The 168,663-nt window shown below is 73.6% G+C and carries 140 protein-coding genes, 1 tRNA gene, 1 pseudogene and 1 riboswitch; of the genes and pseudogenes, 75 read left to right on the top strand and 67 right to left on the bottom strand.

The annotated features are described in order from the left end of the window. The first annotated feature begins 235 nt into the window (after nucleotides 1-235). Nucleotides 236-1,207, top strand: a complete 972-nt coding sequence (locus tag AB0O91_RS05665; protein WP_363428191.1) for a LysR family transcriptional regulator — start codon at nucleotides 236-238, stop codon at nucleotides 1,205-1,207. A 10-nt stretch (nucleotides 1,208-1,217) separates the two neighbouring features. Here the strand turns inward: AB0O91_RS05665 and AB0O91_RS05660 are convergent, their stop codons facing one another. From AB0O91_RS05660 to AB0O91_RS05650, 3 genes are all read right to left on the bottom strand, one after another. Then, nucleotides 1,218-2,423 carry a serine hydrolase domain-containing protein gene (locus tag AB0O91_RS05660; protein WP_363428189.1) on the bottom strand — a complete coding sequence of 402 codons (1,206 nt, stop codon included), beginning with the start codon at nucleotides 2,421-2,423 and terminating at the stop codon, nucleotides 1,218-1,220. An 89-nt stretch (nucleotides 2,424-2,512) separates the two neighbouring features. Beyond that, entirely contained in the window at nucleotides 2,513-3,640 is a 1,128-nt protein-coding gene (locus AB0O91_RS05655; protein WP_363428187.1) for a hypothetical protein, read from the bottom strand. Then, nucleotides 3,637-4,155 (bottom strand): SigE family RNA polymerase sigma factor, encoded by a 519-nt coding sequence (locus tag AB0O91_RS05650; RefSeq protein ID WP_363428185.1) that lies wholly within the window; start codon nucleotides 4,153-4,155, stop codon nucleotides 3,637-3,639. The genes AB0O91_RS05655 and AB0O91_RS05650 overlap by 4 nt, the downstream gene beginning before the upstream one ends. Nucleotides 4,156-4,380: 225 nt before the next feature. Here AB0O91_RS05650 and hrpA point away from each other — a divergent pair, with 225 nt between their 5' ends. Both hrpA and AB0O91_RS05640 read left to right on the top strand, forming a co-directional pair. Then, nucleotides 4,381-8,361 carry an ATP-dependent RNA helicase HrpA gene (hrpA, locus tag AB0O91_RS05645; RefSeq protein ID WP_363428183.1) on the top strand — a complete coding sequence of 1,327 codons (3,981 nt, stop codon included), beginning with the start codon at nucleotides 4,381-4,383 and terminating at the stop codon, nucleotides 8,359-8,361. A gap of 106 nt (nucleotides 8,362-8,467) precedes the next feature. Next, a tRNA-Asp gene (locus AB0O91_RS05640) sits at nucleotides 8,468-8,541 on the top strand. A gap of 337 nt (nucleotides 8,542-8,878) precedes the next feature. Here the strand turns inward: AB0O91_RS05640 and bldC are convergent. Next, a complete protein-coding gene (bldC, locus tag AB0O91_RS05635) occupies nucleotides 8,879-9,085 on the bottom strand; it encodes a developmental transcriptional regulator BldC (RefSeq protein ID WP_014137253.1) in 207 nt (68 codons plus the stop codon). Between the two features lie 486 nt (nucleotides 9,086-9,571). Next, nucleotides 9,572-10,528 (bottom strand): hypothetical protein, encoded by a 957-nt coding sequence (locus AB0O91_RS05630; protein ID WP_363428181.1) that lies wholly within the window; start codon nucleotides 10,526-10,528, stop codon nucleotides 9,572-9,574. A gap of 198 nt (nucleotides 10,529-10,726) precedes the next feature. On the opposite strand from AB0O91_RS05630, the gene AB0O91_RS05625 reads away from it, so the two are divergent. Then, nucleotides 10,727-11,884 carry a Glu/Leu/Phe/Val dehydrogenase dimerization domain-containing protein gene (locus AB0O91_RS05625; RefSeq protein WP_363428179.1) on the top strand — a complete coding sequence of 386 codons (1,158 nt, stop codon included), beginning with the start codon at nucleotides 10,727-10,729 and terminating at the stop codon, nucleotides 11,882-11,884. Between the two features lie 383 nt (nucleotides 11,885-12,267). Then, nucleotides 12,268-12,528, top strand: a complete 261-nt coding sequence (locus tag AB0O91_RS05620; protein ID WP_363428177.1) for a DUF3073 domain-containing protein — start codon at nucleotides 12,268-12,270, stop codon at nucleotides 12,526-12,528. Between the two features lie 159 nt (nucleotides 12,529-12,687). Here AB0O91_RS05620 and purM read toward each other — a convergent pair whose 3' ends face one another. The 3 genes from purM to AB0O91_RS05605 form a co-directional block, all read right to left on the bottom strand. After that, nucleotides 12,688-13,821, bottom strand: a complete 1,134-nt coding sequence (gene purM, locus AB0O91_RS05615; protein ID WP_363428175.1) for a phosphoribosylformylglycinamidine cyclo-ligase — start codon at nucleotides 13,819-13,821, stop codon at nucleotides 12,688-12,690. 100 nt (nucleotides 13,822-13,921) lie between these two features. After that, nucleotides 13,922-15,502 (bottom strand): amidophosphoribosyltransferase, encoded by a 1,581-nt coding sequence (gene purF, locus AB0O91_RS05610; protein ID WP_363428173.1) that lies wholly within the window; start codon nucleotides 15,500-15,502, stop codon nucleotides 13,922-13,924. A 258-nt stretch (nucleotides 15,503-15,760) separates the two neighbouring features. Then, nucleotides 15,761-16,615 carry a diacylglycerol kinase gene (locus tag AB0O91_RS05605; protein ID WP_363428172.1) on the bottom strand — a complete coding sequence of 285 codons (855 nt, stop codon included), beginning with the start codon at nucleotides 16,613-16,615 and terminating at the stop codon, nucleotides 15,761-15,763. 126 nt (nucleotides 16,616-16,741) lie between these two features. Here AB0O91_RS05605 and AB0O91_RS05600 point away from each other — a divergent pair, with 126 nt between their 5' ends. Both AB0O91_RS05600 and AB0O91_RS05595 read left to right on the top strand, forming a co-directional pair. After that, nucleotides 16,742-18,025 (top strand): adenylosuccinate synthase, encoded by a 1,284-nt coding sequence (locus AB0O91_RS05600; RefSeq protein WP_363428170.1) that lies wholly within the window; start codon nucleotides 16,742-16,744, stop codon nucleotides 18,023-18,025. Nucleotides 18,026-18,151: 126 nt separating this feature from the next. Beyond that, nucleotides 18,152-18,754, top strand: coding sequence for a GNAT family protein (locus tag AB0O91_RS05595; RefSeq protein ID WP_363428168.1), 603 nt, complete (start codon nucleotides 18,152-18,154; stop codon nucleotides 18,752-18,754). Between the two features lie 55 nt (nucleotides 18,755-18,809). Here AB0O91_RS05595 and AB0O91_RS05590 read toward each other — a convergent pair whose 3' ends face one another. After that, nucleotides 18,810-18,941 carry a hypothetical protein gene (locus AB0O91_RS05590; protein WP_363428166.1) on the bottom strand — a complete coding sequence of 44 codons (132 nt, stop codon included), beginning with the start codon at nucleotides 18,939-18,941 and terminating at the stop codon, nucleotides 18,810-18,812. Nucleotides 18,942-19,290: 349 nt separating this feature from the next. Here AB0O91_RS05590 and AB0O91_RS05585 point away from each other — a divergent pair, with 349 nt between their 5' ends. From AB0O91_RS05585 to metG, 3 genes are all read left to right on the top strand, one after another. Then, the gene (locus AB0O91_RS05585; RefSeq protein ID WP_363428164.1) at nucleotides 19,291-20,139 is read left to right on the top strand and encodes a helix-turn-helix transcriptional regulator; all 849 of its coding nucleotides are present in this window, start codon (nucleotides 19,291-19,293) and stop codon (nucleotides 20,137-20,139) included. Then, nucleotides 20,136-20,336, top strand: coding sequence for a DUF397 domain-containing protein (locus AB0O91_RS05580; protein WP_363428162.1), 201 nt, complete (start codon nucleotides 20,136-20,138; stop codon nucleotides 20,334-20,336). The genes AB0O91_RS05585 and AB0O91_RS05580 overlap by 4 nt, the downstream gene beginning before the upstream one ends. Nucleotides 20,337-20,452: 116 nt before the next feature. Next, nucleotides 20,453-22,174: a methionine--tRNA ligase gene (gene metG, locus AB0O91_RS05575; RefSeq protein WP_363428160.1), complete on the top strand. Its 1,722-nt coding sequence runs from the start codon at nucleotides 20,453-20,455 to the stop codon at nucleotides 22,172-22,174. A gap of 139 nt (nucleotides 22,175-22,313) precedes the next feature. Here the strand turns inward: metG and sbnB are convergent, their stop codons facing one another. Continuing rightward, nucleotides 22,314-23,321, bottom strand: a complete 1,008-nt coding sequence (sbnB, locus tag AB0O91_RS05570) for a 2,3-diaminopropionate biosynthesis protein SbnB (RefSeq protein ID WP_363428158.1) — start codon at nucleotides 23,319-23,321, stop codon at nucleotides 22,314-22,316. A gap of 44 nt (nucleotides 23,322-23,365) precedes the next feature. Next, nucleotides 23,366-25,597 carry an MMPL family transporter gene (locus tag AB0O91_RS05565; protein ID WP_363428156.1) on the bottom strand — a complete coding sequence of 744 codons (2,232 nt, stop codon included), beginning with the start codon at nucleotides 25,595-25,597 and terminating at the stop codon, nucleotides 23,366-23,368. A gap of 545 nt (nucleotides 25,598-26,142) precedes the next feature. Here AB0O91_RS05565 and AB0O91_RS05560 point away from each other — a divergent pair. Beyond that, nucleotides 26,143-27,258 carry an ATP-binding cassette domain-containing protein gene (locus AB0O91_RS05560; protein WP_363428208.1) on the top strand — a complete coding sequence of 372 codons (1,116 nt, stop codon included), beginning with the start codon at nucleotides 26,143-26,145 and terminating at the stop codon, nucleotides 27,256-27,258. Continuing rightward, entirely contained in the window at nucleotides 27,255-28,073 is an 819-nt protein-coding gene (locus AB0O91_RS05555) for an ABC transporter permease (RefSeq protein ID WP_363428154.1), read from the top strand. Before AB0O91_RS05560 ends, AB0O91_RS05555 begins: the two co-directional genes overlap by 4 nt. Before the next feature lie 77 nt (nucleotides 28,074-28,150). Here the strand turns inward: AB0O91_RS05555 and AB0O91_RS05550 are convergent, their stop codons facing one another. Further along, nucleotides 28,151-29,167: a LuxR family transcriptional regulator gene (locus AB0O91_RS05550; protein WP_363428152.1), complete on the bottom strand. Its 1,017-nt coding sequence runs from the start codon at nucleotides 29,165-29,167 to the stop codon at nucleotides 28,151-28,153. Between the two features lie 154 nt (nucleotides 29,168-29,321). Between AB0O91_RS05550 and AB0O91_RS05545 the strand changes: the two genes are divergently transcribed. From AB0O91_RS05545 to AB0O91_RS05490, 12 genes are all read left to right on the top strand, one after another. Then, the gene (locus tag AB0O91_RS05545; RefSeq protein ID WP_363428150.1) at nucleotides 29,322-29,624 is read left to right on the top strand and encodes a hypothetical protein; all 303 of its coding nucleotides are present in this window, start codon (nucleotides 29,322-29,324) and stop codon (nucleotides 29,622-29,624) included. A 253-nt stretch (nucleotides 29,625-29,877) separates the two neighbouring features. Then, on the top strand, nucleotides 29,878-30,306 hold the full coding sequence (locus AB0O91_RS05540; RefSeq protein WP_363428148.1) for a hypothetical protein: 429 nt from the start codon (nucleotides 29,878-29,880) through the stop codon (nucleotides 30,304-30,306). Nucleotides 30,307-30,632: 326 nt separating this feature from the next. Further along, a complete protein-coding gene (gene sbnA / locus AB0O91_RS05535) occupies nucleotides 30,633-31,637 on the top strand; it encodes a 2,3-diaminopropionate biosynthesis protein SbnA (RefSeq protein ID WP_363428146.1) in 1,005 nt (334 codons plus the stop codon). 20 nt (nucleotides 31,638-31,657) lie between these two features. Next, on the top strand, nucleotides 31,658-39,523 hold the full coding sequence (locus AB0O91_RS05530) for an amino acid adenylation domain-containing protein (protein WP_363428144.1): 7,866 nt from the start codon (nucleotides 31,658-31,660) through the stop codon (nucleotides 39,521-39,523). Further along, nucleotides 39,520-46,728, top strand: coding sequence for an amino acid adenylation domain-containing protein (locus AB0O91_RS05525; RefSeq protein ID WP_363428142.1), 7,209 nt, complete (start codon nucleotides 39,520-39,522; stop codon nucleotides 46,726-46,728). Before AB0O91_RS05530 ends, AB0O91_RS05525 begins: the two co-directional genes overlap by 4 nt. 82 nt (nucleotides 46,729-46,810) lie before the next feature. Continuing rightward, entirely contained in the window at nucleotides 46,811-47,017 is a 207-nt protein-coding gene (locus AB0O91_RS05520) for an MbtH family protein (protein ID WP_363428140.1), read from the top strand. Nucleotides 47,018-47,098: 81 nt separating this feature from the next. Next, entirely contained in the window at nucleotides 47,099-47,347 is a 249-nt protein-coding gene (locus AB0O91_RS05515; RefSeq protein WP_363428138.1) for an acyl carrier protein, read from the top strand. Continuing rightward, nucleotides 47,344-48,576 (top strand): beta-ketoacyl-[acyl-carrier-protein] synthase family protein, encoded by a 1,233-nt coding sequence (locus tag AB0O91_RS05510; RefSeq protein ID WP_363428136.1) that lies wholly within the window; start codon nucleotides 47,344-47,346, stop codon nucleotides 48,574-48,576. Before AB0O91_RS05515 ends, AB0O91_RS05510 begins: the two co-directional genes overlap by 4 nt. Nucleotides 48,577-48,616: 40 nt before the next feature. Then, nucleotides 48,617-49,651, top strand: a complete 1,035-nt coding sequence (locus AB0O91_RS05505) for a beta-ketoacyl synthase N-terminal-like domain-containing protein (RefSeq protein WP_363428134.1) — start codon at nucleotides 48,617-48,619, stop codon at nucleotides 49,649-49,651. Then, complete coding sequence (gene fabG, locus AB0O91_RS05500; protein ID WP_363428132.1) at nucleotides 49,648-50,388, top strand: 3-oxoacyl-ACP reductase FabG; 741 nt, start codon at nucleotides 49,648-49,650, stop codon at nucleotides 50,386-50,388. The genes AB0O91_RS05505 and fabG overlap by 4 nt, the downstream gene beginning before the upstream one ends. 56 nt (nucleotides 50,389-50,444) lie before the next feature. Beyond that, nucleotides 50,445-51,554 (top strand): class I SAM-dependent methyltransferase, encoded by a 1,110-nt coding sequence (locus AB0O91_RS05495; RefSeq protein ID WP_363428130.1) that lies wholly within the window; start codon nucleotides 50,445-50,447, stop codon nucleotides 51,552-51,554. Between the two features lie 84 nt (nucleotides 51,555-51,638). Further along, nucleotides 51,639-51,857, top strand: coding sequence for an acyl-CoA carboxylase epsilon subunit (locus tag AB0O91_RS05490; RefSeq protein ID WP_363428128.1), 219 nt, complete (start codon nucleotides 51,639-51,641; stop codon nucleotides 51,855-51,857). 103 nt (nucleotides 51,858-51,960) lie between these two features. On the opposite strand, the gene AB0O91_RS05485 is transcribed toward AB0O91_RS05490, so the two are convergent. Next, nucleotides 51,961-54,006 (bottom strand): serine hydrolase domain-containing protein, encoded by a 2,046-nt coding sequence (locus AB0O91_RS05485; RefSeq protein WP_363428126.1) that lies wholly within the window; start codon nucleotides 54,004-54,006, stop codon nucleotides 51,961-51,963. Between the two features lie 263 nt (nucleotides 54,007-54,269). Between AB0O91_RS05485 and AB0O91_RS05480 the strand changes: the two genes are divergently transcribed. Beyond that, the gene (locus tag AB0O91_RS05480; protein ID WP_363428124.1) at nucleotides 54,270-55,643 is read left to right on the top strand and encodes a sensor histidine kinase; all 1,374 of its coding nucleotides are present in this window, start codon (nucleotides 54,270-54,272) and stop codon (nucleotides 55,641-55,643) included. Further along, on the top strand, nucleotides 55,607-56,257 hold the full coding sequence (locus tag AB0O91_RS05475) for a response regulator transcription factor (protein ID WP_350516122.1): 651 nt from the start codon (nucleotides 55,607-55,609) through the stop codon (nucleotides 56,255-56,257). The genes AB0O91_RS05480 and AB0O91_RS05475 overlap by 37 nt, the downstream gene beginning before the upstream one ends. On the opposite strand, the gene cutA is transcribed toward AB0O91_RS05475, so the two are convergent. After that, nucleotides 56,254-56,583 carry a divalent-cation tolerance protein CutA gene (gene cutA, locus AB0O91_RS05470; RefSeq protein ID WP_363428121.1) on the bottom strand — a complete coding sequence of 110 codons (330 nt, stop codon included), beginning with the start codon at nucleotides 56,581-56,583 and terminating at the stop codon, nucleotides 56,254-56,256. The genes AB0O91_RS05475 and cutA overlap by 4 nt on opposite strands. Before the next feature lie 301 nt (nucleotides 56,584-56,884). Here cutA and AB0O91_RS05465 point away from each other — a divergent pair, with 301 nt between their 5' ends. Further along, the gene (locus tag AB0O91_RS05465; protein ID WP_363428119.1) at nucleotides 56,885-57,646 is read left to right on the top strand and encodes an SDR family oxidoreductase; all 762 of its coding nucleotides are present in this window, start codon (nucleotides 56,885-56,887) and stop codon (nucleotides 57,644-57,646) included. Nucleotides 57,647-57,697: 51 nt separating this feature from the next. Here the strand turns inward: AB0O91_RS05465 and AB0O91_RS05460 are convergent, their stop codons facing one another. The 9 genes from AB0O91_RS05460 to AB0O91_RS05420 all read right to left on the bottom strand — a co-directional run bounded on the left by AB0O91_RS05460 (nucleotide 57,698) and on the right by AB0O91_RS05420 (nucleotide 64,763). Continuing rightward, nucleotides 57,698-58,345, bottom strand: a complete 648-nt coding sequence (locus AB0O91_RS05460; protein ID WP_363428117.1) for an alkaline shock response membrane anchor protein AmaP — start codon at nucleotides 58,343-58,345, stop codon at nucleotides 57,698-57,700. Beyond that, complete coding sequence (locus tag AB0O91_RS05455; protein ID WP_363428115.1) at nucleotides 58,342-59,040, bottom strand: DUF6286 domain-containing protein; 699 nt, start codon at nucleotides 59,038-59,040, stop codon at nucleotides 58,342-58,344. Before AB0O91_RS05455 ends, AB0O91_RS05460 begins: the two co-directional genes overlap by 4 nt. Further along, nucleotides 59,037-59,399, bottom strand: coding sequence for an Asp23/Gls24 family envelope stress response protein (locus AB0O91_RS05450; protein ID WP_363428113.1), 363 nt, complete (start codon nucleotides 59,397-59,399; stop codon nucleotides 59,037-59,039). The genes AB0O91_RS05455 and AB0O91_RS05450 overlap by 4 nt, the downstream gene beginning before the upstream one ends. Before the next feature lie 8 nt (nucleotides 59,400-59,407). Further along, nucleotides 59,408-59,599, bottom strand: coding sequence for a hypothetical protein (locus AB0O91_RS05445; RefSeq protein ID WP_363428111.1), 192 nt, complete (start codon nucleotides 59,597-59,599; stop codon nucleotides 59,408-59,410). A 65-nt stretch (nucleotides 59,600-59,664) separates the two neighbouring features. Further along, a complete protein-coding gene (locus AB0O91_RS05440) occupies nucleotides 59,665-60,198 on the bottom strand; it encodes an Asp23/Gls24 family envelope stress response protein (protein WP_363428109.1) in 534 nt (177 codons plus the stop codon). A gap of 159 nt (nucleotides 60,199-60,357) precedes the next feature. Continuing rightward, nucleotides 60,358-61,164 (bottom strand): enoyl-CoA hydratase/isomerase family protein, encoded by an 807-nt coding sequence (locus AB0O91_RS05435; RefSeq protein ID WP_363428107.1) that lies wholly within the window; start codon nucleotides 61,162-61,164, stop codon nucleotides 60,358-60,360. Between the two features lie 232 nt (nucleotides 61,165-61,396). After that, a complete protein-coding gene (locus AB0O91_RS05430) occupies nucleotides 61,397-61,630 on the bottom strand; it encodes a helix-turn-helix domain-containing protein (protein ID WP_030059940.1) in 234 nt (77 codons plus the stop codon). Nucleotides 61,631-61,957: 327 nt separating this feature from the next. Further along, nucleotides 61,958-63,556 carry an ABC-F family ATP-binding cassette domain-containing protein gene (locus tag AB0O91_RS05425; protein WP_363428105.1) on the bottom strand — a complete coding sequence of 533 codons (1,599 nt, stop codon included), beginning with the start codon at nucleotides 63,554-63,556 and terminating at the stop codon, nucleotides 61,958-61,960. Between the two features lie 205 nt (nucleotides 63,557-63,761). Beyond that, nucleotides 63,762-64,763 carry a hypothetical protein gene (locus AB0O91_RS05420; protein ID WP_363428103.1) on the bottom strand — a complete coding sequence of 334 codons (1,002 nt, stop codon included), beginning with the start codon at nucleotides 64,761-64,763 and terminating at the stop codon, nucleotides 63,762-63,764. Nucleotides 64,764-65,132: 369 nt separating this feature from the next. Here AB0O91_RS05420 and AB0O91_RS05415 point away from each other — a divergent pair, with 369 nt between their 5' ends. Beyond that, nucleotides 65,133-66,374 carry a glycosyl hydrolase gene (locus AB0O91_RS05415; RefSeq protein WP_363428101.1) on the top strand — a complete coding sequence of 414 codons (1,242 nt, stop codon included), beginning with the start codon at nucleotides 65,133-65,135 and terminating at the stop codon, nucleotides 66,372-66,374. Here AB0O91_RS05415 and AB0O91_RS05410 read toward each other — a convergent pair. The 9 genes from AB0O91_RS05410 to AB0O91_RS05370 form a co-directional block, all read right to left on the bottom strand. Then, the gene (locus AB0O91_RS05410) at nucleotides 66,371-67,531 is read right to left on the bottom strand and encodes a GNAT family N-acetyltransferase (protein WP_363428099.1); all 1,161 of its coding nucleotides are present in this window, start codon (nucleotides 67,529-67,531) and stop codon (nucleotides 66,371-66,373) included. The two genes, AB0O91_RS05415 and AB0O91_RS05410, sit on opposite strands and share 4 nt — an antisense overlap. Next, the gene (locus AB0O91_RS05405; protein ID WP_363428097.1) at nucleotides 67,528-68,385 is read right to left on the bottom strand and encodes a Wzz/FepE/Etk N-terminal domain-containing protein; all 858 of its coding nucleotides are present in this window, start codon (nucleotides 68,383-68,385) and stop codon (nucleotides 67,528-67,530) included. The genes AB0O91_RS05410 and AB0O91_RS05405 overlap by 4 nt, the downstream gene beginning before the upstream one ends. Nucleotides 68,386-68,431: 46 nt before the next feature. After that, nucleotides 68,432-69,547, bottom strand: coding sequence for a glycosyltransferase (locus AB0O91_RS05400; RefSeq protein ID WP_363428095.1), 1,116 nt, complete (start codon nucleotides 69,545-69,547; stop codon nucleotides 68,432-68,434). Beyond that, complete coding sequence (locus AB0O91_RS05395; RefSeq protein ID WP_363428093.1) at nucleotides 69,544-70,401, bottom strand: polysaccharide deacetylase family protein; 858 nt, start codon at nucleotides 70,399-70,401, stop codon at nucleotides 69,544-69,546. The genes AB0O91_RS05400 and AB0O91_RS05395 overlap by 4 nt, the downstream gene beginning before the upstream one ends. Beyond that, nucleotides 70,391-72,130 carry a lipid II flippase MurJ gene (locus AB0O91_RS05390; RefSeq protein WP_363428091.1) on the bottom strand — a complete coding sequence of 580 codons (1,740 nt, stop codon included), beginning with the start codon at nucleotides 72,128-72,130 and terminating at the stop codon, nucleotides 70,391-70,393. Before AB0O91_RS05390 ends, AB0O91_RS05395 begins: the two co-directional genes overlap by 11 nt. Further along, nucleotides 72,127-73,455, bottom strand: coding sequence for an O-antigen ligase family protein (locus tag AB0O91_RS05385; RefSeq protein ID WP_363428089.1), 1,329 nt, complete (start codon nucleotides 73,453-73,455; stop codon nucleotides 72,127-72,129). Before AB0O91_RS05385 ends, AB0O91_RS05390 begins: the two co-directional genes overlap by 4 nt. A gap of 6 nt (nucleotides 73,456-73,461) precedes the next feature. Then, entirely contained in the window at nucleotides 73,462-74,985 is a 1,524-nt protein-coding gene (locus tag AB0O91_RS05380) for a sugar transferase (protein ID WP_363428087.1), read from the bottom strand. Between the two features lie 395 nt (nucleotides 74,986-75,380). Continuing rightward, the gene (locus AB0O91_RS05375) at nucleotides 75,381-76,535 is read right to left on the bottom strand and encodes a glycosyltransferase (RefSeq protein WP_363428085.1); all 1,155 of its coding nucleotides are present in this window, start codon (nucleotides 76,533-76,535) and stop codon (nucleotides 75,381-75,383) included. Nucleotides 76,536-76,778: 243 nt separating this feature from the next. Further along, on the bottom strand, nucleotides 76,779-77,219 hold the full coding sequence (locus AB0O91_RS05370) for an SRPBCC family protein (protein WP_363428083.1): 441 nt from the start codon (nucleotides 77,217-77,219) through the stop codon (nucleotides 76,779-76,781). A gap of 103 nt (nucleotides 77,220-77,322) precedes the next feature. Here AB0O91_RS05370 and AB0O91_RS05365 point away from each other — a divergent pair, with 103 nt between their 5' ends. After that, the gene (locus tag AB0O91_RS05365; RefSeq protein WP_363428081.1) at nucleotides 77,323-78,216 is read left to right on the top strand and encodes a HipA family kinase; all 894 of its coding nucleotides are present in this window, start codon (nucleotides 77,323-77,325) and stop codon (nucleotides 78,214-78,216) included. 166 nt (nucleotides 78,217-78,382) lie between these two features. Here the strand turns inward: AB0O91_RS05365 and AB0O91_RS05360 are convergent, their stop codons facing one another. From AB0O91_RS05360 to AB0O91_RS05345, 4 genes are all read right to left on the bottom strand, one after another. Further along, the gene (locus AB0O91_RS05360; protein ID WP_363428079.1) at nucleotides 78,383-79,873 is read right to left on the bottom strand and encodes a S8 family serine peptidase; all 1,491 of its coding nucleotides are present in this window, start codon (nucleotides 79,871-79,873) and stop codon (nucleotides 78,383-78,385) included. Nucleotides 79,874-80,121: 248 nt separating this feature from the next. Then, complete coding sequence (locus tag AB0O91_RS05355) at nucleotides 80,122-81,237, bottom strand: amidohydrolase family protein (RefSeq protein ID WP_363428077.1); 1,116 nt, start codon at nucleotides 81,235-81,237, stop codon at nucleotides 80,122-80,124. A 1-nt stretch (nucleotide 81,238) separates the two neighbouring features. Then, nucleotides 81,239-82,678: a glutamine synthetase family protein gene (locus AB0O91_RS05350; RefSeq protein ID WP_363428075.1), complete on the bottom strand. Its 1,440-nt coding sequence runs from the start codon at nucleotides 82,676-82,678 to the stop codon at nucleotides 81,239-81,241. Nucleotides 82,679-82,754: 76 nt separating this feature from the next. Next, nucleotides 82,755-85,571, bottom strand: a complete 2,817-nt coding sequence (locus tag AB0O91_RS05345; protein ID WP_363428073.1) for an MXAN_6230/SCO0854 family RING domain-containing protein — start codon at nucleotides 85,569-85,571, stop codon at nucleotides 82,755-82,757. A 551-nt stretch (nucleotides 85,572-86,122) separates the two neighbouring features. On the opposite strand from AB0O91_RS05345, the gene AB0O91_RS05340 reads away from it, so the two are divergent. The 9 genes from AB0O91_RS05340 (at nucleotide 86,123) to AB0O91_RS05300 (ending at nucleotide 97,882) form a co-directional block, all read left to right on the top strand. Beyond that, complete coding sequence (locus AB0O91_RS05340; RefSeq protein ID WP_363428071.1) at nucleotides 86,123-87,898, top strand: 3-hydroxybutyryl-CoA dehydrogenase; 1,776 nt, start codon at nucleotides 86,123-86,125, stop codon at nucleotides 87,896-87,898. Nucleotides 87,899-88,158: 260 nt separating this feature from the next. Continuing rightward, nucleotides 88,159-89,079, top strand: a complete 921-nt coding sequence (locus AB0O91_RS05335) for a TetR family transcriptional regulator (RefSeq protein ID WP_363428069.1) — start codon at nucleotides 88,159-88,161, stop codon at nucleotides 89,077-89,079. Between the two features lie 407 nt (nucleotides 89,080-89,486). Next, a complete protein-coding gene (gene ccrA, locus AB0O91_RS05330) occupies nucleotides 89,487-90,824 on the top strand; it encodes a crotonyl-CoA carboxylase/reductase (protein ID WP_363428067.1) in 1,338 nt (445 codons plus the stop codon). A 10-nt stretch (nucleotides 90,825-90,834) separates the two neighbouring features. Next, complete coding sequence (locus tag AB0O91_RS05325; protein ID WP_363428065.1) at nucleotides 90,835-92,865, top strand: protein meaA; 2,031 nt, start codon at nucleotides 90,835-90,837, stop codon at nucleotides 92,863-92,865. Nucleotides 92,866-92,892: 27 nt separating this feature from the next. Further along, nucleotides 92,893-93,900 (top strand): CoA ester lyase, encoded by a 1,008-nt coding sequence (locus AB0O91_RS05320; protein WP_363428063.1) that lies wholly within the window; start codon nucleotides 92,893-92,895, stop codon nucleotides 93,898-93,900. A gap of 10 nt (nucleotides 93,901-93,910) precedes the next feature. Continuing rightward, nucleotides 93,911-94,414: a MaoC family dehydratase gene (locus AB0O91_RS05315; RefSeq protein WP_363428061.1), complete on the top strand. Its 504-nt coding sequence runs from the start codon at nucleotides 93,911-93,913 to the stop codon at nucleotides 94,412-94,414. Nucleotides 94,415-94,602: 188 nt separating this feature from the next. Further along, nucleotides 94,603-95,805 (top strand): acyl-CoA dehydrogenase family protein, encoded by a 1,203-nt coding sequence (locus AB0O91_RS05310; protein ID WP_363428059.1) that lies wholly within the window; start codon nucleotides 94,603-94,605, stop codon nucleotides 95,803-95,805. A gap of 519 nt (nucleotides 95,806-96,324) precedes the next feature. Continuing rightward, complete coding sequence (locus AB0O91_RS05305) at nucleotides 96,325-97,017, top strand: phosphatidylserine decarboxylase (RefSeq protein ID WP_363428057.1); 693 nt, start codon at nucleotides 96,325-96,327, stop codon at nucleotides 97,015-97,017. A 40-nt stretch (nucleotides 97,018-97,057) separates the two neighbouring features. Then, complete coding sequence (locus AB0O91_RS05300; RefSeq protein ID WP_223242114.1) at nucleotides 97,058-97,882, top strand: CDP-alcohol phosphatidyltransferase family protein; 825 nt, start codon at nucleotides 97,058-97,060, stop codon at nucleotides 97,880-97,882. Nucleotides 97,883-97,948: 66 nt separating this feature from the next. On the opposite strand, the gene AB0O91_RS05295 is transcribed toward AB0O91_RS05300, so the two are convergent. From AB0O91_RS05295 to AB0O91_RS05285, 3 genes are all read right to left on the bottom strand, one after another. Beyond that, a complete protein-coding gene (locus AB0O91_RS05295; protein ID WP_363428055.1) occupies nucleotides 97,949-99,274 on the bottom strand; it encodes a hypothetical protein in 1,326 nt (441 codons plus the stop codon). 628 nt (nucleotides 99,275-99,902) lie between these two features. Further along, nucleotides 99,903-101,024, bottom strand: a complete 1,122-nt coding sequence (locus AB0O91_RS05290; RefSeq protein ID WP_363428053.1) for a hypothetical protein — start codon at nucleotides 101,022-101,024, stop codon at nucleotides 99,903-99,905. Nucleotides 101,025-101,157: 133 nt separating this feature from the next. Beyond that, nucleotides 101,158-101,850: a transcriptional regulator gene (locus AB0O91_RS05285; RefSeq protein WP_363428051.1), complete on the bottom strand. Its 693-nt coding sequence runs from the start codon at nucleotides 101,848-101,850 to the stop codon at nucleotides 101,158-101,160. 194 nt (nucleotides 101,851-102,044) lie between these two features. Further along, a riboswitch (cobalamin riboswitch) is annotated at nucleotides 102,045-102,175 on the top strand. 98 nt (nucleotides 102,176-102,273) lie between these two features. On the opposite strand from AB0O91_RS05285, the gene AB0O91_RS05280 reads away from it, so the two are divergent. From AB0O91_RS05280 to AB0O91_RS05255, 6 genes are all read left to right on the top strand, one after another. Next, complete coding sequence (locus AB0O91_RS05280; protein ID WP_363428049.1) at nucleotides 102,274-103,239, top strand: cobalamin biosynthesis protein; 966 nt, start codon at nucleotides 102,274-102,276, stop codon at nucleotides 103,237-103,239. Then, nucleotides 103,236-104,750 carry a cobyric acid synthase gene (locus AB0O91_RS05275; RefSeq protein ID WP_363428047.1) on the top strand — a complete coding sequence of 505 codons (1,515 nt, stop codon included), beginning with the start codon at nucleotides 103,236-103,238 and terminating at the stop codon, nucleotides 104,748-104,750. The genes AB0O91_RS05280 and AB0O91_RS05275 overlap by 4 nt, the downstream gene beginning before the upstream one ends. Beyond that, complete coding sequence (locus AB0O91_RS05270) at nucleotides 104,747-106,837, top strand: putative cobaltochelatase (protein ID WP_363428045.1); 2,091 nt, start codon at nucleotides 104,747-104,749, stop codon at nucleotides 106,835-106,837. The genes AB0O91_RS05275 and AB0O91_RS05270 overlap by 4 nt, the downstream gene beginning before the upstream one ends. 6 nt (nucleotides 106,838-106,843) lie before the next feature. Further along, the gene (gene cobO / locus AB0O91_RS05265; RefSeq protein ID WP_363428043.1) at nucleotides 106,844-107,449 is read left to right on the top strand and encodes a cob(I)yrinic acid a,c-diamide adenosyltransferase; all 606 of its coding nucleotides are present in this window, start codon (nucleotides 106,844-106,846) and stop codon (nucleotides 107,447-107,449) included. A 69-nt stretch (nucleotides 107,450-107,518) separates the two neighbouring features. Next, nucleotides 107,519-108,889, top strand: a complete 1,371-nt coding sequence (locus AB0O91_RS05260; RefSeq protein WP_363428041.1) for a cobyrinate a,c-diamide synthase — start codon at nucleotides 107,519-107,521, stop codon at nucleotides 108,887-108,889. Between the two features lie 106 nt (nucleotides 108,890-108,995). Beyond that, nucleotides 108,996-109,538 (top strand): AAA family ATPase, encoded by a 543-nt coding sequence (locus tag AB0O91_RS05255; RefSeq protein ID WP_363428039.1) that lies wholly within the window; start codon nucleotides 108,996-108,998, stop codon nucleotides 109,536-109,538. A 72-nt stretch (nucleotides 109,539-109,610) separates the two neighbouring features. Here AB0O91_RS05255 and AB0O91_RS05250 read toward each other — a convergent pair whose 3' ends face one another. Both AB0O91_RS05250 and AB0O91_RS05245 read right to left on the bottom strand, forming a co-directional pair. Next, nucleotides 109,611-111,302 (bottom strand): serine/threonine-protein kinase, encoded by a 1,692-nt coding sequence (locus AB0O91_RS05250; protein ID WP_363428037.1) that lies wholly within the window; start codon nucleotides 111,300-111,302, stop codon nucleotides 109,611-109,613. A 46-nt stretch (nucleotides 111,303-111,348) separates the two neighbouring features. Continuing rightward, a complete protein-coding gene (locus AB0O91_RS05245; protein ID WP_363428035.1) occupies nucleotides 111,349-111,942 on the bottom strand; it encodes a TetR/AcrR family transcriptional regulator in 594 nt (197 codons plus the stop codon). Nucleotides 111,943-112,106: 164 nt separating this feature from the next. Here AB0O91_RS05245 and AB0O91_RS05240 point away from each other — a divergent pair, with 164 nt between their 5' ends. Next, on the top strand, nucleotides 112,107-113,282 hold the full coding sequence (locus AB0O91_RS05240) for an FAD-dependent monooxygenase (RefSeq protein WP_363428033.1): 1,176 nt from the start codon (nucleotides 112,107-112,109) through the stop codon (nucleotides 113,280-113,282). 135 nt (nucleotides 113,283-113,417) lie between these two features. Here AB0O91_RS05240 and AB0O91_RS05235 read toward each other — a convergent pair whose 3' ends face one another. After that, nucleotides 113,418-113,879, bottom strand: coding sequence for a prevent-host-death family protein (locus AB0O91_RS05235; RefSeq protein ID WP_363428031.1), 462 nt, complete (start codon nucleotides 113,877-113,879; stop codon nucleotides 113,418-113,420). A gap of 108 nt (nucleotides 113,880-113,987) precedes the next feature. On the opposite strand from AB0O91_RS05235, the gene AB0O91_RS05230 reads away from it, so the two are divergent. Beyond that, nucleotides 113,988-114,644, top strand: a complete 657-nt coding sequence (locus AB0O91_RS05230; RefSeq protein ID WP_363428029.1) for a class I SAM-dependent methyltransferase — start codon at nucleotides 113,988-113,990, stop codon at nucleotides 114,642-114,644. A 6-nt stretch (nucleotides 114,645-114,650) separates the two neighbouring features. On the opposite strand, the gene AB0O91_RS05225 is transcribed toward AB0O91_RS05230, so the two are convergent. Then, nucleotides 114,651-115,103, bottom strand: coding sequence for a hypothetical protein (locus tag AB0O91_RS05225; RefSeq protein ID WP_363428027.1), 453 nt, complete (start codon nucleotides 115,101-115,103; stop codon nucleotides 114,651-114,653). 128 nt (nucleotides 115,104-115,231) lie between these two features. Next, a complete protein-coding gene (locus AB0O91_RS05220; protein WP_363428025.1) occupies nucleotides 115,232-115,741 on the bottom strand; it encodes a MarR family transcriptional regulator in 510 nt (169 codons plus the stop codon). A 146-nt stretch (nucleotides 115,742-115,887) separates the two neighbouring features. Between AB0O91_RS05220 and AB0O91_RS05215 the strand changes: the two genes are divergently transcribed. Further along, on the top strand, nucleotides 115,888-116,874 hold the full coding sequence (locus AB0O91_RS05215; RefSeq protein ID WP_363428023.1) for an EamA family transporter: 987 nt from the start codon (nucleotides 115,888-115,890) through the stop codon (nucleotides 116,872-116,874). Here AB0O91_RS05215 and AB0O91_RS05210 read toward each other — a convergent pair. The 4 genes from AB0O91_RS05210 to AB0O91_RS05195 form a co-directional block, all read right to left on the bottom strand. Next, a complete protein-coding gene (locus AB0O91_RS05210) occupies nucleotides 116,853-117,731 on the bottom strand; it encodes a hypothetical protein (protein ID WP_363428021.1) in 879 nt (292 codons plus the stop codon). The two genes, AB0O91_RS05215 and AB0O91_RS05210, sit on opposite strands and share 22 nt — an antisense overlap. Nucleotides 117,732-117,948: 217 nt before the next feature. Further along, the gene (locus AB0O91_RS05205; protein ID WP_363428019.1) at nucleotides 117,949-118,983 is read right to left on the bottom strand and encodes a TolB-like translocation protein; all 1,035 of its coding nucleotides are present in this window, start codon (nucleotides 118,981-118,983) and stop codon (nucleotides 117,949-117,951) included. 47 nt (nucleotides 118,984-119,030) lie between these two features. Further along, a complete protein-coding gene (locus AB0O91_RS05200; RefSeq protein ID WP_363428017.1) occupies nucleotides 119,031-120,422 on the bottom strand; it encodes an MFS transporter in 1,392 nt (463 codons plus the stop codon). A gap of 5 nt (nucleotides 120,423-120,427) precedes the next feature. Then, nucleotides 120,428-121,375, bottom strand: coding sequence for an alkaline phosphatase family protein (locus AB0O91_RS05195; RefSeq protein WP_363428015.1), 948 nt, complete (start codon nucleotides 121,373-121,375; stop codon nucleotides 120,428-120,430). A gap of 310 nt (nucleotides 121,376-121,685) precedes the next feature. Here AB0O91_RS05195 and AB0O91_RS05190 point away from each other — a divergent pair, with 310 nt between their 5' ends. Together AB0O91_RS05190 and cobC are read left to right on the top strand one after the other, a co-directional pair. Then, the gene (locus AB0O91_RS05190; protein ID WP_363428013.1) at nucleotides 121,686-123,050 is read left to right on the top strand and encodes a cobalamin biosynthesis protein; all 1,365 of its coding nucleotides are present in this window, start codon (nucleotides 121,686-121,688) and stop codon (nucleotides 123,048-123,050) included. Further along, nucleotides 123,047-124,177 (top strand): Rv2231c family pyridoxal phosphate-dependent protein CobC, encoded by a 1,131-nt coding sequence (gene cobC / locus AB0O91_RS05185; protein WP_363428011.1) that lies wholly within the window; start codon nucleotides 123,047-123,049, stop codon nucleotides 124,175-124,177. Before AB0O91_RS05190 ends, cobC begins: the two co-directional genes overlap by 4 nt. A 97-nt stretch (nucleotides 124,178-124,274) precedes the next feature. Here cobC and AB0O91_RS05180 read toward each other — a convergent pair whose 3' ends face one another. Next, nucleotides 124,275-125,072 (bottom strand): MOSC domain-containing protein, encoded by a 798-nt coding sequence (locus AB0O91_RS05180; protein ID WP_363428009.1) that lies wholly within the window; start codon nucleotides 125,070-125,072, stop codon nucleotides 124,275-124,277. 86 nt (nucleotides 125,073-125,158) lie between these two features. Then, nucleotides 125,159-125,461 carry a hypothetical protein gene (locus AB0O91_RS05175; RefSeq protein ID WP_363428007.1) on the bottom strand — a complete coding sequence of 101 codons (303 nt, stop codon included), beginning with the start codon at nucleotides 125,459-125,461 and terminating at the stop codon, nucleotides 125,159-125,161. 67 nt (nucleotides 125,462-125,528) lie between these two features. Here AB0O91_RS05175 and AB0O91_RS05170 point away from each other — a divergent pair, with 67 nt between their 5' ends. The 10 genes from AB0O91_RS05170 (at nucleotide 125,529) to AB0O91_RS05125 (ending at nucleotide 135,579) form a co-directional block, all read left to right on the top strand. Then, nucleotides 125,529-127,112: a recombinase family protein gene (locus AB0O91_RS05170; protein ID WP_363428005.1), complete on the top strand. Its 1,584-nt coding sequence runs from the start codon at nucleotides 125,529-125,531 to the stop codon at nucleotides 127,110-127,112. 247 nt (nucleotides 127,113-127,359) lie between these two features. Further along, on the top strand, nucleotides 127,360-128,190 hold the full coding sequence (locus AB0O91_RS05165) for an HNH endonuclease signature motif containing protein (protein ID WP_363428003.1): 831 nt from the start codon (nucleotides 127,360-127,362) through the stop codon (nucleotides 128,188-128,190). Nucleotides 128,191-128,374: 184 nt separating this feature from the next. Next, nucleotides 128,375-128,749, top strand: a complete 375-nt coding sequence (locus AB0O91_RS05160; protein ID WP_363428001.1) for a helix-turn-helix transcriptional regulator — start codon at nucleotides 128,375-128,377, stop codon at nucleotides 128,747-128,749. A 101-nt stretch (nucleotides 128,750-128,850) separates the two neighbouring features. Continuing rightward, on the top strand, nucleotides 128,851-129,738 hold the full coding sequence (locus tag AB0O91_RS05155; protein WP_363427999.1) for a P22 phage major capsid protein family protein: 888 nt from the start codon (nucleotides 128,851-128,853) through the stop codon (nucleotides 129,736-129,738). A 174-nt stretch (nucleotides 129,739-129,912) separates the two neighbouring features. After that, nucleotides 129,913-130,410, top strand: coding sequence for a hypothetical protein (locus AB0O91_RS05150; protein ID WP_363427997.1), 498 nt, complete (start codon nucleotides 129,913-129,915; stop codon nucleotides 130,408-130,410). An 870-nt stretch (nucleotides 130,411-131,280) separates the two neighbouring features. Then, on the top strand, nucleotides 131,281-131,613 hold the full coding sequence (locus tag AB0O91_RS05145) for a hypothetical protein (RefSeq protein WP_363427995.1): 333 nt from the start codon (nucleotides 131,281-131,283) through the stop codon (nucleotides 131,611-131,613). Nucleotides 131,614-132,080: 467 nt separating this feature from the next. Continuing rightward, nucleotides 132,081-132,605: a DUF6879 family protein gene (locus tag AB0O91_RS05140; RefSeq protein WP_363427993.1), complete on the top strand. Its 525-nt coding sequence runs from the start codon at nucleotides 132,081-132,083 to the stop codon at nucleotides 132,603-132,605. 21 nt (nucleotides 132,606-132,626) lie between these two features. After that, nucleotides 132,627-133,475, top strand: coding sequence for a helix-turn-helix transcriptional regulator (locus tag AB0O91_RS05135; protein ID WP_363427991.1), 849 nt, complete (start codon nucleotides 132,627-132,629; stop codon nucleotides 133,473-133,475). A gap of 779 nt (nucleotides 133,476-134,254) precedes the next feature. Continuing rightward, nucleotides 134,255-134,404 (top strand): hypothetical protein, encoded by a 150-nt coding sequence (locus AB0O91_RS05130; RefSeq protein WP_363427989.1) that lies wholly within the window; start codon nucleotides 134,255-134,257, stop codon nucleotides 134,402-134,404. Next, nucleotides 134,401-135,579, top strand: a complete 1,179-nt coding sequence (locus AB0O91_RS05125) for a methyltransferase domain-containing protein (protein WP_363427987.1) — start codon at nucleotides 134,401-134,403, stop codon at nucleotides 135,577-135,579. Before AB0O91_RS05130 ends, AB0O91_RS05125 begins: the two co-directional genes overlap by 4 nt. A gap of 124 nt (nucleotides 135,580-135,703) precedes the next feature. Here AB0O91_RS05125 and AB0O91_RS05120 read toward each other — a convergent pair. From AB0O91_RS05120 to AB0O91_RS05085, 8 genes and pseudogenes are all read right to left on the bottom strand, one after another. Continuing rightward, nucleotides 135,704-135,943 (bottom strand): annotated as a pseudogene (locus AB0O91_RS05120) (hypothetical protein); the annotation flags it as partial. Continuing rightward, entirely contained in the window at nucleotides 135,940-136,473 is a 534-nt protein-coding gene (locus AB0O91_RS05115) for a hypothetical protein (RefSeq protein WP_363427985.1), read from the bottom strand. The gene AB0O91_RS05115 and the pseudogene AB0O91_RS05120, both read right to left, overlap by 4 nt. 117 nt (nucleotides 136,474-136,590) lie before the next feature. Next, nucleotides 136,591-137,688 carry an LLM class flavin-dependent oxidoreductase gene (locus AB0O91_RS05110; RefSeq protein ID WP_363427983.1) on the bottom strand — a complete coding sequence of 366 codons (1,098 nt, stop codon included), beginning with the start codon at nucleotides 137,686-137,688 and terminating at the stop codon, nucleotides 136,591-136,593. 280 nt (nucleotides 137,689-137,968) lie between these two features. Next, nucleotides 137,969-138,628, bottom strand: coding sequence for a hypothetical protein (locus AB0O91_RS05105; protein ID WP_363427981.1), 660 nt, complete (start codon nucleotides 138,626-138,628; stop codon nucleotides 137,969-137,971). A gap of 220 nt (nucleotides 138,629-138,848) precedes the next feature. Then, a complete protein-coding gene (glnII, locus tag AB0O91_RS05100) occupies nucleotides 138,849-139,871 on the bottom strand; it encodes a glutamine synthetase GlnII (RefSeq protein ID WP_363427979.1) in 1,023 nt (340 codons plus the stop codon). Nucleotides 139,872-140,116: 245 nt separating this feature from the next. After that, nucleotides 140,117-141,091: an SCO1860 family LAETG-anchored protein gene (locus AB0O91_RS05095; RefSeq protein WP_363427977.1), complete on the bottom strand. Its 975-nt coding sequence runs from the start codon at nucleotides 141,089-141,091 to the stop codon at nucleotides 140,117-140,119. A 156-nt stretch (nucleotides 141,092-141,247) separates the two neighbouring features. Then, entirely contained in the window at nucleotides 141,248-141,925 is a 678-nt protein-coding gene (locus AB0O91_RS05090) for a uracil-DNA glycosylase (protein WP_363427975.1), read from the bottom strand. Between the two features lie 138 nt (nucleotides 141,926-142,063). Beyond that, on the bottom strand, nucleotides 142,064-143,155 hold the full coding sequence (locus tag AB0O91_RS05085) for an amidohydrolase family protein (protein WP_363427973.1): 1,092 nt from the start codon (nucleotides 143,153-143,155) through the stop codon (nucleotides 142,064-142,066). Nucleotides 143,156-143,253: 98 nt separating this feature from the next. Between AB0O91_RS05085 and AB0O91_RS05080 the strand changes: the two genes are divergently transcribed. Continuing rightward, nucleotides 143,254-144,333: an aminotransferase class V-fold PLP-dependent enzyme gene (locus tag AB0O91_RS05080; RefSeq protein ID WP_363427971.1), complete on the top strand. Its 1,080-nt coding sequence runs from the start codon at nucleotides 143,254-143,256 to the stop codon at nucleotides 144,331-144,333. A 265-nt stretch (nucleotides 144,334-144,598) separates the two neighbouring features. After that, the gene (locus AB0O91_RS05075) at nucleotides 144,599-146,689 is read left to right on the top strand and encodes a transglycosylase domain-containing protein (protein ID WP_363427969.1); all 2,091 of its coding nucleotides are present in this window, start codon (nucleotides 144,599-144,601) and stop codon (nucleotides 146,687-146,689) included. 60 nt (nucleotides 146,690-146,749) lie between these two features. On the opposite strand, the gene AB0O91_RS05070 is transcribed toward AB0O91_RS05075, so the two are convergent. Continuing rightward, nucleotides 146,750-148,390, bottom strand: a complete 1,641-nt coding sequence (locus AB0O91_RS05070) for an APC family permease (protein ID WP_363427967.1) — start codon at nucleotides 148,388-148,390, stop codon at nucleotides 146,750-146,752. Between the two features lie 108 nt (nucleotides 148,391-148,498). Further along, nucleotides 148,499-148,810 carry a helix-turn-helix domain-containing protein gene (locus AB0O91_RS05065; RefSeq protein ID WP_363427965.1) on the bottom strand — a complete coding sequence of 104 codons (312 nt, stop codon included), beginning with the start codon at nucleotides 148,808-148,810 and terminating at the stop codon, nucleotides 148,499-148,501. A 228-nt stretch (nucleotides 148,811-149,038) separates the two neighbouring features. Between AB0O91_RS05065 and AB0O91_RS05060 the strand changes: the two genes are divergently transcribed. Both AB0O91_RS05060 and AB0O91_RS05055 read left to right on the top strand, forming a co-directional pair. Next, nucleotides 149,039-150,505 carry an MFS transporter gene (locus AB0O91_RS05060; protein WP_363427963.1) on the top strand — a complete coding sequence of 489 codons (1,467 nt, stop codon included), beginning with the start codon at nucleotides 149,039-149,041 and terminating at the stop codon, nucleotides 150,503-150,505. Nucleotides 150,506-150,727: 222 nt separating this feature from the next. Next, nucleotides 150,728-152,227, top strand: a complete 1,500-nt coding sequence (locus AB0O91_RS05055; protein ID WP_363427961.1) for an FAD-dependent monooxygenase — start codon at nucleotides 150,728-150,730, stop codon at nucleotides 152,225-152,227. Nucleotides 152,228-152,299: 72 nt separating this feature from the next. On the opposite strand, the gene AB0O91_RS05050 is transcribed toward AB0O91_RS05055, so the two are convergent. From AB0O91_RS05050 to AB0O91_RS05030, 5 genes are all read right to left on the bottom strand, one after another. Then, entirely contained in the window at nucleotides 152,300-153,508 is a 1,209-nt protein-coding gene (locus AB0O91_RS05050) for a cytochrome P450 (RefSeq protein WP_363427959.1), read from the bottom strand. A gap of 62 nt (nucleotides 153,509-153,570) precedes the next feature. Continuing rightward, entirely contained in the window at nucleotides 153,571-154,227 is a 657-nt protein-coding gene (locus AB0O91_RS05045; RefSeq protein WP_363427957.1) for an HAD family phosphatase, read from the bottom strand. A 54-nt stretch (nucleotides 154,228-154,281) separates the two neighbouring features. Beyond that, nucleotides 154,282-155,298: a ScbA/BarX family gamma-butyrolactone biosynthesis protein gene (locus tag AB0O91_RS05040; RefSeq protein ID WP_363427955.1), complete on the bottom strand. Its 1,017-nt coding sequence runs from the start codon at nucleotides 155,296-155,298 to the stop codon at nucleotides 154,282-154,284. Nucleotides 155,299-155,796: 498 nt separating this feature from the next. Then, entirely contained in the window at nucleotides 155,797-156,000 is a 204-nt protein-coding gene (locus AB0O91_RS05035) for a DUF397 domain-containing protein (RefSeq protein ID WP_363427953.1), read from the bottom strand. Between the two features lie 39 nt (nucleotides 156,001-156,039). Beyond that, nucleotides 156,040-156,654: a hypothetical protein gene (locus AB0O91_RS05030; protein WP_363427951.1), complete on the bottom strand. Its 615-nt coding sequence runs from the start codon at nucleotides 156,652-156,654 to the stop codon at nucleotides 156,040-156,042. A gap of 176 nt (nucleotides 156,655-156,830) precedes the next feature. Here AB0O91_RS05030 and AB0O91_RS05025 point away from each other — a divergent pair, with 176 nt between their 5' ends. After that, a complete protein-coding gene (locus AB0O91_RS05025) occupies nucleotides 156,831-158,408 on the top strand; it encodes a TauD/TfdA family dioxygenase (protein WP_363427949.1) in 1,578 nt (525 codons plus the stop codon). A gap of 22 nt (nucleotides 158,409-158,430) precedes the next feature. On the opposite strand, the gene AB0O91_RS05020 is transcribed toward AB0O91_RS05025, so the two are convergent. Then, nucleotides 158,431-159,210 (bottom strand): GntR family transcriptional regulator, encoded by a 780-nt coding sequence (locus tag AB0O91_RS05020; protein ID WP_363427947.1) that lies wholly within the window; start codon nucleotides 159,208-159,210, stop codon nucleotides 158,431-158,433. A 384-nt stretch (nucleotides 159,211-159,594) separates the two neighbouring features. Between AB0O91_RS05020 and AB0O91_RS05015 the strand changes: the two genes are divergently transcribed. The 11 genes from AB0O91_RS05015 (at nucleotide 159,595) to AB0O91_RS04965 (ending at nucleotide 168,164) form a co-directional block, all read left to right on the top strand. Beyond that, nucleotides 159,595-160,764: an ABC transporter substrate-binding protein gene (locus AB0O91_RS05015; protein WP_363427945.1), complete on the top strand. Its 1,170-nt coding sequence runs from the start codon at nucleotides 159,595-159,597 to the stop codon at nucleotides 160,762-160,764. A 6-nt stretch (nucleotides 160,765-160,770) separates the two neighbouring features. Next, complete coding sequence (locus tag AB0O91_RS05010; RefSeq protein ID WP_363427943.1) at nucleotides 160,771-161,784, top strand: ABC transporter permease subunit; 1,014 nt, start codon at nucleotides 160,771-160,773, stop codon at nucleotides 161,782-161,784. Between the two features lie 65 nt (nucleotides 161,785-161,849). Next, on the top strand, nucleotides 161,850-162,593 hold the full coding sequence (locus AB0O91_RS05005) for an ABC transporter permease subunit (protein ID WP_363428205.1): 744 nt from the start codon (nucleotides 161,850-161,852) through the stop codon (nucleotides 162,591-162,593). 35 nt (nucleotides 162,594-162,628) lie between these two features. Beyond that, complete coding sequence (locus tag AB0O91_RS05000; RefSeq protein ID WP_363427941.1) at nucleotides 162,629-163,714, top strand: ABC transporter ATP-binding protein; 1,086 nt, start codon at nucleotides 162,629-162,631, stop codon at nucleotides 163,712-163,714. A 64-nt stretch (nucleotides 163,715-163,778) separates the two neighbouring features. Beyond that, nucleotides 163,779-164,498 carry an HAD family phosphatase gene (locus AB0O91_RS04995; RefSeq protein WP_363427939.1) on the top strand — a complete coding sequence of 240 codons (720 nt, stop codon included), beginning with the start codon at nucleotides 163,779-163,781 and terminating at the stop codon, nucleotides 164,496-164,498. Nucleotides 164,499-164,505: 7 nt separating this feature from the next. After that, nucleotides 164,506-164,826, top strand: coding sequence for a multidrug efflux SMR transporter (locus tag AB0O91_RS04990; protein WP_363427937.1), 321 nt, complete (start codon nucleotides 164,506-164,508; stop codon nucleotides 164,824-164,826). Nucleotides 164,827-165,032: 206 nt separating this feature from the next. Then, entirely contained in the window at nucleotides 165,033-165,674 is a 642-nt protein-coding gene (locus AB0O91_RS04985) for a hypothetical protein (protein ID WP_363427935.1), read from the top strand. A gap of 96 nt (nucleotides 165,675-165,770) precedes the next feature. Then, a complete protein-coding gene (locus AB0O91_RS04980; RefSeq protein ID WP_363427933.1) occupies nucleotides 165,771-166,100 on the top strand; it encodes a hypothetical protein in 330 nt (109 codons plus the stop codon). 30 nt (nucleotides 166,101-166,130) lie between these two features. Next, a complete protein-coding gene (locus AB0O91_RS04975) occupies nucleotides 166,131-167,579 on the top strand; it encodes a hypothetical protein (protein ID WP_363427931.1) in 1,449 nt (482 codons plus the stop codon). 8 nt (nucleotides 167,580-167,587) lie between these two features. After that, nucleotides 167,588-167,869 (top strand): hypothetical protein, encoded by a 282-nt coding sequence (locus AB0O91_RS04970; protein ID WP_363427929.1) that lies wholly within the window; start codon nucleotides 167,588-167,590, stop codon nucleotides 167,867-167,869. A gap of 7 nt (nucleotides 167,870-167,876) precedes the next feature. Beyond that, nucleotides 167,877-168,164: a hypothetical protein gene (locus tag AB0O91_RS04965; protein ID WP_363427927.1), complete on the top strand. Its 288-nt coding sequence runs from the start codon at nucleotides 167,877-167,879 to the stop codon at nucleotides 168,162-168,164. Nucleotides 168,165-168,255: 91 nt separating this feature from the next. On the opposite strand, the gene AB0O91_RS04960 is transcribed toward AB0O91_RS04965, so the two are convergent. Then, on the bottom strand, nucleotides 168,256-168,663 hold a 408-nt coding region (locus tag AB0O91_RS04960), incomplete at its 5' end, for a hypothetical protein (RefSeq protein WP_363427925.1).

Below are 168,663 nucleotides of genomic sequence, written 5' to 3'. Positions count from 1 at the left end.
GCGTGACGGGTGATTTTCAGACTGCCAACGGCGACCGACCATGCACCGCAGGGTCGGCAGTCCGAAAATCACCCAGCCCCCGGAGCACCCACCCCCGGAACCGCCCCCGGCGTCACCCACCCTCCCGAAAGCCCCCACCCCCCACACAGCCCCCGCGCAGCGGCCCCCACCCCCCACACAGCCCCCGCGCAGCGGCCCCCACCCCCCGAACAGAACCCCCCGCTAAGGTGCCCAGGTGGATCTGGACCTAGGACAGGCACGAGCCTTCACGACCACCGCCGAGGAACTCCACTTCGGCCGCGCCGCCACCCGCCTCGGCATCAGCCAGCAGGCCCTGTCGAAGCGCATCGCCCGCCTGGAGACCGCCCTCGGCGTCCGCCTGCTGGACCGCGACGCCCGGGGCGTGTCCCTGACCGGCGCGGGCTCGCGCTTCCTGGAGCCGGCCCGGCAGCTGCTGGTGCAGGGCGAGCGGGCGGTCGCGGCGGTGCTGGGGGCCGGCCGGCCGCTGCGGGTCGATGTGTGGGGGCACCTGTACGCGCCGATGCGGACGCTGGCGCAGGCGGTGGAGGCGGCACCGGGCCTGGAGCTGGAGCCGGTGCCGGGGCGGGACCTGCCGTCCGTCGCCGCGGCACTGCTGCGCGGGGAGTCGGATGCCGGTTTCGGCCGGGTGCACGCCCTGCCGGACGGCGGGGGCGCCGGGTTGACGCACCGGCTGGTCCGGCTGGAGCCGGTGGACGCGCTGCTGAGCGTCGACCATCCGCTGGCGGGCCGGGACGCGCTGAGCCCGGCCGAGCTGCGCGGCAGTGTGCTGCGTTACCCGGCGGCGGTGGACCGGCTGGACTTCCTGACCCGCTTCGCCGCCCGCTTCGGCATCACCGACCGGGTCGGTTCGACCAATCTGGGCCTGGAGCACTTCCTGGACCAGGTCGGCGCCGACCCGGGCTGCTTCTCGCTGGTGCCCGCCGACAGCCCGCTGCCCGACCGCCCGGGGGTGCGCACCGTCCCGCTGGCCGGCCCGACCCCGCTGTACGCCTGGTCCCTGCTCTGGCGGACCGACCGGGGAGCCGCCCGGAGCCCCGGCCACGACTCCCCCGTGGAGCAGCTGCTCCGGGCGTTCACGGAGGAGGCCGCCCGCAGCCGGTGGCTGGAGTACGACCCGGCCCGGGACTGGCTGCCGGACGCCGACGAGGCCGCGCTGCTGCGCTGAGCCCGACCGGTCACCCCGCCACGGACTGGTAGGCGAGCACCTCGAAGTCCCGTACCACCGCGGGCGGGACGGGGCTCTCGAACATCCGCTGGGTGAGCAGGACGCCGGTCAACCGCTCGGCGGGGTCGTTGAACCAGGCCGTGCCCAGGCCGCCGTTCCAGCCGTAGCGGCCGGGTGCGGCGAGCCCGGTGCGGGTGACGGTGACGGAGACCCCGAAGCCCCAACCGGTGGTCCCGTCACTTCCCAACACCGGTGCGGCAGCGGCCATTTGGGCGGCGTCCAGCTGGTTGGCGGTGAGCAGCCCGACGGTCGGCCGGGAAAGGATCCGAGTACCGTCGGCCACGCCGCCGGCCATCAGCATCCGGGCGAAGGCGAGGAAGTCGTCCAGCGTGGAGACCAGGTCCCCGCCACCGTCGTCGAGACGGGCCGCCCGACCCCAGGCGCTGTCGGCCGGATCGTCGTACGGGACCAGCCGCCCGCTCGCCCGGTCGAGCACGTACTCCACCGGGAGCCGGTGGAGTTGGTCGGCGGGGACGGTGAAGCCGGTGTCCCGCATGCCGAGCGGCCCGAGGACTCGCTCGCGCAGCACCTCGCCGAGCGGGCGGCCGCAGGCGCGGGCGAGCAGGATGCCGAGGACGGTGGAGCCGGTGTGGTAGCACCAGCCCGCGCCGGGTTGGTGCAGCAGCGGCAACTCGCCGAGGCGGCGCAGGAATTCGTCCGGCTCGGGGTAGTCGGTGCGGGGCGGGCGAACGCCGATGCCGCGCTCGGTGGCGGCCCGGACGATCGGGGTGGCCGACGGCAGCATCGCGAGGCCGTGGCCGAGCCGGAAGGTGAGCAGGTCGCGCAGGGTGATCGGTCGGACGGCCGGTTCGGTGTCGTCGAGTTCGCCGTCCGGGCGGCGCAGCACCCGCCGGCCGGCGAGTTCGGGCAGCAGGTCGTCGACCGGGTCGTCGAGCCGCAGCACGCACTCCTCGACCAGGCTCAGCGCGGCCACCGCGGTGACCGGTTTGGTCATGGAGGCGATCCGGAACAGGGTGTCCCGCCGCATCGGGACGGTGCCGGCGGTGTCGTGGCTGCCGAGCACCTCGACGTGCTCCTCGCCGTCCCGCACCACGGCGGCGACCAGCCCGGGCACCCCGCCGCGCTCGACGTGGCCGGTCAGGACGGTGCGCATCAGCCCCAGCCGGTCCTCGGACAGCCCGGTCGTGCCGCTCATCGGGCACCGCCTTCCCCATCGTCGACGTTCCGTCACGCCACAGGGATCCACTGTGGCGGACGGCACCGACAATCAGGTGCAGGCGGAGCTCAGCGGAGGCGCAGCCATTCGGTGTCGCTGCTCAGCACCGAGCCGTCGTCGGCGTAGTGGGTGACGGACTTGATGCCGGCACCGGGCTTCGAGACGATGCCGTACCAGTGGAACGGCGAGTTCCCGGCCGCGACCGGCACCGCCTCGGTGGAGCCGCCGGTGTCCCAGGCCACCACGACCTTCGCCACCCCGGCCTTCACCCCTTCGACCACCACCGGCGGGATGCCGGACTTCGCCTGGTCCTTGCCCCCGAGCACCGCGGCGCCACCGCCGACGAGCCCGGGGCTCGCCGTCGCGGTCGGGCTGGTGACCATGAAGGTGGCGTCGTCCGGCTGCCGCACGCCGTCCACCGTGTAGTAGTCGTTCACCACGTCGAGGTCCGGGCTCCAGTTGCGGTCGACGTCCTCCTGGGTGGCCGGTTGCACCTGCGGGTTGGCGGCGTGCCGCTCCGCCCGCATCAGCTGGTACTGCGCGAGGGCGTCCTCCTTCCGGGGGGTCGCCCGCCACACGGCGGTCCAGGCCACCCAGTGGTGGCCGTTCGCGACGCCCTCGCCGATCTTGACCCGGAGCGGGAGGAACGGGTCCCGGGCGTCGTCGGTCGCCGCACCGCCCGTGCCCCCGGCCACCGGCCGGGACGGCGACGCGGACGGGGAGACGGACACGGCGGTGGCGGTGGCGGGCGGGAACGCGACCGGGGGCTCGCCGGCGACCCCGGCCCCGGCCGGGGTGAGCCCGCCGGAAGCGGCCGGGGCGGCCACCGGGGACACCCACCGTCCGTGCCGGGCGAACTCCGCTCCCGCCCCGCCGACCACCACGACCACCGACGCGACGACCGCCGCGGTCAGCAGCCGCCGACGCCGCAGCCGCCGACGCCCGCCGCCGAGCAGCCGGTCGTACGGCACCGGCCCGGCCTGGACGCTGTCGGCCAGCTCCCCGAGTTCCCACGCGACGGCGGCCTCGGCCGCCTCCTTCTCCGTCTCCGCGCTCCAGTGGCTCCCGTGGCTCCCGTGGCTCCCGAAGCCTCCGGAACCCCCGGATCTCCCGAAGATCCCGAGGTCACCGGGGTCCCCGAGGTCACCGGGATCACCCGGGCCCCCGCGGTCGCCGGGCCAGGACTCCGTGCTCATCTGCTACCTCCGATGCTGGTCAGTCCGTTGCGTGAGGAGGCCGCCCGCAGTTTGGCGAGCCCCCGGGCCGCCTGGCTCTTCACCGTCCCGACCGAGCAGTCCATCGCCGCCGCGGTCTGGGACTCGCTGAGGTCCTCCCAGTACCGCAGCACGACGGCCTCGCGCTGGCGGGGCGGCAGCGCGGCGAGGGCCGCGAGCAGCACCGCCCGGTCGTCCGGGTCGGGCCCGACCGGAGCGGGCCGGTCGGGGAAGGCCTCGACCAGGTGCTCGACCGGTCTGCGCCGGAACCGCCGGGCGTGCTCGTTGATCAGGATCCGGCGGACGTAGGCGTTCGGGTCGTCGGCCGCCCGGACCTTGGTCCAGTGCACGTAGGCCCGCTCCAGCGCCTGCTGGACCAGGTCCTCGGCCCCGTGGCGGTCCCCGGCCAGCAGGTATGCCGTCCGGAGCAGCCGTGACCACGCGCTGCCGGTGAACGCCCGGAACTCCTCGTCCCGGACGGCCTTCTGGGCTCCCATGAGCACCTCCTCGACCCTCCTGAGCCCGGAACCCCGCCCGACCGTTGCCCCGCCGCCGCGATTCCCCGCCCGTGCCCCGCCCACCGACCGCCCACCATCCCGGCCCACCGCCCACCGACCGCGATCCGGCGCCCGGCATTCGCGATCGGCCACCGGCGGCTGTGACACTGGAGGGGCTCGAAAACCGAGGTGCGCTCCGCCGTGCCTCCTTGCGAACCTAGAGGGATGCCCGCAGTGAGTTCTCCCGCAGTCCAGTCCGCCCCCGCTTCCGCCGAGGGTCCCGGCATCGGTGAGCTGGCAGCCCGCCTGCCCGAGCTGACCCTGCGCGACGAGGTGCGGATCGGGCGCCGGCTGGAGGGGGCCCGCAGGGTCCGCGCGCCGGAGGCCCGGCAGAAGGTCGCCGCCGAGATCGCCGCCGACATCGACCGCGCCGCGTCGCTGGTCGAGCAGCGCCGGGCCGCGGTGCCGAGGATCGGCTACCCCGCCGAGCTCCCGGTCAGCCAGAAGAAGGACGACATCCTGGCGGCGATCCGGGACCACCAGGTGGTGATCGTCGCAGGTGAGACCGGCTCCGGCAAGACCACCCAGATCCCGAAGATCTGCCTGGAGCTGGGCCGCGGCATCCGCGGTCTGGTCGGCCACACCCAGCCGCGCCGGATCGCCGCCCGCACGGTGGCGGAGCGCGTCGCGGAGGAGCTGGACACCCCGCTCGGCGAGGCGGTCGGCTGGAAGGTCCGGTTCACCGACCAGGTCGGCCCGGACACCCTGGTCAAGCTGATGACCGACGGCATCCTGCTCGCGGAGATCCAGACCGACCGCGATCTGCGCCAGTACGACACCCTGATCATCGACGAGGCGCACGAGCGCAGCCTCAACATCGACTTCCTGCTCGGCTACCTCAAGCAGCTGCTCCCCCGCCGCCCCGACCTCAAGGTCGTGATCACCTCCGCGACCATCGACCCGGAGCGCTTCTCCCGGCACTTCGGCGACGCCCCGATCATCGAGGTCTCCGGCCGCACCTACCCGGTGGAGGTCCGCTACCGCCCGGTCCTGGACGACGGCGACGACGAGCAGGACGAGAACGACCGCGACCGTGACCAGATCCAGGCGATCTGCGAGGCCGCCCAGGAGCTGCAGGCCGAGGGCCCGGGCGACATCCTGGTCTTCCTCTCCGGCGAGCGCGAGATCCGCGACACCGCCGACGCCCTCACCCGGCTGAAGCTGCGGAACACCGAGGTCCTGCCGCTCTACGCCCGGCTCAGCTCGGCCGAGCAGCACCGGGTGTTCCAGCGCTCGAGCAGCCGCCGGATCGTGCTGGCCACCAACGTGGCCGAGACCTCGCTGACCGTCCCGGGCATCAAGTACGTGATCGACCCGGGCACCGCCCGGATCTCCCGCTACAGCCACCGCACCAAGGTGCAGCGGCTGCCGATCGAGGCGGTCAGCCAGGCCAGCGCCAACCAGCGCAAGGGCCGCTGCGGCCGCACCTCGGACGGCATCTGCATCCGGCTGTACTCGGAGGAGGACTTCCTCTCCCGCCCGGAGTTCACCGACGCCGAGATCCTGCGCACCAACCTGGCCTCGGTGATCCTCCAGATGACCGCGGCGGGCCTCGGCGACATCGCCGCCTTCCCGTTCCTGGACCCGCCGGACTCGCGCAACATCAAGGACGGCGTCCACCTGCTGCACGAGCTGGGCGCGCTGGACCCGGAGGAGAAGGACCCGCGCAAGCGGCTGACCGCGCTCGGCCGCAAGCTCGCCCAGCTCCCGGTGGACCCGCGGATGGCCCGGATGGTGCTGGAGGCGGACCGCAACGGCTGCGTGCGCGACGTGATGGTGATCGCCGCCGCGCTGTCCATCCAGGACCCGCGCGAGCGCCCGGCGGAGAAGCGCCAGGCCGCCGACGACCGGCACCGCCGGTTCACCTCGGAGACCTCCGACTTCCTCTCCTACCTGGCGATGTGGCGCTACGTCCGGGAGCAGCAGAAGGAGCTGTCCTCCTCGGCCTTCCGCCGGATGTGCAAGTCCGAGTTCCTGAACTACCTGCGGATACGGGAGTGGCAGGACGTCTACACCCAGCTGCGCACCGTCGCCAAGCAGTTGGGCGTGACGATCGACGAGCCGCACCCGGACGCCGAGCCGGACGCGGACCGGATCCACCAGTCGCTGCTGGCCGGGCTGCTCTCCCACATCGGCCTGTTCGACGTGGAGAAGCGCGAGTACGGCGGTGCGCGCGGCGCCCGCTTCGCGGTCTTCCCGGGCTCCGGGCTGTTCAAGAAGCCGCCGCGCTGGGTGATGTCGGCGGAGCTGGTGGAGACCTCCCGGCTGTGGGCGCGGATCAACGCGAAGATCGAGCCCGAGTGGGTCGAGCCGCTGGCCGGGCACCTGATCAAGCGCAGCTACAGCGAGCCGCACTGGGAGAAGAAGGCCGGCGCGGTGCTGGCGTACGAGAAGGTGACCCTCTACGGGATGCCGGTCGTCGCCCAGCGCAAGGTCAACTACGGGAAGATCGACGCCGAGCTCTGCCGCGAGCTGTTCATCCGCAACGCCCTGGTCGAGGGCGACTGGGAGACCCACCACCGGTTCTTCGCCGAGAACCGCCGGCTGCTCGGCGAGGTCGAGGAGCTGGAGAACCGGGCCCGCCGCCGGGACATCCTGGTGGACGACCAGACCCTGTTCGACTTCTACGACGCCCGGCTGCCGGAGGAGATCGTCTCCACCCGGCACTTCGACTCCTGGTGGAAGAAGGCCCGGCACGAGCAGCCGGACCTGCTGAACTTCGAGAAGTCGATGCTGATCAACGACGCCGCGGACGGCGTCACCGAGGCCGACTACCCGGACCACTGGCAGCAGGGCAAGCTGCGCTTCAAGCTGACCTACCAGTTCGAGCCGGGCAGCGACGCGGACGGCGTGACCGTCCACATCCCGCTGCCGGTGCTCAACCAGGTGACCGCGGAGGGCTTCGACTGGCAGATCCCGGGCCTGCGGGAGGAACTGGTCACCGCGTACATCAAGTCGCTGCCGAAGGCGATCCGGCGCAACTTCGTGCCGGCCCCGGACTTCGCCAAGGCGGCACTGCGGGCGGTGAAGGACCGCCAGGAGCCCCTGCTGCCGGCCCTGGAGCACGCCCTGAAGCGCCTGACGGCCGTCACGGTGCCGCCGGAGGCCTGGGACGACGAACGGGTCCCGGAGCACCTCAAGGTGACCTTCCGGGTGGTGGACGGCAAGCGCCGGCTCGCCGAGTCCAAGGACCTGGAGGAGCTGCGGCTCAAGCTCAAGCCCAAGCTCAAGGAGACGCTCTCCTCGGCGGCCTCCGGCCAGGGCATCGAGCAGGGCGGGCTGACCGCCTGGCCGGCCGGGCTGCCGGTGCTCCAGCGCACCTTCGAGCAGCGCTCCCGGGGCCACGCGCTGCGCGCCTACCCGGCGCTGGTGGACGAGGGCGCCGCGGTCGGCGTGAAGCTCTTCGACACCCCGGAGGCGCAGGCCCAGGCGATGTGGGAGGGCACCCGCCGGCTGCTGATGCTGACCACCACCTCCCCGGCGAAGTCGATCCAGGGCCGGCTGGGCAACCAGGCGAAGCTGGCGCTGTCGCACAGCCCGCACGGCTCGATCAGCGCCCTGTTCGAGGACGTCGTGGCGGCCGCGACGGACCGGCTGATGACCCTGGCCGGCGGCCCGGCCTGGGACGAGGCGGCCTTCGGCAAGCTGCACGACAAGGTGCGGGCGGACCTCTACGACCTGTCCGCGGACACCACGCTGAAGACGGCCACCGCGCTGATCGCCTTCCACAAGGCGTCGACCCGGCTGAAGTCGGTCAGCAGCCCGGTGCTGCTGAACGCGGTGAACGACGTCCGGCTGCACCTGGCCTCGCTGGTGCACCCGGGCTTCGTGACGGCCACCGGCTGGCAGCGGCTGCCCGACCTCAAGCGCTACCTGCTGGCGGTGGACCGCCGGCTGGAGGCGCTGCCCAACCACCCGCAGCGGGACGCCCAGCAACTGCTGAAGGTCCAGCAGGTGCAGCAGGCGTACGGGGAGCTGCTGGCGGCGGTGCCGGCCGGGCGGCAGCCCTCCGCGGAGGTGCGGGCGATCCGGTGGATGATCGAGGAGCTGCGGGTCAGCTTCTTCGCCCAGGGGCTGGGGACGCCGAGCCCGGTCTCGGAGAAGCGGATCATGAAGGCGATGGAGGCGGCGCGGGCCACCCTCTGAGCTGCGGGTGGGCCTTCAGGAGCCAGTTCGACCTGGGGGCCCACCATGGGCTACAGTCTGTCTTGTTCGCAGCGCGGCAAGCGAGTGAACGAGATCAGAAAACTCTGGTCCCGTGGAGCAGTTGGTTAGCTCGCCACCCTGTCAAGGTGGAGGTCGCGGGTTCAAGTCCCGTCGGGATCGCCGTAGCGCGAGAGGCCCGGAACCGTCAGGTTCCGGGCCTCTCGTCTTTTTGACCCTCCGCCATCTATCCGGACCCGGCCCGGACCACAAGCGCCGGCCGGTGTGACGGTCGTCACCCACACCATCCGGAACTCCCCCTCGCAGTGCCCCCTTCCGGGCGGCACTAATTTAATATGTAAAATTGTACTGCTATTCACTGTAAATCCCCCCCACCCCACGGGCACCAAATCGTTATCCGGAGTTAAGCGTTCCGTCGATCGACGGGCATGACAAAGGGGCTGCCGACCGGACCCGGCGGAGTCCGGTTAGCAGCCCCTCTGAAAGAGCCTTTGGCCTATCAGGCCTCAGTGCGCTGAGCGGGAATCCCGGCCAGCAGAGCGCGCACCTCCGCCTCACGGTAACGACGGTGACCACCGAGCGTGCGGATCGACGTCAGCTTGCCCGCCTTGGCCCAGCGGGTGACCGTCTTCGGGTCAACGCGGAACATGGTGGCAACTTCCGCCGGCGTCAGCAGCGGCTCAGCATCAGGGGTACGAGCGGTCATGAGCGGCCTCCTCGGGAGAACCGAACCAGGGCGGTTCTATCCTTCAAATTCTGCACCTTGGCCCGCGATGCCCGAAATGGCATAGACGGGCCGAGTCGGTTATAGGACGAACGGCTTGTCCTGGTGTCTACAACTACACCATCCGTCCAGCCCTATCGACCAAACCGCCAAAATTGACCCCTCACGGGTTCAAGGCCGACGGATGGCGATGGACCACCCCATAACGGACAGTCACACGGTAGTGACGTCTGGTCACGGGGGGACCAGACCCTCCGTTTCCCCGCAAAGCACGCATCGACTCCAGAACCACCCAAAAGTGGGCACGCTCGCGTGGAGTTGGGCTGGTTGTCCCATTTTTGCACATAGGGGTAAGTTCGCGTCAACGGTGAGTAGTGTCACGTTCGACAGCTATTGACCCGAACCGGGACCTTGGTCAGCGCGACTGTGGACCAAAGCCTCTGACAGTCATACACGGACGGTCGGACGTCAGTTCGCCTGCCGGAGCGCCAGCACCCGGCGCCACCGCCCCGTCAGCTCCCCGTACGCCCGCAGCGCCTCGTCGGCGTCCCCGGCCCGCAGCGCGCGCAGCCCGTCCTCCAGCTCCCCCGCCGAACGGTCCGCCAACAACCGCTCCGCCCCCAGCAGATGCACCAGCCCCCCGTAGTCCAGCTCCACCAGCGAGCGCGGGTGGAACTCCTCCAGCCACCGCCCGACCTGCTCCGCCCCGCGCACCAGCTCCCCGTCCGGCACCGCCTCGCGCAGCGCCCGGTAGGCCCGGGCCACCCGCCGCCGTGCCTGGGCCATCGGCACCAGGTAGAACAGCGCGGCCGGCCTGGCCCGCTCCCCCTCCCCCGTCTCCCCCGGTCCTCCCGGTCCTCCCGTTCCCCCCGCTCCCCCTTCTTCTCTGTCCGCTCCCCCCGGAACGAAACAGCGGTCCTCGTCCCCGAACGGCAGGAACCAGCGCACCGGGACCTCCCACCGGCTGGTGAGGATCCACGGCCGGGCGTCCGGGTGCCCGGCCCGCCAGCGCTCCCGGTCCGCCTCGGCGGCCGCCCGGGTCACCGGCGGCACCGCGGTGTCCAGCAGCGCCACCGGGGCCCCCGCCCGCAGCTCCTCCAGCGCCTGCCAGCTGCGCAGTCTGGTCGCCCACGGGCACACGTACAGTACGCCGTCCACCATCCGCAGGTACGCCCGCCCGCTCTCCTGCTCCGGCAGCGCCCGGGGCGTCCGGGCGGCCAGCTCGGCCAGCGCCGCCCGCTGCTCCTCCAGCACCGCCGCCGCCACCGACTGCTCCGCCGCCGAGGCGTCCGGCCCGTGCTCCGCCGCGTAGGCCTGCCAGTGCGCCCGCTCGGGCTCCGGGTAGGCCGCCAGCGGCTCGTAGACCCGCAGGTGGGCGGCGTAGGGCGGGAGGACGGACGTACGCACGACGGTCACGTCCTGCATGGTCGCACGCGCCGCGCGGCCCGGGGAGGGCGCGGCCCCGAACGGTTCGCGCCCGCACCCCCGACCCCCTGTCGTCTCACCCTTCGGACAACCGGCACAAGCTCGGACAGAAGGGCCGATGGGCCGTTCCCCCGCGACTACGCTTCGCCCTAGGCGCCCGCACCACAGCAGCGGGCCTTCGATACTGGAGTCACCACAGTGACCGACGTACAGACCCCCGCCACGCACCCCGCACCCGGCGTGCTCAGCAGGATCTTCCGCACCGAGCAGGACGGCGTCCCCGGCGACGGCCACGAGCAGGTCGTCCTCTGCCACGACCGCAGCTCCGGGCTCAAGGCGATCATCGCCATCCACTCCACCGCGCTCGGCCCCGCCCTCGGCGGCACCCGCTTCTTCCCGTACGCCTCCGAGGAGGCGGCGCTGGAGGACGCGCTGAACCTGTCCCGCGGGATGTCCTACAAGAACGCGCTGGCCGGGCTGGACCTCGGCGGCGGCAAGGCCGTCATCATCGGCGACCCGAACAAGGACAAGAACGAGGCGATGCTCCGGGCCTACGGCCGCTTCGTCGAGTCCCTGCGCGGCCGCTACATCACCGCGTGCGACGTGGGCACCTACGTCCAGGACATGGACGTCATCGCGCGCGAGACCGGGTTCGTGACCGGCCGCTCGCCCGAGCACGGCGGTGCCGGCGACTCCTCCATCCTGACCGCGTTCGGCGTCTTCCAGGGCATGCGCGCCAGCGCCCAGGCCCGCTGGGGCCAGCCCACCCTGCGCGGCAAGCGGGTCGGCGTCGCGGGCGTCGGCAAGGTCGGCCACTACCTGGTCGGCCACCTGGTCGCGGACGGCGCCACCGTCGTCGTCACCGACCCCTTCGAGGCCGCGGTGAACCGCGTCCGCGCCGCCCACCCGGAGGTGGAGGTGGTCGCCGACACCACCGCCCTGCTCCAGGCCAAGCTGGACGTCTACGCCCCCTGCGCGCTCGGCGGCGCGCTGACCGACGACGTGGTCGCCGCGCTGGGCGAGTTCGGCACCTCGATCGTCTGCGGCGCGGCCAACAACCAGCTGTCCCACCCGGGCGTCGAGAAGGACCTCGCCGACCGCGGCATCCTCTACGCCCCCGACTACCTGGTGAACTCCGGCGGCGTGATCCAGGTCGCCGACGAGATCGACGGCTTCAACTTCGAGCGGGCCAAGAACAAGGCCACCCGGATCTTCGACACCACCCTGGAGATCTTCACCCGGGCCGCCTCCGACGGCATCCCGCCGGCGGTCGCCGCCGACCGCCTGGCCGAGAAGCGGATGCGCGAGATCAGCGCGCTGCGCACGGTGCTGCTGCCCGCCGCCCGCCGCGGCTGACCGGACCCGCTCCGGCGACCGGATGCGCGGGGGGCTCCACCCGGGAGCCCCCCGCGCATCACGATGTGGAACCGGATTCTCACTTCTCCGCCCGAACGGGTGATCCGAGGTCCCCCTTGGGGGGATAATCGGTCCTGGAACGACGGACCCCACACACCTCCGGACCGCGTGCAAAACGCCGCAAAACCTCCCCTGACCTGGGAAGACCTGGTCTCGGGTGCGGTCGGTGCGCGCCACGTCACAACCACGACGTACCGTCCAGCGGCGGAAACAGGTACCGTTAATGCTCCAAGGGACGGTCCTCCCATTCGGGCAGGCCGGTCCTGATCATGAACACGTGTCAGACTCGGGGCCGTGAGCCCCATCGTTGAGGGGGTCGACCCATGGGGCGCGGCCGGGCCAAGGCCAAGCAGACGAAGGTCGCCCGCGAGCTGAAGTACAACAGCGGCGGGTTCGACGCTAACCGTCTGTCCAACGAGCTGGGCGTATCGCCGTCCACTGCTTCGATCGACCCCGAGCCGATCGAGGAGGACGAAGAGGACGACGACCCGTACGCGGAGTACGCCGCCCGCTACGCCGACCTCGACGACGAGGACGAGACCGAGCCGGGCACCGGGCCGTCGCAGGCCTCCCGCCGCTCGTAACCCGCAGCTTCGCCGGACCGGTCCGGGCGCCCCACGGCGCCGGACCGGTCTTCGGCGTTCCCGCGCACGCCCCGCGCCGACCACGGGCCCCGGACGCGCGGAAGGGCCCCTCCGGGAACCGGAGGGGCCCTTCCGCGTAGGTGTGCGTCGGACGGGCCGTCAGCCCGCCGTGAAGCCCTCGTAGGCGTTGTAGAGGGCCGCGCCGGCCTCGTGCCCGTCGGTGCGGTCCACGATGTCGCCGAGCAGCCACGCCTCGACGCCGCGGTCCTCGAGGATCGACAGCACCACGTCCACCGAGTGCGGCGGGACGACCGCGACCATGCCGACGCCCATGTTGAGCGTCTTCTCCAGCTCCAGGGTGGCCACCTTGCCGACCTCGGCGACGGTCCGGAAGACCGGCAGCGGGGTCCAGGTGCCGCGGTCCAGGCGGGCGTGCAGGCCGGCCGGGATCACCCGGGCCAGGTTGGCCGCCAGGCCGCCGCCGGTGACGTGCGAGAAGGCGTGCACCTCGGTCGCGCGGGTGAGCGCCAGGCAGTCCAGCGAGTAGATCCGGGTCGGCTCCAGCAGTTCCTCGCCGAGGGTGCGGCCGAACTCCTCGACCTTGCGGTCCAGCTGCCAGCCGGCCTGGTTCAGCAGCACGTGGCGGACCAGCGAGTAGCCGTTGGAGTGCAGGCCGGAGGCGGCCATCGCGATCACCACGTCGCCGGCCCGGACCCGGTCGGCGCCCAGCAGCGCGTCGGCCTCGACCACACCGGTGCCGGCGCCCGCGACGTCGTACTCGTCCGGGCCGAGCAGGCCCGGGTGCTCGGCGGTCTCGCCGCCGACCAGGGCGCAGCCGGCCAGCGCGCAGCCCTCGGCGATGCCCTTGACGATGGCGGCGACCCGCTCCGGCACGACCTTGCCGACGCAGATGTAGTCGGTCATGAAGAGCGGCTCGGCGCCGCACACCACGAGGTCGTCCACGACCATGCCGACCAGGTCGTGGCCGATGGTGTCGTGCTTGTCCATGGCGGCCGCGATGGCCACCTTGGTCCCCACCCCGTCGGTGGCCGAGGCCAGCAGCGGCCGCTCGTAGTCCTTGAGGGCGGACACGTCGAAGAGGCCGGCGAAGCCGCCGAGACCGCCGACCACCTCGGGGCGGTTGGCCTTCTTCACCCACTGCTTCATGAGCTCGACGGCGCGGTCGCCCGCCTCGATGTCGACACCGGCGGCGGCGTAGGTGGCGCCCTCGGAGGGGCGACGCGAAGCGTCTCCGCCGAGGGGGGTGGTGGGCGACGGGTGGGAGCTGGTCACTGCGTGCGGCCCTTTCGGGTCAGGTGGGGGAGGTTCGGTACGGCAGAGGGGGTGGAACGGCGGTGGGGCCCCGGATTCTCGGGACCCCACCGTGGGCTCGTTACGGGCGGCGCAGCGCGTCGGCCGCGCCCGCCCCGCCGAGCAGCGACTGGACCCCGTCCAGGTCGCTGCCGGTCGGCTTGCCGCGGACGGCCGGCTTCTGCTGGCCGCCCTTGATCTCGGCCTCCAGCAGGAGCTTCCCGAGCAGTGCCGGATCCGGCAGCTCCATCGGGTACTCGCCGTCGAAACAGGCCCGGCAGAGGCGGTCCTTGGGCTGGGTGGTGGCCTCGATCATGCCGTCGATCGAGATGTAGGAGAGCGAGTCGGCACCGAGGGTGCGGCCGATCTCCTCCACGGACATCCCGTTGGCGATCAGCTCCGCGCGGGTGGCGAAGTCGATGCCGAAGAAGCACGGCCACTTCACCGGCGGCGAGGAGATCCGGATGTGCACCTCGGCGGCGCCCGCCTCGCGCAGCATCCGCACCAGCGCGCGCTGGGTGTTGCCGCGCACGATCGAGTCGTCCACGACCACCAGGCGCTTGCCGGCGATGACCTCGCGCAGCGGGTTCAGCTTGAGCCGGATGCCGAGTTGGCGGATCGTCTGGCTGGGCTGGATGAAGGTGCGGCCCACGTAGGCGTTCTTCACCAGGCCGGAGCCGTACGGGATCCCGCTGGCCTCGGCGTACCCGATCGCGGCGGGGGTGCCGGACTCGGGCGTCGCTATCACCAGGTCGGCCTCGACCGGCGCCTCCTTGGCCAGCCGGCGGCCCATCTCCACCCGGGAGAGGTGCACGTTGCGGCCGGCGATGGAGGTGTCGGGGCGGGCCAGGTAGACGTACTCGAACACGCAGCCCTTGGGCTTCGCCTCGGCGAAGCGGGAACTGCGCATGCCGTTCTCGTCGATGGCGATGAGCTCGCCGGGCTCGACCTCGCGGATGAAGGAGGCGCCGCAGATGTCGAGCGCCGCCGTCTCGGAGGCGACCACCCAGCCGCGCTCCAGCCGGCCGAGCACCAGCGGGCGGATGCCCTGCGGGTCGCGGGCGGCGTAGAGGGTGTGCTCGTCCATGAAGACGAGCGAGAAGGCGCCCTTGACCTCGGGCAGCACGACCTTGGCCGTCTCCTCGATGGAGAGGTCCGGGTGGCCGGCCAGCAGGGCGGTCACCAGGTCGGTGTCGTTGGTCGCGGCGGTCCGGCCGGAGCGCGAGACGTGCTCCTCGCCGGGGAGTTCGGCGACCATGGCCGCCAGTTCGGCGGTGTTCACCAGGTTTCCGTTGTGCCCGAGGGCCAGCGAACCGTGCACGGTCGCGCGGAAGGTCGGCTGGGCGTTCTCCCAGACCGAGGAACCGGTGGTCGAGTAGCGGGCGTGTCCGACGGCGATATGCCCGTGCAACGACCCCAGTGAGGCCTCGTCGAAGACCTGGGAGACGAGTCCCATGTCCTTGAAGACGAGAATCTGGGAGCCGTTGCTCACTGCGATGCCCGCGGATTCCTGACCGCGGTGCTGCAGGGCGTAAAGGCCGAAGAACGTGAGCTTGGCGACCTCCTCGCCGGGAGCCCAGACACCGAAGACGCCACACGCGTCCTGGGGGCCTTTCTCACCGGGAAGAAGATCGTGGTTGAGTCTTCCGTCACCACGTGGCACGCCTTCGAGTCTAGGGCAGTTGACCAGGGCTTCCGGAACCCGGGACGTCCGGTTCGAGCGGCGGGCGTGGAGTAACGCGCGTAGACAAAACCCCTTACGGGCCCGGGAATTCGGGTGGGGGAATTCCCGGCGACGGCGGTTGGCCTTGTGGTTCGCGCCTGTTGGGGCTTTCCGTGTGCGGAGCGGTGTCCGACCGGCGGAGCGGAACGTGAGCCTGCTCACCCGGGCCCCGGCCGGCGGCCCGGAGCCGCCCGGCGGTCACGCGGCGGGCAGCAGCAGGCCCCAGGCGCCCGGGTGCACCGTCCAGGTGCGGGCCCGGACCGGGCCGACCGGGTGGCCGTCCGCCTCGTAGCCGAAGCCGCGCCCGACCACCGAGACGCTCACCGCCCGGGCCCGCACCAGCGCGCCGGGCGCCCGGACCACCACCTCCAGCACGCCGGTGCCGTCCGGATCGGCCTCCCCGGAGCCCGGCAGGGTCAGCTGCACCAGCCGGACCGGGCGGTGCACGTCGGCGAGCAGCCGGCCGTCCGCCTCGACCCGGACCCGGGGGCTGTGGTCGACCGCCTCGGACGCGAGCACGTTCGCCTGCTCGGCCGCAGCCAGTTTCGCCCATAGCGAACGCCAGCCACTCGAACGGCTCCCCGACCGGCGGGTGCCGACCCCGGTGATCCGCACCCCGCCCAGCGCCACCCCGCCGCCGTCGTCCACCAGCAGGTCGAAGGTGCGCGGCGCGCCCGACAGCACGGCCCGCGCCGCCCGCACCGGCTCCTCCGGCACGCCCAGCGCGCGGGCCGTCGCCAGCTCCTCGGCGTGGCCGACCGGAACCATCCCCACCGGTTCGGCGCCCAGCTCACGCAGCCGGTGGAGCGCCTGGAGCACCCGTTGCAGGGCGAGGTCCGAACCGATCACCACCGGTCGCCGCCGACCCCGGTGCGAAAGCACCCGATCGAGTTCGGACGGGCTCTCCGGAAGGACCACCTTGACGTCCGCTCCCCCGCAGAGCACGTCCTTCGCGATCCGCACCGACTCCCCGTCGGTCTGCCGGGCCACCGGGTCGAGCAGCAGCAGAAGGGGCTCGGGACCGCCGGTAGCAGGCGTGGACAGGGACGACACGACCGGTCCTTCCTCAGGTAATCTCTCGGTGCAAGAGCCCCTTGCGCCATTGCGCCAGGGGCTTCGTCTATCTCGGGGCAGACTGCGGCCTACGCAGGATGCCCCAACCGGAAGGGGTGTACGCCTGTGCCGGCACTCGTGCTCGTTGGCGCTCAGTGGGGGGACGAGGGCAAGGGGAAGGCCACCGACCTCCTCGGCGGCTCCGTCGACTACGTCGTCCGCTACCAGGGCGGCAACAACGCCGGTCACACGGTGGTCATCGGCGACCAGAAGTACGCCCTGCACCTGCTCCCCTCCGGCATCCTCAGCCCGAACGTGACGCCGGTCATCGGCAACGGCGTGGTCATCGACCCGGGCGTGCTGCTCTCCGAGCTCAACGGCCTGAACGAGCGCGGCATCGACACCTCCAAGCTGCTGGTCTCGGGCAACGCCCACCTGATCACCCCGTACCACCGCACCATCGACAAGGTGACCGAGCGCTTCCTCGGCAAGCGCCGGATCGGCACCACCGGCCGCGGCATCGGCCCGACCTACGCGGACAAGATCAACCGCGTCGGCATCCGGGTCCAGGACCTCTTCGACGAGTCGATCCTGCGCCAGAAGATCGAGGCGGCGCTGCACGACAAGAACCAGATCCTGGTCAAGCTCTACAACCGCCGCGCCGTCCCGGCCGAGCTCGTGGTCGAGGAGTACCTGGGCTACGCGGAGAAGATCAGGCCGTTCCTCGCCGACACCACCCTGGTGCTGGACGAGGCGCTCAAGGCGGACAAGGTCGTCCTGCTGGAGGGCGGCCAGGGCACCCTGCTCGACGTCGACCACGGCACGTACCCCTTCGTGACCTCGTCGAACCCGACCGCGGGCGGCGCCTGCACCGGCGCCGGCATCGGCCCGACCAAGATCGACCGGGTCATCGGCATCCTCAAGGCCTACACCACCCGCGTCGGCTCCGGCCCGTTCCCGACCGAGCTGCTGGACGAGGACGGCGAGGCGCTGCGCCGGATCGGTGGCGAGCGCGGTGTCACCACCGGCCGCGACCGCCGCTGCGGCTGGTTCGACGCCGTCATCGCGCGCTACGCGACCCGGGTCAACGGCCTCACCGACTTCTTCCTCACCAAGCTGGACGTGCTGACCGGCTGGGAGCAGATCCCGGTCTGCGTCGCGTACGAGATCGACGGCCGCCGCGTCGAGGAGCTCCCCTACAACCAGTCCGACTTCCACCACGCCAAGCCGATCTACGAGACGCTGCCGGGCTGGACCGAGGACATCAGCAAGGCGAAGACCTTCGCCGAGCTGCCGAAGAACGCCCAGGCCTACGTGAAGGCGCTGGAGGAGATGTCGGGCGCGCCGATCTCCGCCATCGGCGTCGGTCCGGGCCGCGACGAGACGATCCAGATCAACTCGTTCATCTGATCCGAGCCGCACCGGAGGGCCCCGCGGGACGCACCGTCCCGCGGGGCCCTCCGCTTTGCCTCGGCCTCTTTGCACTAGTTCATAATTCCATTGCGTCTAGTGCAGAGTGGCGCTACGTTCGGGGGCATGACCGCGAAGCAGCCCGTCCCCGTCACCCTCACCGGCCGCCACATCCGCCTGGAGCCGCTGGAGCGCCGCCACCTCGCCGACCTCTGGGCCTCGGTCGGCGCCGACCCCGAGGTCTGGCGCTGGACGATGTCCCTCCCGCCCGCCTCCGCGGAGGAGCTCGGCCGGATCCTGGACGCCCGGATCGCGGAGGCCGCAACGGGCGGGTCCGTCCACTTCGCCGCCGTCGAGCTCGCCGGCGGCACCGCCGTCGGCCTCACCGGCTACCACGACATCAGCACCGAGGACGAGTTCCTGGAGATCGGCGCCACCCTCTACGCCCGCTCGGTCTGGCGCACGGCGGTCAACACCGAGGCGAAACTGCTGCTCCTGGTGCACGCCTTCGAGGACCTCGGCATGGGCCGGGTCTACTGGAAGACCGACGCGCTCAACGAGCGCTCCCGCAACGCCATCCTCCGGCTCGGCGCCCGGTACGAGGGCACCCTGCGCCGGCACCGGCTGCGCCCCACCGGCACCTGGCGGGACAGCGCCTACTTCTCGATGCTCGCCGACGAGTGGCCGGCCGCCAAGTCCCGGCTGGTGGAGCGCCTTTCGCGGGGCTGAGCGGGGCCGGGCGGGGCTGCCCCCGGCCGGGCCGCGGGCCGGGCGCGCCGCGCGGCTATTCGCGGTCGAGGGTGGCGGAATGCCGGGGGGTGAACTCGCGCTTTCCCGGCCGTGGTTCCCGGGGTTGGACGTTGACCAGCCAGACCAGCCAGCCGACGAAAAGCACGGCGAGGAGGAGGGCGGACAAACCGGCGACCAGAAGGGCATTCACCGGGCAGCGGAATTGCGGTGGGGAAGGTGGGGGCGATGGGGGAGGCGGAGAGACGGGGGAAGGGGCATGGCTGTCTCCGGTCGGTGATGTCGAGCGCCCTGACCATGCATCTGGTGTGTACTGACGGCTGATTGGCGACTGTTTAGGGAACAACAAGTCAGTGAGTGACACGGATGACCCTAGAGTCAGGGTGCCAGAGTTGCTACCGAGGGACTGGACGTTCACTCCATCGTGGGGTATCCCCCAATTCGCTAGCTAGTGCCCCGCGTGCACGGCACACTTCACCGGAAGCATCGACCGTAGCCGCGACCCGGAGAAGAGAGTCATGCCACCCCGCTTGTCGCCGACCGTGCGCCAGCAGCGCCTGGGGATCGAGCTGCGCAAGATGCGCGAGCGCGTGGGCGTGACGCCCAAGAGCCTGGCCGCCACGATCGGCACCGACCTGCCCAAGATCTCCCAGATGGAGAACGGGAAGTCGGGCATCAGCGCCGAGCGGCTGCGGATCTGGGCGGGCACCTGCGGCTGCCCGGAGGGCCCGTACCTCGACGCGCTGCTCGCCATGACCCAGGACCGCCGCAAGTACTGGTGGGACGGCTACCGGGGCCGGATGCCCAGCGGGATCGTCGACATCGCCGAGATGGAGCACCACGCGGAGTCGCTGTCCATCCTGAACAGCACCTTCATCCCCGGGCTGCTGCAGACCCCGGACTACGCCGCCGCGGTGTTCGAGCGGCTGCCCGCGCAGCACCGGCAGGAGGCGGAGGTCCGGAAGGCGTTCCGGATCCGGCGCCAGCAGATCTTCGTCGACCGCCCGAAGCCGTACAGCGCGGTCCTGCACGAATCCGCGCTGCGGATGCAGTTCGGCGGACCGCAAGTGCTGCGCGGGCAGTTGCAGAGCCTGCTGGAGAACTCCGAGCGGCCCGGGGTGGAGATCCGGGTGATCCCGTTCAGCGTCCCCACCTACACCGGGTCCGGGGAGAGCCTCTACCTGGCCCGCGGGCCCGTCCCGGAGCTGGACACCGTCCAGATCGACCTCTCCCACGGGCCCAAGTTCGTCCACTCCGAAGCCGAACTGGCCTCCTACCGGGGGATCAAGGAGAGGACCGCGGCGATCGCGCTCGGGACGGCCGGGTCCCGGGACTTCATCCGGGCCTTACTGAAAGATTTCACATGAACGTTTGGCGCAAGGCCTCGGCCAGCGGTGAGAGCACCGACTGCGTCGAGGTCAGGGCGAGGGGCGGTCTGGTGGAGATCCGCGAGTCGGACCGGCCCGAGGTGGTCGTCCGGACGACGCCGCGCAAGTGGGCGGCCTTCGTCCGCGGGGTCAAGGACGGGGAGTTCGACCGCTTCACCGACGCCCCCCGGCCGTGAGGCGGAACGGTACGCCACTTCGGCGGCGGTAGGCTTGGCAGCCCACAGTGGACCCCTGCGCCTGGCACAGCACTCCGGGTCGGGTGCGTGTGCGGGAGAAATCGGAGCATCCGAGGATGGCTCGGCACCTGATCACCAGCGCCCTTCCCTACATCAACGGGATCAAGCACCTGGGCAACATGGTCGGGTCGATGCTCCCGGCGGACGTCTACTCCCGCTACCTGCGCCAACGCGGCCACGAGGTGCTGTACATCTGCGCCACCGACGAGCACGGCACGCCCGCCGAGCTGGCCGCCCAGGAGGCCGGGCTGCCGGTCGCCGAGTTCTGCGCCCGGGCGCACGACGCGCAGAAGGCGGTGTACGACGGCTTCGCGCTGTCCTTCGACCACTTCGGCCGCAGCTCCTCGCCGCAGAACCGGGAGATCACCCAGGAGATCGCCCGCGAGCTCCAGCGCAACGGCTTCATCGAGGAGCGCGCGATCCGCCAGGTGTACTCCAACGCCGACGGCCGCTTCCTGCCGGACCGCTACATCGTCGGCACCTGCCCGCACTGCGGCTACGACAAGGCGCGCGGCGACCAGTGCGAGAACTGCACCCGGGTGCTGGACCCGACCGACCTGCTGGAGCCGCGCTCGGCGATCAGCGGCAGCTCCGACCTGGAGGTCCGGGAGACCCGGCACCTGTTCCTGCTCCAGTCGAAGCTGACCGACGAGGTCGAGGCCTGGATCGCCGCGAACGGCGACGACTGGCCGGTGCTGGCCTCCTCGATCGCCCGCAAGTGGCTGACCGAGGGCCTCCAGGACCGCGCGATCACCCGCGACCTGGAGTGGGGCGTGCCGGTGCCGGCCGACGTCTGGCCCGAACTGGCCGCCGAGGGCAAGGTGTTCTACGTCTGGTTCGACGCCCCGATCGAGTACATCGGCGCCACCAAGGAGTGGTCGGACGCCGCCCCGGCCGGGCAGGACCGGGACTGGAAGTCCTGGTGGTACGAGGCCGACGACACCGTCCGCTACACCGAGTTCATGGCCAAGGACAACGTCCCCTTCCACACCGTGATGTTCCCGGCGACGATCCTCGGCTCGCGCCGCCCGTGGAAGAAGGTCGACTACGTCAAGGCCTTCAACTGGCTGACGTACTACGGCGGGAAGTTCTCCACCAGCCAGAAGCGCGGCATCTTCACCGACGTCGCGCTGGAGCTGCTGCCGGCCGACTACTGGCGCTACTTCCTGATCGCGCACGCGCCCGAGTCCGACGACTCCAGCTTCACCTGGGACCTCTTCGCCTCGGTGGTCAACAAGGACCTCGCCGACACCCTCGGCAACTTCGTCAACCGGGTGCTCTCGTTCAGCCGCAAGCGCTTCGGCGACGAGGTGCCGGCCGGGAACGCGCCGGGCGACGCCGAACAGCGGCTCGGCGAGCAGATCGCCGGCCTGCTGGCCGAGTACGAGGCCCAGCTGGAGGCGCTCAACTTCCGCAAGGCCGCCCAGGCGCTGCGCGCGCTGTGGAGCGCCGGCAACTCCTACCTGGACGAGACGGCGCCCTGGCAGCAGGTGAAGACCGACCCGGAGGCGGCGGCACTGACCCTGCGGACGGCGATGAACCTGATCCACCTGTACGCGGTGGTGTCCGAGCCGTTCATCCCGACCGCGGCGGCGGCGATGCGCGGCGCCTTCGCGCTCCCCGCGGACGGACGGACCTGGATCGGTGCGGACGAGGCCCGGACGCTGGACCGCGTCCCGGCCGGCACGCCGTTCACGGTGCCGCCGGTGCTGTTCGCGAAGATCACCGACGAGGACCTGGCCGCCTGGACGGCCCGCTTCGGCGGCACCGACGCCTGACCGGGCACGACACCACCACGAGGGCCCCGACCGCGGTGAACGGTCGGGGCCCTCGTCGGTGGCACCGGGCCCGGTGGGGGGCGGTCCCGGGGTGGCCGGCGTCCTCGGCGGGCCCGGTGGGGCGGACCCGCGGTGAGTCCTACCAGCGGGTGGTCTCGGCGAAGAAGCCGGGGATCTCGGTCGCGCGGCCGGTGGCCACCGCCTCGTCGTGCACCAGCGCACCGACCGCGAGGTCGAGCACACCGAGGCCGAAGGGCGAGAAGACCACCGGGCGGTCGGTGCCGACGGCGACCTCGCCCCCGATCACCTGGGCGAGCGTGCCGGTGACGAACTCCCGGTTGCCGTAGAGCTGTTCCGCCAGGTGCGGAGAGGTGTTCGCCTTCATGCAGTGCTCCACGTCGTCGAGCACGTTGTACGCACCCCCGATGATCTCCGGGGCGAGGTCGCGCAGCGAGATGTTGAGCACCAGCTGCCCGGGGGCGAACGTCTCCGGGTCGAGGATGTACGGCTCGCCCGCCGTGGTGGCCAGCACCACCACGTCGGCGGCCTTGAGCGCGTCGCCCAGGTCCTCCACCACCCGTGCCGGGTAACCGAGTTCGGCGTCGGCGTGGTCGACCAGCGCCTGGGCGTACCGGGCCTCCCGGTCGTGCACCACCAGCTCGTCGATCTCCCACTGCTGGGCCCCGAAGAACTCCAGGATGTTCCGGGCGATGATGCCCGCGCCGATCACCGCGAGCCGGCCCGCCGTCCGGCCGCCGCCGAGCACCTCGGCGGCGAGCACGGCGGAGGCCGCGGTGCGGGCCGCGCTGATCTGCGAGGCCTCCAGGACGGCGAAGGGGTAGCCGGTCTCGTAGTCGTTCAGCAGCAGGGCCGCCGAGGCGCGCGGGAAGCCCCGCTCGATGTTCGCCGGGAAGCTGCTGATCCACTTGAGTCCGGCCAGGCCCACGCCGCCGCCGAGGTAGGCCGGCAGGGCGATGATCCGGGCGTCCGGCTTGGCCGGGAACCGCAGGAAGTAGCTGTCGGGGTTGACGGACTCACCGGCGCCGTGGGTCAGGTAGGTCTCCCGGACCTCCTGGACGATCCGCGGGCGGGCTCCCGCGATGACCTCGCGGGCGGTGGTTCCGTCGATGACTCTGAACTCGAACACGGTGGTGGCTCCAGGGATGGCGGGCGGAGGAGGGGCGGGCCGGGTCAGCCGACGTAGGCGGTGCCGGCCGGCTCGTGCTGCGCGGCGGGCTGGGGCGCCCCGGCGGCGTGCGCGGGGGCGGTGCGGCGGCCGCCACCGAGCCAGCGCGGCAGGTACCAGTTGGCGTCCCCGAGCAGGGCCATCACCGCGGGCAGCAGCACCGCGCGGACCAGCGTGGCGTCCAGCAGGACCGCGACCGCCAGGCCGATGCCCAGCTGCTTGAAGTCCTGCATGCCCAGGGTGCCGAAGACCGCGAACACCGCGACCATGATCAGACCGGCGCTGGTGACCACCCCGGCGGTGTTGCGGATGCCGAGGCCGACCGCCTCCCGGCTGGGCTTGCCCGACAGGTACGCCTCGCGGATCCGGGAGACCACGAACACGTGGTAGTCCATCGAGAGGCCGAACAGGACCACGAAGACGAACAGCGGCATCCAGGACTCGATCGCGCCCGGCGCCTTGGTACCGACGATCGAGGCGCCCCAGCCGTGCTGGAAGACCGCGGTCATCACGCCGTAGGCGGCCGCCACCGAGAGCAGGTTGAGCAGGATCGAGGTGATCGAGATGGTGAGCGAGCGGAAGGAGACCAGCATCAGCAGGAAGGTGACGCCCATGACGAAGGCGAACACCGGGACGATGCTGCGGTCCAGCTGGTCGTTGTAGTCGACCGAGAAGGCGAGGTCACCGGCGACCAGCGCGGTGGTGCCCGGCACCGCCTTCAGGGTCTGCGGGACGATCTGCCCGCGCAGGGCGGACAGCGCCGCCTTGGAGGTGTCGTCGGTGCCGCTGCCGGCCAGCGGGACGCTGATCTCGGCGATGTTCTTGTCCTTCCAGTACCGGACGTCGATCTGGTTGCCGGTCCGCCCGGACGCCACCGCGGCCTGCTTGAAGTCCTCGATGCCCTTGGCGACCTGCGGCGAGTCGATGTCGTCGGCCTTGACCACCACCACGGCGGGCGAGGGCGAGCCGGGGAACTCCTTGTCGATCCGCTGCGACACCGACACCAGCGGGTTGTCCGAGGGCAGCAGCTTGTCCATGCCGAGCTTCTCGGTCTTCATGCCGAGCGCCGGGGCGGCCAGCGCCAGCAGGACGGCGGCGGCCAGCACGGCGAACACCCCGGGCCGGGCCAGCACCCCGCGCAGCAGCGCGTTGGCGGGCTTGGGGTTGGCGGCGGCGGCCTGGCGGCGCTTGCTGATCCACGGGATCCGGCCGGCCGCGACCCGGTCGCCGAGCATCGACATCAGGGCCGGGAGCACGGTCATCGAGCCGACCACCGCGACCGCGACGACCTCGATGGTCGCCATCGCGAAGCCCTCGAAGACGGTCAGCCCGGAGAGGAACATGCCGGCCATCGCGACCATCACGGTGAGGCCGGAGACCAGCACCGAGTGGCCCGAGGTGTGGGCGGCGATCCGCAGCGCGGTCGCCTTGTCCCGGCCGGCCGCCCGCTCCTCGCGCTCACGGCGCAGGTAGAACAGGCAGTAGTCGACGCCGACGGCCAGGCCCATCAGGAACATCACCGAGTTGGTCATCCCGTCCACCGGCACCGCCTGGCTGCTCAGCGCGAGCAGCCCCATCGCGCCGATGCAGGCGGTGACCGCCAGGGCGACCGGCAGCACGGCCGCCACGAAGGCGCCGAAGACCACCAGCAGGATGCCCAACGCGACCGGAAGGGCGGTGAGTTCGGCCCGCGCGAAGTCGTCCCCGAGGCTGTCGTCGATGCCCTTGAGGGCGGTCGCGCCGCCGAACTCGCCGAGGGTCACCTGCGGGTGCGCCTTGGCGGTGTCCTGCACCGCGGTGATCACCGGGTCGATCCGGTCGGCCGCGGTGTCCGGGTCACCGGTGACGGCGAACATGATCAGGGCCGAGTGCTTGTCGGCCGAGAAGGCCTGGGTCGTGTACGGGTCGCGCAGGTTCTCCGCGAGACCGGTCCTGTTCACCGCGTCGGCGGTGGCCTGGACGGCGCTGCGGAACTCCGGGGCGTCCACGGTCAGTCCGTCGCTGTGGACCAGGATCAGCTCGTTGACCGGATCCTTGATCCCGGCGTCCTTCAGGACCTGGGCGGCCCGGCCCGATTCGCCGGTCCCGTAGTCGGCCTGGGTCAGGTTCTTCTGGCCGGCCATGCCTCCGATCACGGTGACCAGGACGACGAGGATGATCCAGCCGAATACGGCGGTCTTCCGGTGCTGGGCACTCCACTCGCCCAGTCGGGCCGCGAAATTGCTTTGACGTGCCATTACCTCTCCTGCGGGTCGGCGGCATGATCAAGCCGCGGTGGCGACAGTCGGGTTGGGTGTGTGTCCTCACCGGCATGAGGGGACCGGGGGAATGACTACGACCGTAGGCCCTCCCGAACGGCCGCGGAGCCTCCGGGAGTTGCAGCATCCTGCGGTGGCAAGCTGCTGCCAGTGGAGGCGGCTCGGTGCCCCTTACCGGGCCCGATCGGCCGGTGCTACGGTCGGTTCCCGTTGAGGGACAACCATGCGAGCGGGCCACCGACGGGTGACACCGGGCCGATGAGCCGGTGACATCCGAAAGGCCGCCGAAACGCGGGCGACCGCACGTCGAGCAGGACGGGCCCGCACCCGGGCCGGGCCCGCCGACCGTTTCCACCGAATTCCGCGAACCCGCGAACCCGCGAACCCACGGATCGGCGAATCCGCGAATCCGCGAATCCGCGCCGGTACGCGCTCCGGCGCCCTCTCCCCGATTCCTCCCGAACGATCCACAGACCTCCGTGACAGACCTGCATGACAGACCTCCGTGAAAGGGGGAACGAATGATGGACACCGCTATCCGGGCGACCGGTCTCGGCAAGAGATACGGCGAGCACCACGCCCTCAAGGGCGTGGACCTGGAGGTGGCGACCGGCACCGTGCTCGGCCTGCTCGGCCCCAACGGCGCCGGCAAGACCACCACCGTCCGACTGCTGGCCACCCTGCTGGAGCCGGACCAGGGCCGGGCCGAGGTGGCCGGCTTCGATGTGGTCCGCCAGCAGCGCCAGGTGCGCCGGCGGATCGGCCTGGCCGGTCAGTACGCCGCCGTCGACGGGCTGCTCACCGGCCGCGAGAACCTCGAACTGCTGGGCCGGCTGCTGCACCTGGGCCGCGCGGGCGCCCGGGACCGGGCGGCCGAGCTGCTCGCCCGGTTCGAGCTGGAGGACGCCGCCGGGAAGCCGGCCCAGACGTACTCCGGCGGCATGCGCCGCCGACTGGACCTGGCCGCCGCGCTGATCGGCCGCCCCGAGGTGCTGTTCCTGGACGAGCCGACCACCGGGCTGGACCCGGCCAGCCGGCTGGTGCTCTGGGAGATGGTCCGCGAGCAGGTCGCCCAGGGGGTGACCGTCCTGCTCACCACCCAGTACCTGGAGGAGGCCGACTTCCTGGCCGACCGGATCCTGGTGGTGGACACCGGCCGGGTGATCGCCGAGGGCACCCCGGACGAGCTCAAGCGCACGGTCGGCGAGGAGTGGCTGGAGGTGGGCGTCGGCACCGGAGCGGCCCTGCCGCAGGCGCTGGCCGTGCTCGCCCCGGTGGCCGCCGCGCCGCCCGAGGTGGACCGCACCGGGCGCCGGATCACCGTCCAACTGGCCGACGGCATCGGCACCGTCGCCGCCGCCGCGGTCGCCCTGGAGACGGCCGGGGTGCCGGTGACGGACTTCGCGCTGCGCCGTCCGTCGCTGGACGACGTGTTCTTCCACCTGACCGGGCGCGGCGACCGGGTGGGCCGGGCCCCGGAGCAGGCGGCCGGTCCGGCCGCCCGGACCGGGCAGGCCGGAACGGGTGAGCAGGTCGAGCAGGGCGGGCGGGCCCGGCGGGGCGAGCAGAGCGACGAAGGCGAACGGCACGAGCGCGAACCGGTGGCGGCCGCCGCCGGACGGACGGGAGACCAGCGGTGAGTGACATCGGCGCCCCGGCCGGCCTCGGCACGGCCCTCGGAGACACCGCCGCGCTGGTCGGCCGCCATCTGCGGCACCTGCGGCGCACCCCGGAGAAGGTCATCGCGATCACCCTCACCCCGGTGACCATGGTGGTCGTGCTCGGCTACCTGTTCGCCTCCGTGGTGACGGTGACCGGCTCCGGCGAGTACCACGACTACGTGATGGCCGGGGTGTTCGCCCAGGTCGGCCTGACCTGCGTCGGCGTGGCCGCGCTGGGCGTGGCCGCCGACCTGCGCACCGGACTGATCGACCGCTTCCGCTCACTGCCGATGGGCCGCTCCACGGTGCTGGTCAGCCACACCGCGGCCGACCTGCTGACCGCCGCGGCGGCCACCTCCGCCGTCGCCCTGGCCGGCCTCGGTGTCGGCTGGCGGATCCACCGGGACGCCGGCTCGGCCGCACTGGGCTTCGTGCTGGTGCTGGCCTTCGCCTACGCGATGCTCTGGCTGGGCGCGCTGGTCGGCATGGTGATGAGCAACGCCGAGGCCATCAACGGCATTTCGGCCCTGTTCCTGGTCGTGCTGTCGTTCCTGTCGAACTCGTTCATGCCGCTGACCGGGCTGCCCGCCTGGCTGCGCGCGGTGGCCGAGTGGAACCCGGTGAGCCTGGTCGCCGGGGCCTGCCGGGAGCTGTGGGGCAACGCCCCGACGGTGGTCGGGGACAGTCTGCCGGACCGGCACCCGGTGCTGCTCGCGGTGATCGTGGTGGCCGCCCTGCTGGCCGTGCTGATCCCGGTCAACCTGCGGATCTACCGCACTGCGGTGACCCGTTGAGGGACCACCGGGCAGGCCGGTTCGGGCGGGACGGCAGGCGTCCCGCCCGAGCCGGCCGTCGGCGTCCGCGCGCGGGGTCAGTCGTCCACCCGCTCCGGCACGCCGCCCCCCTGCAGCAGGCCGCGCTCGCCGGCGATCACCCCGGCCTGGAAGCGGCTCCGGCCGCCCAGCCAGGCCATCAGTTCCGCGGTGATCCGGCGCGAGGTGCGCACCGAGACGCCGAGCTTGCGGGCCACCACCTCGTCGGTGTGGCCCTGGGCGAGCAGGCTGAGCACCGCCATCGCCTGCGAGTTGAGGCCCTCGACCCCCTTGGCCGAGGCCTTCCCGAACGGGGCGGCGTTCTCCCAGACGTACTCGAACAGCGCGCAGAGCGCGGAGACCAGTCCGGGACCGGACAGCACCAGGGCCCCCACGCTGGTGTCGTCCGGATCGGTGGGGACGACCGCCACCTTGCGGTCGAAGATCACCAGGCGCATCGGGAGCGACGGGGCGATCCGCACCCGGGCTCCCCGCTCGGTGAGCCACTCCAGGTGGGAGATGGTGCCGCCGTCGTTGGCGGCGCTCTCCAGGTAGATGCTGCGCATCTGCACGCCGCGGTCGAAGACCTCCTGGTCGGCGACCTGCCCGGCTCTTCGGGCGGCCGGCGACTGCCCGCCGCCGGTCGCGAAGCCCATGATCTCGCTGGTGCAGGAGTGCGAGAGCTCCTCCAGCCGCAGCCGGATCTGGTCGACGCCCTCCAACTGCTCGACCCCCAGGCCCCGTTCACCCTTGCGACTCTCGGCGTACTGGGCGACCAGCTTGGCCGCCTCGAGTCTGCTCTGGGCTATCTGGCGCTGCCGGTCGGCGAGTTCGGCCTCCTGCCGGCCGATCAGCATCGCCAGGCTGACTTCCGGGTTCACCAGGAGGAGGTGTCCGGGCTCCAGTTCGGAGTGCCTGATCAGGGTGAGCCGGGCCAGTCCGTCCAGGGCGTCCCGGACCCGTTGCTCCGGCCACTCGAGATCCTCGGCCACCCCGGGAATTCCGAGTTCCGGCCGGGCCAGCACCGTCCGGTACACGGCCTCGGCGTCGGGATCCAGTCCTAACACTGACAGCATCTCCTGCCCCCCCGATGTTGCGAACCTGATGACGCCACGTCATTGCCGGATCTCGGGGGCATGTTACGACACCCCGCCCACAGCCACCCGCAGTTCGGGGCCACCGGGCTTTCCCCGCACTTACCGCGCGGGCCCACCCACGGGAGGATTTGACATGTATATCACTGTCGGACGTCTGGTCAGGGGCATGGTCGGGCCGGAACAGGTCACGCCCGACAAACTCGTCGAACTGCTCCGGAACGCCGCCGAGCCGGCCGACGGACTGGAGCACGTTTACGTCGAGATCGACCCCCTGGGCGCCGATCTCGTCTTCTTTCTCGGCCCACCGAAATCCGGAAACCTGGATTCCGCCGCGCAGCGGATCACCAGCCGCTGCCTGCGCGATGCACCTGAACTGCGCGGATGGCGGCTGGCGGCCGAATTCAGCGACGACCGGCTGCCGTTGTTGGAGGAGTGACCTCCGGGACGGGCGCTCTGCAGGGTGCTGCCAGGGCAGGACCCTGACAGTGGAGAACTGTGGCACGGAACGTGTGTGCGAGACAGACTTGGTCATGGCGAAGGGGGCGGAAGCCCCCTCCGCAGGATTAGAGAGCCGGTCCCGCGCGGTCATTCACCGCGGGAATTGAACCAGGCACAGCACTCATCCACCGCACCTGTCTCGCCGCCGCCGATTCAACGGCCCGCGGCCCCATTGCCACCGGGGGTTCACCATGAGCAGCATCACCGTTGTCGCCGCCCGCACCGCCGCCGTCCTCGGCCTGCTGGTCGCCGGCGCCGCCCTCACCGCGCCGGTCGCCGGCGCCGCCACCACGACGGCCGCCCCGGCCCGGGTGACCGCCGCCGCCGTGCACGGTGACGACATCATCTGGGACGGCCCCACCGCCAAGGCCCCCGTGAGCACCACCGCGGCCGTCCACGGGGACGACATCATCTGGGACGGCCCCGTCACCAAGGGCCACGTGACCACCACCGCGGCCGTCCACGGGGACGACATCATCTGGGACGGCCCCGTCACCAAGGGCCACGTGACCACCACCGCGGCCGTGCACGGCGACGACATCATCTGGGACGGCCCCACCGCCAAGGCCCCCGTGAGCACCACCGCCGGCACCCACGGCGACGACATCATCTGGGACTGACCCGCCACCATCCGGCGCGAAGGGCCACCGGCCCCTTCCGGCCGATTTCGGGAGCCGGCCCCGCGCGGCCGATTTCCCCCCGCGGGAAATCGAACCCGCCCGCGCATTCCCACGTTTCCGCCTTTTCGCCGCCGCCGATTCAACGGCCCGCGGCTCCATTGCCACCGGGGGTTCACCATGAGCAGCTGCACCGTTGTCGCCGCCCGCACCGCCGCCGTCCGCACCACCGCCGTCCCGGTCCCCGTGGGCACCGGTTGCGCGGTCGGCGACGACATCATCTGGGACTGACGTCCCGTCACTCACTCCACTGCGAAGGGGGACGGGCGATGCCCATCATCAGAACACCGCAGGAGTTCAACGAGGACGACCTCTTCGTCGACCTGCGGACGATGTTCGACTACCCGCTGTACCTGAAGTGCGAGGGCTTCAACTTCGCCGGCTCCGTCAAGCTCAAGGCCGCGCTCAGCATGGTCGACGCGGCCGAACGGGACGGGCGGCTGAACCGGGACTCCGTCCTGGTGGAGTCCTCCTCGGGCAACCTCGGGATGGCGCTCAGCATGATCGCCTCCGTCCGGGGCTACCGGTTCATCTGCGTCGTCGACCCACGGACCAACCTGTCCACCCGCCAGCTCATCGAAACCCTCGGCGGCCAGGTGCACATGATCACCGAGCCCTCGCCGGAGACCGGGTTCCTGGGCGCGCGGCTGGACTACGTCCGGGGCCTGTGCGCCTCGTCCCCGCGCTACGTCTGGCTCAACCAGCACGCCAACCCGGACAACTGGCGCGCCCACTACCGCACCACCGCACCGTCGATCCACCGCCAGTTCCCGGACCTGGAGCTGCTGTTCGTCGGCGCCGGGACCACCGGCACGCTGATGGGCTGCGCCCGGTACTTCAAGGAGCACCGGCCGGCCACCCGGATCGTCGCGGTGGACAGCATCGGCTCCGTCACCTTCGGCGGCGAGGCCGCGCCGCGCATGATCCCCGGCCTGGGCACCGGGATCCGGCCCGCCCTGCTGGACGAGAGCTTCGTCGACGACGTGGTGCACGTGCCCGAGCTCGACACCGTCCGCACCTGCCACCGGCTCGCCCGGGGCGGGTTCCTGTTCGGCGGCTCCACCGGGACGGTGGTCAGCGGAGCCGCCTCCTGGCTGGCGGAGCACCGCCACGGCCAGGACGTGGTCGCCGTGGCCGTCTCGCCGGACCTGGGCGACCGCTACCTCGACACCATCTACCAGAGCGCGTGGGTGCGCGACATCTACGGCGTCGACGCACTGGATGCGGTCGACCGCCCGACTCCGCCCAACGCCATTGCCACGGGGGTTAGATGACGATGCGTCACACATCGCCATTGTTCGAATCAGCAGATCCCGACGAACTTCCGCTCTCCGACGCCCAGCGGGAGATGTGGTTCGCCCAGCAGCTCGACCCGGGGAACCCGGTGTTCACCATGGCGGACTGCCTGGAGCTGACCGGCCCGCTGGACCACCAGCGGCTACGGGCCGCCTGGCAGCGCGTGCAGGACCGCACCGAGTGCCTGCGGGTGCGCTTCGCCGAGCGGGACGGCCGGCCGGTGCAGATCGTCGAACCGCCGCGGCCGCGCCCGCTGTCGGTGCTCGACCTGACCGCGGAGGCGGACCCGCTCGCCGCCGCCGAAACGTTTCTGGAGACCGACCTCCGGCAGCCCTCCTCGCTCGGCCCGGACGCCCTCGCCGCCACCCTGGTGCTGATCGGCCCCGAACTGGCCTGGCTGCACCTCAAGGCCAACCACATCCTGCTGGACGGCTTCAGCCGCACCCTGGTCTACCGCCGGCTCGCCGCCGAGTACGACCTGCCCGGCGCCGAGCCCGCCGCCGACCCGAGCCTCGCCGACCTGCTCGCCGAGGAGCGGGACTACCTCGCCTCCCCCGCCCACCAGCGCGACCGCGCCTACTGGGCCGAGCAGTTGGCCGACGGCATCGAGCCCACCGTGCTCTCCGGCCACCTCGGCGCACCCGCCCGGGCCACCGTGCGCAGCACCGGACTGATCCCGGCCGACACCGTCACCCGGCTGCAGGACGCCGCCTGGGCCGAGCGGGTCACCTGGCAGACCCTGCTGATCGGCGCCACCGCCGGCTGCCTGGCCCAACTCGGCGGCACCGACCGGGTGGTGCTGACCCTCCCGGTCGCCGCCCGCACCACCCCGCTCGCCCAGTCCGTGCCCGGCATGCGCGCCAACTTCCTTCCGCTGCCGCTCGACGCCCACCCCGCGCTCGGCCGCGACGGCCTGCTCACCCGGACCGCCGCCGTCCTGCGCGGTACGCTGCGGCACCAGCGCCACCGGCACGACACCATCCGCCGCGACCTCGGACTGACCGGCGACGCCGGCCGCACCTTCGGCCCCACCGTCAACGTGCTGCAGACCGGTGGCACCTTCGCCCTCGGCGACTGCCGGGCCAGGGTCCGCAACCTGTCCACCGGCCCCGTCCCGGACCTCCAGATCCTCTTCCTGGACAGCGAGGAGGACGGCTGCGAGCTGCGCATCGACGGCGACGCCGACCGCTACCCGCAGGAGCGGCTGGAGCTCTTCCGCGACGCCCTGCTCGGCTACCTCGCCGAGTTCGCCACCGTCTCCACCGAGCTCCCGGTCGGCCGGATCACCGCCCTGCCCGCCGCCGAGCGCGAGCGGGTGCTGATCGAGTGGAACAGCTACGAGCAGCAGCCCGAGGCCTTCACCGACGTACTGCCCCGGATCCGCGAGCTCGCCCTGGCCCGCCCGGACGCCGTCGCCGTCCAGGACGACGCCGGCCGGCTCGACTACGCCGAGCTGGTCGCCCGGGCCGGCGCCCTGTCCCGCCGGCTGGTCGCCGCCGGCGCCGGCCCGGACCGGCTGGTGGCGATCGCCGCCGCCCCCGGCACCGGCTTCGTCACCGCCGTCCTCGGCGTGCTCGGCGCCGGCGCCGCCTGGCTCCCGCTGGACGTGCGCTCCCCGGCCGCCCGCGGCGCGGCACTCGTCGAGGCCGCGGGCCCCGCCGTCCTGCTGCACGGCGAGGACCAGCGGCCGTACCTCGACGCCCTGCTCGACGCGCTGCCGCAGCGGCCGGCCCGGCCCGCCGCCCCGCCGGAGCAGCCCGCCGTGCCCGATGCCCCGCCGCAGCGGCCCGCCGTGCTCGCCCTCGACGACGCCCGCGACCGGGAGCTGCTCGCACCCGCCGGCGGCCCCGACGACCTGGCGTACGTGATCTACACCTCGGGCTCCACCGGCCGCCCCAAGGGCGCCATGGTGCACCGCGACGGCATGGTCAACCACCTGCTCGCCAAGCACGCCGACCTGGAGCTGTCCGAGGCCGACACGGTGGTGCACAACGCCCCGGTCACCTTCGACATCTCGGTCTGGCAGATGCTCAGCCCGCTGGTCGCGGGCGGCCGCCTGCGGGTCGTCGCCCGCGAGGTCGCCGCCGACCCGGGCGCGCTGTTCACGCTCGCCGACACCGAGGGCGTCACCGTCCTGGAGGTCGTCCCCTCGCTGCTGCGGGCCGCCCTGGACGCCTGGGAGAGCGGCGCGGCACTGCCCGGGCTCGCCCGGCTGCGCCGGCTGGTGGTCACCGGCGAGGCGCTGCCCGCCGACCTGGCCCGCCGCTGGTTCGCGCTGTTCCCCGGCATCCCGCTGGTCAACGCCTTCGGGCCGACCGAGTGCTCGGACGACGTCACCCACGCCCTGATCGGCTCCGCCGCCGAGCTGGACTCGGTGCGCGCCCCGATCGGCCGCCCGGTCCGCGACACCCGGCTGTACGTCCTCGGCGACTCGCTCCAGCCCGTCCCGGCCGGCCAGCCCGGCGAACTGTACGTCGGCGGCCGCGGCGTCGGCCGCGGCTACCTCGACGACCCGCGACGCACCGCCGGGGCCTTCGTCGCCGACCCGTACGCCATCGCCCCCGGCGCCCGGATGTACCGCACCGGCGACCGGGTGGTGCACCGGCCGGACGGCCGGCTGGAGTTCCTGGAGCGGGTCGACCACCAGGTCAAGATCCGCGGCCACCGGATCGAGCCCGGCGAGGTCGAGGCCGCGCTGCGCGCCGTGCCCGGCGTCGCCGACGCGGTGGTGACCGTCGCCCGGGACCCGTCCGGCGGCGCCCGGCTGGTCGCCCACCTGACCGGCGGCACCGACCCGGCCGCCGTCCGTGCCGAGCTGGCCCGGACGCTGCCCGACTACATGGTCCCGACCGTCCTGGTGCCGCTGGCCGCGCTCCCGCTGACCCCCAACGGCAAGGTGGACCGCAAGGCCCTGCCGGTGCCGGACCTCCACGCGCCGGACCGCGAGCGGCGGGCCCCGGGCACCCCGCGCGAGGCGCTGCTCTGCGCGCTGTTCGCCGAGGTGCTGGAGCTGGACGAGGTCGGCGCCGACGAGGACTTCTTCGCGCTCGGCGGGCACTCGCTGCTGGCCGGCCGGGTGGTCACCGGGCTGCGCGCCCGGCTCGGCGTCGAACTGCCGATCCGCACCCTGTTCGAGGCCCCCACCCCGTTCGCCCTGGCGCTCGCCCTGGACGGCGCCGAACCGGCCCGCGAGGAGCTGGCCGCCGGACCGCGGCCGGACCGCATCCCGCTCTCCCCCGGGCAGCAACGGCTCTGGTTCCTCTCCCAGTTGGACGCCGCGGGCGCCACCTACCACCTGTCCCACGCGGTCCGGCTGACCGGCCCGCTGGACCGGGCCGCGCTCGCCGGGGCGCTGGCCGACGTGGTGGCCCGGCACGAGAGCCTGCGGACCGTCTTCCCGGCCGAGGACGGACGCCCGCACCAGCGGGTGCTCCCGGTCGGCGAGGCCTGCCCCGAGCTGCCGGTGGTGCCGTTCTCCGGCCGTCCGGCCGAGGAGCTGGAGGCCGAGCTGGCCGCCCGGGCCGGCCGCCCCTTCGACCTGGCGGCCGAACCGCCGCTGCGCACCGTGCTGTTCGAGACCGGTGCCGAGGAGCACGTGCTGCTGCTGGTCCAGCACCACATCGCCGCCGACGGCTGGTCGGTGCGCCCGCTGGTCGACGGCCTCCAGGCCGCCTACCGGGCCCGGCTGGCCGGCCGCGCCCCGGACTGGACCGACCTGGCCGTCCAGTACGCCGACTACACGCTCTGGCAGCGCCGACTGCTCGGCGACGCGGACGACCCGAACAGTCTGATGTCCCGTCAGCTCGACTACTGGACAAGCCAATTGGCCGACCTGCCGGAGGAGCTGACGCTGCCCGTCGACTTCCCCCGCCCCGCGGTGCCCAGCTACCGGGGCGCCACCGTGCCGCTGCGGCTGGACGCCGGGGCGCACCGCGCCCTGACCGCGCTGGCCCGGGAGACCGGCGCCAGCCCGTTCATGGTGGTGCATGCGGCGCTGGCGGTGCTGCTCGGCAAGCTCGGCGCCGGCACCGACATCCCGCTCGGCACCCCGGTCGCCGGGCGCACCGCGCAGGCCCTGGACGACCTGGTCGGCTTCTTCGTCAACACCCTGGTGCTGCGCACCGACCTGTCCGGCGACCCGAGCTTCCGCGCCCTGGTCGGCCGGGCCCGGGAGACCGTGCTGGCCGCCCTGGCCCACCAGGACGTGCCGTTCGAGCGGCTGGTCGACCGGCTCGGCGCCGGCCGCTCGCTGGCCCGGCAGCCGCTGTTCCAGGTGATGCTGGCCTTCCAGAACAACGCCGGGGCCCACCCCGAGCTGCCCGGCCTGACCGCCGAGGTCACCCCGGTCGGCTCCGGGACGGCCAAGTTCGACCTGGCCTTCGAACTCGTCGAGCAGTACGACGGGGCGGGGCGGCCGGACGGCCTCACCGGCACCCTGGAGTACAGCACCGACCTGTTCACCGAGCGCACCGCCCGCGGCCTCGCCGACCGGCTGGCCCACCTGCTCGGCCTGCTGACCGGCGAGCCCGACCGGCCGCTCAGCGGACTCGACGCCCTGCTGCCCGAGGAGCGCGAGCTGCTGCTCGGCACCTGGAGCGGGGCCGCCGCCCCGACCACCGTCGGCCCGGTCCGGCTCCCGGACGTGTTCCAGGAGCGGGCGCACCGCGCGCCCGAACGGCCCGCGCTGCTCTGGTTCGAGGACGGCGCGGTGCGCGCCGAGATCGGCTACGGCGAGCTCAACGAGCGCGCCAACCGGCTGGCCCACCACCTGATCGCCCTGGGCGCGGGCCCCGGACGGATCGTCGCCCTGGCGCTGCCGCGCACGGTCGACGCGGTCGTCGCGGTGCTCGCGGTCCTCAAGACGGGCGCGGCCTACCTGCCCGTCGACCCGGCGTACCCGCGCGAGCGGATCGCCTACCTGCTGACGGACTCCGCCCCGCTGGCGGTGCTCGGCCACGGCTCGGTGGCCGGGCGGCTGCCGGAGCAGCAGGCCGCGCCCGTGCTGCTGCTGGACGACCCGGCGACCGCCGCCGCGGTCGCCGCCGCCCCGGCGCACGACCCGCGGGACACCGAGCGGACCGCCCCGCTGGGGCCGGACCACCCGGCGTACGTGATCTACACCTCCGGCTCCACCGGCCGCCCCAAGGGCGTGCTGGTGCCGCACCGGGCGGTGGCCGCGCTGGCCGCCGAGCACGGCCGGTTCGCCGTCCACGAGGGCACCCGGCTGCTCCAGTTCGCCTCGTTCAGCTTCGACGCGGCCGCCTGGGAGCTGTTCACCGTGCTGCTCAACGGCGCCGTCCTGGTGCTGGCCGCGGAGCCCGACCGGGCGCCCGGCGAGCCGCTCGCCGAGCTGGTCCGCACGGCCGGCGTCGAGGTGGTCTGCCTGCCGCCGACCGTGCTCGCCGCCTGGCCGTCCCGGCTGCCGATGCCCGAGGGCCTGACCCTGATCACGGCCGGCGAGGCCTGCCCGCCCGAGCTGGTCGAGCGCTGGTCCGCGGGCCGGCGGATGCTCAACGCGTACGGCCCGACCGAGACCACGGTCTGCGCCACCGTCAGCGAACCCCTGGCCGGAGCGGTCAAGCCGCCGATCGGCCGACCGCTGGCCGGCGCCCGGGTGTACGTGCTGGACCCGGCGCTGCGGCCGGTCCCGCCGGGCGTGATCGGCGAACTGTACGTGGCCGGCGCCGGGGTCGCCCTCGGCTACCTGCACCGGCCCGAGCTCACCGCCCAGCGCTTCACCGCCGACCCGTACGGCGACCGGAACGACCGGATGTACCGCACCGGCGACCTGGTGCGCTGGACGGCCGACGGCCAGCTGGACTACGTCGGCCGCGTCGACGAGCAGGTCAAGCTGCGCGGCTTCCGGATCGAGCTCGGCGAGATCGAGACCGCGCTGCTGGCCCGGCCGGGCGTCGAGCAGGCCGCCGCGGTGGTCCGCGAGGACCGCCCCGGCGACAAGCGGCTGGTCGCCTACGTGACCCCGGCCGGGCTGCCGGTCGGCGAGCTGCGGGCGGCCCTCGCCGCCGAACTGCCCGACTACCTGGTGCCGTCGGCGTTCGTCCCGCTGGAGACCCTGCCGCTCACCGGCAACGGCAAGCTGGACCGCCGGGCGCTGCCCGCGCCCGACTACGCCGCCGCCACCACCGGCCGGGCCCCGGCCGACGCCCGGGAGGCCGCGTTCTGCGCGGTCTTCGCCGAGGTGCTCGGACTGCCCGGGGTCGGCGCGGACGACGGGTTCTTCGACCTGGGCGGCGACAGCATCGTCTCCATCCAGTTGGTCAGCCGGGCCCGCGCGGCCGGGCTGGTGGTCACCGCGCAGGACGTCTTCACCCACCGGACCCCGGCGGCGCTGGCCGTGGTGGCCCGGACCGCCGAGGCGGCCACCGCCACGGTCGGCACCGAGGACGGCGTCGGCCCCCTGGGGCAGCTGCCGATCGGCCACTGGCTGCGCGCCCTCGGCGGGCCGGTGGACGGCTTCCACCAGGCCGTCCTGGTCCGCACCCCGGCCGACGCCACCCGGGAGTCGCTGACCGCGGCCCTCCAGGCCCTGCTGGACCACCACGACGGGCTGCGGATGCGGCTGCGGCCGGACTGGACGCTGCTGGTCACCGAGCCGGGCACGGTGGCCGCGGCGGACCTGCTGCGGGTGCTGGACGGCCCGGCGGCCGACTGGCCCGCCGAGGCGGTCGCGGCCCGGCAGCGGCTGGCGCCCGGCGCGGGCCGGATGGTCCAGGCGCTCTGGCACCCGGCCGGGAACGAGCTGCTGCTCACCCTGCACCACCTGGTGGTGGACGGGGTGTCCTGGCGGATCCTGCTGCCGGACCTGGCCCGGGCGCACGCGGCCGCGGCGGCCGGCGGGCCGGTCCGGCTGCAGCCGGTCGGGACCTCGCTGCGGCACTGGTCCGCACTGCTGGAGCGGACCGCCGCGACCCCCGGGACGCGCGCCCAACTCGACTGGTGGCGCACCGAGTCGGCGGGCGGCGAGGAGCCGCTGGGCCACCGGGCCGCCGACCCGGCGGTGGACACCTTCGCCACCGCCCGGACGCTGCACCGCACCCTGGACACCGACACCACCGCGGCGCTGCTCACCGAGGTCACCGGGGCGTTCCACGCCGAGGTGAACGACGTGCTGCTGACCGCCCTGGCCCTCGCCGTCGCCGACTGGCGGCGGCGCACCGGGCGGCCGGACCGCCCGGTGCCGGTGGAACTGGAGGGCCACGGGCGCGAGGAGTTCGCCCCCGGCGTCGACCTCTCCCGCACGGTCGGCTGGTTCACCACCGCCTACCCGCTGCGGCTCGACCCGGGCCCGGTGGACCTCGCGGAGGCGCTGGCCGGCGGCCCGGCCGCCGGGCACAGCCTCAAGCTGGTCAAGGAGCACCTGCGGATGGTGCCCGGGCACGGGCTCGGCTGGGGCCTGCTGAGGTACCTGGACGGGCCGGGCGGGCAGGAGCTGTCCGGCGCCGCCCGCCCGCAGCTCGGCTTCAACTACCTGGGCCGGCTGCCCGCACCCACCGGCGAGGACTGGTCGCTGACCGGGCAGTCCGCCGCGCTGGCCGCCGGGGCCGACCCGGGGATGCCGCTGCCGCACGTCCTGGACGTCAACGCGGTGACCGAGGACGGCCCGGACGGCCCGCGCCTGAGCGCCCGCTGGACCTGGGCCGGCCTGGCCCTGCTGGCGGCCGACGCCGAGGACCTCGCCGAGGGCTGGTTCCACGCCCTGCGGGCGCTGGTGCGGCACACCCGGGAGCCCGGCGCGGGCGGCTGGACCCCGTCCGACCTCGACCTGGTGGCACTCAGCCAGGACGAGATCGACGAATTCGAGGACGAGATGGACGAGATGGACGACTGGGGGAACGAGCTGTGACCACGGCCTCGGCCGAGCCCCGCACCGGGCGACGACCCGGGCGGAGCTCCAATCTGAGCGACATCCTGCCGGTGGCCCCGCTCCAGGCCGGACTGATGTTCCACGCGCAGTACCACCGCGAGGAACTGGACGTCTACACCGTGCAGTTGGCACTGGACCTGGCCGGCGAGCTGGACCCGGCCCGGCTCCGGCGGGCGGTCACCGCCCTGCTGGAGCGCCACCCCAACCTGCGGGCGGCCTTCCGCTACCGCAAGAACGGCGACCCGGTGCAGGTCGTGCCGCGCGACGTCCCGCTCGACTGGCGGGAGATCGACCTGCGGGACTCCGCCCGGGACCCGGACGAGCCGGCCCGGCAGGACCGGCTGCGCCCCTTCGACCTGGCCCGCCCCCCGCTGCTGCGCTTCAGCCTGCTGCGGCTGGGCGAGCGCCGGCACCGGCTGGTGCTGACCGCCCACCAGATCCTGTTCGACGGCTGGTCGATGCCGATCGTGGTGCGCGAGCTGTTCGCCTGCTACGCCGACGGCGGGGTGTCGCTGCCCCGGCCCGCCCCGTACAAGTCCTACCTGGCGCACCTGGCCCGGCAGGACCGGGCGGCGGCCGAGGCGGCCTGGAGCGCCGCGATGGCGGGCTTCACCGAGCCCACCCGGCTGTCCGGCACCGCCGGAACCGCCGGAACGGCCGGCACCGCCGGAACGGCCGGCACCGCAGCAGCAACCGCAGCAACCGGGCGGCGCGGGATGCCCGGCGAACACGCCGTCGAACTGGACGAGCAGGAGTTCGCCGCCCTCACCGGCTGGGCCCGCCACCGCGGCCTGACCGTCAACACCGTGGTGCAGGGCGCCTGGGCAACCGTCCTGGGCACCCTCACCGGGCTGCGCGACATCGTCTTCGGCGGCACCGTCTCCGGCCGCCCGCCGGAGCTGCCCGGGGTCGAGGGCATGGTCGGGCTGTTCATCAACACCCTGCCGGTCCGGGTCGACCTGGACCCGGCGCAGAGCTTCACCGAGCTGCTCGGCGCCCTCCAGGACCGCCAGTCCCGGCTCCTCCCGCACCAGCACCTCGGCCTGGACGCCGTCCAGCGGATCGCCGGGGTCGGCGACCTCTTCGACAGCGTGCTGGTCTTCGAGAACTACCCGCTCGACCCGAAGGCGCTGGCCGGCGAGGTCGCCGGACTGCGGCTGACCGACCTGCGGGCCGGTGACGCCAACCACTACCCGCTCAGCCTGATGGCCCTGCCCGGCGAGCGGCTGCGGCTCCAGATCGGCTACGACACGGCCCGGTTCACCCCGGCCGAGGCGGCCGTCGTCGCCGACCGGCTGCTGCACGTGCTGCGCACCGCCCGGGCCGAACCGGACCGCCCGCTCGGACAGCTGGACCTGCTGTTGCCCGGCGAGCACACCCGGCTGGCCGTCCCCGCCGCGGAGCCGGCCGCCGCCGACCCGTGGACGGACGTGGTGGCGCGGGTCCAGCACTTCGCCCGCACCACCCCGCAGGCCGTCGCGGTCTCCGACGGCACCGAGCGGCTCGGCTACGCCGAACTGGCGGCCCGGGCCGCCGCGGTGACCCGGGCGCTGCTCAGGGCGGGCGCCCCGACCGGACCGGTCGGGGTGCTGGCCCGGCCCGGCTGCGGCTTCGTCACCGCCGTCCTCGGCGTGCTCGGCGCGGGCGCGGCCTGGCTGCCGCTGGACGTCGCCGCTCCGCTGCGGCGCGGCGCCGTGCTGGCCGCCGAGGCGCACCTCGGCGCCCTGCTGGTCGACCCCGGCGAGCGCGCCACCGGCGTGGAACTGCTGGCCGGAGCCGGGCTGGACGTCCCGGTGCTGGAGCTGGGCACCGGGGCCGCCAAGCGGCTGCCCGCCCCGCGCGGCGCCGCCGACGACCTGGCGTACGTCATCTTCACTTCCGGCTCCACCGGCCGCCCCAAGGGCGCCATGGTGCACCGGGCGGGCATGGTCAACCACCTGCTGGCCAAGGTCGACGACCTGGAGCTGGACGCGCGCACCGTGCTGGTCCACAACGCCCCGGTCACCTTCGACATCTCGGTCTGGCAGATGCTCGCCGCCCTGGTCGTCGGCGGGCGGCTGCGGGTCACCGGCCGCGAACTGGCCGCCGACCCGCAGGCGTTGTTCGGCCTGGTCGCCCCCGAGGGCGTCACCGTGCTGGAGGTCGTCCCCTCGCTGCTGCGGGCCGCCCTGGACAGCTGGGACGCCGGCGCGCCGCCGCCCGCCCTGACCGGGCTGCGCACGCTGGTGGTCACCGGCGAGGCGCTGCCCGCCGACCTGGCCCGCCGCTGGTTCGCCCGTCACCCGGGGATCCCGCTGGTCAACGCCTACGGGCCGACCGAGTGCTCGGACGACGTCACCCACGCCCTGATCGGCGCCCCCGCCGACCTGGACTCGGTGCGCGCCCCGATCGGCCGGGCGGTGCGCGGCACCGGGCTGTACGTCCTGGACGGCGCGCTGCGCCCGGTCCCGGACGGCGTCCCCGGCGAGCTGTACGTGGGCGGGCGCGGCGTCGGCCGCGGCTACCTGGACCAGCCCGCCCGCACCGCCGCCGTGTTCACCGCCGACCCGTTCAGCCCGCTGCCGGGCGCCCGGATGTACCGCACCGGCGACCGGGTGATCCGGCGGCCGGACGGCCAACTGGAGTTCCTGGAGCGGGTCGACCACCAGGTCAAGATCCGCGGCCACCGGATCGAGCCCGGCGAGGTCGAGGCCGCGCTGCGCTCGATCGACCGGGTCGGCGACGCCGTGGTGGTGGTCCGCCGCGGCGCCGGCGGCGACGCCCGGCTGGTCGGCTACGTCACCGGCGACCTCGACCCGGCCCGGTGCCGGGCGGCGGCCGCCGCGCTCCTGCCCGAGTACATGGTGCCCGCCGCCCTGGTCGTGCTGGACGCCCTGCCGCTGACCCCCAACGGCAAGGTGGACCGCACGGCACTGCCCGAGGCCGACCTGGCCGGCCCGAGCGGCCGCGGTCCGCGCACGCCGCAGGAGGAGGTGCTGTGCGCCGCCTTCGCGGAGGTGCTGGACCTGCCCCGGGTCGGCATCGACGAGGACTTCTTCCAGCTCGGCGGGCACTCGCTGCTCGCCACCCGGCTGGTCAGCCGGGTCCGCACCCTGCTCGGCGCCGAGCTGGCCATCCGCACCCTGTTCGAGGCCCCCACGGTGGCCGCGCTGGCCGGGCGGCTCACCCGGGACGCCGTCCGCCCCGCGCTGACCGCCGGGGAGCGGCCGGAGCTGCTGCCGCTCTCGTACGCCCAGCAGCGGCTCTGGTTCCTGGACCGGCTGGAGGGCCCCTCCGCCACCTACCACCTGCCCTGGACGCTGCGGCTGCGCGGCGCCCTGGACCGCGCCGCGCTGGCCGCCGCGCTGACCGACGTGATCGAGCGGCACGAGAGCCTGCGCACCGTCTTCCCGGACCGCGACGGCCTGCCGCACCAGCGGGTGCTCTCCACCGCGCAGGCCGCCGTCGGGCTGCCGGTCCGCGACCTCCCGGCGTCCGAACTCGATTCGGCGGCACAGGAGTTCGCTGCCATCGGGTTCGACCTGGCGAACCGGCCGCCGATCCGGGCCACCCTGCTCGCGGCCGGCCCCGAGGACCACCTGCTGGTCGTGGTGATCCACCACATCGCCGGGGACGGCTGGTCCAACGGACCGCTCGCCCGCGACCTCTCCACCGCCTACGCCGCCCGACTGGCCGGCCACGCGCCCGGCTGGGCGCCGCTGCCGGTGCAGTACGCCGACTACGCGCTCTGGCAGCGCGGCCTGCTCGGCGAGGAGACCGACCCGGAATCCGTCGCCGCCCAGCAACTCGCCTACTGGAAAGACCAGTTGGCCAACCTGCCGGAGGAACTCCAGCTGCCGGTCGACACCCCCCGGCGGGCCGTCACCGGCTACCGCGGCGGCAGCGTCCGCTTCGCCGTCCCCGCCGAGGTGCACCGGGCCGCCCTCGCGCTGGCCCGGGAGAGCGGCGCCAGCCTGTTCATGGTGCTCCAGGCCGCGCTGGCCACCCTGCTCCACCGGCTCGGCGCGGGCGACGACATCCCGCTCGGCACCCCGATCGCCGGCCGCACCGACGACGCCCTGGACGACCTGGTCGGCTGCTTCGTCAACACCCTGGTGCTGCGCACCGACCTCTCCGGCGCGCCGACCTTCCGCGCCCTGCTGGACCGGGTCAAGGCCGCCGCCCTGGCCGCCTACGCCCATCAGGACCTGCCCTTCGAGAAGCTGGTCGACGCCCTCGGCCCCGAGCGCGCCCAGGCCCGCAACCCGCTGTTCCAGACCCTGCTGGCGCTGCACAACAACGCCGCCGCCCGGCTCGACCTGCCCGGCGTCACCGCCGAGGCCGGCGCGGCCGAACTGGGCAGCGCCCGGCTCGACCTCGCCTTCGAACTCGCCGCGGAGGACGGCACCGAGGGCCTCACCGGCCGGCTGGAGTACAGCACCGAACTGTTCACCGCGGCCGGCGCGACCCGGCTCACCGCACGCCTGGTGCACCTGCTGACCGCCCTGGTGGAGCGGCCCGACCGCCCGGTCGGCGCCGCCCCGGTGCTGCTGCCCGGCGAACCGGAGCAGCTGCTCGCCGCCGGGGTCGGCCCCGACGCGCTGGTCAGCGAGCACACCCTGGCCGAGCTGCTGGAGGCCGCCGCGGACGCCCGTCCGGACGCCCCGGCGCTCGAATTCGGCACCGAGCGGCTCGACTTCGCCGAACTGCACCGCCGGGCCAACCGGCTCGCCCGCACCCTGCTCGCCCGGGGCGCCGCCCCGGACACGGTGGTGGCGATCGCCCTGCCGCGCTCGGTCGACCTCGTGGTGGCCGCCCTCGCGGTGGTCAAGTCCGGGGCCGCCTACCTGCCGATCGACCCGTCCTACCCGGCCGACCGGATCGGCGCGATGGCCGAGGACGCCGCCCCGGTGCTCACCGTCACGCGCTCCGAGGTGGCCGCCGCCGTCCCCGCCCTGAAGGCCGGCACCCCGCTGCTGCTGGACGACCCGGCCACCCGCGCCCTGGTCGACGGCCAGGCGCCGGACCACCTGCGCCCGGCCGAACTGGCCGCGCCGGTCCGGCCCGAGCACGCCGCGTACGTCATCTACACCTCGGGCTCCACCGGCCGCCCCAAGGGCGTCGTGGTGCCCCGCGGCGCCCTGGCCAACCACCTGCTGGACCTCTCCGGCCGGCTCGGCCTGGGCCCCGGCCGCAGCCTGCTCGCGGTCACCACCTTCGGCTTCGACATCGCCAACCTGGAACTGCTGGCCCCGCTGCTCCGCGGCGCCCGGCTGGTGGTCGCCCCGCTGGAGACCGTCCGCGACCCGGACCTGCTGGCCGACCTGATCCGCGCCAGCGGACCGGACGTCCTCCAGGCCACCCCGACGCTCTGGCACGCCCTGGTCACCGCCCACCCGCGGGCCCTGGCCGGACTGCACGTGCTGACCGGCGGCGAGGCGATCGGCCCGGCCCTGGCCGAGGCGCTGACCGGCGCCGCCGCCGAGGTCACCAACCTGTACGGCCCGACCGAGACGACCATCTGGTCGCTCTCCGCCGCACTCCCGCCCGGCCCGGCCGGCACCCCGCCGATCGGCCGCCCGCTGGCCGGCAACCAGGCCCGGCTGCTGGACGCCGCACTGCGCCCGGTGCCACCGGGCGTGGTCGGCGAGCTCTACCTGGCCGGCGCGGGCCTCGCCCGGGGCTACCTGGACCGCCCCGCGCTGACCGCCCAGCGCTTCACCGCCGACCCGTACGGGCCGCCCGGCAGCCGGATGTACCGCACCGGCGACCTCGCCCGGCTGCGGCCGGACGGCGCACTGGACTACCTCGGCCGGGTCGACCACCAGGTCAAGATCCGCGGCTTCCGGATCGAACTCGGCGAGATCGAGGCCGTGTTGACGGACCACCCGGCCGTGGAGCGCTGCGCCGTGGTCGACCGGGAGTCCACGCCCGGCGACCGCCGGCTGGTCGCCTACCTGGTGCCCGCCGGCCCCGGGCGCCCCGAACCCGCCGCCCTGCGCGCCCACCTGGCGGCCGTCCTGCCGGAGTACATGCTCCCGGCCGCGTACGTCCCGCTCGCGGAGCTGCCGCTCACCCCGAACGGCAAGGTCGACCGCAAGGCCCTGCCCGCCCCCGGCGCCGCCGACCGGGCGGCCGGGCGCTCCGCCGGACGGCCGCCGAGCGGGCCGGTCGAGCTCGCCCTGAGCCGGATCTTCGCCGAGCTGCTCGGGCTGCCCGGGGTCGGCGCCGAGGACGGGTTCTTCGACCTGGGCGGCGACAGCCTGAAGTCGATCCAACTGGTCAGCCGGGCCCGGGCGGCCGGACTGTCGCTCACCCCGGCCGACGTCTTCGCGCACCGCACCGTGGCCGGCCTGGCGCTGGCGGCCGGCGCCGCCGAGGGCACCGGTGCGCCCGCGGGCCCCTCCACGCCCGGGGACCCGCCCGCGCCGGACGACCCGTTCGCCCCCGTCCTGGCGATCCGGCCGACCGGCGGCCGCCGTCCGCTGTTCTGCGTGCACGGCGCCGTCGGCCTCGGCTGGCCGTTCCTGGCACTCGCCGCGGAAATCGACCCGGACATTCCTGTGTACGCTTTCCAGGCGGGCGGCGTACGCGCGCCGGAAAAGCCCGCGGAGTCCGTCCGGGAAATCGCCGAAAAGTATCTCGGCAGAATGCTGGAAATCCAGCCGCAGGGGCCCTATCGTATTCTCGGCTGGTCGTTCGGGGGGCTCGTCGCCCACGAGATCGCGAGCCGGCTGCAGGCCCGCGGCGAGCAGGTCGAACTGCTCGCCGACCTGGACGGCTTCCCCGGCACCGGCACCCCGACCGGGGACGCGCCGGACGACCGGGCCGTCCTGGCCGAACTGCTGGAGCGGGCCGGCCTCCCCGCCGACGGACCACTCGACCCCGCCACCGCCCGCCGGCGGCTGGCCGAGGCCGGCAACCCGCTCGCGGAGCTGGACGAGACCGAGTTGGCCCGGCTGCTCGGAGTGATCCGCACCCACGGCGTCCTCGGCGACGCCCACCGCCCGAGCCGCTACCGGGGCGACCTGCTCCTGTTCACGGCCGCCCGCGGCCTCGCCCCCGGCGCCCCGGGCGCCGAGTCCTGGCACCCGCACGTGACCGGCCGGATCCTCCGGCACCCGGTCGACAGCGACCACGACTCGATGCTCGAACCCGCCCCGGCCGCCTTCATCGGAAAGATCCTGTCGACCGTCCTGAGCTGACCGGTCGGCCACCCGGACATTCTCCCGGCGGGAATTCCCCCGAGAATTCCCGCCGGGAATCCAGAAAGGACCGCGAAACCCCATGAGCAATCCGTTCGACGACGAGCAGGGCACCTTCCTCGTCCTCGCCAACCACGAGAACCAGCACAGCCTCTGGCCCGCCTTCGCCGAGGTCCCGGCCGGCTGGCGGACCGTCAAGGACGCGAGCACCCGGCAGGAGGCGCTGGACCACATCGAGCGCACCTGGACCGACCTGCGCCCGCAGAGCCTGATCGACGCCACCGCCTGACCCCGCCCGACCCCTGCAGCACCGCAGCACCGCAGCACCGATCCGACCGACCCTCCACCGCACACACCCGAGGAGCACCCCATGAGCACCGTCGCCATCGACGAGCCGAAGGTCCGCGAGATCGTCGCCGACTGCCTCGACCTCGAACTGGACGAGCTGACCCTCACCGACCACTTCATCGACCACTACGGCGCCGACTCGCTGAACGCCATCGAGGTCCTCGCCCGCCTGGAGAAGGAGTTCCACGTCACCATCCCGCAGGAGGAGCTGGGCAACATGGTCAACCTGTCCGCCGTGCTGGAGGTCCTGTCCCGGGCGACCGCGCGATGACCGGGCCGCAGCGCGTGGTGGTGACCGGCATCGGCGTCCTGTCGAGCATCGGCAACGGGGTCGAGGAGTTCACCGCGGCCCTGCGCGAGGGCCGCTGCGGCGCCGGTCCGATCACCGGCTTCGACACCACCGGGTTCCTCCGCACCTCCGGCCACGAGGTCGACGGCTTCGTCCCGGAGCAGTGGATCCACCGCCTCCCGGTCGAACAGCTCGGCCGCGCCACCCAGTTCACCGTCGCGGCGGCCCGGATGGCCGTCCAGGACGCCGGCCTCGACGAGCGGCAGCTCGGCGGGCTGCGCGCCCAGGTCACCGTCGGCACCACCGACGGCGAGGCCGGCGAACTGGACCGGATGATGGCCGAGTCGGTCGCCCGGGGGCCCGAGCACCCGGCCGACCGGCTGGCCGCCGGCCGGCTGCCGGCCCACCAGCTGGCCCTGGCCGTCGCCCGGGAGCTGCGGCTCCCCCGGGTGGTCCCGACCGTCCTCGGCACGGCCTGCGCGGCCGGCAACTACGCCATCGGCGACGGCTTCGACGCCGTGCGCACCGGGGAGGCGGACATCGCCCTGGTCGGCGGCGCGGACGCGATCTGCCGCCGCACCTTCGCCGGCTTCAGCCGGCTCGGCCTGGTCTCCTCCGACGTCTGCCGCCCCTTCGACGCCGACCGCGAGGGACTGCTCACCGCCGAGGGCGCGGGGATCCTCGTCCTGGAGACGCTCGCCTCCGCCCGCCGCCGCGGGGCCCGGATCTACGCCGAGTTGCTCGGCTACGGGCTCAACTGCGACGCCCACCACCCCACCGCCCCCGACCAGTCGAGCGTCGCCCGCTGCATGCAACTGGCGCTCGACGACGCCGGGGTCAAGGCCGCCGAGGTGGACCTGGTCTCCGCCCACGGCACCGGCACCCCCACCAACGACATCACCGAGACCCGCGCGATCCGCGAGGTCTTCGGCGACACCCCGCCGCGCACCGTCGCCCTCAAGGCGATGCTCGGCCACTCCATGGGCGCGGCGAGCGCGCTCGGCGCGGCCGCCTCGGCGCTCGCGCTGGCCCACGGGTTCGTCCCGCCCACCGTCAACCACCGCAGCACCGACCCCCAGTGCCAGATCGACTGCGTGCCCAACCACTCCGTCCCCGCGGACCTCCGGGTGGTGGTCAACAACGGACTGGCCTTCGGCGGCAACAACGCCTCCGTCGTCCTGGGGCGCCACGAGGAGGAGCTCAGCCGATGAGCGAGCGAACCGTCAGGAACCGGCGCGGCGAGGTGGCGGCATGAGCGCCACCACGATCCACCGGGACCGGCCGCTGATCACCGCATGGTCCGCCGTCTCCCCCTACGGCCTCGGCCGCGACGCGTTCGCGGCCGGCGTCGGCCGGGGTGAACCGGCCCACCGGGTCCCCGACTTCGACACCCGCAAGGTGCTCGGCAAGGCCGGCACCCGCACCTACGACCGGGCCACCGGCCTGGCCGTCACCGCCGTCCGCGAGCTCCTCGACGAGGCCGCGGCCGCCGAGCAGCCGATCGCCACCGGCGGCGGCACCGCCCTCGTCCTCGGCACCACCCTCGGCAGCGCCCACAGCGCGGCCGGGTTCAGCCGGGCCTCCTTCGAGGGCGACAAGCCCTACGACGTGCCGGCCCAGCTGATGCCGAACGTGCTGATGAACGGCCCGGCCGCGGCCACCGCCATCCGCTTCGACCTCAAGGGCCCCAACACCACCCTGGCCGGCGGCGCCGCGGGCGGCCTGCTCGCCCTCGGCTACGCCCGCCGGCTGCTGGCGGCCGGCCGCGCCGAACGCGCCCTGGTCGGCGCGGTGGAGGAGCAGTCCGACACCCGCGCGTGGCTGGCCGACGCGCCCGACACCCCGCTCGGCGAGGGCGGCGCCGTCCTGCTCGTGGAGACCGCCCGGACGCTGCCGCCCGGACGCCGGGTGCTGGCCGAACTGCTCGCCCTGGACGTCCGCCTGGACGTCGACGAGGACCCGGAGGCGGCCCTGGCCGCCACCGTCCGGGACGCCCTCGCCCAGGCCGACGCCACCCCCGACCAGGTCTGGGCCGCGGCCGTCACCGGGCAGCCGGCCGAGGACCGGCTCGCCGCCCTGGTCGGCACCGAGGCCGTCCGGCGGGTCCGCACCGCCGGACTCCTCGGCGACACGGGCTCCGCGGGCACCGTCTTCTCCGTCACCACCGTCCTGGCCCTGGCCGAACAGGACCCGGCGGCGGCCGGCCGGCTCGCCGTGATCGCCTCGCTGGACCACCAGGGGCTGGCCGCCTGCGCCGTCCTGCGCCTCGCCGGCGGTGACCGATGAGCGCCCCGGGCGTCGTCCTGATCAGCGGCGGCTCCCGCGGCATCGGCAGGGCGGCCGCCCTGCGGCTGGCCGCCGACGGCCACGCTGTCAGCTTCTGCTACCAGTCCGACCGGCAGGCCGCCGACCTCCTCGGCAAGGAGCTCGACGCCCTCGGCGCCGCCGTCCTGGCCGAACGCGTCGACGTCACCGACGCCGCCGCGGTCCGCGCCTGGGTCACCCGGACCGAACAGGAGCTCGGCCCGGTCACCGTCGCCGTCGCCAGCGCCGGCATCACCCGCGACAAGCCGCTGCTGTTGATGGCCGACGAGGACTGGCGGTCCGTCACCGACACCAACCTGACCGGCACCGCCAACCTCTGCCGCGCGGTGGCCTTCCCGATGGTCAAGCGCCGCAGCGGTTCGATCATCACGCTCTCCTCGGTCTCCGGCGTCTACGGGAACCCCGGCCAGAGCAACTACGCCGCCTCCAAGGCCGGCATCATCGCGCTCACCCGCGCCCTGGCCAAGGAGGTCGGCCGCTACGGCGTCCGGGTCAACGCGGTGGCCCCCGGCATGATCGAGACCGACATGACCTCGGTGCTCAGCGACGCCCAACGCACCGACGCCCTCAAGCACATCCCGCTCGGCCGCTTCGGCACCGCGGCCGAGGTGGCCGAATCGGTCGCCTTCCTGGCCGGCCCGCAGTCCGCCTACCTCACCGGCTCGGTCCTGCAGATCGACGGCGGAATCGTCCTGTGAACAGCCGTCCCCGACGCACCAGACGCACCGTCCACCTCGACTAGGAGACACCACCCATGACCATCCCCGCCGTGCGCAGCCACGACAACCACACCCCGCTGGTCGACACCGAGCTGCTCCCCGGCCGCGGCAGCGGCGTCAACGCCGCCCACCGGATGTACGAACACCTCATCGGCATCTGGGCCACCGGCGTCATCGAGGCCGCCCACGACATCGGCGCCTTCACCGCGCTGATCGGCGCCCCGGCCACCGCCGGCGAACTCTCCGGCCGGCTCGGCACCGACCTGCGCGCCACCCGCGTCCTGCTGGACGGCCTGGCCGCCTACGACGTGGTCGAGCGCAGCCGCGCGGCGGACGGCCAGGCCGTCTACACCCTGCCCCCGGAGATGCACGACGTCTTCGCCCCCGAGGGCCTGTACAGCCTGGTCGGCAAGATCCGGCACGACCGCAACGTCGCCTGGAACGCCTGGCGCAACCTCGCCTCCAACGTCCGCACCGGCGCCCGCACCTCCGAGGGCTCCCAGCAGCTCAACCAGATCTCCGAGGAGGACTACACCTCCCTCGTCCGCGGCATCAACTTCTGGGCCCCGCCGATCACCGCCGCCCTCGCCGACTGGCTGCGCTCCCAGGGCTGGAGCGACGGCGCCGACCGCACCCTGCTCGACGTCGGCTGCGGCACCGGCATCTACAGCCAGCTGCTGCTCCAGGAGTTCCACGGCCTCACCGCCCGTGCCCTGGACGCCGAGCGGATCATCCCGATCGCCAACGCCCAGGCCCACCGGCTCGGGGTCGCCGACCGCTTCGCCCCGGAGATCGTCGACTTCTGGGCCGACGACTGGGGCACCGGCGTCGACGTCGCCCTCTTCGTCAACATCTTCCACCTCCAGACCCCCGAGTCGGCCCGCGAACTCCTGCTCCGCTCCGCCAAGGCCCTCACCGAGGACGGCGTGATCGCCATCGCCGACCACATCGTCGACGAGGACAGCACCGACGGGAACACCCAGAACCGCTTCTTCCGCCTCTTCGCCGCCTCCATGCTCGCCACCGGCGGCGGCGACGCCTTCACCGTCCACGACTACGACCACTGGCTCGCCGACGCCGGCCTGCGCCGGGTCGCCCTGCTCGACACCCCCATGCACCGCCTCCTGCTCGTCAAGCACGCCTGATCCCCGCACAGCACGCCGACCCCCCCTCGACGGCCCCGACGCCCCGCGTCGGGGCCGTCGGGGTTCCCGCACCCGGAGGCCCCGATGACCGACCGACCCGTCCTCTTCCGCACCCCCCGCGCCGACCTCACCCCGGAGGAGGTCGCCGCCCTCACCGTCCTGCTCCTGCACCGGGCGCGGGCCGCCACCACCGCCACCGCCACCCCCACCCCCACTCCCCGCCCGACCCGCCGCACCGTCCGCCGGTACGACGTCTCCCTCCGCCCGCCCGTCCCCACCACCTCCTGGCAGATCGTCGCCTGACCCGCACCGAAAGGCCCGGAGCCTCCCGGCCCCGGGCCCTCCCCCCGCACCTACCCGCCCACCTCCCCTGCCCCTCACCTCCCCCGGCCCCTCACCTCCCCCCTCACCCGATCAGATCCAGAGAGCCCGCCAAGTGCCCAGTCCCGATCAGGTCGTAGCCCCCCGCCAGCAGCAGGAACAGCAGCGCCGCCAGCGTCACCCCCGTGTAGTGCAGCCGCCCGAACACCCCCCACCAGCCGCGCACCCAGGCGACCACCGCGCAGACCACCATCACCAGGGTCAGCACCAGGGCCCCCGCGAAGAGCGCCGGCACCAGCGTCAGCAGCGGGGAGTCCCCCAGGAACAGCGTCTGGTTGAGCGCGTTGGAGTCCGAGGTCAGCAGGGCGAAGCACCCGGTGGCCGCCACCAGCACCGCCCCGGTCAGCCACCCCAGCAGCCGCACCACCGGCTGCCCGGCCCGCCCCCTGCCGCGCACCGCCCGTACGACCGCGGCCACCGCCCAGCCGATCACCGTCAGCGCCAGCACCGCCAGGCTGCCGAGGGCGATCCGCTGGTGCAGCTCCGGCGACTGGTACCAGGCCAGCGGCTGGTAGGCGATGGTCGGGTCGCTGTCGGTCAGCATCGACACCACCTCCCCGGCACCGTTCAGCTCGAACGCGATCTGCGCGCTGCCCCCCACCTGCTGGAACAGCCCCGGCTGGACCTGCTCCCACTGGGTCTCGCCCACGCCCGGGTCCCGGCTGAGCGGCCCGGTCACCACGAGCCGGCCGTCCCGCGCGGCGACGTGCAGCGAGCCCATCAGCGCGGCGGCCCTGGTCAGGTTGGACTGGCTGACCCGGGTCGAGCGGTAGTCGCCGGTGAACTTCCCGAGGTCACCGCCGAGTACGGCCGGAGCGGCGGCCCCGGCGGCCGGGTAGAACCGGTCCACGAAGGAGTTGAGCACCTGCTGCGTCATCCACCCGCCGGTGCCGTCCTCGCCGTCCCCGTTCACGGTCACGTACAGGCCGACCCCGTGGGCCGGCAGCAGCGCCAGGTTGCTGTGGAAGCCGGGCACGTCGCCGTCCTTGACCAGCAGCTGCTGGCCGTTGCGGTTGCGCTGTTCGAGCAGGTAGGCCATGCCGGGGAGCCGCGGGTCCGGCCCGAAGTGCCGGGCCAGCAGCAGCGCGTCGCCCTCCTGGTCCAGGATCCGCCGGCCCTGGTAGCTGCCGCCCTGGAGCTGGGCGATCATCAGCCGCGCCATGTCGGTGACGGTGGTGACCGCGGCGGCGCCGGTGGGGGTGAGCGGCCCGTACAGCCCCTCGGTCCGAGTCTGCCCGTCGCCCTCCGGCCGGTAGCCGTGGGCGAGGTCGGCGTCGATCGCGGCCGGGTGCGGCTGGGTGAAGGTGGTGCGGTCCATGCCCAGCGGTTGCAGGATGTGCTCGGCGACGTACTGGTCGAAGGGCTGGCCGGAGACCACCTCGACCAGGTAACCGGCCAGGGCCACACCGTAGTTGTCGTACGCGGCGGCCACCCCGGGGGCGCGGACCCGCTCGGGCTGGTGGGCGGCCAGTACCGCACCCAGCGCACCCACGTGCCGCGGGTCGGCCGAGGCCAGCCCCATGAAGGTGTCGTCGAAGCCGCCGGTGTGGGTGAGCAGGTTGTCGACGGTCACCGGCCGGCCCGGGTAGCTGTCCCTGATCTTGAAGGTCGTCAGATAGCGGTTCACGTCGGCGTGCAGGTCCAACGTCCCCGCCCGGACCTGCTGGAGGACGGCGACCGCGGTGAAGACCTTGGCGTCGGAGCCGGTGAAGAAGGCCGTCCGGGCCGGGTCGACGGGCGTGCGGCTCGCCACGTCGGAGACGCCGTAACCGCCCGCGAAGACCTGCTGCCCGCCGGCCACCACGCTCACCGCCGCGCCGGGGATCCGGTGCTCGGCGAGCAGCTTCGGCACGAGCTCGTCGAACAGCCGCTTCACCGCGTCGGGGTCGGGCGGCGCCGTCGAGCCGCCGGAGGCGGCCGAACCCGCCCGGGCCGCCGAGGCGGTGGCCGCGTGGGCGCGGTCCGGGGTGAGGCCGTAGAGGAACAGGCCGATCGCGGCCAGGACCAGCACCAGCCGGACCCAACCCCGCCGGACCAGCGGCCGGTTGATCTCCTCGCGTCGCGCACCCATGCTGAACTCCTGTCCCGATCAAGTGGATTGCGGAAGCTCCTGCGCCCTGCGGCGGGTCGCTTCCCGACACCGGAAACACTAGGTCGGCGGCCACCCCCCGGGACATGGCCTCTGGGCGTCGACCGGGGGGTGTACCCAGGTACCACCAACAGGGGTCCAGGGCCCAGTGATCGGGGCGGCGGCGCACGGCAGTCTGGATGTCGTCAGCAAGCAACGGGTAGGGATACCGGCCGCGAGGCCGTCACGGAAAGGGCCGAGCGGTCATGACCAGCAGCATCACCACGGGAGTTGTGAATAACGTGCAGAACACCGACACCACGACCGGCCGCAGCCGCACCGGACGGCGGGGGCCGCTCGGCGTCCTGCGCAACGCCGTCACCTCCTTCCTCCGCGGGCCGGCCCTGGCCGCGTTCGCCGTGCCCCAACTCGCCCTGATCGCCGCCGCGTCGGTCGCCGCCGCCTTCGTCGGCCTCGGGGTCGGCGTCCTGCTGGTGCCGCCCACGATCCTGGCGGTCCGCGGCCTGGCCGGGCTGCGCCGCAGGCTCGCCGCCCGCTGGTCCGGCGTCGCGATCAAGGACCCCTACCAGCCCCTGCCGGAGGCCGAACCGGGCCTCAAGGGCGCCTGGCAGCGCTGCCAGGCGATGCTGGCCGACCAGGCCACCTGGCGCGACCTGCTCTGGCTGCTCGTCGACCCGATCGTCGGCTTCACGGTGGCGCTGTTCCCGCTGATGGTGGTCGCCTACGGCGCGTTCGGCCTGCTGCTGCCCCAGCTCTGGCAGTCGCTCGCCGACAACGGCGGCAACACCTGGTACCTCTGGATGCACGTCACCGACTCCGGCACGGCCGGCACCGCCGCCCTGTTCGGCGTCCCGGTGATGCTGGCCGGGCTGGCGATCGCCCCCGGTGCGCTGCGCGGCCACACCGCCCTCGCCAAGGCGCTGCTCGGCCCGACCGCCCGGGCCGAGGCGCTGGCCGCCGAGCGCAAGGTCGCCCACCTCACCGAGACCCGCCGCGACGCCCTGACCACCCAGGCCGCCGAACTCCGCCGGATCGAACGGGACCTGCACGACGGCGCGCAGGCCCGGCTGGTGGCCATGGGCATGAACCTGGGCGTCGCCGAGCGCCTCGTCGAGCGGGACCCGGAGGCCGCGAAGCAGCTGCTCGCCGAGACCCGCCAGGCCTCCGCCTCCGCCCTCAACGAGCTGCGCGACCTGGTCCGCGGCATCCACCCGCCGGTGCTCGCCGACCGCGGACTCGCCGACGCCGTCCGGGCCCTGGGCATGGACAGCCCGCTGGACGTCTCCGTCTCCGCCGACCTGCCCGGCCGCCCCGAGGCCCCGGTCGAGTCCGCCCTCTACTTCGCGGTGTCCGAGGCGCTCACCAACGCCGCCAAGCACTCCGGCGCCCACCACGTCGACGTCCAACTCTGGTACGAGAACCGCACCCTGAAGGCCCAGGTCACGGACGACGGCACCGGCGGTGCCGACCCCTCCCGCGGCACCGGCCTGCGCGGCCTGGAGCGCCGGCTTGCTACCTTCGACGGAGTCCTGGCCGTCCGCAGCCCGCTCGGCGGCCCCACGACCCTGACGATGGAGCTGCCGTGCGAGTTGTCCTCGCCGAGGACCTCTTCCTCCTGAGGGACGGTCTGATCCGGATGCTGCAGGCCTACGACTTCGAGGTCGTGGCCGCGGTGGACACCGGACCGGACCTCCTCCAGGCCCTCCTCACCGAACGCCCGGACGTGGCAGTCGTCGACGTACGACTGCCCCCGACGTTCACCGACGAGGGCCTTCAGGCCGCTCTGGAGGCGCGCCGGCAGATCCCCGGTCTGCCGGTGCTCGTCCTTTCCCAGTACGTGGAGCAGCTCTACGCCAAGGAGTTGCTCGCCGACGGCAGCGGCGCGATCGGCTACCTGCTGAAAGACCGGGTCTTCGACCCCGACCAGTTCGTGGAGACGGTCCACCGGGTCGCGGCCGGCGGCACCGCCCTGGACCCCCAGGTGATCGCCATGCTGGTCAGCAACACCGAACGCAAGAAGCCGCTGGAGCGCCTGACCCCGCGCGAACGCGAGGTGCTGGAACTGATGGCGGAGGGCCGCTCGAACGGCGCGATCGCCGAACGGATGGTGATCACCGAACGGGCGGTGAAGAAGCACACCGCCAACATCTTCCTCAAGCTCGACCTGCCGCCCTCCGAGGAGGACCACCGCCGCGTGCTGGCCGTCCTGGCCTTCCTGGACGTCGCCCCCTAGGAGCCGGTCTCCCCGGCCACCCACCGCAGGTACCCCGGACTGCCGCCCACCACCGGCAGGACGATCACCTCAGGCGTCTCGTACGGATGCCGTCCGACCACGAACTCCATTACCCGCTCCGCCAGTTCGGCCCGGGTCTTCAGATCGATCCGCCACTCCACGGCCTCCTGCACCTCCCCCTCCCACCAGTACACCGACCGCACCGCACAGACCTGCCCGCACGCCGCCAACCGCTCCCGCACCACCGCCGCCGCCAACTCACGCGCCAGCCCCTCACTTTCGTGGGTGGTGGTCACCACGACGAACCCCTGCTCACTCACCGTCATCCCCCGACGCTACCCCCACCCCCCGGCAACCCACCCCCAGCAACCCACCCCCCTCCCCCTCACCCACCCAGGCGAGAGGGACGCGCTGCGGGAGGGGGCGGTGGAGGGGGTGGGTGCGGAGAGGGGCGTAACGGGTGATTTTCAGACTGCCAACGGTCTGTACACCCCACCTACAGGGTCGGCAGTCCGAAAATCACCCAGCCCCCGGAGCACCCACCCCCGGAACCGCCCCCGGCGTCACCCACCCTCCCGAAAGCCCCCACCCCCCACACAGACCCCCCGCAGCGGCAAGATGTCCCCCATGGATCTCGGACTCAAGAACAAGGCCTACATCGTCACCGGCGCCACCCGCGGCCTCGGCCTCGCCGCCGCCCGCGAACTCGCCGCCGACGGCGCCCACGTGCTGATCAGCGGCCGCACCCAGGAGGCCGTCGACGCGGCCGTCACCGAGCTCGAAGCCCTCGGCAGCGCCCACGGCCTGGTCGCCGACAACGCCGCCCCCGACACCGCCGAGCGCCTGATCGCCGAGGCCACCCAGCACTTCGGCCGCTTCGACGGCATCCTGATCAGCGTCGGCGGCCCGCAGGCCGGCCCGGTCGAGACCACCCCCGAGTCGGCCTGGCGGGACGCCTTCGAGTCCGTCTTCCTGGGCGCCCTGCGGCTGGCCCGCGCCGCCGCGGCCGCCCTCCCGGCCGGCGGTGTGATCGGGTTCGTGCTCTCCAGTTCGGTCCGCCAGCCGATCCCCGGCCTCGGCATCTCCAACGGCCTGCGCCCCGGCCTCGCGATGGCCGCCAAGTCCCTCGCCGACGAGCTCGGCCCGCGCGGCATCCGGGTGCTGGGCCTGCTCCCCGCCCGGATCGACACCGACCGGGTCCGCGAACTCGACGCCCTCGCCGCGGACCCCGAGGCCGCCCGTGCCGCGTCGAACGCCGCCATCCCGCTGGGCCGCTACGGCACCCCCGAGGAGTTCGGCAAGGTCGCCGCGTTCCTGCTCTCGCCCGCCGCCTCCTACCTGACCGGCCTGATGGTCCCGGTCGACGGCGGCGCCGTCCGCTCCCTCTGAGCCCCCGGCCCCCCCCCTCCCCCAAGCACCGGCCCCGCCACAGCAGGCCCCCTACTCCAACCTCCGCCGCTCCGGCCGGCGCCGGGCGAACCGGCGCCGGCGCCCGGCGGGGGCCTCCTGGAGCACCCGGATCCGCAGGTCGGCCGGCAGCTCCGCGAGCCCCAGACTGCGCACCGCGTCCGCCCGGGGCCCGTCCTCGAAGTGCTCCACCAGCGCCACCGGGTCCCCACCCGGGGTCAGTCGGACGGCACCGCGCAACCGGGGGTGTCCGGGCGCCCGGACCAGCCGCACCCCCGCCCGCTCGACCTCCGGCAGCACCGCCGTGCCCTGCTCCAGCACGTCCTCCAAAGCCCGCGCGCTCACCCGCAACCGCAGCCCGCCCACCCCCGGCGTCGGCACGGCGATCACCGGCAGCCCGGTGCGGCGCAGCTGCGCGACCAGCCACCAGGCCGTCCCCAGCACCAGCACCGAGAGGCCGCCGAGCACCGTCGGCCACCACCACGTGGAGCCGGCCCACCGTCCCCGGGAGCGTTCGGCCACCACCGGCTGGTCCGGCGAGGTCAGCGGCCACCACCCCGGCGGGTCGACCCCCAGCCGCCGGTAGAGGTCCAGCCCACCCGCCAGCACCAGCACCCCTGCCACCAGCAGCGCCGCCCCCCCCACCCCCAGCAGCACCCGGTTGACGACCGTCCGCCTCACCCCGCCGCCCTCCCCGCCCGACCGGCCGTTCCCGACACCCCGTCCCCCGCCGACCCATCCCCCGACCCCACACCCTCCGGCCCATCGCCCGACCCCACATCGTCCGACCCATCCCCCGGCCCCACACCCTCCGACCCATCCCCCGCCGACCCGCGCCAGGACCGCACGTCCAGCCGCGGCGGCCGCGCCAACCCGACCCGCGCCAGTTCCTCCCGCAGCTGCCGCTGCACCGCCGCCGGATCCACCGGCCCGCTCACCGACACCCGCACCCGCCGCCGGCCGACCCGGATCCGCAGCCGGTCGACGCCCGGCAGACCGGCCGCCCGGTCCGCCAGCAGGTGCCCGATCCCGGCCCGCTCGATCGCCGCCGCCGTCCCGCCGTACGGGCGCAGCACCAGCCACCGGCGCAGCCCGGGCGCGCAGGCCAGCCACAGCAGCCAGCCGCCCACCAGGACCGCCGCCCCGGCGCCCACCAGCACCCACCGGTCGTCCAGGTGACGGGCGGCCAGCTCGTCCGCGAGCTGCGCCCGCCAGCGCCGGGCCGGCTGCCCGGCCCGCACCGAGACCGCGTCGTAGAGCAGCGCCCCCGCGACCACCAGCACCACGGTGGCGACCAGCGCCGCCGCGGCCGTCCGCGCGGCCTTCGGCCGGGGCGCCCTCCGCCCCCGGTCGGAGTCCTCCGTGCCGGTCCTCACCGGGCCGCCCCGAGGACCAGCTTGTCGACCACGACGACCACCTGGGACACCCTGGTCCCGGTCAGCCCGGCCACCCGCTCCGCCACCCGCTCACGGACCGCCCGGGCGAGACCCGCGAGGTCGGCGGGAAAGGGCAGCTCGACGGCCACCCGGACGGTCACCGTACTGCCCGGCCGCGCCACCGACACCCGAGGTGGTTCCCCCTTCTCGGAGCGTCCGGCCCACACCTCGGCGAGCACCTCCCGGGCCGCCTGCCCGGCGATCCGCTCGTACACCCGGTCGGCGACCCGGAGCCGCCCCCGGCGGGCCGCGACCGCAGCGGGGGCCGCAGCGGGGGCGGGGGCCGGGGCGGGAACCACGGCCCCCATCAGCGCCGCCGGTCGCGGCCGCGGAGCAGGTCCCCGAGGTCGCCCAGCTCGATGTCGCCCTCCAGCAGCCGCCCGATCACGAAGCCGACCAGCCCGAGCGCCGCCACCAGCAGGAACGCCGCGAACCCGCCGAAGTACCCGGCGAAGCCGAGGGCCATGCCCACCACCAGGCCGACGATGGCCAGGTTCATCCGCTACTCCCTCGTCCTCCACCGAACACTGTGCGCCGCAGGCCGAACGCCCTGCGCTCCCGGCCCTACTTGAGTTTGGGCCGCTGCCCCGTCGCCGCCACCGGCTCCTCTTCCTCCTCGAACTCCGGTTCGTCCGGGAGGTGCACGTCGTTGACCGCGATGTTGACCTCGACGACCTCCAGGCCGGTCATCCGCTCGACCGCGTCGATGATGTTCTCCCGCACCTGGCGGGCGAGTTCGGGGATCACCACGCCGTACTCGACCACCAGGGCGATGTCGATCGCGGTCTGCTTCTCGCCGACCTCGGCCTTGATCCCGCGCCCGATGCTGGACTTTCCGCCGGGCACCCGGTCCCGCATCGCCCCGAAGGTGCGGGCCAGCCCGGAGCCCAGCGCGTGGATCCCGGTCACCTCCCGGGCGGCCATCCCGGCGATCTTCTCCACCACGCCGACCGCCAGCACCGTCCGACCGCGCTCACCGCCGCTCCGCCCGCCGTCCCCGCCCGCGCCGGAGGCCGGCCTCGCGCCGCCGGGCGGGCCGGGCGTGGGCGCACCGCCGTGGTTCTTGTGCAGGGTCGCGGGGGTCGGGGTGTCGGGCATGGGGCGCATCTCCCTCGTAGCGGCTCCAGCTATATCGCAAACCTCCCCAAGCCTGGCATTCCGCCACGGGCCCCGCCCGCCGAGCACACCCCCGGGAACGCCGGAGGCCCGGCCCCGGGGCGCTCCCCCGGGCCGGGCCTCCCACCAGTGGCGGGCGGGTCAGTCGCCGATCCCGGCGAGCTCCCGCAGCCGACGGGCCTGGGCCGCCCGTTCGGCCGAACGCTGCTCCTCGTACGACCGTCCGGAGGCACCCTGGAGCAGTGCCTTCGTCTCGATCACGGCCCCGCGCGGGGCGGCCAGCAGAGCGGCGGCGAGGTCGCGGGCGGCGCCCTCCAGTTCGGCGCCGGGCACCGCCAGGTTGGCCAGGCCGATCGCGGCGGCCTCCTCCGCGCCGACCCAGCGGCCGGTGGCGCAGATCTCCAGCGCCCGGGCGTAGCCGACGAGTTCGACCAGCGGCTTGGTGCCGGCCAGGTCCGGGACGAGCCCGAGCGAGGTCTCCTTCATCGCGAACTGCACGTCGTCGGCGACCACCCGCAGGTCACAGCCGAGCGCGAGCTGGAAGCCCGCCCCGACGGCGTGGCCCTGGACGACGGCGACGGTGACCAGGTCGGCGCGGCGCCACCAGGTGAAGGCCTCCTGGTACGTGGCGATCGCCTCGTCCAGGTCCCGGTCGGCGGAGCCGGCCAGCTGCAGGAAGGTGGGTTCGCCGGGGATGCCCTCGGGGGTGAACATGGCCCGGTCCAGTCCGGCCGAGAAGGAGACGCCCTCGGCGCGCAGCAGCACCACCCGCACGGTGCCGGGCAGTTCGCGCCCGGCCTGGGCGAGGGCGCGCCAGAGCGCGGGCGACTGGGCGTTGCGCCGCTTGGGCTGACACAGGGTGACGACGGCGAGCTCGCCGTCGATCTCCAGCCGGACGCCGTCCCGCTCCCAGCTCGGGGCCTGCGGGTCGGTGGCGGGGGCGGTCATGCGGGAACCTCCGGTGGCGGGGGACGTGGCTACCGGAGAGTAACAAACCTGGGCGCGGACGGGCAGTGCCCCGGCCCGGAAAGAGCGGAAGGGAAGAGCGGGTCCGCGACCCGGACATGACGATCGGCGGCCGGTCCACTCGACCCGAGGGCGGACGCCCAGCTGTGGTCAGCTGTCGTCTCCTCGGCCGGCGCCCTGCCGCCGCGTCATCCAGCTTGGAGCTGACGAACCGTCAGGAACCGGCCCCGGCAGTCGCCTTGTTCTTGCCCCGCGTGGCACCACCGCGGCCCCGGAGGATCACTCCGGACTCGCTCAGCATCCGGTGCACGAAGCCGTACGAACGACCGGTCTCCTCCGCGAGAGCGCGAATGCTCGCCCCGGAGTCGTACTTCTTCTTGAGATCGGCCGCGAGCTTCTCACGCGCGGCACCGGTCACCCGGCTGCCCTTTTTCAGAGTCTCGGCCACCCGTGCCTCCTCGTAGCGTTGCTCGGTCAGATTCCCATGATCACCCATCCACCGCGTCCTGGCCACCCATTCGGCAAGGTCGATGTCGCAATTGCGTGGTCCTGCGGTGGTGATCCGAGCGCATCAGGGCGCTCACGCAGAGTGCACGCCCCCGGGCGGATTCCGCCGTATGCCGAGAAAGAGCTGATCAGCAGCGTCGGCCCGACCACGATCACGTGGCGGGCCGACGGGAAGTGCTTAAACGGAATCCGGGTCTTCTTCATTCCCGGACACGCCGAAAGGACTAGATTTTCTGGTCCGAAAAGCCGAGGGAGCGTCTACTTCCGGTCAGGTCAGCGAGACCAGATCGGCGTACGACGGGTTCCAGAGGTCCTCCACCCCGTCCGGCAGCAGGATGATCCGCTCCGGGTCGAGCGCCTCGACCGCGCCCTCGTCGTGGGTGACCAGCACGACCGCGCCGCTGAACTCGCGCAGCGCGCCGAGGATCTCCTCGCGGCTGGCCGGGTCCAGGTTGTTGGTGGGCTCGTCCAGCAGCAGCACGTTGGCGGAGGAGACCACCAGGGTGGCCAGGGCCAGTCGGGTCTTCTCCCCACCGGAGAGCACCCCGGCGGGCTTGTCCACGTCGTCGCCGGAGAACAGGAAGGAGCCGAGGATCTTGCGGATCTGCACCAGGTCGGTGTCCGGCGCGGCCGAGCGCATGTTCTCCAGGACGCTGCGGTCCGGGTCCAGCGTCTCGTGCTCCTGGGCGTAGTAGCCGATCTTCAGGCCGTGCCCCGGGATCACCTCGCCGGTGTCCGGCGCCTCGACCCCGGCCAGCATCCGCAGCAGGGTGGTCTTGCCCGCGCCGTTGAAGCCCAGCACGACGACCCGGGAGCCCCGGTCGATCGCCAGGTCGACGTCGGTGAAGATCTCCAGCGAGCCGTAGGACTTGGACAGGCCGCTGGCCGTCAGCGGGGTCTTGCCGCAGGGGGCCGGGTCCGGGAAGCGCAGCTTGGCGACCTTGTCGCTCTGGCGCACCTGCTCCAGGCCGGAGAGCAGCTTGTCGGCACGGCGGGCCATGTTCTGCGCGGCGACCGTCTTGGTGGCCTTGGCGCGCATCTTGTCGGCCTGGGCGTTCAGCGTCGCGGCCTTCTTCTCGGCGTTGGCCCGCTCGCGCTTGCGGCGCTTCTCGTCGTCCTCGCGCTGCTGCTGGTACTGCTTCCAGCCCATGTTGTAGACGTCGATGCAGGAGCGGTTGGCGTCCAGGTAGAAGACCTTGTTGACGACCGTCTCGACCAGGTCGACATCGTGCGAGATGACGATGAAGCCGCCCTTGTAGGTCTTCAGGAAGTCCCGCAGCCAGACGATCGAGTCCGCGTCCAGGTGGTTGGTGGGCTCGTCGAGCAGCAGCACGTCGGAGTCCGAGAAGAGGATCCGGGCGAGCTCGACGCGGCGGCGCTGACCACCGGAGAGGGTGTGCAGCGGCTGGGCCAGGATGCGGTCCGGCAGGCCGAGCGCGGCGGCGATGGTGGCGGCCTCGGCCTCGGCGGCGTACCCGCCCTTGGTGAGGAACTCGGTCTCCAGGCGCGCGTACTTCTTCATCGCGTTCTCCTGGGTGGCCCCCTTGCCGTTGGCCATCCGGTCCTCGTTCTCGCGCATCTTCTTCAGCACGGTGTCGAGGCCGCGGGCGGAGAGGATGCGGTCCTTGGCGAGGACGTCCAGGTCGCCGGTGCGCGGGTCCTGCGGGAGGTAGCCGACCTCGCCCGAACGGGTGACCGTACCGGAGGCGGGCAGGCCCTCGCCGGCCAGCACCTTGGTGAGCGTGGTCTTGCCGGCGCCGTTGCGCCCGACCAGGCCGATCCGGTCGCCGGCGGCGACCTTGAAGTTCGCGGACTCGATCAGGATCCGGGCGCCGGCGCGCAGTTCGAGGGCGTTGGCGGAAATCATGGCCGGGACTACTCCTGGGACGTGGGCGGGCGGCCGGGCACGGGCCCGGGCAGCGGGGAGGGGGGCTTCATCGGCGGTCGGCGCGGTGGACCTGGGCGCCGCCGCCCGCTATTGCCCGGAGAAGATAGCCATGACGGCCAGTCTACCGGGCGGCGCGAATCGCCCCGGAGGCGTACCGCCCCGGGGTACCCGGAGACCCTCGGCGCTACTGCGCGGCGACCGCCCCGTCGGTCGCGGTCGCCGCCGGGTCCGCCGCGGCCGGGCTCGCCGGGCCGGCCTCCGTCGCCGCGGCCGACGGGTCGCCGCAGCCGTCCTTGGGGCGGACGGCGGCGAACGGGGCGTCCAGGCCGGTGCAGGCCGTCTCGGGGGCGGCGGCCTTGGTGTCGAAGATCCTCGGCGGCACGATCGGGCCGTCGGTGATCTCCACCCGGCTGCTGTCCAGGACCTTCACGGTCGCGGCCGGACCGGTGATCGTCGACCAGCCGTTGCTGTCCAGCCGGTAGCCGGTGATACCGCCGGAGACCGGGACCCCGCCGCTGGTGCAGGTCCGCGGGATCAGCACGGCCCAGTCGGTGTGCACGGTGCGCAGCGGGTCGTAGAGGCAGCCGTTGGACGGCCGGTCGTTGTACCGCAGGTCCCCGTCGGCGTCGCGCAGGCCCATGGTCAGGTTCGGCGTGACCACGGCCAGCCACGGCGAGCCGGCCCGCTGGACGGTGTGCAGCGCGGCGGCGGCCCGCAGCTTGGCCGTCTCCTTGCGCTCGGCGTCGGTCCGCTTGTCGGCGCCCGGCTCGCCGTCGGCGCGCAGGTAGTCCGCGAGGCCGGGCACCGCGCGGTGCCAGCGCACCTCGTGGTCGCCGGGGCGCACCGAGGTGACCAGGCCGTCGTCCCAGACCACGATCGCGTTGTCGCCGGCCATCGCCAGGTAGAGCGCCTCGGCGCCCTCCCGGCGGTACGTCCAGGCCCGCTCGCCGGTCTTCTTGTGGTACGCCTCCAGCCCGGGGCCGACCACCTTGAGGTCCAGGTCGGCCGAGTCGACCGACTGCGAGTTCACCGGGGTCGCCTCGGCGTCGCCCGGTCCCGCCACCCGATCGCCGAACGGCACCGGCTTGTTCGCGTGCGCCGCCGCACCGGCCGCAAGGACCAGCATCACCGCCAGGGCAGGCAGGATCGAGCGGGGGGTGAGGACACGCGGCGGCTTCCAGGACACGGCCGGAGCGTACCTGTCGCCGGGCTCACGAGTCAGCCCGGAATCGCCGTGCGGGCGGCCCTCCGATCGCACGCCCGGCCGTGCGCGCCCGTCCCGCACGCCCGGCCGCCCACCTGCGTGGTCGGCCCCCGGGCCGGTCGGCCGGGGCCTGCGCGGCGGGCGCCGTAAGGCCCGCCGGACCGTTACAGAGCTGATACACGCGACCGGGGCCGGACGGGTGTTGCGGCAGACGGCGTTCGAATATCGCCCACTTTAGGGTGACATTCGGCTTTCCCGCCCCGCGCCGGGCCTACTGTCGGCGAGCGTGGCGCCACCGTCCGTCGACGTGGCCACCGCCCGCCCGCTCCCGCGTCGCCCGGAGGAGAGACCATGCGCATCGGCCGTCTGACGCTGGCCGCCGCCGCCCTGCTGCTGATGGCCACGGCCAGTGTCCCGGCCGGGACGCCGCTCGGCCGGACCGAACGGCACTCCCTCTCCTCGGACGCCTTCGAGCCGCGCGGCGCGGCCCCCCGCCCGCCGGTCCAGCGGCCGAAGCACGAGCCGCCGTTCGGCGCCTTCGTCGGCTCCTGGGACGACTACATCCCGCAGATCGGCAAGTACGCCCAGTGGCTGGGCGACGCCAACCTCCAGGTCGGCCACACCTACCTGGCGGGCAACGGCTGGGCGGACGTCGAGGGCGAGCCGGTGGTGCTCGGCCTGTGGTCACAGTGGCGGCTGGTCGACCCGTCCCGGCTGCTGGTGCTCGGCGTCCCGATGCTGGTGCCCAACGAGGCGCACGTGCCGGACGGCGAGGTCGCCCAGCTGCTCGGCCAGGGCGCGCGCGGGGACTTCGACAGCCACTTCCTCCGGCTCGCCCGCCGACTGGTCGCGCTCGGCGGCGCGGACACCGTGATCACCCTCGGCTGGGAGATGAACGGGGTCACCTACACCCACCGCTGCAAGCCCGACCCCACCGCCTGGAAGGCGTACTGGCGCCGGATCGTCGGGGTGATGCGCTCGGTGCCCGGGCAGCGGTTCCGCTTCGACTTCACCCCCAACCGGGGCCTGGACGCCATCCCGTGGACCAAGTGCTACCCGGGCGACGACGTGGTCGACATCATCGGCATGGACAGCTACGACCAGCCGGCCGGCAGCACCTTCGACGACTACGTCCGCGAGCCGTACGGCCTCCAGGACCAGGTGGAGTTCGCGGCCAAGCGCGGCAAGCAGGTCTCGTACCCGGAGTGGGGCCTGTTCCGCAACGGCGACAACCCCGAGTTCGTCCGGCGGATGGTCGACTGGATGCGCACCCACGACACCGCCTACCAGACCGTCACCGACTACTGCCCGCACGGCTTCTTCCAGTGCCGCAGCAACCCGCGCTCGACCGCGGCGTTCAAGCAGCTGATGGCGGGTTCGCCGGGGGCGCCGACGGCGCTGCCGACGCCGCCCGCGGCCCCGGTCGTGCCGGTCCTGCCGAGCGCCCCCGGCACGCCGACCCCGCCGGTCCCGCCCACCCCGCCCGGGGCACCCGCCTCCCCGACGGCCACGGCGAGCCCCTCGGCCACGGCCTCGCCCAGCCCCACCGGAGCCGGCCGGCCGTCCCGGCGGGAACCGTCGGACACGCCCTAGGCCCGGCGACGGGCCAGCAGGGCCTCCTTGAGCCGGGGGAAGCGGGTGCGCAGCTGGTGCGCCGCCGCCTGGCGGCACAGGACCGCGGCGGCCCGGGCGGCGGCGGCCGGGGCCGGGCCGGCCGGGCCCAGCAGCAGGCGCTGGTTGGGCATCCGGTCCGGCCGCCAGCGCTGCTTGTACGGCTCCTGGCCGCGCAGCAGGCCCAGCACCGGGATGTCCGCGCGGACCGTCTCGTCCAGCGCGGCGCTGAACAGCAGTCCGGCGATGTCCAGCCGCTCGCGCAGCACCGGGTGGGCGCCGTACATGTACAGCCCGCCGAAGGAGGGGCAGAGCAGCAGCAGGTTGACCGCGACCAGCTCGCCGTTCAGGTGGAACTGGTGGACGGCCGCCCGGCCGGTGGCGACCAGGCCGACGGTGGACTCGGTCAGATGGCGGGCGAAGCGCTCGGTGCGGTGCTCGGCGGTGACGCCGCGCTCCTGCCACTGGAGGAAGTGCAGCCGCAGCAGGCCCTCCAGCGCGGCCGGCACCTCCTCCACCGGCGTGCTGCGGACCCGCACCCCGGCCTCGGCGATCTTGCGCAGCTTCACCCGGCTGCGCTGGGCGGTCTTGCCCGGCACCCGCTTGAGCAGCCGCTCCATCGGCACGGCCGGGAGGTACTGGCAGAGCGAGTCCTGGTGGCGGCGGCGGGAGCCGTGCCAGTGCTCGTACACCCGCTGGGCGGCCGCCTCGGGGTGCACCTCGCGCAGCTCCAGCCAGTGCCAGGGGCGGGTGAGCGGCAGGGCGGCCGCGAACTCGGCGGCGGCCCGGTCGGCGCAGTCGTCGTCGAGCAGGACGTCCCCGTAGTCGACCAGCCCGGCCCCCAGACCGGTGAGGCCGCCGAACGGGCCGCCGCGCCGCATGAAGGCCCCCGCGCCGACCAGCAGGCCGTCCCGGCGGACCAGCACCACCAGCAGTGCGCCGGGGCGGCCGTACTGGCGCCACCAGGAGCGCTGCCAGACGGCGGCCTGGAAGAAGGTGGCGGTGCGGCAGCGGGCGACCAGGGCGTCCCACTCCTCGGCGAGGGTGTCCAGCGCATCGTCCTCGCGGCGCAGCTCGGTGGTCCAGCCGGGCGCGGCCGACCGGGCCGGGAGGCCGGCGGCGCGGGTCTCGGTACTCATCGTCCGCTCCCGGCCGCGGCCTTCGCCTTGGCCGGGGGCCTGGTCCCGGCCGCGGGGCCGGAGTCGGCGGCGGCCTCGGCCGGTTCGGCGGGCTCGGCCGCGGCCGTGGCGGGCTCGGCGGGCTCGGTCTTCGGCTCGCCCTTCGACTCGTCCTTCGGCCCGGCCTTCGAACGGGCCGGGCCGGCCGGCCGCTCACCGCGCGGGCGGGGCGCGACCGGGGCCTCCGCGGTCCCGGCCGTCTCGGGGGCCGCCGGGGTGGCCGGGGGGGCCGGGGTCTCCGGTGCCGCCTCGGCCGGGCCGCCGCGCCGGCGGGTCATCAGCACCAGCGAGCCGAGCAGCAGTCCGGCCGCGCCGCCCACCGCGACGTCCAGCTTGCCGGACGGCGTGGTCGGCTTGTCCGGCGCGGCGGCGGGGGCCAGCGTCACCAGCCGGACATTGGTGTCCTTGCTGCTGCTGTTGGCGAAGGCCACCAGCGAGCGGGCCACCGCGTCGGCGGTCCGGGCGGCCTCCTGGGCGTGGGTGCCGGTGCCGGTGATCTCGATCATCGGGGCGTCCGGGGAGGTCGTCCCGGAGACCAGGGACTCCAGCTCGGCCCGGGTGTGGCCGGTCTCGGCGGCCGCGACCGCGAGCACCTGCGGCTGGCCCGCGAGCCGCCCGTACGCCTGGGCGAAGTTGGTCGCGGTCGAGGCCTCCCCCGGGTTCTGCGGCACCACCAGGACGTACGCGCTGGCGGCGTAGGAGGGGTGCGACACGACGGCGTACCCGGCGCCGGCCGCGGCGCCCAGCGGCACCGCGAGCGCCACCGGCCACCAACGGCGGGCCAGGTGGCGGGCGCTTCGGCGCGGTGTGGTCATGGGTGTGGCTCCTTGGGTCTGGGACGGCGGTTCCGGCGGCGGGCGGTCAGACGCGGGCCAGCCGGTCGTAGAGGGCGCCCAGGTCGGCGGCGACCCGGGCGATGTCGTAGTGGCCGACGGCCGGAGGGTGCGGCAGCGGGTCGGCGGTGTGGCCGCTCAGCTGCCGCAGGTCGCGCAGCGCGGCCGCGTACGCGGCGGGCTCGGAGGGGATCCGGCGGGCCTGCGGGGCGGCGCTGGGCGGCAGTTCGTCCAGGGCCGGGCAGGCGCTGTGCCGCACCGGCAGCCCGGCCGCCAGGCCCTCCAGCACGCCGAGGCCGAAGGTCTCCGCGGTGGAGGGGGCGGCCAGCACGTCCATCGCGGCCAGCAGGTCGGGCACGTCGGCGCGCTCACCGGTGAGCACCAGCCGCTCCCGGACGCCGAGTTCGGCCGCCCGCCGCTCCAGCCCGGCCCGCTCGGGGCCCTCCCCGACGAGCACCAGCCGGGTCGCCGGGTCGAGCTCGACGAGCGCCGCCAGCAGCACCTCGAAGCGCTTGCCGGGGACGAGTCGGCCGACCCCGCCGACCACCCAACTGCCCTCCGGCAGGCCGAGTTCGGCCCGGATCCGACCGCGCACCGCGGCCCGTTCAGCGGCCGGGCGGCGGTAGCCGGAGGTGTCGATGCCGTTGGGGATCAGCTCGATCCGGGCCGGCGGCACGCCCCAGGAACGCAGCGTCTGGGCGACCTGCCGGGAGACCGCGACGGTGGTGCTGCCGAGCCGTTCGGCGGCCAGGTAGAGGCCCTTGACGCCCCGGGTGACCGGCCGGCCCTCGATCACCCCGGCGTGCAGCGAGTGCTCGGTGGAGACCACCGCCCGCACCCCGGCGAGCCGGGCGGCCAGCCGCCCGTACAGCTGGGCGCGGTAGAGGTGGGTGTGCACCAGGTCGTAGCGGCCGGCCCGGACCAGCCGGACCAGCCGGGGCAGCGCACCGAGGTCCCGGTTGCCGCGCATGCCGAGGTGGTGGACGGTCACGCCGTCGGCGCGGAGCGCGTCGGCGACCGTGCCGGGATTGGTCAGCGCGAGCACCTCGCAGCTCTGGTGCGGCGGCAAGTGTCGCAGCAGCAGGTGGAGTTGACGCTCGGCGCCACCGGAGGCGAGCCCGGTGACGATGTGCAGCACCCTCACGGCCGGCGCTCCGTCCTCGCCCGCTCGCGCTTCAGCCCGGTGACGGCGTCGCGCAGCCGGTGGCGGCCCTTCTTGGCGCGCAGCCGCCAGGCGCCGTCGCGGTCCCCGACGTAGCAGCGGGGCAGCGCGTAGAGGCCGGTCAGCGGGGAGTGGGCGATGGCGCAGGCGTAGTCGTAGCCGGCCTCGCGCACCGCCGCGGCGGCGGGGGCGTCGACGGCGCCGTACGGGTAGCAGAAGCCGGTGACCGGGCCGCCGACCACCTCCTCCAGCAGCAGCCGGCTCTGCCGGGTCTGCACCGCGAGGACCTCGGCGGGCAGGCCCGGCAGCGCCCGGTGGCCGAGGCCGTGCGAGCCGATCTCCCAGCCCGCGGCGGCGAGTTCGGTGACCTCGTCGACGGTGAGCAGCTTCTTGCGCGGGCCCTCGATGTCCCAGCCGTTGTCCTGGCCGAGGAGGTCGGCGACCACGTACGCGGTCGCGGTGAAGCCGTACGCCTGGAGGATCGGTACGGCGTACCGGGCGAAGTCCGCGTAGCCGTCGTCGAAGGTCAGGCCGACCAGCTTGTCGTCCTGGCCGCGCGCGCGGGCCCGGATCAGCTCGCGGACCGAGACGCCGCGCCGTCCGCGCCGGTGCAGCCAGGCGATCTGCTCGGCGAACCGCTCGGGGCTGACGGTGAGCCGGTACGGGTCCTCCTTCTCGACCGCCACCGAGTGGTACATCAGGATCCACGGCGAGGACGAGCCGGGCAGGGCGGATTCGCCGGCCGGACGGCGGCTCCTGGGCAGTCGGGCCCGGTCGGCCGGGGCGCCGGTGACGCCCGCCCGGGCCGAACGGACGGTTCCCCGTTCATTCTCCATCGGGCAACTTCCCTTCATCGGCGACGGTTGGCGGGTTCCCGCGGAACCCCAGGACCCGGCCGGCGGCGAGGACCGGGACGCGGACCTCCTGGGCGCCGAGGCCGGCCCCGAGGGCGGCGAAGGCGAGCACCACGGCGAGGCCCCCGGCGAGGGTCGAGAGCAGCGGATCGACACTCAGGTCCGCGACGGCGGTACCCAGGGCGGTGGCCCCGGCGGCGGCGCCGACCAGCCGGCCGTGGCCGCCGAGCACCCGGCGCAGCCGCAGCGGGATGCCGCGCAGCACCAGGCCGTACAGCAGCAGCCCGGCGGTGGTGGTGATCCCGGCCGCGTTCCCGGCGGCCAGGCCGAGGGCGCCGAACCGGGGCGTGGCGAGCAGGCCGACCGAGACGGTCACGGCGAGGCCGAGCAGCATCACCGCGACCGGGTACCAGTCCAGCAACCGGCGGCCGCCGTCCACCCGGCGCGGGTCGTCGGCGCGGCGGACCACCGGGCGCAGCGAGAAGTACGGGCGGATCATCACGCCGATCAGCGCCTGGGCGGGCAGGCCGAAGCTGTAGACCCGGATCACGGCGGCGGTGGCGGCGGTGTCTCCGGGGCCGAAGGCGCCGCGTTCGAACAGCAGCGAGACCACCGAGGGGGCGCAGGCCATCAGGAAGGCGGTGCCCAGCAGGACGACCGCGGCGGCCTGGCCGAGGTCCTTCTCGACCCGGTCCCGGGCGGCGGTGAGGTCCCCGGCGGCGAGCGCCCGGGCGACCAGCGGGAAGGTGACGGTGCAGATCAGGATGCCCGCCGTCATGGCGAGTTGGGAGACCTTGGCGGCGTAGTTGAGGTGCGAGATGGTGCCCGGCGGGAGCGCCGAGCCGAGGTAGCGCTCGGCGAACACCTGGGACTGCCGGGTCAGGGTGAAGGCGGCCACCGGCAGCAGGGCCAGCGGCATCAGCACCAGCGTGGTGCGGCTGCGCCGGGTGCGTCCGGTCGCGGGCTGCCCGGCCCTCAGGTGGCGCAGGAACGGGCCGACCAGCAGACCGGCCATCAGCAGGCTGCCGAGCGCCACCCCGAGGGCGGCGGAGCGGACGCCGAGGACGCCGTGGAAGCCGAACAGCAGGGCCAGGATGCCCAGGTTGTAGGCGACGTAGATGCCGGCCGGGGCGGTGAAGCTGTGGTGGGCGCGCAGCGCGGCGGCCAGGTAGCCGGCCACGCCGAAGGGCAGCACGGTGATCGCGGTGATCCGGGTGCAGGCGACCGCCAGGCCCGGGTCGGGCAGGCCGGGGGCGAGCACTTCGACCAGTTGGGGCGCGCCCAGGGCGGCGGCCAGGGCGAGCCCGCTGAGGGCGAGCAGCAGCCAGGGCAGGGTGGCCCGGACCAGGTGGCGGACCGGGTCGGGGGCGTCCGGGTCCTCCTCGCGCAGCACCAGCGCCAGCGCGAAGGCGGGCACCATGAGGAAGGACATGGCGTCCTCGATCAGCAGCGGCGCGGCCGTCTCGGGGACGGTCCAGGCGACCAGGAAGGCGTCGGTGCCCTGGCTGGCGCCGAAGTAGCGGGCCAGCAGGAGGTCGCGCAGCAGGCCGAGGCCGGAGCCGGCGGCGCTGAGCACGGCGGTGACGCCGAAGGCCTTGGCCAGGAAGCCGCCCCGCGGCGCCGGTCCGGGCCCGGGGGCGGCGGGGCCCGCGGGGGCGCTGCGGGGGGCCGGGAGCGGCGCGGCGAGCGCGGCGGGCTGGTCGGTGGTCACCGGGCCTCCCGGACGGCGGCGGGGCCGGCGGCCCGGGCGGCGAGGCCGAGGACGACGGAGGTCAGCACGGTGGTGGTGCCGCCGATGTCGGCGTACAGGAAGTCCACCAGCACCCAGGTGAGCAGCGCGAGGGCGGCCAGGGCGGGGCCGCCGCGGTGCCGCAGGCAGCCGAGCAGCAGGCCGAGGAAGAGGGCGGCGTACGCGGTGATGCCGATCAGGCCCTGTTCGCTGAGCACCAGGAAGTACATGTTGTGCGGGGAGAGCAGCGGCTCGCGCTGGAAGCCGATGGTGGAGTCGGCGGCGTCGCTGCCGGAGGACAGCCGCAGCGGGGCGTGGCTGTCGCGCAGCTTCGGGAAGGCCTTCGGTCCGGCGCCGTGCACGGGGTGGTCCTGCCAGATCCGCCCGGCGGTGGCCCACAGGTCGTAGCGGTCGGAGACGGACTGGTCGGGCGCCGCGGAGACGGAGCCGATCGAGCTGAGCCGCTCGGTGACGCCGGAGGCGCCCAGGCCCAGGCCGCCGACCAGGACGACCGCGGCGGCCAGGCCCAGTACGGCGCTGCGCACCAGCAGCCGGGCGTCGGCGCGCAGCAGCAGCACGGTGGCGGCGACGCCGGTGGCGATCCAGCTGCCGCGGCTGAAGGAGACGGCGAGCGGGAAGGCGAGGAAGGCGGCGGCGGCGAACATCGCCCGGCGCAGCCGGACGTCGCCGTGCGGCCCGCGCTCGCCGAGGGCGAGGGCCAGCGCGGCCAGCAGTCCGAAGCTGACCACGGTGGACATCGCCATGATGTCCAGCGCGCCGAAGGTGCCGACGGCCCGGATCGGCTGGCCGGTGTAGGAGGCGCCGGTGCGGGTGAGGTACTGGTTCGCGCCGACCACGCCCTGGATCAGCGCGGCGAGCACGAAGGAGCCGAGGACGAGCCGCTGGTCGGTGCGGTCGCGCAGCGCGCAGAGCACGGCGGCCGGCACCAGGACGAACACCTGGGTGAGCCGGACGAAGCCGGTCAGGCTGGTGGCCGGGTCGATCGAGCCCATGGTGGCGACGGCGGCGGCGACCACGACGGCGCCGAACAGCGCGGCGGTGCTGCGGGTGAGGGCGGGCAGCCGTCCGCGCAGCAGGTTCAGGGCGGTGAGGGCGACCAGGGCGAGCGAGGCGACGTCGGCGGCGGTGACGTGGACGGCCGCGGTCACGTCCTTCTCGCCGGTGGGCACGCAGACCAGCAGCACGGTGGCCGCGGCGAGCAGACTCGGCCGGTCCGCGAGGGCGGGCAGGGCCCGCCGTAAGGCCGGGCGCGGGAGGCGCGGAAGAACCGGGAGGGTCAGGGCCACGCCGGGTCAGCTCCCGTCCGGGTGGAGCATCAGGACGGCGGTCCGGCACAGGATCTTGACGTCCTGCCAGAGGCTCCAGCTCTCGATGTAGCGGTTGTCGAAGCGGGCCCGGTCCTCGATCGAGGTGTCCCCGCGCAGGCCGTTGACCTGGGCGAGGCCGGTGAGGCCGACCGGGACCCGGTGGCGGTCGGCGTACTCCGGGTAGGCCTGGCTGAACCGCATGACGAAGTAGGGGCGTTCGGGGCGCGGGCCGACCAGGCTCATGTCGCCGCGCAGGACGTTCCACAGCTGCGGCAGCTCGTCCAGCGAGCTCTTGCGCAGCAGGCGGCCGACCGCGCCCATCCGGTGGTCCTGGGAGATGTTCCAGCGGGTCGCCGACTCGTGCTCGTTGCTGGGGCGCAGGGTGCGGAACTTCAGGACGGTGAAGACCCGTCCGTCCAGGCCGGTGCGCTGCTGGCGGAAGAGCACCCCGGGGCCGGTGTCGAAGCGGACGGCGAGGGCGCAGAGCACCAGGACCGGGGAGAGCAGCAGCAGGCCGAACCCGGCGGCGGTGACGTCCAGGGCGCGCTTGGCGACCCAGCCCGGGCGGCGCATGGCCGGGCCGCCGAGCCGCAGGCAGGGGAAGCCCCACAGGTGGTCGCCGCCCGCGATCGGGGCGGTGGGCAGCGAGCCGTGCTCGCGCAGCGCGGGCACCAGCCAGACCTGGCAGCCGAGCCGGACGGCGTCGCGCAGGGCGGCGGCGGTCTCGGCCTCGTCGCCGGCCCCGGCGGTGGCGATCACGTGGTGGATCCGGTGCCGGCGGACCTCGCGCTCCAGCACCTCGCGGCCGCCGAGCACGGGCAGGTCGGTATCGCCGGCCAGCAGCGGCGGGTCGGCGTCCAGGAAGCCGATCGGGCGCATGCCGTACTCGCCGTGCGCGCTGAGCGCCTCGGCGACCTTGCGGCCGAGCCGGCCGGCGCCGAGCACCAGGACCGGGCTGGGGCGGCCGCGGCGGATCCGTCGGACCAGGTGGTAGAGGACGGCGCGGCCGAGCACGGCGATCAGCAGCTGGGCGCCGAGCAGGACGGTGAGCCGGGCCGGGGTGGCCGGGCCGCAGTCGGGCCAGCGGCCGTCCAGGCAGCCGGCCAGGGTGACGGCGAAGGCGGTGGCGACCACGGCCCGGACGGCCAGGGCGGGCAGTTCGTCCAGGACGGACAGGGTGAGCCGGGTGCGGTAGAGGCCGCCGGCCAGGTTGAGCAGCAGGAGCAGGGGCAGGACGGCGCCGGCGCCGAGCAGGGGGGCGAGCGGGACGGTCGGGTCGATCGTCCGGTTGGCGATGCCGGCGGCGGAGCAGAGCGCGATCGCATCGACCTGGACCAGCGCGAGCGGCAGGGCCAGCCGGGAGCGGCCGGCCCGGCGGTGCCGGCGGGGCGACGGCACCGCTCGGGTGTACGTCGCCCCGGTCGGCCGGTCGAGCAGCCCGGTGCCGGGCCGTCGCGGTCCGGACAGGGGTCCGCCGGATCGCGGCACGCTGTCGTGGTCAATGGTCATCAGCGCACGAACTCCCCTGCTGTGTGCCCGGGGTGGCGGTGCCCCGACGCCGTCGGGCGCGGGGCCGCCGTCCCGGCCCGGTGGGCGCGGTCCTGACAGCACCTGCTACCGCTGGCGGCTTTCGGTTCCCCTGCGCGGGGGCCGGTCGCGGACGGCCTGGTCATCGTGGGCGCGGCCGCGAGGGGCCCGGACGCGGAATTCCGGGGTGAAATCGAAATGAAGCAGGCAAAATCCGACAATACCGAACCAGGCCATGCGGGCCGGAAGTTGACTTGCCGTTTCATTCCAGCCGCCCATTAATAGGTAATTCGGATTTGACGCCTCGCCCATATTTCCGGTTGAGGGTGCGAATGCGCCGACCTCGCGACGGCGGGGATTCACGGCATGTGAAACGATCAGATCCGCTCTGGGACACGGGTCCGGCGCCGTCCGGCGGCCGGTCCGGCACCCAGCAGGTGGCGGTACAGGGCGTCCACCTGTTCGACCACCGTGCGGACGTCGTGCCGGGCCACCACGTGGTCGCGCAGCCGGGCACCACGCCGCTCGCACTCGATCGGATCGGACAACGCTTCCGCCATCCGGGTGGCGAGCGCCTCCGACTCCTCCGGCGGCACCACCGACGGGCCGCGCTCCGCCGGCGGCAGGCACTCCCGGGCGCCGGGCACGTCGGTCAGCAGCACCGGACGGGCGGCCGCCATCGCCTCCAGCGGGGCCAGCGCCATGCCCTCCCACCGCGACGGCAGCACCACCAGGTCCGCCGCCGCCAGCCACGGCCGAGGATCCGGCACGTCCCCGACCAGCCGGACCCGGCACGGCTCGGCCGACTCCCGGACCGTCTCCGCCAGCCGCTGCTGCTCCGGCCCGCCGCCGACCAGCGCCAGCCGCGCCTGCGGCACCCGGCGCAGCACCTCCGGCCAGGCGGCCAGCAACACGTCCTGGCCCTTCTGCCGGCACAGCCGCCCGACGCAGACCGCGAGCGGGGCGTCCAGGTCCAGCCCGAGCGCGATCCGGGCGGCCCGGCGGTCGGCGGGCGCGTAGTGGCGGACGTCCACGCCGTTGGGCACCACCGCCCAGTCGGCGTGCATCCCGGCGGCCACGCCGTCCGCCCGCTCCTGGACGCTGACGCACAGCAGCCGGTGCGCCCAGCGGGTCGCGAAACGCTCCCAGCGCAGGGTCGCGGCGGCCATCGCGCCGTCCACGGCGGCGAAGGACCAGGCGTGCGGCTGGAAGACGGTCGGCACCGCGCCGCGCACGGCCAGCCGGCCGGCCAACCCGGCCTTGGCGCTGTGCAGGTGGACCACGTCGGGCCCGGCCGCCCGGACGATCCGACGCAGCCGCCAGGCCTCGGTGGCGGTGCCCGGGCCGGGCGAACGGCCGGCGGGCCAGTCCTGGACCAGCGCGCCCACCGCGGTGGCCTCCTCGGCCAGCCGGCCGCCGCGCGGACAGGCGACCAGTACCCGGTGCCCGGCCTCGCGCTGCCCCCGGACCAGATCGACGACGACGCGGGCGACTCCGCCGTCCACCGGTTGTGAAATGTGAAGGATCGTCATATGCACGGCGGCGAGCCTAGGATGGCTCCCCCGTGCCGGGCGGCCCTCGTCACCCGCAGGTGGCGGGCCGTCCACCCGTACGGCTTTCGGCTCGCACGGGCGGACGAACCGCTCGACATTCCTGGCGAATTCCCGGTTCTACTATCGGATCCCGATGACGGGACCCCGACCGGCCCGGAGAGCTCCGGAGGACTCCGGTGGGCTCCGGTGGGCTCCGGTGGGCTCCGGTGTGCTCCGGAGGACTCAGCGGACCTCGGCGGCCAGGTTGGCCAGCACCTGGTCGTGGATCCGGTTCAGGCCCTTCGGGGCGAAGGTGCGCTCGAAGAAGCCGCCGATGCCGGTCGCGCCCTGCCAGGTGGCGGTGACGGTGACCTTGGAGCGGCCCTCGCCGACGGCCGCGACGGTCCAGGTGATCACCATGCTGGAGTTGGCGTCCTTCTCCACCAGCTGGTCCGGCGTGGGCGCCGAGACGGTGAACAGGCAGTCGCGCACCCGCTTCTCGGTGGCCTGGAGCTTCCAGTGCACCTGGGTTCCGGCGCCGGTGCCGCCGACCCGCACCTCGTACTCGCTGTACTGCGCGGGCAGCAGCTTCGGGCGGGTCACCTGGTAGTCGGCCAACGCCTCGTACACCCGCTCGGGGGCCGCGTCGTAGATCCGCTCGGTGGTGGCCTGCACCTGTCCCATGACCTTGCTCTCCTCGTCTGGTGGGTACCGCTCTGCGTACCGTTCTCACCGGCAAGCCAATCACAGCGCCGCGGCCGCGACGCGGCGGGATAGGGTGGCGGGCGTGCTCGATCTGGTGACTGCGCTGCGCTACGTGGACCCGCTGCGGGCCGGCGGTTCGGTGCCCGGCGTCGTGGAGACGGACGACCTGGGAACGTACGTGGTCAAGTTCACCGGTGCCGCCCAGGGCCGCAAGGCGCTGGTGGCCGAGGTGATCGTCGGCGAGCTGGCGCGCCGGCTGGGGCTGCGGGTGCCGGAGCTGCGGCTGGTGGACTTCGACCCGGTGGTGGCCGCGGACGAGCCGGACAGCGAGATCCAGGACATGCTCAGGGCCAGCGCCGGTCTCAACCTCGGGATGGACCTGCTGCCCGGGGCCGCGGACTACCGGCCCGGGATGATCCCGGTGGACTCGGCCGAGGCCGGGCGGGTGGTCTGGCTGGACGCGCTCACCGGCAACGTCGACCGCACCGTCCACAACCCCAACCTGGTGGTCTGGCACCGGCGGCTCTGGCTGATCGACAACGGCGCCGCGCTGATCTTCCACCACCGCTGGGCCGGCGCCGAGGCGTCCGTCGGCAAGCGGTACGACCTCAGCGCCCACGCGCTCGGCGGCTGCGCCCCGGACGTCCGGCTGGCCGACGAGGACCTCGGGCCGCTGGTGACGGTCGAGCTGCTGGAGCAGGTGGTGGCGCTGGTCCCGGACGAGTGGCTGGCCGACGAGCCCGGCTTCGACTCGGTGGACGCCGTCCGGCACGCGTACGTCACCCACCTGGCCGCCCGGGCGGTGCTCTCCGAGCAGTGGCTGCCGGAGGGCTTCGCCACCCCCGAGCAGTTGCGCGAGGCGGAGCGGCGGCGCGCGGCGCGCACCCGGGCCGGTCGGCCGGCCTGGCTGCAGGAGGTGCCGGACCTGCACGGCAAGCCCTCGGTGGAGACGGTCTGGGAGCGCCACGTCGAGTGAGCGCCCGACCCCGGGACGAGGGCGGACAACTCCCTTGGTGAATGCGGCTGTTGCCGATCCGCCCCGGGTCGCGCGGGGCGGACGGGTCCGGGAACGCCGCCGGGGAGCGGGGCCACGTGGGCCCCGCTCCCCGGCTCAGTGCTCAGAGGTCACCGCGGTCGGCGCGTCAGCGCCACCACTGGACCGCCTTCTCGGCGTTGATGATGCCCGCGCCGTAGAAGCCGTTGTCGTCCTCGCCGCCCTCGCAGGTGGCCTTGAACTGGCCGGTGTTGCCCGGGTTGTACTCGCCCTTCGGGCAGGCGTGGGACTCGGCCTGGTTGGTCAGCAGCTCGGTGAGCTCGTCCGGGCTGGCCCACGGGAAGGTGCCGGCCAGCAGCGCGACCACACCGGTGACGTGCGGGGTGGCCATCGAGGTGCCCTGCATGTACCCGTACTTGTTGCCCGGGATGGTCGACAGGATGCGACCGTTCTTGTCCGGGGTGTTCGGGATCTGGTAGCGGGCGTCGCCGCCGGGCGCGGCGACGGTGACGATGCCCTTGCCGTAGCTGGAGTAGTACGACTTGTCGCCGTTGACGCCGACCGCGGAGACCGCGATCACGCCGGGCAGCTCGGTCGGCAGCGACAGGCAGTCGTTGGTGACCGGGCGGGAGCCGGGCTTGGTGTCGTCCGGGCTGGAGACGTCGACGGTCTTGTGGGCCAGGTCGATGTTCTCGTTACCGGCGGCGGCGACGTTCAGGACGCCCTTGCGCTGCGAGAACGCGACGGCCTTGCGGACGGCGGCCGAGATCGCGGCCTGGTCCTTGTCGTTCGGGCAGTTGAACATCCACGGGTCGACGTAGTAGCTGTTGTTGGTCACCTTGAAGCCGTGCTCGCCGGCCCAGACGAAGCCGCAGACCGCGTTCTCCGGGTAGATGAAGCCACCGTCGTCGACGACCTTGACCGCGGCCAGCTTCACGTTCGGGGCGATGCCGATGATGCCCTTGCCGTTCTTGGCGGCGGCGATCGTCCCGGCCACGTGGGTGCCGTGGTCGCTGTTGGTCGGCTGCCAGGCCTTCCAGTCGGTGTTGGTCTTGCCGTCGATGCAGGACACCGACTGCGAGGCGTCCACGTTGGCGGCCAGGTCCTCGTGGGTGGCGTCGATGCCGGAGTCCAGCACGCCGACCGTGACGTTGCGGCTGCCGAGCGAGATCTTGTGGGCCTTGTCGACGCCGATCTGGCGCATGTCCCACTGGTTGGGCTCGTACGGCTCCTGGCCGGCGGTCGCGGCGGAGGCGCCGGTCGGCTCGGCGGCGACCTCGGCCTTGCCCTGGTCCGCGGCGAGGATGCCCTTGGTGCGGCTGGCGCCGACCGAGTCGACGCCCTTGGCCAGGCGCAGCTTCTCGGCGAACTTGGTGTCGTTGGAGCGGGCGACCACGACGCCGATCTGCTCGTACGACTGGACCACGGTGCCGCCGAGGCCGGTGATGGCCTTCTCCACCTTCTGCACCTGGCCGTGGTTGGCCTTGGTGTTGACGACGTAGCTGAGCAGCGGACCGGTCGTCGGGTCGCCGGTGGGCGCCGCGACGGCGGTGCCGGCCGGGAGCGCGAGGGCGCCGGCGGTGGCGAGCACGAGGCCCACGGCCGCGTACCGGGTCCGGCTGATCCGAGGAACTCTCATGGGGGTTGGCCCTCCCGGGTCGTCAGGCGGCAGCCGCGGTGCGGCAGGTGCGCTGGGATGACCGGGACGTTAATGAATATTCGCTGATATGCGCAAGAGGTAGTCATCTAATCGTCACATCTAGACCAACAACGGAGGTTCGTGCTCCGCAGGTCAACAGGCGCAACAGAGCTGAAGATTGTTAAAAAGTGATGGTTCGCGGACGAGCCGACCGATCTGGTCATGTACGCGAAAAATGGCTGGAAGCGCTAGCGGAGCGCGTACAACCGGCGGGCGTTGTCGGCGGCGACGAGTTGCGCCAGCCGGCGCGCGTCCGGGGCCGAACAGGCGCCTCCCACCTGCCAGTCCGCGAGGAGCATGCCCAGTCCGTACCGGAACTGTGCGGCGCCCGTCAAGAACAGTTCGGGAAGTCCGTAGGCGTCGGTGGAGAACAGCAGCTTTCCGAACGGGGCCAGTTCCAGCATCTCGCCGAGCACCGTCGCCACCCGCGGCCCGGTGTAGGAGGCCGTCAACCCGAGGTCGGTGTACACGGTCGGAAAGGCCTGGGCCAGCCAGGCGGCCTGCCGGTGGTACGGATAGCCGTGCAGCAGCACCAGCGGGACGCCGCTCGGTTCGGCGGCGCGGACGAAGTCCGTCAGCAGCGACGGGTCGGCGCGGTGCAGGGTGAGGTCGGGATCGCCGAAGCCGGTGTGGAGTTGGAGCGGCAGGCCCAGCTCGGCACAGACGTCCACGGCCGTCCAGAGCAGGTGGTGCAGCAGCACCGGATCGGAGAGCCGGCCGCGCCCGCCGCGCAGCCGGGCCCCCGCGGCGGCCACCACGGCCGCCCGGGCGGGCCGTTCGGCCGGGGCTGCCAGGCCGTGCCGGTAGGCGAGCACCGACTTGACCGCGACGGCGCCTGCGGCGGCGGCCGCCAGTGCCTCGCCGACGGCCTGCGGCCAGTGTGCCGCGCCGCCCGCGACCGTCTCGGCCACCGACTCCAGCCGGACCACCTCGCGCACCACCGCGCCGGTGGCCGCGGCGAGTTCGGGCAGCGGCAGCAGCGGCCGACCGGCCGCGGCGGTCAGCCCGGTGTCCACCAGGCAGGTGTCCAGCCCGGCGGCGGCGAGCAGCCGGCGGGTGGACTCGTCGGCGCCCAGCTCCCGCCGCCGGGCCAGGTAGTCGGCGGCCGGGGCGTGCGCGGGCAGGCCGAGCGCGGGCGGGCACCAGCGCCGCACGGCCAGGCCGAGCGCGCTGTCGAACGGCGAACAGCCGGGCGCGGGCGGGCGGTCGGACTCGGTGAGCAGCCCGGCCAGCGCGTCGTCGGCGAGCTCGGCCGCCACCACGCTGTGGCAGTGGTGGTCGACCAGCGCGGGCACCGGCTCCATCTCAGTAGCGCCAGCGCGTCGCCGCGATCAGCTCCTCGGGGCCGACGGCCGCGTACTGTTCGGCCTCGGCCCGGCGCACCGCCAGCACCGCCTGGTGCAGCGGTTCGCCGAGCGCCTCGCGCAGCACCGCCGAGCGCTCGTACGCGGCGATCGCCTCGGCCGGGCGCTGCGGCAGCCGGGGCACCGCGCCCGGCTCGGCGGCGGCCGGATCACCGGTGAACTCCGGTGGCAGCGCCAGGCGTTGCTCCAGCCCGGCGAGCCCGGCGGCGAGCACCCCGCCGACCGCCAGGTACGGGTTGGCGCTCGCGTCGAAGCACTTGACCTCGGCGTTCGCGGCGGCGGCGCGCTCCCCGGCCGAGCCGGTGACCAGGCGCAGCGCGGCCTCCCGGTTCTCCAGCCCCCAGCACTGGTACGCCCCGGCCCAGTGCTGGGGCACCAGGCGCAGGTACCCGGCCGGGCTGGAGCAGCCCAGCACCAGGAGTTCGGGCAGCGCCCGGAGCACCCCGGCGAGGAAGCCCTCGGCCTCGGCCGTCAGACCGTACGGACCGGGGCCGCCGTTGCCGAGGTTGCGGCCGTCCCGCCAGAGGCTGACGTGCAGGTGGCCGCCGTTGCCGACGCCGTCGGGCTCGACCACCGGGGCGAAGGACACCCGCAGGCCGTGCCGGGCGGAGACGGCGCGGACGGTGTGCCGGACCAGGACGGAGGTGTCGGCGGCACCGACCGGGCCCTCGGGGGCGACCGAGACCTCGAACTGGCCCGGGGCGTACTCGGGGTGGATCTGCAGCACCTCCAGCCCCTGCGCGCCCAGGGCGCGCAGGACGTCCCGCAGGTAGTCGGAGAGGTCGGTGAGCCGGTGCATGCCGTACGCGGGGCCGTGCGTCGGGTACCGCGGCGGCTCCTCCGGGGGCCCCGCCTGGGCGACCACCCACTCGACCTCGAGGCCGGCCTTGAGGCTCAGCCCGCGGGCGGCCGCCGCGGCCTCCGCCCGGCGGGCGAACAGGCGTTGGCAGCCGGGGTGCGGGCCGCCGCCCTGGGTGTGGCGGTCCCCCGGGGCCCAGGCCCAGCCGGGCTGGGCGGCCAGCGGGACGATCCGGTCGAGGTCCGGGTAGAGCCGGAGGTCCCCGGTGGGGCCGCCGATGTGCGGGCTGGTGGTGATGGCGTCGTCGGCGAGGAACACGTCGAAGCAGGGCGCGGCGCCGACGCCCCACTGGGCCGCGTGCACCAGGCCGCCCAGCGGGACGGCCTTGACCCGGGTGATGCCGGCGTTGTCCACCCAGGTGACGGCGACCGCCTCGACGGCGGCGGTGCGCAGCCGGTCGACCGCCCGCTCGGCCCGCTCGGCGCGTTCGGCCCGCGGGGGCAGCGCGACGGCGGCCGCGAGCGCGGCCTGGTCGGGCGGGCCGGCGGAGTCGGCGGCCTGGGAGGCGGTGACGGTGCTCATGCCGCCATGCTGCCCCGCGGACGGGGGCCCGGTAACTCCCCTATCGGGTGGAAGAAACGGACGCCCGTCCGCCTCTTCACCCGTTCGGGGAAGGGTCGTTCGAGGACCTGCCGTTCGGGACCCTGCCGTTCGGGACCCCTTCGTCGGGCGGGGCCTCGTCCGGGGAGGGGACGTCCGGGGAGAGGGCGTCCGGGGCGAAGCGGGCCGTCAACTCCCCCGCGGTGATCCGCTCCAGCGTGTCCGCGGCGGCGTCCAGCCGCCCCGGGTAGAGCCGGTACAGCATCCCCTCCACCCCCGCCGGGACGGGCACGTCGGCGTGCACCAGGGCCGCGAACGCCCGCGCGCCGGCGAGCCGTTCGGCGATCAGCCGGGCGGTGTCGTCCGCCGGCCGCTCGGTGCGGTGGTCGCTCGCGTGCCGCCCGCGCACCCGCTCGGCGAAGTCGGCCACCGGCTCGTCCGCGCCCCGGTGGTAGCGGTCCAGCCCCCGGCCGTCGCGGTCGCGCACCCACACCTCGTCGCCGCCGGCCGCGGCGGCCGCGGCGGCGAGGTCCCACAGGGTGGCCCGGGTGCCCGGGGCGAAGTGGGTCAGCACCGAGGACGCGAGCGCGCCGATCCGGTCGCGGTGGCGGTGGAGGTTCTGGAAGCCGGCGGCGGCGCCCACGTTGAGGTCGGTCCAGGTGTACGCGCGGGTCCCGAGGTCGACGATCATCGGCACGCAGATCCGGGCGTCCCCGGCGAGGTCCAGCCGCTGGCGCACACTGCGCGGGTGGAAGCTGCCGGTGCGCCGGCGCGCGGCCTCGGAGGGCGTCAGGGCCATGAAGCCGGCGAAGGCGTCGGTGAGGTCCTCGAACGGGATGTCGTTGTAGCTGAACACCACGACCACGGCGTACCGGGCGCCCGTCCCGCCCAGCGCCCGCAGGTCGAGGTCGACGAACTCGGTGGCGCCGTGCGGCGGCGGGGCGGTGGTGAAGTCCCCGGAGTGGACGGCGGCGCGCGGCCCGGCGACCAGCCGGGTGTAGTCGCACAGGCCGGTGAACCGCCATTCCTCGTCGTAGAAGGCGACCGACAGGTCGAGGTCCACCCGCTGCTGCGGACGCTGCATCCAGTGCACGAACAGCCGCAGGTGCTGCCCGTCCGGGAGCCGCTGCACGCTCCCGCGCGGCACCGCCACCAGTGTCCTGGCGCTGGCGCGCTCGGCGAACGGGACCACCAGGTCGGCGAGCCCGGCGTCCAGGACCGCCACCTGGTGGCGCCCGGTGTCGTCCGCGGACCGCCCGGCCCGGCGGAGCAGTTCGGCCTCGATCAGCGCGCAGACCGGCGCAGCGAGCGCGTCCGGGACGGCCGTGCCCCAGTCCCGGCGGGTCTGCGCGGCGGCGACCCGGCCGCGCGGGAAGTACAGCCGCCGCTCGCCGGTTCGGCGCGGACCGCGCAGCCGCCCGTACGCGCCGAGCAGCGGCCCGGGGGCGACCGCGCGCAGGGCCGCGGGCAGCGCTTCGGCGAGGTCGACGGGCAGCGGCTCGCCGGGCCGCCAGGCGGCGTGCACCCGCAGCAGGTGGTGCAGCCGGCGCACCAGGTCGCCCGGCCGGCGGGACAACAGCCTTACGGCGGTGGACAGTTCGCCCCGCGCCAGGGCGTGCTCGACGCGGGCCGCGAAGGTCTCGACGGTCAGCCGGGGGTGGCTGCCGGGCGTCTCGCGCACCCGCAGCGGGGCGGGGGCCTCGCGCAGTTCCGGTCCGAGGCCGTGCCGGTCGAGGTCGGTCTGCCGCAGGACGGCGAAGGCCGCCGCGGCGTACGGGAAGCGGGCGCGGTGCTCGTACGGGTGCAGGAGTTCGCCGGCCCGCAGCCAGGCGGCGCGGTGGCGGCGGAGGTCCTCGGCGAGGGTGCCGGCCGGGAGCGCGTCGAGGACGGCGAGGAGGTCCCGGCGCAGCGGGCGGGGCAGGTTGCGCAGGCGCAGCCCGCGGGCGGTCTCCGGGAGCAGGTCGGGCTCGACGCCGGACCAGGCCCAGAGCAGCCGCAGCACGTCGGTGGCGGTGGTGAGGTGGTCGGCGAGCAGCGGGCGGGTGCGCTCCGGGTCGCGGCGCAGCAGGGCGGCCAGCACGGTGGCGCGGGTCTCCCGGACGGGGATCGCCGCGGGCAGCCAGCCGTCCGGGTCGGCGGGGGCCCGGTCGAGCAGCAGGGCGAGGTCCTCGCGGTCCTGCGGGCCGAGCGGGGTCCGCCGGGCGAGCAGGGCCGCCAGTGCGGCGCCGGTGAGCGCGGCCGGGTTGGTGGCGTCGGCGAGGCGCAGCGGGACGAGCGGCCGATCGGGCGTGAGCCCGCGGGCGGCCTTGCGGGCGGCCCTGGTGTCGGGGTCGAGGCGGCCGCAGTCGTCCAGCGGGGTGCGGCAGAGCGGGCAGTGCGGCGCGCCGTCGTCGGCGAGGTCCTGGTAGCAGTCGCCGCAGACCAGGTGGGCGCAGGGGGCGAGGGCCCCGATGCCGGCTTCCAGGCTGGAGCGCTCGCAGAGCAGGCAGAGCTGGTCGGCCTGGCAGAGCAGGTGGCCGCGGATGAGGGCGGAGTAGTCGGCGTGGGCGTGCGAGGGCACGCCCTCGGGGAAGCGGCGGAACAGCGGCCGGTGGCGGCGGTCGGTGCCGAGCAGGGCGTCGATCCCGGCGAGCAGCCGGGTGCCGGCCTCGGCGAGGTCGGCCGGGCGCAGCCGGCCGAGGGCGTCGCGCAGCGGCTTGGTCAGGACGTGGCCGCGCTGCACCAGGTCGGCCTCCAGGGCGACCAGGCCCCGGGCCGTCCACGGGTCGGGCTCGCCGGCGGCGGCCCCGGGCGCGACCAGGACCTGTCCGTGGCGGCGCAGCAGGTAGGCGTCCAGCGCGTTCGCGGGACGCTCGGCGATGGTGGACCTCTTCACGTCCCTGACTTCCCTGCCCCGGCCGGATATGACGAAGCGGGGGCGGAGAGTGGGCGCGCTGGATCATTTGCAGAGAATGGAGAAGGAAGCACGCCGCGGAGCCGCCCCCGCGTGGATCACCCTAGCGAAGGCCGGTCCGGGCCTCGAACGGGTTTTCCGCCGACGCCCTCTTCCTACTCATGAGTAGCTTCGCTACAGTGGCCGGACACGCACCATCGCCGGGCTTCGGGAGCCGCACCGGCGGGGTCGCGGTCGTCGTGTCTGCGGCGCCGCGCGGTGCGCCTTCACCGGTCGGTGCCGCGAACCGCGGCGGGGCCGGGTCTCTCCTCGTATCAGCGCCGCCTTCACCTTCGAGCGCCTGAGTACCACGGCACACCCGCAGTTCGGCCGGAGCGGACCGGCCGCCACCGGGTTGTGCCGGAACCCCGTCATCTCACCGAGCCCCCGCGCGCGGACCCTCCTCCGGCGGCGGCCGCCCCCGTTTCGCGACGGGTGCGGCGGCCCGCCCGCCGGAGCGCGCGCGGGCCCTTCATGACTAGGAGTCAGGACAGATGGAGCGTCCCTTCCCCACCGTGGCCGTCGTCGGCCTCGGCACGATGGGTGCCGGCGTCGCGGTGGCGGTCGCCAGGAGCGGCCGCCGGGTGATCGGCATCGAGGCCGGCGCGGACTCGGCCGCCCGGGCGCTGGCCCGGATCGAGGAGGCGACCGCGCACGCGGTCGACCGGGAGCGGATCACCGCCGAGGAGCGCACCGCGCTTCTGGAGCGGATCTCGGTCGGGCACGCGCTGGCGGCCGCCGCCGACGCGGACCTGGTGATCGAGGAGGTCCCCGAGCAACTGGAGCTGAAGCGGGAGGTCTTCGCCGAGCTGGACCGGATCTGCCCGGAGGGCACCGTGCTGGCCACCGGCACCACGGCCCTGTCGGTGACCCGGATCGCCGCCGCGACCTCCCGCCCGGAGCGGGTGCTCGGCCTGCACTTCTTCAACCCGGTGCACTCGATGAAGCTGGTCGAGGTGGTGCGCACCGTGCTGACCTCGCCGCGGACCGCCGAGGACGCCGCCGCCTTCGCCCGTGACCTGGGCAAGGAGCCGGTGCCGGCCGGCGACCGGGCCGGCTTCGTGGTGAACGGCCTGCTGTTCGCGTACCTGAACCAGGCCGCCGCGATGTACGAGTCCAAGTACGCCTCGCGGGAGGACATCGACGCGGCGATGCGGCTCGGCTGCGGCCTGCCGATGGGCCCGCTGGCGCTGCTCGACCTGATCGGCGTCGACACCGCTCGCACCGTGCTGGAGGCGATGTACGAGCAGTCCCGGGACCGGCTGCACGCGCCCGCGCCGATCCTCGGCCAGCTGGTCTCGGCCGGGCTGCTGGGCCGCAAGTCCGGGCGCGGCTTCTACACCTACGAGGCGCCGGGCTCGTCCAGGGCGGTGGACGCGGCCACCGGGCCGGCCCGGGCGGCGCTGCCCGGCCGGACCGTGCGCACCGTGGGCGTCTGCGGCTCGGGCACCATGGCCACCGGGATCGCGGAGGTGTTCGCCAAGGCCGGGCACCCGGTGCTGCTGGCCGCCCGCAGCCAGGAGAAGGCCGAGCGGGCCAAGGCGCAGCTGGCGAGGTCGCTGGAGCGCTCGGTCACCAAGGGCCGGCTGAGCGCGGAGCAGCGGGACGGCGCGCTGGCGCTGGTCACCCCGGTCGGCCGGTACGCCGAGCTGGCCGAGGTGGACCTGGTGGTCGAGGCGGTCGCCGAGGACCTGGACGTCAAGCGGGAGCTGTTCGCCACCCTGGACAAGATCGTCCGCCCGGGCGCGGTGCTCGCCACCACGACCTCCTCGCTGCCGGTGATCAGCTGCGCGACCGCCACCTCGCGGCCGCAGGACGTGATCGGCATGCACTTCTTCAACCCGGCCCCGGCGATGAAGCTGGTCGAGGTGGTCTCCACCGTGCTGACCGCCCCGGAGGTCACCGCGACGGTGCTGGAGCTGACCGCGAAGGTGCGCAAGCACCCGGTGGAGTGCGGCGACCGGGCCGGTTTCATCGTCAACGCGCTGCTGTTCCCCTACCTGAACGACGCGGTACGGATGCTCCAGGAGCACTACGCGACGGTCGACGACATCGACACCGCGATGAAGCTGGGCTGCGGCTACCCGATGGGCCCGTTCGAGCTGCTGGACGTGGTCGGCCTGGACGTCTCGCTGACCATCGAGCAGGTGCTGCACCAGGAGTTCCGCGAGCCGGGCCTGGCCGCGGCGCCGCTGCTGGAGCACCTGGTGGCGGCCGGCTGCCTGGGCCGCAAGACCGGCCGCGGCTTCCGCGACCACGCGCGCCGGTGACCGCCTCGAGAGCCGGGGGCGAGCCGCTGCCGTACGGGGCCGGTCCGGGCCCGTACGGCGGCGGCGCGGCGCCCCGCGGCAGCGGCGCGGCCTACGGCAACGGCCCCGGGCCGTACGGCCCCGGGGGCTCCGGGCGGGTCGGCAGACCTCCCGGGGCGGTGTCCGCGCACTGGCCGAGACCGGCCGTGACCGGCCCGGTCGCGCCGGTCCGCCGGGGAACGGCCGTGGGCGCGCAGTCGGGGCCGTGTAGCGTTCCGGACATGGATCGGGTTCAGTCAACCACCCCGCAGCAAACCGCCGGACCGCGCGGCGGCGACCGGACGGCCGTCCCCTCCGGGGGCGCCGGGCCCGAGCCCGGGCCGGGCAGCCGCCGGGCGGCGGCGCAGCGTCAGCAGATGCGCCAGGACCTGGCCGCGGCCGCGATGGAGCTGTTCGCCTCGCAGGGCTACGAGGAGACCACGGTCGACCAGATCGCGGCGGCCGCCGGGGTGGCCCGGCGCACCTTCTTCCGGTACTTCCGGTCGAAGGAGGAGGCGATCTTCCCCGATCACGACGACACCCTGGTCCGGGTGGCCGACCTGCTGGCCAGCGCCGAGCCGGAGGAGCACCCGCTGGACGTGGTCTGCCGCGGCATCAAGGAGGTGCTGCGGATGTACGCCTCCACCCCGGGGGTGTCGGTCGCGCGGTACCAGTTGATCCGTCAGGTCCCGGCGCTGCGCGAGCGGGAGATCGCCGTGGTGGCCCGCTACGAGCGGCTGTTCACCCGTTACCTGCTGGGCCGGTTCGACACCGGCGAGTCCATCCCGTCGGGCTGGCAGCGCGGTGGCGAGGACGACTCGATGCTGGCCGAGGTGTCGGCGGCGGCGGTCGTCGCGGCGCACAACCACGTGCTGCGGCGGTGGCTGCGGGCCGGCGGCCGGGGGGACGTGGAGGCGCAGCTGGACCACTCCTTCGAGGTGATCCGGCGGACCTTCTGGGCGGCCAGCGCACCCGGTGCCAGACGCCGCGGTTCGTTGGTGGCACCCGGTGCCAGTGGGATGGCCGAGGACGGGGTGGTGGAGAGCGCACTGAGTGCCAGCCCCGGAGGTGAGGTACTCATCACAGTCGCCCGGACGGACGCTCCACTGGACGTCGTGGTGGACAGCATCCGGGCCGCACTGAGTGCCGCCCAGGGTCGCTGAGGGCTTAAAAACAGCAGGTCAGAGGCATATCGAGGGCCCGCGCCGATCGGTCGGCGCGGGCCCTCGGCATGCCCGCACGAGGCGGTCGAGGCGCGCTCCCGGAGTGCTCGAATTTGTGACACCCGGTGTCTTTACGTGTGGCACAGGGTGCCACTACCTTGTTACCCACCAGTCGCGGCGCCGCGGCTCCCCACCTCGGCGCGCCGTCGTCCGGCGTTCCCACACCCCGGGAGCAGTGCCAGACCAGCAGTGCCAGACCAGCGTGCAGAACAGCCGTGCAGACCCGCCCGGGCCCGCCCCGGGCGACCGCCTGACCGCCCACCACCCACCTCAGCGAAGCCGGTGTCCGCTCCCGGCTCCCCCAGACGCCCTGTGACCCTCACACAGGTACGCCTTCGGAGGCAGCCATGCAGGAAATCCTCGACGCGATCCTCAGCCCCGACACCACGTCGGCGGACTTCGCGGCGATCAAGCTCCCCGAGTCCTACCGGGCGGTCACGCTCCACAAGGACGAGGAGCAGATGTTCGCCGGCCTCGACAGCCGCGACAAGGACCCCCGCAAGTCCCTTCACCTCGACGAGATCGCCCTGCCGGAGCTGGGCCCCGGCGAGGCCCTGGTCGCGGTCATGGCCAGCTCGGTGAACTACAACACCGTGTGGAGCTCGATCTTCGAACCGGTCTCCACCTTCGGCTTCCTGGAGCGCTACGGCCGGCTGTCGCCGCTCACCAAGCGCCACGACCTGCCGTACCACGTGCTCGGCTCCGACCTCGCGGGCGTGGTGCTGCGCACCGGCGCCGGGGTCAACTCCTGGCGGCCCGGCGACGAGGTCGTCGCCCACTGCCTCTCGGTCGAGCTGGAGTCCCCGGACGGCCACAACGACACGATGATGGACCCGGAGCAGCGCATCTGGGGCTTCGAGACCAACTTCGGCGGCCTGGCCCAGCTCGCCCTGGTGAAGACCAACCAGCTGCTGCCCAAGCCGAAGCACCTCAGCTGGGAGGAGGCCGCCTCCCCCGGGCTGGTCAACTCCACCGCGTACCGCCAGCTGGTCTCGCGCAACGGCGCGGGCATGAAGCAGGGCGACAACGTGCTGATCTGGGGCGCCAGCGGCGGCCTCGGCTCGTACGCCACCCAGTACGCGCTGGCCGGCGGCGCCACCCCGATCTGCGTGGTCTCCAGCGAGGCCAAGGCCGACATCTGCCGCGCGATGGGCGCCGAGGCGATCATCGACCGCTCGGCCGAGGGCTACCGGTTCTGGAAGGACGAGCACAACCAGGACCCGCGCGAGTGGAAGCGCCTGGGCGCGCGGATCCGCGAGTTCACCGGCGGCGAGGACGTCGACATCGTCTTCGAGCACCCGGGCCGGGAGACCTTCGGCGCCTCGGTGTACGTCACCCGCAAGGGCGGCACCATCGTCACCTGCGCCTCCACCTCCGGCTACATGCACCAGTACGACAACCGCTACCTGTGGATGTCGCTGAAGCGGATCGTCGGCTCGCACTTCGCCAACTACCGCGAGGCCTACGAGGCGAACCGGCTGATCGCCAAGGGGAAGATCCACCCGACCCTGTCCAAGGTCTACTCCCTGGAGGAGACCGGCCAGGCCGCCCTCGACGTGCACCACAACAGGCACCAGGGCAAGGTCGGCGTGCTCTGCCTGGCCCCCGAGCAGGGTCTGGGCGTGCGCGACGCGGAACTGCGCGAGAAGCACCTGCCGGCCATCAACCGCTTCCGGAACGTGTGAGACCACTCCGATGACCGAGCCCCAGAAGCGCGACCGACCCTGGCTGATGCGCACCTACGCCGGCCACTCCACCGCGAGCGACTCCAACGCGCTCTACCGGCGGAACCTGGCGAAGGGCCAGACCGGCCTGTCCGTCGCCTTCGACCTGCCGACCCAGACCGGCTACGACTCCGACCACATCCTCGCCCGCGGCGAGGTGGGCCGGGTCGGCGTCCCGGTCGGCCACGTCGGCGACATGCGCACCCTGTTCGACGGCATCCCGCTCGAGCAGACCAACACCTCCATGACGATCAACGCCACCGCGATGTGGCTGCTGGCGCTCTACCAGGTCGTCGCCGAGGAGCAGGGCGCCGGCATCGCCAAGCTCACCGGCACCACCCAGAACGACATCGTCAAGGAGTACCTGTCGCGCGGGACGCACGTCTTCCCGCCCGGCCCGTCGGTGCGCCTGATCACCGACATGATCGCCTACACGGTCGGCCACATCCCCAAGTGGAACCCGATCAACATCTGCAGCTACCACCTCCAGGAGGCGGGCGCCACGCCCGTCCAGGAGATCGCCTACGCGATGTGCACCGCCATCTCGGTGCTCGACGCCGTCCGCGACTCCGGCCAGGTGCCCGCCGAGCGGATGGGCGACGTGGTCGCCCGGATCTCCTTCTTCGTCAACGCCGGCGTGCGCTTCGTCGAGGAGATGTGCAAGATGCGCGCCTTCGCCCGGCTCTGGGAGAAGGTCACCCTGGAGCGCTACGGCGTCACCGATCCGAAGCAGCGCCGCTTCCGCTACGGCGTCCAGGTCAACTCGCTGGGCCTGACCGAGGCGCAGCCGGAGAACAACGTCCAGCGGATCGTGCTGGAGATGCTGGCCGTCACGCTGTCCAGGGACGCCCGCGCCCGGGCCGTCCAACTCCCCGCCTGGAACGAGGCGTTGGGCCTGCCCCGACCCTGGGACCAGCAGTGGTCGCTGCGCATCCAGCAGGTGCTGGCCTACGAGTCGGACCTGCTGGAGTACGGCGACCTCTTCAACGGCTCCGCGGTGATCGAGGCCAAGACCGACGAACTGCTGGCCGGCGCCGAGGCGGAGATCGCCAAGGTGCTGGAGATGGGCGGGGTCATACCCGCCGTCGAGTCCGGCTACCTCAAGTCCAACCTGGTCGCCTCGCACGCCGCCCGCCGGGCCCGGATCGAGTCCGGTGAGGACAAGATCATCGGCGTCAACTGCTTCGACACCACCGAGCCCAGCCCGCTCACCGCCGACCTCGACACCGCGATCATGGTGGTCGACCCGGCCTCCGAGCAGTCCGTGCTGGCCGCCCTGGAGGCCTGGCGCGGACAGCGCGACGAGGCCGCCGCCCAGGAGGCGCTGGCCGGGCTCAAGACGGTCGCCGCCACCGGGGCCAACCTGATGCCGGCCACCCTGGCCTGCGCCCGCGCCGGGGTCACCACCGGCGAGTGGTCCTTCGCCCTGCGCGAGGTGTTCGGCGAGTACCGCGCCCCCACCGGCGTGGGCGGCGCGCCCGTCGCGGTCGCCGCCGAACCGGGCGGGGAACTGGAGCAGGTCCGCGCCGCCGTCGCCGCCACCGCCGCGGAACTGGGCGCCGGCAAGCTGCGCCTGCTGGTCGGCAAGCCCGGCCTGGACGGGCACTCCAACGGCGCCGAGCAGATCGCCGTCCGGGCCCGCGACGCCGGGTTCGAGGTGGTCTACCAGGGCATCCGGCTCACCCCGGAGCAGATCGTCTCCGCCGCCGTGGCGGAGGACGTGCACTGCGTGGGGCTGTCCATCCTCTCCGGCGCGCACACCGAGCTGGTGCCGGACGTCCTGAAGCGGCTGCGCCGCGCGGGGGTGGAGGATGTCCCGGTGATCGTGGGTGGCATCATCCCGGCAGCTGACGGCGAGGCCCTCAAGGCCGCCGGCGTCGCCGCCGTGTTCACCCCGAAGGACTTCGGCATCACCACCATCATCGGCCGGATCGTGGACGAGATCCGGCTGGCCAACCGGCTCCAGCCGTGGACGCCCGCACCGACCGCGGCCACCAGCTGACCACTGGGAAGGAACAGACCCACCCTCATGACTGCCCACCCGTCTGCCGCCACCACCCCTCTTCCGAGCGGCTCCGCCGGCCGCGACCGTCTGCGCCCGCGCCGCTCCTGCCTCGCCGTACCGGGCAGCAACCCGCGCTTCCTGGAGAAGGCCCAGGGCCTGCCGGCCGACCAGGTCTTCCTCGACCTGGAGGACGCCTGCGCCCCGCTGGCCAAGGAGGGCGCCCGGCACCTCATCGTCGACGCGCTGAACAACGGCGACTGGAGCGGCAAGACCCGCGTCGTCCGGGTCAACGACTGGACCACCCACTGGACCTACCGCGACGTGATCACCGTGGTCGAGGGCGCCGGCCCCAACCTCGACTGCATCATGCTGCCCAAGGTCCAGGACGCCGAGCAGGTCAAGGCGCTCGACCTGCTGCTCACCCAGATCGAGAAGACCATGGGCTTCGAGGTCGGCCGGATCGGCATCGAGGCGCAGATCGAGAACGCCAAGGGCCTGATCAACGTCGACGCCATCGCCGAGGCCTCGCCCCGGCTCGAGACCATCATCTTCGGCCCCGCCGACTTCATGGCCTCGATCAACATGAAGTCCCTGGTGGTCGGCGAGCAGCCGCCCGGCTACGGCGCCGACGCCTACCACTACATCCTGATGCGGATCCTGATGGCCGCCCGCGCCAACGACCTCCAGGCGATCGACGGCCCGTACCTCCAGATCCGCAACCAGGAGGGCTACCGCGAGGTCGCCCGCCGCTCGGCCGCCCTCGGCTTCGACGGCAAGTGGGTGCTGCACCCGGACCAGGTCGCCGCCGCGAACGAGATCTACTCGCCCGCGCAGGAGGACTACGACCACGCCGAGCTGATCCTCGACGCCTACGACTACTGCACCTCCGCGGCGGGCGGCGCCAAGGGCTCCGCGATGCTCGGCGACGAGATGATCGACGAGGCCAGCCGCAAGATGGCCCTGGTCATCGCCGGCAAGGGCCGGGCCGCCGGCATGCAGCGCACCACCAAGTTCGAGATCCCGGAAAGCTGAGGCCCGAGCCATGCAGTTCGGACGCACCTACGAGGAGTTCGAGGTCGGCGCGGTCTACAAGCACTGGCCCGGGAAGACCGTCACCGAGTACGACGACCACCTCTTCTGCCTGCTCACCATGAACCACCACCCGCTCCACCTGGACACCCACTACGCCGAGAACACCACCGACTTCGGCCGGAACGTGGTGGTGGGCAACTACGTCTACTCGCTGCTGCTCGGCATGTCCGTCCCGGACGTCTCCGGCAAGGCGATCGCCAACCTGGAGATCGAGTCGCTGCGCCACATCGCGCCGACCTTCCACGGCGACACCCTGTACGGCGAGACCACCGTCCTGGACAAGTGGCCGTCCAAGTCCAAGGACGACCGCGGCATCGTCCACGTCGAGACCAAGGGCTACAAGCAGGACGGCACGGTCGTCTGCGTCTTCCGCCGCAAGGTGATGGTGCCGACCGCGACGTACGTCAAGGAGCGCGGCGGCGAGCAGCCCGGCCGCCCCGAGCCGCTCGCCTGAGCCGCTCCCCCGTCCGCGGAGGCCGCACCCCTTGATAGGGCGACCGCCTCCGCCGATACCCCGGACGGGAAGGCCGCCGTCATCGGCCGACCCCCACCCGGTCGGGGGCCCTGCTGCCGCAGCCACGCCGGCAGGGCCCCCGAAAATCCCCCCCCCCCGCCCTTTTTCAGACATTCCGGAGCCGCACGATGGGACGCCTCGCACAGACCGACGGCCTCACCGAGATCCAGCGGGACATCCTCGCCACCGTGCGGGATTTCGTCGACAAGGAGATCATCCCGGTCGCGACCGAGCTGGAGCACCGGGACGAGTACCCGACCGCCATCGTCGAGGGCATGAAGCAACTCGGCCTCTTCGGCCTCACCATCCCCGAGGAGTACGGCGGCCTGGGCGAGTCCCTGCTCACCTACGCCCTAGTGGTCGAGGAGATCGCCCGCGGCTGGATGTCGGTCTCCGGCATCGTCAACACCCACTTCATCGTGGCGCACATGATCAACGCCCACGGCACCCAGGAACAGAAGGACCACTTCCTGCCGAGGATGGCCGCCGGCGAAATCCGCGGCGCCTTCTCGATGTCCGAGCCCGGCCTCGGCTCCGACGTCGCCGCCATCTCCACCAAGGGCGTCCGGGACGGGGATTCCTACGTCCTCAACGGCCAGAAGATGTGGCTCACCAACGGCGGCACCTCCACCCTGGTCGCGGTCCTCTGCAAGACCGACGAGGGCGCCGACACCCCGTACCGGAACATGACCACCTTCCTGATCGAGAAGACGGCCGGATTCGGCCCGAACCCGACCGTCCCCGGCCTCACCGTGCCCGGGAAGATCGAGAAGATGGGCTACAAGGGCGTCGACACCACCGAGTTGGTGCTCCAGGACGTGCGGATTCCGGCCAACCGCGTCCTCGGCGGCGTCCCGGGCCGCGGTTTCTACCAGATGATGGACGGCGTCGAGGTCGGCCGGGTCAACGTCGCCGCCCGCGGCTGCGGGGTCGCCCGCCGCGCCTTCGAGCTCGGCATCTCCTACGCCCAGCAGCGCTCCACCTTCGGCAAGCGGATCGCCGAGCACCAGGCGATCCAGTTCAAGCTCGCCGAGATGGCCACCAAGGTCGAGGCCGCCCACCAGATGATGGTGATGGCCGCCCGCAAGAAGGACGGCGGCGAGCGCAACGACCTCGAGGCCGGCATGGCGAAGTACCTGGCCTCGGAGTACTGCAAGGAGGTCGTGGAGGACGCCTTCCGGATCCACGGCGGCTACGGCTTCTCCAAGGAGTACGAGATCGAGCGGCTCTACCGCGAGGCCCCGATGCTGCTCATCGGTGAAGGAACTGCGGAGATCCAGAAGATGATCGTCGGACGCCGTCTCCTGGAGGAGTACAAGATCGCCGAATGACCGCCCGGCCTCCCGGTCGAGCACCGGGGGGTCGGAGTGATCACGGGGCCGTCCGGATTGACGGGCGGGCCCCCTCCGAACCGCCGGTCGACGGGCGTGCGGGCCCGTCCCGGCAGAGCGCCGTGCCCACCACGGACCCGGCCTGGTCCGCCGGGTCCGGCACGGCCTCCGGACAGCGGCCGCAGGGCGTACAGCTGCAGCGACGCGCCCTGCGGCCGCTTCCGTGCACCCACGTCCACCCGGTACGGCCCGTGTCCCCCTTCGGGTTCCGTCCACCACCCGGCTGAGACAAGAGTCACCAGCCGCGTCCGGTCCCTTGGGAACCGGACCGGGGCGAGCTACGGTCGTAGAGGTGGGGCGCGTGTACGCGCTCCCGCCGGACACATGAACGAGCAGGCGGGTTGCCCACCCACCGTGTGCTCCCGATAGCATCCACCGGGACAGCAAGCCGTCCCTCTATTACCGATTCCGCGGTGGCCCCCGTCCAGCGGCCATGATCCCCCGCGACAAAGGTCTTCGATGCCCATCAGCCCGTCCCCTCACACCTCCGTCACGGACCGCGATGCCCTCGCCGCCCCGACGGCCGGTCGGCGACCCCGCGTGACCATCGCGCGCGGAGCCACCCCCTGGTTCGTCCCCACCCTCGCCACGGCCGCCGTGACCACCGCCCTCACCCGGCGCAACGGCAAGTGGGCCCTGGCGGCGGTACCGGCCTGCGCGCTGAGCGCGGGCATGCTGTGGTTCTTCCGCGACCCCGAGCGTGAGATCGGCACGGGCAGAGTGATCTCCCCCGCCGACGGCGTGGTCCAGAGCATCGACGCGTGGCCGGACGGCCGCACCCGCGTCGCGATCTTCATGAGCCCGCTGAACGTCCACGTCAACCGGGCGCCCCTGCCGGGCACGGTGACGTCGGTCGAGCACGTCGCGGGCGGCTTCGTGCCCGCGTTCAACAAGGACAGCGACCAGAACGAGCGGGTCGTCTGGCACTTCGACACCGAGCTCGGCGACATCGAGATGGTGCAGATCGCGGGGGCCGTGGCCCGTCGCATCGTGCCGTACACGGCCGCCGGAACCAAGGTCGAGCAGGGCGAACGGATCGGTCTGATCCGGTTCGGGTCCCGGGTCGACACCTACCTGCCGGCCGGCGTCGAGGTCGGCGTCGAGGTCGGCCAGAAGACCACAGCCGGGGTGACGCGCCTTGACCGTGACTGATCCTGAAACAATCGTCGGCCTGGACGACGAGGAGACGGCCCTGCGCCGTCGCCGCTGGGCGCGCGACCGCGAGCTGCGGGCACCGCGCTCCCCCCAGCACCTGTCCACCGCCGACTTCCTGACCCTGGGGAACGCCGTCTGCGGCTTCCTGGCGATCTACTCGATCACCACCGGGGTCCTGGTCCCGCACATCACCAATCCGGACGCCGCTCCGGACCGGCACAGCGCCGCCACCGCGGTGACGCTGCTGCTGATCGGCTCGATGTGCGACCTCTTCGACGGCCTGGTGGCGCGGAAGCTCCGCTCCTCCGCCCTCGGAGCGGAACTGGACAACCTGGCCGACCTGATCAGCTTCGGCATCGCGCCGGCCTACTTCGTCGCGGTCTGGGGCATGGTCTCCCAGGGCTCCAACACCAAGCTCTCGGCGCTGATCGCGCTGACCGTGCTGCTCGCGGTGGTGCTGCGGCTGGCCCGCTTCTCGGCCGTCAAGATGCGGCCCGGGGTGTTCCAGGGCATGCCGTGTCCGATGGGCGCGATGACGGTCATCGCCATCGTGCTGCTCGACCCGCCGTTCCTGCCCGGTCTGCTCGCCATCTTCGGCGCCGCGTACCTCATGGTCAGCCGGATCGAGTACCCGAAGCCGCAGGGGCTGCTGGCCACCGCCACGCTCTGCTGGGTCGTCGTGGCGATCGGCTGCCTGGCCGCCTGGGCGACCGGGCTGCCCGGCGGCGACACGCTGATGCACGTCGGCGCCTTCGCCCAGATCACGCTCGCCGCGATGGCGCCGCTGCTGGTCATCCGGCGCAAGGTCGGGCAGAAGGTCGGCGACGTCCGCGCCCGGCGGGCGGAGTCGCGGCTCGGCTGAGCCCCGTTCGGTACGCGGAAGGGCCCGGAACCTGACGGTTCCGGGCCCTTCCGTTTCCGCTTCCCGTCACGCCCCGCCGGTGTGCACGCTGAAGGCCGACCGGCGGGCCGCCCGGGCCACGCCCGGGTCCGGGTGCACCCCGGAGACCGCCGTCAGCACCGAGGCCGCCCGCGGGTGCCCCGACTGCCGGGCCCGGGCGAACAGCCGCACCGGGTCGCCCGCCGAGGCGCCCTCGACGTGACCCACCAGCAGCTCCGTCTCGCCGTGGTCCAGCACCGCGGCCGCGGTGTCCACCCACAGCCACGCCGCGTCCTCGGCGCCCAGCACGTCCGCCGGGGCGACCCCCTCGTCGGCCCGCTCGGCCAGCCACAGCAGCGCGTACGGGCGCAGCACCTTCTCGTCCACCGCGGCCCGCACCGCCTGCTCGGCCGGACCGCCGGCCACCCGCAGCGCCTCGAAGGCCAGGCCGCGCACCAGTGCGTCGTCGCCCTGGGCGGCGTCCAGCAGCTCGGCCACCGCGCGGTCCGCCGGACGGGCCGCCACCCAGGCGCGGAACTCCGCCCGGGCCGGGCCCGGCGAGTAGTCCGCGCAGGCGTTCAGCAGCTCGTAGGCGCTCTGCTCGATGTGCCCGGCCGCGGTCTGGGCGACCGTGCAGATCTCCTCCAGCTTCGCCCGCACCGCCCAGTGCCCCAGCGGGGACAGCTCGGCGGCGTCGTCCCGGCGCAGCACGGCGCCCACGGCCGCCAGGCCGTCCAGCATCCAGTCCAGGACGGCGGCCACGTCGGAGGGCGCGGGCGGGGTGTCGATCTGCGGCGCCCGGCAGGTGCCGCGCACCGCGGACACCGCCGAGGCGGCGTGCGGCACCGGCGACAGCCCCGGGGTGCCCAGGCCCGCGCCGACCCGGCGCTCGTCCAGACCGCGGCGCAGCAGCTCCAGCAGCTCGCTCTCGGCGACCGGGCCGTCCACCAGGTGCAGGAAGGAGAGCAGTTGCGGAGCCTGGTCCACGGCCTGGCCGGCCAGCACGGCGAACACCCCGCGCAGCGCGGCCGGCGGCACCGGGGCGAGCAGCGTCCAGGCGTCGAACAGCCCGGACCAGCCGCGCACCACGGCCTCGTCGTCGTGCTCCCAGGCGTGCAGGCGCCAGCCGGGGCCGGCTCCGCCGTCCCGGGCCTCGACCAGGCCCACCAGCAGCGCCTGGCCCCAGGCCTTGGCCGCGGCGCCGACCGTCATGGCCAGCGCCCGGCCGGCCGCCCGGGCGTCCTCGGGGAGCAGTTCGCCGCGCTTGTCGACCTCGGCGAGCTCCCCGGCCCAGCGGGCGATCCGGACGGCGTCCACCAGCATCCGACGTGCCAGCGGCGCCAGTTCGGCCGGCGCGGGGAACCCCTCCGGCACCGGAACCCGGCCCCGGCCGGGCGCCGGCGCGGGCCCTCGTCGCCGGGGTACACCGGCCCCACCCGGCCTGCCACCGGCGGGCCGGTGGGCCGTACCGGGGAGACGGGTCACCGTCGCACCGGTACCGATCGTCGGCGGGAGCGGGGCATCACGGTCGCGCGGGTTCCGAGACGTCACGTCGAGCAGTCTTCCCCTTGTACCGGCCTTCTGTCACATCCGGTTGTCCGTACGACCGCTCGACCCGTCACGGCGCCCCGGCGAGACCCAGGCAAGATCGGGCAACAGAGGCAAACCGCCTGGCCGGAAACGTGTGGCGGGACCATGCCAGGGTGGCGGTCGGGCGTCGCGCTGCCCGTCCGAACGGTCACGTTCCGTGCCGGGGCGGCGTCCTGCGGGGCGCCGGGCGGGCGGGCGCGACGGAAGCGGAACGTCGGGATCCGGCCAGATGGCATGTGCCTGCCGGGGCACGGCGGCGCACCGGAAGTCGGCCGGTCCGACTTCCGGTGCGGCGGGAGCAGGGTGGTGCCAGGGGGCGGGGCGGGCTCGCTGGGGCGAGACAAGGGGCCAAATTGTGCCCCTTTACTTTACCTCGGGGCAGAACTCGGGGCGGAACTCGGGGCGGAAGAGGTCAGAGCAACGGGGTGAGCCAGCGCCGCAGGAGTTCGGTGTAGTGGTCCGGCGCGGAGTTCCAGAGGGCGGCGTGCTCGGCGCCCGGGAACCGTCGGAGGGTCACCAGGTCGTGGCGGGCCGTCGCCAGCCGCTGCACCGTGTCGATGGGCGCGAGCCGGTCGTCCGGGCTGTGCAGCACCAGGGTCGGGACGCGCAGGTCCGTGCCCTCGGCGAGGCGGGAGAAGTCCGCGAGGTCGACACCGGTGCGGCCCTCCGCCGCCAGCGCGCCCAGCTCGGCGGCGACCCCGGTGTAGCCCGCCCGGGCGGCGTCCCGGCGGGCGGAGCCGGGCAGGTCCAGGACCACCGAGTCGAGGACGATCCCGCGGATCGCGTGGGCCCAGGCGGAGCGGGCCGCCGTCTGGAGGACCATGGTCGCGCCCGTCGACCAGCCGTAGAGGATCACCCGGCCGGCGCCGCTGTCGAGCGCCAGCCGCATCGCCGCCTCGATGTCGCGCCACTCCGTCTCGCCGAAGTGGCTGTAGCCGTCCGGCGAGGCCGGGGCACCCTCGTCGCCCCGGTAGGTGACGGCCAGCACGGGCAGGCCCAGGCGGTGCAGCGCCGGCAGCACCGGGAGGGTCTGCTGGCGATCGGCCTCGGGGCCGTGCACCAGGATCGCCCAGGTGCCGCGCGAGCCGGCGAGCCGCCAGGCGGGCAGCGGACCGAGCTCGCCGTCGGCGGCGGCGTCGGTGAAGGCCAGGCCGAGCGCCCCGGTCGGGTCGCCCAGGTACACCCGCGGGGTGAAGCGGACCTCGGTGCCGGGGGCGAGGGTGCCCCGGTCGGCCCGGACCAGCCGCCGGGTGACGCCCTGCTCGTCGCTGTGCAGGACCTCCTCGACCACCGCGTGCCCGCCGTCCGCCCACTCCACGGCCCAACGGCCGGGCCGCAGGCTGTCGGGGCGCCGGTTGAAGGTGACCCGGCCGGCCGCCAGGCTCTGCACCAGTACCGGCTCGGAGTCCGACCCTCCGGCCCCCGGCACCGCCCCCGGCCGGACCATCCGCTCGGAGGCCCGGCGGCCGACCACCAGCACGGCGGCCCCCGCGGCGGCGGCGGCCGCCACGACGGCTGCGGTTCCCCAACGCATTTCGATCCCCGCTCTGTTTCACGGACCGGACGGTTTTCGAGCACCAGTCCACCGGCGCACCGCACCCCCGGCCACCGGGCTGGCCCGTCCGGGGGACGGCGTGGGACCGGTGGGACCGGTGGCGCCGGAGCGGTCAGACGGGGATGGCGAGGGCACGGGTGCTGAGGAGGTGCCAGAAGCGGGGGGTGAGGGGCGGGGCGGCGGTGCGCGGGTGGGCGGTGGTGCCCCAGTGGGTGGGGACGTGGTGTTCCTGGTGGAGGACGGGGAGGACGGCGGCGAGGTCCGCCTCGGAGACGGGGACGAGGCGGGCGATGGGCCGCAACTGGGGTTGCCAGCGGCCGGAGACGCACTGGCGCAGCAGCCGGTCGAGGGCCTCGCCGCGGCCGGTGGCCTCGACCAGTTCGGTCAGCCGCAGGCCGAGCACCTGGGCGAGGGCGTGGGTCCGGTCCGGGTCGCCGTCCCACTCGCCGGTCAGTTCGGCCCGCCGGTAGTCGGGCAGCGCCATGCCGACCCGTTCGGCCACGGTCTCCGGGCCCAGCTCCCGGGCGAGCCGGTGGTCGCGCAGGCTCGCCGGGCGGCCGTCCATCAGTCCGGCGACGGGGCACCACAGGGCGCGGGCCAGCGCGACCAGCTCGGCCTCCCCCGGGTGCAGCACCCCGTCCTCCCAGGCCGAGACGTGGCCGGGGAGCAGCCGCACGCCGTGCGCGGCCATCCCCTCGGCGACCTGTTCGGGGGTCAGCCCGAGGCCGGCCCGGTGGGCGCGGGCGGCGCCCGGCGAGAACGGCACCGGGGCGGGGGCGACGGCGGCTGGCTTTCTGCGGCGCATGGCCCGAACCGTAGGCGCGGCCGGCGGCGCCTCCCCAGCCTCCGAACGCACGAAGCGGGGCCGTCCGGTCCGGCGCGGTACCGGACGATCGCACAGGCCCGGAGCGGGCCCTTCCTGTGACCAAACCCTCCGTGACCTCGGTTGACTCCCGGAACGGGCGCGTGATGGGATCCTGTGGCCAAACGGAGGCATGGAGAGGAAGCCGGTGCGAGTCCGGCGCGGTCCCGCCACTGTCACCGGGGAGCACGCTCGGAATTGCCACGGCGGGCCGTCAGGAGCCGCTGGAAGGCCCGGGGGTGCGTCGGACCCGGAAGCCAGGAGACTCTCGCCGCCGGTACGTCGATCCAGGGCGCGGACCCTGAGTGAGGACACCCACGCGATGCAGGCTGCCCCGCCCCGTCGGACTCCGAGCTGCCCGTCGCCGTGCGCCCGCTGACCCGGGCCGCCGCCTTCGCGCTGGGCGCGGTCGCGGGCTACGCCGCCGACACCCGGTTCGGCGACCCGCGCCGCGGCCATCCGGTCGCCCTGTTCGGCAGTGCCGCGGGCCGGCTGGAGCGGCGCCTGTGGCGCGACGACCGGACGGCCGGGACGGCGTACACGGCGCTGTGCGTGGGCGCGGTCGCGGCCGGCGCGGTGGCCCTGGACCGTACGGTCGGACGCCGTCCGGCGGGCCGGGCGGCGCTGGCGGCCGCGGCGACCTGGACGGTGCTCGGCGGCACCTCGCTGACCCGGGAGGCGCGCACCGTCGGACGGTCGCTCGCCGCGGGCGACCTGACGGCCGCCCGGGAGCGGCTGCCGCACCTGTGCGGGCGGGATCCGAGCGCGCTGGACGGGCAGCAGATCGCCCGGGCGGTGGTCGAGTCGGTGGCCGAGAACACCGCCGACGCCGTGGTGAACGCGCTGGCCTGGGGCGCCCTGGCGGGCACGCCGGGGCTGCTGGCCTTCCGCGCGGTGAACACCCTGGACGCCATGGTGGGCCACCGCTCCCCCCGGTACGCCCGGTTCGGCTGGGCCTCGGCCCGGCTGGACGACGTGGCGGGCTGGCCGGGTGCCCGGCTGACGGCGCTGCTGACGGTGGCCGCCGCGCCCGAGCCGCGCACCGCCTGGCGGGTCTGGCGCCGGGACGGCTCCGCGCACCCGAGCCCGAACGCGGGCCAGGCCGAGTCGGCCTTCGCGGGCGCGGTGGGCGTCCGGCTGGGCGGGACGCTGCAGTACGGGGAGCGGGTGGAGCACCGGCCGGTGCTGGGCGCGGAGCTGCGGCCGGTGACGGTGGACGACATCGAGCGGGCCTGCACGCTGTCCCGGCGGGTGGGCGTGCTGGCGCTGGGTACGACGGTCGCGGGGCACGTCCTGCTGCGGGCGTTGTGGAAGAGGAGGGGTGGGGCATGAGCAACGCGCTGCTGGTCGCGGGGACGACCTCGGACGCGGGCAAGAGCGTGGTGACGGCCGGGATCTGCCGCTGGCTGGTCCGCCAGGGCGTGCGGGTCGCGCCGTTCAAGGCGCAGAACATGTCGCTGAACTCCTTCGTCACCGCCGACGGTGCCGAGATCGGCCGGGCCCAGGCGATGCAGGCGCAGGCCGCCCGGGTGGAGCCGGAGGCGGCGATGAACCCGGTGCTGCTGAAGCCCGGCGCCAACGGCCGCAGTCAGGTGGTGCTGCTGGGCCGGCCGGTCGCCGAGGTGGGCGCGCTGGACTACCGCGAGCGCAAGCCGGTCCTGCTGGAGCGCGCCCTGGAGTGCCTGGCGGACCTGCGCGACCGCTACGACGTGGTGGTCTGCGAGGGCGCCGGCTCGCCCGCCGAGATCAACCTGCGCGACCGGGACATCGCCAACATGGGCCTGGCCACGGCCGCCGCGCTGCCGGTGGTGGTGGTCGGGGACATCGACCGCGGCGGGGTCTTCGCGGCGATGTACGGGACGCTGGCGCTGCTGTCGGCGGAGGACCAGCGGCACGTGGCGGGCTGGTTCGTCAACAAGTTCCGCGGCGACGCCCGGCTGCTGGCGCCCGGGCTGGAGATGCTGCACGAGCTGACCGGCCGTCCGGTGCTGGGCACCCTGCCGATGCTGCCGGGCCTGTGGCTGGACGCCGAGGACTCGTTGGACCTGTCGACCGTGGTGGACCGGGTGGACGGGCCCGGGCCGTACGGGGCCGACGTGCTGCGGGTGGCCGTGGTGCGCTTCCCCCGCCTGTCCAACTTCACCGACCTGGACGCGCTGGCGCAGGAGCCGGGCGTGCTGGTGCGCTGGGCGACCCGGCCGGAGGAGCTGGCCGACGCCGACCTGGTGGTGCTGCCCGGCACCCGGGCCACCGTCGCCGACCTCGCCTGGCTGCGCGAGCGCGGCCTGGAACCGGCCCTGAAGGCACGGGCGGCGGCCGGGCTGCCGATCCTCGGGGTGTGCGGCGGCTACCAGATGCTGGCGCGCTCGATCGAGGACGAGGTGGAGTCCGGGGCGGGCGTCGTGGCCGGGCTCGGACTGCTGCCGGCCGTGGTCCGCTTCGGCGTCGAGAAGGTGCTGGCGCGGCCGGTCGGCGAGGCGTACGGGCAGCGGGTCGAGGGCTACGAGATCCACCACGGGGTGGTGACGGTCGACGGCGGTGAAGCGTTCCTGGACGGCTGCCGGGTCGGCTCGGTACGGGGCACCACCTGGCACGGCGCGCTGGAGAACGACGGCTTCCGCCGCGAACTCCTGCGCGAGGTCGCCGAGTCGGCCGGGCGGGCGTTCGTCCCGGCGCCGGACACCTCGTTCGCCGCGGCGCGCGAGGCCCGGCTGGACCGGCTGGGCGACCTGATCGAGGAGCACGCGGACACCGACGCGCTGTGGAAGCTGATCGAGGGCGGGGTGCCGGCGGCGGGAACGCTGCCGTTCCTCCCGCCCGGGGCACCTGGGAGTGACGCATGAGTGACGTCCGCTATCCGTTCACCGCGATCGTCGGCATGTCCGACCTGCGGCTCGGGCTGCTGCTGAACGCGGTCTCACCGGCCGTGGGCGGCGTGCTGGTGCGCGGCGAGAAGGGCACCGCCAAGTCGACCATGGTGCGCGCGCTGGCCGGGCTGCTGCCCTCCATCGCCGCCGTGGACGGCTGCCGCTTCGCCTGCGACCCGGCCGCGCCGGACCCGCAGTGCCCGGACGGGCCGCACGACGCCCCGACGAGCCATGAACGCCCGTCCCAGCTGGTCGAGTTGCCGGTCGGCGTGGCCGAGGACCGGATCGTCGGCTCGCTCGACCTGGAGCGCGCGCTGGCCGAGGGCGTCAAGGCCTACGAGCCGGGACTGCTGGCCAGGGCGCACCGCGGCGTGCTGTACATCGACGAGGTCAACCTGCTCCAGGACCACGTGGTGGACCTGCTGCTGGACGCCGCCGCGATGGGCCGCTCGTACGTCGAGCGTGAGGGCGTGTCGGTGCGGCACGCGGCCCGGTTCCTGCTGGTCGGCACGATGAACCCGGAGGAGGGCGAGCTGCGGCCGCAGCTGCTCGACCGCTTCGGCCTGACCGTCGAGATCGCCGCCACCCGGGACCCGGCCGAGCGCGCCGAGGTGGTCCGGCGGCGGCTGGCGTACGACGCGGACCCGTCCTCGTTCGCCGCACGGTTCGCCGCGGAGGAGCGGGAGCTCGCCGAACACATCACCGCGGCACGGGAGTTGCTGCCCAAGGTCGAGCTGACCGATGTGGCGCTGCGTCAGATCACCGCGGTCTGCGCGGCATTCGAGGTGGACGGGCTGCGCGCGGACATCGTGATGGCCCGCACCGCGGTCGCGCTGGCCGCCTGGGCGGGGCGGACGGAGGTGCTGGAGGAGGACGTCCGCAAGGCCGCCCAGCTGGCCCTGCCGCACCGGCGCCGGCGCAACCCGTTCGACGCCCCGGGGCTGGACGAGGAGCAGTTGGACCGGACGCTGGAGGAGCACGCGCAGCCGGACGACCCGGAGCCGGAGCCCGAGGGTGAGGGCGACGGTCCGGACGGGAACGACGGGCCCGACGACGGCCCCGACGGCGGCGGTCCGGACGGTGGACCGGACGGCGGGCCGGACGGCGGCGGCGCGCCCGAGCCGTCGGCTCCCGAGGACACCGGCACCGCGGCTCCCGAGGAGCCCGCTCCGCAGCCCGTCCCGGCCCAACACCCCTCCCCCGCCCGGGAGTCGGCGCCGGTCGCGGCCGGGGACCCGTACCGGACCAAGCTGTTCACCGTGCAGGGCACCGGCCACGGCGCCCAGGGGCGCCGCTCCCCCGCCGAGACCACCGGCGGACACACCGTCCGGGCCCGCCGCCCGCAGGGCACGCTGAGCCGGCTGCACCTGACCGCGACCCTCCAGGCCGCCGCGCCGCACCAGGTGGCGCGCGGGCGGGCCGGCCGGGCGCTGGTGCTGCACAAGGACGACTTCCGCGAACAGGTGCGCCAGGGCCGGGAGTCCAACCTGGTCCTGTTCGTGGTGGACGCCTCCGGCTCGATGGCCGCCCGGCAGCGGATGACCGCCGTCAAGGGCGCGGTGCTGTCGCTGCTGATGGACGCCTACCAGCGCCGGGACAAGATCGGCATGATCACCTTCCGCGGCACGGGCGCCGAGCTGGCGCTGCCGCCCACCTCCTCGGTCGAGGTCGGCGCCGCCCGTCTGGAGACGCTGCCCACCGGCGGGCGCACCCCGCTGGCGGCCGGCCTGCTGCGCGCCCACGAGGTGCTGCGGGTGGAACGGCTGCGCGATCCGAACCGGCGCCCGCTGCTGGTCGTGGTGACCGACGGCCGGGCCACCGGTGGACGCGACGCGCTCGCCCGCTCGCACCGCGCGGCCGCGCTGTTCGCCGCCCAGGGCACCGCGAGCGTGGTGCTGGACTGCGAGTCCGGGCCGGTCCGGCTGGGCCTGGCCCGCACCCTCGCCGGGCTGCTCGGCGGCAGCGCCGTCAGCCTGGACGAGCTGCGCGCGGAGGGCGTGGCCTCGCTCGTCCGTGCCAACCGCGCTGCGACCCACACGACTTCGATGCGAAAGGCGGCCTGAGCCGACATGCCCAAGGGTGTCCCCGAGAGCGTTCCCGACGACGGCCTGACCACCCGCCAGCGCCGCACCCAGCCGATCACCGCCGTGCACACCGGCCCCGGGAAGGGCAAGTCCACGGCGGCCTTCGGGATGGCCCTGCGGGCCTGGAACCAGGGCTGGTCGGTCGGGGTGTTCCAGTTCGTGAAGTCCGCCAAGTGGAAGGTCGGCGAGGAGAACGCGCTGCGCGTGCTCGGCGCCTCCGGCGAGGGCGGCAGCGTCGACTGGCACAAGATGGGCTCCGGCTGGTCCTGGATCCAGCGCTCGGCCGAGCAGGAGATGACCAGCGAGGAGGCGGCCAAGGAGGGCTGGGAGCAGGTCAAGCGTGACCTCGCGGCCGAGACCTACCGCTTCTACGTGCTGGACGAGTTCACCTACCCGATGCACTGGGGGTGGATCGATCCGGCGGAGGTCGTCGCCGTGCTCCGGGACCGCCCGGGCAGCCAGCACGTGGTGATCACCGGCCGGTACGCGCCCGAGGCGCTGACCGAAGCCGCCGACCTGGTCACCGAGATGACCAAGGTCAAGCACCCGATGGACGCCGGCCGCAAGGGCCAGCGCGGCATCGAGTGGTAGTCCGTCGGGCGGCGTTCCGTCGAGCGCTGGTCCGTCGAGTGGTAGTCCTGAGCCCGGAGTCCTGAGTCCTTGAGCAGCATCCCCCGCCTCGTCGTCGCCGCGCCCTCCTCCGGCGCCGGCAAGACCACCGTCGCCACCGGCCTGATCGCGGCGCTCGCCGGGCGCGGGCTGGCGGTGTCGCCGCACAAGGTCGGCCCGGACTACATCGACCCGGGCTACCACGCGCTCGCCGCCGGGCGTCCGGGCCGCAACCTGGACGCCTTCATGTGCGGGCCGGAGCGGATCGCGCCGCTGTTCCTGCACGGCGCGGCGGGGGCGGACGTCGCGGTGGTCGAGGGCGTCATGGGCCTGTTCGACGGGGCCTCCGGGCGCGGGGAACTGGCGTCCACCGCGCACGTCGCCAAGCTGCTGCGGGCGCCCGTGGTGCTGGTCGTGGACGGTTCCTCGCAGTCCCGCTCGGTGGCCGCGCTGGTGCACGGCTTCGCCTCCTGGGACCCGCAGGTGCGGCTGGCCGGGGTGATCCTCAACCGGGTCGCCTCGGACCGGCACGAGCACCTGCTGCGCGAGGCCCTGGAGGAGGGCTCCGGGGTGCCCGTGCTGGGCGCGCTGCGGCGCTCGGCGGCCGTGGCCACGCCGTCCCGGCACCTCGGGCTGATTCCGGCGGTGGAGCGCTCGGAACAGGCGCTGCGGGCCGTCGCGGACATGGGCGACCTGGTCGGCTCCTCGGTGGACCTGGACGCCCTGCTCGAACTCGCGCGCACCGCACCGGACCTGGACGCCGAACCGTGGGACCCGACAGCCGAGGTGACACCGGTCGCCGGACGGCCGCGGATCGCGGTGGCGGGCGGTGCGGCGTTCTCCTTCTCGTACGCCGAGAACGCCGAACTGCTCGGCGCGGCGGGCGCGGAGGTGGTCCCGTTCGACCCGCTGCACGCCTCCGCGCTGCCGACGGGCACCACCGGGCTGGTCGTCGGCGGCGGCTTCCCGGAGCTGTACGTACGGGAGTTGAGCGGGAACGCCGCGCTGCGCGCCGCGATCGCCTCGTTCGCCGCCGCGGGCGGGCCGATCGCCGCCGAGTGCGCCGGGCTGCTGTACCTGGGGCGGGAGTTGGACGGCCTGCCGATGTGCGGGGTGCTGGACACCACCGCCCGGATGACCGAACGGCTCACCCTCGGCTACCGGGAGGCCGTCGCCCTGCACGACTCCCCGCTCGCCCCGGCCGGCACCCGGCTGCGCGGGCACGAGTTCCACCGCACGGTCTGCGAGCCGGGCGCCGGTGAACTCCCCGCCTGGGGCTGGCGACTGCCGACCGGGCCGCACACCGAGGGCTTCGTCGCGGGCCGGGTGCACGCCTCCTACCTGCACCTGCACTGGGCCGGGGCGCCCGGGCTGGCCGCCTCCTTCGCGGCGGCCGCGGCGGCGTTCGGCGCGGGGCGCTGAGAGCGCCGGGGCCGGGGCGCTGAGGCGCCGGGGGCTGAACGCCAGGCGTCGGCGCGGGCCGTCACATGCCGGGGCCGGGTGTGGTGCGCGCCTCTAGGATGCGCCCATGCACGTGATCGTCCTCAACGGCGGCTCCAGTTCAGGAAAGTCCAGCCTCGCCCGGCGGCTCCAGGAGCTGCTGCCGGAGCCCTGGCTGCACCTCGGCACGGACACCCTGGTGGCCGCGCTGCCGCCGTGGCTGCTCGGCGGCGACGACGGCATCGGCGGGCTGACCGGTGGGGACGGCACGGTGGAGGTCGGCCCGGCCTTCGCCCGGCTGGACGCCGCCTGGACGCTGGGCGTCGCGGCGATGGCCCGGGCCGGGGCCCGGATCGTGGTGGACGAGGTGTTCCTCGGCGGCGCCGCCTCGCAGCAGCGGTGGCGCGCGGCGCTGGACGGCCTGGACGTGCTCTGGGTCGGCGTCCGCTGCGACCCGGCGGTGGCCGCCGCCCGGGAGGCCGCGCGCGGTGACCGGGTCGGCGGAATGGCCGCCGCGCAGGCCGAGTCGGTGCACGAGGGCGTCGGGTACGACCTGGTGGTCGACAGCTCGACGGCCTCGGTGGAGGACTGCGCGGGGCTCGTCCTGGCGCGGGTGGCGGCCGGGGGCTGAGCGGGCGCGCGCCGGGCGGCCGGGCGCGGAGCGGGCCGGGCGAGTGACCCGGCGGGGCCCGGCGGGGCCCCGCTACAGTGCGAGGGTCTGCCAGCCCCGGGTGATCTGCTCGTGGACGGCCGCCGGGTCCGGCGCCGTCGGCTGGGCCGCCGCCAGTGCGGCCAGCAGGGCGGTGCCGTCCGCCGGGCGCTGCGCCGGGTCGACGGCCAGGGCGCGCCGGACGACGGCGGCCAGCACCGGGTCGAGGGCCGCCACCGCCGCCAGCGCGGTCGGCTCGGGGCCGATGTCCACGATCCGGCGGATCACCGCGCCCGTGTTGGTCGCCGCGAACGGGCTGGCACCGTGCGCCGCGCACACCACGCAGCACGCCCAGGCCCACACGTCGGCCGCCGCGCCGACCCGCTCGTCGCCGAACTGCTCGGGCGCCATGTACGTCAGGGTGCCCGGGCCGCCGCCGGTGGCGGTCAGCCGGGTGCCGTCCACGATCGCCGCGATGCCGAAGTCCAGCAGGCGCGGGCCGGCCGTGGTCAGCATGATGTTGGCGGGCTTGAGGTCCCGGTGGACAAGCCCGAGCCGGTGCACCCCCGACAGCGCCACGGCGAGCGCCAGCCCGAGGGCGCGCAGCGCCTCGGCGGAGCGGATCGGTCCCTGCTCGCGCAGGTGGGCGTCCAGCGGGCGGCCGTCCAGCAACTCCATGGCCAGGTACGGGCGTCCGGCGTCCACACCGGTGTCGAGCACCCGGGCGGTGTAGGCGCCGGGGACCATCGCCAGCACCTCCGACTCGCGTTGGAAGCGGCGCAACAGGTCGGCGTCGTCGAGGAGTTCGAGGTTGATGGTCTTGAGCGCGACCTGGGTGGCGGAGCCCTGGCGTCGGGCCAGGTAGACCGTGCCCATGCCGCCGGAGCCGATCCGGCCGAGCAACTGGTAGCCGCCGATCGTGCGCGGCTCGTGGGCGCTGAGCGGGCTGCCGACGGGCGGGTGACCGGCGGCGGGGTGGCCGGCCGACGGGTGGCCGGCCGACGGGCCCGAGTCCACGGGCGGGCCGGGAGGAGCGGGCTGCGTCGGGACGTACGGCGCCTGCGGCGGGGCCGTGGGCGGATACGGCGAGGGCCCGGCCAGCAGGGCCTCGAAGGCCCGGGCCGCCTCGCCGTCCCGGGCGCCCGTCGCGCCCCCGCCGACCGGCTTGGGCCTGCGGCTCGCCAGGACGGCGACCAGTTGGTAGACCGTCGCGGCGAACAGCAGACCGACCGGCAGGAGGAACAGCCCGAGCGCCGCGCGCAGCACGAGCAGGCCGATGACCCGGGCCCGGGTCGGACTGGCGGACCAGGCCTGCGGGGGCAGGCCGACGGTGAGCAGGCGGCGCTGGGTCAGGTAGCAGAACAGCAGCCAGAGCAGCAGGGAGCCGACGAAGGTGGCGAGGTACCAGGTCCGCGCCAGGTGGAGGGGCAGATGGGCGGGGATGGCCAGGTACTTCACGTTGTCGAGGTCGAACGCTCCGGCCAGTCCCCGGGCGGCGCGATTGCCCGGGGTGGCGACGAACAGGAAGGCCGTCAGCCCCGCCGCGCCCAGCAGGCCCACCGCCAACTCGCCGACGGTCGCAGCGGTGCCACCCGGCGCACCCGCGGTCGCGTCCGCGCCGGTGGCCGCCAACGCCCGTCGCCGGGTGGCGGTCTGCGAGCGCAGCAGCACCGGCAGGGTCGCCAGCCGGAGCAGCAGTGCCGCGCCGGTGATGGTCAGTACGGTCACGTCCAACGTGCTCAGCATGCTTCCCCCTGGCCGATCGAGCACACGGAGTATAGGCGGCGGCCCGTCAGCCGGCCCCACCCAGGAGCACGACGAGGTAGCCGTCGATCTCCTCGCGCAGTTCCTCCGGCATCGGCAGCCGCCAATGCCCGCTGCCGGCCGTCGCGTTGAACAGCACGCCGTCGCACCAGCGGATCAGCCGGCGGGCGTCGCGCTCCGGGTCGGTGGAGCCGGCCCGGGCGAGCAGGTCGGCGGCGAGGTCGGCGAAGCGCGCGCCCAAACGGTCGTAGACGGACCGCAGTTCGGGGCGGCGGGTGGCCTCCAGGGCGAGTTCGAGTCGGGCCAGGGTGAGCCGCCGGCCACCGGTGAGCGCCTGGAAGAGCGCCTCGGCGGCGACCCCGGCGAGCAGGTCGCGCGGTGCGGCGGTGACCTCCGACAGGCCGCGGTCGGCGAGGACCGGGTAGTCGGCGGTCTCCCGTTCGACGATCCGGGTGAGCACCAGCTCCAGCAGGGCGGCCCTGGTCCGGGCGAGGTTGGAGGTCGAGCCGGCCGGCAGGCCGGCGGCGTCGTCGACGGCGCGGTGGGTGAGGCCGCGCAGGCCTGCCTCGGCGATCAGGTCGATGGCGGCGTCGGCGATCAGGGTCGGGCGCGGGGGCGTCATGGGTCCGATCATGGCCTCTCGCCGCGGGCTCCCCCAAGTCACCACAGCACGTCACTACGGCCGTAGTTTACGGCCCACTACATGTGTAGTACCGTGCTGGAGCAGCGGGCACTACAGCCGTAGTGCGCCAGGTCGTGCCAGCTCGCACGAGAAGAGGAGCCCTCATGGGCCTGCACCAGGCGATCGTCATCGGCGGCGGCATCGGCGGCCTCACCGCCGCCCTCGCCCTCCACCGGCAGGGCATCCCCGTCACCGTCCACGAACGCGCCGCCTCCCTGGAGCCCGTCGGCGCCGGACTCGCCCTCGCCCCCAACGCGCTGCGCGCCCTCGACCGGCTCGGCGTCGGCCCCCGGCTGCGCGCCCTCGCCGCCCCGCACCCGGCCATCGGGGTGCGCCACCCCTCCGGCCGCTGGCTCGTCCGGACCAGCACCGCCGCCGTCGAGGCCCACTTCGGCGACCCGATCGCCGCCGTCGCCCGCGCCGACGTCATCGCCGCCCTGGTCGACGCCCTGCCGGCGGGCACCGTCCGCACCGGCTCCCCCGCCACGGTGGTCGACCCGGGCGGCCCGCAGCACCCCGCCGTGGTCCGCAGCGCCGACGGGGACCGGCCCGCCGGACTCGTCGTCGCCGCCGACGGCATCCACTCCGCCACCCGCGCCCTGCTGTTCCCCCGGCACCCCGGCCCCCGCTACAGCGGCTTCACCACCTGGCGCGCCATCGTCACCCCGGACCGCCGCCCGGCCGCCGCCGGCGAGGTCTGGGGCCGCGGCGGGCTCACCGGGATCGTCCCGCTCGCCGACGGCCGGGTCTACGTCTACGCCGCCGCCCTCGCCCCGGCCGACACCCGGGCCGCCGACGAGCGGGCCGAACTCCTGCGGCGCTACGGCGACTGGTGCGCGCCCGTCCCCGAGCTGTTCGCCCTCGCCGAACCCGGGCGGGTGCTCCGCAACGACGTCCGGGAACTCGCCGATCCGCTGCCCGCCCACCACCACGGCCGGGTCGCCCTGCTCGGCGACGCCGCCCACGCCATGTGCCCGTTCCTCGGCCAGGGCGCCTGCCAGGCGATCGAGGACGCCGTCGTCCTCGCCGCTCCGCTCACCCCCGCCGCCGACCTCGCCGCCGGCCTCCCCGACTACACCGCCGCCCGGCTCCCCCGCACCACCGCCGTGGTCACCGCCTCCCGCCGCGCCGGCGCCCTGATCGCCCTGCACACCCCCGCCGCCACCGGGCTGCGCACCGCCGCCCTCACCCTGGCCGGCCTGCTCCCCGCCCGCACCCTGCTGCGCCGCTCCGCGCCCGTCTACGACTGGCGGCCGCCCACGCCGCACCACGGCACCTGACGCGACGGCACGGCGGCGCGACGGCACGACGGCTGAGCTACCCCTCGGTGTCCTTCGCCGCCCCGCTCGTCCCGAAGCGCAACCGCCATTCGGCGCCGACCGGGGGCGACGCGACGTCGTCACCGCGCTTCGGGCTCACGGCTCGAACACCTCGCCGTGATCGTCGCCGGGGAGGGGCCCGGTGAGCTCCGCAGTGAGCCCCGGGTCCGCGAGGATTCTGGCGGTGGCGCGCCAGTCCGCTATCACGCGGTGCAGATTGGTGTGCACGTCGAGGTCCACGACGTCACGGGTCGCGTCGACGAGGTCGACGACGAACTCCCGCACCTCCCCCGGAGCGAGGTGCCTGACCCACGGGAAGACGGCGGGGAGGGCCAGGAGCACGGCGCGCGCGCCCTCGTCGCTGCCGATCAAGGCGGTGAACAGCCTGGCCGTGACATCCGCGGTCTCCTCGCGCTGCCGGTCATGGCGCTCGGTCGTCAGGTAGAGGTCCTCACCGTCCCGCCGCGTCACGTGCACCCGCTGGGCGCGCTCCACGGTGTCCGCGACGCGCTTGGAGTTCTTCGACAGGTCGGAGAAGGAGACGACGGCAGCACTCATACCTCGACGCTAGTTCGGAACACGTTCCGAAGTCAATCGCGATCTGCGCCTCCGGGTGGCGGCGCCGCCGGGCCGGAGGTGTCGGTGGCGGCTGCGAGGATGCCCGGCATGACGGACTCCAGGCGGGCCATCGGGGAGTACTGGGACGCGGCCGCGGCGTGCTTCGACGACGAGCCGGACCACGGGCTGCGGGCGGCGGAGACGCGGGAGGCCTGGGCCCGGCGGGTCCGGAAGTGGCTGCCGGCGGGGTCGGCGGAGGTGCTCGACGTGGGCTGCGGGACGGGTTCGTTGGCGGAGCTGGTCGCGGCGGACGGCCACCGGGTGACCGGGGTGGACCTGGCGCCGCGGATGGTGGCGCGGGCCCGGGCGAAGCTCGCGGCGGCCGGACTGACGGGGCGGTTCCTGGTGGGCGACGCGGGTGCGCCGCCGGTGCGGGAGGGCGGTTTCGACGTGCTGCTCTGCCGGCACCTGCTCTGGACCCTGCCCGAACCGGAGCGCTCCCTGGGCGCCTGGGTGCGGCTGCTCCGGCCCGGCGGGCGGCTGGTGCTGGTCGAGGGGCGGTGGGGCGGGGCCGACGAGCGGGCGGCACCGTACGTCGTGGGCGCGGGGCGGCTGCCCTGGGGCGGGGGCGTCAGTGCGGAGCAACTCGCCGCGGCGGTGGGCCCGTTGGTGACGCGGCTGCGGATCGAGCCGCTCAGCGGGGCGGCGGAGCTGTGGGGCGGCCCGGTGACGGACGAGCGCTACGCACTGGTCGCCGACCGGTAGCGGGCGTCAGGACGGGCTGCCGAAAGTCCCGTTGACCGGATCGACACGGAAGCAGGCGGCGCAGCGGAGCCGGGTGTAGATCGCCACCGTGCCCATGCAGACGTCCTCCCGGCCGTCCAGGGGCGACGTCGAGTCGGCCGGCCGCCCGCAGTCCAGGCAGCGCCGGTGCGGCCGGGCGGCGACGGAGCAGGCGCGGCAGACCAGGTGGGTCGGGTGCTCGGCGTGCACCACGACGGGCTGCGGGCCGCCGTGCAGCAGGTGGTCGCACCAGGTGCAGGACCCGTCCTGCTGCGAGGCCAGCATCCGGTCCCGGGTGTCCCGCTGCCACCGGGCCGCGTTCTGCAGCGGCACCTTCACCGGCGGGCCCCAACCGGCGGCGGCGAGCCACTGGGCGCCTTCGGCCCCGGCCGCCCGCAACTGGTCGTCGACCGCGATGTCCCTGGGGGTCCTGCGCTTCATCGGCCCTCTCCTCCGGCGCGGCGCCCCCTCCGGTGCGGCGTCGCACCGGGATAACGCGGCCGGGCGGGTGGTGGACACGCGAACCACCGCGCCGTGCCGTCCCGCGTCGCAGGGGCCGCGGCGGCGGCTCAGCCGAGCGGCTCGGTGTCGCCGTGGGCGAGCAGGAGTTTGCGCAACAGGGCGTCGAGCCGGGCGCGTTCGTCGGCGTCGAGGGCGGAGAGGATGCGCTCCTCGTTGCGGATGTGGCCGGGCAGCGCGGCGTCGATCAGCTCCTTGCCGGCCGGGGTGAGGCGGACCAGGACGGCGCGCCGGTCGTTCGGGCAGGGGTTGCGCTCGACCAACCCCTTGGCGGAGAGCCGGTCGACGCGGTTGGTGATGGCGCCGGAGGTGACCATCGCGGACTTGAGCAGGGCGCGGGCGTTGAGCTCGTAGGGCTCGCCGGCGCGGCGCAGGGTGGCGAGGACGTCGAACTCGGAGGAGTCCAGGCCGCAGGTGAGGAAGTACTCGCGCAGGGCGCTGTCGACCCGGACGTTCAGCCGCCGCAGCCGGCCGATCAGGGCCATCGCCTCCAGCGGGAGGTCCGGGCGGTTCCTGGCCCACTGGTCGGCGATCTCGTCGACGGTGTCGCGCTGCCGCATGGCCCGCTCCTCGTGTCCCTGGCGGCGCCGCCCGTCGGCTGCCGGTCGCAGATATCTTAACATTCACATACTTGACGTTCACGGATCTCGGCGCGTAGAAATATCTCAACGTTCAGATAGTCAACGTTGAGGAGATCGGGACCGCCATGGACCGCAAGCGCGCGGGGATCGCCGCGACCGCCGCACTCGCCCCGGCCGCCTGGGGCACCACCTACCTGGTCACCACCCAGCTGCTGCCCGACGGCCGGCCACTGCTGCTCGCCGCACTGCGGGCCCTGCCCGCCGGCCTGCTCCTGCTGCTGATCGGCCGACGGCTCCCGAAGGGGCGCTGGTGGGGGCGCGCGGCGGTGCTCGGGATGCTCAACATCGGGCTGTTCTTCCCGCTCACCTTCGTCGGCGCCTACCGCCTGCCCGGCGGTGTCGCCGCGACCATCGGGGCGATCCAGCCGCTGCTGGTCGCCGGACTCTCGATCGGCGTGCTCCGGGTCCGGCCCGGGCGGCGGGCCCTGCTCGCCGGACTGGCCGGGGTCGGCGGGGTGGCCCTGCTGGTCCTCAAGAGCGGGGCCGCACTGGACGGCCTCGGGATCGCCGCGATGGTCACCGCGATCGCACTGATGGCCCTCGGGACCGTCCTCACCCGCCGCTGGGGCCGTCCGGAGGGCGCCACCATGGTCGACCTCACCGCGTGGCAGCTGCTCGCGGGCTCGGTCTTCCTGGTCCCGCTCGCGGCACTGGTCGAGGGCGCGCCGCCGACCCTGACCGCCGCCAACCTGGCGGGCTTCGCCTACCTCGGGCTGTTCAGCACCGCGCTCGGGTACGTCCTGTGGTTCCGCGGCATCGAGCGGCTCGGTGCCGGGCCGGCGTCCTTCCTCGGGCTGATCAACCCGGTGGTGGCCACGGTCGGCGGGCTGGTCGTGCTCGGCCAGACCCTCACCCCGTGGCAGGTGCTCGGCCTGGTGCTGGCCCTCGGGGCCATGCTCCTCGGGCAGGCCCCGGCGCGGCGGACCCCCGCCGCGGACCCGGAAGCCCCGGCGGACTCGGCGGACCCGGCTCCGGACCCGGCTCCGGAGCTTGCGACCACGGGCGCCGGGGCCGCGCAGCCCGGGGCGGGTCAGCCGGTGGCGCGGATGTAGATGTCGGCGGCGCCGGGCAGTCCGCCGGGGATGGTGGCGACGTAGATCCGGCGTGCGGTCGGCGGATGGGTGGGGACGGCGGACGGCGTCACGGTGGGCGAGGGCGTCCAGGTCGGCGTGGGGGCCGGACCGGCCCCGCCCGCCTCGGGACCGCCGTCCCCGGTCACCCCCGGGCCCGCCGCGCCGAAGGCCCCGCCGTCCGCGGCGGCGTCCGGGTCGGGATCGGCCGGGGACGGCTCGGCTTCGTCGGCGCCCGACCCGGCGGTGGACTCGGCGATCGACTCGGGGCCGGGGGTCGCGGCGGGCGTCGCGACCGGGGCCGGGGCGACGCTCGCGGTGGGCTCCGGGGAGGCCTGGGCGGCCGGGCCGGTCGGGGAACCGGTCGGAGAACCGGTCGGGGCCGTTTCCGGGAGCTCCGGCGCCTCGGCCGGCTCGTCGCCCCCGAGGGCGGCGGCGAGGTCCGGCGGCAGCGGGGCGGCCGGTCCGGGCTCGGGGAGGTCGTAGGCGCGCAGGAAGTCGCCGAGGCCGGGCTCCTTGCCGCCGCCGAGCCGGTAGTGCAGGTAGGCGACCGGCGCGCCGTCCGAGGTACGGGTGTAGACCGCGCCGACCGGGACGTAGTAGCGGTCCGCGCCCGGGTGCTGGGAGGGGTGGAGGCCGGCCAGCCGCTCGGCGCGGTCCCGGTCGGTCTCCCGGCCGACCTGGCCGACGGTCAGCGCGTTGACCCCGCGCACCAGCAGGGCCGCGCCGGCGGACACGCACAGCACCAGCCCGACGGCGACGGTGCGCCGCAGCACCGGCCGGCCGTGCAGGGCGGGCCAGGAGTCGGTGACCACGCGCTCGGGCGGGATGCCGTCCACGGTTTGCTCGCTCCCCCGTCTGGGTCAGGACGTCCGCTCGAGACGATCGTCTCACGCACTCGTCTCGCACATTCGTCTCGCACGAACGTCTCGGACGGCCGTCCCGGACGGTCGGCCGTCCGGGACGTTCGTCCGAGTCCGCCGTCCGGGACGAGCGTCCGGGACCTTCATCAGGACGTCACACTCTGCTCGACGTGGGACCGTAGCGGAGAGTTCCTCAGCCCAGGTAGGCGGGGGCCACCGCAGCCTTGGTGACCAGCCGCGGCGCACCGGAGCCGTCGGCCGGGACGGTCCACAGGTCGGCGCCGTAGTCCCCGGGCAGGGCGTAGAGCAGCGTGCCGGTGTCGGACCAGAGGGCCTGGTCGTCGATGTTGCGCCGCTCGGCGGTGGCGGTCTCGGTCCCGCTCGCGAGATCGAGCACGTAGAGCCGCCACGGGGAGTCGGCGGGCAGCCCGGGGACGCGCTTCTTGTACGCGATGCGGCTGCCGTCCGGCGAGAGCGAGGGGCACTCGACGTTGTCGTGCAGGGTGGTGAGGGTGCGGGCGGCGAGGTCGCCGCGGACCAGGTGGGTCTGCCCGGCGCTGGCCAGGGTGGCGTAGAAGGTGTCGTCGTCGGCGAAGGTGACGCCCCAGATGTTGATGTCGTGCGCCTGGTACGGGTGGCCGTCCTTGACGACCGCGAAGTCCTCCAGGTTCTCCCGCAGGTTCCAGTCCCGCACGTCCACGATCGACGTGCGGGTGGAGAAGGCGCTGCCCGCGTAGGAGTCGCCGCTGACGAACACCGTCCAGGCCGCGAGGTGCCCGGACGGGGAGACCCGGGCCCGGGTGGGGATGCCGGCGGCGGGGAAGGCGCGGCGCTCGTGGAGGTGGTCGTCCAGGACGACGGCGCGGTAGGTGTCGTCCAGCGCTCCGTGCTGGGCCTGGAGGCAGATGCCGGTGCCGGCGGCGGCGTGGAAGCGCAGGCACTGGGTGCCGGAGGCGGTGCGCGGGCCGTCCGGCCGGTCGGCCGGCACGGTGGTGATCTCGTCCCGGTGCGGCCCCCAGGCCATGTTGCGGAACAGCAACTGGCGTCCGCTCGACGGGACTCGGAGGGACACCGGCCCCGGGGCGACGGGCGGGCCGCCGGCCTGGGTGCGGTCGCGCTCGGCGGTGCGGTCAGCCGCGTAGAGGACGGCGCCGGTGCCGACCGCGCCGAGCACCAGGACGGCCAGCAGCAGCACGATCACCCGGCTGCGGTTGTTCTGCAGGTTCACGGACTCTCCAGGTTCACGAGCGCTCCGACTTCACGAGCGCTCCGACTTCACGGACGCTCCGGGTTCACGGGTGCTCCCGGTTCACGGACGCTTCTCGATGGGGACCGGCGTCGCGGGCGCCGGCTCGGCCGCCCCGGACCCGGGGGCCCGGATCCGCGCAGCACCACCGCCGCACCCGCCACGCACAGCGCCAGCGCGCCCGCCGACCAGGCCAGCGCCGTCGGGCCGCCCACCACGCTCCACAGCGCGCCGAACAGCAGCGAGCAGGCGAACCGGGCCAGCGCCTGCCCGGTGCCGACCAGGGCGAGCCCGGCGCCGCGCTGTTCGACCGGGACGGCGTCGGCCGCGGCCGCGGCGAGCACCCCGTCCGTGGCGGCGTAGAACGAGCCGTGCAGCACCAGCACGCAGACCACCGCGGGCAGTCCGCGCAGCGGCGAGAGCAGCAGCCCGTACGCGAGCAGCAGCACCCCGTGCCCGAGCAGGAAGAGCCGGCGGCGCCCGATCCGGTCGGCGAGCGAGCCGAGCGGGACGGCGAGCAGCAGGAAGGCCGCGGCGGTCCCGAGCGGCAGCAGCGGGAACAGGTTGACGGACAGGCCGAGTCGGCGCTGGATCAGCAGGTAGAGGAAGGAGTCGCTGACGGTGGTGAGGCCGAGCAGCACGGCGCACAGGGTGAGCCGCCGCAGCCCGGGCAGCCGGAGCAGGGTGAGGCTGTTGCGCAGGGTGGGCGCGGTGGTGGACCCCGCGTCAGCACGTTGCCGGTTCGGCACGAACAGCAGCAGGATCAGCACGCCGAGCGCCGCGACACAGGCGCTGACGGCGAACACCGCGTCGTAGCCGTGCCGTTCGCCGCCGTCGGCGAGCAGCGGGCCGCCGGCCAGCCGCAGCACCAGGAAGGCGGTGAGCGGGCCGAGCAGGGCGCCGGCCGTGTCCATCGCCCGGTGCACGCCGAACGCCCGTCCGCGGTGGGCGGGTTCGGTGGCCAGCGAGATCATCGCGTCCCGGGGTGCGGTGCGCAGCCCCTTGCCGGTGCGGTCGACGGCGATGACGGCGCCGATCAGCGGCACGGTGTGGACGAGGAGCAGCAGCGGCCGGCAGAGCGCGGAGAGCCCGTACCCGACGGCCGCGACGGCCTTGTGGCGGGCGGACCCGTCACGGCCGCGGCGGTCGGCGAGGTAGCCGCCGGCCAGTTGGACCACGGCGCTGAAGCCGTTCTGGATGCCGTCGAGCAGCCCGAAGCCGAGCGGGGAGAGGCCGAGTCCGGTGAGCAGGTAGAGCGGTAGGACGGCGTTGACCATCTCGGAGGAGATGTCGGTGATCATGCTGACGGTGCCGAGGGCGAGGACCACCCCCGGCACGGAGCGCAGGGCGGCGCCCCGCCGCACCGGGCCGGGGGCCGGTGCGACGGGGGCCTTCGAGCTGCGGGAGTCCGCGACGTACACGGGCGTCAGTTCCAGATGCCGGTGATGTCGGAGGCGTTGGCGGCGTTGCCCGCGTGGGCGTTGACGCCGGCCAGGTCCTCCAGGGTGTGCAGCACGTCGTAGTGGTTGTAGGTGGTGGCGGTGGAGCTGCCGGGGGCGACGTGGGCGCCGTAGACCAGGGTCGGGATGCGGTTGCCCGAGAGCTTGTTGTCCTCGTCGAAGGTCACGACCAGCAGGCTGTTGTGGCTCTTGGCCCACTGCGCGTAGCCGTCGAGGTTGCTCTGCAGCCAGGAGTCGCCGGTGCCGACGGAACAGTCGTGCATGTCGTCGCACAGGTCGGGGACGACGAAGGAGACCTTGGGCAGGGTGGTGTAGTCGGTCGGGAAGGCGTCCATGCCGTAGGCGCTGGAGGTGGGCACGTTGCCGAAGCCGAACCACGGGTTGTGCTTCTGGGCGTAGTTGCCGCTGCTGCAGTCGGTGGCGCCGACGCTCGGCAGGCCCTCGTTGTAGCTGGCCCAGGTCTGGTTGGCGGCGAGCAGCTCGGAGGCCAGGTTGGGCTGCTGGAACGCGCCGACGTCCACGCAGCCGTCGTCGTCGATGCCCTGGGTGCTGCCGGAGAAGATCATGTAGTAGTTGGGCTGGCTGGGGTGGGTGAGCGCGAACGACTGGGTCAGCGTCGCACCGCCGGCGGCCAGGGTGTTGTTGAAGTACGGCGCGTTGGAGCTGCCGACGACCTGTGAGTACGCGTGGTTCTCCATCATCACGACGATGATGTGGTCGGGCGAGGGCAGGCCGGCCGCGGTGTCGGCGGACGCGTTGCCGCTCGCGGCCCACAGGCCGAGCGAGCCGGCGACCAGGCCGAGGCCGGCGGCGAGGGCGGTGATCGGGCGGAGCTTGCGACCACGGGCGGGGCGCGGGTCGGTGGTGGGGGCGGCGGTGGGGGTGCCGTGTTTGCGGAGTCGTGCGAAGGCCATGGGGTCCTCCGGTTGTCGGGGCTCCCAGGACGGGAGCGCCGAGAACAGTAGGATCGCGTCAGTGACGTGTACCGCACAAGGGAAGTGAAGAACAGGCGAACAGCTGCGAGGCCGTCCCCGTACGGAGCGACCGGACACGAAGCGACCTGCGGGAACCCCCGGCCGCACACCCCCTCCGGCCCCGGCGGTCCGGGGCGGAGCGGTCCGGCGGCGGAGGTCACACCCGTCGCGATTGACCCGTTTCGGCCGGGCGTGGTGGGATCACGGGGGCCCGCGACCGCAGGTCCGGGAACGGCAAGGAGCGCGGGACGTGATCGGACTGGTCGCCCTCTACGGGCCGGGCCGCCCGCTGACCGACGAGCTGCGGACCCTCTGGCCGGAGAGCACCCACGCCTACCGGGCCTCGCACGGCAACTGCTTCCAGGCGCCGGAGGCGATGCGGCTCGCGCTCGACCGGCACCGGCAGGTGATCGCCGTCGGCTCGCTCCCCGCCGTCGTCGGACTGCTGACCGGCGGGCTGGTCGACCTCCCGCGCGGCGCCGAGCTGCTCTGCCTGGACCCCGGACGGCGCTGGATCGTCCCGCTGGCCCGCACGGACGCGGCCGAGGAACTCGCCCGCGAGGTGGCGGCCGCCCTCGGCGTCACCCCGGTGCTCACCGGACCGCCGCCCGCCCCCGAGGACCCGCTGGACGTGCTGACCCCGCACGCCGTCCGCTCCTCCCGGGCGGGCGCCGACGCCACCGCGCGGGCGGCGGCGGAGGGGCGCCCGGTCCGACTGGTCGGCGACGTACCGTACCCGCTGCCCGCGCTGCCCCCGAACGTCCGGCCGGACGCGCCGGAGGACGCCCCCGTACTGCGGATCACCGACCGGGAGGACCCGGACGGCGACGGCCTGCTGGTCGTCCCGCGCACCCTCGTCGTCGGCATCGGCGCCGGCAGCGGCGCCGAACCGGCCGACGCCATGCGGCTGTTGACGGAGGTCCTGGCGGAGACCGGCCACCTGCGCCCGGCGATCGCCCGGGTGGCCACGGTGGCGGGCAAGGGCGACCACCCGGCGGTGCGCTGGGCCGCGCGCTGCCTGAACGTGCCGGTGGACGAGCACCCGGCGGCGGAGCTGGCCGGGATCACCGTGCCGAACCCGTCCGAGGCCGTCGGTGCGGCGGTCGGCACCGCGAGCGTCGCCGAGGCGGCTGCGCTGGCGAGCGCGGACGGCGGCGAACTCGTCGTCCCCAAAAGGAAGTCGGCGACGGCGACGGTGGCGATCGCCCGGGCCGCGGTGCGCGGGCGGCTGGCACTGGTCGGGCTCGGGCCGGGCGCGCACGACCTGCTGGTGCCGCGTGCGCTGACCGAACTGCGGCGCGCCTCCGTGGTGGTGGGCCGCCCGGCGGCGGTCGAGGCGGTGGCCGCGCTGCTCCGGCCGGGGACCCGGCGGGTCGCGGTGCCGGAGCCGGGGTCGGTCCGGAACACCCGCGGCGAGGTGCTGGACCGGGCCGGAGTCGCCACGGACGGCGCCGGGGAGCCGGTCGACCACGTCGGGGCGGCCGTCACGCTGGCCACGCACGGGCACGCCGTCGCCCTGGTCGCCCTCGGCGACGGCGCGGGGCTCACCGCGCCGCCCGGCGCGTACGACCTCCACCGGGTGCCCGGCCTGCCGGACGACGGGGCCCGCGCATGACCGCCCGCGCCCCCCGCACGACGGCGCACCAGGTCGACCCGACGGCATCCGAGCCCGGCCTGACGGCACCCGACCCCGACCCGGCGGCGCACGAGCCCGACCTGCGCCATCACGGCGACGCCGAGGTGCGGGCCGACGGGCGCGACCTGGTCGACCTCGCCGTCAACGTCCGCACCGGTACACCCCCGGCCTGGCTGCGCGAGCACCTGGCCGCCACCCTCGGCACCCTCGCCGCCTACCCCGACCAGACCGCCGCCCGCGCCGCGGTGGCCGCCCGGCACGGGCGCCCGGTCGAGGAGGTGCTGCTCACCGCCGGGGCGGCGGAGGCCTTCGTGCTGCTCGCCCGCGTTCTGACGGCCCGTCATGTCACCGTGGTGCACCCGCAGTTCACCGAGCCGGAGGCCGCCCTGCGGGACGCCGGACACCGGGTGCACCGGGTGCTGCTCTCCCCCGGGGAGGGGTTCCGGCTGGCCGCCGTCCCCGCCGAGGCGGACCTGGTGGTGCTCGGCAACCCGACCAACCCGACCTCCGTCCTGCACCCGGCCGAGGCCGTGGCCGCACTCGCCCGTCCCGGGCGCACCCTGGTGGTGGACGAGGCCTTCATGGACACCGTGCCGGGCGAGCGGGAGTCCCTCGCGGCCGTCCGGGACCTGCCCGGGCAGGTCGTCGTCCTGCGCAGCCTCACCAAGACCTGGGGCCTGGCCGGGCTGCGGATCGGCTACGTGCTCGGCCCGGCACCGCTGATCGCCGCCCTGGGCACCGCCCAGCCGCTCTGGCCGGTCTCCACCCCGGCCCTGGCCGCCGCCGAGGCCTGCAGCGGCCCATCGGCGCTGGCCGAGGCGGACCGGGCCGCCGTCGAACTCGCCGGGTGGCGGGCCTACCTGGTGAAGGGCCTGACCGCCTTCCCGGCGCTGCGACTGTACGGGGAGCCGGCCGCGTCCTTCGTCCTGGTCCGGCTGCCGGGCGCGGCGGCGGTCCGGGAGCGGCTGCGCGAGCACGGCTTCGCCGTCCGGCGCGGGGACACCTTCCCCGGGCTCGGCGAGGACTGGCTGCGGATCGCCGTCCGGGACGAGGCGACCACCGACCGGTTCCTCGACGCCCTGGCGACGGTCCTCGGTCCGGCCTGAGCCGGCACCGGACCGTCCGGGCCCGGACGGGCCCGCTTCACCCGGGCCCGAGTCGTCCCGGCCCGCTTCACCCCGGGCCGAGTCGTCCCGGGCCGAGTCACCCCGGGCCGAGCAGCCGGACCGTGTCGCCGGCGCCGACCCGCCCGGGGGCCAGCACCTGCGCGTACACCCCGGCGCAGGGCAGCGCCGGCATCCCCGCCAGCGGCACGATCCGGTTGCGCTCGGCCGGCACCCGCAGCGCCTCCGTCCGGCGGGGCAGCGGGCCGTGCCGCAGCGTGGGCACGGCGCACCGCGGGGTGGGCGCCACGATGCGCAGCCGCAGCGCCTCCCCGATCGCCAACTCCCGCCCCACCCAGGCGTTCTCGACGAACCCCTCGCCCTCGGTGCGGATCACCAGGTTCGGCCGGTAGCGTTCCGCGTCGACGCCGACCGCCGCCAGTGTGGAACTGGTGATCAGGTGCAGCGGGGCGAAGTCGAAGAAGCCGCCCGCTTCGGCGGCCCGCCCCAACTCGGTGAGCGTCACCGGGACTTCCGCGTCGATCCCGCGCGCCAGCACCTCCTCCGGAACGGCCCGCTCGACCGTGGCGCCGGGCGGGCGTTCGGCGATCAGGGTGAGCTCCCGGCCGAACGCCCGCGACAGCTCGGCCTCGTCCACCGGGCGCCCGTCCGGGCCGGCGATCGCCACCCGGCCGTCCGCCGCGGTCGTCGCCGAGTAGTCGAGCAGTCCGGCCCAGCGGCGGGGGTTCTTGGCGCTGGCCACCCGGCCGCTCGCCACGTCCAGCAGGGCCCGGCCGCGGTCCCCGGCGAGGCCGCGGCCGTCCACCGCCACCGACGGGAGCTCCTCCCCCAGCAGCGACTTGACCGGATAGCGGCGCACCCGCTCGACGCGGCCCACCGGTTCTCCGCCAAGCCCGGGAACACCCGGCCCGGGGACACTTGGTTCAGGGACACCCGCAACAGGCACGCCCGGCCCGGGGACGCTCAGCACGGGAAGTCCTCCGCCCACTCCCGCAGCACCGCGAAGTGCAGCTCCCGCAGCCCGGCCCGGGGGTCCACCCAGAGCGGCAGCGCCTCCCCCGGGTGGTTGGCCGCTATCCACGCGATGTCCGGCGACCCGATCTCGTCGTCCAGCCAGACGAACGGCCGCCCGGCCGCCCAGGCCACCACCTCCCTGGTCTTCCAGTACAGCCCGTCCGGGTCCTCGCCGAACAGGTTGCTCCAGCGGATGTACGGAAGCGCGGGCAGCCCGAGACGCGGGCCGATGAAGGTGTTCGCCTCGTCCATCCAGGTGGACGGGTCACCCTTGCACCTCCAGGATGCAGGCCCGTTCCGCTGACTGGAGAGTGGAACCATGGCCCGCAAGCCCGCCGAGCCGGTGAAGTATCTCGACCTGCTTCTCAGGAAGTCGCAGGTCGTGAGGGGCACGGCTGCCCGGGACATCCTGTCGCTGAAGGCGCAGGAGGTGCGGGGCCGGGCGTGGGGTAAGGCCAATGGCTACACGATCCGCCGGATCTACCGCGAGAACCTTTCGGCGTACAAGCTGACCGTCAAGCGCCCGGACTTCGACGCGGCGGTTCACGCGCTGCTCGAAGGCGAGTCCGACTGTCTGTGGGCGTACGACTCCTCGCGGTACAGCCGCAAGGGTGCGGGCGACGTCCTGAAGATCCTGGACAGCCCCGGCAAGCGGCTCGTTTTCGATATCAACGGGCTCGACACTGAGCGGCCGGAGGACCGCCGCCGGATCATTGAGGACGCGGAGCGGGACCGCGAGTACTGCCGCGTGCTGTCGCAGAAGGTGAGGGACACCAAGGCCCAGCAGCGCGACGAAGGCAAGTGGCTGTCGGGGCCCCCGATCGGCTGCAAGGTCACGAAGAAGCGCAAGCTCAAGCCCGGCAAGCTCTGGCCGATGATCGTGCGTATCCACAATGAGGCTGCGGAAGGCCTGTCGAACCGGAAGATCGCGTTGGGCTTGACCGCTGACGGGTACAGGTCGCCCAGGGGCGGGCCGTTCCGGTCGAACACGGTCGGCATCATCTTGCGCAACCCGGTGTACCTGGGATGGCAGATCGTGACGGTGAACGGGCACCACCAGCTCTACCTGAACGCCAAGGGCAAGCCGGTGCGGGTGTTCGCGAAGGGGGCGGAGACCATCCCGCAGGCCACGTTCGACAAGCACCGCCGGATGGCGGCCGGGATCGACCGGCGCAAGAATCTGCCAAGCGTGGAAGAGCAGCAGAAGACCCCCGAGCGCTCGCCCGCCTCGGGGCTCATGTGGTGCGACGGCGGGGGCCGGGACCCGAAGAAGGGCCACACGGCGACGATCCACGGCCAGTCGTTCCGGTGCGGGCGGCTCAACCTCGGGATGACCGACTGCCCCGGCCCGGTGAGCGGCATGCGGACCACGGTGGAACGCGTCCTCGCCCAGGAGTGGCACAAGAAGCTGACCACCACGGGCCCGCTGGACCCCGTCATGCTGGCCGTCGCGCAGGGCTGGGTGGCCCTCTCGCAGCCGGAGGAGACCCAGAAGGAGTCCGAGGCCCGGGGGCAGATCAAGCTGGCGGAGGAGGCAGTGGCCCGCCTGGACCGGCTGAACGCGGGCGGGGCCTACACCGGCCGCGACGGCGAGGAGACGTTCATCAAGCTGCGCCGGGCGGCGGTGGAGGACGTGGAGACCGCTCAGGCGGAGTGGGAGGCGGTGGCCAAGCCGATGGCGGACATCTCGGTGCTGACCGATCCGAAGCGGTGCCTGGAGCTGTGGGAGTCCGGTGACAGCCACTACCGGGGTCAGCTGCTGCGGCTGGCGATAGAGCGGGTGTACCTGCTGAAGGCCCCGTACTCGGGGGCGCGGCTCAAGGCGGACCGGCTGGACATCGTGTGGAAGACGCCGCGCGGGTGGAAGCCCCCGAAGCCGGCGGCCGAAGAGCGGAGCTGTTAACCGACCCGGCTTAATACCTATGAGACCTCCTCTCGTGGGGAGTTGAGGGTTCGGTGTTAACCGCTTCCTCTCAATACAGGTGGGCAGGTGCGCGCACTCGAACGTGCGTGGCGGCTTCGCGGGAGACCCTGGCACTGCGCCGGGGTCTTACTCATTTGCTCCGGGATTCGTCCGCAGGCGAGAGCGAGCGTTGCGCCTGCGCCTTGTTCAAGATCACCGCGTTTCGTCTGGGGGAGGGGTGCCGGACATGAAGACCACCACGGCCTGGTGCCGAGTGTGCGGGGTGCGGCCCCGGGCCCGGGACGGCCCACACCCGCTCTGCGGAGACGAGCGCTGCCGCAGGGCCTTCGCCCTGGCGCAGGAGTCCCAGCGCGCGGCCCTGAGAGAGCTTGCGGCCCCCGCGCTGTGCGGCCAGTGCGGCGAGCCGTCGGGCAGGCGGCCCGCCCGGACCGGGCAGGTCACCTACTGCGAACGGTGCGCGGCCGACCGCCGGGCGCGCCGCTGTGAGGACGCCCGCCGCGCCGAGCTGCGGGAGCGCACCGCACACGGCCCCCGGCCGTGCCACAACCCCCGGTGCACGGGCATCGTGGACGCGTCAGCCGACCCCCGCAGGCGCTACTGCTCCGACAAGTGTTCCCGCGCGGCCGAGCACGCCCGCCGCAAGGCCAGGCAGGCCGGTAGGGACCGCGACGAGAAGCCCCGCCCGTGCCGACGCTGCCGCTTCCGCAAGGAGGTGATGCAGTTCCCGGACGGCGTGTGCCGCGCCTGCCAGGCCGAGCAGCGCCGCCGCCTCAAGGACCGCAAGGAGTCGATCCGGCGGAAGGTGTCCGAGCGCCACGGCGACCGCTGCGCGTACTGCCCGCCCGCAGTTGCCACGCCGGGTGAAGTCCTGGACCACGTCCGGCCGGTGGCGCGCGGCGGGCTCACCGAGATCGCCAATCTCCGCTGGGCCTGCCGGGACTGCAACACCGACAAGGGCGACATGCTGCCCACCGAGTGGATCTCTCCGCGCGAACGCCTGACCCCACCTCAGATTCGGGGGGATGTCGTGACGTGCGCAAACCCCCCGACCCCCTGACCCCAGGGAGGGGGCCGCACCCCGCCCCACCCCCGCCGAGCCCCTTGCCAGCACGGGCCGAGACCTCTCCCGACCCCCGGCCATGATCACCAGTTTCGGGGCCGATGGGGCGGCCAGCGTGCCGTTTCATCCCGAACCCCCTGGTGATCATGAACCCCGTCACCCGACCGAATGGAACCCCCGCATGATCCACCCGTTCTCCCTCTCCGCCCGCCGCAGGGCCGTTGAGCTGTCCGTGGCCGAGGTCGCCGACCGCGTCGGCGTCCACCTCGCCACCGTCTACGCCTGGGAGGCCGAGGACAAGACCCCGACCCCCGCCCACTACCTCAAGTGGTGCAACGCGCTCTCGCTGACCTACCGCGACGTGGTCAACCACGAAGCGTGGGACGGCGACCCGGACGCCGAGTACACGTTCCTGTCCGCGCTGCTCACCCTGCGCCGGTCGGCGGGCGCCCACTTCATGAGCGGTGAGGCGCGGCTGTTCCGTGCCCCCGGCGGCTACCGTCCGCCGACCTTCGCCGACCTGTTCGACGGGCTTCCCGCAGCTTCGGCCGGCTGACCGCCCCGACACCCGAACTCCCCAGCCCCGTGCCGCAGATGGCCGGGGCTTCTCTGTTCCCGCCGCAGCAGCGGGAACCCCGAGGAAAGGCGCCACCCCGTATGACTGGCAACACCTTCGAGATCACCGACGTCGTGGCCGTGAGCCTGGCCCTGATGCGCTCGAACTCCGTCCTGGGCGAGTGCGTGATGCGCGACGCCGAAGCGAGCTTCACCGGCGGCCGGGGCGACTCGGTACGGGTGCGCACCCCCAAGCGCCGCGTCGCGCAGAACTTCAACGGCACCACCGTCTACACCAAGGTGGAGGAGGGCCACGTGCAGGTGAAGCTGACCGACGAGCCGACGGATGCCGCCGCCTTCACCACCAAGGACATGACGCTCAACATCGAGAGCTTCGGTGAGCAGGTCCTCAAGCCCCAGATGGACGCCGTGTCCACCTATGTCGAGAAGTCCGCCGCCGCCCTGCTGAACGCCGCGAGCAAGGCCGCCGGAGCCCGCGTCATCAAGGCCGACGCCAAGCCGGGCGAGCCGGGGCACGTCGTGAAGATGCTCACCGCCGCAGCAGCCGACTTCACCCGCCGCGAGATCCCCGCAACTGACCGGTTCCTGGCCATCGGCCCGGACGTGCAGAACATCCTGCTGGACGTCGAACAGCTCCAGAAGGTCAACGAGGCTGGAGACTCCCACGCGCTGCGCAACGCGACCATGGGCGAGCTGTTCGGCTTCCGCGTAGTCGTCTCCTCGCACCTGGACGGCGCGGTCGCCTTCCACAAGACCGCGTTCGCCCTGGCCGTGCGCGCCCCCTCCGAGGTGCAGGGCGGGGCCCGCTCCGTCTCCGCCGCCGACAACGGATACGCGCTGCGCGTGACCATGGACTTCGACCCGTCCGTGAAGTCCGAGGTGTCCATCGTGGACACGCTGTGCGGCGTGGCGACCATCGACGCCACCCGCGCGATCGCCTTCACGGTCACCCCGCCCGCCAAGGCGTGACCCGAAGCGGTCCGGGGTTCATGTCAGATCTGACATGAACCCCGGTCGACCGGCCGGGGCTCGGCCAAGTGTCAGAAATGACACTTGGCCCTGCTCGCCTCGTGCAGGTATCCCAACGCCCGAATGGACATTGGGCGTTCCAACTCCCCCACTCGAAGCCCCCCGGAGATGCCCGTGTCCACGGACCACACCACGCCCGCCGACCACCCCACTCCCGCCGAGGCCGTCCCCGGGGGTATCGTCCACCCCGACACCCCCGCCCAGCGCGACGCCGCACCGATCCCCGCACCCGAGGCTGAGCCCGGCAGCCGGCCGGAGCCCGAACCCGACCCGCGAGACGCCCGAATCGCCTACCTGGAAGCCGAGTTGGCCGGTCTGGGCGACCGCCACAACCTCGCCGCTATCGAGGCGGACGAGCTACGCCACCAGGCCGCCGAGGACGCCCGCCGCGCCGAGGCCGAACAGGTCATCTCCGGGTACTCGCTACCGCCATTCGCCGCCGACGCGGCCCGCGCCGCTGGCCCCTTCGTAGACCTGGACGCGCTGTGCCGCAACCTGGCCGAGGCCACCACCCCGCGCCCCCTGTTCGGCTCTGGTGGACTCGATCCGACCGTTCCGGCCAAGCCCGATCACCAGGCCATCGCCGAGCGGCTGATGCGCCGGGCGTGGTGACCGCGCCGTTTTGAGATGTTGGGGATCAACATCTCAAAACGGCGCGGGTTTGAGGGGGACAGGGGGACAGGGTGTCCCTTTCAAACGGCGTCGGAGGCCTTGTCCGGACGGTTCGGGGACACCATGTCCCCGAACCGTCCGGGCACCCCGGGGCCACAGGGCGACATGGTGTCGCCCGGTTCGCTCTCAGTCGGGCGTGGTGACCTGGCCGAAGGAATGGCGGGTACAGGCTGCACCCGCAAGGAGGGGCGGCCCTGAACACGGGGTGGCAGAGTGCTCCCCCTTTGCTTGGACTGCGATAGGGGCATAGGCCGGGCCCCTATCGGCTCGGCCCTAGGCGCCCGCACAGCGGCTATCCGCAGCCCCGCCGAACCCCGGGGCCAGGCATGTCCCGAGAGGCTGTAGAGCGGGCGCACAGCGGCTTCTATGGGGCGGACGCGGCAGGCGCACGGATTGGTGGACATCGTGTCCGCCAATCTGGACTCCACCCAGTTGCCCCTGCCGAGTCGAACTGCGGAGAATTCCGCAGTTGTCCGCTCCCTCATCTCCGTTTGGATATGAGGCACACGGCGTGCCTCAAAGCGAGGCAGGAACTCAAAGCGTCGAACACTCTTCATCGCTAACGTCGTTGCAGAGAAAGCGAATTGCGCGCAGTACATACAGACTCGAAGCGCGCGCGACTCGATCTGACGGAACGATTCAGTGCGCGTCGCACTTGACGACGATCACACCACCCCGGGGGGTGACTCCCTCGTGCGCTCTCTTCTTCTCCGGGGCGTCATAGCAGCCCAGCATCGATGCGCATGGGCATGGACCAACCCTCATGCGCAAAGCGTTACATCTATCCACCAAGAGTAGTGAGGGGTTCCCTTGAACGAGGTCATCACCGACCTTCGCGCCGGATTCGCCGCCCTGGAGGTCGAGTTGGACCCCCAGGAGGACGCCGCGCTCCGCCTCGCCGAACACCACCTGCGCGACGCCGCGTACTGCGACGAACAGGTTCGCGCGGACGGCCGCCTGATCGCCGGAGGCACCCGCCACGGCGTCATGGTCGCTCACCCGCTGATCGCCGAGGCCCGCCAGCTTCGCGCCGAAGCGGGCCGCCTGATCGCCCGCGTCCGCCTCCCCGCCGACGAGCCCGCAGCGGGCCGTTCCAGCGCCGCCCGCAGCCTCGCCGCCCACCGCTGGGGCAACCGCACCTGAGCCCCGAGCACACCGGCCCCGGCCGCCCAACGAACTGGGCAGCCGGGGCCTTTCGTGCGTTCTGGGCCGGTTACTCCCCGCTCGGCCGGCGGTGGTCGCTGCATGATTCTGGCGGGGCGTCATGTCGCAGGGGCTCCGCCGGGGGCTGAGACTTCACTGGCACCCTTGACGCACGTCACGCTGTCGGGTGATGGTCGTGCACGCCAGTGCAACTGACTCGACAGGGGTGGGGACCGTGGAGCTAACGTTCGTCGGCATTGATCCCAACACGGACACGGACGAGAGCCCTACCGTGTGGGTGGACGAGGAGGCCGAAGACCTGGTGTTTCAGTCGTACGTGGCCGATGCCGAGACCGTTGCCACGTGCGCTGAGACCCACATCCCCGGCCACTCGTCCGGATGCCCTCAGGGTGAGGGCATCTTCCGTGTCCCGTTCCGCATGGTGCCGATGATCCGAGAGGCTTGTGATGTCGCAGAGCGTGCCCACCGTCGCCGACTTGCTCAGGGCGGCGAAGACGTCAGCGGTACATCTTGAGCTGAGGGACAGCTACGGGATCACCCGCGAGTCGGAGGCGCTCAGGGCATGGCGTGAGACCGGCACGCGGAACGTGGACCCCGAGTCGGACCACTGGCGATCGTGGGTGGAGCTGATCCAGGACGCGACTCGCCGGGGTGTGGTCGTCCGCCGTGCCCGGGTGGTGTCCGAGCCCGTCTCGGAGTACATCCGGTACGAGCATGCTGGTACCTCGGTGATCGTGGGCGCTGGCGAGCAGGTTCGTTGGATGCCCCGCCGGTTGGCGTCCTCGCTGGCTCTGCCGGGTAACGACTTCTGGCTGTTCGACGGCCAGTTGGTGCGCTTCAATCACTTCACCGGTGAGGGTGCGTCGGCCGCACCCGAGTACACCGAGAACCCTGCCGTTGCAGAGCTGTGTGCCTCTGCGTTCGAGGCCGTCTGGGAGCGTGGCACCCCGCACGCCGATTACGCGGTCTGAGAGGCCCTGAGAGCACCGCTGATGCCCGCTTCACCGCTCTCCAGTGCCCAAGAGGCACGGAAGGCCATTGCTGACCGGCTGGGAGGCATTCGCAGGGATGCTGAGCTGACCGGCCTTGAACTTGCTCAGCGCTGCGGCTGGCACGCGTCCAAGTCCTCTCGGATCGAGAATGCCCGCACCATGCCGTCGGATACCGATATCCGGGCATGGTGCGAGGCGTGTGGCGTTCCTGAGCGGGCTGCCGACCTGATCGCTGCCTCTCGGTCGGCTGACTCGATGTACACCGAGTGGAAGCGCATCCACCGCACGGGGATGAGGCAGACTCAGGAAGCGATCACCCCGCTGTTCGAGCGAACACGCCACATGCGCGTCTACTGCTCCGCCGTGGTCCCCGGCCTACTCCAGACGCCCGCCTATGCCACGGGGCTACTCGAAGCCATCACGGAGTTCCGGGGCATCCCCAACGACGTGCCGGAGGCTGTAGCGGCCCGCATGGCGCGGTCGAACGTGATCCGCGAGGGGAACCACCGGTTCGCCTTGCTGGTCGAGGAAGACGTGTTGCGGCATCAGCTTGCCGACGATGAGGGGATGGCCGGACAGCTCGGCTACCTGCTGACCGTGATTTCCCTCCCCAACGTCTCTCTCGGCGTGGTGCCGTTCAAGGGCCGTCGGAAGATGTGGCCCGTCGAGTCCTTTTCGATCTTCGATGACACACGGGTGCAGGTAGAGCTGTTGTCGGCTCGCGTGGTTGTGACGGCCCCTGGTGAGATCAGCACGTACGCCAAGGCGTTTCAGGAGATGTCCCGGATGGCCGTCTACGGCGCGCATGCGCGGGCGCTGATCACCGAGGCCATTGCCGCTCTGGGGTGACGATCTGCAATGCGGTGCAACTTGCTCGCGGCGCGGCCTGCCCGGTCCCTACCGTCTTGCTGACGGGATTGCAGGTGCACTTGCACCGGCAGGACTAGGAGGCCGAGAGATGAGCGCAGCAGCGTTGAGGGAGCAGCCGAACCCGAGGAAGCGGCAGCGGGCCCGGGGGGTCATGGACCTCCCCACCGGGTGGAACCCGTTGGACGACTACGACCCCGACGTGTCGGAGCGCGCGGCCCGGTCGCCCAGGGACACGGGGTTCCCCGCCTGTGAGTGCGGCATCGCCGGTTGCCCGGACGCGAGCCAGGGCTGATGGCCTACTTGCCCGGTGCGGCCAAGGCCGCCGCGACGGCCCCGACCTGCAAGACGTGCGACGGGCTGACGGCCCTCCTCCTGGAGGACGGCGAGCGCTTCCCCGCCTTGAATGTCGCGGTCCAGCGGGTGCGAGCCATCCACGCCCCTCGGTGCCCGCTGCGGACGAGGACGGCCCGCCGTGCCCGACGAGCCGCCTGACCTCCAGGCCGACGACCGCCGGCCGACGGATGACCCGTCGCCAGAGTCCGCTGAGTCGCCCACCGGCCCGCAGGCTCTGGAGCCCGTCGAGTCCGGCACCACGGCCCGCCTGCGAAAGGCTGTCGCGCAGCTGAACCAGCGCGCACTTCAGGGGAGTCGCTGATTCCCCACCACAGACCACCCGCCCTTCCACTAGGGAAGGTCAGGGGCGGGAGTACCACCCGGTAGGCAACACTGCCGGTTCCAACCAGCACGGAGGTACTGAGATGGGCAAGCGCGGAGGCGGCACCGGTTCCGGTGACGGCGGCAAGCAGCAGGACGACAGCAACAAGGGCTCCGGCCACGGCGGGGGCGGCTCGGACGAGGGCGGCAACACCTCGGACGGCCAGAACCCCGCTGGCGGCAGCGGCCAGTGAGCAGCGAGACGCACAGGGAGGCGGGCCCTCAGGGGCTCGCCTCCGCGCTGGTGGCCAGCGGCGCACTCAGTTCGGACTGGCTTCCCTCCTTCGAGGCCGTGCCGCGCGAGCGGTTCGTCCCTGACCGCATCTGGCCGGGCATCGCGGACGGCACGAAACAGAACCCCGTGGTGTACCGGTCGAAGGACCCCGAGGCGTGGCGCAGCGCGGTCTACTCGGACATTCCACTGACGACACAGTGGGACGACGGCGACCACGAGGGGGACGGGCTCGGGAGGACACCGAGTTCGTCCAACTCCATGCCGACGATGGTGGCTTCCATGCTCCGCACGCTGGACGTGAGGGCGGGTGACCGGGTGCTGGAGATCGGCACGGGCACGGGCTGGAACGCGGGTCTGCTGGCCCGGCGGCTCGGGGACGCGAACGTGGTGAGCGTTGAGTACGACCCGGACGTCGCCCGGGGGGCGCGGGAGAACCTGGGCCGGGCCGGACTTGCTCCGACCGTGGTTGAGGGCGACGGGCGGGCGGGGTGGCCGCAGGGCGCTCCCTACGATCGGATCATCGCCACGTGCTCCGTACTGGAGATCCCTGTGGCGTGGCTGGAGCAGTCGGCCCCCGGCGCGGTCATCGTAGCCCCGTTCGGCACCGAGTACGGCGGCGAGCAGATCGTCCGCCTGACCGTGGGCGGCGACGGGACGCGGGCGGTCGGCACCTTCACCGGCGGCTCCGCGTTCATGAGGCTGCGTCAACAGCGCACCGATCGGCCGCTGTTCGAGGAGTACCTGCACGGGGTGCCCTGGCCGGCCGACGGCGTGAAGAGCACCACCACGCTGTCTCCGTGGGACACCGGCGAGTGGTTCCAGCAGTTCGTCATCGGCCTCGGGGTGCCCGGCGCGTTCTGGCGCGCGGAGCGCTACGACAACGGCGCGTACACGCTGTGGATCTACAGCCGCGACAAGCGGTCGTGGGCGTCCGCCGACTACGAGCCGGGCCGCACCGAGTACGAGGTGTACCAGTCCGGGCCGCGCAACCTGTGGGACGAGGTGGAGGCCGCCTACCGCTGGTGGGACGATCACGGAGGCCCCGGCTACGAGCGGTTCGGTTTGACCGTGACCCGGGAGGGTCAGACGGCCTGGCTCGACTCCCCGGACACCCCGGTCCCGCAGCAGAGCTGACCGCTAGCCCCGCCGAGTAGGAGGGCCCGCCGCCGCCAGGTGGCAGGGCCCTCCGCAGGGTCGTGCCCCCTTGCACCTCAGCCTATTTCCGCAGGTCGGGAACAAGGTGCAAGGTCGGCGCGTTCTTCCAGGTGCTCGCCCAGACCAACTCGTACGGCAGGGAGAGCAGTTCCGGCCCGTGCGCCGGGTTCAGCCAGACCCGCAGCGGTTCGACCTCCGCCCTGGGCAGGGGCGCGTGGCGGGCCACCCAGGACTCGGGCAGCAGCCGGTGGGTGCCGTAGCCCTCGGGGCAGTCCGTGTCCTGGGCGGCGTAGGGGTTGAGCGGTCCGTCCACGTCGATCAGGAGCAGCGGCCGCCCGGTCACGCCGCGGCCGCCCAGTCCCGCAGGGTCGCGAAGTGCTCGGCGAGCAGGCCGATCCGGGGGTTGACGTGCAGGGTCAGCGCGGGGGCCGGGTGGTGGGCGGAGATCCAGGCGGCGTCCTGCGGGCCGAGCTCGTCGTCCACCCAGACGAAGGGCCGCCCGGCCGCCCAGGCCACCACGTCGCGGGTCTTCCAGTGCAGCCCGTCCGGGTCCTCGCCGAACAGCTCCGTCCACGGGATGTACGGAAGCGCGGGCAGGCCGAGGTTGGGGCCGATGAGCGCGTTCGCCTCGTCCATCCAGGTCGTCGCCCACACCAGCTCGTACGGCAGCGCCAGCAGTTCCGGCCCGTGCGCCGGGTTCAGCCACACCCGCAGCGGCTTCGGCTCGCCCTCCGCCCGCCGGGTCTGCCGCTGGGCCCACCAGCTGGGCATCAGGTCGTGGCTGTCGTAGCCGGCCGGGCGGCGCAGTCGGGGCGCGGCGTAGGGGTTGAGCGGTCCGTCCACGTCGAGGAGGAGCAGGGGCTGCTGGGTCATGCCGTGAATTCTCCGGTGGCCGAGCGGAATTGACCAGCGGTTTGCACGCCGTCCGCGCCCGCCCGACGGATCGGGCGCCCGACACCGATCGGGCCCGGGCGGCCCCGCGCGGCCCGGTCACGGTCGGCTCCACAGGCCGCGCGCGGCCAGCAGCGGCAGGACCCCCTCACCGAACCAGTAGGCCTCCTCCAGGTGGGGCATCCCCGACAGCACGAACTCGTCGATCCCCAGCTCGTGGTACTCGGTGACCAGGTCGGCGACCTCCCGGTGGCTCCCCACCAGCGCCGTGCCCGCGCCGCCGCGCAGCAGCCCGATGCCGGCCCAGAGCCCCGGGTGCACCTCCAGGCGCTCCGTCGAGCCGCCGTGCAGCGCGAGCATCCGCCGCTGGCCCTCCGACTCGCTCTCGGCCAGGGCCCGTTGGGTCTCCCGGATCCGCCGCGGGTCCATGCCGGCGAGCAGCCGCTCGGTCTCCGCCCAGGCCCGGGCCGAGGTGTCCCGGGTGATCACGTGCAGCCGGATCCCGAACCGCACCGACCGGCCCCGGGCGGCGGCCAGTTCGCGGATCCGACCGAGCTTCTCCCGGACCTGGGCGGGCGGTTCGCCCCAGGTCAGGTAGACGTCCGCGTGGCGGGCGGCGACCTCCCCGGCCGCCGGGGAGGAGCCGCCGAAGTACACCGTCGGCACCGGGTCGGGCAGCCGGTTCAACCGCGCCCGCTCGACCCGCAGATGGGGACCGTCGTGGTCGACCGTCTCCCCCGCCCAGAGCCGTCGGGTGATGTCCAGGAACTCCCCGGTGCGGGCGTAGCGGGCGTCCTTGTCCAGGAAGTCCCCGTACGCCCGCTGCTCCGCCGACTCCCCGCCGGTCACCACGTTGAGCAACAGCCGCCCGCCGGACTGCCGTTGGTAGGTCGCCGCCATCTGCGCCGCCAGCGTCGGGCTGATCTGCCCGGGCCGGAAGGCCACCAGGTACTTCAGCCGCTCGGTCACCTGGGTCAGCATCGCGGTGGTCAGCCAGGCGTCCTCGCACCACGCACCGGTCGGGGTCAGCACCCCTTCGAAGCCCAACTGCTCGGCGCTGCGGGCGATCTGGCCCAGGTAGGCGACGGACGGCGGCCGGTCGGACCCGGCGGCGCCGGGCGTGGACCCGTGCCCGCCGCCGACGATCGCCCGGCTGTCGCCGTTGGTGGGGAGGAACCAGTGGAAGGTGAGGGCCATGGCGGGACACACTCCTGCGGTCGGTGCAGCCTGAGGTCGGTCGGTGCGGGGGAACTCACCGACGGCGACAACCGGCCGCCCAGACCCGCCCCAGGTCCACGTGCAGGCGGCGCACGAGGAGGGGGAGGCCCGGAGTGGTCATGGACCGATTCTCCGGGACTCCCCCTCCTCGTTCAAGGGACGTCTCCTCGTTCAAGGGGCGCCTCCTCGTTCAAGGGACGTCTCCTCGTTCACGGGACGTCCGAGCGCCCCGGCCCCGGTGGCCCCGGGCGACCGGCCGCTACGCCCGCGAGCCCCAGGCGGACCAGTTGCCGTTGGTGTCCCGGACCCGGGACCACCACCGGCCGTCGGTGCCGTGCACGTCGAAGCGGAAGGTGCCGTTCAGGGACTGCGCGCTGATGCCCAGCCCGCCGTCCATGCTGCCGCCGAGGGACTTCCAGGCGGTCAGCTTGGTGGAGTTGGCGATCGTCGACCGGGTGTACACCTGGTGGTTGGTGCCGATCACCAGGATCAGCCGGCTGCCGTCGCGGAAGTCGAAGAAGGTCGCGCCGGTGGGGCCGTAGTAGCCGCCGCACAGGAAGTTTCCGCCGAACACCGGGTCGCTGCAGGTCAGGGGGGACACGGGGACCGGAGCGGCGGTGGCGCCGTCGACCTCGACGTCGGCGGCGCGCACCACACCGGGCTTGCCCGGCTTCACCGGCACGCCCGGCGAGATCGGCACCCCGGTGGGCTTCGGAACGCCCGGGACCACACCGGGCTTGCCCGGCTTCACGGGCACACCCGGCGTGATCGGCACGCTGGTGGGCTTCGGAACACCCGGCACCGTGGTCCGCGGACCGGACGAGGCCGAGCTGGCGGCGGAGGCCGTGAGGGGGGCCGCGGCCAGTCCGATGCCCGCGAGGACGGCGGTGGACACGAGAGCCACCTGGAACTTCTTCATGCGCGCTCCTGAGTGAACGGTTCGGGCCCCGGCAGCCGACGGTCGGCGGGGAAGCTCCCCGACGGTCGTTCCGGACGACCCTCACCGGTAGCAACGGGAGCCCGGGGCAACCGAGTTCAACCCGCTTTCGGGCGCTCCCCCGGGGCCGGACGCAGCGAACCGCCGGACCTCCCCTCACCTGGAGGGGAGGCCCGGCGGGCGCTCAGGAGGCGGTCGCGGATCAGACCTGGCCGGCCTTCTCCAGGGCCTCGCAGCAGGTGTTGATCAGGAGCCGGGTGACGACGTAGGGGTCGACGTTGGCGTTCGGGCGGCGGTCCTCGATGTAGCCCTTCTGCTCCACCTCGACCTGCCACGGGATGCGGACCGAGGCGCCGCGGTTGGAGACGCCGTAGCTGTAGACGTTCCACGGGGCGGTCTCGTGCTTGCCGGTCAGGCGGGACTGGATGTCGTCGCCGTACTGGCTGACGTGCTCCAGGACGATGTCCTGGGAGGCGCCGAGCGACTCGCAGGCGGTGATGATGGCGTCGTAGCCCTCGCGCATCGCCTTGGTGGAGAAGTTGGTGTGGGCACCCGCGCCGTTCCAGTCGCCCCGGGCCGGCTTGGCGTCCAGGGTGGCGTCGATGCCGAACTCCTCGGCGGTGCGGTAGAGCAGGTAGCGGGCGATCCACAGGTCGTCGGAGACGGTCAGCGCGTCGACCGGGCCGATCTGGAACTCCCACTGGCCGGGCATGACCTCGGCGTTGATCCCGCAGATGGCCAGGCCGGCGTCGATGCAGCGGTCCAGGTGCAGCTCGACGATGTCGCGGCCGAAGACCTCCTCGGCGCCGACGCCGCAGTAGTAGCCGCCCTGCGGGGCCGGGAAGCCGCCCTCCGGGAAGCCGAGCGGGCGGGAGCCCTTGAAGAAGGTGTACTCCTGCTCGATGCCGAAGATCGACTCCTGCGCGGTGTACTTCTCCTCGACCTCGCGCAGCAGGGCGCGGGTGTTGGACTCGTGCGGGGTGCCGTTCGTCTCCAGCACCTCGCAGAGGACGAGGATGTGGTCGCCGCCGCGGATCGGGTCCTTGACGACCTTCACCGGCTCCAGCACGCGGTCCGAGGCGTGGCCCTCGGCCTGGTTGGTCGAGGAACCGTCGAAGCCCCAGGTCGGGATCTTGTCGGCGTTGGGCAGGACGCGAGTCTTGGAACGGAGCTTCGCGGTCGGCTTGGTGCCGTCGATCCAGATGTACTCGGCCTTGATTGCCACGGCGTTTCCCTCGATTGCTGGGTGGTGGGTGCCCGCGTAGCGTCGCAAGCCGCCGTTTCCCGGTTGTTCCTCTCGTGTAACGCGCATGTGAACCAACCGTCCGCATCGGCACGGTCACGGTGCGGGAGTGCCGGGGATGGCACTCCCGCCGTTCCGGGTGACGCGCGGAGCGCCCGGCGCGGTCGCCGGGGCGACGGCCTACGCGACCGCCGACGCGGTCGCCGACACGATCGCCGGGGCCGTGCCTAGCCGCGGCGGGCGTGCCCGGCGCGGCGGCGCCGGGTGGCCCACAGGGCGGCCGCACCGCCGGCGACCAGGGCGGCCGCACCGGCGGCCAGCGGGCCGGTGGCGCTGCTGCCGCCGGTGCTGGCGAGCCGCTCCGGCTGCCCCGACGGCTTCTCCACCGCCGCCCGCGGCACCGCGGCCCGCGAGGTGGTGGTGTCGGCGACCGGCTGGGCGGCGGGCGCGCTCGTCGGTGCCGCGCTCGGGGTGCCCGTGGGGGCGGCCGGCACGGGCTTCTCGCAGCTCACCGAGGCGACGGTGATCTTCCCGGTGACCTTGGCGACGTTCAGGTTCAGCGGGTTCACCTCGACCTGCACCTCCAGGGCCGAGGCCGCGGCGGTGGTCGAGGTGGTGGTCTTCTTGGAGAACTCCACCGACACGCTGCCGACCAGCGGGACGTCCACCTTGGTCGGGCCGTACAGCCCGACCGTCACAGGCTTGCCCAGCACGGTCAGCCTGGCGGGCGCCACCACGTCCGCGGCCGGCTGCCCGTCGACCGGGCAGGTGGCCTCGGCGCTCATCGCCTCCAGGCCGAGCAGCGCGGTGGCGGGCAGCCCGGGGGCGTGCACGTCGGCGTTGACCAGCTTGACGGAGGCGGCGGCGCCCTTGGCGTCGACCCGGGTGACGGACTTCCCGACGTCGGCCTTGACCAGCTCGACCGGGCCGGTCTGGTCGACGCCCGCCACCGTGGCGGTCAGCACCGAACCGTCCCGCTGCGCGGGGGACTCCACCTTGTTGAGCGCGATGTCCACCGGAACGTCCACCGCCTTGTTCAGCAGGCTGACGTCCAGGGCGAGTTCGGCGGTGACGGCCCGCGCCTTGCCCGGCGACGGGGCCGACGGGGAGGCCGGCACCGGCGTGGCCTGGACGGGTCCGGCGGCGAGCGCGGTGCTCGCCACCACGACGGCGGTGGCGGAAACGATTCGGCGAGCGGACAAGCGAGTAGACAAGGCGGTACCCCCACGCAGATGAAACGATGAGCCGCCAGTCTTCTCGAACGATCCGTCACATGAGCAACACGGAACGTCATTTCACTCGTAGGAGTGAGATTGACGTTCCGCGCTGACCCGGATCTGCTACGGGGGCCAACTCCCCTACGGCAGGCGCCAGTCCACCGGCTGGGCCCCCTGCCGCACCAGCAGCTCGTTCGCCCGGCTGAACGGCCGCGAGCCGAAGAAGCCGCTGCTCGCCGAGTACGGGCTCGGGTGCGCCGACTCGATCGCCGGGACGTCCCCCAGCAGCGGCCGCAGGTTGCGGGCGTCCCGCCCCCAGAGGATCGCCACCAGCGGCCCGCCGCGCGCCACCAGCGCCCGGATCGCCTGCTCGGTGACGTCCTCCCAGCCCTTGCCGCGGTGCGCGGCGGGCTTGCGCGGCGCCGTCGTCAGCGCCCGGTTGAGCAGCAGCACGCCCTGGTCCGTCCACGGCGTGAGGTCCCCGTTGGACGGCTGGGGCAGGCCGAGGTCGTTGCCGTACTCCTGGAAGATGTTGATCAGGCTCGCCGGGATCGGCCGCACCTCCGGCCCCACCGAGAAGCTGAGCCCGACCGCGTGGCCGGGGGTCGGGTACGGGTCCTGCCCGACGATCAGCACCCGCACGTCGGCCAGCGGCTGCTGGAACGCCCGCAGCACGTTCGGCCCGGACGGCAGGTAGCTGCGGCCGGCCGCAATCTCGGCCCGGAGGAAGTCGCCCATCGCGGCGACCTTCCCGGCGACGGGCTCCAGGGCGGTGGCCCAACCGGGCTCGACGATCTCATTCAGTGGACGCGGTGCCATGGGCGTCACCCTATCGGCCCCTACCGACAGGGCGTCACCACGGACGATCACCCCGGCGGCCGCCCGCAGCACGGCCCCGGACCACCCGGACGACCGCCCGCGCGACGGCGCCGGCCGCCCGCGCGACGGCCCCGGGGATCACCCCACCGGCCGCCCGCGCAGCACCACCAGCCGCGGGTCCGCGAGCACCCGGACGTCCGCCCGGGGGTCCGCGTCGTACACCACGAAGTCGGCCGGCGCGCCCTCCTCCAGCCCCTGCCGCCCGAGCCAGGCCCGGGCGCCCCAACTGGCCGCCGACAGCGCCTCGGCCGGGCGCAGCCCCGCCTTCACCAGCTCCGCCACCTCCGCCGCGACCAGCCCGTGCGCGAGCGAGCCGCCCGCGTCCGTGCCCACGAACACCGGGATACCGGCCTCGTGCGCGGCGCCGACGGTGTCGTACCGGCGCTCGTGCAGCCGCCGCATGTGCGCCGCCCAGGCCGGGAACTTGCCCTCCCCGCCGGCCGCGAGGTCAGGGAAGGTGGCGATGTTGACCAGCGTCGGGACGATGGCCACCCCGCGTTCGGCGAACGCCGGGATCAACTCCTCGGTCAGTCCGGTGGCGTGCTCGACGCAGTCGATCCCGGCCGCCAGGAGGTCCGGCAGCGACTCCGCCGCGAAGCAGTGCGCGGTGACCCGCGCGCCCTCCTCGTGCGCCGCCGCGATCGCCTCGGCCAGCGCGTCACCGGGCCAGCAGGCGGCGAGGTCGCCGCGGTCGCGGTCGATCCAGTCGCCGACCAGCTTCACCCAGCCGTCGCCGCGCCGGGCCTCGGCCCGGACGTAGGCGGCCAGGTCGCCGGGCTCGATCTCATGGGCGTAGTTGCGGATGTAGCGGCGGGTGCGGGCGATGTGCCGCCCGGCCCGGATGATCCGCGGCAGGTCCTCGCGCTCGTCGATCCAGCGGGTGTCGGCGGCCGATCCGGCGTCGCGGATCAGCAGGGTGCCGGCGTCACGGTCGGTGACCGCCTGCTTCTCGCTGGTCTCGGCGTCCACCGCGCCGTGCGCGTCCAGGCCGACGTGGCAGTGCGCGTCCACCAGGCCGGGCAGCACCCAGCCGGTCACCGTCCGGACGTCCCCGGCGGTCGGCGGGCGGGAGAAGCTCACCCGGCCGTCCACCACCCAGAGTTCGTCCCGGACCTCCTCCGGGCCGACCAGTACCCGCCCCCGGACGTGCAGCACCGCGCCATCGCTCATGGCCGCACTCTACCGACGCGACCGTGACCTGTGAGCAGTGAAAATGCGGCACACTCGTTCCGGCACCCACCACCCGCCCCGCGAAAGGCCGTGACCCCGTGAGCCCCTTCCTCGACCTCCCCCCGCTCAGCGCCGCCGGGTTCGCGGCGATCGAGGACCAGGTGGCCGCGCTGCTGCACACCCGCGCCGACGTCATCGTCACCCAGGGCGAGGCCCTGCTCCCGCTGGAGGCCGCCATCCGCGGCGCCGCGCACCCGGGCTCCACCGCCCTCAACATCGTCACCGGCCCGTACGGCCAGACCTTCGGCAACTGGCTGCGCTCCTGCGGGGCGACGGTGGTCGACCTCGCGGTGCCCTTCGACAGCGCGGTGGGCGCCGACCAGGTCGCCGAGGCCCTCGCGAGCCGCCCGGAGATCGACTTCGTCTCCCTGGTGCACGCCGAGGCCGCCACCGGCAACACCAACCCGGTCGCGGAGATCGCCGCCGTGGTGCGCGCGCACGGCGCGCTGCTGATGCTCGACGCGGTCGCCTCGGTCGCCGCCGAGCCGCTGCTCACCGACGAGTGGGGCGTCGACCTGTGCGTCATCGGCGGCCAGAAGGCGATGGGCGGCCCGGCCGGGGTCTCCGCCGTCTCCGTCTCCGAGCGCGCCTGGGAGCGGATCGCCGCCAACCCGGCCGCCCCGCGCCGCTCCTACCTCTCCCTGCTCGACTGGAAGGAGCGCTGGACGGACGCCGGCCGCACCGTACTCCCGCACGCCCCGGCCCAGTTGGAGATGCTCGCGCTCGGCGCCTGCCTGGACCGGATCGCCGCCGACGGCCTGGCCACCGTGATCGGCCGCCACCGCGCCGCCTCCGCCGCCACCCGGGCCGGCGCCCGGGCGCTCGGCACGGTCAGCCCGTACGTCCACCAGGACGCCCACGCGGCCCCGGTCGCCACCACGCTGCGCACCCCGGCCGGCCTGCACGCGGCCGAGCTCGCCGCCGCCCTCGACCCGGCGCTGCCCGTCCAGCCCGGTGGCGGGGCGCTGGCCGCCGAGCTGCTGCGGGTCAACCACTACGGCCCGGCGGCCTCGCTGGACACCGTCCGCGCCTGCCTGACCGCCCTCGCCGACGCCACCGGGGCCGACGCCGCCCCGGCCCTGGCCGCCGCCGGGAGCGCCTGGGCCGCGACCGTCTGAGCGCGTCCGGGCGGGGTGCGGTCGGGCGCCCCGCCCGGAGGGGCCCACCCGGACGAACCCGGACCAGAGCCGCACAACACCCGCCGCCGCACCCCGTTTCGAACACATCGGGCGCTCCGCGTGCAACCTTTCTCCACGCCCGGGCCGTCTCCATGATGTGGAATCACATCGCCCTCCCATACCGAACTCCGCCGACACCGCGGACTCCCGCCCGTCCCGCACCTCGCCGCTCCGGCTGGCCCGCTTCGGCGCGACCTTCCTCGGGGTGAGCGTCGTGTCCGGCGTCCTGGTGGCAGGCCTGGCCCTGCCCGTCGCCGGCGGCATCGGGCTGACCGCCAAGGACACGGCCGAGGGCTTCGACGACATCCCCGGCGACTTCAAGACCCCGCCGCTGACCCAGGCGACGCAGATCTTCGACGCCAAGGGCGGGCTGATCGCCAAGGTCTACGAGCGCGACCGGACGGTCATCCCGGCCGACCAGATGTCGCCCTTCATGCGGCACGCCCAGGTCGACATCGAGGACGCCCGGTTCTACGAGCACGGGGCCGTCGACCTCAAGGGCATCGCCCGCGCGGTCGGCAAGAACGCCGAGAGCGGCACCGCCTCCCAGGGCGCCTCCACGCTGACCCAGCAGTACGTGAAGAACGTCAACGTGGAGAAGGCCGGCGACGACAAGGACGCCGTCCAGGAGGCGCAGCGCAAGACCCTGGGCCGCAAGATCCAGGAACTGAAGATCGCCGTCAAGCTGGAGGAGGAGCTGTCCAAGGACCAGATCCTCACCAACTACCTCAACATCACCTACTACGGGAACGGCGCCTACGGGGTCGAGGCCGCCTCCCAGCGCTACTTCAGCAAGAGCAACAAGGACCTGACCGTCGCGGAGGCGGCCACCCTGGCCGGCCTGGTCCAGAACCCGTCCCAGTACGACCCCAAGCTGCACCCGAGCGCCGCCCAGAAGCGGCGGGACACCGTCATCGACAAGATGCTGGAGAACAAGCACATCACCGCCGACCAGGCGAAGGAGGCGAAGGCCGCCCCGCTGGGTCTGAACTACAAGGACCCGCAGAACGGCTGCATCACCGCCAGGACGATGGGCTTCTTCTGCGACTACGTCCGCCACGTGATCAAGCAGGACCCGGCCTTCGGCAAGAGCAGCGAGGACCGCAAGGGCTTCTGGGACCGGGGCGGCCTGAACATCTACACCACCCTGGACCCGGACAAGCAGCTCGCCGCCCAGAACGCGGTGACGAGCAACGTGAAGGTCACCGACTCCGTCTCCGCGGCCGCCACCATGGTCGAGCCCGGCACCGGCAAGATCCTCGCGATGGCCCAGACCCGCCCGTACGGTCTGGACACGACGAAGAACCAGACCGTGGTCAACCTGAACGTCGACGCCGCGATGGGCGGCGGCAACGGCTTCCAGCCCGGGTCCACGTTCAAGCCGATCGTCGCGGCCGCGGCCCTGGAGGCGGGCCTGCCGCCGAACCAGGAGTACCAGGCGCCGAACTCGATGCCGTACCCGAACATGAAGACCTGCGAGGGGACCTGGCGCAACGACGCCAAGCCCAAGACCGTGGTGCCCAACGAGTCCGCGAGCGAGAAGGGCCCCTACCAGCTGAAGATGGCGATGGCCCTCTCGGTGAACACCTACTTCGTGCAGATGGAGCAGGAGATCGGCCTCTGCGCGGTCAAACAGATGGCCAACAAGCTCGGCATCACCGCCAAGGCCAGCGGCAAGCCGCTCGAGGAGGTCCCCGCGATGGCGCTGGGCGTCGAGGAGATGAGCCCGCTGACCATGGCGAACGTCTACGCGACCTTCGCCGCCCAGGGCAACCACTGCGACCCGCTCGCCATCAACCGGATCACCACCGTGGACGGCAAGGACGTGCCCGTCCCGGCCGCCCACTGCGAGAAGGCCTTCTCCGACGACACGGCGCGGGCGATGAACACCGTGCTGAACGGCGTGACCGAGAACAAGGGCACCGCCGCCTCGCTCAGCCTGGACGACAACCGGCAGATCGCCGGCAAGACCGGCACCTCGGACCACAAGAAGGCCGCCTGGTTCAGCGGCTACACCCCTCAACTCGCCACCTCCGTCTGGCTCGGCGGCCCGGCCGGCGGTGTCGAGATGCGCAACATCACCATCAACGGCCGCTACCACACCGAGGTGTTCGGCGCCGACGGCCCCGGCCCGATCTGGCAGGACGCCATGAACGACGCCCTGCGCGGCACGCCCAGGCGGTCCCTGCCGATGGCCGACATCCCCGACCCGGTCACCAAGCCGGCCCCGGGCAGCACCTCGACCGGCACCGGGACCGGCGCACCGGCCACCACCCCGACCGACCAGCAGCCGTGACGACGCCGCCCCGCCGAGCCGTGCGCTCGGCGGGGCGATGTGCCGTGCGGGCCCGTCCGTTCAGAACCCGCCGGCGTCCACCACCTCGGCCCCGCGGATGTTCCGCTCGATCTCCTCGGCCGGCAGCGCCACCGCCAGCGCCCAGTAGTAGACGACCAGCGAGAGCAGCACCACCGCCGCGATGTCCCACCACAGCGGCAGGTTGCCCCGGGCGCCCACGCCGAAGGTGCCCTGCCAGGAGACGACCCCCATCCCGACCAGGTAGGCCGGCAGCCACTGCCCGGCCCGGAAGTGCATCCGCGGCGCGTTCGGCACCCCCTTCGCGGCGGCGTAGGCGGAGTACCCGCCGAGCAGCAGGTACCCGATCAGGATCGCGAGGCCCAGTCGCCACAGGGTGTCCCAGCCGGACCAGTAGATGACCAGGCTCGCCACCGCGAAGGCGACCGGCGAGAGGACCGCGCCGCCGGGCAGACGGTACGAACGCTCCATCCCCGGCAGCCGCTTGCGCAGCACCCCGAAGGACAGCGGGGCGCCCGCGTACATCAGCACCACGGCCGAGGTGATGAAGCCGACCAGCCGCTGCCAGCTCGGGAACGGCAGGAAGCAGAGCACCCCGGCGACCCAGGCGATCAGCAGGCCCGGCCACGGCACCGCGCGCTTGTCGGTGGACTGGAGGGCCTGCGGCGCGTAGCCGTTGCGGCTCAGGCCGTAGGTGATGCGGGAGCTGGAGGTGATGTAGACCAGGCCGGTGCCGGCCGGTGAGATCACCGCGTCGATGAACAGGATCGTCGCCAGCCAGCCGAGGCCGATCAGGGTGGCAAGGCCCGCGAACGGGCCGCTGATCCCGGGGTAGTAGAGCTTCGCCCAGCCGCCGGCGAAGGTCTCCGGCGGCAGGGCTCCGATGAAGACCACCTGGAGCACCAGGTAGACGACCGTGCCGATCAGCACCGAACCGATCACCGCCCGGGGGATGTCCCGGCCGGGATCGCGGCTCTCCCCCGCCCACTGGATGGCCTGCTCGAAGCCCAGCAGGGCGAAGATCACGCCGCTGGTGCTGATCGCCGCCAGCACGCCCTTGGCACCGTCCGGCGCGAAGCCGTGGACGTCGAAGTTGGAGCCGTGGAACTCGGTGAGCCCGAGGGCGAAGACGGTCAGGACCGGAATGGCCACCTTCCACACGGTGGCCGCGCTGTTGGTGTGGGCGAGCAGCCGGACGCCCAGGAAGTTGAGGGCGACGAAGACCCCGAGCAGGGCGGCCGCGACGAGGAACCCGGAGCCGGTGAGCGTGAGGTTCCGGTTCAGCAGGCCGTCCGCCCAATGCCAGTGCTGGGCGTAGTTGATCATCGCTTGCACCTCGATCGGCGCGGTGGACGCGGCCTGCAGCCAGGTGAACCAGCCGAAGGACATCCCGGCGAACCCGCCGAAGGCGTAGTGCGGGTACCGCGCGGTGCCGCCCGCGACAGGGAACAGCCCGCCCAACTCGGCGTGGATCAGGGCCAGCAGGACGATCGCCACCGCTCCGATCCCCCACGACAGCATCGCCGCGGGCCCGGCGGCGACGGCGGCCTTCTGCGCCCCGAACAGCCAGCCCGAGCCGATGATGGCCCCGACCGAGGCCCACAGCAGCCCGGCGAGCCCGACCTCGCGCCTGAGGCCGGTGCGGCCCGCGGCCGCCGGTCCCGTGTTCGTCCTGTGCGCCATCCGGCCACCTCTCACGTCGGGGGGAAATCCCCCCGACAGTGCCGCAGCCCCGGCCGCCCCTCTCCGCGGAAACGCCCTCCGACCTGCGCCCCCACCCGAACGGACGCGTCAGGGGTTGGCGCGCAGCAGGTCGAGCAGGCCGGGGAAGCAGGCGTCCAGGTCCTCCGTCCGCAGGGTGGCCGCGCGGTTGTTGCCGCGGTCGACCTGGCGCACCAGACCGGCCTCCCGCAGCACCCGGAAGTGGTGCGTGAGCGTGGACTTGGAGACCGGGAGGTTGAAGGAGGCGCAGGTGCGTGCCGTTCCCTCCGCCTCCCGCAGCAGGGCCGAGACCACGCCGTAGCGCAGTGGATCGGCCAGCGCGTTCAGGACCGTCCGCAGGTCCATTTCCTCGCGGGTGGGATGGCCTTCGACGTCCGGCATCGGATCCTCCTTCTTGAGGTATGGGTTGCATCGTACCTCGTCGGCATGGCACCTTAAGGTTCGATCAAATCCATACCTGGTCGTCCAACGGCCGGGCCGAGCCTGGAGTTGTGCCCCATGAGTACGCAGACCACGCCGTCTGCCACGACTGCCGTCGCAACGGAAGGGCAGACGCCCGGCCGGACGCTGACCCTGGCAGCAGTTCTCCTCGCGGTGTTCGTCGTGCCCATGTCCATCTCTGGCACCGCGGTCGCCCTCCCCGACATCGGCACCAGCACCCACGCCGACCTGGCGCCGCTGCAGTGGGTGGTGAACGCCTTCAACGTGGCGTTCGCCTGCTTCACCCTGGTCTGGGGCTCCATCGCCGACGTGATCGGCCGGGTCAAGGCCTTCGCCGCCGGCGTCGCCGTCTACGCCGTCGCCTCGCTGGCCAGCGCCCTGGCCACCGACGTGCTCTGGCTGGACGCCGCCCGCGCCCTGACCGGGATCGGCGGGGCCGCGATCTTCTCCTGCGGCGCGGCCATCGTCTCCACCGTGTTCGACGGCCCGGCCCGCGCCAAGGCCTTCGCGATGTTCGGCACCATCGCCGGCATCGGCGTGGCCATCGGCCCGTCCCTGGCCGGCGTGCTGGTGCAGGGCCTCGGCTGGCGCTGGGTGTTCGCGGTGCACGCCGTCGCCCTCGCGGTGGTGCTGCTCGCGGTGCCCGCCATCTCCCGCGCGATGCCCGCGGACGGCGGCAGCGGCGGCCGGATCGACGTCCCCGGCAGCGCGCTGTTCGTGGTCGCGATGGTGCTGCTGACCACCGCCATCGTGCAGGGCTCGCAGTGGGGTTGGGGCAGCGCCGGGGTGATCGGCCTGTTCGTCGGCGCGGTCCTGGTGCTCGCCGTCTTCGCCGCCGTCGAGACCCGCAGCGCCCACCCGATGCTCGACCTGAGCGTGCTGCGCAACCGCCGCTTCGTCGGCCTGTGCCTGGTCCCGGTGGCCGCCTCCTTCGGCTTCGTCACCATGCTCACCTACCTGCCCAGCTACCTGACCAGCGTGACCGGCCGCGACACCGGCGCCGCCGGCGTGCTCATGCTGCTGCTGACCGCCCCGGTGCTGGTCTGCCCGATGCTGGCCGCCAAGCTGGTCGACCGCGGCGTCTCCGCGCTCACCCTGATCTACCTGAGCCTCGCCTGCCTCGTCCTCGGCGACGTCGCCCTCACCCTGCTCTCCCCCTCCGTCACCGTCCTCGTGCTGGTCGCCCCGATGCTGGTCACCGGCGCCGGCATGGGCCTGTCCGCCGGACTGGTCGACGGCCAGGCGCTCGCCATGGTCGACCCGGCCAAGGCCGGCATGGCGGCCGGCTTCCTCAACACCCTGCGCCTGGGCAGCGAGGCCGTCGCCGTCGCGGTGTACGGCTCCGCCCTGGCGACCGTGCTCGGCAACCGGGTCGGCGACGGCATCGGCGAGCACGCCGGCGCCTCGCAGGCCGCCCGGGTCGCCGAGAAGGCGGCCGGCGGCGACCTCTCCGGCGCGGCCGACCTCTCCGGCGCCACCGACCACCAGGGCTTCGTCGACTTCCTCGCGCACGCCTACGACTCAGCCTTCCACTCCGTCCTGTGGGGCCTCGCCGCCGTCGGCGTGGTGCTGGGCGTCGTGATCGCGGTGATGCTCCGCGGCGGCGAGCAGCAGGCCGCCGAGCCCGCCGCCTGACCCAGCCCCCGAGCCGCGGGAGGGCGGCCACCCCCGTACCGCCCTCCCACACCCTTCGCGCCGCCCCACCGCGCGCCACCCCGGAACCGGCCCGGCACCGCCTCCCCGAGCGGTGCCGGGCCCTCTTCCGTCACCTCCGCACCGGCCATCCCGGCACCAGCCGCCCCAGCCGCAGTCACCCCAGCGACAGTCACCGCTGGGCCAGTCGAAGGACGCCACACCATGCGCAAGCAGACCACCGCGGGCGAGCCCAGCACCGCCCGGGTCATCGTCGTCGGGGGCGGCCCCGTGGGCATGCTCGTCGCCGCCGAGCTGGGCCACCACGGCATCTCCACCATCGTCCTGGAGAGCAACCCGGAGACCGTCGACCAGCCCAAGGCCGGCACCCTGCACGCCCGTACCGTCCAGGGCCTGGCCCGCCGCGGCCACCTGCGCGCACCCCTGGGCACCGACCGGGCCCTGGCCCGGCCGGCCGCCGACGCCTTCCACTTCGCCGGCCTGCCCGGCCTGGTCATCACCGCCCCCGGTACCGAACCGGCCCCGATCTTCGGGCGCTCCCAGGCCGACCTGGAACGGGACTTCGAGCAGCGCGCCCGCGCCCGCGGCGTCACCGTGCTGCGCGGCCACCAGGTCACCGAGCTGGACCAGGACCCGGACACGGTCCGGGTCACCGCCCAGGGGCCGGACGGCGTACGGGAGTTCACCGCCGAGTACGTGGTCGGCGCGGACGGCGCCCGCAGCACCGTCCGGGACCGGCTCGGCTACGCCTCCGAGACCCACCCCGCGACCGTCTCCGCCCTGCTCGGCCTGGTCCGGCTGACCGACCCCCACCGGGTGCCCTCCGGCTGGAACCGCACCCCGCGCGGCTGGACCATCGCGGGCGTCAACCCGTACGGGCACAGCCGCTTCTTCACCATCGACTTCCGCGGCCCGCACCCCGACCGGCACGCCCCGCTCACCCTCGCCGAACTGCGCGCCGAGGCCGAGCGCATCCTCGGCCGCCCGGTGCCGATGACCGACCCGGTGTTCTTCTCCAAGTTCAACGACTTCGCCCGGGTGGTGTGCGACTACCGCAAGGGCCGGGTGTTCCTGGCCGGCGACGCCGCCCACGTGCACTTCCCGGTCGGCGGCCAGGGCCTCAACCTCGGCCTCCAGGACGCGCTCAACCTCACCTGGAAGCTCGCCCACACCCTGCACGGCACCGCGGGCAAGGACCTGCTGGACACCTACAGCACCGAGCGCCGCCCGGTGGCCCGCCGGGTCGTGGACAACACCCGCGCCCAACTCGCCCTGATGCAGCCCGATCCCGGGCTCGACCCGCTGCGCGAACTGTTCACCGGGCTGCTCGGCGTCGCCGAGGCGAACGACCACCTCGGCAACATGATCAGCGCCCAGGACACCGCCTACCCCGCGCGCACCTCGGACGGCTCGCCCTGGGAGGGCCAGTTCCTGCCCAACCTCCCGCTCACCACCGACGAGGGCCCCACCGACGTCACCCGGCTGCTGCTGGACGGCCGCCCGGTGCTGCTGCTCGGCGCCGACGAACGGGCGCACCGGAAGCAGGCCGAGGGCTGGTCCCGCGTCCTGCGCACCGTCCGGGCCACCAGCAGCCGTCAACTCCCCTGGGACGCGGTCCTGCTGCGCCCGGACGGCTACATCGCCTGGGCCTCCGACGGCGGCCCGCTGGCGGGCGCCCTGCGGGAGTGGTTCGGCGAGCTCTGACGGCCGCCACGCCGAAGGGCGGGTACGGATCGCCCGTACCCGCCCTTCCGCGTGCCCCGGATCAGCCGGTGCTCACCACCGGACCGGCAGCGCGGTGGGCCGCCGCAGCACGGTGCCGTCGTCCCACGGCACCGAGGCCGGGTCGGTGGCCAGCGCCAGCGTCGGGAACTCCCGCGCCAGCCTGGTGAGCACCGCCACGATCTCCATCCGGGCCAGCGCAGAGCCCATGCAGTGGTGCATGCCGTAGCCGAACTGGAGGTGGCGCTTGGCCGGTTGACGGTCGGGGTCGATCGTCAGCGGGTCCGGGAACACCTCCGGGTCGCGGTTGGCCGCGAAGGCGTCCGGGTAGACCACGGTGCCCTTCGGCACCAGGCCCACGCCGGTCTCCAGGTCGCGGCCCGCGATCCGCGGGAAGGCGGAGATGTTGCCGAGCGGGATGAGCCGGATCAGCTCCTCCGCCAGCTGCGGCGCGATCTCCGGCTCCTCCGCGAGGCGGCGCCACAGCGCCGGGGCGGACAGCAGCACGTACAGCGACTTGGTGAGCACGGACACGATGTTCTGGTCCGCCCCGAGCAGCGACCCGAAGAAGAGCCCCGTCAACTCAGCTTCTTCCAGCGGGGGTTCGGCCCGGTCGCGCTCGGACCGGAACTTCTCGATCAGTCCGCCGGCCAGCACCGGGCGGGCTCCGGTGACCAGTTCCTGGACGTAGCCGTAGACCCGGTAGAAGTGCTGGACGAGGTCCGGCACGTTCTCGTGCGAGGCGATCTGGACGACCCGCGAGGACGGCCGGAAGTACGCCACGTCCTCCAGCGGCACCCCGAGGAAGTGGCAGTTGACGGTCACCGGGACGCGGTCCACCAGGTCGGCGAAGAGGTCCGGGGCCTGGGCGGCCCGGAGTCTCGCGATCCCCTCGTCGATCACCCGGTCCAGCACCGGGCGCAGCCGCTCCACGCCCGCCACGCTGTAGTCGGCGGTGACGAAGTTGCGCACCCGGGCGTGGTGCGGGGCGTCCAGGTTGAGCAGCAGTTCCTTCGGCATCACCGTCGGCAGGAAGCTCGGCCCGCCCTCGACGTTGGTCTCGGTGCGGCCGGAGGTCGGGTCGGTGAGCAGCTTGTGCACGTCGGCGTAGCGGGTGAGGTGGACCGCCGAGTGCCCGCTGGGGAGCTGGATCAGCGGCAGGCCGCCCGGGCCGGGCTCGGCGATCGGGGTGAAGGTCGGGACGGGGTCGAGGTTGGGGATGTCGGCGGTGGTGACGGTCGCGGGCGAGGCGACGGTGGTCATGTGTTCTCCGGGAGGTTCGACGGCCGGTCGGGCTCGGGTGAGGGCGGGCGGGCCGGTCGGGCTCAGGTGAGGGCGGGCAGGCCGGTCAGGCCGCTGAGTTCGCGCACCGCCTGGGTGCTGTTGCGGAAGTGCACGGCGCGCCAGCCGCAGCGGCGGGCGGCGACGCAGTTCTCCGGCAGGTCGTCGACCAGCACGCACTCCTCGGGCGTCACCCCCGCCTGCTGCTCGGCCAGCCGGAAGATCTCCGGGTCCGGCTTGCGGAAGCCGACCTTGCAGGAGTCGACGACGCAGTCGACCTCACCGGCCGGCGCCACGATGGCCTTCCAGTACGGCTCCCACTCGACCACGTTGTTGCTGAGGATGCCGACCCGGAAGCCCTGCTCCTTGGCGTGCCGGACGGTCGCGGCGATCACCGGATTGACGCCGACCCCCTCGAACCACTGCTCGCCGAAGCGCTCGAAGCGGGCCCGGGACAGGTCGATCCCGGGGTTGGCGTCCCGCAGGACGCGGACCATGGCCTCGCCCCACTCGGCCTCGGTGAGCATGGCCAGCTCGATCGGGGCGAGCGGCTCCACGCCCAGTTCCCCGGCGACGGTGCCGAGGGCGCTCTTCAGCTGGCGCGGGGTGATGCCGGTGCGGGCGTGGTACGAGTCGAAGAGGTCGTCCATCGGCGGTGACAGCACGCCGCCGAAGTCGAACCAGATCATGGGCTTGGACATGCGGCGTCTCCTTGTGGTGCCGGAACGGCGGTACGGAATACCCGAGTTCGGCGGTCAGACGCCAGCGGTGGCATAGGCGAAACGATTCTCCAGAGCGCCGGTGATCGGGCTCGTCCGCGCCAGGTGCACCCGGGCCCGGGCGATCTGCTCGTCCTCCTGGACCATGGTGATCTCGAAGGCGACGGTGTCCGGCGCGGGCGACTCCACGACCCGCACCAGGCAGTCGGTCGGCAGCTCGAACTCACCGAAGCGGGTGAAGTCGGTCTCCACCCGGGAGAGCAGCAGGCTGCGCGGCGAGAGCCCGAACAGCTCGTTGGCGGCGAACATCGCGGACTGCCGGAACCCCTCGAAGATCAGCGCGCCCGGGATGTGGTCCAGCGGGTGGTCGAACATCGCCGGGTTCGCCTGGTCGACGACGATCTGGGTCCGGACGGCGTGGTCGCGCACCTCGGCCTCGGCCAGCACGACGTTCTGGGCCGAGGTGCGGCCGACGGAGAACGGCGCCACCCGGCGGCCGGTGTGGTGCGGACGGGCCGGGGCGAGGGCGAGGGCGGCGCGGCCCTTGTCGCGCATCCGGTCCCAGGCCGCGCCCGGCATCCACTGGCAGACGGTGCGCATGGTGGCGGCCTCGCGGCCGTCCACCGACAGGGTCAGGTCGAGGGTGCTGCCGGTGACGACGTCGCCCCGGCGCTTCACGTCGACCTGGCCGGCCCGGATCCCGGCCCGGCCGGGGCGAGCCCCGATCCGCAGCGCCTCCGGGTCGGTGACGACGAGGTCCCCGCTGACGAAGATGAACTTGTTGTCCAGCGGGGCGTCGAGGAAGGTGTGCGCGACGTAGATGGAGGCCTGGCGGAACACCTCGACCAGCAGCATCGGGTCGTAGGCGGCCGGCGCCGTGACGTTGTCGCTGTAGTAGCTGTGCACGCGCGGCAGCTGTGCGGCGATGGAGTACTCGCCCTCGGCGACCCGGGCGGAGTCGGTGAGGAACACCTCGCAGATGGCGGCCCGGTGGACGGTGCCGCGCGAGACGGTGGTCGAGTAGCTGAGATCGCCGTCCAGGATGACAGACATGGTTGAGCTCCCCCTTGTTGCTCTTCCTGCGAAACACATTCAGGTACACCTCTCGTCGGAGGTGCGAGCTGGATCGTACCTTGGCCTCGATCGAAGTTACTGTGGCGTAGGCCACGCGGATGCGAACATTTGTGTTAAGGGTGTGTGAGCACCGAACCGGCCGCACCGCAGCGCCTCCGGAGCCGATCGCGACTCCGCGCCCGAACCGGTCGAATCCACTCTGAACTGCGGCGATGCCGACCATTCAGGCATCCCACGGGGCACTGGAGCGCGCGAACAGGTCTGGACCGGTCCAGTCGGCCGCGCCGCCCGAGATCGCTCCCGGCGCGCCCGTCCGCCGGGAACGCGCCCGCCGTCGAAGGCGGGCCGACTCCGGCCACACGGTGAAGTTGGTCAGACAACTCCACTCTTCGGGCCCGCACACCCGAACGATCGACACCGCCGGAGACACCCGGGCCCGCCCCGGGGACCCCGGGGCGGGCCCGTCAACGAACTCGTTCAGACCGCGCCGAACTCCCCGCTCCGCACGGCGGAGACGAAAGCCGACCAGGCGTCGGCCGGAAGGACCGGAGCGGGACCCTCGGGGCCCTTGCCGTCCCGTATCGGAACCCGGCCAGGGAAGCCGTCCGCAACCTCGACACACTGACCTTCTTGAACGCCATGGCCACTCGTGCGCCCTACGGCGCCCGTCAGGTCATCCATGCTCAGAACCTCTCCGAACTCCGTTCCCCGCAACCGGGTTCAGGACGGGACCTCGGCCTGTCGGCGGAAGTCCCGGGCGTGGTCCACGGCCGCGCCGAGGTCGGGCACGGCGCCCGACTCGGCCTCGGTGTAGGTGCCCCACATGCTGCCGTCCGCCCAGTCGCAGACCGCGAGGTGCTGCCCCTGGAAGACGGTGGTGCCGCACTTCATGGCGCCGCCCCGCTCGCCGGGGTCGACGTCCCGGAAGCCGTCCAGCCTTATGCCGTCGGCGCGTTGGCGGGCGAGGAGGTCGTCGAGTTCGGAGGAGGGCGTGAAGATGTGCCGCTCCTCGACGGTCACGAAGACCGTGCTCCGGTCGCCGTCGCCGAGGTAGGCCGTCGCGGAGACGCCCGACTCCGAGCCCAGGGTCCCGGGTTGCTTGGCCCGGGAGGCCTCCGGGGCGTAGGCGAGTCCGGTGAAGCTCTTCGGCGGGCTGTACCGGTACGCCCCCAGGTTCGCGAAGTTGTCGGCGAAGACCACGCCGAACGTTCCGGCGCCGAGGAGGGCGACGGCACCGAGGGCCGGCCAGAGCCGACGACGGGGGCGCGGGCACGGGGCGGCGGGGGTGACGTCGACCAGGACGTCCTCGGGCTGGGGGTGATCGTTTTCCGGCATCCGCAGATGAGAGCAGGTCCCGACCGCTGCGTGCAACGGCTTTCGGCCAGGTTCTCCCGGGACAGTTCCCACAGCGTTCATCTGCCCGGCACGCGGAACTCACCGGGGGCGGGCAGGCTCCGCACGAGGGAAGTTGGCTATACAACTTCGCCCCGAGGAGCGCCGAGGAGAAGACCGTGACCGAGCAACTGCCGCCCTACTGGCTGCGCGACAACTGCCCCTGCACCGACTGCCGGGACCCGCGCAACGGCCAGAAGCTCTTCCAGATCGACGACCTGCCGCCGGACCTCACCGTCGCCGCGAGCACGGAGATCGACGGCAACCTGGAGGTGCTCTGGTCCGACGGCCACCGCTCCCGCTACCCCCTCGCCTGGCTGGCCGAGGAGGCCGACGGCGACGGCCGCACCGAGCGGGACAAGCGGCTGTGGGCCGCCGCCGACTTCGCCCGCGGGATCCCCGAGGCCGACTGGGCGGCGTACCTCACCGACCCCGCCGAGCAGGCCGCCGTGCTCGGCGCCGTCCACCGCAGCGGCTTCGCCGTGCTGCGCGGGGTGCCGACGGTGGAGCGCCAGGTGCTGCGGGTGGCCGAGAGCTTCGGCTACGTGCGGGTCACCAACTACGGCGAACTGTTCGACGTCCGGGTCGAGCCGGACCCGAACAACCTCGCGTTCACGAACAGGACCATCGCCCCGCACACCGACAACCCGTACCGCGACCCGGTGCCCACCCTCCAACTGCTGCACTGCCTGGAGAACTCGGCGACCGGCGGCGACTCCGGCCTGGTGGACGGCTTCAAGGCGGCGGCCCTGCTCCGGGAGGAGTCGCCCGAGGACTTCGCGACCCTCACCCGCACGCCCGTCCCCTTCGTCTTCCGCGACCGCCGCACCGAACTGCGCGCCGACCGCCCGCTGATCGAGGTGGACCCGCTGGGCCGGATCCGCGAGGTGCGCTTCAACAACCGCTCGATCGGCACCCTGCGCACCGGGGACCTCGGGGCGTTCTACTCCGCCTACCGCCGCTTCGCCGCGATCACCCTGCGCCCCGAGCTCCAGCTCACCTTCCGGCTCGGCCCCGGCGACTGCCTGGTCTTCGACAACACCCGGCTGCTGCACGCCCGGACGGCCTTCCAGCAGGACGGCCACCGGCACCTCCAGGGCTGCTACGCGGACCTCGACTCGCTGGCGAGCACCCTCGCCGTGCTGCACCGCCGCACCGCCGCCCTGGACGAGCTGGCCGAGCTGTTCGCGGGCGAGGGCGCCGGGGAGTACCTGGGCGAGGCGGTCACCATGGCCGAGCACATGCTCCAGGCCGCGGCCGCCGCCGAGGCGGCCGGGGCGCCGGACCACCTGGTCGCCGCCGCCCTGCTGCACGACATCGGCCACTTCCACGGCGACCTGCACGGACGGGACCTGATGGAGGGTCAGGACAACCGGCACAGCCACAGCGGAGCCGACCGGCTGGCCCGCTGGTTCGGCCCGGAGGTCACCGAACCGGTCCGGTTGCACGTGGCCGCCAAGCGCTACCTGTGCGCCGTGGAGCCCGGCTACCGGGCCAAGCTCTCCGAGGCCTCCGAGTACACCCTGACCGTCCAGGGCGGCCCGATGGGCGGGGCCGAGGCCGCCGCCTTCGCCGAACTCCCGGGCGCGGTCGATGCGGTGGCCGTCCGCCGGTGGGACGAGCAGGCCAAGGAGCCCGGCCTGGCGACGCCGGACTTCCAGTACTACCGCCCGCTGCTCGCCTCGCTCATGCACTGAACCCCCGAGCGCGCCCGGGAGTTCAGTCCAGCTCCCGGGCGTGCCGCGAAAGCGCCGAGGTGGCCAGCGAGTTGTGCACGCTGAAGGCCACCGTCCCGGGCAGGTAGCGGTCCTGGGACCACTCCACCGGCGTGCCGGTCGGGTCGGTGGTCCGCCGCCGCTCGCGCAGCAGCGGGCCGCCCCGGCGGCAGCCGAGCAGCCGGGCGTCCTCCGCGTTGGCGGCGACGATGTCGATGGTGTGGTCGGCGTCGGTGAACAGGATGCCGTGCTCGCGCAGCACCTCGGTGTGCGAGACCACGTCCGGCGGCAGTTCGGCGACGATCTCGCCGACCCGCGGCGGGTAGACCGTCCGCTCGACCATCACCGGCGTGCCGGAGAGCGTCCGCAGCCGGACCGTGACGTACACCTCGGCGCCCGGCTCCAGCCGCAGTTGCTCGCGCTCGGCGGCGTCCGCCGGGCGGCGCACCAGGGAGTCCAGGATGCCGCCGGGCTCCTCGCCCATCGAGTACGCCCAGTGCGTGAAGCTGAGCAGTTCGGAGAAGCTCTGCACCCGGGCGCCGCCGAGCACCACCCGCCGGGTGCCCCGGCGGGAGGTGACCAGCCCGTCCGAGCGCAGCACGGCGAGCGCCTGCCGGACGGTGCCGCGGGAGACCCCGTACTGCTCGGCCAGCGCGCCCTCGGCCGGCAGTCGGCCGGCCTCCCCGTACGCGCCGGTGGTGATGGCCTCGCGCAGGTCCGCGGCCACCTTCCGGTAGAGGGCTCCGGCCTCGCGCTCCACGGGGCGCCCGGGCTCCACTGCCACGTCAGTCAATGTCCCTCCTGGGGCGGTGTCCTGCGCAGCCGTACCGGCGCGGACAGCCCGACCTTATCCCGCTGCGCCGTTCGAGCATCGCACCGAACGGATCACGCTCCGATGGCCTGATTCGACCGTTCCCGCAGCCGACCCCGGTTCTGGGCCGTCCGTTCACCTTCCCGTCACCGAACTCCGGGTTACTTACCTCCGTCAGCGAAGTTGGCTAGTCAACTCGGACGGTGCCGAACGGATACCGGACGAACGGCAAGGACCCTCGACGGACGCCGGACGGATCCCCGCCACGGCCACTCGCACGATCGATCCCCCGATCAGATCCGACACCACTCCCTTGCAGCACCCCCCTCGCAGTACACCCGATCAGGAGACTGACCCGTGTCCGTGCACCGTGCCCGTTCCGCCGCCTTCGCGGCCGTCCTGACCGCCGCCGCGCTGTCCCTCACCGCCTGCGGTTCCGCCGGCTCCACCTCCGCGAAGTCGAACGACGCCTCGGGCGGCGCCAAGAACGCCAAGACCGCCACCTCGGTCGCCGACTTCGGCGGCATGGACGGCCTGGTCGCCGCCGCCAAGAAGGAGGGCAAGCTGCACGTCATCACGCTGCCGCGCGACTGGGCGAACTACGGCAAGCTGATGGACGACTTCAAGGCGAAGTACGGCATCGACATCGAGGACGAGAACCCGGACGGCGCCAGCCAGGACGAGATCAACGCGATCACCTCCCGCAAGGGCCAGGACCGCGCCCCCGACGTCGTCGACCTCGGCTCGGCCTTCGCGATCAGCGCCGGCAAGCAGGGCCTGCTGGCCCCCTACAAGGTCGCCGACTTCGACAAGATCCCGGCCACCATGAAGGACGCCAACGGTCTGAGCTACAACGACTACGGCGGCTACATGTCGATCGGCTGCGACGCCAAGAAGGTGTCCGCCTGCCCGAAGACCTTCGCCGACCTGCTGAAGCCCGACTACAAGGGCATGGTCGCCCTGAACGGCAACCCGACCAAGGCCGGTGCCGCCTTCGGCGCCGTGTACGCGGCCGCGCTCGCCAACGGCGGCTCGCTGGACAACATCCAGCCCGGCATCGACTTCTTCGGCAAGGTCAAGCAGGCCGGCAACTTCAACCCGGTCGAGGTCACCCCGGCGACCATCGAGAAGGGCGAGACCCCGATCTCGATCGACTGGTCGTACCTGAACGCCGGCTACGCCGACAAGTTCAAGGACAAGGGCATCGACTGGCAGGTGGCCATCCCCTCGGACGGCTCCTACGCCCAGTACTACAACCAGGCGATCAACAAGGACGCCCCGCACCCGGCCGCCGCGCGCCTGTGGGAGGAGTACCTCTACAGCGCCCAGGGCCAGAACGGCTTCCTCGGCGGCTACGCCACCCCCGCCCTGTTCGACGCCATGAAGGCCGCCGGCACCCTGGACGCCACCGCCGCCGCCAAGCTGCCGGTCGTCGAGAAGCCCTTCACCACCTTCCCGACCCAGGACCAGACGGACGCGGCCAAGAAGACCGTGACCGAGAACTGGGCCAAGGCGATCGCGGGCTGACCTGAGATGACCACGGCTCCCACCCCGGTGCCGGCCACCGCCTCCGCCGCCCAGAGCGGCGGGGGCACCCCCGGCCCCGCCACCACCTCCCCCACCGTCGCCACGGCCCCCGTCGCCACCGCCGCCCCGGCTACCGCGACCACCGCCAAGGCCCCCCGCCCGGCCAAGCGCCGGAGCACCGGCAGCCGGGCCTGGCTCGGCGCCCTCCCCCTGATCCTCTTCTTCGTGATCGGCTTCGGCCTGCCGGCCGTCGCGATCGCCATCGGTGCCTTCACCACCTCGACGGACGCCCCCGACGGCGGCGGCACCTTCACCACCGACAACCTCACCAACTCGCTCCAGGGCGCCTACTGGACGGCCCTGTGGGGCAGCGTGAAGCTCTCCCTGCTGACCGCGCTGATCGCCGCCGTGATCGGTCTGCCGCTGGCCCAGGCCGTGGCGACCTCCCGCTTCCGGGCCTTCCGCGAGGCCGTGATGTCCGCCTCCGGCGTGCTCGCCAACTTCGGCGGCGTGCCGCTGGCCTTCATGTTCGTCGCCACCCTCGGCAACGCCGGCGAGGTGACCAAGAAGTTCGGCCTGACCAAGCACGGCTGGAACCTCTACACCTTCACCGGCCTGTCGGTGGTCTACCTGTACTTCCTCGTGCCGCTGATGGTCATCACCATCACCCCGGCCCTGGAAGGCCTCAAGGCCCAGTGGCGCGAGGCTGCGTACAACAACGGCGCCACCGGCCTCCAGTACTGGCGGCACGTGGCGCTGCCCGTGCTGCTGCCCTCGCTGCTCGGCGGCTTCGTGCTGCTGTTCGGCGCCTCCTTCGCCGCGTACGCCACCGCCGAGGCCATGGTGGGCAGTTCGGTGCCGCTGATCTCGATGCAGATCGGCGACGCGCTGTCCGGCAACGTCCTGGTCGGCCAGGGCAACCTCGCCCTCGCCCTCGGCCTCGACATGATCGTGGTCGCCTGCCTGGTGATGGCCGTGTACCTGCCCCTTCAGCGCCGGAGTGCCAAGTGGCTCGCCTGATCAATCGCATCCGTTTCGGCCGCGGGCTGGTCCTGCTGATCTGCGGGATCTACTTCGCGGTGCCGATGGCCGCCTCGCTGTGGTTCAGCATCGACGACAACAAGGGCGGCACCACCTTCCGGGCCTACACCCAGCTGCTGAACGCCCCCGGCTTCACCGACAGCCTGGTGCTCAGCCTCGAACTGGCCGCCGTCACCGTGGTGGTGCTGCTCCTCCTGCTGGTCCCGGCGGTGCTCGCCGCCCGGCTCGGCGCCCCGAAGCTGCGCCCGGTGATCGAGGTCATGTGCTCGATGCCGCTGGTCGTCCCGGTCGTCGCGCTCACCACCGGCATCATCGGTGTGCTGCGCTGGGGCCCGGACTACCTCCAGGACACCCCGCTGTTCCAGACCATCGTGGCCATCCAGGACCCGAACTTCCCGATCGTCCTGATCATCGCGTACGTGCTGATGGCCCTGCCGTTCGCCTACCGGGCCATCGACGCCGGACTGCGCGGCGTGGACGTGGTCACCCTGGTCGAGGCCGCCCGCAACTGCGGGGCCGGCTGGCTGCGCGCGGTGTTCACCGTCGTCCTGCCGAACCTGCGCAGCTCGCTGCTGAACGCCGCCGTGCTCACCGTCGCCCTGGTGCTCGGCGAGTTCACCACCGCGTCCATCCTCGGCTTCACCCCCTTCTCGGTGTGGATCAACTCCAACGGCAAGAGCGACGGCCAGATGTCCGTCGCGGTGTCGATGCTCAGCCTGCTGATCGTCTGGCTCGTCCTGCTGCTGATGTCCGCCGTCGGCCGGGGCCGCAAGGCCGCCCGGGCCTGATCCGAAACCCCCTTGTTCTCCAGGAGTCACCAGTCATGACCACGGCCACCGCCCTCGCCGACAGCGTCGCGACCGCCCCCGGCAGCGCCACCGTCGAGTTCCGCTCGCTGCGCCGCGCGTTCGGCGCCACCACCGCCCTCGACGGCCTGGACCTGACCGTCAACCCCGGCGAACTGCTCGCCCTGCTCGGCCCGTCCGGCTGCGGCAAGACCACCGCGCTGCGCATCCTGGCCGGCTTCGAGCAGCACGACTCCGGCGAGGTGCTGGTCGACGGCCAGGACATCACCTCGATCCCCGCGCACAAGCGCGACGCGGGCATGGTGTTCCAGTCCTACAGCCTCTTCCCGCACCTGACCGCGCTGGACAACGTCGCCTTCGGGCTGCGGATGCGCGGCACCGGCAAGGCCGAGCGCCGCAAGCGCGCCGGGGAGCTGCTGGACCTGGTCGGCCTGCCGCACCGCGCCGAGCACTACCCGCACCAGATGTCCGGCGGCCAGCAGCAGCGCATCGCGCTCGCCCGCGCGCTCGCCCTCCAGCCGCGCGTGCTGCTGCTGGACGAGCCGCTGTCCGCGCTGGACGCCAAGGTCCGCCTCCAGCTGCGCGAGGAGATCCGCCGGCTCCAGCAGGAGCTGGGCATCACCACCCTGTTCGTCACCCACGACCAGGAGGAGGCGCTGTCCATGGCCGACCGGGTCGCGGTGCTGCGGGCCGGGAAGCTGGAGCAGTGCGCCACCCCGTCCGAGCTGTACGGCCGGCCGGCCACCGCCTTCGTCGCCGAGTTCGTCGGCACCATGAGCCGCATCCCGTGCACCCGCACCGCGGACGGCGTCGAGGTGCTCGGCCGCCGGCACGCGGTCGACGGCGAGGTCCCGGCCGACGGCGAGCTCCAGGTGCTGGTCCGCCCGGAGAACGTCGACCTCACCCCGGCCGCGGACGGCCCGGCACTGGTCGTCACCGCGTCCTTCCTGGGTGCCGTCACCCGGCTCACCGTCCGCCTGGACGACGGCACCGAGGTCAAGGTCGACCTGCCCACCGAGGCCGCCGCCGCCCTGCCGGCCGGCTCGCGCGCCGCGCTCACGCTGCCCGACCGTCCCGTCCTGGTGGACCGCCGCACCGCCTGAATCCCGCCGTCTGAGATTCTCGTACCGCGTCTGCACCGTCTGAAGAACACCCGAAGGTACCGCCATGCCTGAATCCGCACTGCCCGAATCCGCCCTGCCCGCCGCGATCCCGCCCGCCGCGGTCCTGCCCGCCGCCGTCCTCTTCGACATGGACGGCACCCTGGTCGACACCGAGCAGCTCTGGTGGCAGGCCGCCGCCGAACTCGGCGAGGAGCTGGAGCACCCGCTCACCGACCAGGACGCCCCCGAGGTGCTCGGCCAGGCCGTCGAGCACACCGCCGCCCACCTGCACCGGGTCAGCGGCACCGACCGCACCGAGGCCGAACTCGCCGCCCGGCTCGGCGAGTCCTTCGCCGCCAAGGTCGCCGCCGAGACGGTGCCGCGCCCCGGCGCACTGGCCCTGCTGGCCGCCCTGCGGGAGGCCCGGGTGCCCACCGCGCTGGTCTCCGCCTCGCCGCGCCTGGTGGTGGACCTCGTCCTGTCGGCGATCGGCCGCGACTGGTTCGCCATCACCCTGGCCGCCGAGGACACCCCGCGCACCAAGCCCGCGCCGGACCCGTACCTGGCCGCCGCCGAGCGGCTCGGCCTCGACCCGGCCGCCTGTGTCGCCGTCGAGGACACCCCGACCGGGGTCGCCTCCGCCGCCGCGGCCGGCTGCGCGGTGCTCGCGGTGCCGTCCACCGCCGTCCCGATGCCGGACGGCGGGCGGATCACCCTGCTGGGCAGCCTGGAGCAGGTCGACCCCGCGCTGCTGGGGAAGCTCTGCGCCGCCCCGGCCGTTTGACAGCGACATGCCCTACGTTCTGCTCACCCTCGCCATCCTGAGCGAGGTCTGCGCCACCAGCTGCCTCAAACTCACCGAGGGGTTCACCCGCCTCTGGCCCAGCCTCGGGGTGGGGATCGGCTACGCGCTGTCCTTCTACCTGCTCGGCCGGGCGCTCAAGCACATCCCGGTCTCGGTCGCCTACGCGGTCTGGTCGGGCGCCGGGACGGCGGCGGTCGCCGGGATCGGCGTGGTCGCCTTCGGCGAGTCGCTGGGGCGGCTGCAGTGGCTGGGCCTCGCCCTGGTGATCGTCGGGGTGGTCGTGCTCAACCTCAAGGGCGGTCACTGACTCATCGTCAGTTTCCGCTCCCCGGGCCGGGACGGGCCGTCGGACCCACCGACGCCCGCCCCGGCCCGGCCCGTTCCCCCGTTGCACAGGGAACCCGCATCGACCCCGTATCGACCCCGTACGGGATCCGTCAAAGCCCAACCACCCTGCGGGCAGGCGGCGTTAACCTCGCGCCGACAGCAGACCGGCGACAACGGGGGTGCTCCATGGCCGTCCTCACCACCGGGCCCGTCATCCGGGACACCGCCGACCGGCACCACCGCCTCCGGCACGCACTGGCCGTCATCGCCCTGTCCACCGGCCTGATCCTCGGCGTCATCGCCGTGGACGTCTACCTCGACGGCCGCCTCGCCATCGCCCTGGGCTGCGTCTACCCCGTCACCCTGGTCGCCGTGTTCACGCTGCGCCGGGACTCCCTCGGGAACCCCGCGTTCCAGAAGGCCATGACCGGCTGCATCGCCCTGATGGCCTTCACCGGCCTGTTCGCCTACCTGCTCGGGGCCAACGCCTGGCGCGGCCTGATCCTGCGCTCGGGCGACGAGGTCACCGCCGTGGTCCGCAGCGAACGGATCGAGAAGTCCGGCCGGGGCGCGGCCGCCCGCTCCTACACCCTGGCCGAGCGCGACGGCACAGCCGTCCCCGGCGGCGAACTCCGCCCCGACTCGGCCCGGTTCCGGCCCGGCGACGTCCTCACCGTCCGGGTCGACCCGACCGGCCGGGTCGCCCCCGAACTCCCCGGCGAGACCGACTCCCCCGCCCCCGCCCTGGGCTTCCTCGCCCTCAACGCCGTCCTCGACGGCATCATCCTCTGGTCCGTCCGCCGCCCCACCGACCGTCGGGGCACGTGACGCGCATCACTCCGTCGCGCTGAAACCCCGTCCGTCCACCGGCCGTCCTGTTCTTCGCACCATCTCTGATGGACGGACAGTGCGGGGGGATCAGCCGTGGGTGATGACGCAGCCAAGGCCGGCGGACCGGAGTTCAAGATCCGGCCGGGCGATCTGACGGACGCCGCACCGACCTTCGAGAACCAGGGCAAGGCGCTCAAGGACGCGCTGGACAACCTCCGCAAGAGCCTCACCGCGGCCGGCAGCCCCTGGGGCGGCGACAAGCAGGGCAACGAGTTCGCGGCCGCCTACAACACTCCGCACGACCACGTGCTCTCCGCGCTCGACGTCCTGGTCACCGGCCTCGGCAGCATCGGCCCCACCCTGAGGGCCCACGCCGACAACCACACCGGCGCCGACGACCACGCCAAGCGGAACCTGCTGTGACCCGCCGCAGCCCCGGCGGAGGGCCGTCCCGTGGGTGAGTCCACCGTCGCCAAGGCCGTCCAGAAGGTCACCGGCATGTGGTGGCCCGACGCCGACCCCGACAAGCTCCGCACGGTCGCCGACGCCTGGGACACGATGGCCACCGCCATCGACAACGTCACCGCCCCCACCCACCAGGCCGCCGCCGCCATCGTCGCCAACAACCACGGGCCCGCGATCGACGCCTTCGGCAAGTTCTGGGGCCAGTACTACGGCGGCAAGGACGGCGCCGGCCAGGGCAAGGGCTGGCTCCCCGACACCGCCGCCGCCTGCCGCGCCCTCGCCAAGGCCCTGCGCGACTTCGCCGCCGAGGTCGACAAGGCGATCAAGAAGCTGGAGGAGGAGGCCGCCATCGTCGGCGGCACCCTGGTCGTCGGCGCCGCCCTCGCCTTCGTCACCTTCAGCATCTCGGCCGACGTCGCCGCCGCCACCAGCGCGAGCATCGTCGCCGCCGCCGCGTCGATCGGCGTCACCGTCTCCGAGACCATCGCCACCATCGCCGCCACCGTGCTGACCGGCGCCGCCTTCGGCGCCGTCGAGGCGATCGCCGTCGACGTCGCCGTGGCCCAGCCGATCCGGGTCGAGTTCTTCGACGACGGCGGCTACAGCTTCTCCGAGGCGGCCGACGCCGCCAAGACCGGCGGCATCATGGGCGGCGCCGGCTCCGGCCTCGGCGCCGGCGCCCGGGTCCTCTCCACCGCCGCCGAGGTCTCCGACAGCGCGTCCGTCACCCTCGCCGCCGCCGCGAAGGTCGCCAACGCCTCGGACACCGTCCCCGGCCGCATGCTCACCGGCGCCGCCCTCACCGCCGGCTACGACTACACCTTCCAGACCGGCCCGGTCCTGCCCCTCGACGTGGCCCTCGGCGCCGTCGGCAGCGCCGCCGGCCCGAGCGGCGAGGGAGTCGCCACCACCCGGCGCATCGGCCAACTCGGCGGCGAGGGCCACGCCCCCGGCCGCCACGTGAAGGCGGACGACGCCGCCCTCCAGACCCGCCTGGGCACCACGATCACCAACCAGGACGGCACTCCCAAGGTCTACGGACCGACCTCGGGGAACGCCGGCCACGTCAAGTCACGGGACCACATCGACCCGCTGACCGGCACCACGGTCGACGCCGACACCGGCGGCGTGCACAAGTGCGGCCCCTACGCGACCCGCTACGACGACCCCGCGGATCTGGTGACGGTCGACAAGTACATGCGGAAGTTCATCAAGGACAACCTCGAGCCCCCGATCTCCACCCCCATCGAGGACGTGCTCGGCCCGGACGGTCACAAGCGCTTCACCGGCTACTACAAGGACCCGAACGATCCGACCAAGTACCTGCCCGTCGATTTCGAAGGCGGAACTCTGACGACGTACTACGTCCTGGATGCCGACGGGCATTACAATCTCGTGACATCCTACGCAAATCCCGCCCGCGGAAGGCATCCCTGAGGACTCCCATGAACTCCTACCTGGCAGGATTCTTCGAGTCCTATCTCAACATCGAGACCGCACAATATGTGGACCGCCTCAAGCAGACCGTCACAGGCCTGCCGAACTGGGGCGAGCGACTGAGGAAACTGTTCGACGAATTGCTCACGGAGCGGACCGCGACCCGGGGCGAATTCTGCGACTACACCTTCATCGAATTCGAGACCGACGAGGAGATGTACGCGTACCTGGAAGAAGTCCGGGCATATCTCTTCCTCGGCGCCACCGAAATCCCGCTCCCGCCCGACTGAGGACCCCATGGAACCCGAACTCGCCGGATTCATGCGGCAGTACCTCAACGTCGAGATGGCCTTCTCCTCCATGGAGCGCCTGAAGACGACCATCGGCAGGTCCAACCCGGTATGGGGAGACGACCTGCGGAGGTGGTTCACGCAACTCTTCGAGGGGCGGGATCTCACCCGAGGCGAGTACTGCGAGCTCACCTGGGTCGAGTTCGGGACCGACGAGGAGATGTATGCGTATCTGGAGAAGATCCACGCCTTCCTCTTCCTCGACCAGGGGGAATTCCCGCTCCCGCCCGACTGAGGACCCGCGGTCGCCGGCGCCCTGGACACCGTGCTGCCGGCCGCCGTCGCGGGCTCCGGCATGGCCGGGGCCAGCGACGGCCGGCCCTGGCTCAGCCCCGCACCACCCGGGCCCGGAGGTAGTTGCGGCGGCCGAAGTTGGGCTCGTCGACGGCCGTCAGCTCCTCGACCTGGAAGCGGTACAGCGCCGCCGCCCCGCCCCCGGTGAGGTACTGCCGCCGGGTCCCCTCGTCCTGGGCGAAGGCCGGGTAGCGCCCCTGGTAGGCGGCGAACGCGGCCTCCGCCTGCCGCCCCCAGGCCTCGCTCGCGCTGCCGGTGAGCTGGAGGCCGCGCAGTTGTTCGCCGAAGGCCGGTGGCGGCAGGAAGACGGTGGCGGCGGCCCGGGCCTCGTCGGCCAGGTGGTGGCTGTGCCGGGTGGAGCGCTCGCTGACGAAGTACAGGACGAGGTCGTCGTCGTAGGCGAAGAAGGCCAGGTTGGCGTGCGGCCCGTGCTCGTGGCT

Origin of the sequence: Kitasatospora sp. NPDC089797 (assembly GCF_040684795.1) — a bacterium.
Taxonomy (GTDB): Bacteria; Actinomycetota; Actinomycetes; order Streptomycetales; family Streptomycetaceae; genus Kitasatospora.
This window is presented reverse-complemented; position numbering and strand designations above follow the sequence as displayed.

What these genes read in the sequence shown, in the direction of transcription:
- AB0O91_RS05465 (WP_363428119.1), top strand. Translation starts at nt 56,885, where the DNA reads ATGGATCTCGGACTCAAGAACAAGGCCTACATCGTCACCGGCGCCACC.
- AB0O91_RS05115 (WP_363427985.1), bottom strand. Translation starts at nt 136,473, where the DNA reads ATGACCCAGCAGCCCCTGCTCCTCCTCGACGTGGACGGACCGCTCAAC.
- AB0O91_RS05440 (WP_363428109.1), bottom strand. Translation starts at nt 60,198, where the DNA reads ATGCCCGACACCCCGACCCCCGCGACCCTGCACAAGAACCACGGCGGT.
- AB0O91_RS05445 (WP_363428111.1), bottom strand. Translation starts at nt 59,599, where the DNA reads ATGAACCTGGCCATCGTCGGCCTGGTGGTGGGCATGGCCCTCGGCTTC.
- AB0O91_RS05375 (WP_363428085.1), bottom strand. Translation starts at nt 76,535, where the DNA reads ATGACGATCCTTCACATTTCACAACCGGTGGACGGCGGAGTCGCCCGC.
- AB0O91_RS05310 (WP_363428059.1), top strand. Translation starts at nt 94,603, where the DNA reads ATGGGACGCCTCGCACAGACCGACGGCCTCACCGAGATCCAGCGGGAC.
- hrpA (WP_363428183.1), top strand. Translation starts at nt 4,381, where the DNA reads ATGCCCGCAGTGAGTTCTCCCGCAGTCCAGTCCGCCCCCGCTTCCGCC.
- AB0O91_RS05060 (WP_363427963.1), top strand. Translation starts at nt 149,039, where the DNA reads ATGTCCATCTCTGGCACCGCGGTCGCCCTCCCCGACATCGGCACCAGC.
- AB0O91_RS05510 (WP_363428136.1), top strand. Translation starts at nt 47,344, where the DNA reads ATGACCGGGCCGCAGCGCGTGGTGGTGACCGGCATCGGCGTCCTGTCG.
- AB0O91_RS05650 (WP_363428185.1), bottom strand. Translation starts at nt 4,155, where the DNA reads ATGGGAGCCCAGAAGGCCGTCCGGGACGAGGAGTTCCGGGCGTTCACC.
- metG (WP_363428160.1), top strand. Translation starts at nt 20,453, where the DNA reads ATGGCTCGGCACCTGATCACCAGCGCCCTTCCCTACATCAACGGGATC.
- AB0O91_RS05090 (WP_363427975.1), bottom strand. Translation starts at nt 141,925, where the DNA reads ATGGCACCGCGTCCACTGAATGAGATCGTCGAGCCCGGTTGGGCCACC.
- AB0O91_RS05035 (WP_363427953.1), bottom strand. Translation starts at nt 156,000, where the DNA reads ATGGATGACCTGACGGGCGCCGTAGGGCGCACGAGTGGCCATGGCGTT.
- AB0O91_RS05405 (WP_363428097.1), bottom strand. Translation starts at nt 68,385, where the DNA reads ATGACCACACCGCGCCGAAGCGCCCGCCACCTGGCCCGCCGTTGGTGG.
- AB0O91_RS05030 (WP_363427951.1), bottom strand. Translation starts at nt 156,654, where the DNA reads ATGCCGGAAAACGATCACCCCCAGCCCGAGGACGTCCTGGTCGACGTC.
- AB0O91_RS05520 (WP_363428140.1), top strand. Translation starts at nt 46,811, where the DNA reads ATGAGCAATCCGTTCGACGACGAGCAGGGCACCTTCCTCGTCCTCGCC.
- AB0O91_RS05250 (WP_363428037.1), bottom strand. Translation starts at nt 111,302, where the DNA reads ATGCTGAGCACGTTGGACGTGACCGTACTGACCATCACCGGCGCGGCA.
- AB0O91_RS05540 (WP_363428148.1), top strand. Translation starts at nt 29,878, where the DNA reads ATGAGCAGCATCACCGTTGTCGCCGCCCGCACCGCCGCCGTCCTCGGC.
- AB0O91_RS05065 (WP_363427965.1), bottom strand. Translation starts at nt 148,810, where the DNA reads ATGCCGGACGTCGAAGGCCATCCCACCCGCGAGGAAATGGACCTGCGG.
- bldC (WP_014137253.1), bottom strand. Translation starts at nt 9,085, where the DNA reads ATGACCGCTCGTACCCCTGATGCTGAGCCGCTGCTGACGCCGGCGGAA.
- AB0O91_RS04985 (WP_363427935.1), top strand. Translation starts at nt 165,033, where the DNA reads ATGGCCGTCCTCACCACCGGGCCCGTCATCCGGGACACCGCCGACCGG.
- AB0O91_RS05275 (WP_363428047.1), top strand. Translation starts at nt 103,236, where the DNA reads ATGAGCAACGCGCTGCTGGTCGCGGGGACGACCTCGGACGCGGGCAAG.
- AB0O91_RS05050 (WP_363427959.1), bottom strand. Translation starts at nt 153,508, where the DNA reads ATGACCACCGTCGCCTCGCCCGCGACCGTCACCACCGCCGACATCCCC.
- AB0O91_RS05130 (WP_363427989.1), top strand. Translation starts at nt 134,255, where the DNA reads ATGGGCAAGCGCGGAGGCGGCACCGGTTCCGGTGACGGCGGCAAGCAG.
- AB0O91_RS05655 (WP_363428187.1), bottom strand. Translation starts at nt 3,640, where the DNA reads ATGAGCACGGAGTCCTGGCCCGGCGACCGCGGGGGCCCGGGTGATCCC.
- cobO (WP_363428043.1), top strand. Translation starts at nt 106,844, where the DNA reads ATGCCCAAGGGTGTCCCCGAGAGCGTTCCCGACGACGGCCTGACCACC.
- AB0O91_RS05495 (WP_363428130.1), top strand. Translation starts at nt 50,445, where the DNA reads ATGACCATCCCCGCCGTGCGCAGCCACGACAACCACACCCCGCTGGTC.
- AB0O91_RS05285 (WP_363428051.1), bottom strand. Translation starts at nt 101,850, where the DNA reads ATGCGCCGCAGAAAGCCAGCCGCCGTCGCCCCCGCCCCGGTGCCGTTC.
- AB0O91_RS05055 (WP_363427961.1), top strand. Translation starts at nt 150,728, where the DNA reads ATGCGCAAGCAGACCACCGCGGGCGAGCCCAGCACCGCCCGGGTCATC.
- AB0O91_RS05585 (WP_363428164.1), top strand. Translation starts at nt 19,291, where the DNA reads ATGCCACCCCGCTTGTCGCCGACCGTGCGCCAGCAGCGCCTGGGGATC.
- AB0O91_RS05170 (WP_363428005.1), top strand. Translation starts at nt 125,529, where the DNA reads ATGGCCCGCAAGCCCGCCGAGCCGGTGAAGTATCTCGACCTGCTTCTC.
- AB0O91_RS05235 (WP_363428031.1), bottom strand. Translation starts at nt 113,879, where the DNA reads ATGAGTGCTGCCGTCGTCTCCTTCTCCGACCTGTCGAAGAACTCCAAG.
- AB0O91_RS05085 (WP_363427973.1), bottom strand. Translation starts at nt 143,155, where the DNA reads ATGAGCGATGGCGCGGTGCTGCACGTCCGGGGGCGGGTACTGGTCGGC.
- AB0O91_RS05290 (WP_363428053.1), bottom strand. Translation starts at nt 101,024, where the DNA reads ATGCGTTGGGGAACCGCAGCCGTCGTGGCGGCCGCCGCCGCCGCGGGG.
- AB0O91_RS04995 (WP_363427939.1), top strand. Translation starts at nt 163,779, where the DNA reads ATGCCTGAATCCGCACTGCCCGAATCCGCCCTGCCCGCCGCGATCCCG.
- AB0O91_RS05410 (WP_363428099.1), bottom strand. Translation starts at nt 67,531, where the DNA reads ATGAGTACCGAGACCCGCGCCGCCGGCCTCCCGGCCCGGTCGGCCGCG.
- sbnA (WP_363428146.1), top strand. Translation starts at nt 30,633, where the DNA reads ATGCCCATCATCAGAACACCGCAGGAGTTCAACGAGGACGACCTCTTC.
- AB0O91_RS05010 (WP_363427943.1), top strand. Translation starts at nt 160,771, where the DNA reads ATGACCACGGCTCCCACCCCGGTGCCGGCCACCGCCTCCGCCGCCCAG.
- AB0O91_RS05485 (WP_363428126.1), bottom strand. Translation starts at nt 54,006, where the DNA reads ATGGGTGCGCGACGCGAGGAGATCAACCGGCCGCTGGTCCGGCGGGGT.
- AB0O91_RS05140 (WP_363427993.1), top strand. Translation starts at nt 132,081, where the DNA reads ATGTCGCAGAGCGTGCCCACCGTCGCCGACTTGCTCAGGGCGGCGAAG.
- AB0O91_RS05320 (WP_363428063.1), top strand. Translation starts at nt 92,893, where the DNA reads ATGACTGCCCACCCGTCTGCCGCCACCACCCCTCTTCCGAGCGGCTCC.
- AB0O91_RS05135 (WP_363427991.1), top strand. Translation starts at nt 132,627, where the DNA reads ATGCCCGCTTCACCGCTCTCCAGTGCCCAAGAGGCACGGAAGGCCATT.
- AB0O91_RS04965 (WP_363427927.1), top strand. Translation starts at nt 167,877, where the DNA reads ATGGAACCCGAACTCGCCGGATTCATGCGGCAGTACCTCAACGTCGAG.
- AB0O91_RS05220 (WP_363428025.1), bottom strand. Translation starts at nt 115,741, where the DNA reads ATGCGGCAGCGCGACACCGTCGACGAGATCGCCGACCAGTGGGCCAGG.
- AB0O91_RS05435 (WP_363428107.1), bottom strand. Translation starts at nt 61,164, where the DNA reads ATGACCGCCCCCGCCACCGACCCGCAGGCCCCGAGCTGGGAGCGGGAC.
- AB0O91_RS05425 (WP_363428105.1), bottom strand. Translation starts at nt 63,556, where the DNA reads ATGATTTCCGCCAACGCCCTCGAACTGCGCGCCGGCGCCCGGATCCTG.
- AB0O91_RS05580 (WP_363428162.1), top strand. Translation starts at nt 20,136, where the DNA reads ATGAACGTTTGGCGCAAGGCCTCGGCCAGCGGTGAGAGCACCGACTGC.
- AB0O91_RS05480 (WP_363428124.1), top strand. Translation starts at nt 54,270, where the DNA reads ATGACCAGCAGCATCACCACGGGAGTTGTGAATAACGTGCAGAACACC.
- AB0O91_RS04990 (WP_363427937.1), top strand. Translation starts at nt 164,506, where the DNA reads ATGCCCTACGTTCTGCTCACCCTCGCCATCCTGAGCGAGGTCTGCGCC.
- AB0O91_RS05545 (WP_363428150.1), top strand. Translation starts at nt 29,322, where the DNA reads ATGTATATCACTGTCGGACGTCTGGTCAGGGGCATGGTCGGGCCGGAA.
- AB0O91_RS05070 (WP_363427967.1), bottom strand. Translation starts at nt 148,390, where the DNA reads ATGGCGCACAGGACGAACACGGGACCGGCGGCCGCGGGCCGCACCGGC.
- AB0O91_RS05325 (WP_363428065.1), top strand. Translation starts at nt 90,835, where the DNA reads ATGACCGAGCCCCAGAAGCGCGACCGACCCTGGCTGATGCGCACCTAC.
- AB0O91_RS05255 (WP_363428039.1), top strand. Translation starts at nt 108,996, where the DNA reads ATGCACGTGATCGTCCTCAACGGCGGCTCCAGTTCAGGAAAGTCCAGC.
- AB0O91_RS05515 (WP_363428138.1), top strand. Translation starts at nt 47,099, where the DNA reads ATGAGCACCGTCGCCATCGACGAGCCGAAGGTCCGCGAGATCGTCGCC.
- AB0O91_RS05225 (WP_363428027.1), bottom strand. Translation starts at nt 115,103, where the DNA reads ATGAAGCGCAGGACCCCCAGGGACATCGCGGTCGACGACCAGTTGCGG.
- AB0O91_RS05550 (WP_363428152.1), bottom strand. Translation starts at nt 29,167, where the DNA reads ATGCTGTCAGTGTTAGGACTGGATCCCGACGCCGAGGCCGTGTACCGG.
- AB0O91_RS05175 (WP_363428007.1), bottom strand. Translation starts at nt 125,461, where the DNA reads ATGGACGAGGCGAACACCTTCATCGGCCCGCGTCTCGGGCTGCCCGCG.
- AB0O91_RS05350 (WP_363428075.1), bottom strand. Translation starts at nt 82,678, where the DNA reads ATGAGCACCGTCACCGCCTCCCAGGCCGCCGACTCCGCCGGCCCGCCC.
- AB0O91_RS05105 (WP_363427981.1), bottom strand. Translation starts at nt 138,628, where the DNA reads ATGAAGAAGTTCCAGGTGGCTCTCGTGTCCACCGCCGTCCTCGCGGGC.
- AB0O91_RS04970 (WP_363427929.1), top strand. Translation starts at nt 167,588, where the DNA reads ATGAACTCCTACCTGGCAGGATTCTTCGAGTCCTATCTCAACATCGAG.
- AB0O91_RS05040 (WP_363427955.1), bottom strand. Translation starts at nt 155,298, where the DNA reads ATGTCTGTCATCCTGGACGGCGATCTCAGCTACTCGACCACCGTCTCG.
- AB0O91_RS05195 (WP_363428015.1), bottom strand. Translation starts at nt 121,375, where the DNA reads ATGGCCTTCGCACGACTCCGCAAACACGGCACCCCCACCGCCGCCCCC.
- AB0O91_RS05230 (WP_363428029.1), top strand. Translation starts at nt 113,988, where the DNA reads ATGACGGACTCCAGGCGGGCCATCGGGGAGTACTGGGACGCGGCCGCG.
- AB0O91_RS05165 (WP_363428003.1), top strand. Translation starts at nt 127,360, where the DNA reads ATGAAGACCACCACGGCCTGGTGCCGAGTGTGCGGGGTGCGGCCCCGG.
- cobC (WP_363428011.1), top strand. Translation starts at nt 123,047, where the DNA reads ATGACCGCCCGCGCCCCCCGCACGACGGCGCACCAGGTCGACCCGACG.
- AB0O91_RS05005 (WP_363428205.1), top strand. Translation starts at nt 161,850, where the DNA reads ATGGCCGCCTCGCTGTGGTTCAGCATCGACGACAACAAGGGCGGCACC.
- AB0O91_RS05270 (WP_363428045.1), top strand. Translation starts at nt 104,747, where the DNA reads ATGAGTGACGTCCGCTATCCGTTCACCGCGATCGTCGGCATGTCCGAC.
- AB0O91_RS05215 (WP_363428023.1), top strand. Translation starts at nt 115,888, where the DNA reads ATGGACCGCAAGCGCGCGGGGATCGCCGCGACCGCCGCACTCGCCCCG.
- AB0O91_RS05560 (WP_363428208.1), top strand. Translation starts at nt 26,143, where the DNA reads ATGGACACCGCTATCCGGGCGACCGGTCTCGGCAAGAGATACGGCGAG.
- AB0O91_RS05110 (WP_363427983.1), bottom strand. Translation starts at nt 137,688, where the DNA reads ATGGCCCTCACCTTCCACTGGTTCCTCCCCACCAACGGCGACAGCCGG.
- AB0O91_RS05000 (WP_363427941.1), top strand. Translation starts at nt 162,629, where the DNA reads ATGACCACGGCCACCGCCCTCGCCGACAGCGTCGCGACCGCCCCCGGC.
- AB0O91_RS05045 (WP_363427957.1), bottom strand. Translation starts at nt 154,227, where the DNA reads ATGTCCAAGCCCATGATCTGGTTCGACTTCGGCGGCGTGCTGTCACCG.
- AB0O91_RS05245 (WP_363428035.1), bottom strand. Translation starts at nt 111,942, where the DNA reads ATGACGCCCCCGCGCCCGACCCTGATCGCCGACGCCGCCATCGACCTG.
- AB0O91_RS05160 (WP_363428001.1), top strand. Translation starts at nt 128,375, where the DNA reads ATGATCCACCCGTTCTCCCTCTCCGCCCGCCGCAGGGCCGTTGAGCTG.
- AB0O91_RS05630 (WP_363428181.1), bottom strand. Translation starts at nt 10,528, where the DNA reads ATGCAGGACGTGACCGTCGTGCGTACGTCCGTCCTCCCGCCCTACGCC.
- cutA (WP_363428121.1), bottom strand. Translation starts at nt 56,583, where the DNA reads ATGACGGTGAGTGAGCAGGGGTTCGTCGTGGTGACCACCACCCACGAA.
- fabG (WP_363428132.1), top strand. Translation starts at nt 49,648, where the DNA reads ATGAGCGCCCCGGGCGTCGTCCTGATCAGCGGCGGCTCCCGCGGCATC.
- AB0O91_RS05595 (WP_363428168.1), top strand. Translation starts at nt 18,152, where the DNA reads ATGACCGCGAAGCAGCCCGTCCCCGTCACCCTCACCGGCCGCCACATC.
- AB0O91_RS05370 (WP_363428083.1), bottom strand. Translation starts at nt 77,219, where the DNA reads ATGGGACAGGTGCAGGCCACCACCGAGCGGATCTACGACGCGGCCCCC.
- AB0O91_RS05565 (WP_363428156.1), bottom strand. Translation starts at nt 25,597, where the DNA reads ATGGCACGTCAAAGCAATTTCGCGGCCCGACTGGGCGAGTGGAGTGCC.
- AB0O91_RS05660 (WP_363428189.1), bottom strand. Translation starts at nt 2,423, where the DNA reads ATGAGCGGCACGACCGGGCTGTCCGAGGACCGGCTGGGGCTGATGCGC.
- AB0O91_RS05360 (WP_363428079.1), bottom strand. Translation starts at nt 79,873, where the DNA reads ATGAGAGTTCCTCGGATCAGCCGGACCCGGTACGCGGCCGTGGGCCTC.
- AB0O91_RS05415 (WP_363428101.1), top strand. Translation starts at nt 65,133, where the DNA reads ATGCGCATCGGCCGTCTGACGCTGGCCGCCGCCGCCCTGCTGCTGATG.
- AB0O91_RS05335 (WP_363428069.1), top strand. Translation starts at nt 88,159, where the DNA reads ATGGATCGGGTTCAGTCAACCACCCCGCAGCAAACCGCCGGACCGCGC.
- AB0O91_RS05155 (WP_363427999.1), top strand. Translation starts at nt 128,851, where the DNA reads ATGACTGGCAACACCTTCGAGATCACCGACGTCGTGGCCGTGAGCCTG.
- AB0O91_RS05380 (WP_363428087.1), bottom strand. Translation starts at nt 74,985, where the DNA reads ATGACCATTGACCACGACAGCGTGCCGCGATCCGGCGGACCCCTGTCC.
- AB0O91_RS05315 (WP_363428061.1), top strand. Translation starts at nt 93,911, where the DNA reads ATGCAGTTCGGACGCACCTACGAGGAGTTCGAGGTCGGCGCGGTCTAC.
- AB0O91_RS05355 (WP_363428077.1), bottom strand. Translation starts at nt 81,237, where the DNA reads ATGGAGCCGGTGCCCGCGCTGGTCGACCACCACTGCCACAGCGTGGTG.
- AB0O91_RS05505 (WP_363428134.1), top strand. Translation starts at nt 48,617, where the DNA reads ATGAGCGCCACCACGATCCACCGGGACCGGCCGCTGATCACCGCATGG.
- ccrA (WP_363428067.1), top strand. Translation starts at nt 89,487, where the DNA reads ATGCAGGAAATCCTCGACGCGATCCTCAGCCCCGACACCACGTCGGCG.
- AB0O91_RS05490 (WP_363428128.1), top strand. Translation starts at nt 51,639, where the DNA reads ATGACCGACCGACCCGTCCTCTTCCGCACCCCCCGCGCCGACCTCACC.
- AB0O91_RS05395 (WP_363428093.1), bottom strand. Translation starts at nt 70,401, where the DNA reads ATGGAGAATGAACGGGGAACCGTCCGTTCGGCCCGGGCGGGCGTCACC.
- AB0O91_RS05620 (WP_363428177.1), top strand. Translation starts at nt 12,268, where the DNA reads ATGGGGCGCGGCCGGGCCAAGGCCAAGCAGACGAAGGTCGCCCGCGAG.
- AB0O91_RS05340 (WP_363428071.1), top strand. Translation starts at nt 86,123, where the DNA reads ATGGAGCGTCCCTTCCCCACCGTGGCCGTCGTCGGCCTCGGCACGATG.
- AB0O91_RS05240 (WP_363428033.1), top strand. Translation starts at nt 112,107, where the DNA reads ATGGGCCTGCACCAGGCGATCGTCATCGGCGGCGGCATCGGCGGCCTC.
- AB0O91_RS05305 (WP_363428057.1), top strand. Translation starts at nt 96,325, where the DNA reads ATGCCCATCAGCCCGTCCCCTCACACCTCCGTCACGGACCGCGATGCC.